192 protein-coding genes, 4 tRNA genes, 9 pseudogenes and 1 riboswitch (1 of these 206 running past the window's edge) are annotated in these 225614 nt (G+C 72.4%); of the genes and pseudogenes, 87 read left to right on the top strand and 118 right to left on the bottom strand.

From position 1 onward, the window contains the following. Positions 1-900 carry the 3' portion of an RDD family protein gene (locus ACZ6KF_RS25710; RefSeq protein WP_469240526.1) on the top strand. It extends 108 nt beyond the left edge of the window, so only the last 900 of its 1008 coding nucleotides appear in the window; its start codon lies beyond the left edge, outside the window; the stop codon is at positions 898-900. Between the two features lie 4 nt (positions 901-904). Here ACZ6KF_RS25710 and ACZ6KF_RS25705 read toward each other — a convergent pair whose 3' ends face one another. Together ACZ6KF_RS25705 and ahcY are read right to left on the bottom strand one after the other, a co-directional pair. Beyond that, the gene (locus tag ACZ6KF_RS25705; RefSeq protein ID WP_356628495.1) at positions 905-1519 is read right to left on the bottom strand and encodes a hypothetical protein; all 615 of its coding nucleotides are present in this window, start codon (positions 1517-1519) and stop codon (positions 905-907) included. Between the two features lie 127 nt (positions 1520-1646). Then, entirely contained in the window at positions 1647-3104 is a 1458-nt protein-coding gene (gene ahcY / locus ACZ6KF_RS25700; protein ID WP_356628493.1) for an adenosylhomocysteinase, read from the bottom strand. 356 nt (positions 3105-3460) lie between these two features. Between ahcY and lepB the strand changes: the two genes are divergently transcribed. Beyond that, a complete protein-coding gene (lepB, locus tag ACZ6KF_RS25695; RefSeq protein WP_469240524.1) occupies positions 3461-4129 on the top strand; it encodes a signal peptidase I in 669 nt (222 codons plus the stop codon). Between the two features lie 56 nt (positions 4130-4185). On the opposite strand, the gene ACZ6KF_RS25690 is transcribed toward lepB, so the two are convergent. The 6 genes from ACZ6KF_RS25690 to ACZ6KF_RS25665 form a co-directional block, all read right to left on the bottom strand. After that, positions 4186-5166: a cation diffusion facilitator family transporter gene (locus ACZ6KF_RS25690; protein WP_469240522.1), complete on the bottom strand. Its 981-nt coding sequence runs from the start codon at positions 5164-5166 to the stop codon at positions 4186-4188. Between the two features lie 108 nt (positions 5167-5274). Then, positions 5275-6426: a mannose-6-phosphate isomerase, class I gene (manA, locus tag ACZ6KF_RS25685; RefSeq protein ID WP_356628487.1), complete on the bottom strand. Its 1152-nt coding sequence runs from the start codon at positions 6424-6426 to the stop codon at positions 5275-5277. 41 nt (positions 6427-6467) lie between these two features. Then, the gene (locus tag ACZ6KF_RS25680) at positions 6468-7595 is read right to left on the bottom strand and encodes an SIS domain-containing protein (protein ID WP_469240520.1); all 1128 of its coding nucleotides are present in this window, start codon (positions 7593-7595) and stop codon (positions 6468-6470) included. 58 nt (positions 7596-7653) lie between these two features. Next, positions 7654-7824 (bottom strand): Trm112 family protein, encoded by a 171-nt coding sequence (locus ACZ6KF_RS25675; protein ID WP_079163527.1) that lies wholly within the window; start codon positions 7822-7824, stop codon positions 7654-7656. A 242-nt stretch (positions 7825-8066) separates the two neighbouring features. Beyond that, positions 8067-9428 (bottom strand): phosphomannomutase/phosphoglucomutase, encoded by a 1362-nt coding sequence (locus tag ACZ6KF_RS25670; RefSeq protein WP_469240518.1) that lies wholly within the window; start codon positions 9426-9428, stop codon positions 8067-8069. A gap of 162 nt (positions 9429-9590) precedes the next feature. Then, complete coding sequence (locus ACZ6KF_RS25665) at positions 9591-9965, bottom strand: DUF3499 domain-containing protein (RefSeq protein WP_356628481.1); 375 nt, start codon at positions 9963-9965, stop codon at positions 9591-9593. Positions 9966-10304: 339 nt separating this feature from the next. Between ACZ6KF_RS25665 and ACZ6KF_RS25660 the strand changes: the two genes are divergently transcribed. After that, positions 10305-10754 (top strand): metallopeptidase family protein, encoded by a 450-nt coding sequence (locus ACZ6KF_RS25660; protein ID WP_469158781.1) that lies wholly within the window; start codon positions 10305-10307, stop codon positions 10752-10754. A 237-nt stretch (positions 10755-10991) separates the two neighbouring features. Here the strand turns inward: ACZ6KF_RS25660 and ACZ6KF_RS25655 are convergent, their stop codons facing one another. The 3 genes from ACZ6KF_RS25655 to ACZ6KF_RS25645 form a co-directional block, all read right to left on the bottom strand. Next, complete coding sequence (locus ACZ6KF_RS25655; RefSeq protein ID WP_469240516.1) at positions 10992-12494, bottom strand: DUF5719 family protein; 1503 nt, start codon at positions 12492-12494, stop codon at positions 10992-10994. Beyond that, positions 12491-16168, bottom strand: a complete 3678-nt coding sequence (locus ACZ6KF_RS25650; RefSeq protein ID WP_469240514.1) for a glycosyltransferase family 2 protein — start codon at positions 16166-16168, stop codon at positions 12491-12493. The genes ACZ6KF_RS25655 and ACZ6KF_RS25650 overlap by 4 nt, the downstream gene beginning before the upstream one ends. Before the next feature lie 182 nt (positions 16169-16350). Beyond that, positions 16351-16614 carry a WhiB family transcriptional regulator gene (locus ACZ6KF_RS25645; protein ID WP_003975777.1) on the bottom strand — a complete coding sequence of 88 codons (264 nt, stop codon included), beginning with the start codon at positions 16612-16614 and terminating at the stop codon, positions 16351-16353. Positions 16615-17331: 717 nt separating this feature from the next. Between ACZ6KF_RS25645 and ACZ6KF_RS25640 the strand changes: the two genes are divergently transcribed. The 4 genes from ACZ6KF_RS25640 to ACZ6KF_RS25625 all read left to right on the top strand — a co-directional run bounded on the left by ACZ6KF_RS25640 (position 17332) and on the right by ACZ6KF_RS25625 (position 21602). Continuing rightward, positions 17332-17850, top strand: a complete 519-nt coding sequence (locus ACZ6KF_RS25640; RefSeq protein WP_356628475.1) for a cysteine dioxygenase — start codon at positions 17332-17334, stop codon at positions 17848-17850. Between the two features lie 33 nt (positions 17851-17883). Further along, on the top strand, positions 17884-18843 hold the full coding sequence (gene cofD, locus ACZ6KF_RS25635) for a 2-phospho-L-lactate transferase (protein WP_356628473.1): 960 nt from the start codon (positions 17884-17886) through the stop codon (positions 18841-18843). Further along, on the top strand, positions 18840-20480 hold the full coding sequence (locus ACZ6KF_RS25630; RefSeq protein WP_469240512.1) for a coenzyme F420-0:L-glutamate ligase: 1641 nt from the start codon (positions 18840-18842) through the stop codon (positions 20478-20480). Before cofD ends, ACZ6KF_RS25630 begins: the two co-directional genes overlap by 4 nt. A 117-nt stretch (positions 20481-20597) precedes the next feature. After that, entirely contained in the window at positions 20598-21602 is a 1005-nt protein-coding gene (locus ACZ6KF_RS25625) for a DNA-3-methyladenine glycosylase family protein (protein ID WP_469158761.1), read from the top strand. A gap of 296 nt (positions 21603-21898) precedes the next feature. On the opposite strand, the gene manB is transcribed toward ACZ6KF_RS25625, so the two are convergent. Together manB and ACZ6KF_RS25615 are read right to left on the bottom strand one after the other, a co-directional pair. Next, complete coding sequence (manB, locus tag ACZ6KF_RS25620; protein ID WP_356628467.1) at positions 21899-22981, bottom strand: mannose-1-phosphate guanylyltransferase; 1083 nt, start codon at positions 22979-22981, stop codon at positions 21899-21901. Positions 22982-23057: 76 nt separating this feature from the next. Then, the gene (locus ACZ6KF_RS25615) at positions 23058-24608 is read right to left on the bottom strand and encodes a peptidoglycan recognition protein family protein (protein ID WP_469240510.1); all 1551 of its coding nucleotides are present in this window, start codon (positions 24606-24608) and stop codon (positions 23058-23060) included. A 130-nt stretch (positions 24609-24738) separates the two neighbouring features. Here ACZ6KF_RS25615 and ACZ6KF_RS25610 point away from each other — a divergent pair, with 130 nt between their 5' ends. The 4 genes from ACZ6KF_RS25610 (at position 24739) to ACZ6KF_RS25595 (ending at position 30698) form a co-directional block, all read left to right on the top strand. Continuing rightward, positions 24739-25494 carry a TIGR03089 family protein gene (locus ACZ6KF_RS25610; RefSeq protein WP_469158759.1) on the top strand — a complete coding sequence of 252 codons (756 nt, stop codon included), beginning with the start codon at positions 24739-24741 and terminating at the stop codon, positions 25492-25494. A gap of 323 nt (positions 25495-25817) precedes the next feature. Beyond that, positions 25818-26957: an LCP family protein gene (locus ACZ6KF_RS25605; RefSeq protein ID WP_469240538.1), complete on the top strand. Its 1140-nt coding sequence runs from the start codon at positions 25818-25820 to the stop codon at positions 26955-26957. 248 nt (positions 26958-27205) lie between these two features. Further along, positions 27206-28948, top strand: coding sequence for an LCP family protein (locus ACZ6KF_RS25600; RefSeq protein ID WP_356628461.1), 1743 nt, complete (start codon positions 27206-27208; stop codon positions 28946-28948). Positions 28949-29087: 139 nt separating this feature from the next. Next, complete coding sequence (locus ACZ6KF_RS25595) at positions 29088-30698, top strand: LCP family protein (RefSeq protein ID WP_356628459.1); 1611 nt, start codon at positions 29088-29090, stop codon at positions 30696-30698. A gap of 15 nt (positions 30699-30713) precedes the next feature. Here ACZ6KF_RS25595 and ACZ6KF_RS25590 read toward each other — a convergent pair whose 3' ends face one another. After that, positions 30714-31757, bottom strand: a complete 1044-nt coding sequence (locus tag ACZ6KF_RS25590; RefSeq protein WP_356628457.1) for a glycosyltransferase family 2 protein — start codon at positions 31755-31757, stop codon at positions 30714-30716. Between the two features lie 140 nt (positions 31758-31897). Here ACZ6KF_RS25590 and ACZ6KF_RS25585 point away from each other — a divergent pair, with 140 nt between their 5' ends. Next, a complete protein-coding gene (locus tag ACZ6KF_RS25585; RefSeq protein ID WP_469240508.1) occupies positions 31898-33349 on the top strand; it encodes an LCP family protein in 1452 nt (483 codons plus the stop codon). 40 nt (positions 33350-33389) lie between these two features. On the opposite strand, the gene ACZ6KF_RS25580 is transcribed toward ACZ6KF_RS25585, so the two are convergent. Continuing rightward, the gene (locus ACZ6KF_RS25580; protein ID WP_356628453.1) at positions 33390-33956 is read right to left on the bottom strand and encodes an acyl-CoA thioesterase; all 567 of its coding nucleotides are present in this window, start codon (positions 33954-33956) and stop codon (positions 33390-33392) included. Positions 33957-34075: 119 nt separating this feature from the next. On the opposite strand from ACZ6KF_RS25580, the gene ACZ6KF_RS25575 reads away from it, so the two are divergent. Next, positions 34076-35341 (top strand): LCP family protein, encoded by a 1266-nt coding sequence (locus ACZ6KF_RS25575; RefSeq protein WP_469240506.1) that lies wholly within the window; start codon positions 34076-34078, stop codon positions 35339-35341. Positions 35342-35423: 82 nt separating this feature from the next. Here the strand turns inward: ACZ6KF_RS25575 and ACZ6KF_RS25570 are convergent, their stop codons facing one another. Further along, positions 35424-35786, bottom strand: a complete 363-nt coding sequence (locus ACZ6KF_RS25570; RefSeq protein ID WP_356628449.1) for a four-helix bundle copper-binding protein — start codon at positions 35784-35786, stop codon at positions 35424-35426. A 95-nt stretch (positions 35787-35881) separates the two neighbouring features. Beyond that, positions 35882-37039: an acyl-CoA dehydrogenase gene (locus tag ACZ6KF_RS25565; RefSeq protein ID WP_469158756.1), complete on the bottom strand. Its 1158-nt coding sequence runs from the start codon at positions 37037-37039 to the stop codon at positions 35882-35884. A 174-nt stretch (positions 37040-37213) separates the two neighbouring features. Between ACZ6KF_RS25565 and ACZ6KF_RS25560 the strand changes: the two genes are divergently transcribed. Continuing rightward, positions 37214-38557, top strand: a complete 1344-nt coding sequence (locus ACZ6KF_RS25560; protein WP_356628445.1) for a UDP-glucose dehydrogenase family protein — start codon at positions 37214-37216, stop codon at positions 38555-38557. A 304-nt stretch (positions 38558-38861) separates the two neighbouring features. Here the strand turns inward: ACZ6KF_RS25560 and ACZ6KF_RS25555 are convergent, their stop codons facing one another. Beyond that, entirely contained in the window at positions 38862-39368 is a 507-nt protein-coding gene (locus ACZ6KF_RS25555) for a CGNR zinc finger domain-containing protein (RefSeq protein ID WP_356628443.1), read from the bottom strand. A gap of 95 nt (positions 39369-39463) precedes the next feature. On the opposite strand from ACZ6KF_RS25555, the gene ACZ6KF_RS25550 reads away from it, so the two are divergent. Together ACZ6KF_RS25550 and ACZ6KF_RS25545 are read left to right on the top strand one after the other, a co-directional pair. Further along, positions 39464-39823, top strand: a complete 360-nt coding sequence (locus ACZ6KF_RS25550) for a VOC family protein (protein WP_469240504.1) — start codon at positions 39464-39466, stop codon at positions 39821-39823. Between the two features lie 16 nt (positions 39824-39839). Continuing rightward, positions 39840-40226, top strand: coding sequence for a VOC family protein (locus ACZ6KF_RS25545; RefSeq protein WP_356628439.1), 387 nt, complete (start codon positions 39840-39842; stop codon positions 40224-40226). Between the two features lie 76 nt (positions 40227-40302). On the opposite strand, the gene ACZ6KF_RS25540 is transcribed toward ACZ6KF_RS25545, so the two are convergent. The 4 genes from ACZ6KF_RS25540 to ACZ6KF_RS25525 all read right to left on the bottom strand — a co-directional run bounded on the left by ACZ6KF_RS25540 (position 40303) and on the right by ACZ6KF_RS25525 (position 44607). Then, positions 40303-41523 (bottom strand): dipeptidase, encoded by a 1221-nt coding sequence (locus ACZ6KF_RS25540; protein ID WP_469240502.1) that lies wholly within the window; start codon positions 41521-41523, stop codon positions 40303-40305. 166 nt (positions 41524-41689) lie between these two features. After that, the gene (locus tag ACZ6KF_RS25535) at positions 41690-42868 is read right to left on the bottom strand and encodes a dipeptidase (protein WP_469240500.1); all 1179 of its coding nucleotides are present in this window, start codon (positions 42866-42868) and stop codon (positions 41690-41692) included. 78 nt (positions 42869-42946) lie between these two features. After that, a complete protein-coding gene (gene purE / locus ACZ6KF_RS25530; RefSeq protein ID WP_356628433.1) occupies positions 42947-43471 on the bottom strand; it encodes a 5-(carboxyamino)imidazole ribonucleotide mutase in 525 nt (174 codons plus the stop codon). After that, entirely contained in the window at positions 43468-44607 is a 1140-nt protein-coding gene (locus ACZ6KF_RS25525) for a 5-(carboxyamino)imidazole ribonucleotide synthase (RefSeq protein ID WP_356628431.1), read from the bottom strand. The genes purE and ACZ6KF_RS25525 overlap by 4 nt, the downstream gene beginning before the upstream one ends. Positions 44608-44749: 142 nt before the next feature. On the opposite strand from ACZ6KF_RS25525, the gene ACZ6KF_RS25520 reads away from it, so the two are divergent. After that, entirely contained in the window at positions 44750-45364 is a 615-nt protein-coding gene (locus tag ACZ6KF_RS25520) for a GtrA family protein (protein ID WP_356628429.1), read from the top strand. An 82-nt stretch (positions 45365-45446) separates the two neighbouring features. Here the strand turns inward: ACZ6KF_RS25520 and ACZ6KF_RS25515 are convergent, their stop codons facing one another. Together ACZ6KF_RS25515 and ACZ6KF_RS25510 are read right to left on the bottom strand one after the other, a co-directional pair. Continuing rightward, positions 45447-46721: an ATP-binding protein gene (locus ACZ6KF_RS25515; RefSeq protein WP_356628427.1), complete on the bottom strand. Its 1275-nt coding sequence runs from the start codon at positions 46719-46721 to the stop codon at positions 45447-45449. Positions 46722-46747: 26 nt separating this feature from the next. Beyond that, complete coding sequence (locus ACZ6KF_RS25510; protein WP_356628425.1) at positions 46748-47425, bottom strand: response regulator transcription factor; 678 nt, start codon at positions 47423-47425, stop codon at positions 46748-46750. 396 nt (positions 47426-47821) lie between these two features. On the opposite strand from ACZ6KF_RS25510, the gene ACZ6KF_RS25505 reads away from it, so the two are divergent. Next, positions 47822-49318: an oligopeptide:H+ symporter gene (locus tag ACZ6KF_RS25505; RefSeq protein WP_469240498.1), complete on the top strand. Its 1497-nt coding sequence runs from the start codon at positions 47822-47824 to the stop codon at positions 49316-49318. 156 nt (positions 49319-49474) lie between these two features. On the opposite strand, the gene ACZ6KF_RS25500 is transcribed toward ACZ6KF_RS25505, so the two are convergent. Continuing rightward, on the bottom strand, positions 49475-50011 hold the full coding sequence (locus tag ACZ6KF_RS25500; RefSeq protein ID WP_356628421.1) for an ATP-binding protein: 537 nt from the start codon (positions 50009-50011) through the stop codon (positions 49475-49477). A gap of 232 nt (positions 50012-50243) precedes the next feature. Beyond that, positions 50244-50633, bottom strand: coding sequence for an STAS domain-containing protein (locus ACZ6KF_RS25495; RefSeq protein ID WP_356628419.1), 390 nt, complete (start codon positions 50631-50633; stop codon positions 50244-50246). A gap of 237 nt (positions 50634-50870) precedes the next feature. Between ACZ6KF_RS25495 and ACZ6KF_RS25490 the strand changes: the two genes are divergently transcribed. After that, complete coding sequence (locus tag ACZ6KF_RS25490; RefSeq protein ID WP_356628417.1) at positions 50871-51788, top strand: RNA polymerase sigma factor SigF; 918 nt, start codon at positions 50871-50873, stop codon at positions 51786-51788. Positions 51789-51997: 209 nt separating this feature from the next. Here ACZ6KF_RS25490 and hutI read toward each other — a convergent pair whose 3' ends face one another. The 4 genes from hutI to hutU all read right to left on the bottom strand — a co-directional run bounded on the left by hutI (position 51998) and on the right by hutU (position 57574). Further along, positions 51998-53173 carry an imidazolonepropionase gene (gene hutI / locus ACZ6KF_RS25485; RefSeq protein WP_469240496.1) on the bottom strand — a complete coding sequence of 392 codons (1176 nt, stop codon included), beginning with the start codon at positions 53171-53173 and terminating at the stop codon, positions 51998-52000. A gap of 77 nt (positions 53174-53250) precedes the next feature. Next, complete coding sequence (locus ACZ6KF_RS25480; protein WP_356628413.1) at positions 53251-54597, bottom strand: formimidoylglutamate deiminase; 1347 nt, start codon at positions 54595-54597, stop codon at positions 53251-53253. Continuing rightward, on the bottom strand, positions 54594-55796 hold the full coding sequence (locus ACZ6KF_RS25475; RefSeq protein ID WP_469240536.1) for an allantoate amidohydrolase: 1203 nt from the start codon (positions 55794-55796) through the stop codon (positions 54594-54596). Before ACZ6KF_RS25475 ends, ACZ6KF_RS25480 begins: the two co-directional genes overlap by 4 nt. Positions 55797-55855: 59 nt before the next feature. Further along, positions 55856-57574 (bottom strand): urocanate hydratase, encoded by a 1719-nt coding sequence (hutU, locus tag ACZ6KF_RS25470; protein WP_469240494.1) that lies wholly within the window; start codon positions 57572-57574, stop codon positions 55856-55858. A gap of 411 nt (positions 57575-57985) precedes the next feature. On the opposite strand from hutU, the pseudogene ACZ6KF_RS25465 reads away from it, so the two are divergent. The 4 genes and pseudogenes from ACZ6KF_RS25465 to ACZ6KF_RS25450 all read left to right on the top strand — a co-directional run bounded on the left by ACZ6KF_RS25465 (position 57986) and on the right by ACZ6KF_RS25450 (position 60315). Beyond that, positions 57986-58403, top strand: a pseudogene (locus ACZ6KF_RS25465) (hypothetical protein). Continuing rightward, positions 58400-59271: pseudogene (locus tag ACZ6KF_RS25460) on the top strand (transcriptional regulator). Before ACZ6KF_RS25465 ends, ACZ6KF_RS25460 begins: the two co-directional pseudogenes overlap by 4 nt. A gap of 127 nt (positions 59272-59398) precedes the next feature. Then, positions 59399-59929 carry a roadblock/LC7 domain-containing protein gene (locus ACZ6KF_RS25455; RefSeq protein ID WP_469158750.1) on the top strand — a complete coding sequence of 177 codons (531 nt, stop codon included), beginning with the start codon at positions 59399-59401 and terminating at the stop codon, positions 59927-59929. A 12-nt stretch (positions 59930-59941) separates the two neighbouring features. Further along, positions 59942-60315, top strand: a pseudogene (locus tag ACZ6KF_RS25450) (hypothetical protein). A gap of 105 nt (positions 60316-60420) precedes the next feature. Here ACZ6KF_RS25450 and ACZ6KF_RS25445 read toward each other — a convergent pair. Together ACZ6KF_RS25445 and ACZ6KF_RS25440 are read right to left on the bottom strand one after the other, a co-directional pair. Further along, positions 60421-61002: a hypothetical protein gene (locus tag ACZ6KF_RS25445; protein WP_469158748.1), complete on the bottom strand. Its 582-nt coding sequence runs from the start codon at positions 61000-61002 to the stop codon at positions 60421-60423. 317 nt (positions 61003-61319) lie between these two features. Next, positions 61320-62174, bottom strand: coding sequence for a MurR/RpiR family transcriptional regulator (locus tag ACZ6KF_RS25440; protein WP_356628401.1), 855 nt, complete (start codon positions 62172-62174; stop codon positions 61320-61322). Positions 62175-62357: 183 nt separating this feature from the next. Here ACZ6KF_RS25440 and ACZ6KF_RS25435 point away from each other — a divergent pair, with 183 nt between their 5' ends. After that, positions 62358-62783, top strand: a complete 426-nt coding sequence (locus ACZ6KF_RS25435; RefSeq protein WP_356628523.1) for a hypothetical protein — start codon at positions 62358-62360, stop codon at positions 62781-62783. A gap of 353 nt (positions 62784-63136) precedes the next feature. On the opposite strand, the gene ACZ6KF_RS25430 is transcribed toward ACZ6KF_RS25435, so the two are convergent. Further along, positions 63137-64525, bottom strand: a complete 1389-nt coding sequence (locus ACZ6KF_RS25430; RefSeq protein ID WP_356628399.1) for a cystathionine beta-synthase — start codon at positions 64523-64525, stop codon at positions 63137-63139. Between the two features lie 148 nt (positions 64526-64673). Between ACZ6KF_RS25430 and ACZ6KF_RS25425 the strand changes: the two genes are divergently transcribed. The 3 genes from ACZ6KF_RS25425 to ACZ6KF_RS25415 all read left to right on the top strand — a co-directional run bounded on the left by ACZ6KF_RS25425 (position 64674) and on the right by ACZ6KF_RS25415 (position 68153). Then, positions 64674-65735 carry an SGNH/GDSL hydrolase family protein gene (locus ACZ6KF_RS25425; protein WP_469158747.1) on the top strand — a complete coding sequence of 354 codons (1062 nt, stop codon included), beginning with the start codon at positions 64674-64676 and terminating at the stop codon, positions 65733-65735. A gap of 108 nt (positions 65736-65843) precedes the next feature. Further along, the gene (locus tag ACZ6KF_RS25420) at positions 65844-67064 is read left to right on the top strand and encodes an acetyl-CoA C-acetyltransferase (RefSeq protein ID WP_469158746.1); all 1221 of its coding nucleotides are present in this window, start codon (positions 65844-65846) and stop codon (positions 67062-67064) included. Between the two features lie 303 nt (positions 67065-67367). Further along, positions 67368-68153, top strand: a complete 786-nt coding sequence (locus ACZ6KF_RS25415; RefSeq protein ID WP_356628393.1) for a hypothetical protein — start codon at positions 67368-67370, stop codon at positions 68151-68153. Between the two features lie 123 nt (positions 68154-68276). Here ACZ6KF_RS25415 and ACZ6KF_RS25410 read toward each other — a convergent pair whose 3' ends face one another. Then, positions 68277-68588: a hypothetical protein gene (locus ACZ6KF_RS25410; protein ID WP_469158745.1), complete on the bottom strand. Its 312-nt coding sequence runs from the start codon at positions 68586-68588 to the stop codon at positions 68277-68279. A gap of 104 nt (positions 68589-68692) precedes the next feature. Here ACZ6KF_RS25410 and ACZ6KF_RS25405 point away from each other — a divergent pair, with 104 nt between their 5' ends. Beyond that, positions 68693-68920: a DUF4287 domain-containing protein gene (locus tag ACZ6KF_RS25405; RefSeq protein WP_356628389.1), complete on the top strand. Its 228-nt coding sequence runs from the start codon at positions 68693-68695 to the stop codon at positions 68918-68920. A 96-nt stretch (positions 68921-69016) separates the two neighbouring features. Here the strand turns inward: ACZ6KF_RS25405 and ACZ6KF_RS25400 are convergent, their stop codons facing one another. The 3 genes and pseudogenes from ACZ6KF_RS25400 to ACZ6KF_RS25390 all read right to left on the bottom strand — a co-directional run bounded on the left by ACZ6KF_RS25400 (position 69017) and on the right by ACZ6KF_RS25390 (position 70861). Next, positions 69017-69916, bottom strand: coding sequence for a Bax inhibitor-1/YccA family protein (locus ACZ6KF_RS25400; protein WP_469240492.1), 900 nt, complete (start codon positions 69914-69916; stop codon positions 69017-69019). A gap of 137 nt (positions 69917-70053) precedes the next feature. Further along, positions 70054-70710, bottom strand: a pseudogene (locus ACZ6KF_RS25395) (4-hydroxybenzoate 3-monooxygenase); the annotation flags it as partial. A 68-nt stretch (positions 70711-70778) separates the two neighbouring features. After that, positions 70779-70861, bottom strand: a tRNA-Leu gene (locus ACZ6KF_RS25390). A gap of 404 nt (positions 70862-71265) precedes the next feature. On the opposite strand from ACZ6KF_RS25390, the gene ACZ6KF_RS25385 reads away from it, so the two are divergent. Together ACZ6KF_RS25385 and ACZ6KF_RS25380 are read left to right on the top strand one after the other, a co-directional pair. After that, entirely contained in the window at positions 71266-72036 is a 771-nt protein-coding gene (locus tag ACZ6KF_RS25385) for an ABC transporter ATP-binding protein (protein ID WP_469240490.1), read from the top strand. Between the two features lie 51 nt (positions 72037-72087). Further along, the gene (locus ACZ6KF_RS25380; protein WP_469240488.1) at positions 72088-74616 is read left to right on the top strand and encodes an ABC transporter permease; all 2529 of its coding nucleotides are present in this window, start codon (positions 72088-72090) and stop codon (positions 74614-74616) included. Between the two features lie 106 nt (positions 74617-74722). Here ACZ6KF_RS25380 and ACZ6KF_RS25375 read toward each other — a convergent pair whose 3' ends face one another. The 14 genes from ACZ6KF_RS25375 to ACZ6KF_RS25310 form a co-directional block, all read right to left on the bottom strand. Continuing rightward, a complete protein-coding gene (locus ACZ6KF_RS25375) occupies positions 74723-76033 on the bottom strand; it encodes a class I SAM-dependent methyltransferase (protein ID WP_469240486.1) in 1311 nt (436 codons plus the stop codon). A gap of 220 nt (positions 76034-76253) precedes the next feature. Next, positions 76254-77633 carry an NAD(P)/FAD-dependent oxidoreductase gene (locus ACZ6KF_RS25370; protein WP_356628377.1) on the bottom strand — a complete coding sequence of 460 codons (1380 nt, stop codon included), beginning with the start codon at positions 77631-77633 and terminating at the stop codon, positions 76254-76256. 516 nt (positions 77634-78149) lie between these two features. After that, on the bottom strand, positions 78150-79091 hold the full coding sequence (locus ACZ6KF_RS25365) for a Ppx/GppA phosphatase family protein (protein WP_469240484.1): 942 nt from the start codon (positions 79089-79091) through the stop codon (positions 78150-78152). Continuing rightward, entirely contained in the window at positions 79088-79672 is a 585-nt protein-coding gene (locus ACZ6KF_RS25360) for a DUF501 domain-containing protein (RefSeq protein WP_356628373.1), read from the bottom strand. The genes ACZ6KF_RS25365 and ACZ6KF_RS25360 overlap by 4 nt, the downstream gene beginning before the upstream one ends. Positions 79673-79700: 28 nt before the next feature. Next, positions 79701-80174, bottom strand: coding sequence for an FtsB family cell division protein (locus tag ACZ6KF_RS25355; protein WP_469240482.1), 474 nt, complete (start codon positions 80172-80174; stop codon positions 79701-79703). Between the two features lie 113 nt (positions 80175-80287). Further along, positions 80288-81568, bottom strand: a complete 1281-nt coding sequence (eno, locus tag ACZ6KF_RS25350; protein WP_356628369.1) for a phosphopyruvate hydratase — start codon at positions 81566-81568, stop codon at positions 80288-80290. Between the two features lie 437 nt (positions 81569-82005). Further along, positions 82006-82746 carry a transglycosylase family protein gene (locus ACZ6KF_RS25345; protein WP_356628367.1) on the bottom strand — a complete coding sequence of 247 codons (741 nt, stop codon included), beginning with the start codon at positions 82744-82746 and terminating at the stop codon, positions 82006-82008. 3 nt (positions 82747-82749) lie between these two features. Next, positions 82750-82917: riboswitch (cyclic di-AMP (ydaO/yuaA leader) on the bottom strand. A 182-nt stretch (positions 82918-83099) separates the two neighbouring features. Further along, a complete protein-coding gene (locus ACZ6KF_RS25340; protein ID WP_469240481.1) occupies positions 83100-84227 on the bottom strand; it encodes a transglycosylase family protein in 1128 nt (375 codons plus the stop codon). 182 nt (positions 84228-84409) lie between these two features. After that, complete coding sequence (locus ACZ6KF_RS25335; protein ID WP_356628363.1) at positions 84410-85702, bottom strand: cytochrome P450 family protein; 1293 nt, start codon at positions 85700-85702, stop codon at positions 84410-84412. Continuing rightward, on the bottom strand, positions 85699-86760 hold the full coding sequence (locus tag ACZ6KF_RS25330; RefSeq protein ID WP_469240480.1) for a nucleoside triphosphate pyrophosphohydrolase: 1062 nt from the start codon (positions 86758-86760) through the stop codon (positions 85699-85701). Before ACZ6KF_RS25330 ends, ACZ6KF_RS25335 begins: the two co-directional genes overlap by 4 nt. Positions 86761-86943: 183 nt before the next feature. Continuing rightward, positions 86944-87591: a SurA N-terminal domain-containing protein gene (locus ACZ6KF_RS25325; protein WP_356628359.1), complete on the bottom strand. Its 648-nt coding sequence runs from the start codon at positions 87589-87591 to the stop codon at positions 86944-86946. A 263-nt stretch (positions 87592-87854) separates the two neighbouring features. Further along, complete coding sequence (locus ACZ6KF_RS25320) at positions 87855-89345, bottom strand: protein kinase domain-containing protein (RefSeq protein ID WP_469158778.1); 1491 nt, start codon at positions 89343-89345, stop codon at positions 87855-87857. A 38-nt stretch (positions 89346-89383) separates the two neighbouring features. Beyond that, a complete protein-coding gene (locus ACZ6KF_RS25315) occupies positions 89384-90040 on the bottom strand; it encodes a hypothetical protein (RefSeq protein WP_469240478.1) in 657 nt (218 codons plus the stop codon). A gap of 194 nt (positions 90041-90234) precedes the next feature. Next, positions 90235-92373, bottom strand: coding sequence for an N-6 DNA methylase (locus tag ACZ6KF_RS25310; protein ID WP_469240477.1), 2139 nt, complete (start codon positions 92371-92373; stop codon positions 90235-90237). Positions 92374-92590: 217 nt separating this feature from the next. Between ACZ6KF_RS25310 and ACZ6KF_RS25305 the strand changes: the two genes are divergently transcribed. After that, positions 92591-93403: a hypothetical protein gene (locus ACZ6KF_RS25305; RefSeq protein ID WP_469158738.1), complete on the top strand. Its 813-nt coding sequence runs from the start codon at positions 92591-92593 to the stop codon at positions 93401-93403. 9 nt (positions 93404-93412) lie between these two features. Here ACZ6KF_RS25305 and ACZ6KF_RS25300 read toward each other — a convergent pair whose 3' ends face one another. Both ACZ6KF_RS25300 and ACZ6KF_RS25295 read right to left on the bottom strand, forming a co-directional pair. Continuing rightward, positions 93413-94096, bottom strand: a complete 684-nt coding sequence (locus ACZ6KF_RS25300; RefSeq protein WP_469240535.1) for a GNAT family N-acetyltransferase — start codon at positions 94094-94096, stop codon at positions 93413-93415. Positions 94097-94289: 193 nt separating this feature from the next. Next, a complete protein-coding gene (locus ACZ6KF_RS25295; protein WP_469240476.1) occupies positions 94290-95021 on the bottom strand; it encodes an HNH endonuclease family protein in 732 nt (243 codons plus the stop codon). A gap of 149 nt (positions 95022-95170) precedes the next feature. Between ACZ6KF_RS25295 and ACZ6KF_RS25290 the strand changes: the two genes are divergently transcribed. Beyond that, entirely contained in the window at positions 95171-95356 is a 186-nt protein-coding gene (locus ACZ6KF_RS25290) for an antitoxin (protein ID WP_356628349.1), read from the top strand. Between the two features lie 189 nt (positions 95357-95545). Here the strand turns inward: ACZ6KF_RS25290 and mfd are convergent, their stop codons facing one another. The 3 genes from mfd to ACZ6KF_RS25275 form a co-directional block, all read right to left on the bottom strand. Continuing rightward, positions 95546-99079, bottom strand: a complete 3534-nt coding sequence (mfd, locus tag ACZ6KF_RS25285; protein ID WP_469240474.1) for a transcription-repair coupling factor — start codon at positions 99077-99079, stop codon at positions 95546-95548. A 311-nt stretch (positions 99080-99390) separates the two neighbouring features. Beyond that, entirely contained in the window at positions 99391-101970 is a 2580-nt protein-coding gene (locus tag ACZ6KF_RS25280; protein ID WP_469240472.1) for an ABC transporter permease, read from the bottom strand. Continuing rightward, positions 101967-102755, bottom strand: a complete 789-nt coding sequence (locus tag ACZ6KF_RS25275) for an ABC transporter ATP-binding protein (protein ID WP_356628343.1) — start codon at positions 102753-102755, stop codon at positions 101967-101969. The genes ACZ6KF_RS25280 and ACZ6KF_RS25275 overlap by 4 nt, the downstream gene beginning before the upstream one ends. 387 nt (positions 102756-103142) lie before the next feature. On the opposite strand from ACZ6KF_RS25275, the gene ACZ6KF_RS25270 reads away from it, so the two are divergent. Next, positions 103143-104702: an MFS transporter gene (locus ACZ6KF_RS25270; RefSeq protein WP_469240470.1), complete on the top strand. Its 1560-nt coding sequence runs from the start codon at positions 103143-103145 to the stop codon at positions 104700-104702. 131 nt (positions 104703-104833) lie between these two features. Here ACZ6KF_RS25270 and ACZ6KF_RS25265 read toward each other — a convergent pair whose 3' ends face one another. From ACZ6KF_RS25265 to ACZ6KF_RS25250, 4 genes are all read right to left on the bottom strand, one after another. After that, positions 104834-106132, bottom strand: coding sequence for a glycosyltransferase family 4 protein (locus tag ACZ6KF_RS25265; protein ID WP_469240469.1), 1299 nt, complete (start codon positions 106130-106132; stop codon positions 104834-104836). A gap of 319 nt (positions 106133-106451) precedes the next feature. Continuing rightward, the gene (locus tag ACZ6KF_RS25260) at positions 106452-107342 is read right to left on the bottom strand and encodes a cellulose-binding protein (protein ID WP_469240467.1); all 891 of its coding nucleotides are present in this window, start codon (positions 107340-107342) and stop codon (positions 106452-106454) included. A 262-nt stretch (positions 107343-107604) separates the two neighbouring features. After that, positions 107605-110253: an SUKH-4 family immunity protein gene (locus tag ACZ6KF_RS25255; protein WP_469240465.1), complete on the bottom strand. Its 2649-nt coding sequence runs from the start codon at positions 110251-110253 to the stop codon at positions 107605-107607. 2 nt (positions 110254-110255) lie between these two features. Continuing rightward, entirely contained in the window at positions 110256-111290 is a 1035-nt protein-coding gene (locus tag ACZ6KF_RS25250; protein ID WP_356628333.1) for an SMI1/KNR4 family protein, read from the bottom strand. A 292-nt stretch (positions 111291-111582) separates the two neighbouring features. Between ACZ6KF_RS25250 and ACZ6KF_RS25245 the strand changes: the two genes are divergently transcribed. Next, positions 111583-112113, top strand: a complete 531-nt coding sequence (locus tag ACZ6KF_RS25245; protein ID WP_356628331.1) for a YwqJ-related putative deaminase — start codon at positions 111583-111585, stop codon at positions 112111-112113. A 53-nt stretch (positions 112114-112166) separates the two neighbouring features. Further along, positions 112167-112661, top strand: coding sequence for an SUKH-3 domain-containing protein (locus tag ACZ6KF_RS25240; protein ID WP_356628329.1), 495 nt, complete (start codon positions 112167-112169; stop codon positions 112659-112661). 72 nt (positions 112662-112733) lie between these two features. Here ACZ6KF_RS25240 and ACZ6KF_RS25235 read toward each other — a convergent pair whose 3' ends face one another. After that, positions 112734-114044 carry a sensor histidine kinase gene (locus tag ACZ6KF_RS25235; protein WP_356628327.1) on the bottom strand — a complete coding sequence of 437 codons (1311 nt, stop codon included), beginning with the start codon at positions 114042-114044 and terminating at the stop codon, positions 112734-112736. A gap of 165 nt (positions 114045-114209) precedes the next feature. Between ACZ6KF_RS25235 and ACZ6KF_RS25230 the strand changes: the two are divergent. The 7 genes and pseudogenes from ACZ6KF_RS25230 (at position 114210) to ACZ6KF_RS25200 (ending at position 119929) form a co-directional block, all read left to right on the top strand. Further along, a pseudogene (locus tag ACZ6KF_RS25230) lies at positions 114210-115081 on the top strand (hypothetical protein). 12 nt (positions 115082-115093) lie between these two features. Continuing rightward, positions 115094-115165 (top strand) — tRNA-Gln (locus ACZ6KF_RS25225). Between the two features lie 115 nt (positions 115166-115280). After that, the gene (glmU, locus tag ACZ6KF_RS25220; RefSeq protein WP_469158728.1) at positions 115281-116729 is read left to right on the top strand and encodes a bifunctional UDP-N-acetylglucosamine diphosphorylase/glucosamine-1-phosphate N-acetyltransferase GlmU; all 1449 of its coding nucleotides are present in this window, start codon (positions 115281-115283) and stop codon (positions 116727-116729) included. Positions 116730-116866: 137 nt separating this feature from the next. Continuing rightward, a complete protein-coding gene (locus tag ACZ6KF_RS25215) occupies positions 116867-117847 on the top strand; it encodes a ribose-phosphate diphosphokinase (protein WP_356628321.1) in 981 nt (326 codons plus the stop codon). Between the two features lie 277 nt (positions 117848-118124). Continuing rightward, positions 118125-118721 carry a 50S ribosomal protein L25/general stress protein Ctc gene (locus tag ACZ6KF_RS25210; protein WP_356628319.1) on the top strand — a complete coding sequence of 199 codons (597 nt, stop codon included), beginning with the start codon at positions 118125-118127 and terminating at the stop codon, positions 118719-118721. A gap of 70 nt (positions 118722-118791) precedes the next feature. Then, the gene (gene pth, locus ACZ6KF_RS25205) at positions 118792-119394 is read left to right on the top strand and encodes an aminoacyl-tRNA hydrolase (protein ID WP_356628316.1); all 603 of its coding nucleotides are present in this window, start codon (positions 118792-118794) and stop codon (positions 119392-119394) included. A 46-nt stretch (positions 119395-119440) separates the two neighbouring features. Then, entirely contained in the window at positions 119441-119929 is a 489-nt protein-coding gene (locus ACZ6KF_RS25200; protein WP_469158727.1) for a hypothetical protein, read from the top strand. Between the two features lie 119 nt (positions 119930-120048). On the opposite strand, the gene ppc is transcribed toward ACZ6KF_RS25200, so the two are convergent. After that, a complete protein-coding gene (ppc, locus tag ACZ6KF_RS25195) occupies positions 120049-122793 on the bottom strand; it encodes a phosphoenolpyruvate carboxylase (protein WP_356628312.1) in 2745 nt (914 codons plus the stop codon). A 313-nt stretch (positions 122794-123106) separates the two neighbouring features. Here ppc and ACZ6KF_RS25190 point away from each other — a divergent pair, with 313 nt between their 5' ends. Both ACZ6KF_RS25190 and ACZ6KF_RS25185 read left to right on the top strand, forming a co-directional pair. Continuing rightward, positions 123107-124123 carry an acyl-CoA desaturase gene (locus ACZ6KF_RS25190; RefSeq protein WP_356628310.1) on the top strand — a complete coding sequence of 339 codons (1017 nt, stop codon included), beginning with the start codon at positions 123107-123109 and terminating at the stop codon, positions 124121-124123. Beyond that, a complete protein-coding gene (locus tag ACZ6KF_RS25185) occupies positions 124120-124797 on the top strand; it encodes a TetR/AcrR family transcriptional regulator (RefSeq protein ID WP_356628308.1) in 678 nt (225 codons plus the stop codon). Before ACZ6KF_RS25190 ends, ACZ6KF_RS25185 begins: the two co-directional genes overlap by 4 nt. 122 nt (positions 124798-124919) lie before the next feature. On the opposite strand, the gene ACZ6KF_RS25180 is transcribed toward ACZ6KF_RS25185, so the two are convergent. Further along, positions 124920-125708, bottom strand: a complete 789-nt coding sequence (locus ACZ6KF_RS25180; protein WP_469158726.1) for a trans-aconitate 2-methyltransferase — start codon at positions 125706-125708, stop codon at positions 124920-124922. 73 nt (positions 125709-125781) lie between these two features. Between ACZ6KF_RS25180 and tamR the strand changes: the two genes are divergently transcribed. Then, positions 125782-126279 (top strand): MarR family transcriptional regulator TamR, encoded by a 498-nt coding sequence (tamR, locus tag ACZ6KF_RS25175; protein ID WP_356628304.1) that lies wholly within the window; start codon positions 125782-125784, stop codon positions 126277-126279. Here the strand turns inward: tamR and ACZ6KF_RS25170 are convergent. Continuing rightward, complete coding sequence (locus ACZ6KF_RS25170) at positions 126238-127011, bottom strand: LuxR C-terminal-related transcriptional regulator (RefSeq protein ID WP_469240463.1); 774 nt, start codon at positions 127009-127011, stop codon at positions 126238-126240. The two genes, tamR and ACZ6KF_RS25170, sit on opposite strands and share 42 nt — an antisense overlap. Before the next feature lie 250 nt (positions 127012-127261). Here ACZ6KF_RS25170 and ACZ6KF_RS25165 point away from each other — a divergent pair, with 250 nt between their 5' ends. Beyond that, complete coding sequence (locus ACZ6KF_RS25165) at positions 127262-127717, top strand: GNAT family N-acetyltransferase (RefSeq protein WP_469158724.1); 456 nt, start codon at positions 127262-127264, stop codon at positions 127715-127717. A gap of 44 nt (positions 127718-127761) precedes the next feature. Here the strand turns inward: ACZ6KF_RS25165 and galK are convergent, their stop codons facing one another. From galK to galT, 3 genes are read right to left on the bottom strand one after another with little or no spacing between them, the layout of a single operon-like run. Beyond that, on the bottom strand, positions 127762-128922 hold the full coding sequence (gene galK, locus ACZ6KF_RS25160; RefSeq protein WP_469158723.1) for a galactokinase: 1161 nt from the start codon (positions 128920-128922) through the stop codon (positions 127762-127764). Further along, positions 128922-129890, bottom strand: a complete 969-nt coding sequence (gene galE, locus ACZ6KF_RS25155; protein WP_356628296.1) for a UDP-glucose 4-epimerase GalE — start codon at positions 129888-129890, stop codon at positions 128922-128924. The genes galK and galE overlap by 1 nt, the downstream gene beginning before the upstream one ends. Continuing rightward, positions 129887-130972 (bottom strand): galactose-1-phosphate uridylyltransferase, encoded by a 1086-nt coding sequence (gene galT, locus ACZ6KF_RS25150; protein ID WP_469240461.1) that lies wholly within the window; start codon positions 130970-130972, stop codon positions 129887-129889. Before galT ends, galE begins: the two co-directional genes overlap by 4 nt. A 225-nt stretch (positions 130973-131197) precedes the next feature. Between galT and ACZ6KF_RS25145 the strand changes: the two genes are divergently transcribed. Continuing rightward, entirely contained in the window at positions 131198-132877 is a 1680-nt protein-coding gene (locus ACZ6KF_RS25145) for a sodium:solute symporter family protein (protein ID WP_356628517.1), read from the top strand. Positions 132878-132910: 33 nt separating this feature from the next. Next, positions 132911-133231: a hypothetical protein gene (locus ACZ6KF_RS25140; protein ID WP_469158721.1), complete on the top strand. Its 321-nt coding sequence runs from the start codon at positions 132911-132913 to the stop codon at positions 133229-133231. Between the two features lie 32 nt (positions 133232-133263). Here the strand turns inward: ACZ6KF_RS25140 and ACZ6KF_RS25135 are convergent, their stop codons facing one another. The 4 genes from ACZ6KF_RS25135 to ACZ6KF_RS25120 form a co-directional block, all read right to left on the bottom strand. After that, the gene (locus ACZ6KF_RS25135; RefSeq protein ID WP_469240459.1) at positions 133264-134016 is read right to left on the bottom strand and encodes a helix-turn-helix transcriptional regulator; all 753 of its coding nucleotides are present in this window, start codon (positions 134014-134016) and stop codon (positions 133264-133266) included. 235 nt (positions 134017-134251) lie between these two features. Beyond that, positions 134252-135976 carry an outer membrane protein assembly factor BamB family protein gene (locus tag ACZ6KF_RS25130; RefSeq protein ID WP_469240457.1) on the bottom strand — a complete coding sequence of 575 codons (1725 nt, stop codon included), beginning with the start codon at positions 135974-135976 and terminating at the stop codon, positions 134252-134254. Between the two features lie 60 nt (positions 135977-136036). Continuing rightward, positions 136037-137869: an outer membrane protein assembly factor BamB family protein gene (locus ACZ6KF_RS25125; protein WP_469240455.1), complete on the bottom strand. Its 1833-nt coding sequence runs from the start codon at positions 137867-137869 to the stop codon at positions 136037-136039. A gap of 209 nt (positions 137870-138078) precedes the next feature. Then, positions 138079-139884 (bottom strand): ABC-F family ATP-binding cassette domain-containing protein, encoded by a 1806-nt coding sequence (locus ACZ6KF_RS25120; protein WP_356628284.1) that lies wholly within the window; start codon positions 139882-139884, stop codon positions 138079-138081. A 158-nt stretch (positions 139885-140042) separates the two neighbouring features. Between ACZ6KF_RS25120 and ACZ6KF_RS25115 the strand changes: the two genes are divergently transcribed. After that, positions 140043-140633, top strand: coding sequence for a Uma2 family endonuclease (locus ACZ6KF_RS25115; protein WP_469158777.1), 591 nt, complete (start codon positions 140043-140045; stop codon positions 140631-140633). Between the two features lie 3 nt (positions 140634-140636). On the opposite strand, the gene ACZ6KF_RS25110 is transcribed toward ACZ6KF_RS25115, so the two are convergent. From ACZ6KF_RS25110 to rsmI, 4 genes are all read right to left on the bottom strand, one after another. Beyond that, positions 140637-141530 (bottom strand): 4-(cytidine 5'-diphospho)-2-C-methyl-D-erythritol kinase, encoded by an 894-nt coding sequence (locus tag ACZ6KF_RS25110; protein ID WP_469240453.1) that lies wholly within the window; start codon positions 141528-141530, stop codon positions 140637-140639. Then, positions 141527-142393: a 16S rRNA (adenine(1518)-N(6)/adenine(1519)-N(6))-dimethyltransferase RsmA gene (gene rsmA, locus ACZ6KF_RS25105; protein ID WP_469240450.1), complete on the bottom strand. Its 867-nt coding sequence runs from the start codon at positions 142391-142393 to the stop codon at positions 141527-141529. Before rsmA ends, ACZ6KF_RS25110 begins: the two co-directional genes overlap by 4 nt. 77 nt (positions 142394-142470) lie before the next feature. Next, positions 142471-143340: a TatD family hydrolase gene (locus ACZ6KF_RS25100; RefSeq protein ID WP_356628278.1), complete on the bottom strand. Its 870-nt coding sequence runs from the start codon at positions 143338-143340 to the stop codon at positions 142471-142473. A 58-nt stretch (positions 143341-143398) separates the two neighbouring features. Beyond that, complete coding sequence (rsmI, locus tag ACZ6KF_RS25095) at positions 143399-144244, bottom strand: 16S rRNA (cytidine(1402)-2'-O)-methyltransferase (protein WP_356628276.1); 846 nt, start codon at positions 144242-144244, stop codon at positions 143399-143401. Positions 144245-144303: 59 nt separating this feature from the next. On the opposite strand from rsmI, the gene ACZ6KF_RS25090 reads away from it, so the two are divergent. From ACZ6KF_RS25090 to ACZ6KF_RS25080, 3 genes are all read left to right on the top strand, one after another. After that, positions 144304-146061 (top strand): dolichyl-phosphate-mannose--protein mannosyltransferase, encoded by a 1758-nt coding sequence (locus tag ACZ6KF_RS25090; RefSeq protein ID WP_469176673.1) that lies wholly within the window; start codon positions 144304-144306, stop codon positions 146059-146061. Between the two features lie 115 nt (positions 146062-146176). Next, positions 146177-147820 carry a penicillin-binding transpeptidase domain-containing protein gene (locus tag ACZ6KF_RS25085; protein ID WP_469158716.1) on the top strand — a complete coding sequence of 548 codons (1644 nt, stop codon included), beginning with the start codon at positions 146177-146179 and terminating at the stop codon, positions 147818-147820. Positions 147821-147934: 114 nt separating this feature from the next. Next, positions 147935-149605, top strand: a complete 1671-nt coding sequence (locus ACZ6KF_RS25080) for a penicillin-binding transpeptidase domain-containing protein (protein WP_469240448.1) — start codon at positions 147935-147937, stop codon at positions 149603-149605. Positions 149606-149780: 175 nt separating this feature from the next. On the opposite strand, the gene ACZ6KF_RS25075 is transcribed toward ACZ6KF_RS25080, so the two are convergent. Further along, positions 149781-150140, bottom strand: coding sequence for an SsgA family sporulation/cell division regulator (locus ACZ6KF_RS25075; protein ID WP_356628268.1), 360 nt, complete (start codon positions 150138-150140; stop codon positions 149781-149783). Between the two features lie 173 nt (positions 150141-150313). On the opposite strand from ACZ6KF_RS25075, the gene ACZ6KF_RS25070 reads away from it, so the two are divergent. From ACZ6KF_RS25070 to ACZ6KF_RS25050, 5 genes are all read left to right on the top strand, one after another. Then, positions 150314-151375, top strand: coding sequence for an energy-coupling factor ABC transporter permease (locus ACZ6KF_RS25070; RefSeq protein ID WP_356628266.1), 1062 nt, complete (start codon positions 150314-150316; stop codon positions 151373-151375). Between the two features lies 1 nt (position 151376). Then, the gene (gene cbiQ, locus ACZ6KF_RS25065; protein WP_469176680.1) at positions 151377-152138 is read left to right on the top strand and encodes a cobalt ECF transporter T component CbiQ; all 762 of its coding nucleotides are present in this window, start codon (positions 151377-151379) and stop codon (positions 152136-152138) included. Continuing rightward, positions 152126-152884: an energy-coupling factor ABC transporter ATP-binding protein gene (locus tag ACZ6KF_RS25060; protein WP_469240446.1), complete on the top strand. Its 759-nt coding sequence runs from the start codon at positions 152126-152128 to the stop codon at positions 152882-152884. Before cbiQ ends, ACZ6KF_RS25060 begins: the two co-directional genes overlap by 13 nt. A gap of 68 nt (positions 152885-152952) precedes the next feature. Then, positions 152953-153297, top strand: a complete 345-nt coding sequence (locus ACZ6KF_RS25055) for a MarR family winged helix-turn-helix transcriptional regulator (RefSeq protein ID WP_356628515.1) — start codon at positions 152953-152955, stop codon at positions 153295-153297. A gap of 98 nt (positions 153298-153395) precedes the next feature. After that, positions 153396-154568 carry a serine hydrolase domain-containing protein gene (locus ACZ6KF_RS25050; protein ID WP_469240444.1) on the top strand — a complete coding sequence of 391 codons (1173 nt, stop codon included), beginning with the start codon at positions 153396-153398 and terminating at the stop codon, positions 154566-154568. Between the two features lie 6 nt (positions 154569-154574). On the opposite strand, the gene ACZ6KF_RS25045 is transcribed toward ACZ6KF_RS25050, so the two are convergent. The 4 genes from ACZ6KF_RS25045 to ACZ6KF_RS25030 all read right to left on the bottom strand — a co-directional run bounded on the left by ACZ6KF_RS25045 (position 154575) and on the right by ACZ6KF_RS25030 (position 159051). Continuing rightward, positions 154575-154850: a DUF1876 domain-containing protein gene (locus ACZ6KF_RS25045; RefSeq protein ID WP_356628258.1), complete on the bottom strand. Its 276-nt coding sequence runs from the start codon at positions 154848-154850 to the stop codon at positions 154575-154577. 91 nt (positions 154851-154941) lie between these two features. After that, on the bottom strand, positions 154942-155433 hold the full coding sequence (locus tag ACZ6KF_RS25040) for a YbaK/EbsC family protein (protein ID WP_469240441.1): 492 nt from the start codon (positions 155431-155433) through the stop codon (positions 154942-154944). Positions 155434-156076: 643 nt separating this feature from the next. Then, on the bottom strand, positions 156077-158302 hold the full coding sequence (locus ACZ6KF_RS25035) for an MMPL family transporter (protein ID WP_356628252.1): 2226 nt from the start codon (positions 158300-158302) through the stop codon (positions 156077-156079). Between the two features lie 137 nt (positions 158303-158439). Continuing rightward, positions 158440-159051 carry a TetR/AcrR family transcriptional regulator gene (locus tag ACZ6KF_RS25030; RefSeq protein ID WP_469158709.1) on the bottom strand — a complete coding sequence of 204 codons (612 nt, stop codon included), beginning with the start codon at positions 159049-159051 and terminating at the stop codon, positions 158440-158442. 199 nt (positions 159052-159250) lie between these two features. Here ACZ6KF_RS25030 and ACZ6KF_RS25025 point away from each other — a divergent pair, with 199 nt between their 5' ends. Further along, positions 159251-162532, top strand: coding sequence for a S41 family peptidase (locus ACZ6KF_RS25025; protein ID WP_469240439.1), 3282 nt, complete (start codon positions 159251-159253; stop codon positions 162530-162532). 82 nt (positions 162533-162614) lie between these two features. Here ACZ6KF_RS25025 and ACZ6KF_RS25020 read toward each other — a convergent pair whose 3' ends face one another. From ACZ6KF_RS25020 to ACZ6KF_RS25005, 4 genes are all read right to left on the bottom strand, one after another. After that, complete coding sequence (locus ACZ6KF_RS25020; protein WP_469176688.1) at positions 162615-162815, bottom strand: hypothetical protein; 201 nt, start codon at positions 162813-162815, stop codon at positions 162615-162617. Between the two features lie 149 nt (positions 162816-162964). Continuing rightward, a complete protein-coding gene (locus tag ACZ6KF_RS25015) occupies positions 162965-163849 on the bottom strand; it encodes an SDR family oxidoreductase (RefSeq protein ID WP_469240437.1) in 885 nt (294 codons plus the stop codon). Continuing rightward, positions 163846-164820, bottom strand: a complete 975-nt coding sequence (locus tag ACZ6KF_RS25010) for an alpha/beta fold hydrolase (protein ID WP_356628511.1) — start codon at positions 164818-164820, stop codon at positions 163846-163848. Before ACZ6KF_RS25010 ends, ACZ6KF_RS25015 begins: the two co-directional genes overlap by 4 nt. Before the next feature lie 80 nt (positions 164821-164900). Continuing rightward, complete coding sequence (locus ACZ6KF_RS25005; RefSeq protein WP_469240435.1) at positions 164901-166439, bottom strand: flavin-containing monooxygenase; 1539 nt, start codon at positions 166437-166439, stop codon at positions 164901-164903. Between the two features lie 177 nt (positions 166440-166616). On the opposite strand from ACZ6KF_RS25005, the gene ACZ6KF_RS25000 reads away from it, so the two are divergent. Further along, positions 166617-167240: a MerR family transcriptional regulator gene (locus ACZ6KF_RS25000; RefSeq protein ID WP_356628509.1), complete on the top strand. Its 624-nt coding sequence runs from the start codon at positions 166617-166619 to the stop codon at positions 167238-167240. On the opposite strand, the gene ACZ6KF_RS24995 is transcribed toward ACZ6KF_RS25000, so the two are convergent. After that, on the bottom strand, positions 167237-168064 hold the full coding sequence (locus ACZ6KF_RS24995; protein WP_356628242.1) for an exodeoxyribonuclease III: 828 nt from the start codon (positions 168062-168064) through the stop codon (positions 167237-167239). The two genes, ACZ6KF_RS25000 and ACZ6KF_RS24995, sit on opposite strands and share 4 nt — an antisense overlap. A gap of 47 nt (positions 168065-168111) precedes the next feature. Between ACZ6KF_RS24995 and ACZ6KF_RS24990 the strand changes: the two genes are divergently transcribed. Beyond that, positions 168112-168588, top strand: coding sequence for a GNAT family N-acetyltransferase (locus ACZ6KF_RS24990; protein WP_356628240.1), 477 nt, complete (start codon positions 168112-168114; stop codon positions 168586-168588). Positions 168589-168698: 110 nt separating this feature from the next. Here ACZ6KF_RS24990 and ACZ6KF_RS24985 read toward each other — a convergent pair. The 7 genes from ACZ6KF_RS24985 to galU all read right to left on the bottom strand — a co-directional run bounded on the left by ACZ6KF_RS24985 (position 168699) and on the right by galU (position 174113). Then, a tRNA-Ala gene (locus ACZ6KF_RS24985) sits at positions 168699-168772 on the bottom strand. Between the two features lie 55 nt (positions 168773-168827). After that, complete coding sequence (gene sepX, locus ACZ6KF_RS24980) at positions 168828-169955, bottom strand: divisome protein SepX/GlpR (protein WP_469158706.1); 1128 nt, start codon at positions 169953-169955, stop codon at positions 168828-168830. A 180-nt stretch (positions 169956-170135) separates the two neighbouring features. Then, entirely contained in the window at positions 170136-170795 is a 660-nt protein-coding gene (locus ACZ6KF_RS24975) for a GNAT family N-acetyltransferase (protein WP_469158705.1), read from the bottom strand. Between the two features lie 17 nt (positions 170796-170812). Beyond that, on the bottom strand, positions 170813-171319 hold the full coding sequence (locus ACZ6KF_RS24970; protein WP_356628234.1) for a MogA/MoaB family molybdenum cofactor biosynthesis protein: 507 nt from the start codon (positions 171317-171319) through the stop codon (positions 170813-170815). Then, complete coding sequence (moaC, locus tag ACZ6KF_RS24965) at positions 171316-171795, bottom strand: cyclic pyranopterin monophosphate synthase MoaC (protein WP_356628232.1); 480 nt, start codon at positions 171793-171795, stop codon at positions 171316-171318. Before moaC ends, ACZ6KF_RS24970 begins: the two co-directional genes overlap by 4 nt. Positions 171796-171876: 81 nt before the next feature. Then, positions 171877-173205, bottom strand: a complete 1329-nt coding sequence (glp, locus tag ACZ6KF_RS24960; RefSeq protein ID WP_469240433.1) for a molybdotransferase-like divisome protein Glp — start codon at positions 173203-173205, stop codon at positions 171877-171879. Then, positions 173202-174113, bottom strand: coding sequence for a UTP--glucose-1-phosphate uridylyltransferase GalU (galU, locus tag ACZ6KF_RS24955; RefSeq protein WP_356628228.1), 912 nt, complete (start codon positions 174111-174113; stop codon positions 173202-173204). Before galU ends, glp begins: the two co-directional genes overlap by 4 nt. A gap of 168 nt (positions 174114-174281) precedes the next feature. Between galU and ACZ6KF_RS24950 the strand changes: the two genes are divergently transcribed. Then, the gene (locus ACZ6KF_RS24950; RefSeq protein WP_469240431.1) at positions 174282-174842 is read left to right on the top strand and encodes a 5-formyltetrahydrofolate cyclo-ligase; all 561 of its coding nucleotides are present in this window, start codon (positions 174282-174284) and stop codon (positions 174840-174842) included. Between the two features lie 85 nt (positions 174843-174927). Here ACZ6KF_RS24950 and ACZ6KF_RS24945 read toward each other — a convergent pair whose 3' ends face one another. Continuing rightward, positions 174928-177732 (bottom strand): penicillin acylase family protein, encoded by a 2805-nt coding sequence (locus ACZ6KF_RS24945; protein WP_356628224.1) that lies wholly within the window; start codon positions 177730-177732, stop codon positions 174928-174930. 218 nt (positions 177733-177950) lie between these two features. On the opposite strand from ACZ6KF_RS24945, the gene ACZ6KF_RS24940 reads away from it, so the two are divergent. From ACZ6KF_RS24940 to mscL, 6 genes are all read left to right on the top strand, one after another. Further along, positions 177951-179450: a potassium/proton antiporter gene (locus ACZ6KF_RS24940; RefSeq protein WP_356628507.1), complete on the top strand. Its 1500-nt coding sequence runs from the start codon at positions 177951-177953 to the stop codon at positions 179448-179450. A gap of 221 nt (positions 179451-179671) precedes the next feature. Continuing rightward, entirely contained in the window at positions 179672-180961 is a 1290-nt protein-coding gene (locus ACZ6KF_RS24935) for an MFS transporter (protein ID WP_469240429.1), read from the top strand. Positions 180962-181028: 67 nt separating this feature from the next. Further along, a complete protein-coding gene (locus ACZ6KF_RS24930; RefSeq protein ID WP_356628220.1) occupies positions 181029-181328 on the top strand; it encodes an FmdB family zinc ribbon protein in 300 nt (99 codons plus the stop codon). 100 nt (positions 181329-181428) lie between these two features. Further along, positions 181429-182364 (top strand): S-methyl-5'-thioadenosine phosphorylase, encoded by a 936-nt coding sequence (locus tag ACZ6KF_RS24925; protein ID WP_469240428.1) that lies wholly within the window; start codon positions 181429-181431, stop codon positions 182362-182364. Between the two features lie 264 nt (positions 182365-182628). Beyond that, complete coding sequence (locus ACZ6KF_RS24920; RefSeq protein WP_469240426.1) at positions 182629-183297, top strand: hypothetical protein; 669 nt, start codon at positions 182629-182631, stop codon at positions 183295-183297. A gap of 141 nt (positions 183298-183438) precedes the next feature. Further along, entirely contained in the window at positions 183439-183915 is a 477-nt protein-coding gene (mscL, locus tag ACZ6KF_RS24915; RefSeq protein ID WP_356628214.1) for a large conductance mechanosensitive channel protein MscL, read from the top strand. Between the two features lie 19 nt (positions 183916-183934). Here mscL and ACZ6KF_RS24910 read toward each other — a convergent pair whose 3' ends face one another. Next, entirely contained in the window at positions 183935-184204 is a 270-nt protein-coding gene (locus tag ACZ6KF_RS24910; protein WP_469240424.1) for a hypothetical protein, read from the bottom strand. Between the two features lie 92 nt (positions 184205-184296). On the opposite strand from ACZ6KF_RS24910, the gene ACZ6KF_RS24905 reads away from it, so the two are divergent. Both ACZ6KF_RS24905 and ACZ6KF_RS24900 read left to right on the top strand, forming a co-directional pair. Beyond that, positions 184297-185322, top strand: a complete 1026-nt coding sequence (locus ACZ6KF_RS24905) for a P1 family peptidase (RefSeq protein WP_469240422.1) — start codon at positions 184297-184299, stop codon at positions 185320-185322. Between the two features lie 168 nt (positions 185323-185490). Continuing rightward, positions 185491-186237, top strand: coding sequence for a DUF6227 family protein (locus tag ACZ6KF_RS24900; protein ID WP_469240420.1), 747 nt, complete (start codon positions 185491-185493; stop codon positions 186235-186237). Between the two features lie 73 nt (positions 186238-186310). On the opposite strand, the gene ACZ6KF_RS24895 is transcribed toward ACZ6KF_RS24900, so the two are convergent. Beyond that, positions 186311-187867 (bottom strand): MFS transporter, encoded by a 1557-nt coding sequence (locus ACZ6KF_RS24895; RefSeq protein ID WP_469240419.1) that lies wholly within the window; start codon positions 187865-187867, stop codon positions 186311-186313. A gap of 110 nt (positions 187868-187977) precedes the next feature. Between ACZ6KF_RS24895 and ACZ6KF_RS24890 the strand changes: the two genes are divergently transcribed. The 3 genes from ACZ6KF_RS24890 (at position 187978) to ACZ6KF_RS24880 (ending at position 192372) form a co-directional block, all read left to right on the top strand. Then, the gene (locus tag ACZ6KF_RS24890; protein ID WP_469240417.1) at positions 187978-188946 is read left to right on the top strand and encodes a helix-turn-helix transcriptional regulator; all 969 of its coding nucleotides are present in this window, start codon (positions 187978-187980) and stop codon (positions 188944-188946) included. 252 nt (positions 188947-189198) lie between these two features. Continuing rightward, complete coding sequence (locus ACZ6KF_RS24885; protein WP_469240415.1) at positions 189199-189351, top strand: hypothetical protein; 153 nt, start codon at positions 189199-189201, stop codon at positions 189349-189351. Positions 189352-189720: 369 nt separating this feature from the next. Beyond that, a complete protein-coding gene (locus tag ACZ6KF_RS24880; protein ID WP_469158696.1) occupies positions 189721-192372 on the top strand; it encodes a SpoIIE family protein phosphatase in 2652 nt (883 codons plus the stop codon). A gap of 43 nt (positions 192373-192415) precedes the next feature. On the opposite strand, the gene ACZ6KF_RS24875 is transcribed toward ACZ6KF_RS24880, so the two are convergent. Both ACZ6KF_RS24875 and ACZ6KF_RS24870 read right to left on the bottom strand, forming a co-directional pair. Then, positions 192416-193036 (bottom strand): TetR/AcrR family transcriptional regulator, encoded by a 621-nt coding sequence (locus ACZ6KF_RS24875; RefSeq protein ID WP_356628503.1) that lies wholly within the window; start codon positions 193034-193036, stop codon positions 192416-192418. A 650-nt stretch (positions 193037-193686) separates the two neighbouring features. Then, entirely contained in the window at positions 193687-194685 is a 999-nt protein-coding gene (locus ACZ6KF_RS24870; RefSeq protein ID WP_356628202.1) for a sigma-70 family RNA polymerase sigma factor, read from the bottom strand. 207 nt (positions 194686-194892) lie between these two features. Here ACZ6KF_RS24870 and ACZ6KF_RS24865 point away from each other — a divergent pair, with 207 nt between their 5' ends. Further along, the gene (locus tag ACZ6KF_RS24865) at positions 194893-195411 is read left to right on the top strand and encodes a GNAT family N-acetyltransferase (protein WP_356628200.1); all 519 of its coding nucleotides are present in this window, start codon (positions 194893-194895) and stop codon (positions 195409-195411) included. 127 nt (positions 195412-195538) lie between these two features. Here the strand turns inward: ACZ6KF_RS24865 and ACZ6KF_RS24860 are convergent, their stop codons facing one another. Then, positions 195539-196300 carry a dioxygenase family protein gene (locus tag ACZ6KF_RS24860; RefSeq protein ID WP_469176810.1) on the bottom strand — a complete coding sequence of 254 codons (762 nt, stop codon included), beginning with the start codon at positions 196298-196300 and terminating at the stop codon, positions 195539-195541. Positions 196301-196502: 202 nt separating this feature from the next. On the opposite strand from ACZ6KF_RS24860, the gene ACZ6KF_RS24855 reads away from it, so the two are divergent. Continuing rightward, complete coding sequence (locus ACZ6KF_RS24855) at positions 196503-196991, top strand: MarR family winged helix-turn-helix transcriptional regulator (protein ID WP_356628198.1); 489 nt, start codon at positions 196503-196505, stop codon at positions 196989-196991. A gap of 88 nt (positions 196992-197079) precedes the next feature. Here ACZ6KF_RS24855 and ACZ6KF_RS24850 read toward each other — a convergent pair whose 3' ends face one another. Then, positions 197080-198633: an MFS transporter gene (locus ACZ6KF_RS24850; RefSeq protein ID WP_356628196.1), complete on the bottom strand. Its 1554-nt coding sequence runs from the start codon at positions 198631-198633 to the stop codon at positions 197080-197082. Positions 198634-198824: 191 nt separating this feature from the next. Continuing rightward, complete coding sequence (locus tag ACZ6KF_RS24845) at positions 198825-199469, bottom strand: TetR/AcrR family transcriptional regulator (protein ID WP_356628194.1); 645 nt, start codon at positions 199467-199469, stop codon at positions 198825-198827. Positions 199470-199879: 410 nt separating this feature from the next. On the opposite strand from ACZ6KF_RS24845, the gene ACZ6KF_RS24840 reads away from it, so the two are divergent. From ACZ6KF_RS24840 to ACZ6KF_RS24830, 3 genes and pseudogenes are all read left to right on the top strand, one after another. Further along, positions 199880-201193 (top strand): M6 family metalloprotease domain-containing protein, encoded by a 1314-nt coding sequence (locus ACZ6KF_RS24840; protein WP_356628192.1) that lies wholly within the window; start codon positions 199880-199882, stop codon positions 201191-201193. A gap of 164 nt (positions 201194-201357) precedes the next feature. After that, the gene (locus tag ACZ6KF_RS24835) at positions 201358-203055 is read left to right on the top strand and encodes an IclR family transcriptional regulator domain-containing protein (RefSeq protein ID WP_469240413.1); all 1698 of its coding nucleotides are present in this window, start codon (positions 201358-201360) and stop codon (positions 203053-203055) included. A 145-nt stretch (positions 203056-203200) separates the two neighbouring features. Then, positions 203201-203347 (top strand): annotated as a pseudogene (locus tag ACZ6KF_RS24830) (collagen-binding domain-containing protein); the annotation flags it as partial. 44 nt (positions 203348-203391) lie between these two features. Here the strand turns inward: ACZ6KF_RS24830 and ACZ6KF_RS24825 are convergent. Next, positions 203392-203670: a hypothetical protein gene (locus tag ACZ6KF_RS24825; RefSeq protein ID WP_469240411.1), complete on the bottom strand. Its 279-nt coding sequence runs from the start codon at positions 203668-203670 to the stop codon at positions 203392-203394. A 227-nt stretch (positions 203671-203897) separates the two neighbouring features. Here ACZ6KF_RS24825 and ACZ6KF_RS24820 point away from each other — a divergent pair, with 227 nt between their 5' ends. Then, a complete protein-coding gene (locus tag ACZ6KF_RS24820; protein ID WP_469240409.1) occupies positions 203898-204752 on the top strand; it encodes a GNAT family N-acetyltransferase in 855 nt (284 codons plus the stop codon). Between the two features lie 26 nt (positions 204753-204778). Here ACZ6KF_RS24820 and ACZ6KF_RS24815 read toward each other — a convergent pair whose 3' ends face one another. Both ACZ6KF_RS24815 and ACZ6KF_RS24810 read right to left on the bottom strand, forming a co-directional pair. Beyond that, positions 204779-205819, bottom strand: a complete 1041-nt coding sequence (locus ACZ6KF_RS24815; protein WP_356628184.1) for a LacI family DNA-binding transcriptional regulator — start codon at positions 205817-205819, stop codon at positions 204779-204781. After that, positions 205816-208269: a glycoside hydrolase family 2 protein gene (locus tag ACZ6KF_RS24810; protein WP_469240407.1), complete on the bottom strand. Its 2454-nt coding sequence runs from the start codon at positions 208267-208269 to the stop codon at positions 205816-205818. The genes ACZ6KF_RS24815 and ACZ6KF_RS24810 overlap by 4 nt, the downstream gene beginning before the upstream one ends. A 341-nt stretch (positions 208270-208610) precedes the next feature. On the opposite strand from ACZ6KF_RS24810, the gene ACZ6KF_RS24805 reads away from it, so the two are divergent. The 3 genes from ACZ6KF_RS24805 to ACZ6KF_RS24795 all read left to right on the top strand — a co-directional run bounded on the left by ACZ6KF_RS24805 (position 208611) and on the right by ACZ6KF_RS24795 (position 212104). Continuing rightward, the gene (locus tag ACZ6KF_RS24805) at positions 208611-209930 is read left to right on the top strand and encodes an ABC transporter substrate-binding protein (protein ID WP_356628180.1); all 1320 of its coding nucleotides are present in this window, start codon (positions 208611-208613) and stop codon (positions 209928-209930) included. 303 nt (positions 209931-210233) lie between these two features. Further along, complete coding sequence (locus tag ACZ6KF_RS24800) at positions 210234-211223, top strand: carbohydrate ABC transporter permease (protein ID WP_469240532.1); 990 nt, start codon at positions 210234-210236, stop codon at positions 211221-211223. Further along, on the top strand, positions 211220-212104 hold the full coding sequence (locus ACZ6KF_RS24795; protein ID WP_356628175.1) for a carbohydrate ABC transporter permease: 885 nt from the start codon (positions 211220-211222) through the stop codon (positions 212102-212104). The genes ACZ6KF_RS24800 and ACZ6KF_RS24795 overlap by 4 nt, the downstream gene beginning before the upstream one ends. 189 nt (positions 212105-212293) lie before the next feature. On the opposite strand, the gene ACZ6KF_RS24790 is transcribed toward ACZ6KF_RS24795, so the two are convergent. From ACZ6KF_RS24790 to ACZ6KF_RS24780, 3 genes and pseudogenes are all read right to left on the bottom strand, one after another. Continuing rightward, positions 212294-213457, bottom strand: a complete 1164-nt coding sequence (locus ACZ6KF_RS24790) for a cellulase family glycosylhydrolase (protein ID WP_469240405.1) — start codon at positions 213455-213457, stop codon at positions 212294-212296. A gap of 165 nt (positions 213458-213622) precedes the next feature. Beyond that, positions 213623-214006, bottom strand: coding sequence for a hypothetical protein (locus ACZ6KF_RS24785; protein ID WP_469158772.1), 384 nt, complete (start codon positions 214004-214006; stop codon positions 213623-213625). Positions 214007-214390: 384 nt separating this feature from the next. Further along, a pseudogene (locus ACZ6KF_RS24780) lies at positions 214391-214648 on the bottom strand (nucleotidyltransferase domain-containing protein); the annotation flags it as partial. A 204-nt stretch (positions 214649-214852) separates the two neighbouring features. On the opposite strand from ACZ6KF_RS24780, the gene ACZ6KF_RS24775 reads away from it, so the two are divergent. Further along, positions 214853-214925: transfer RNA gene (locus ACZ6KF_RS24775), tRNA-Arg, on the top strand. A gap of 230 nt (positions 214926-215155) precedes the next feature. Here ACZ6KF_RS24775 and ACZ6KF_RS24770 read toward each other — a convergent pair. From ACZ6KF_RS24770 to ACZ6KF_RS24715, 12 genes and pseudogenes are all read right to left on the bottom strand, one after another. Then, on the bottom strand, positions 215156-215479 hold the full coding sequence (locus ACZ6KF_RS24770; protein ID WP_469240403.1) for a helix-turn-helix domain-containing protein: 324 nt from the start codon (positions 215477-215479) through the stop codon (positions 215156-215158). Then, complete coding sequence (locus tag ACZ6KF_RS24765; RefSeq protein WP_469240401.1) at positions 215479-215847, bottom strand: type II toxin-antitoxin system RelE/ParE family toxin; 369 nt, start codon at positions 215845-215847, stop codon at positions 215479-215481. Before ACZ6KF_RS24765 ends, ACZ6KF_RS24770 begins: the two co-directional genes overlap by 1 nt. Before the next feature lie 332 nt (positions 215848-216179). After that, entirely contained in the window at positions 216180-217331 is a 1152-nt protein-coding gene (locus ACZ6KF_RS24760) for a tyrosine-type recombinase/integrase (RefSeq protein ID WP_469240399.1), read from the bottom strand. Next, on the bottom strand, positions 217331-217513 hold the full coding sequence (locus tag ACZ6KF_RS24755; protein ID WP_469240398.1) for a helix-turn-helix domain-containing protein: 183 nt from the start codon (positions 217511-217513) through the stop codon (positions 217331-217333). The genes ACZ6KF_RS24760 and ACZ6KF_RS24755 overlap by 1 nt, the downstream gene beginning before the upstream one ends. Continuing rightward, positions 217506-218801: a replication initiator gene (locus ACZ6KF_RS24750; RefSeq protein ID WP_469240397.1), complete on the bottom strand. Its 1296-nt coding sequence runs from the start codon at positions 218799-218801 to the stop codon at positions 217506-217508. Before ACZ6KF_RS24750 ends, ACZ6KF_RS24755 begins: the two co-directional genes overlap by 8 nt. 154 nt (positions 218802-218955) lie before the next feature. Next, positions 218956-219234, bottom strand: a complete 279-nt coding sequence (locus ACZ6KF_RS24745) for a SpdD protein (protein ID WP_469240396.1) — start codon at positions 219232-219234, stop codon at positions 218956-218958. Continuing rightward, positions 219227-219421, bottom strand: coding sequence for a hypothetical protein (locus ACZ6KF_RS24740; protein ID WP_469240394.1), 195 nt, complete (start codon positions 219419-219421; stop codon positions 219227-219229). Before ACZ6KF_RS24740 ends, ACZ6KF_RS24745 begins: the two co-directional genes overlap by 8 nt. Before the next feature lie 15 nt (positions 219422-219436). Continuing rightward, on the bottom strand, positions 219437-219628 hold the full coding sequence (locus ACZ6KF_RS24735; protein WP_004986816.1) for a mobile element transfer protein: 192 nt from the start codon (positions 219626-219628) through the stop codon (positions 219437-219439). A 12-nt stretch (positions 219629-219640) separates the two neighbouring features. After that, complete coding sequence (locus ACZ6KF_RS24730; protein ID WP_469240392.1) at positions 219641-220300, bottom strand: DUF2637 domain-containing protein; 660 nt, start codon at positions 220298-220300, stop codon at positions 219641-219643. An 87-nt stretch (positions 220301-220387) separates the two neighbouring features. Then, positions 220388-221765, bottom strand: a pseudogene (locus ACZ6KF_RS24725) (FtsK/SpoIIIE domain-containing protein). Continuing rightward, the gene (locus ACZ6KF_RS24720; protein WP_469240390.1) at positions 221765-222121 is read right to left on the bottom strand and encodes an SCO3933 family regulatory protein; all 357 of its coding nucleotides are present in this window, start codon (positions 222119-222121) and stop codon (positions 221765-221767) included. Before ACZ6KF_RS24720 ends, ACZ6KF_RS24725 begins: the two are co-directional and overlap by 1 nt. A 155-nt stretch (positions 222122-222276) precedes the next feature. Further along, positions 222277-223062 carry a GntR family transcriptional regulator gene (locus ACZ6KF_RS24715; RefSeq protein ID WP_469240388.1) on the bottom strand — a complete coding sequence of 262 codons (786 nt, stop codon included), beginning with the start codon at positions 223060-223062 and terminating at the stop codon, positions 222277-222279. A gap of 107 nt (positions 223063-223169) precedes the next feature. Here ACZ6KF_RS24715 and ACZ6KF_RS24710 point away from each other — a divergent pair, with 107 nt between their 5' ends. The 5 genes and pseudogenes from ACZ6KF_RS24710 to ACZ6KF_RS24690 all read left to right on the top strand — a co-directional run bounded on the left by ACZ6KF_RS24710 (position 223170) and on the right by ACZ6KF_RS24690 (position 225589). Further along, positions 223170-223577, top strand: a complete 408-nt coding sequence (locus ACZ6KF_RS24710) for an NUDIX hydrolase (protein WP_469240531.1) — start codon at positions 223170-223172, stop codon at positions 223575-223577. 46 nt (positions 223578-223623) lie between these two features. Then, positions 223624-224055 (top strand): ATP-binding protein, encoded by a 432-nt coding sequence (locus ACZ6KF_RS24705; protein WP_469240529.1) that lies wholly within the window; start codon positions 223624-223626, stop codon positions 224053-224055. 98 nt (positions 224056-224153) lie between these two features. After that, on the top strand, positions 224154-224396 hold the full coding sequence (locus ACZ6KF_RS24700) for a hypothetical protein (protein ID WP_469240386.1): 243 nt from the start codon (positions 224154-224156) through the stop codon (positions 224394-224396). After that, positions 224393-224770 carry a hypothetical protein gene (locus ACZ6KF_RS24695; protein WP_469240384.1) on the top strand — a complete coding sequence of 126 codons (378 nt, stop codon included), beginning with the start codon at positions 224393-224395 and terminating at the stop codon, positions 224768-224770. The genes ACZ6KF_RS24700 and ACZ6KF_RS24695 overlap by 4 nt, the downstream gene beginning before the upstream one ends. A gap of 314 nt (positions 224771-225084) precedes the next feature. Further along, positions 225085-225589 (top strand): annotated as a pseudogene (locus ACZ6KF_RS24690) (hypothetical protein). The last annotated feature ends 25 nt before the right edge of the window (positions 225590-225614 follow it).

Below are 225614 nucleotides of genomic sequence, written 5' to 3'. Positions count from 1 at the left end.
TATGTCGCCGTGACGCTGGTGCTCATCGTCTCCACGGCTTCCCTGGACGCCGCCGCGCAGACCGCGCTGTCCATCGCGTCGTTCCTGCTGGTGCTGGTGGGTGCGCCGATCGCCGTGGAGACGCTCAGTCATGGGCGGTCGCTGGGGAAGATGGCGTGCGGGCTGCGGGTGGTGCGGGACGACGGGGGGCCGATCCGGTTCCGGCACGCGCTGGTGCGGGGGGCGATCGGGATGGTGGAGATCCTGCTGACGTTCGGCACGGTCGCCTGCATCGCCTCGCTCGTCTCGGCGCGCGGGCGCCGGCTGGGGGACGTGTTCGCGGGAACGCTCGTCGTACGGGAGCGGGTGCCGGTCGCCCGGGTGGGCGGGTTCGTGCCTCCTCCCCCGCCGTGGCTTGCGGGGCGGTTCGCGGAGCTGGATCTGTCGGCGGTCCCGGACGGGCTGTGGCTCGCCGTCCGTCAGTACCTGACCCGGATGCGGCAGCTCGACCCGCAGGTCGGCTGGACGATGGCGGAGCGGCTCGCCGGGGATCTGGCGGCGCGGACGGGGACTCCCGTGCCGCCTGGCGTGCCTCCGGCGGCATACCTGGCGGCGGTGGTGCACGAGCGGCAGGCCCGCGAGGCACGGCGGGCGTTCGGGGGGCCGACGGCAGCGGGCGTGCAGTCGGCGTCGGCGACGGGTGCGGTGCCGGGCGCCCACGGGTCTGCCACGAGCGCCGCCCCTCCGGTTCCCGGGCAGGGTCGGTCCGCGCCCGCCTCCGCCCCTTCGGCCGGGTACGGCGCCCCTCACGGCGTTCCTCCTCACGCCGCCCCGCCCGCTTCCTCCGCTCCGCGGCAGGAGCCCTCCTCCGCCGAACCGCCGGCCGACCGGCCCTCCACCGGCTTCGCGCCGCCCGCCTGACGGGTCAGCGGAACGCGGACGGCGGCGAGTCGAGGTCTTCCAACTCGATGCCGGGGGCGGCGAGGACCACGTCGCCGGCGAGGTGCACGAGGTGCTGCTCACCCGTGTCCAGGGCTGTGACCTGGTATTCGTCCACGGTCAGGGGGCCGTTGTCAGTGGCGTGTGCTTCGCTTTTCACCAGGGCCCAGGACTGGTCGAGAGTGCGCGGGGCGAGGACCGGGTCCGTGAAGGCGACGAGGCGTACGCGGGTCGCGGCGCCCGGGGAGGTGAGGGACAGCAGGCGTGCTGTGGCGATGAGGAACGCGGGGGACGTGCCGGTGAAGGCGTGTGCGGGGACGTTGCCTTCGGTGGCGTGGGCGCCGGTGGGGTCCGTGCGCACCCAGGTGACGCCGTCGAGGGCGGCGCCACGTACCTGCCAGCCCGCCGCGTGCAGTTCGAGACGGATGGGGCGGCCGAGGTCGTCGAGGGCCAGGTCGACCGAGCCGCGGTGATCGCCGGCGGGGGTGGTCAGCTGGGAGACGTAGCGCCAGCCGGAGGGGCCGGGGGCGCAGTGGAAGTGCTCTTCCGCGAGGGGGGTGTGATCGTGCGGATCATGGAGCGAATAACGGCCGCGGGGCATCGGGGTCCTGGGTTCTGACGAAGGCGTTCCGCCCAAGGGGCAGGCCCCCGGCACGGGGGTGCGGGGGCCTGCCTCGGCGGACGGACCGCCTGGGATGCGCGGAAAGCGCGGGGGAACTGCCGCGGGCTCAGTAGCGGTAGTGGTCCGGCTTGTACGGGCCCTCGACCTTGACGCCGATGTACTCGGCCTGCTCGGGGCGGAGCGTGGTCAGCTTCACGCCGAGCGCGTCGAGGTGGAGACGGGCGACCTTCTCGTCGAGGTGCTTGGGCAGCACGTAGACGTCGGTCGGGTACTCGTCGGGCTTGGTGAACAGCTCGATCTGGGCCAGGGTCTGGTCCGCGAAGGAGTTGGACATCACGAACGACGGGTGGCCGGTGGCGTTGCCCAGGTTCAGCAGGCGGCCCTCGGAGAGGACGATGATCTTCTTGCCGTCGGGGAAGGTCCAGGTGTGGACCTGCGGCTTGACCTCGTCCTTGACGATGCCGGGGATCTTGGCGAGGCCGGCCATGTCGATCTCGTTGTCGAAGTGGCCGATGTTGCCCACGATCGCCTGGTGCTTCATCTTGGCCATGTCCGAGGCCATGATGATGTCCTTGTTGCCGGTCGTGGTGATGAAGATGTCGGCCGTCTCGACGACATCGTCCAGCGTGGTGACCTGGTAGCCGTCCATCGCCGCCTGGAGGGCGCAGATGGGGTCGATCTCGGTGATGATGACGCGGGCGCCCTGGCCGCGCAGGGACTCGGCGCAGCCCTTGCCGACGTCGCCGTAGCCGCAGACGACCGCGGTCTTGCCGCCGATGAGGGTGTCGGTGGCGCGGTTGATGCCGTCGATCAGGGAGTGGCGGCAGCCGTACTTGTTGTCGAACTTCGACTTGGTGACGGCGTCGTTGACGTTGATCGCCGGGAACAGGAGGGTGCCCTCGCGGTGCATCTCGTACAGGCGGTGGACGCCGGTCGTGGTCTCCTCGGTGACGCCGCGGATCTCGGACGCCAGCTGGGTCCACTTCTGCGGGGTCTCGCGCACCGTGCGGGTGAGCAGTTCGAGGATGACGCGGTGCTCCTCGGACTCGGCCGTGTCGGGCGAGGGGACCTTGCCGTCCTTCTCGTACTCGACGCCCTTGTGGACCAGGAGGGTGGCGTCACCGCCGTCGTCCAGGATCATGTTCGGGCCGCCGGTGGGGGTGTTCGGCCAGGTCAGAGCCTGCTCCGTGCACCACCAGTACTCCTCCAGGGTCTCGCCCTTCCAGGCGAAGACCGGGACGCCCCGGGGGTTGTCCGGGGTGCCGTTCGGGCCCACCGCGACGGCCGCCGCCGCGTGGTCCTGGGTGGAGAAGATGTTGCAGGACGCCCAGCGCACCTGCGCACCCAGGGCGACCAGGGTCTCGATGAGGACGGCGGTCTGCACGGTCATGTGCAGGGAGCCGGTGACGCGGGCGCCGGCCAGGGGCTGCGCCTCGGCGTACTCCTTGCGGATCGCCATCAGGCCCGGCATCTCGTGCTCGGCGAGGGTGATCTCCTTGCGGCCGAACTCGGCCAGGGAGAGGTCGGCGACCTTGAAGTCCTGTCGGTTGTCGACAGTGGTCATTCGGGCTGCTCCTCGGTGATTGGGTCGAGGTGGGTACGGCTGATCTGCGCGGCGGCGGACACCAGGGTGCCCGAAGAGCACACAGGCATGCCCGCGTGCGCGCAGCGCAGTCCGTCGGAGGCCCTCTCTCCCTCGGCCGGCCCCTGTCGGGCCGCCCGACCGCCATCAGCAGCGACGTCTGGCTCCCACCCAAGCTACACCGATCGGGCGGGCGGTCCCCAGTCCGTCTGCGAACAGATCGCGCCGTTCCGGCCGGGGGCGCGGCCTTGATCGCCGGGCGGGGGGCGGGGGTTGGGCCGTTGATCGGTACGGTGGCCTCCCTGCGGCCGGGTGGACGAGCGCGGGAGGGGACGGGTGTGGGCAGGGGACGAAGGCTGCTGGTCGTGGGGTGGGTGCTGCTGGGCGTCGGGGTCCTGGGGATCGTGGCGTCGCTGCTCGCCTTCAGGGGGGAATTCGGGTCGGCCACCGTGCGGTCGGAGAGCATGACGCCGACGTACGGGCCCGGCGACGGGATCCTCTTCGAGCCGGTCGGCGGGAGCGAGGTGCGGCGCGGTGACGTGGTGCTCATCACACTGCCCGAGCGCTACGGGCCCGATCCGGTGGTGAAGCGCGTCATCGGCGTCGGCGGCGACCGGATCGTGTGCTGCCGGGGTGAGGGGGCCGGGCAGCGGATCAGCGTCGACGGCAGGCCGCTGGTCGAGCCGTATGTGAAGGACGGGATCGCCAACGGGTCGCACCCGCTGGAGTACGACGTGCGGGTGCCGGAGGGGCGGCTGTTTCTGCTGGGGGACCACCGGCTGAACTCGCGGGACTCCCGCTACTTCCTCGACGATCACGACGGCACGGTGCCGGTGGACGCGGTGCGGGGGCGGGTGACGGAGGGCCGGGCGCGTGTGGCGCCGTACGCGGTCGCGGGGCTGCTCGGTCTGGCGGCGGCGGTCGTGGGGCTGTGCTGCGCGCTGGCGGGGCGGGGTGCGCGGCGGAGTCCGGCGCAGCACACCGTGTTGTGGCCCGAGCACCTCTGAGGCCGGGCACGGCGAAGGGGCCCGCCTGGCGAGGCGGGCCCCTTTCGTGGCGTGGGTCAGTGGCCGGCGGGGTGCGAGGCGGGTCCGCCCGGGGTGGCCTCCGGGTCGGCGCCCCTGGCGGCCTCGGCCTCGCGGTAGATGTCCGGCTCCAGGTAGATGACGCGGGCGATCGGGACGGCCGTACGGATACGGGTCTCGGCGGCGTCGATGGCGGAGGCGATCTCGCCGGCGGTGTTGTCGTGCCGCACTGCGATCTTCGCGGCGACGAGGAGTTCCTCGGGGCCGAGGTGGAGCGTGCGCATGTGGATGATGCGGGTGACCGTGTCGCCGTCGACGAGCGCGGCCTCGATGTTGCGCACCTCCGCGATGCCGGCGGCCTCACCGAGCAGCAGCGACTTGGTCTCGGCGGCCAGGACGATCGCGATCACGATGAGCAGGATGCCGATGCAGAGGGTGCCGATGCCGTCCCAGACGCCGTCGCCGGTCAGCAGCGCCAGGCTCACGCCGCACAGGGCCAGGATCAGGCCGACGAGCGCGCCGAGGTCCTCCAGGAGCACGACCGGCAGCTCGGGGGCCTTGGCGTGGCGGACGAACTCCTTCCAGGACTGCTTCCCCCGCAGGGCGTTGGACTCGTTGATGGCCGTCCGGAAGGAGATGGTCTCGGCGATGATCGCGAAGACCAGGACGCCGACCGGCCAGTACCAGTGCTCGATCTCGTGCGGGTGCTTGATCTTCTCGTAGCCCTCGTAGATGGCGAACATGCCACCGACGGAGAACAGCACGATGGAGACGAGGAAGGCGTAGATGTACCGCTCGCGGCCGTAGCCGAACGGGTGCTGCGGGGTCGCCTCGCGCTGCGCCTTCTTGCCGCCGAGCAGGAGCAGGCCCTGGTTGCCGGAGTCGGCGAGGGAGTGCACGGACTCGGCGAGCATCGACGACGAGCCGCTGAAGAGAAACGCCACGAACTTCGCTACCGCGATCGAGAGGTTGGCGAACAGTGCCGCCACGATCGCCTTGGTTCCGCCTGACGCGCTCATGTGTTCGCGTGGTCCCTTCGTACCTCGTGTGCCGTTCCGGAGACGTCGAGTACCCCGCTCGGGGCTTTGCCCGTCCTTTGCCGGTGGGTCATTGTTGCAGCCGTGCCGTCAGGCGACGACCGTGGCGCGGAAGAGCGTGCCGTTTCCCGAGACTTCCGCCTTCTCGCCCGCCGGTACGAACACGGACCCGCCGGGCGTCAGTTCGTGCTCGCCGGCGCGGACGGCGCCGGCCGTGCAGAGCAGGATCTGCGGGGTGACGCGCGTGAGGTCGTGCGCGGCGGAGCCCTCCGGGAGGACGTAGCGGGAGAGGCGGAACTCGTCGATGGGGGTCTCGTAGACCTCCTCGCCGTCCGGGGACGCCTCGGGGCGCAGGACGCCGGGGTCGCCCGGCTCGAAGCGGACGATGCGCAGGAGTTCGGGGACGTCGACGTGCTTGGGGGTCAGTCCGCAGCGCAGGACGTTGTCGGAGTTGGCCATGATCTCGACGCCGAGGCCGTTCAGGTAGGCGTGCGGGATGCCGGCGCCGAGGTAGAGGGCCTCGCCGGGCTGGAGCCGGACGTGGTTGAGCAGCATGGCGGCGATGACGCCGGGGTCGCCCGGGTAGTGGTGGGCGATGCCGGCGTACGGGGCGTAGACACCGCCGATGCGGGTGCAGGCGGCGGTGGCGTCGGCGACGGTGCGGGCCATCTCGTCGCGGTCGGCGGTGAGCACGGCCGTGAGGACCTCGCGCAGGGCGGCGTCCTCGGGGTGGGCGCGCAGCAGGTCGACGTAGGGCTTGAGGGAGTCGACGCCGAGGCCGTCGAGGAGTTCGGCGGCGGCCAGGGGGGCGCGGAAGCCGCACAGGCCGTCGAACTCGGTGAGCGCGCAGATGAGTTCGGGCTTGTGGTTGGCGTCCTTGTAGTTGCGGTGCGGGGCGTCGACGGGGATGCCGCGGCGCTCCTCGTCCTCGTAGCCCTCGCGGGCCTGCCGGAGGTCGGGGTGGACCTGGAGGGAGAGCGGGGCGCCGGCGGCGAGGATCTTGAGGAGGAAGGGGAGGCGGGGGCCGAACTTGGCGACGGCGGCCTCGCCGAGTTCCCCGCCGGGGTCCGCGTCGATGACGTCGACGAGCGTGCCGCGCGCGGTGCGCGAGGGAGCGCCCGGGTGCGCTCCCATCCACATCTCCGCCTGCGGTTCACCGGTGGGCTCGGTCCCGAGCAGGTGCGGGATCGCGGTGGTGGAACCCCAGGCGTAGGGGCGGATGGTGTTGTCCAGGCGGTCCATGGGTTCTCTCAGGTGCGTGGGTCAGGGCTTCCTGGGCCAGGTCAGGCCCTGGAAGCGAGCGCCAGGTAAACGGCGGCGAAATCCGTGATGGCGATCAGTTCGGCGAGGGTCTCCAGCTCGCCGCCGGCCTCGGGTTCGAGTTCGCTGATCGGGGTGCCGTGGCTGAGGGCGAGGTCGCGGGCGGCCGGGGCGGCGGTGAGGCCGCCGATCGGGCGGTCCCGCAGCAGCACCACGCGTGCGTGCAGGGCGGGCGGTTCCTCGACGCGGTCGCGGAAGAAGTCGTCGGGGTCGGAGCCGGCGGCGAGCGGGCCGGCCAGCAGGGCGCTGTGCGCGGCGAGCGCCTCGGGGAGTTCGGCGACGACGGCGGGCTGTCCGGACAGTTCGGCGAGGGCGGCGGCGAAGCGGCGGCCTGCCGGTCCGGCGGAGGTGCCCTCGGTCCACACGACGGGGAGCGCGTCGGCGAGTTCGGCGGCGAGGGTCTTGGCCGGGTTGCTGTACGTCACGATGGCGGGCCCGCAGCGTTCCGCGACGAGGTCGAGGCGGTCGGCGACCTTGTCCAGGGCGTCGGGCGGGGCGGCGAGCAGGCCGATGCGGTCCAGTAGGGCGAGGAGTGGGGTGAGCAGGGCCCACAGGACGCCGGGGGCGGACGCGGCGAGGGGTTCCTCGTGGTCGTACGGGGCCGTGGCCAGGGGGACGAAGAGGCCGTGGGCGCCGGCGGCGGCCTCGGCGAGCGGGGTGCCGGCGGGGGCGACGGCGGCGACGGTGCAGCCGCGGCGGTAGGCCTGTTCGGCGAGCAGGGACAGGCCCGGCTCGGTGCCGTCCGGGGTGGCGATCAGCAGGAGGTCCACGGAGCCGGCCCAGCCGGGCAGTTCCCAGCGCAGGGCGCCCGCGGCGGGGGCGACTCCGGTGGGCGCCAGCCGGGTCACGGGGCTGCCGGGTCCGGCGAGGGTGCCGAGGAGGTCGGCGGCCTGGGTGGCGGCGGCGCCGGGGCCGGCGATGAGGACGGCGCGGGGCCGGCCGTCGGGCTCGAGGGAGCCGACGCCGGCTTCGGCGGCGTGCCGGGTGGCCGTGCGGACGCGGGCGCCGGCCTCGGCGGCGCCGCGCAGCAGTCCGCGGTGGTCGGCCGCGGCCAGGGCCTCGGCATTGTCGAGCAGCGCTTCGTCGAGCATGGGGGCGGCAGCCTCCGATTCGCCGGGACGGTGTGGGGCGCGTGCGCGGGCGGCGGCCTTACGCGGGGCGGCGGGCCTCGTCCACGAGGAGGACCGGGATGCCGTCGCGGACCGGGTACGCCAGGCCGCAGTCCTGGCCGGTGCAGATCAGCTCGGCGTCCCGCTCCTCCAGGGGTGCGTGGCAGGCCGGGCAGGCGAGGATCTCCAGGAGGCCGGCTTCGAGCGGCATGGAAACGTCCCTTCGGGGCGGGTCGTGTGCGCGGGGGCGCACGGACGGCTTGGCGGCGGCGTCGGCGACGGTGCGACTGGTGTTGATGCGTGCACGACGCCGGGGTGCTGCGTGTCCTGTGGTGCGTATGCGGTTGTGCCTGGTCAGCGTACCGCCGTGGCGGGGGGCGCGCGGGGCCGCGGCGGGCCGTGCGGGGGCGGGGTGCGCCCGCCCCCGTGGACCGGCCGTGGCGGCGCCCGCGGTCAGCCTCTGATGATCGCCAGGACCTCGTCGCGCACCTTGGCCATGGTCGCCTCGTCGCGGGCCTCGGCGTTCAGGCGGAGCAGCGGTTCGGTGTTGGACGGGCGGACGTTGAACCACCAGTCGGCGGAGGTGACGGTCAGGCCGTCGAGCTCGTCGAGGGTGATTCCCTCGCGGCCCTCGTAGGCGGTCTTGATCGCGGCGAGGCGGGCCGCCTGGTCGTCCACCGTGGAGTTGATCTCGTCGGAGCCGGCGTAGCGGTCGTACTGGTCGACCAGCGCGGACAGCGTGCCCTCCTGTTCGCCGAGGGCGGCGAGGACGTGGAGGGCGGCGAGCATGCCCGTGTCGGCGTTCCAGAAGTCGCGGAAGTAGTAGTGGGCGGAGTGCTCGCCGCCGAAGATGGCGCCGGTGCGGGCCATCTCGGCCTTGATGAAGGAGTGGCCGACGCGGGTGCGCACCGGGGTGCCGCCGTTCTCCTTGACGACCTCGGGCACCGACCAGGAGGTGATCAGGTTGTGGATGACCGTGCCTCCGCCGTGCTTGGCGAGTTCGCGGGCGGCCACCAGGGCGGTGATCGCGGACGGGGAGACCGGGTCGCCGTTCTCGTCGACGACGAAGCAGCGGTCGGCGTCGCCGTCGAAGGCGATGCCGAGGTCGGCGCCCTCCTCGCGCACCCGCTGCTGCAGGTCCACGATGTTGGCCGGGTCCAGCGGGTTGGCCTCGTGGTTGGGGAAGGTGCCGTCCAGTTCGAAGTACATCGGGACGAGTTCGAGGGGCAGGCCCGCGAAGACGGTGGGAACGGTGTGGCCGCCCATGCCGTTGCCCGCGTCGACGACGACCTTCAGGGGGCGGATGGAGGTGAGGTCGACCAGGCCGCGCAGGTGGGCCGCGTAGTCCTCGAGCGTCTCGCGCTGCGTGATGGCGCCGGCGGTGGCGGCCGGCTCGGGGGCGCCGGACTCGCTCCACCGCTCGGCGAGTTCGCGGATGTCGGCGAGGCCGGTGTCCTGGCCGACGGGGGCGGCGCCGGCGCGGCACATCTTGATGCCGTTGTACTGGGCCGGGTTGTGCGAGGCGGTGAACATCGCGCCCGGCAGGTTCAGCGCGCCCGAGGCGTAGTAGAGCTGGTCGGTCGAGCAGAGCCCGATCTCGGTGACGTCGACGCCGCGGGCGGCGGCCCCGCGCGCGAAGGCGCGGGACAGGCCCGGGGACGAGGGCCGCATGTCGTGCCCGATCACGATCGCGTCGGCACCGGTCACCTGGGCGAACGCCGCCCCGAAGAGTTCGGCCAGCGACTCGTCCCACTGGTCGGGGACGACTCCGCGCACGTCGTACGCCTTGACGATCTGTGACAGATCAGCAGCCACGGCCAACCCTCCTGGAAGTCCTGTCGGTCACCTCAAACTACCCGCCCCCGCCGACAGCACGCTCCGCGGTCCCCCTGTCGACGCTCGGTCGTAGCCAAAGGTCAGGGGGATGTCCGGGACGGCCCCGACCGGCCGTCGGGGTCTTCCCCCGGGTGGGGAGGGTCAGTTGTCGGGGGAGCGCAGCACGCGGAGGTGGCCGCGGCGGGCGACCTCCATCGGATCCGCCGACCGGCCCGCGCCGCCGGCCTGGGCGGCGCGCTGCTGCGGGCGGGCGGCCTCGCGCACGGCGTTGGCCAGCGCTTCCAGGTCGTCACCGCTGGGGCGGGCCGGGGCCGAACCGTCGAGGAGCCGGACGACCTCCCAGCCGCGCGGGGCGGTGAGGCGCTCGGAGTGCTCGGCGCACAGGTCGTAGCAGTGGGGTTCGGCGTAGGTGGCGAGCGGGCCGAGGACCGCGGTCGAGTCGGCGTAGACGTACGTCAGCGTCGCTACGGCGGGACGGCCGCAAGCGGTGCGCGAACAGCGACGTACAGGGCTCACGACGTTGGACGGTACCGCACTCTTGAGCGGGCCGCGACGACTCTGCCCCGGCTCACCCCACCGTGTCGGGCTGTGAAACGCCCCACACCCTCCTCCGGCGGGCGCCGCTGACCTGCGCCGACGTGCCCGTCGGTGGTCTCCCGCCCGCCGGGATGCGGTCGCCACTCGGCACAAAGGCCATGAATCGCCTGGCCATCTCCGGTCCCGGAGAGATATGCAATCGAGCCCAACCTTGGCCGGAACGGCCTCCGGCGACCGGTCCCGCGACGGCCGGGCGAGGCTGGCGGGGCGCGTGGACACGGGGCGTCCGGGCGCGGCGGGGACTAGGCTTCGGCAGTGATGGACAACCGAGTACCGCCCCGTGCCGCCGCCCCCGGGCCCCGCCGACGTGATCGTCACGGCCGGGGCATGCGCGGCCCGATCGCGCCCCCGCAGGTGCCGCTCGCCGCGAGCCGCGCCGAGGCGTTCGCGGATCTCGTGCAGGACTCCGTGGAACGTCTGGAACGGCACTGGCCGCAGCTGGCGGACATCGACTTCGTCGTGCTGGAGGTGCCGCGGCTGGACGGCCCGGGAAGGACCTGGAACGACGAGTCGGTGCCGCTCGGCGGTACGGTTCCCGCGCGGGAGGGCCGGTCGGCGAAGGTGGTCGTCTACCGGCGGCCGGTCGAGATCCGCACCAAGGGCCGCGACGAGCGCGCGGCGCTGGTGCACGAGATCGTGGTCGAACAGGTCGCCGAGCTGCTCGGGCTGACGCCGGAGACGGTCGACCCCCGCTACGGCGAGGACTGACGCCATCTCCGTGAAGCCGTTTCCGACGGCGGTCGCCCCCCGCCACGGCGAGGACTGACGGCCGCCGGCGGCTGGGGCCGACGGCACCCGGCGGCGCGGACCGGGCGACGTCCCGGCCCGCTTGGCGAAGGCTGAAAGGCACCCCTCACGCTGTGGCGAAGGCTGAACGGACATCCCCCCACGCCGTGGCGAGGGCCGAGGGGCGTCCCGCGCGGTCCGCGGGGACGCCGGGGTCGCCTACCTCTGCAGCACCGACAGATCCTGTTCCGCCTCCGGCACGGCGACCATGCCCCGGTCGTCGGGGAGCGTCTGCACGGTGAACGCGGGGACGCCGTCGCGGGTCGCGGTGAGGGTGCGGGCCGCGTGGACCGGGCCGCCGGAGACGGTCTCGACGGTCAGGGCGTACGTCCCCTCGAGGCCGCTGGGCACCGGCGCCTCGACGTCCTGGGTGGTCCCGCCCTCGACGGTGTACGTCTTCGTCACCGGCTCGCCGCCTCCGGTGCCCGCCGAGGCGGTGACCCGCACCTTCGCCGTGCCGTCCGGCGCGGTCAGCGACAAGGTGGCCCCCTTCTCGGTATGGGCGGCCGAGGTGGACCGGGCGCCCACCGCGCGCGTGGCGGGGATGAACGCCGTCTCCCGGGAGTCGCCCTTGCCGCGCACGACCCTGGCGGCCGCCACCACCGGCACCGAGCGGTCCGTCGGCGTCAGCACCAGCGAACCGGGCTCGCCGCGCGTGACGTCGCCGAGGTCGGCCGAGGTGGTCATGCCGGACTTCACGCGCAACGTCTCGTGCCCGGCCGGGGTGATGGCCCCCGACGGCGCGGCGAGCCGCACGTTCAGATCCGCGTCGGCGTCGCCCGGCGTGAACGCGACCAGCGTCACCTCGGTGGCGTCCTTCGGGATGCCCGGGATCACCAGGTTCGCGGCCGGGTCGGCGGACGCGGACAGCCAGTCGCCGCCCAGTTCGTCGTCCAGGGCCTCCACCGCCGCGCCGATCCGGCCGCCGCGGACGTTCAGATGGACCGTCAGGCCGGTCTCCTCGGCGTCGGTCAGCGTCGACAGCAGGACCGGCTCGGTGGACCGGGGCGGCACGGTGATGCCGTCCGCGACGGTGGACTGCAGCTCGCCCTCCTCGCCGTACAGCTCGATGTCGACGAGCGCCGCGGAGTCGTCGGGGTTGGTGAGGTGGACGTAATCGGTGCGGCCCTCGGCGGTGCTCGCGCCGGGGAACCAGAAATCGGTGTCCGCGGGGGTGCAGTTGACGCCGAGCAGTCCGCGTCCGGCGCCGGCGGCGACCTCGGTGGTCTGCTGCACGGTCCAGCCGGGGGCGTACAGGCCGTCGGCGGTGCCGATCATCGCGGGGGTGTCGCCGCCGGTGGTCTCCCCCTCGACCGGCGTGCCCGGCTTGCCGGGCTTCAGCACGGGTTCGGCGGGCTTTGCGGGCGTGGCCTTCTTGCCGTCGTCCGCGCCGTTGACGTCGGCCCCGGCGGGCGTGAGCGCGGCCGTGCCCTCGTCCCCGGCGCCCTCGGTGACGGGGGTGAACGACGTGTACGTCGTCTCGGCGAGGTCGGAGGTGCTGGGCGCCGGGCAGAGCAGGCTGGTGCGCTCCACGGGTGCCTGGACGGCGGCGGAGGTGCGGGAGGCGTCCCCGGAGGCGTCCGGCGAGGTCACCGCGGCGAGCCCGGTGACGGCCGCGAGGGCGCTCGCGCCGGCGATCAGGGACAGGGTGGTGCGGTTCACTGCTGGCTCCCGTCGGGACGCTCGTCGCCGGTGGCCTTCGGGTCGTACGCGGGGTCGTAGCCCTCGGGGTACGGCTGCTGCTCGTACTGCTGGTCGTACGGCGTCCCCTGGGCGGGGGCCGCGTATCCGTACGGGTCGTAGTGGCCGCCCTGGTAGGGGTCCGCCGGGTACGGGCCGGCCGGGGACTGCGCGTAGCCGCCGGCGCCGTAGCCCTGGGAGGCGTCGGCGGGCCGGTACTGCTCCCCGCCGTAGGCGCCGTACTCGGCGCCCGCGTAGCCGGCGGTGTCCCACTCGCCGTACGGGTGCTGCTGCGGGATCGCGGGGGCTTCGTCGGGGGTCCGGTCCGGGTTCTCCCCCGGTGCGTCCGGGGCGGGCCCCTGGGTGTCCGCCGCCTCTTCGGCCTGGGCGCGCAGGCGGCGGGCGCGGCGGCCCTCGCCCGCGGCGGCCTGGGCGGGGACGGCCTGCTCCTCGGGGAGGTCGTCGTCGACGTCGCGGCGCCGGCCGGGCAGGGCGAGGACGACCAGGACGAGGGCGAGGGCGCCCTGGGTCCACAGCCAGGCCGTGTGGGTGACCGGGGCGTCGTAGGTGACGTCCAGCCGGCCGCCCTTGCCGGGGAGTTCGAACGCCTGGGCCCAGCCGTCGACCTTCTTCGGGGTGAGCGGCTTGCCGTCGAGGGTCGCGGTCCAGCCCTCGGAGGCGGTGTCCGCGAGGCGCAGGAGGCGGCCCTCGGGGCCGTCCGGGAGGGTCGTGTGGATCTCGACCGGGCCCGCGGCGACGGTCAGCGGCTCGTCGGAGTCGGTGGGCGGGACGACGACCGCGCGCGAGACGGTGCGGTCGATCTCCCAGAGGGCGTCGCCGGCCTGCTCGCTGAGCCGTCGAAGACCCGGGGTGGCGTCCAGGACGCGGCCGACCTCGCGGGGCGCGCCCTTGTGCACCAGGACGTAGCGCACGCCGAAGGCGCCGAGCTGACTGGCCTGGTCGGCGCCGGAACCGGCGACGAGGTTGCCGACGACCCGGTCGAGCGCGGCGTCGGCGCCGGCGGCCGCGGCGAGTTCGGCGTCGCCGAGGCGGGCGCCGGCGCCGCGGACCAGGGCGTAGCGGACATGGGCGGCGGAGTCGCTGCTCAGGACGAGGGTGCGGGCCTGGTCGCCGTTGCCGCTCTCCTCGGCGACGAACGCCGGCACCTGGGCGGGGTCGGCCCGGCGCTCCAGCGGTCCGTCGGCGCCGCCCAGCATCCAGCCGGCGGCGACGAGCAGCGGGCCCGCCGCCGAGGCGAAGGCGATCAGCGCGGCGACCGGCTGGCGCCAGCCGAAGCTCTGCTCGGCCACGCGTGCGCGTGCCCCCTCGGCGCCGATCAGGGCGGCGGTCAGCAGGGCGATGCCGTAGACGAGGGTGGCGGGTCCGGCCCAGGCGGAGCCGTTGGACAGCGCGGCGAAGACGAGGGCGACGAGGGCGGCCGTCCAGGCGGTCAGGATGTCGCGGCGGCGCTCGGTGCGCAGCAGGGCGGCCAGCGCGGCCAGGACGAGGCCGAGGAGCATCGGGCCGCCGACCGTGCCGGGTCCGCCGGGGCTCGCGCCGAGCAGGTCGAGGGCGGAGGCGGCGGAGGCGCCGTACTCCAGCCCGGCCTCGCGGAAGAAGCCGAACGGCAGCAGCGTCAGCGACCAGGGGGCGAGGACCAGCAGCGGCGCGCCCAGCTGGGCGAGGAAGCGCAGGCCGTAGGCGGGGAGGTCGCTGCGGCGCACGGCCAGCACGGCGATGCCGAGGACCAGCGCGACGGGCCAGACGATCGGCGTGAACGCGGTGGCGACCGTCAGCAGCAGCGCGTACGCCCAGGTGGCGCGCCAGCTGCCGCGGGCGCCCGGGGAGGCGGCGAGGCCGCTCGCGGCGACGCCCGCGCGGGCGAGGAGCGGCAGCAGGACGGCGAGGACGGCGGTGCCGAGGCGGCCGCCCGCCAGGGCGCCGGCGGTGGCGGGCAGGAAGGCGTAGGCGACGGCGGCCCACGCCCGCAGCAGCCGGGACCGCACGAGCGGGCGGGAGGCGAAGTACGCCGCGAAACCGGCCAGCGGCACGGAGCCGACGAGCAGCACGGCGACCGCGAGCCCGGTGGAACCGAACAGCACGGAGCCGAGCATCGCCACGAGGGCGAGGTAGGGCGGCGCGGTGGCGTCGCCGCCGGTGCCGACCGGGTGCCAGGCATCGAGGTGGCGGGACCACAGCTCGGCGGAGTCGGCCGGGGCGGGCAGCAGGGCGCCGCCCGCGAGCACACCCGGGCCGAGCAGCGCGCGGCAGGCGACCAGGGAGACCAGCAGCAGGGTCAGGAAGAGCATCGGGCCGGGGTTGCGGGCGATGCGCTTGAGGCGGGCGAACTGCTCGATCTCCAGGAAGTCCGCGTCGTCGCCGCCGGGTCCGGACTCGACCGCGCCGCCGTGCCGTCCGGCGCCCGTGGTGGTCTCGGCGTCGGAGCGGCCGAGGACGTCGCCGGCGACCTGTTCGACGGTGGCCCGCACGGTCGCGCCGGGCGGCGGGAACAGCGGGCGCAGTTCGGCCTTGTCGACGGCCGGGCTGCCGCGCCGTCGCCGGCCGGCGACGATCCGCTCGGGGCGCAGCAGCACGCCGAGCAGGCCGCGGATCTCGTCGACGGCCTGTCCGGGGACCTTTCCGACGAGGTAGGCGAGGGTGCGCAGGACGGTGCCGAGTACCAGGCGCAGCAGCACCCAGGGCAGCGCGGCGGTGCGGGTGTTGACGAGGAGGGTGTAGGCGGCGCCCGCCTTGTCGACCTTGTGCGGGGACGCGGCGGTGCGGCCCACGCAGTCGACGGTGCGGCGTTCGCGGGAGGCGGCCTCGGCATGCCGTACGACGGCGTCGGGGGCGACGAGGACACGGTGGCCGGCGGCGTGGGCGCGCCAGCACAGGTCGACGTCGTCGCGCATCAGGGGCAGTCTGCGGTCGAAGCCGCCGAGCTGTTCGAAGACGTCGCGGCGCACGAGCATGCCGGCGGTGGACACGGCCAGCACGGAGCGGACGTGGTCGTGCTGGCCCTGGTCCTGTTCGCGGCGGTCGAGGCCGGTCCAGCGGCGGCCGGAGTTGGCGATGCTGACGCCGACCTCGAGCAGCTGGCGGCGGTCGTACCAGCCACGGAGCTTGGGGCCGACGACGGCGATGTCGTCGCGGCCGAGTTCGTGCTCGTTCTCCACGACGCGCAGCAGTTCGGCGAGGGCGTCGGGTTCGGGGGCGCAGTCGTCGTGCAGCAGCCACAGCCACTGCACGGGTTCGCCGTACGGCAGCTCGGGCAGGTCGTAGGCGTCGTCGCGCCAGGTGCGCGTGACGGGGTCCCAGCCGCTGGGCCGCTTCAGGTACGGCAGTTCGTCGGGGGTGAGGAGGGGCGCGGTGCGGTGGGCCTCCTCGACGGCCTGGCCGAAGCCGGTGCGCCGGGCGAGGTGCAGGACCCGGTCGGGGCCGAGGGCGTCGGTGACCAGCTGGGCGGAGTCGTCGGCGCTGCCGGTGTCGGCGGCCACGGCGTACTGGACGGGCCGTTCCTGGCCGAGCAGGCCGGCGAGCGCGTCGGGCAGCCAGCGGGCGCCGTCGTGGGAGACGAGGACCGCGGTCACCACATGGCGCGGGAACTGCGGAGCGGCGGCGTCTTGCTGCGCTGCCGGGTGGCTGTGCACGGACATCGAGGTACGGGCCCCGGTTCGGTGGACTGCGGTGGACGCCTGTGCCCTCCGGGGGCAGCGGGGCGTCTCGGACGAGCGCCCACACTAGCGGCTGGCCACGACGACGGCCCGCCGCCTGTGGACAACCCAGGCGTGACGGGCCGTTCGTCTCCGTATGTCCTGCGTGCGGTGCGAGGAGCGGGTCAGACCGCCGCCTTCTTCAGCCGGCGGCGTTCACGCTCGGACAGGCCGCCCCAGATGCCGAAGCGCTCGTCGTTGGCGAGGGCGTACTCGAGGCACTCGGAGCGGACCTCGCAGGCGAGGCAGACCTTCTTGGCCTCGCGGGTCGAGCCGCCCTTCTCGGGGAAGAAGGACTCGGGGTCGGTCTGGGCGCACAGTGCGCGCTCCTGCCAGCCGAGTTCCTCGTCCGCGTCGTCGACCAGCAGTTGCTGCACCAGCTCGGTCATGTGCGCCCCTCGTCCGTCTTTCGCGTCCCCGTGATGTAGCCGTTACCGGTCCCGGCTGAACGACACGAGTGAAATTACAAGTGTGCTGCTCCGGGCGAGTCAAGCCGGGATCTGCTATTGGGCCCCTTATTCACTCTGCGGAACCAAGGCCAAGCGGAAAGTGTTCAAATCGGCCTAAACCTTGACACCCGGAAGGAGCCCGCGGGGAACGTCCGTCCGCACAGAGGCTGTACGGAGACAGACGCCCGCCGGTTCGATCCCGTTCCGACACGCGCCCCCGAAGCGAACCGGATCACAGCCGGATCACTGGATCGCAACGGAGCCCGCGCTCCCGGTTGGACGCCATGTGTCCCGGCAACCGCCTGAACAAACCTTTCAGCCGAGGAATGAACCGGATGAGGTGAACCATGTCCCACATACCGGGCGGCGAGTTGACAGTGGGGGTGTGAACCGCTGTCCTTGTGGGCATGCTCGCGAACTTGGCGCCCACCTCGACCCGCACCGCCGGGTCCCTCGGCGCTGCCCACGCTCGCCGCAGCTGTTGTCGCTGTTCCAGCTGTTGAGCCGTCCCGCTCCGGCTGTCCCCGGGTCCCCGTGACCCGGTCTCCCGTCCGCCTCGCCCGCACCGGGACCCCGTCCACACCCCCGCGCTCCACGCTCCGGTCTCCCGCACCGCGTGCTCCACGCCCCGCACTCCCGCCGAGGAACCCCCCACCCATGAACAGCGACAGCGACCTGCAGATCGCCGGCGACCTCCTCGAAGTGCCGCACCTGCTCCAGGCGCCCCGCGAACACCCGTCGACCGTGGCCGACTTCGCCGGACTCGCCCGCGAGATCGCCGCCGACCGCCCCCAGTGGGAGCACCTGGTGCGTTACGACGCGACCAGCCGCTGGTACCACCGGCTGCGCACCGGGCCCGGTTACGAGGTCTGGCTGCTGTCCTGGGTGCCGGGCCAGGGCACCGGGCTGCACGACCACGGCCCCTCCTCCGGCGTGCTGACCGTCCTCGACGGCGGCCTGACCGAGCGGACGGAGCGGGGCACGCGCGCGTTGCGCGCGGGTGCGCAGCGCGTGTTCGCGCCGGGCTTCGCGCACGAGATCGTCAACGAGACGCTGGAGCCGGCCGTCAGCCTGCACATCTACTACCCGGGGCTCACGCAGATGCCGATGCACGCCGCACCGGGGACCGACGCTCTCCGGTGCGCCGTGACCGCCGCCTCCCGGGCGTCCGGCTGACGCGTTGTCGTACCCGGCTGACAGACTGTGTCCATGCGCATTGTGGTTCTGGCAGGCGGCATCGGCGGCGCCCGATTCCTGCGTGGTCTCAAGCGGGCCGCGCCGGACGCGGACATCACCGTCATCGGCAACACCGGGGACGACATCCACCTCTTCGGGCTGAAGATCTGCCCGGACCTCGACACGGTGATGTACACGCTCGGCGGCGGCATCAACGAGGAGCAGGGGTGGGGCCGGGCCGACGAGACCTTCCATCTCAAGGAGGAGCTCGCGGCGTACGGCGTGGGGCCCGAGTGGTTCGGGCTCGGCGACCGGGACTTCGCCACTCACATCGTGCGGACGCAGATGATCGGCGCCGGCTATCCGCTCAGCGCGGTGACGCAGGCGCTGTGCGACCGCTGGCAGCCCGGGGTGCGGCTGATCCCCATGACCGACGACCGCGTCGAGACCCATGTCGCCGTGGAGATCGACGGCGAGCGCAGGGCGATCCACTTCCAGGAGTACTGGGTGCGGCTGCGCGCGTCGGTGCCGGCCGAGGCGGTCGTGCCGGTCGGGGCCGAGCAGGCGAAGCCGGCGCCGGGCGTCCTGGAGGCCATCGCCGAGGCGGACGTGATCCTCTTTCCGCCGTCCAACCCCGTCGTGTCGGTCGGCACGATCCTCGCGGTTCCGGGTATCCGGGAGGCCATCGCGGACGCCGGGGTCCCGGTCGTCGGCCTCTCCCCCATCGTCGGGGACGCGCCCGTGCGCGGGATGGCCGACAAGGTCCTCGCGGCCGTCGGCGTCGAGTCCACGGCCGCCGCGGTCGCCGAGCACTACGGCTCGGGACTGCTCGACGGCTGGCTGGTCGACACCGTCGACGCGGGCGCGGTCGAGCGGGTCGAGGCGGCGGGCATCCGGTGCCGGGCAGTGCCGCTGATGATGACCGACGAGGAGGCCGCCGCGCGAATGGCCCGCGAGGCGCTCACGCTGGCGGAGGAGGTGCGGGCGGAGTGACGGAGACCGGGAAGGGGTCCTCGGCGCCGGACGCCGGGGAGCGGTCCACCGTGGCGGCGGACGCACGGGAGGGGTCCTCGCCGGATGCCGGGGAGCAGTCCGCGCGGGACGCCGGGAGGGGGTCCTCGCCGGATGCCGGGAAGCAGTCCGCGCCGGACGCCGCCGAGCGGTCCGCGCCGGGCGCCGGGGAGCAGTCCGCGCCGGACGCCGCCGAGCGGTCCGCGCCGGGCGCCGGGAAGCAGTCCGCGCCGGACGCCGCCGAGCGGTCCGCGCCGGGCGCCGGGAAGCAGTCCGCGCCGGACGCCGCCGAGCGGTCCGCGCCGGGCGCCGGGAAGCAGTCCGCGCCGGAATACCGGGTGTGGGCGGTGCCGGGGCTGCCCGAGGTGGCGGCCGGGGACGACCTCGCCAAGCTGATCGCCGCCGCCGAGCCCGGGCTGGCCGACGGCGACGTGCTGCTCGTCACCTCCAAGATCGTGTCGAAGGCCGAGGGGCGGGTCGTCGAGGCGGCCGACCGGGAGGCCGCGATCGACGCGGAGACGGTACGGGTGGTGGCGCGGCGCGGTGCGCTGCGCATCGTGGAGAACCGCCAGGGCCTGGTGATGGCGGCGGCCGGCGTGGACGCCTCCAACACCCCCGCCGGCACGGTCCTGCTGCTGCCCGAGGACCCCGACGCCTCCGCTCGGGCGATCCGCGCAGGGCTGCGCGAGGCTCTCGGCGTCGACGTCGGGGTCGTCGTGACCGACACCTTCGGACGGCCCTGGCGCTCCGGCCTCACGGACGTGGCGATCGGCGCCGCCGGGGTGCGCGTCCTGGACGATCTGCGCGGCGGCACGGACGCGTACGGCAATCCGCTCGCCGCCACCGTCGTCGCCACCGCCGACGAACTCGCCGCCGCGGGCGACCTGGTCAAGGGCAAGGCCGCCGGGCTGCCCGTGGCCGTCGTGCGCGGGCTGCCGCACGTGGTGGCCGAGGAGGACGGGGCCGGGGCGCGGGCGCTGGTCCGGGACGCGCGCGACGACATGTTCCGGCTGGGCGCCTCGGAGGCCGTCCGGGAGGCGGTGACCCAGCGCCGCACGATCCGCGCCTTCACCGACGAGCCCGTGGACCCCGGCGCGGTACGGCGCGCCGTGGCCGCCGCCGTGACGGCCCCCGCGCCGCACCACACGACACCGTGGCGGTTCGTGCTGCTGGAGTCGGAGCCCACGCGCGTACGACTGCTGGACGCGATGCGGGACGCCTGGATCGCCGACCTGCGCCGGGACGGCAAGTCGCCGGAGTCGATCGCCAAGCGGGTGCGGCGCGGGGACGTGCTGCGCAACGCGCCGTACCTCGTGGTGCCGTGCCTGGTCATGGACGGCTCGCACACGTACGGCGACGCCCGGCGGGACGCGGCCGAGCGGGAGATGTTCGTGGTCGCGGCGGGGGCCGGGGTGCAGAACTTCCTCGTGGCGCTGGCCGGGGAGCGGCTGGGGTCGGCATGGGTGTCGTCGACGATGTTCTGCCGGGACGTGGTGCGCGAGGTGCTGGGGCTGCCCGGGGACTGGGATCCGATGGGCGCGGTGGCGGTCGGGCATCCGGCGCAGGCGCCGAGGCCGCGGGGCGAGCGGGACGCGGGGATGTTCATCGCGGTGCGGTGACGTGAGGCGGGGGCGGGGGCGGCGACATGAGGCGGGGTGGGCGAGGTGAGGACCGCGGGGGGTGCGCCTACCCTCGTAGGACCGCTTCTTTCTCCTTCCTCTCGTTGGGACTCACCGGTGGCCGGACGTTTCGCTCCCAGGCCCACGCGCACGACCGTGCGCGGTGGGGAGGTCGCCGTGCCCGCCGGGGTGCCCCGGCAGCAGTCCGCGGCGCCGGAGCTGGTGCGGGAGTGGGTGCCGGACGGGCCGCTGGAGCTGGGGCTGGTGCTCGGGCCGCTGCGGCGCGGGCCCGGTGATCCGACGTTCCGCGCGATGCCGGACGGGTCGGTGTGGCGGGCCAGCCGTACGCCGGCCGGGCCGGGGACGCTGCGGGTGTCGGTCCGGGGCGGCGCGGTGCGCGGGGAGGCCTGGGGGCCTGGGGCGCAGTGGCTGCTGGACGGGCTTCCGGAGCTGCTCGGCGCGGCGGACGATCCGGGGGCGTTCGTGCCGCGGCACCGGGTGGTGGCGCACGCGTGGCGCCGGCGTCCGGGGCTGCGGCTGACGCGGACCGGGCTGGTGCTGGAGTCGCTGATTCCGTCGATCCTGGAGCAGAAGGTCACGACGGTCGAGGCGTATCAGGCGTGGCGGATGCTGGTGCGCGCGTTCGGGGAGCCGGCGCCCGGGCCCGCCCCCGGGCGGATGTGCGTGATGCCGGATCCGCGCGGCTGGGCGCTGATCCCGTCCTGGGAGTGGCACCGGGCGGGCGTGGACGACAAGCGCGCGTCGACGGTCCTGCGGGCGGTGCGGGTCGCCGCGCGGCTGGAGCAGGCGGTGGGCATGTCCCCCGAGGACGCGCGGGCGCGGCTGGAGCTGGTGCCGGGGATCGGGCCGTGGACGTCGGCGGAGACCGTGCAGCGCAGTCACGGGGCGCCGGACGCGGTGACGGTGGGGGATCTGCACCTGCCGGGGATCGTCGGGTGGGCGCTGGCGGGGAACCGGGAGGCGGACGACGCGGTGATGCTGGAGCTGCTGGAGCCGTACGCGGGGCAGCGGCATCGGGCGGCGCGGTTCGTCCTGCTGAGCGGGAGGGTGCCGGAGCGGAGGGGGCCGCGGATGACGCGGGGGGACATCGGGCGGCTGTGAGACGCGTGGGGTGGCGGGCGGGTCCCGGGGAGCGGGCGCAGGGAGTACGGCGTCGACGCGGGGGACGGGGTGCGCGGCGGCGCTCCGGCCGGAAGCCCACCGCACAGCCCCGCGTCGGCGAGACGGCAGGCGGCCGGCGGTGGGGCTCGGACCTCCGAGACGGGCCACCGGCCCGGCCGGCAGGTCACAGCCCCGGACGGAAACCCACCGCCGGCCCCGCGTCGGCCGGACGGCCGGCGGCGGGCAGCGGCCGGCCGACCCTGGACAGCCCCGCGCGGCCCCGTACAGGCCGCGCCCTACTGGTCCGGCGAGAAGCGGAGCGCCCCCGGCGGTATGTGCGCGTTGCACCAGACTCTCGCGCCGGGGTTCAGCTCGTTGTCGGAGCCGATGATCGCGTCGTCGCCGATCACCGTGCCGTTCAGGACCGTACGGCTGCCGACCCGCGCCCGGGTCCCGACGAGGGAGTCGGTGATCACCGCGTCGGGCTCGATCACCGCGCCCGGCAGAATCGTGCTGCCGAATATGCGCGCCCCCTCCGCGACGAACGCGCCCTCCCCCACCACCGTGCCCCCCGCCAGCTTGGCGTCGGCCGCGACCCTCGCCGTCGGCAGGACGAGCCGGTCCCCGCACCGGCCGGGCACGGCGGGTGACGGCGCCCGGCCCAGGACCAGGTCCGCCGAGCCGCGGACGAACGCCGCCGGCGTGCCGAGGTCCAGCCAGTACGTGGAGTCGACCATGCCCTGCAGATGCGCCCCCGCCGCCAGCAGCTCGGGGAACGTCTCGCGCTCGACGGACACCGGCCGCCCCGCCGGGATCGTGTCGATGACCGAGCGCCGGAAGACGTACGCCCCCGCGTTGATCTGGTCGGTGACGATCTCCTCCGGCGTCTGGGGTTTCTCCAGGAACGCCGTCACCCGTCCGGTGCCGTCCGTGGGGACCAGCCCGTACGCGCGCGGGTCCGTCACCTTCGTCAGGTGGAGCGAGACGTCCGCGCCCGTCCTGCGGTGGGTGTCGACCAGGGCCCGGATGTCCAGCCCCGTCAGGATGTCTCCGTTGAAGACGAGGACCGGGTCCTCCGGCCCCGACCGCAGCCGCGAGGCCACGTTGCGGATCGCGCCGCCCGTGCCGAGCGGCTCCTCCTCCGTGACGTACTCGATGTGCAGTCCGAGCGACGCGCCGTCGCCGAAGTACGGTTCGAAGACCTCGGCCAGATAGGACGTCGCGAGCACGATGTGGTCGACCCCCGCCGCCCTCGCCCGCGCCAGTTGATGCGTGAGGAACGGCACCCCCGCCGCCCTGACCATCGGCTTGGGCGTGTGCACCGTGAGCGGGCGCAGCCGGGTGCCCTTGCCGCCGACCAGGAGGATCGCTTCTGTCACCTGTCGTCTCTGCTTCCTGCCGGGACCGGCCGAACTGTCTTTCGGCCGGCCAGTGTATGCAGAGCCACTCGTGAGGTCAGAAGCGTCCCTGGAAGCGTGCCGCGTGCCAGCGTGCCTTGGGGAGTTTGCGGTAGAGCTGCTGTCCTGGGCAGTCCGTGACGAACGCGTCGCGGTGACCGGAGATGACGTTCAGTCGTACGTTCTTACCCTTTCGGTAGAGATTGCCGCCACCCGACTTGAGGGACGTCTTCGCCCGCGGGTTGGCGCCGTAGAGGCCGAGCTTCCATGCCGTCAGGCGGCCGATGGCCCTGCCGGTGGACGTGCTGGGCGAGGTCCGGTTGAACGTGCCGAGGACGGCGATGCCCATGGTGTTGCTGTTGAAGCCGGAGGTGTGGGCGCCCAGGACCGGTTTCGCCACGCCCCCCGCGCGGCCCTCGTACAGGTTTCCGCACTTGTCGACGAGGAAGTTGTAGCCGATGTCGCGCCAGCCCATGCTGCGGACGTGGTAGCGGTAGATACCGCGAATGACGGAAGGCGCCTGTGAGCAGCTGTAGTTGTTGCCGGTGGCCGTGTGGTGCACGAAGGCGGCCTTGATCCGCTTGGTGTAGACGAACCCCCGTTCGCGCAGCCGCTCGTCGGCGCCCCAGCCGCGGCGGGTGACGATGCGCGGGCGCGGGCCGATGTACGGCCTCGCCCGCTGTTCCTCCGGCAGGCCGTCGAGGTTGTCGAACTCGTCGAGGTTCTCGATGTCGTCGATGTCGTCGATGTCGTCGATGTCGTCGAGGTCGTCGAGGTCGTCGGGGCTTTCGACGCCTTCCAGCCCTTCGGCGTGCAGGGTGAGCAGGTCCTGCTCCGTCTGGTGGCGGTCAAGCTCCGGGATCTCGGTGGCCTCCAGGGGGGCCAGGTCGGCGTTGGGGGTGGCCGCGTCGACGCTCTCAGGACTGAGGGGGGCGGTGAGCGGGGGATCGAAGGAGGCGCCGAGGGCGCCGGCGGCCGATGCCGCGGATGGCGTCGACTCCTGCGGGTCGCCGGGGTCCACCAGTTCCAGGCGCAGACCTGCCGGAAGCGTGGCGGATGCGGGGGCGCCGGTCCCGTCGGCCGTGGAGGCCGCGACACGTACCTCGACTCCGTCCGAATTCCCCACCCACAGGGGGGCGGTGGCGCCGCGCACGCGGGAGGCGGCGCGTTCGGTGGCGTCCGGGTCGGGGGCGTGCTCGGCGTTGTGCGTCTCGAGGTCCTGCCAGCCGGACCAGACGCCGGTGCCCGCGGCGCGGGTGCGGACCTGGACGCGGCCGTGGAGTTCGTCGTCCGGGTCGTCCCAGACGACGCCGACGAGGGAGAAGGGCCGTACGTCCTTGCTGGGCAGGCCCTGGACGGCGGACGAGCCGAGGGAACGGTCGGCGGCGAGGGGGACGAGGGGCAGCGACTGGGTGCCGCCGGGGACAGCGGGTTCGGCACCGGGGCGCCCGGCGGCGCGCACGGCACCGGGTGACGTGGCCGCGGTGGCCGCCGTCGCCGAGGCGCCCGGTATCGCGGCCGACGCCGCGGTCGTCGCGGGAATGGTCAGCGGCAGCGCGAGGGCTGCCGCGCAGGTCACGCCTATGGAGGGAGCGATGAGCTTACGCATGCCCCACATCCTGGACATAGTCATATAAACCTGTCCATCGGGGAATTGACGGCCGGTCGGCCGCCGTTCGGCCGAACCGGTGAGGGGCGCGACTCGATCGGCGACCCGGCGCACGCGTACGCTTGCGCGGGTGAACGCCACCGATCGCACCCCCGCCGACCTGCTGCGTTCCGCGCTCGCCGCGGACTCCGCGCGCCCCCTGGTGACCTTCTACGACGACGCCACGGGCGAACGTGTCGAACTCTCCGTGGCCACCTTCGCCAATTGGGTGGCCAAGACCGCCAATCTCCTCCAGGACGGCATGTCCGCCGAGCCCGGCGACCGGGTCGCGCTGCTGCTGCCGGCGCACTGGCAGACGGCGGTGTGGCTGCTGGCGTGCTCGTCGGTGGGCGTCGTCGCGGACGTGGAGGGCGATCCCGGACGGGCCGACTTCGTGGTCGCGGGGCCGGGGCGGTTCGAGGCGGGGCTGGCCTGCTCCGGGGAGCGGTACGCGCTGTCGCTGGCTCCGCTGGGACGGCGCTTCGCGACGCCGCCCGCCGGGTACGCCGACTACGCCGTGGACGTGCCGAGCCACGGGGACCGGTTCGCGCCGTACGCGCCGGTCGACCCGGAGGCGCCGGCGCTGATCGTGGCCGGGGCGGAGTTCACGGGCGCGGAGGTGGTGGAGCGGGCGCTCGGCGACGCCCCCGGGCTGGACCTGACGGGCCCGGGTTCCCGGATCCTGTCCGCACTCCCGTACGACACCTGGGAGGGCCTGAGCGCGGGGCTGTACGCCCCGCTGGCGGCCGGCGGCTCGGTGGTGCTGTGCCGGCACCTGGACCGGCTGGACGAGCGGTCCCTGGCCCAGCGCATCGAGGCGGAACGGGTCACGGCGACGGCCCGCTGACGCCGGGCGCCTCACAGAGGCGTCCGGCTTCCCGTGCCGGCGGCGGACGCCCGCGGCACGGCACCCCTCCGATCCGCCGTCGGTCCGGGGCCGTGACCCGCCCCTTCATCCGTACGTCCAGCGCCGTACCCCACCCCCTTCACCCGTTCGGGTCATCCCCGCCCGCGCCCCCGCCTCCCCCGGGTCACGCTCGTACCAGGCAGCGCGAACCGGACGGCAGCGACGACGGCCCAGCCGGCCGCCCGTACACCGGCTGCCCGCTCGTACAGCCGACCCGCTCGTACAGCGAAGGGGTGGAGCCAGACGTGAGCGACACCGCGGGCATGTCTTCGCGCGGCCGACGCACACCCCGTCGGCGCTGGATGCGGTACGGGGCCGCCGGGGCGGCCGTGCTGGTGCTGGGCGGCGCGGCGGGCGGCTGGGCGCTCTACGCGAGGCTGGACGGGAACATCACCCCGGACGAGGCCGCCGCGGCCGAGCTGGCGCGGTTCGAGAAGGAGCGGCCCACCGCCCTGGTGCGGGGCGCGCAGAACATCCTGCTCATCGGGTCGGACACCCGCTCCGGGGCGGACAACCGGCGCTACGGCCGCGACCTGGGCACCGAGCGCTCCGACACCACGATCCTGCTCCACCTGTCGGCCGGGCGGCGCAGCGCCACCGCCGTCTCGCTCCCCCGCGACCTGATGGTGGACGTGCCGAGCTGCCGGCGGCCGGACGGCAGCCGCACCCGGCCGGCGTTCGCGATGCTCAACCACGCCTACGAGGCGGGCGGTTCGGCCTGCACGATCCGGACCGTCGAGAAGCTCACCGACATCCGCGTGGACCACCACGTCGTCGTCGACTTCGGCGGGTTCAAGAACATGGTCGACGCTCTCGACGGCGTACAGATCTGCCTGAAGAAGCCGATCCACGACAAAGCGGCCAAGCTGCGGCTTCCCGCAGGCCGCGTGACGCTCAACGGCGAGCAGGCCCTCGGCTACGTCCGCGCCCGCAAGTCGCTCGGCGACGGCAGCGACACCGACCGGATCGAGCGCCAGCAGCGCTTCCTCGCGGCGCTCGCCAAGAAGGTGCGCGGCAACGACGTGCTGCTCAACCCGGTGAAGCTCTACCCGGTGCTGGACGCCGCCACCTCCTCCCTCACCACCGACCCGGGCCTGGCGAGCCTGCGCGGCCTGTACGACCTCGCCCGCGGCCTGCGCGACATCCCCACCGAACGGGTGCAGTTCCTGACCGTCCCGCGCGAGTCCTACGCCGGCGACTCCAATCGCGACCAGCTCGTGGAGCCCGCGGCCGAAAGGCTTTTCGCCCGGCTGCGACAGGACGCGCCCGTGGGAGTGGCACGGGAAGCACGGGACATTTCACAGAATTCCACAGAAAACGGTGCGGACGGCGAACGTGACGGAGGCGACTCACGTCTACCCGTGTTCCGCGGAAACACCGCCGCGGAAGGCGGCTGCCGGTAAAACACTGGGCAAGGAGGCCCTCTCCGTCCTAGGAAATGGGCGGATTGCCCAGTTGTAGGGACGTGGAATTTGTCACCGTCGTCGCTTGGCGCTGAACTGGGCGGATAGTGTGAGCGATCCGGTGCACCTCGACTCCCGGCCACGAACACGTTTCTGGGGTCGCGCACTGTGTACGAGCTTTGTACGAGACCCCGTGCGCCTCGAAGGGGGAAGGCGCCGCGTGGCCCCGACGGAGGATTCAGGCAACCGTGGACGCGCAAGGCCGTGGGCGGGCGGAGCACATCGACCCCGCAGACCAGTGGGTACTCAATCCGAACACCGGTGAATACGAACTGCGACTGAGCCCTTCCGGAGAGCAGCCGACGGTTCCCGCCCCCCGCCGGACCGGTTCCCGCCGCGCCGCGCCGAGCGCCCGTTCCATGCCCCCGGCACGCGACCGGCAGGACTCCCGCGAGGGGGACGCGGCGGGTCCGCGACGACGGCGGGGCGCGCCCCCCGAGCCCGCGGCTGCCCGGCGCGGGCGGCGTCCGGCGAAGAAGTCGAAGGCGGCGAAGGCGAAGAAGGCCGTGCTGTGGACCGGCGGCGGCATGGCCTTCGTCCTGCTCGCCACGGCCGGCGCCGGCTACCTCTACATCCGGCACCTCAACGGCAACATCACCTCCGTCTCCGACGACGGCGCGAGCACCGGTGGCTTCCAGAAGGACAAGGCCATCAACATCCTGCTGATCGGCACGGACAAACGCACCGGCGCGGGCAACGAGTCCTACGGCGACCACGGCAGCCCCGGCCACGCCGACACCACGATCCTGCTGCACGTCTCCAAGGACCGCTCCAACGCGACCGCGCTCAGCATCCCGCGCGACCTGATCGTGGACATCCCGGACTGCCCGACCACGCAGGAGGACGGCTCCACCGAGGTCATCCCCGGCTCGCAGGGCGTCCGCTTCAACACCAGCCTGGGCCAGAGCGGCCGTACGCCCAGCTGCACCATGCGCACGGTGACCGAGCTGACCGGGATCACGCCGGACAACTTCATGGTGGCCGACTTCAACGCGGTCAAGACGCTGACCAGCGCGGTGGGCGGCGTCGAGGTGTGCCTGAACAAGGACATCAACGACAGGGACTCCAAGCTCAACCTGACCAAGGGCAAGCACGTCATCGAGGGCGAGGACGCGCTGGCCTTCGTCCGCACCCGGCACTCCGTGGGCACCGGCGGCGACCTGAGCCGGATCAACCTCCAGCAGCAGTTCCTCAGCGCGCTGATGCGCAAGCTGAAGTCGAACGACACCCTGACCAACCCATCGAAGATGGTGAAGCTGGCCGAGGCGGGCACCAAGGCGCTGACGGTCGACTCCCAGCTGGACAGCATCGGCAAGCTGAAGGACCTCGGCCTGGAGCTGGGCAAGCTCAACGTCAAGAACCTGACCTTCACGACCGTGCCGGTGGTCGACAACCCGGCCGAGACGGTCAAGGCGACGGTCGTGGTCGACAAGAGCAAGGCCCCGCAGGTCTTCCAGATGATCAAGGAGGACGTGTCCTTCACCGAGGTCAAGGAGAAGAAGGCCAAGGAGAAGGCGGCGGTCGCGGCCCGGCTGAAGGGCACCAAGGCGGACCCGTCCGAGGTGCGGGTGCGCATTCTCAACGGCGGGGCCGCGGCCGGCAGCGCACAGGAGACTCTCAGCTGGCTGCAGAACGACGAGGGCGTGACCAAGTCGGAGAACGCGGGCAACGCGGACGCGGCGCAGAGCAGAACGACGCTGGAGTACGCGCCCGACCAGGCGGACCAGGCACGCCGGCTCGCCGACATCATGGGTCTGTCCGGATCCGCGATGAAGCCGGGCGAGAGCGTGGAGAACGCCCAGGGGCTGCCCACGATGACGCTCGTGCTGGGCGAGGACTTCAAGGGTGCCGGCGTCTCGCTGACGGCGCCGACGAAAGCACCCGAAGGCGTCCAGAAGTCCACGGCGGACAAGGTCGTCTGCGCCGAATAGGAAATTGAGGGGTAACCCAACGGGTCCGTCGTGCGTCTGACTTGACGCGGGACGGACCCGTGTCGGGTCTGCAGGGGTGGGAGGGCAGGCAGTGACGCGAAGCAGCGTGCGGGGGGACGTGCCTGCGGTGGAGGAGACGATGTCCCTGACACCGCAGGACCAGGAACAGGACCAGGGGCAGGACGAGAGCGAGAAGGACGGGGATCCGGCCGCCGGCGGCGCCAGACACGGCGGCCGGCGGGGCGGGGGCCGCCGCGGCGCCGACCACCGGGCGCGCCGGCGCAGGGTGCTGCGCTGGAGCGCGACGTTCCTGGCGGTGGTGATGGCCGGCACCGCGGGCGCGGGCTATCTCTACTACGAGCACCTCAACAGCAACATCAAGAAGGAAGAGCTCAACCTCGGCGACAACAAGGTCGCCAAGCCGACGCCGAACGCCGCGGGCCAGACCCCGCTCAACATCCTGCTGATCGGCTCGGACGCCCGCGACAACGCCGAGAACCAGAAGCTCGGCGGCGCGAGGGAGACGTTCAACGGCCCGCCGCTCGCCGACGTCCAGATGCTGCTGCACGTCTCGGCCGACCGCTCCCACATATCGGTCGTGAGCATGCCGCGCGACACCCTGGTGATGATCCCCAAGTGCACCGACCCGGACACGGGCGAGGTGTACGAGGCGAGCACGGTGCCGGTGGCGACGAACCGGAGCCTGCAGAACGGCGGCCCCGGCTGCACGGTGGCCACCTGGCAGGAGCTGACCGGCATCCACATCGACCACTTCATGATGATCGACTTCGCGGGCGTGGTGTCGATGGCCGACGCGATCGGCGGCGTCCCGGTGTGCGTCGAGGACAACGTGTACTCCCGCGACGCACGCGGCCGCGGCTCCGGGCTGAGGCTGAGGGAGGGCACCACCAAGGTCAAGGGCGAGCAGGCCCTGCAGTGGCTGCGCACCCGCTACGGCTTCGGCGACAACAGCGACCTGTACCGGGCCAAGGCGCAGCACATGTACATGAACGCGATGGTCCGCCAGCTGCGCGCGGAGGCCCGGCTCAGCAACCCCAACTCGCTGCGCAAGCTGGCCGAGGCGGCGACGCAGGCGCTCACCGTCGACGAGGGCCTGGGCACCATCAAGAAGATGTACGACCTCGCCGCCGACCTCCAGCAGGTGCCGACCGACCGGATCACCATGACGACGATGCCCAACCGGCTCGTCGGCAACCAGGTCGAGCCGACCGAGGACGCCGAGACGGTGTTCCGGATGGTGCGCGAGGACATCGCCCTCGACGGCAAGGACAAGAAGAAGACGCCCCGCGCGGAACCGGAGCCGTCGGACCCGGCCGCGGCGGACGGGGAGATCGCGGTGCAGGTCCGCAACGGCACCGCCACCGACACCCTGCTCGCCGCTTCGGGGCGGGCCAACACGGTCGCCGGACTGCTCGTCGACGAGGGCTTCGCGCAGGCCGCCGCGGACACCTCGGCCTGGCCGGGCCAGGAGACGACGACGGTCCGCTACCCGAGCGCCGACCTGGAGGGCGACGCCCGCCGGGTGGCCGAGGCCCTCGGCATCCCGGCGAGCGCGGTGAAGAAGTCCACGGAGGTCTCCGGCGTCACGCTGACCGTCGGCGCCGACTGGCGCGAGGGCACGGCGTACGAGGCGCCGGAGAAGGAGGACAGGACGCCGGAGTCGGCCGGGGCGCTCAACGCCTCCGACACCTCGGCGTGCATGCCGGTGAACCCGAACTACACGTTCTGAGCCCCGGGTCGGTGCTCAGCCCGCCGCGCTGTCGGAGGAGCTGAGCACCGCCGGCCGGCGGGAGGCGATGACCCGCCTGGCCAGGGAGCGCGGGCTGGTCAGGAAGCCGTACCCCCACGACATGTGCATGGTGGCCAGCGCCACGGGGATCTGCAGGCGAGCCTTCAGCGGCAGCCCCTTGCCCGCCGGAACCGAGCCCGCGACGATCGCCGCGAGGTAGCCGCCGGGGATCACGAAGCCCCACGGGGTCAGTACGGCGCCCACGACCAGTCCGGCCGCGATCGCGCACACGGCCGTCGGCGGGGCGAGGTAGCGCAGGTTGATGGAGCCGGCGTGGTAGCGGGCGACGACGTGCCGCCAACGGCCGTAGTCCTTGTACTGCTTGGCCAGCGCGCGCACGCTCGGCCGGGGCCGGTAGGAGACCTTCAGCTCGGGCGAGAACCAGATCAGGCCGCCCGCCTCGCGGATGCGGAAGTTCAGCTCCCAGTCCTGGGCGCGGATGAACTCCTCGTTGTAGCCGCCCTGCTGCTCCAGCGCCTCGCGCCGGAACACGCCGAGGTAGACCGTCTCGGCGGGGCCGGCCTCGCCGCCGGTGTGGAAGGCGGCGTTGCCGACGCCGATCCTCGACGTCATGGCGGCGGCGACCGCGTGCTCCCAGTCGCTTTCTCCCTCGGCGTGCATGATGCCGCCGACGTTCTGCGCGCCGGTCTCCTCCAGCAGCCGTACGGCCGTGGCGATGTAGTTCGGCGACAGCATGCCGTGCCCGTCGACGCGGACCACGATCGGGTGGCGGGAGGCCCTGATCGCGGCGTTGAGCGCGGCGGGCGTGCGGCCCGTGGGGTTCGGGACGGTGTGCACGCGCGGGTCCTCGCGCACCAGTTCGGCGGCGATCTCGTCCGTGCGGTCCGTGGACGGACCGAGGGCGATCACGACCTCCATCTCGCCGGCGTACTCCTGGGCGAGGATCGCGTGGACGGCGCCGCGCAGATGCCGCTCCTCGTTGAGGACGGGCATGATCACGGACACGGCGGGGAGCTGCACGTCGGGCTTGGCGTTCATAGGACGCTCACGTTACCGCGAACGGGGGACAGCGGTGCGCCCCGCCGGGGCCGCTGCGCCGGACCGCAGATCGTATCGGCCTACGGTGCTCACGGCTCGTGCGTACGGCCGCAGCGCTTGTCCCAGCGGAGGTGTTCCCCATGCCCAGCACACCGCCCCGGCCCCCGGTCCGGTCGCGACCGAGGGGGGCGGCCCGGCCGCCCGTCCGGCGCGGGAGGCCGCGCTGGGCCGTCCGGGCGGTGACCACGCTGTCGGTGGCGATCCTCGCCTCCGCCGGGATCGGCCACGCGGTGATCAGCAGCCTGGACGCGGACATCGACCGGGTCGACGCCTTCAAGGACATGAAGAACCGGCCGCGCGCCGGGCACGGCATGAACGTGCTGCTGGTCGGCACGGACGGCCGGGAGCGGATCGGCGAGGCCGAGCGGCGCAGGTACCGGCTGGGCGGTGAGCCCTGCCACTGCACCGACACGATCATGATCGTGCACATCTCCGAGGACCGGAACCGGGCGAGCGTGGTCAGCCTGCCGCGCGACTCCTACGCCGAACTGCCCGCGCACACCGACCGCGTCACCGGCGAGCGGCACGCGGCGCACCCGGTGAAGCTGAACGCCGCGTACGCCGAGGGCGGTCCGCAGCTGACCGTGCGGACGGTGGAGCAGATGACCCGGGTGAAGATCGACCACTACGTGGAGGTCGACTTCGGCAGCTTCATGAAGACGGTGGACGTGCTCGGCGGGGTGCGGATCTGCACCGCCCGGCCGCTGAAGGACTCCTACACGGGCCTGGACCTGCCCGCCGGGACGCACCGGCTCTCCGGCGGGCAGGCGCTCCAGTACGTGCGCGCCCGCTACGTCGACGGGGCCTCCGACCTCGGCCGGATGCAGCGCCAGCAGCGCTTCCTGGCGGCGCTGATCGACCGGTCGACGTCCTCGGGGGTGCTGCTGAACCCGATGAAGTTCCGGGACGTGACCCGGGCCGTGCTGGGCTCGGTGCGGGCGGACAAGGGCTTCGGCGCGGGCGAACTGCTGGACCTGGGCCGGGCGATGCGGAACTTCTCGCCCTCCTCGTCGGAGTTCGCCACCGTGCCGATCGGGCAGATGGCCTACCCCGTGAAGGGCCTCGGCTCGACGCTGAAGTGGGACCCCGTCAAGGCCGGCCGGATCTTCCGCGCGCTGCGCGACGACAAGCCGCTGTCCTCCGCCCGGCCCCGCACCCGCCCGTCGGCGCCCGTGGAGGTGGCCCCGCGGCAGATCCTGGTCCAGGTCGAGAACGGCACCCGGACCCCGGGGCTGGGCCGCCGGGTCGACGCCGCCCTCACCGCGGCCGGCTTCCGCACCACCCACCGCGCGACCAGCGCGGCCGACCCGTCCGCGCGCCGCACGGTCATCTCCTACGACCCCCGCTGGGACCGCTCGGCCAGGACCCTCGCGGCGGCCTTCCCCGGCAGCGTCCTGCGCCCCGTCGCGGGCCAGGGCGCCACGCTCAAGGTCACCGTCGGCACCGACTTCCGCGAGGTGCGCGCGGTGCGCGTCACGGGGACGCAGGAGGAGCCGGGGGTGGTCCGGGGGGACGAGGTGAGCTGCGGCTGAGGCGGTCGCGCGGCGCCTGCGGGCCGCCGTGACGGAACGCTCAGTCCTCGATGCCCTCCGCCGCGCGCTTCTCGCGCAGCTCCTTGATGGCGCGGCGGCGGGCCAGGCGGTGGGTGCGGCGGATCTGGGCCTCCTGGTAGCGGCGCTTGTCGCGTTCCGACTCCGGGATCACCGGCGGGACCGCGCGCGGCCTGCCGTCGGCGTCGACGGCGGCGAAGACGAGGTAGGCGGAGCCGACCTGGGTCGGCGGGGCGGACTCGTTCCAGCGTTCCGCCAGGACCCGGACGCCGACCTCCATCGAGGTCCGCCCGGTCCAGTTGACCTGGGCCTTCACATGGACCAGGTCGCCGACGCGGACCGGTTCGAGGAACACCATCTCGTCCATGGACGCCGTGACCGCGGGGCCGCCGCTGTGCCGGCCGGCCACCGCGCCCGCCGCGTCGTCCACCAGCTTCATGATCACACCGCCGTGCACCGTGCCGAGCAGGTTGGTGTCGTTGTGGGTCATGATGTGGCTGAGAGTGGTCCGGGAGGCCGAGGTCGGCTTGCCCGGTATGCCGGAGGTGTCGGAGGTCGTCCGCTCTGCGGCGCTGGCCTGGTCTGTCATGGCCTCCACCTTATGCCGAAGCGACAACTCGGGACTTTGTGTCAGCTTCGCAACAGCACCGGCCCTATTTTCCGCCAGGCCTTGTGAGGCACACACCCGCGACCGGCACACTGGGGCCCATGAATGACTGGCCCCAGGGATGGTCCGACGACAACCGCGGCACCGGCTACGGACGCGGCAGCACGGGCGCGCAGCCGGAAGGCGCCCGCGTGATGCGCCAGGTGCAGCGCGGCCCGGCGGCCCCGCACTCCGGGGACCAGGCCGGAGCGCCGTACGGCGGCATCCCGCAGCAGCCGTCGTACGTCGACGGCCAGGGACACGACGGGTACGACAGCGGCTACAACACCGGCCAGGTCTACGGCGGCGGCCCCGCCGGTCCCGCCGGCGGCGGCGCCCCGCGGCCCGCGCCGAACTGGCGGCGCCGGATCAAGGTGACGGCGATCACCATGGCGACCGTGCTGATCGTCACACTCGTCGGCACCTACTTCTGGGCGGACTCCAAGCTCAACCGCGAGGTCGACCTCGCGACGGTCATCGACCGGCCCGAGAAGGGCGAGGGCACCAACTACCTCATCGTCGGCTCCGACAGCCGCGCGGGCATGACCGACGAGGAGAAGAAGAAGCTGCACACCGGGTCCGCCGAGGGCAAGCGCACGGACTCGATGATGATCCTGCACACCGGCGACAACGGCCCGACCCTGATCTCCCTGCCCCGCGACTCCAACGTCACGATCCCCGCGTTCAAGGGCTCCGAGTCGGGCAAGGTCCGCGCCGCGATGGGCGCGAACAAGCTGAACGCGGCCTACTCGATCGACGGGCCCACGCTGCTGGTGCGCACGGTCGAGTTCAACACCGGCCTGCACATCGACCACTACGTCGAGATCGGCTTCGCCGGCTTCGCGAACATCGTGGACGCGGTCGGCGGCGTCGAGATGGACATCCCGCAGGACATCAAGGACTCCAAGTCCGGCGCCGACTTCAAGAAGGGCAAGCAGACGCTGAACGGCGAGGAGGCCCTCGCCTTCGTCCGCACCCGCTACGCCCTCGCCGGCTCCGACCTGGACCGCACCAAGAACCAGCAGAAGTTCCTCTCCGCCCTCGCCAACCAGGTGGCCACCCCGAGCACGGTCCTCAATCCCTTCAAGCTCTACCCGACGATGGGCGCCGGCCTGGACTCGCTCGTCGTCGACAAGGACATGGGCCTGTGGGACCTGGCGTCCATGTTCTGGGCGATGAAGGGCGTCAGCGGCGGCGACGGCAAGTCCATGAACATGCCGATCGCGGGCAACGCCCCCAACGGCAACCTCGCCTGGGACATGACCAAGGTGAAGACGCTGGTGAACCAGCTCAAGAACGACGAGAAGGTCACCGTCTCCGCGAACTGACGCGACGTGAACGAGGCATGAGGAGGGCGCGCCCCGCAGGGGGCGCGCCCTCCTTCACGTCCGGCGCCTCACATCCGGCGCCTCACATCGCGGCGCCCGCCATCGCGCGGCACGACTCCGCACAGCGGCGGCACGCCTCGGCGCACCGCATCATCTGCGGATCGTCCGGCATGGCCATGCAGGCCTCCGCGCACCTGTCGCAGGCCGTCGCGCACATGGCGCACATCTCGCCGGACATCGACGAGCGGCGCATCATCATGTCCGCGCACATGCGGGTGGTGTCGGCGCAGTCCATCAGCGCGCGCATGACCTGCATCTGGGCCTGGCCGCCCCGCTGCATACAGGAGCTCATCGTCTCCTCGCACACGCTGTGACACTCCATGCAGGCCCGCACGCAGTCCTGCATCTCCTGGCTCATCGGCGTCATGGTTCCGGGCTGGGTCATGGCTCCTCCTCGGGACGGGAGGCGGCCCGGCAGACCCGGACCGCCGCCCTTCCGTCGTACGCCCGTACTCACCCGTACGCCATTCGGGGAAGCCGTCAGGGCAGGTTGCGGGCCATGACGATGCGCTGGACCTGGTTCGTGCCCTCGTAGATCTGCGTGATCTTGGCGTCGCGCATCATGCGTTCGACCGGGTAGTCACGGGTGTACCCGTAGCCGCCGAGGAGCTGGACCGCGTCCGTGGTGACCTCCATCGCCACGTCCGAGGCGAAGCACTTGGCGGCGGCGCCCTGGAAGGTGAGGTCGGCGTCGCCGCGCTCGGACTTGGCCGCGGCGGCGTAGGTGAGCTGGCGGGCGGCCTCGATCTTCATGGCCATGTCGGCCAGCATGAACTGGATGCCCTGGAAGTCGGCGATCGGCTTGCCGAACTGCTTGCGCTCCTTGACGTAGCCCTTGGCGTAGTCGAGGGCGCCCTGGGCGATGCCGAGGGCCTGGGCGGCGATGGTGATGCGGGTGTGGTCCAGCGTCTTCATCGCCGTGGCGAAGCCGGTGCCCTCCGCGCCGATCATGCGGTCGGCGGGGATGCGGACGTTGTCGAGGTAGACCTCGCGGGTCGGGGAGCCCTTGATGCCGAGCTTCTTCTCGGGGGCGCCGAAGGAGACGCCCGGGTCCGACTTCTCCACGACGAACGCCGAGATGCCCTTGGAGCGCTTCTCGGGGTCGGTCACGGCCATCACCGTGTAGTACTCGGAGACGCCCGCGTTGGTGATCCAGCGCTTGACGCCGTTGAGCACGTAGTGGTCGCCGTCGCGGACGGCCTTCGTCTTCATGCCGGCCGCGTCGGAGCCCGCGTCCGGCTCGGAGAGGCAGTAGGAGAACATCGCGTCGCCCTTGGCGAGCGGCGTCATGTACTTCTTCTTCAGCTCCTCGGAGCCGGAGAGGATCACCGGCAGGGAGCCCAGCTTGTTCACCGCCGGGATCAGGGAGGAGGACGCGCAGACGCGGGCCACCTCCTCGATGACGATCACCGTGGCCAGCGCGTCGGCGCCCGCGCCGCCGTACGACTCCGGTACGTGCACGGCGTGCAGGTCGTTCGCGACCAGCGCGTCCAGCGCCTCCTGCGGGAAGCGGGCCTCCTCGTCCACCGCGGCGGCGTACGGGGCGATCTTCGCCTCCGCCAGCGAGCGGACGGCGTCGCGGAGCATCTGGTGCTCCTCGGACGGGCGGTACAGGTCGAAATCAGGCGAACCCGCCAAGACTCTCACGCTCCAAGGACGCTAATTACCGTTAAGTAATACAAAGTTTAGGGGCCCGCCCACAGGAGTGACAGGTGAGCTTGGCGACAGGGGAAACCTTGCCCGCGGAGGGGCTCCGACATGCCCCGACTATGCTCAGGCAGCGCACCGACGACGTCCACCCGGGAGTACCGCATGGCCCTCAAGATCACTGTGATCGGCACCGGCTATCTCGGCGCCACGCACGCCGCGGCCATGGCCGAACTGGGCTTCGAAGTGCTGGGCCTGGACGTCGTCCCGGAGAAGATCGAGACCCTGCGGCGCGGCGAGGTCCCGATGTACGAGCCGGGTCTCGAGGAACTGCTGCGCAAGCACGTCGCGGGCATCGAGGGGTCCAGCGGGCGGCTGCGGTTCACCACCGACTACGCCGAGGCCGCCGCGTTCGGCGACGTGCACTTCGTCTGTGTGAACACCCCGCAGAAGCACGGCGAGTACGCCTGCGACATGAGCTACGTGGACGCCGCGTTCGCCTCGCTCGCCCCGCACCTGACCGGGCCCGCCCTCGTCGTCGGCAAGTCCACGGTGCCCGTCGGCTCCGCCGACCGCCTCGCCGCCTACCTGGCCGAGCACGCCCCGGCCGGCGCGGACGCGGAGCTGGCCTGGAACCCGGAGTTCCTGCGCGAGGGCTTCGCCGTGCAGGACACCCTGCGCCCGGACCGGATCGTCGTCGGCGTACGCAGCGAGCGCGCCGAGAAGCTGCTGCGCGAGGTGTACGCCACCCCGGTCGCCGAGGGTTCGCCGTTCGTCGTCACCGACTTCCCGACCGCCGAGCTGGTGAAGACCGCCGCCAACTCCTTCCTGGCCACGAAGATCTCCTTCATCAACGCGATGGCGGAGGTCTGCGAGGCCGCCGGCGGCGACGTGGCCAGGCTGGCGGAGGCCATCGGGTACGACGACCGGATCGGCCGCAAATTCCTGCGGGCCGGCATCGGTTTCGGCGGCGGCTGTCTGCCCAAGGACATCCGGGCGTTCATGGCGCGCGCCGGTGAGCTGGGCGCGGACCAGGCGCTGACGTTCCTGCGCGAGATCGACTCGATCAACATGCGCCGGCGCGGCCAGATGGTGGAGATGGCCCGGGAGGCGCTGGGCGGCGGGGCGTTCCTGGGCCGGCGGGTCGCGGTGCTCGGCGCGACCTTCAAGCCCGACTCGGACGACGTGCGCGACTCGCCGGCGCTGAACGTCGCCGGACAGATCCACCTCCAGGGCGGGCAGGTGACGGTGTACGACCCGAAGGGCATGGACAACGCCCGCCGGCTGTTCCCGACGCTGGGCTACGCCGACTCGCCCGCGGAGGCCGCGCGGGGCGCCGACGTGGTGCTGCACCTGACCGAGTGGCGGGAGTTCCGGGAGCTGGACCCGGCGGCGCTGGGCGAGGTCGTGAAGGACCGCGTGATCCTCGACGGGCGTAACGCCCTGGACCCGGAGCTGTGGCGGCGGGCGGGGTGGACGTACCGGGCGATGGGGCGTCCGACCGCCTGAGCGGGCTCTCCCGGCCCGGCCGGAGGGTTCGGGCCGGTTCTCCCGGCCGGACCGGGGAGTCCTGGGCGGGCTTCCCGGCGTGATCGAGGCGTCTCCGGCCGGGTTCCCGACGTGATCGAGGCGTCCCCGGCCGGGTTCCCGACGTGATCGAGGCGTCCCCGGCCGGGTTCCCGGCGCGATCGAGGCGTCCCCGGCAGGTTTTCTCGGCGCGATCGAAAAGTGCGAAGACAAGTGACGCCGGTTCGGCCGAGGCTCAGTCGGCCGAACCGGCGTCTTCACGCATTCTGCACCACGCGCCGGGCGCTCAGGGCGCCTTCGCGCGGTACCTGCGCATCTTCGCGCGTGCCCCGCACACCGACATGGAGCACCAGCGGCCCCGTCCGGCGGGGCTGCGGTCGTAGTAGGCCCACAGGCAGCTGGGCATCTCGCAGGCCTTGAGCCGCTGCCAGGTGCCCGCCGTGAGCGCCTCGGCCACGGCGGCGGCCACCCGTGACAGCAGGGGGCCCGTGTCCAGGGGGGCGAGGCTCGCCGAGCCGTCCCGTTCGTCCACGGCGACGTACAGGGGCGCCCGCTCCAGCAGCCGGCCCAGCGGCGTCACCTCGCGGTGCGGGGGGTGCCCGGCGTGCGCGAGGCAGGCCGCGCGCAGGGACTCGCGCAGTTCCCGCACGTCCGGCAGGTCCTCTTCCCGTACGCCGAAGCGCGCCCGGCCCTCCGGTGTGTCGAGCGCGTCCCGTCCGGACTCCAGGTCGACGGTGTTGACCAGGGCCTCCACGAGGGCGAGGCCGCCGGGCGCGGGCGCTCTGTCATTCATGGTTGCGACGTTACCCCCCATGCGGGAGCATGAGGTAACCGTTACCGGTTACCCGGCATCTAGAGGTAACCGGACCCTCGATGAGGAGGAGAGCCATGGCCATCGCCGAACTCGGCCCCGTCGTTCTGGACTGCCCCGATCCGCGCGCACTCGCCGGCTTCTACGCCGAGGTGCTCGGCGGCACCGCGGAGGGCGACGACGAGTGGACCGACCTGAAGGTCCCCAGCGGCAGGGACCTGGCGTTCCAGGCCGCCCCGGGCTTCGTGCCGCCGAAGTGGCCGTCCGCCGAGCACTCCCAGCAGTTCCACCTGGACCTGCTGGTCAAGGACCTGGACGCGGCCGAGGAGGCCGTGCTCGCGCTCGGCGCCAAGGTGCTCGACGCCGACGACCGCTCACGCTCCTTCCGGGTTTACGCGGACCCGGCGGGACACCCGTTCTGTCTGTGCGCCTGCTGACCGGAGGAGATTCCCGATGACTTCCGCGGCCCGGTTCCGCTCGATCGTGCTCGACTGCCCCGACCCCCGTGCCCTCGCCCGCTTCTACGCCGGCGTCGTCGGGGGCGTCCCGGCCGAGGAGGACCCCGACTGGGTGGTGCTCCAGGTCCCCGGCGGCCCGCGGCTGTCCTTCCAGCGGGCCGAGGGGTTCACCCCGCCGGAGTGGCCGCGCGCCGACCGCAACTCCCAGCAGTTCCACATCGACTTCGACGCCGGCTCCACCTGGGAGGAGGTGGACGCGGCCGAGAAGCGGGTGCTGGAGCTGGGCGCCAAGGCCCTGGAGGCGGTCGACGACGATGACTTCCGGGTGTACGCCGACCCGGCGGGGCATCCGTTCTGCCTGTGCCGGATCGAGCATCCGTAGCAGGCCGCCCTGCGCCGGATCGAGCCCTCGTGACCGGTCAGCGGTCCCAGCCGGCTACCGGCCCTGACCCGGCCGCCTATCCGTCCAGGTCGGTGATCCGCGCCGTCGACGGCCCGCGCCGCTCCTGGGCGGCGCGGGCCGCGAAGTCGGCGCTGCGCAGCATCCGCTGGGCGTTCCCCCAGGTCAGCAGGGCCACGTCGGCGTCGCTCCAGCCCCGCCCGAGCAACTCGGCGACGAGGTACGGGTAGCGGGAGACGTCGGTCAGCTCCCTGGGGTGGGCGCAGTCGGCGTCGAAGGTGCCGGACAGGCCGACGCACTCGGCCCCCGCCAGGGCGCGCACGTGGTCGAGGTGATCGGCGACGTCCCGGACCGTCGGGCCGGTCTGCTCGGCGGTGAGCGGCACCATGCACAGGCCCTTGGCGGCGCCCAGCGCGGCGAGCAGGTCGTCGGGGAGGTTGGCGGGGTGGGGGCGCAGGGCGCGCGCGCCGGAACGGGCCCAGAGCACCGGCGCCTTGGAGGTGGCCAGCACGCGGTGCGCGGTCGCCTCGGAGGCGCCGGAGAGGTCGGCGAGCACGCCCAGGCGGTTCATCTCACGGACGACCTCCTCGCCGAAGCGGGTCAGTCCCGCATCGCCCGCCCAGGAGGTCCCGGCCAGGGTGAGCACGCGCACGCCGAGGGTGTGCAGGACCCGCAGCAGGGCGAGGGAGTCGTCGACGGCGACGGCGGAGGCGGGCCCGAGGAGGACGGCCGTGCGTCCGCAGGCGCCGACGTCGAGGACCTCGCCGGCGGTGCGGGCGGGGCGCAGCCCTTCGGGGTGGTCGCCGACGACCGAGCCGATCAGGTCCAGCTGCTCCAGGGTGGCGGACAGCGCCCGGCCGGGCGGGCCCTCGGGGAGCTGAAGGGCGCAGAACAGCGCGCCGACGTGGCCCTCGCGCAGCCGCGGCACGTCCGTGTCGATGTCGCTGACGCCCTCCTCCAGGTCGTACCAGGGCAGTCGGCCCAGCACCTGGGCCAGGCCGCTGTAGCCGTCGGCGACGGGGTGGGCGGCGAGCAGGACGCGGGCGCGTTCCAGGTCGGCGTCGTCCGCGGGGGCGGGCGGGCCGCAGGGGTGCGCCGGGCGGACCGCCGGGGGCGGGGGACCCGGCGGCTCGGTGCGCGCGGACGGCTCCACCGGCCCAGTCGGCTCCACCGGCCCAGTCGGCTCCGTCAGCCCGGACGGCTCCGTCAGCCGGGCCGACACCTCGAGTGCGCCGGCCTCGGCCGTCGTGGTCAGGTCGTCTTCCTGGAGGTCTGCCATGGCGGGGCTCCGTACCTGCGCGGCGTTCGCTGTACGGTCACCGTCGCACGCCCCGGCAGGCGTCTCCTGGTGGACGGGGCGTTCGGGGGTACGGTCGCGGTCCCCCGGTCCGGCCCGGCGCGGGTACGTCGGTGCCGCCCGGGCCGGTGGGACGGCCGCGACCTGTTCAGCCGTCGAGGTCCTCGATCGTGGCGTTGGACGGCCCGCGCCGGACGCGCAGGTCGCGGGCGACGTCCTCGGCGTCGCCGAGCACCCGGACCGCGTTCTGCCAGGTCAGCTTGGCCAGGTCGGGCCGGGACCAGCCGCGTTCCAGCAGTTCGGCGACGAGGTTCGGGTAGGAGGAGACGTCGACGAGTCCGTCGGGGGTGAAGGCGGTGCCGTCGTAGTCGCCGCCGATGCCGAGGTGGTCGACGCCGGCGACCTCGCGCATGTGGTCGAGGTGGTCGGCGACGGTGGCCACGGTGGCGACGGGGCGCGGGCGGCGCTCCTCGAACGCGCGGTGGACCCGCATCGCCTCGGGGGTGGTGTCGAGGGGGTGGAAGCCGTGGGCGCGCATGTTGTCGTCGGCGTCGGCCGTCCAGTCGACGGCGGCCTGGAGGACGAACTTCGGCACGAAGGTCACCATCGCCACTCCCCCGTTGGCGGGCAGCCGCTCCAGCACGTCGTCCGGGATGTTGCGGGGGTGGTCGCACACGGCCCGCGCGGAGGAATGGGAGAAGATCACCGGAGCGGCGGAGGTGTCCAGGGCGTCCCGCATGGTCGACGGGGCCACATGGGAGAGGTCGACCAGCATCCCCTCCCGGTTCATCTCGCGGACGACGGCGCGGCCGAAGGCGGACAGGCCGCCGACGCCGGGCGCGTCCGTCGCGGAGTCCGCCCAGTCGACGTTGTCGTTGTGGGTGAGGGTCAGGTAGCGCACGCCGAGCGCGTACAGGGCCCGCAGCGTGGCCAGCGAGTTGGCGATGGAGTGGCCGCCCTCGGCGCCCATCAGGGAGGCGATACGGCCCTCGGCGCGCGCCGCCTCCATGTCCGCGGCCGTCGCGGCGGGCGCCAGGTCGCGGGGGTGGCGGTCGAGCAGCTGCCGTACGCAGTCGATCTGCTCCAGCGTCGCCGGGACCGGGTCGGGCAGGTCCGAGCGGACGTACACCGACCAGAACTGCGCCCCGACCCCGCCGGCCCGCAGCCGGGGGATGTCGGTGTGCAGCCGGCCGCCCTGGTGGACGGCGATGTCCAGGGCGTCGAGGTCGTAGCGGGCCTTCTCGCGCAGCGCCCAGGGCAGGTCGTTGTGTCCGTCCGCCACCGGGAACTCGCGCAGCAGCGCGGTCGCCTCGTCCATCGCGGTCATCGCCGTCCCCCGTCTCGCTCGTCTGCTCGTCCGTCTGCCTGCTCGTCGGTGTGTCTGCCGGTCTTCCTGTCCGCTCGTCTACTTGCCGAACCCGAAGCCGTTGCCGGCGCCCTCGGCCTTGGCGCGCAGCCGCTTGCCCTTCTCGGTGGCCTGGTCGTTCAGCTCCTGCTGGAACTCCCGCATCCGGGCGAGGAGTTCCTCGTCGTGCGCGGCGAGGATGCGGGCGGCGAGCAGCCCGGCGTTGCGGGCGCCGGCGACGGAGACGGTGGCGACGGGGACGCCGGCCGGCATCTGCACGATGGACAGCAGCGAGTCCATGCCGTCCAGGTACTTCAGCGGCACCGGGACGCCGATGACGGGCAGCGGGGTGACGGAGGCGAGCATGCCCGGCAGGTGTGCCGCGCCGCCGGCGCCCGCGATGATCGCCTTGAGTCCGCGGTCGGCTGCCTGCTCGCCGTACGCGATCATCTCGCGGGGCATGCGGTGCGCGGAGACGACGTCGACCTCGTAGTCGATCTCGAACTCGTCCAGGGCCTTGGCGGCGGCCTCCATGACGGGCCAGTCCGAGTCGGACCCCATGACGATGCCAACGAGGGGGCTCATTCGGTGATCGTGCCTCTCAGGTAGCCGGCTGCGTGACGGGCGCGCTCCAGCACGTCGTCCAGGTCGTCGCCGTAGGTGTTGACGTGGCCGACCTTGCGTCCGGGCTTCACGTCCTTGCCGTACATGTGGATCTTCAGCTGGGGGTCGCGGGCCATGCAGTGCAGGTACGCGGAGTACATGTCCGGGTAGTCGCCGCCGAGGACGTTGACCATGACCGTCCACTTGGCGCGCGGGCGGGGGTCGCCCAGCGGCAGGTCGAGGACGGCGCGGACGTGGTTGGCGAACTGGCTGGTGATGGCGCCGTCCATGGACCAGTGGCCGGAGTTGTGGGGGCGCATCGCCAGTTCGTTGACGAGGATGCGGCCGTCGCGGGTCTGGAACAGCTCGACGGCGAGATGGCCCACGACGCCGAGTTCCTTGGCGACGGTCAGCGCGAGCCGCTCGGCCTTCAGGGCGAGGTCCTCGTCGAGGCCGGGGGCGGGCGCGATGACGGTGTCGCAGACGCCGTCGACCTGCCGCGACTCGACGACCGGGTAGGCCACGGCCTGGCCGTGCGGGGAGCGGACCACGTTGGCGGCCAGCTCGCGGACGTAGTCGACCTTCTCCTCGGCGAGGACGGGCACTCCGGCCCTGAACGGCTCGGCCGCCTCCTCGACGGAGTCCACGACCCACACGCCCTTGCCGTCGTAGCCGCCGCGCACGGTCTTGAGCACCACCGGGAAGCCGTCGCCCTCCGCGGCGAAGGCGGCCACGTCGGCCGGGTCGCTCACGATCCGGTGCCGGGGGCAGGGGATGCCGATCGCGTCGAGTTTCGCCCGCATCACCCCCTTGTCCTGGGCGTGCACCAGCGCGTCCGGGCCGGGGCGCACGGGGATGCCGTCCGCCTCCAGGGCCCGGAGGTGCTCGGTGGGCACGTGCTCGTGATCGAAGGTGATCACGTCGCAGCCGCGCGCGAAGGACCGCAGCGTCTCCAGGTCGCGGTAGTCGCCGACGACGACGTCGCCGACCACCTGCGCCGCGGAATCCTGCGGAGTGTCACTGAGGAGCTTGAACCTGATGCCGAGCGGGATGCCCGCCTCGTGTGTCATACGAGCGAGCTGGCCACCGCCGACCATGCCGACTACCGGAAACGTCACTCCCCCAGGGTATCCGGCGCGCCCGGACGGCCTGATTCCGGCTCTTTCCGCGACCGGCGTCACTCGGTCGCGGGCGATCACGAAGGGGCGATGGTTAGCATGGCTGGGTTGACGCATCCGACCGACGGAGGCCTGCTCGACCATGGGACGTGGTTCATCGGGGCTCCGCTCGGCGCCCCCCTCACCCCCCGGCGTACTGCGCCGGCGTCTGGAGCGGCTGGTGCGCGAGGTGGCCAAGTTCGGCGCCGTGGGCGGGGTGGGACTGCTGGTCAACCTGCTCGTGTTCAACCTGGTGCGGCACACGACCGACCTCCAGGTGGTGCGGGCCAGCGTCATCGCGACGGTGGTGGCGATCGGCTCCAACTACCTCGGTTTCCGCTACTTCACCTACCGCGACCGCGACAAGACCCGCCGCACCCGCGAGATGACCCTGTTCGTGCTGTTCAGCGCGGTCGGGCTGGTCATCGAGAACGGCGTCCTGTACACGGCGACCTACGGTTTCGGCTGGGACGGCCCGCTGCAGAGCAACGTCTTCAAGTTCGTCGGCATCGGCGTGGCCACGCTGTTCCGCTTCTGGTCGTACCGCACCTGGGTGTTCCGCGCGCTGCCGGCCGCCCTGACCCCGCCGGAGGCCACCGGGGCGGTGCGGGAACCGGACGCCGCCGGGGCGCCGCCGGAGCCGGACGCCGCCGGGGCGGTGCGGGAGTCCGAGCGGGTCGGGCCGCAGCGCAGGCCGAGGGACAAGGCGCGCGTCTGACCCCGCGGCCGGCCCCGCGGGACGCCGGCGCGAGGCGACCGGTGCGGCCGATGCGACCCCGGTCGGCGCAGCGTGCGCTGCGTCAGCGCACCGTGCGGTTGTCGTCGTCCTTGGCGGACCGCTTCGTCGGGTTGCGGGACAGGAACAGGCCGAAGACCGGCGGCTTGGCCTGGAGCATCTCCAGCCGGCCGCCGTCGGCCTCCGCGAGGTCGCGGGCGACGGCCAGGCCGATGCCCGTGGAGTTGCGTCCGCTGATCGTCCGCTCGAAGATCCGGGCGCCCAGGTCCGCGGGGACTCCGGGGCCCTCGTCGGTGACCTCGATGACGGCCTGGTTGCCGGTGACCCGGGTGCGCAGGGCGACCGTGCCGCCGCCGTGCATCAGGGAGTTCTCGATCAGCGCCGCCAGCACCTGGGCGACCGCGCCCGGCGTGCCCACCGCCTCCAGGTGCCGCTTGCCGGAGCTGACGATGGCCCGCCCGGCGCTGCGGTAGGCGGGGCGCCACTCGGCGAGCTGCTGCTGGATGACCTCGTCCAGGTCGAAGGTGACGGCGGAGCCGGTGCGCGGGTCGCGGGAGTTGGTCAGCAGCCGCTGCACCACGTCCGTGAGCCGCTCCACCTGCGTGAGCGCGATGGTCGCCTCCTCCTTCACCGTCTCCGGGTCGTCGGTGAGGGTGATCTCCTCCAGCCGCATCGACAGCGCGGTGAGCGGGGTGCGCAGCTGGTGGGAGGCGTCGGCGGCCAGTCGGCGTTCGGCGGTGAGCATCCGGGCGATCCGCTCGGCGGAGGCGTCCAGCACGTCGGCGACCCGGTCCAGCTCCGGGACGCCGTAGCGCTTGCGGCGCGGGCGGGGGTCGCCGGAGCCGAGCCGCTCGGCGGTCTCGGCGAGGTCGGTGAGGGGCGAGGCGAGGCGGTTCGCCTGGCGCAGTGCGAGCAGTACGGCGGCGATCACGGCCAGCAGCGCCACCGCGCCGATGATCAGCAGGGTGCGGCCCACCTCCCGGGTCACCGCCGAGCGGGCCTCCTGGACGGTGACCGTCTCGCCCTCCTCGCCGACCCGCGACGACTCGATGACGTCGCCGGACGGCTTTTCGCCGACCTCTATGGGCGCCCGGCCGGGGATGCGGACCACGGCGTACCGGTCGTCGCCCACCTGGTCGGCGAGGATGTCGGCGGTGATCTTCTCGGCGCCGAGGATCCGGCTGTCCACGATGCTGGCCAGCCGCACCGCCTCGGACGCCACGCGCTCCTGGGCGCTGGCGCTGATCGTCCGGGTCTCGACCACGACCAGGGAGACGCCGAAGACGGCGATCACGACGAGCACCACGGCGAGCGTGGACTGGATCAGTCGGCGGCGCATGTCCTCTTACCGGTTCCGGTTTCGGCCTAGCTCTTCTCGAAGCGGAAACCCACGCCGCGCACGGTCGCGATGTACCGGGGGTTGGCCGCGTCGTCGCCCAGCTTCTTGCGCAGCCAGGAGATGTGCATGTCCAGCGTCTTGGTGGACGACCACCAGGTGGTGTCCCACACCTCGCGCATCAGCTGGTCGCGGGTGACGACCCGGCCGGCGTCGCGCACCAGCACCCGCAGCAGGTCGAACTCCTTCGCCGTGAGCTGCAGCTCCTCGTCGCCCATCCAGGCGCGGTGCGACTCGACGTCGATGCGCACGCCGTGCGTGGCGGGCGGCTGCAGGGGTTCGGCGGAGCCGCGCCGCAGCAGGGCCCGGACCCGGGCGAGCAGCTCGGCGAGGCGGAACGGCTTGGTGACGTAGTCGTCGGCGCCCGCGTCCAGGCCCACCACGGTGTCGACCTCGTCGGCCCGTGCGGTGAGGATCAGGATCGGCACGGTGTGGCCCTCGGCGCGCAGCCGGCGGGCGACCTCCAGGCCGTCCATGCCGGGCAGTCCGAGGTCCAGCACGACCAGGTCGACGCCGCCCTGCATGCCCGCGTCCAGTGCGGCGGGTCCGTCCTCACGTACCTCGACCTCGTAGCCCTCGCGGCGCAGTGCGCGTGCCAGCGGCTCCGAGATGGACGCGTCGTCCTCGGCGAGCAGTACACGGGTCATGGGGTGATGGTAGTCCGCCGGGGTCTTACGCCGGGGCGCGATGCGGGGGCGGCGGTTCTTACCTTTGGACGCATGGGCGCGAACCTGTGGATGCAGGGTGAGAAAGTGGTAAGACCTTCGATTGACCTCCTACGGTTCCACTGTGACCTGTGATCCATCTCTCAAGTCCTTCCATTTCCGTCAGTGTCTTGACGTATGGTGATGGACGCCTTTAGCGCCGCGGGGACCTTTGGCGACAGTTGGATGCCGAGGGTCTTTTTGCGTGTGCGGGCCGGCCGAGGCCGGCCCCGACAAGGAACGACCGCGGCCGGGCGGGGCGTACTCCCCGCCGCCGGCCGTCCCCCACCGGGCGCGCATTCGCATCTGGGAGCGCGTCCCGACCAGCAAGGATCGACCATGGCGTCCAGCCTGACGAAGGACTCGGTCACCCCGGGCATCCCCGGGTCCGAGAAGACCTTCTTCGGCCACCCCCGCGGACTGGCCACCCTCTTCATGACCGAGATGTGGGAGCGCTTCTCCTACTACGGCATGAGGGCTCTGCTCCCGCTGTACCTCGTCGCTCCGGGCGGCCTGCACCTGAACGCCGCGACGGCGACGGCGATCTACTCCGTGTACGTGTCGCTGGTCTACCTGCTGGCGATGCCCGGCGGCTGGTTCGGCGACCGGGTCTGGGGCCCCCGCAAGACCGTCGCGGTCGCCGGCGCGGTCATCATGCTGGGCCACCTGACGCTGGCCCTGCCGATGTCCGGCACCTTCTACGCGGGTCTCGGTCTGGTCGCGATCGGCTCCGGCCTGCTGAAGGCCAACATCTCCACGATGGTCGGCCACCTGTACGACGGCCCCGACGACCCGCGCCGCGACGGCGGCTTCACGGTCTTCTACATGGGCATCAACCTGGGCGCCTTCGCCGCGCCGCTGATCATCGGCACCGTCGGCGAGAACGTCAACTGGCACCTGGGCTTCGCGCTCGCCGCGCTCGGCATGGCGCTGGGCCTCGGCCAGTTCCTGTTCGGCAGCCGACACCTGGCCGACCGCTCCGGCGTCGTGCCGAAGCCGCTGTCCGCCGCCGAGAAGACCTCCACCCTGCGCAAGGCCGCCGTCTGGGCCGGCATCGCCGTCGTCTTCTACGCGATCGTGGGCCTGTCCGGCGTCTACACGCTGAACTGGATCCTGGTCCCGCTGACCCTGCTCGGCGTGATCATCCCGGTGATGGTGCTGGTCAACATCAAGCGCGACAAGGAGCTCGACCGCGCCGAGCAGTCGAGGATGTCCGCGTACATCTGGTTCTTCGTGGCCGCGGCCGTCTTCTGGATGATCTACGACCAGGGCGGCTCGACCCTGTCGATCTTCGCCGAGTCCTCCGCCGACAACACCGTCCTCGGCTGGGAGTTCCCGGTCTCCTGGTACCAGTCGGTCAACCCGGTCCTGATCATGGCGCTGGCCCCGGTCTTCGCCTGGTTCTGGCTGGCGCTGAACCGGCGCGGCAAGGAGCCGAGCACGATCGTGAAGTTCGCCTCCGGCCTGGTCCTGGTCGGCGCGTCCTTCTTCCTGTTCCTCGCCCCGCTGACGATCGCCGAGGGCGGTCACAAGGCGGCGGCGCTGTGGCTGGTGGCGATCTACTTCACGCAGACCGTCGGTGAGCTGCTGCTCTCCCCGGTCGGCCTGTCGGTCACCACGAAGATGGCGCCCGCGAAGTACGCCTCGCAGATGATGGGCGTCTGGTTCCTGGCCGTCACCGCGGGCGACGCCACGACCGGCCTGCTCTCCATCGCGGGCGTCGACCTGAACCGGACGGGCGTGGTGGCCATGGAGGCCACGCTCGCCGTGATCGCCGGTGCGGCGGTGTGGATGTACCGCAACAAGGTCAAGGAGCAGATGGGCGGCGTGCACTGACGCCCGTCCCGGTGCACTGACACCGGTCCGCGCACGAGCGAGGGGCCACCGCCGGGACCGGTGGCCCTTTCGTGTACGTGCTGCCGCGCGGCCTACGCCGACACCTCGTGCGGGGCGGTTACAGAGGGGGCCGTACGGCTTCCCTCAGCCGTACGGCTACGCCGGCGCGCCCACTTCCGCCCAGACGCGCTTGCCCGCGACGCCGGGGGTGCGGACGACGCCCCAGTCCAGGCAGAGGCGCTGCACGATGAACATGCCGTGACCGCCGGGGCGGCCGGCGCGGTGCGGGGTGCGTGGTGCGGGCTGGCCGGCGCCGCGGTCGGAGACCTCGATGCGGATCACCTTGTTGTCGCAGGCGATCCACAGCTCGTCCGGCCCCTCGGCGTGCAGGCAGGCGTTGGTGACCAGCTCGGAGACGACGAGCAGCACGTCCTCGGCGGCGGCCCTGCGGTCCGCGGTGGCGGCCGGCAGCCAGCCCCACGCGTGCAGCGCCTGACGGGCGAAGTCGCGGGCGAGCGGGACGACACCGGCGGCGCCGTCGAAGCTCAGGCTGCGGACCTGCCTCGCGGCGGGCGATGCGGCCGCGCCTTCGACGGGCGCCGCGACGCCGGGAGCGTCCCCCTGCGACGCCGCGGAAGCGCCGCCGGGCTCCGGGCCGCGGTCGCCCGGCGAGTAGGGCCGGGTGGTGCTCATCAGCGCTTCACCTCACCGATTCACCAGTTCACGATGGAAAAGTCCAGTCATGAGCGCCCGCCGTCCCGCAGTCGCCCCGCGGCCCGTGCGCGCCTGTCCTTCCGGTACCCCCGAGGGGATGCGCGAAAGGTGTTGCGCAACGATTGCGACCGGCATGCTCAGGGTGTCTCCTGCCCGACGCATCCGGTGGGACACCCCCCACTTCGATCCCGTCGACACGTCCGCCGGCCGCTCAGCCGGCCTGGCCGCCGCCGTCGACGGACAGGGCGTCCTCGACCGTCGCGTGCACGGTGAACACCGCCTCGGCGCCGGTGATCTCGAAGACGCGCGCCACCACCGGGCGCATCCCCGCGAGGTGCACGCCGCCGCCGGCGGCCTCCGCCTTCAGGCGGGCGCCGAGCAGCACGTTGAGGCCGGTGGAGTCGCAGAACTCGAGCCGCGAGCAGTCCACCACCAGGCGACTGAAGCCCTTGGCGAGGCATTCGTCGAGGGGCTCGCGCAACAGGTCGGCGGTGTGGTGATCCAGCTCACCCGCCGGAGTCACGACGGCACTGGGGCCTTCTTCTCGCACCTCCACCAGAAGCCGGCCCGACTGTGCGCTGCCGACCGTCCCGTGGTCCATGCCGTCTCTCTCCCAGGGTCCGTGTCTGCTGACTTTCGCCATCGAACACTACGCCTTCCTCACACTCTCCGACACCCGAACAATCGCACACAAACGGACACATTCGAACAAAAGGCACTTGCGGACGGGTCTGCAAAGCGGGTAGGGCTAGAGGAACACGTACCCGACACGGCCGGCTTTGGAGGCGCCGCACACCGCAGTGCACGTAGTGGCTTCGGCAGCCAAATGCCGAGAACGATGGAGGACATCATGTCACCCCGGCTCGACGCATCGCATACCCAGAGGGCGACGTCGACACCCCTTCCGGAACATCTGGATCCCATCGCGACCGACGGCGATCTCACCGACGCCCTCGCCGGACTTCCGGAGATCCCCCCGTACGACGAAGTGGCCCCCGAGGATGCCCGGGCCCTGTCCAAGACCCTCTTCGAGCGGCTCGAATCCCTCGAGGAAGGCACGCACGACTACGCGTACGTGCGCAACACGCTCGTCGAACTCAACCTCGCCCTGGTCAAGTTCGCCGCCTCCCGGTTCCGCTCCCGCAGCGAGCCGATGGAGGACATCATCCAGGTCGGCACGATCGGCCTGATCAAGGCCATCGACCGCTTCGAACTGAGTCGCGGCGTCGAGTTCCCGACCTTCGCGATGCCCACCATCGTCGGCGAGATCAAGCGCTTCTTCCGGGACACCTCCTGGTCGGTGCGCGTACCGCGCCGGCTCCAGGAACTCCGGATCGACCTGGCCAAGGCCGGCGACGAACTGGCCCAGCAGCTCGACCGCGCCCCCACGGTGGCCGAACTGGCGGAGCGCCTCGGCATCTCCCCCGAGGAGGTCGTCGAGGGCATGGCGGCCTCCAACGCCTACACCGCCTCGTCGCTGGACGCCCAGCCCGAGGAGGACGACAGCGAGGCCGCCCTCGCGGACCGCATCGGCTACGAGGACCACGGGCTCGAGGGCATCGAGTACGTCGAGTCGCTGAAGCCGATGATCGCCCAGTTGCCGGCGCGGGACCGCACGATCCTCTCGCTGCGCTTCGTGGCGGGCATGACCCAGTCCGAGATCGGCGAGGAGCTGGGCATCTCGCAGATGCACGTGTCCCGGCTGCTGGCGCGGACGCTGAAGCGGCTGCGCAAGGGGCTGACGCTCGAGGAGTGAGCCGACGGCTCCCCCGCCCCGCCCTCGGTGGTCGTGGCCGCCCTCGCCTTCGGTGTTCGTGGTCGCTTCACCCCGCCCCGGGCTTCCCGGCCGGCGCCCTCTCCACGGGCGCCGGCCGAGCCGTGTCCGGGCACGCACCCCCGCGGATGCACCGGGTCCCCCGGGATCACTCGCGGAAACACCTTTCGGGCGTTCGACCGGGGTCGTCGTCAGACCACCCGGACGCCGCGCCGCCACACGCCGGCGACCAGGGGGACGCCCGGCCGGTAGGCGAGGTGGACGTGGCTGGGGGCGTCCAGGAGGACGAGGTCGGCGCGTGCGCCGGGGGTGAGGAGGCCGACGTCCGTGCGGCGCAGGGCACGGGCGCCGCCGGCGGTGGCCGCCCACAGCGCCTCGTCGGGGGTCATGCCCATGTCCCGCACGGCCAGGGCGATGCAGAACGGCACGGACGACGTGAACGACGAGCCCGGGTTGCAGTCCGTGGACAGGGCCACGGTCACCCCGGCGTCGAGCAGCCGGCGGGCGTCCGGCCAGGCGGCGCGGGTGGAGAACTCCGCCCCGGGCAGCAGCGTCGCGACCGTGTTGCCGCTCGCCAGCGCGTCCACGTCGGCGTCGGTGAGGTGCGTGCAGTGGTCGGCGCTGGCCGCGTCGAACTCCACGGCGAGCCGGACGCCGGGGCCGTAGGACAGCTGGTTGGCGTGGACGCGGGGGTGCAGGCCCCTGGCGCGGCCGGCGGAGAGGACGGCGCGTGCCTGGTCTCCGTCGAAGGCGCCCTTCTCGCAGAAGACGTCGATCCAGCGGGCGTGGGGGGCGCAGGCGTCGAGCATCTCGCCGGTGACCAGGGCGACATAGGCGGCCGGGTCGTCGGCGTACTCGGGGGCGACGACGTGCGCGCCGAGGTAGGTGACCTCGTCGGTGTGGGCGGCGGCGATGCGCAGGGCGCGGGCCTCGTCCTCGACGGTCAGGCCGTAGCCGGACTTGGTCTCCAGGGTGGTGGTGCCCTGGCGGAGGGCCTCGGCGAGGTAGCGGGTGAGGTTGGCGTCCAGTTCCCCGTCGGTGGCGGCGCGGGTGGCGGCGACGGTGGTGCGGATGCCGCCGGCGCTGTAGGGCCGGCCGGACATGCGGGCGTTGAACTCCTCGGTGCGGTCGCCGGCGAAGACCAGGTGGGAGTGGCTGTCCACGAAGCCGGGGACGACGGCCCGGCCGCCCGCGTCGACCCGGTTGTCAGTGGCGGGTGTTTTGCTTGTTTCACCGGTCCACACGACACGGTCGCCGTCGATGACGACGGCCGCGTCCCGGATCAGGCCGAGGGGGGAGCCGTCGCCGAGGGAGGGATCGTTGGTGGCCAGCGTGGCGATGTTGGTGATGACGGTGCTGCTGCTCATGGCGTCCTCGGCGTCCTCGTGGGGTGCGGTGCGGGAGTCGGTGCCGCGGGCGGCGGGGGCGGTCGCGGTCGCCGGGGTCAGGCACGCAGGTTCCGCACGGCCCGCGCCAGGGCCCCGGGCACATCGGGTACGAGCGTGTGGGCCCCGTCGCGCACGACGTGCCGGCCGCCCACGACCGTGTGCCGTACGTCGGCCGCCGTCGCGGCGAATACGGCCGTCTCGGCGCCGAGCCGGGGCGGCGGGCCCGCTGTTCTGACCGAGTCCAGCGCGATCGTCGTGAAGTCGGCGAGCGCGCCGGGCTCCAGGCTGCCCGCGTCGGGCCAGCCGAGGGCGGCGTGTCCGTCCGCGGTCGCGGCGCGCAGCAGGGCGGCGGCCGTCCAGTGGCCCCGGGTGCGGGTGCGCAGCCGTTCGTTCAGCTCCATCGCGCGCGCCTCCTCGAACAGGTCGATGACGGCGTGGCTGTCGGAGCCGAGTGAGAGCGGGGAGCCCGCGGCCCGGAGGGCGACGGCGGGGCCGATGCCGTCGGCGAGGTCGCGTTCGGTGGTGGGGCACATGCAGGTGCCGGTGCCGCTGCCGCCGAGCAGGGCGATGTCCTCGGCGGTGAGATGGGTGTTGTGGACGCCGGTGGTGCGCGGGCCGAGGACGCCGTGGTCGGCGAGGAGGCGGGCGGGGGTGCGGCCGTGCGCGGCCAGGCAGGCCTCGTTCTCGGCGGTCTGCTCGGACAGGTGCACGTGCAGCGGGGCCCGCCGTTCCCGCGCCCAGTGCGCCACGGTGGCCAGCTGGTCGGCGGGCACGGCCCGTACGGAGTGCACGGCCGCTCCGATCCGTGCGTGATCCCGTTCCTTGAGAAGTGAACAGCGCTCGGCCCAGGCCTCCGCCGTGCCGTCGGAGAAGCGGAGCTGGTGGGCGGTGGGCGGCTCGCCGAAGCCGGCGGAGAGATAGCAGGTGTCGAGGAGGGTGATGCGGACGCCGGCGTCGGCGGCCGCCGCGACGAGCGCCTCCCCCATGGCGTTGGGGTCGGCGTAGGGGGCGCCGCCGGGGGCGTGGTGGACGTAGTGGAACTCGCCGACGGCGGTGACGCCGGCGAGGGCCATCTCGGCGTACACCGCGCGGGCCAGGGCGTGGTAGCCGTCCGGGGTGAGCCGGTGGGCCACCGCGTACATGACCTCGCGCCAGGTCCAGAAGGTGCCGCTGCCGGCCTGGACGGCGCCGCGCAGGGCCCGGTGGAAGGCGTGCGAGTGGGCGTTGGCCAGGCCCGGGAGGGTCAGTCCGCGCAGGATCTCGGCGCCGGGCGGCGGGGTGTCGGCGCCCGTGCGGACGGCGGCGATCCGGCCGCCGGCCACGTCGAGGGCGACGCCGGGTTCGACGTGGGCGCCTAGCCAGGCGTGCTCCAGCCAGTACGTGCGCGCGGGGGTCTGCGTCACCTGCGGGCCAGTCCTTCCAGTACGTCGGCGAGTGCGAGTACCCCGGCCACGCAGTCGTCCTCGGCGGCGTACTCGTCCGGGGAGTGGGAGACGCCGGTGGGGTTGCGCACGAACAGCATGGCGGTCGGGACGCTCCCGGAGAGGATTCCGGCGTCGTGTCCGGCGCCCGTGCCGAGGACGGGGACCTTGAGGCCGGCGTCCTTGCCGAGGATGCGGGCGAGTTCGTCGCGCAGGGCGTGGTCGAACTCCACGACGGGCGTGAAGGACTCGCGCACGACGTCCAGGTCGACGCCGTGCTTGTCGGCGTGGGCGCGGGCCGCGTCCAGGATCGCGCCGACCACGGTGTCGAGGGTGTCCTGCTCGGGCGCGCGGGAGTCGAGCCAGCCGCGCACCAGGGAGGGGATGGCGTTGACGCCGTTGGGCTCGACGGCGACCTTGGCGAAGGTGGCGACGGCGCCCGCGAGTTCGGCCTGCCGGCGGGCGGCGAGGACCGTTTCGGCGTAGGAGGGCATCGGATCGCGCCGGTCCGCGAGCCGGGTGGTGCCGGCGTGGTTGGCCTCGCCGCGGAAGTCGAACCGCCAGCGTCCGTGCGGCCAGATGGCGTCGGCGATGCCGACCCGGTCGCCGGTGAGGTCGAGGGCGCGGCCCTGTTCGACGTGGAGTTCCACGAAGGCGCCGATGCGGGAGAGGCGTTCGGGGTCGGGGCCGAGGGCGTCGGGGTCGACTCCGGCGGCCTCCATGGCGCGGGGCAGGGTCACGCCGTCCGCGTCGGTCAGGCGGTGCGCCTGCTCGGGGGTGAGCCGTCCGGCCGCGAGCCGGGAGCCGACGCAGGCGAGGCCGAAGCGGGCGCCCTCCTCGTCGCCGAAGTTGACGATGCCGAACGGCTTGCCGAACCGCGCCCCCCTGCGGCGCACTTCGTCCAGCGCGGCGAACGCGGACACGACCCCGAGGGGGCCGTCGAAGGCGCCGCCGTCGGGCACCGAGTCGAGGTGGGAGCCGGTCACGACGGCGTCCCCGTCGGCGGGGTCGCCGAGCCAGGCCCACTGGTTGCCGTTGCGGTCGACCTCGTACGCCAGTCCGCGTGCCTCGGCCTGCTCCCGGAACCAGGCGCGGCACTCGACGTCGGCGGGCGTCCAGGCGTAGCGGCGGTAGCCGCCCGAGGCGGGGTGACGGCCGACGGGAAGGAGATCGCGCCACATGCGGTGGAAGGAGGCCACGCCGGCCGGTTCGGTCTGTGGGCGGTCGCCCCGCACGTCGCTCACGCCGGCTCGCCCTCGCGCATCGGCACCCGCACGCCCCGTTCCGCCGCCACCGACTCCGCGATGTCGTACCCCGCGTCCACGTGCCGGATGACGCCCATGCCGGGGTCGTTGGTGAGCACGCGCCGGATCTTCTCGCCGGCCAGCGGTGTGCCGTCGGCCACGGTGACCTGCCCCGCGTGGATCGACCGCCCCATGCCGACGCCGCCGCCGTGGTGGAGGGAGACCCACGACGCCCCGGACGCCACGTTGACCATGGCGTTCAGCAGCGGCCAGTCGGCGATCGCGTCGGAGCCGTCGCGCATGGCCTCGGTCTCCCGGTACGGGGAGGCGACGGAGCCGCAGTCGAGGTGGTCGCGGCCGATGACGACCGGCGCGGACAGCTCGCCGCTCGCGACCATGTCGTTGAACCGTTCGCCGGCCTTGTCGCGTTCGCCGTAGCCGAGCCAGCAGATGCGGGCGGGCAGGCCCTGGAAGCGGACGCGTTCTCCGGCCATGCGGATCCAGCGGGCCAGGGACTCGTTCTCGGGGAAGAGGTCGAGGATCGCCCTGTCGGTCCTCGCGATGTCGGCGGGGTCGCCGGAGAGGGCGGCCCAGCGGAAGGGGCCCTTGCCCTCGCAGAACAGTGGCCGGATGTAGGCGGGGACGAAGCCGGGGAAGGCGAACGCCCGCTCGTACCCGGCGAGCCGGGCCTCGCCGCGGATCGAGTTGCCGTAGTCGAAGACCTCGGCGCCGGCGTCCATGAAGCCGACCATGGCCTCGACGTGCCGGGCCATGGACTCGCGGGCGCGGGTGGTGAAGCCGGCCGGGTCCTTGGCGGCGGCGTCGGCCATGTCCTCGAAGGGGAGGCCCGCGGGGAGGTAGGCCAGCGGGTCGTGGGCCGAGGTCTGGTCGGTCACGATGTCGATGGGGGCGCCCAGGGCGAGGAACTGCGGGACGAGTTCGGCGGCGTTGCCGAGGACGCCGATGGACAGCGGCTCGCGCCGGTCGCGGGCCTCGACGGCCAGCCGGAGAGCGTGTTCCGGGGAGTCGGCCTTCACGTCGAGGTAGCGGTGCTCGATGCGGCGTTCGATCGCGCGCGGGTCGCAGTCGACGCAGATGGCGACGCCGTCGTTCATGGTCACGGCGAGCGGCTGGGCGCCGCCCATGCCACCGAGGCCGGCGGTGAGGGTGATCGTCCCGGCGAGGGTGCCGCCGAACCTCTTGGCGGCGACGGCGGCGAAGGTCTCGTAGGTGCCCTGGAGGATGCCCTGGGTGCCGATGTAGATCCAGGAGCCGGCGGTCATCTGCCCGTACATGGTCAGGCCGAGGGCCTCCAGGCGGCGGAACTCCTCCCAGTTGGCCCAGTCGCCGACGAGGTTGGAGTTGGCGATCAGCACGCGCGGCGCCCACTCGTGGGTCTGCATGACGCCGACCGGACGGCCGGACTGGACCAGCATGGTCTCGTCCTGCTTGAGGGTCTTCAGCGTGCGGACCATGGCGTCGAAGGAGCGCCAGTCGCGCGCGGCCTTGCCGGTCCCGCCGTAGACGACGAGCTTGTCGGGGTGCTCGGCGACCTCCGGGTCGAGGTTGTTCTGCAGCATCCGCAGGGCGGCTTCCTGCGGCCATCCCAGGGCGCTCGGTTCGGTGCCTCGGGGCGCTCGGACAGAACCAGGGGGCGGCCCGGAGTGCCTCGTTTGGGGGTGGTGGCGGGTGACGGGCGGGCGGGGTCCTGACATGGGCTGCCTCCTGGGGGTGCCGCGGGCGGTGCTGCTGGTGGTGCGGCCGGCGGTGTGACCGGTGCGGGTCCGGAGCTGTTGCTCGCGATATTCACATCCTGACGTTCTGAATATAGCTAGTCAATAGTGCGCGCCGGGGTCGGGACGCGGCACATCGCACCCCGGGGCGGAGGAAGGGGCGCGGCACCTCGCTCACCAGGACGGAGGGAGGGGGCGCAGTGCAGGAGCACCGGAAGGGCACCGGGCCGTCGGCGCGGACGGGACGTCAACACACCTGAAGACGGGCTCAGTTGACCCACCCTAGCCACCGCGGCGCATGTTCCATTGGAAAATGCCGGAATCCTCACCCCTCATCCCACACGATGCGTAGCGTCGACGTCACTCAGCCGAACCGGCGGGAGGGGAGTCGGGGTGCCCGGAATCGACGAGTGCTTGCTGGAGGCCATGCGGCTGCCCGGGGCCGGGGGCGCCGCGCTGGTCGACTGGACCAGCGGACTGGCCTCTGGGCACCGTCGGGGATCCCCCGGGCGGCGACCACGAGGCGGCCGCCGCGGAGGCCGCCGAACTGGCCGGGCTCGCCGCCGAACAGCGGGCGTTCGCGCCCGGCGGCGGCCGGTCCGGTGGGGACGGCGGGGACCGGGACGCCACGGATCCGCCGGTCGAGGATCTGATCCTGAGCAACCGGGGCAGCTACCACGTCATCCGGTTCGTGCGGACGTCGTTCGACAGCGGCGTGTTCCTGCACCTGTGGCTCTCCCGCGCGGACGGCAATCTCCCGCCGGACCGCATCCCGCTGGGCGAGATGGCCGGACGGCCGGTGCTGGGATGACCGTGGTCGCCGCGACCCCGCCGCCCCGGCTGCCGGTGCGGGACAGGTCGGCCGGGAGCCGGGAGGGCCGCGTCTCCCCCATGCTGGCCCGGCCGGCCGCCGAGGAGGCCACCGGCGTCCTGGTCCGCGCCTGCGGCGACCTCTATCCGGCCGAGGGCCGGGTGGTGCACGCCGAGAGCCCGTTCGCCCCCGGTCTCGACGTGCTCCTCACGGCGCACGGCACGCTGGAGGAGCGCGTCTGGCGAAAGGCGGCGGACCGGGCGCACACGGGAGCGGACTGCGGGCGGGACGCCGGGCACCTGCTGCTGGACGCCGGTCTGCTGACGCCGGGCGCGCTGGAGCTGTGCCATCCGGGCGCCCTTACGACGCCGCGTACTTCGCCCTCGCCCCGAGCAGCACGCCGGGCCGCTTCCACCACGGCCCCACCCACTGGCTGGGTTGCCTGCACTCGGTGCCGGTCGCCGCCGTGGAGCACGAGACGCTGCGCCGGCGCACCCTGCTGCACCGCGTCCGGCCGGACCCGACCGCCGACACCGCGCCCCTGCGGCCGGCCCGCCCGCCGGCCACCGCCCCGGCGGTCGCGCCCCGGCAGGCGGCGGTGCCGGCCCGGGTGGACGGCGTCCGCAGGGCGAAGGACATCGCCCGGGAGCTGGGCCGGCCGGCGTTCCACACGCTGGTGGACGTACGACGGCTGACCGCGGCCGGCAGTGTCGTCCCCGCACCCGCCCCCTCGGCCGCCCCGCCCTCACCCGTCCCGCCCGCGGCCGCCCCGCCCGAGGCCGGCGCCGGGCCCCCGGCCGATCTGCGGACCGCCGATCCCGACATAGCACTGCTGAAGAGGGTCAGGGATGCGCTGGAGGCCCTTTGAACGGCAGCAACCCCGACCGCGGCCGGCCACCACGTCCGCGGAACCGTCCGCCGAAAGGAGAGCCCCGATGGGAACCGACCCGATGGGGACAGACCACATGGGGCCACACCACGCAGGGGCGGACCACATGGCGGTGGCAGCCCCCGTCCGCGACGAACTGCACCGGCTGCGGGCCCGCGTGCCCCAGCTGACCGGCGCCCTCGCCGCCAGCGTGGACGGGCTGGTCATCGCCCACGACACACCCGGCGTCGAACCGGAGGGCCTCGCCGCGCTCACCGCCGCCGCGCTCGGCGTCTCGGTGCGGATCGCCGACGCGACCGGCCAGGGGGAGCTGCGCGAACTGCTGGTGCGCGGGGTGCGCGGCTATGTGGCGGCGTACGCGGCGGGCCGCAGCGCGGTGCTGACGCTGCTCGCCGAGGACCGCGTCAACGTCGGCCGGCTGCACCTGGAGGGCCGCCGGGCCGGCGCCCGCATCGGTGAGCTGATCGACGCCGCGCCCCCGCGGCAGGAGACCGCCCCGGCGCCCGCCGGGAACGGCCGCCCCGCACGGCAGCGGCCGGTGCGCACCCCGCGCGTGCTGCGCACCCCGCCCGCCAGCCCGGATCCGCCCGGCACCCAGACGCCCCCCACCGGCATGCCCACCACCATGGAGAGTTGAGAGGAGAACGTCATGGCCGGCACGGAGACCGCGCTGAAGGAAGCCCCCGCCTCGATCGAGGGCGCCACCGGAGTCGCGCTCGTCGACTACACCACCGGCATGGCCCTGGGCACGACGGGCGGGAGCAAGGGCTTCGACCTGAACGTCGCCGCCGCGGGGAACACGGACGTCGTCCGCGCCAAGATGCGCACCATGGAACACCTCGGGCTCAAGGGCCGGATCGAGGACATTCTGATCACCCTGACCGACCAGACCACCTGATCCGGCTGCTCAGCGGGCGCGGCGGCGACGGGCTGTTCCTCTACCTCGTCCTGGACGCCGAGCGGTCCGACCTGGCGACGGCCCGCCACCAGCTGCGCCGCAGCGAACAGGACCTGGAGGTCTGACGTCCGGCCCGGGCCGGCGGCCGTCCCCGGCGCCGCCCGGGCCGGACGCCGACCGCGCGGTCCCGTCGACGTCGCACCGACGCGGACGTCACACCCGCACGGTCGTCACACCAGCGCGGGAGTGCGGCGGCGGGAGCCTCCCGGAGCCGCGTCGCCCGCGGCGATACCGGTGCTGCGGTAGGCCCTGACGGCCTTGCCGGCCGGGCGTCCGCCCCGCGCCAGCCAGTCGACCCGCACCCACAGCAGCGCCTCGCCGGCCCGCTCGCGCCGCCCGATCCACGCGGCCTTCAGCCACAGCCCCGCACCCGCCCCGGCGAGCAGCATCCCGCCCGCCGCGGGCACGGCGAACGCGCTGCCCAGCGCGGCGAGGAAGGCGAGCAGCAGCCACCAGCGGCGCCCGCGCCGCCAGTTGCGCACGGTCACCGCGCGGTCCTGGAGCACATCGTGCTTGCCGGCGCGGACGGCGCCGGCGGCCAGGGCCGCGTACCGACCGCGCCGGTGCAGATACACGGCGACGAGGGCCAGGATGAACAGCGCGGCCCCCGCGAGCACTCCGATCCGTCGACCCGTCACGCCCGGGACCAGCACGCCGGCGCCTGCCGCGAGCACCCCGAGCCACCACAGCGGCGCGGCCCCCGCCCGTACGACGCAGGCCACCCGAGCCAGTCCCTGACCTCCGCGTGCCACGATCCGCCTCCTCGTCGCCTCGGCACACTCCTGACGGGCGGCAGGCTAGCGGGCGAACGTGAGACGAATCTGAGAAGTCGGCGACCGGGCCGGGCCATTGCCCGCCACCCCCGGCCGCGGCGGGCCCGTCCACGGGTCGCAGGCCGGTCCGAGGGTCGCCGGGGGCCGTCCGCGGGACGCCGAAGGCCTTCGCGGTCCGCGGGACGCCGAAGGCCTTCGCGGGTCGAGAGACCTCGTCCGCGGCCACCGAGGACCCGTCCGCAGGGCGCGGACAGCTCGTCGACGGACTACCGAGGGCCCGTCCCCGGCAGGCCGGCTCACTCCACGAACAGCCCCCGCGCCGCCGCCCGCGCGTCGAACTCCTCCAGCCGGGCCTGCGCCTGTGGCAGTCCGTCGCACATCGCCTCCAGCAGCACCCGCCCGAGCAGCATCGGCGCGCAGGCCGTGTCGAAGGCGAGCCCGGTGCCGACGGCGGCCGGCAGCAGCAGGTCGGACACCTTGGCGACCGGCGCGAAGGCGGAGTCGGCGACCGTCACCACGGTCAGTCCGGCCTCCTTGGCGTATCCGAGGGTGTCCACGACCTCGCGCGGATGCCGGGGCAGCGCGAAGCACAGCAGGGCGCTCGCGCCGGCGCGCACGGCGCCGTCGATCCGGTCGTGGATCATCGTGCCGCCCTCGTGGAGCAGCCGTACGTCGGGATGGACCTTGGCCGCGAAGTAGGCGAACCCGTACGCCTGGGCCGCCGCGGCGCGCAGTCCCAGCACGGGCAGCGGGCGGGAGGCGGCCAGCAGTCGCCCGGCCCGGTGCACGGGGCGTGGGTCGGCGAGGAGTTCGGCGAGGTGGCGCAGATTCTCGATCTCGGCCTCGACGGCCTGCTGGTACTCGTTGTACGGGGCAGTGGCGGCCGTCTGTTCGGCGGGGGCGACCTCGCGCAGGTGGCGGCGCAGGGCGGGGTAGCCGTCGAAGCCGAGGGCGACGGCGAACCGGGTCACGGACGGCTGGCTGACCCCGGCCAGCTCGGCCAGCTCCACGCTGGACAGGAACGGCACGTCGGCGGCGCGCCGCACCATGCAGTGCGCGATCCGCCGCTGGGTCGGCGTCAGCCGGCGCCCCTCGAACAACGCCTGCAGCCGCCCGGCCGGGCTGTCGGCACGGCTCTCGCTCTCACCCATGACACGCTCCCCGACCTCGGCGCCCCCGGTACCCCGGCACCCCGGCATCCTCGAACCTCACCCATTCAAGCATCGAGCATTCTGCATGACCCTATGCAGCAGGCGCAGCCCCCCGTTCCGACTCGGGGGTTAGCCCCAGTGCGGCCGCCTTCGCCGCTTCCTACCGTGGTGTGCATGAGCGGAATGGACGCGCGGGACGCCGACCTGAAGAAGGAACTGGACGCCACTTTGCGGGCGCGCAGGGATCTGGGCGAGGAGTACGAGTCGGCGCTGATCGACTCGTTCCTGGAGAAGGTCGACCAGCGAATAGACGGGGCGGTGGAGCGCCGGGTGCGGCGGCAGTTCGCCGAGCAGCAGCTGGTGGCGGCGCGGGGCTCGCGGTCGTCGCAGCCGACGGACTCCTGGGGCGAGCGTTTCGGCTTCGGGATCGTCTCGCTGGTGCTGGCGGTTCCGCTGTCCGCGATCGGCGGCGGGGTCGCCGGTCTGCCCGGGCTGCTGGCGGCCTGGGCCGGGATCGTCGGGGTGAACGCCTTCCAGGCGGCGCGGGCCCATCCGGGGCTGTTCGGCGGGCGTCGCAAGTCCCGCGGGGACGGGGACTGGGAGGACTGACGCCCGATCGCAGGGGGCGCCGCGGAACAAGGCTGTGCGCGGGGACCGCCGCACCCCCGTTTCCGGGGGGCGGGACGACGGCGGTCCCCGCGTGGGACGCGGGCCGGGTCAGGCCCCCCGCGTCCGTGGCGTCCATGGAGGTCCGGGAGCCGCTCCGGAGGTCCTTGGCGCCGTTCGGTGCCGGCCTGAGCGGGGAGCCGCTCCCGCTCTGCCGACATCCACCAATGTGCCGGACGCGTGTTAAGCGGGTGCTGCGTGTACGTGACACGCACGTACCAGTTCCGCGATGGTCCCGGCCCCGCCCGTCACCGCAAGTTCGCCGCGGTCACGGGCGGTTCACCGCAGGTTTGCCGTTACTTGGCCGTCTTGGCCAGAAAGGCCAGCAGGTCCTGCCGGCTGACGACTCCGGTGGGCTTGCCCTCCACCAGGACGATCGCCGCGTCCGCCGTACCGAGCACGGACATCAGGTCGCCGACCGGCTCTCCGGAGCCGACCTGCGGCAGCGGCGCCGACATGTGCTTCTCCAGCGGGTCGTCCAGCGAGGCCTTCTGGGTGAACAGCGCGTCCAGCAGCTCGCGTTCCACGACCGAGCCGACGACCTCGGCGGCCATCACGTCCGGGTGGCCGGCGCCGGGCTTGACGATCGGCATCTGGGACACGCCGTACTCGCGCAGGACCTCGATGGCCTGGCCGACGGTCTCGTCCGGGTGCATGTGGACCAGGGAGGGGATGGCGCCGTGCTCCTTGTCGTCGAGGACGTCGCCGACGCGAGCGCTGGGGCCGGCGTCCTCGAGGAAGCCGTAGTCGGCCATCCACTCGTCGTTGAAGATCTTGCTGAGGTAGCCGCGCCCGCTGTCCGGCAGCAGCACGACCACGACGTCGTCCTCGCCGAGCCGCTCGGCGACCCGCAGCGCGGCGACCACGGCCATGCCGCAGGAGCCGCCCACCAGCAGGCCCTCCTCCTTGGCCAGCCGGCGCGTCATCTGGAAGGAGTCCTTGTCGGACACGGCGACGATCTCGTCGGCGACGGTGCGGTCGTACGCCGTCGGCCAGAAGTCCTCGCCGACGCCCTCGACCAGGTACGGCCGCCCGGACCCGCCGGAGTACACCGAGCCCTCCGGGTCGGCGCCGATCACCTGGACGCGGCCCTCGCTGGCCTCCTTGAGGTAGCGGCCGGTGCCGGAGATGGTGCCGCCGGTGCCCACGCCCGCGACGAAGTGGGTGATCCGCCCCTCGGTCTGCTCCCACAGCTCGGGGCCGGTGGAGTGATAGTGCGACAGGGGGTTGTTCGGGTTGGAGTACTGGTCCGGCTTCCAGGCGCCCGGCGTCTCGCGGACCAGCCGGTCGGAGACGTTGTAGTAGGAGTCCGGGTGCTCGGGGGCCACAGCCGTCGGGCACACGACCACCTCGGCGCCGTACGCGCGCAGCACGTTGATCTTGTCGGTGGAGACCTTGTCCGGGCAGACGAAGATGCACTTGTAGCCCTTCTGCTGGGCCACGATCGCCAGGCCGACGCCCGTGTTGCCGCTGGTGGGCTCCACGATCGTGCCGCCCGGCTCCAGCTCGCCGCTCCGTTCGGCGGCCTCGATCATGCGCAGGGCGATGCGGTCCTTCACGGACCCGCCGGGGTTGAAGTACTCCACCTTGGCCAGGACGGTCGCCCTGATGCCCTTGGTCACGCTGTTGAGCCTCACCAGCGGGGTGTTGCCGACGAGGCTGATCATCGAGTCGTGGAACTGCACCGTTGTCTCCGGTTGCTGCAAAAGGGGTGGTCGTGATGTGCCGCCAGCCTACGGCGCGCGACGCGCGTTCACTCGTCGTTGAGATTGGCGGACCGCCGCTTCGGGGCAAGCACTGGGTGTACGGGGTTCGAGGAGGTGGCGGCGACGCATGACCAGCATGTCGAGGGCGCGGGTGGCCCGGCGGATCGCGGCCGGGGCGGCGTACGGCGGGGGCGGCATCGGGCTGGCCGGAGCGGCGGTCGCCGGTCTGGTGCTGGCCGAGGTCCGGCTGGCCCGGCGGCAGGTGGGCAACGGCTCCTCACCGCGCGTTCCGCACGCGGAGGGGACGTACGGCAGGGCCTTTCTCACCCCGGGCGTGCCGCCGCTGCGCTTCACCCTCCTCGGTGACTCCACGGCGGCGGGACAGGGCGTGCACCGGGCGGGCCAGACGCCGGGCGCGCTGCTCGCCTCGGGCCTCGCGGCGGTGGCCGAGCGCCCCGTGGAGCTGCGCAACGTCGCCCAGCCCGGCGCCCAGTCCGACGACCTGGACCGCCAGGTGGCGCTCGTCCTGGCCGACCCGGACCGGGTGCCCGACGTGTGCGTGATCATGATCGGCGCCAACGACGTCACCCACCGCATGCCCCCGACCCGCTCGGTGCGCCATCTGTCGGCGGCGGTACGGCGACTGCGCACGGCCGGCGCTGAGGTGGTGGTCGGCACCTGTCCCGACCTCGGCACGATCGAACCGGTGCAGCAGCCGCTGCGCTGGCTGGCCCGCCGGGCGTCCCGCCAGCTGGCGGCGGCGCAGACGATCGGGGTCGTGGAGCAGGGCGGGCGCACGGTGTCGCTGGGCGACCTGCTCGGCCCGGAGTTCGCGGCGAACCCGCGCGAGCTGTTCGGGCCCGACCACTACCACCCCTCGGCGGAGGGCTACGCGACCGCCGCGATGGCCGTCCTGCCGACGGTCTGCGCGGCGCTCGGCCTGTGGCCGGCCGAGGAGGAGCGCCCCGACGCCTCCCGTCACGAGGGTTTCCTGCCGGTGGCCCGGGCCGCCGCCGAGGCGGCGGCGGAGGGCGGCACGGAGGTCGCGGCGGCGATGCCGGCCGGCCCCCGCGGCCCCTGGGCGCTGCTCAAGCGCCGCCGCCGCAGGCCCCTCGCGGCGGAACCGGTCGACGAGCCGGTCGGCAAAACGCCCGGCGGAGCGTCCGGAACGACCACCCGAACGGACTAAGCAAGCGCTTGGAAAAGAGGCCCGCATCACACCGCGGCGACCGTGACCAAGCGCTTACATACCGGTAACTTCGGCCGTACGCCCCTACCGCCGTCGCTTGGAGCCGTGATGCCCGAAGCCGTGATCGTCTCTGCCGCCCGCTCCCCCATCGGCCGCGCCTTCAAGGGTTCCCTGAAGGATCTGCGCCCCGACGACCTCGCCGCCACGATCATCCAGGCCGCGCTGGCCAAGGTCCCGGAGCTGGACCCGAAGGACATCGACGACCTGATGCTGGGCTGCGGCCTGCCCGGCGGCGAGCAGGGCAACAACCTGGGCCGGATCGTGGCCGTGCAGATGGGCATGGACCACCTGCCGGGCTGCACGATCACCCGGTACTGCTCCTCGTCCCTGCAGACTTCCCGGATGGCCCTGCACGCCATCAAGGCGGGCGAGGGCGACGTCTTCGTCTCGGCCGGCGTCGAGATGGTCTCCCGGTTCACCAAGGGCAACTCGGACAGCCTGCCGGACACGCACAACCCGCTGTTCGCCGAGGCCGAGGCACGCACCGCCGCGGTCGCCGAGCAGGAGGGCACCGCCTGGCACGACCCGCGCGAGGACGGCCTGCTGCCCGACCCGTACATCGCGATGGGCCAGACCGCCGAGAACCTCGCCCGCTGGAAGGGCGTGACCCGACAGGAGATGGACGAGTTCGGCGTCCGCTCGCAGAACCTCGCCGAGGAAGCCATCAAGAACGGCTTCTGGGAGCGCGAGATCACCCCCGTGACGCTCCCCGACGGCGCCGTCGTCGCCAAGGACGACGGCCCGCGCCCCGGCGTCACCCTGGAGGGCGTCCAGGGCCTCAAGCCCGTCTTCCGTCCCGACGGCCTGGTCACCGCCGGCAACTGCTGCCCGCTGAACGACGGCGCCGCCGCGCTGGTCATCATGTCCGACACCAAGGCGCGCGAGCTGGGCCTGACCCCGCTCGCCCGGATCGTCTCCACCGGCGTCTCCGGCCTCTCGCCCGAGATCATGGGCCTCGGCCCGGTCGAGGCGTCCCGGCAGGCGCTGCGCCGCGCCGGTCTGACCATCGACGACATCGACCTGGTCGAGATCAACGAGGCGTTCGCCGCCCAGGTGATCCCCTCCTACCAGGAGCTGGGCATCCCGCTGGAGAAGCTGAACGTCAACGGCGGCGCCATCGCCGTCGGCCACCCCTTCGGCATGACCGGCGCGCGGATCACCGGCACGCTGATCAACTCGCTCCAGTGGCACGACAAGCAGTTCGGTCTGGAGACCATGTGCGTCGGCGGTGGCCAGGGCATGGCGATGGTCATCGAGCGCCTGAGCTGACCGCCCCTCAGCAGACGCGCCACAGCGTCCCGCCCCTCCGTAGCGATCCGGACGCAATGGGTCATTGAACGGCCCGGAATCCCGTAACCACCGGGACTCCGGGCCGTTTTGTGATCCAATCAGACCCAGGATGTGACCTTCTCCTCCCAGCACGGGTGTCACCGCAGGTCAGAGCGGGTGAAGCGAAAACGCAAGACCCAGGAACCTGTCCGTTTCGTGACGTTACGCACTGACAGCTGGTTAGTTCACCCATCAAGCTGATGTAGGAAGTCGGGGGGTCGACTTTGAACCGGGAGTACGTCAGTGAGCGCCATGCCGATCGCCTTGCTGGTCACCACGGCCGCCACGGGCGCCGTGGGCGTCGCCGTCCTGCGCACCCTTGTGCAGCTCCGCCGGCAGGTCACCGCCCTGCACGCCGAGCTGGCCGAGGGCCGTGCCGCACACGGGCTGGTGCCCGCCGCCCGCGCCGCGGCGGACACCGACGAGATACGCGCGGCCGTCGCCGAGGCCCTCGCCGAGGAGCGCGAACGCGAACTCGCCGAGGCGCGCGCCTTCTGGGCGGCTCAGGAGGCCCGTGACGTGGCCGACGCGCCCACCCTGCTGGGTCTGGCCGACAGCGAGCTGTTCATGCCCAGGCAGGCCGATTTCGCCGGTGTGGAGCACCTGGAGCCGGTGACCGAGCCGGGCGCCGAGGCCGAGGAGTACGCCGGGGACTCCCCGGAACTGGCCGCCGCCCGCCGCCGGCACCCCTCGCACCCGGACTTCACCCCGCATTCCTCACCCGTGGTGAACGACCACGAGCGCACGGTGGCCACCCTTGAGCAACTCGCCGCCTCCGCCGTGGAGCTGACGGACGTCCGCCCCGGCCCACTGGGCACCCTCGACGTGTACGTGTTCGCCGACGGTACGACCCTCTGCATGACCCCGGGCCACCGTGAGACCGCCGAGCGCCTCGCCGCCGCTCTCGCCGCCGGCGAGACCCCGGTCCTGCTGGGCGGCTCGGGCGTCTCGGGCGCGTACGCCCTCACCTTCACCTGCGGTGACGAGACGGTCTACATCCTGGCGGACCGGGTCATCGCGTCCCTGTGACCCGCGGACCCGTGCGGCCACCCGCTCCCCCTGAGCCCTACGGACCCGGCGCTGCCACCCGCTTCCCCTGAGCCCGACCTCGCGGGCCCGGCCCAGTCCCCACCGCCTCCTGAACGCCGCCGCTCAGACCCCCGCCCGCCGCTGCGCCTCCTCCACCAGCGCCACCGCCTCCGCCAGCCCGGCCTCGTCGCGCAGGACCAGGGCCAGGTCGTGGGCGGCGACGGTGATCTGGTCGGCGGCGGCGAACATGCCGGCGTCCGGCATCTCACGGGGCTCGCGGTCCGGGTCCTCCAGGATCTGCGCCCGCCGGGCCAGCTCACGGGCCAGCGCCAGGGCCTCCGCGGCGCCGCCCCGCTGGAGCCGGCTCTGGGGCGCGGCCCGCAGCCGGTCGGCGAAGTGGTCCACCGCACGGGTCAGTCGCGTCGTTTCCACCACGGGCGCGAGATTACGCGCCCGGGACGCACTGTTGCCAACGGGCGAACGCTCAGGCACGGTGACCTGAAGGACCGGCTTACATCCCATTGCGTCCGGAGGCGCCGATGTCCCAAGTGTTCTCCCAGGAGACCCATCGCAATCTGCTCGCCCGCATCCCCCACTGCACCGGTCGTGAAGTGTCCGACTGGCTGCGCACCGTCGAGGAAGGCCCCGCTCTCCGCTTCGAGGAGAAGGTCAGCTGGCTGCGCCACGAGTACGACCTGGCGTACGGCCACGCGAAGGCGATCATCCACGAGTACGACTTGAGGCGGGCCGCGCGCAAGCTGCTGTAGCCCTGTCGTCCCGACCCCGGACACGGCGGAGGGCCCCGGGTCGTCGACCCGGGGCCCTCGCTCATCTCGTGTCCGTGCGGCTGCCGCCGCTGCCGGTCAGTCGTCGCCGCTGAAGATGGCGACCAGGCGCAGCATCTCGACGTAGATCCACACCAGGGTCATGGTCAGGCCGAACGCGGCCAGCCAGGACTCCTCGCGGGGGGCGCCGTAGGCGACGCCGTCCTCGATCTGCTTGAAGTCGAGCGTCAGGAAGAACGCGCCGAGCACGATCGCGATGATGCCGACGATCGCACCGAGCGGGCCCATGCTGCGCAGACCGCCGTCCTCGGCGACGCCGAAGGCGACGAGCAGCAGGTTGACCGCCATGACCAGGATGAACGCGATCGCGATCGCCATGCCGATACGGGCGTAGCGCGCGGTGACGCGGATCCAGCCTGCCTTGTAGATCAGCAGCGTGGCGGCGGCGACCGCCATGGTGCCGACCACCGCCTGGAAGGGCGCGCCGGACCAGCGGGTGTTGAACATCTCGCTGATCACGCCGAGGAAGACGCCCTCGAAGGCGGCGTACGACAGGATCAGCGCGGGCGAGGCCTTGCGCTTGAAGGACTGGACCATCGCCAGGACGAAGGCGATGAGCGCGGCCCCGATGGCCAGGCCGTAGCTGCTGGACGACACCGGCAGCAGGGCCCAGGCGAGGACGGCGCCGACGACGACGGTGCCGAGCGTCATGGCCGAGCGCATGACGACGTCGTCCATCGTCATCCGGCCGGCGGTGACCGGGGCCTGCGGCGGGGCGCCGTAGGTCAGGTCCTGCGGGGCGTAAGGGTTCTGGGCGTACGGGTTCTGCGCGTAGGGGTTGCCGGCGCCGGGCTGGGCGTACGGGTTGCCCTGGGTGCCCACAGCTGCGCCCCCGGCCTGCGGCGCGGTGTTGAAGCCCGCGTAGCCGTTGTCGCGGCTGAACCCCCGTCGCGAGAAGACCGGGTTGCTGCTCCTCATTTCACTCCTCCATGGCCACCCTGCGTAGCCTTGGCTCAAGAGTAATAGACAGGCAAAAGAATGACGCTACTGCTTGGGGAGGATCTTTCCCTCCCTGTGCTGGGCAACACGCCACCGGGTTCCATGATTCCCGGTTCTCAGTCGAGCGGGAAGCCGGTGTACGCCTCGGCGAGGTCGGTCTCGGCGGCGCGGGAGGAGACGAGCCGTTCCAGGCGGGCGGCCTGGAGGCGGTCCTCGAAGGGGTCCGCGCCGGGAGCGCGGTGGAGCAGGGTGGTCATGTCGTAGGAGAACCGCTCGGCCTGCCAGACGCGGCGCAGGCACTTCTCCGAGTAGGCGTCCAGGAGCGCGGTGGACCCGGTGCGCATGCGGTGGGTGAGCGCGCGGGCGAAGGCGACGACGTCGCCGACGGCGAGGTTGAGGCCCTTGGCGCCGGTCGGGGGCACAATGTGGGCGGCGTCGCCGGCGAGGAAGAGACGGCCGTGGCGCATGGGCTCGTGGACGAAGGACCGCATCGGCGTGACCGACCTCTGCGTGATGGGCCCGCGCTCCAGCCGCCAGTCGTCGTCGGTCTCGAAGCGCCGCTCCAGCTCGTCCCAGATCGCCTCGTCGTCCCAGGCCCCGGCGTCCGTGCCGTCGGGCACCTGGAGATAGAGGCGGGAGACGGAGGGGGAGCGCATGGACAGCAGGGCGAAGCCGCGGGCGTGGCGGGCGTACACCAGTTCGTCGTGGGAGGGCGGGACGTCGGCGAGGATGCCGAGCCACCCGAAGGGGTACGTCCGCTCGAAGACGCGGGGTGCGGGGACGTACGGCCGCGGGCGGGAACCCAGCCGTTCCAGCAGGTCACCGAGAGTGACGACGGTAGTGCCCGGAACCGGACTTGAACCGGTACGCCCGCGAGGGGCAGCGAGGTTTAAGCTCGCCGTGTCTGCATTCCACCATCCGGGCAGGCCATGGGCTCCGCAACGAGGGTCGAGCCTATCGGGACCCGGGGCCCGAACAGCGGGCGGGCGGACCGATGTTGTCTTATTTTATTGATGTCTGAGGGTGCATCAGCACTCGGTTCCAGCCGTCCGCACCTGCCAAGAAGCCCTGTCCGCGGCGGTCGGCCACGCGGGGCGAATGACGGAATTTCACCGCCCGAACAAGGGCACACCACCTGTTCTCGGGAGGATCGCCGTTCCGGGTCGGCGCCGAGGGGCGTCCGTCATCCCCAGGTATGACACCGGGGACGTGCGTGCGACCGCAGTCTGGCTCCGGAACCGGAACTGCGGCTGACTACAGGGTGGTATCCGGCCGAGACGATGGATCGCGTTCCAGAACACAGCCGTCGTCCGACAGGAGCGCTTTCCGTGACCACCACACCCGTCGCCCGCCGCACCACCGAGGTGGCCGCGCGCGCCTCGGAGCTGTCGAAGATCTACGGCCAGGGCGAGACCCGGGTGGTCGCCCTGGACCGCGTCTCGGTCGACTTCCGGCAGGCCGAGTTCACCGCGATCATGGGCCCTTCCGGGTCCGGCAAGTCCACGCTGATGCACTGCGTGGCCGGGCTCGACACCTTCTCCTCCGGCTCGGTGCGCGTCGGCGACACCGAGCTGGGCGCGCTCAAGGACAAGCAGCTCACCAAGTTGCGCCGGGACAAGATCGGGTTCATCTTCCAGGCCTACAACCTGCTGCCGACGCTCACCGCGCGGGAGAACATCACCCTTCCGATGGACATCGCGGGCCGGAAGCCGGACAAGGAGTGGCTGGACACCGTCATCCGCATGGTGGGCCTCGCCGACCGGCTCGGTCACCGTCCCTCGCAGCTTTCCGGCGGCCAGCAGCAGCGCGTAGCCGTCGCCCGCGCGCTCGCCTCCCGGCCCGACATCGTCTTCGGCGACGAACCGACCGGGAACCTCGACTCCCGTTCCGGCGCCGAGGTGCTGGGCTTCCTGCGCAACTCCGTCCGGGAGCTGGGGCAGACGGTGGTGATGGTGACCCACGACCCGGTGGCCGCCGCCTACGCGGACCGGGTGGTCTTCCTGGCGGACGGGCGGATCGTGGACGAGGTGCACGGGCCGACCGCCGAGGCGGTGCTCGACCGCATGAAGCGTTTCGACGCCAAGGGCCGCACCAGCTGACCCGACGACCGACGTCCGCGCCCCACCACCCCCTCTGGACTGAGAAAACCCATGCTCCGAACCGCCCTGCGCAACGTACTCGCGCACAAGGCCCGGCTCCTGATGACCGTGCTCGCCGTGATGCTCGGCGTCGCGTTCGTGTCGGGGACGCTGGTCTTCACCAACACCATCTCCGAGGCCCTGCGGAAGAGTTCCGCCAAGGGCTTCGACCACGTCGACGTCGCCGTGCGCGCCGAGAGCCGCAAGGACACCGGCGACACCCTCGGCGAAACCCCCGAGCTGACGCAGGCGCTGGTGGAGGACGCGGGCCGCGTGCCGTCGGCCGCCTCCGCGACCGGCGTCGTCACCGGCTTCGCCGCCATCGCCGACAAGGACGGCAAGCTGGTCGGCGGCGGTTTCCAGTCGCAGGGCGGCAACTACTGGGGCGCCGAGGATCCCCGCTATCCGCTGGTGAGCGGGCGCGCGCCGCGCGGCGAGGGCGAGATGCTCATCGACGCTCAGACGGCCGAGCGCACCGGGTACGAAGTCGGCGACACGGTACGGCTGTCGGTGGACGGCCCGGTCCTGGAGCCGGAGATCACCGGCGTGTTCACCACCGACGACGGCAACGTCGCCGCGGGCGGCAGCCTCGCCCTGTTCGACACGGCCACCGCACAGCGGCTGTTCGGCACGCCGGGCACGTACGACGAGATCGCCGTGACCGCGAAGGCGGGCGTCACGCAGGCCGCGCTCAAGGCCGAACTGGACCGGGCGCTGCCGCGCGGCGTCGTGGAGACCACCACCGGGGAGCGGCTCGCCGACGAGCAGGCGGAGAGGATCGCGGCCCAGATGGGCGGGATGAAGCAGGGGCTGCTGGTCTTCGCGGGCATCGCGTTGTTCGTCGGCACGTTCATCATCGCCAACACCTTCACCATGCTGGTCGCCCAGCGCACCAAGGAGCTGGCGCTGCTGCGCGCGGTCGGGGCGTCCCGCCGGCAGGTGACCAGGGCGGTGCTGGTCGAGGCGTTCGTGGTGGGCGCCGTCGCCGCGGTGACCGGCCTGATCGCGGGCGTCGGCATCGGCGCCGGGCTGCGCTCGCTGCTGGACACCCTGGGCGAGACCGTCCCGGCCGGCCCGCTGGTGGTCTCCCCCGGCACGGTCGGCACCGCCCTGGCGGTCGGCGTCGTCGTCACGATGCTGGCGGCGTGGCTGCCGGGCCGACGGGCGGCGAAGATACCGCCGGTCGCGGCGATGAGCAGCGTGCACGCGCAGGCGACGGTGAAGTCGCTGGTGCTGCGCAACACGGTCGGCGCGGTGTTCTCCGCCGCCGGGGTGGCGGTGGTCCTCGCGGCGACGACGATGGACGGCTCGGACGGCCAGGCCCCGATGGGCCTCGGCGCGGTGCTGCTGATCATCGGCGTCTTCGTGCTGACCCCGCTGCTGTCCCGCCCGCTGATCGCGGCGTCGGCGCCGGTGCTGCGCGTCTTCGGCGTCGCGGGCCGGCTCGCCCGCCAGAACTCCCTGCGCAATCCCCGCCGTACGGCCGCGACGGCCTCCGCGCTGATGATCGGCCTGACCCTGATCACCGGCATGACGGTGATGGCGGGCAGCCTGCAGAAGTCGATCGACAAGATGGCGAGCGCCGCGATCCAGGCCGACTACGTCGTCTCCATGGCGAACGGCAACCCGCTCTCCCCGGACGTGGAGAAGACGCTGCGCGCCACGGAAGGCGTCACCGTCACCAGCCCGATGCGGGGCGCGCCGGCGCGCGTCGAGGGCGAGACGGAGTACCTCACCGGCGTCGCCGGCCGCGCGTTCGGCGAACTGACCGACCTCACGGTGGAGGACGGCCGTTTCGGGATCGGCGGCGCCGAGGTGGTCGTCGACGACCTGACCGCCGAGTCGCACGGCTGGCGCGCCGGTTCGGCGTTCACGGTGTCGTACGAGGACGGCGCGAGGCAGCGGATGACGGTCGCCGGGGTCTACGAGGCCAACGACATGTTCCAGGGCATCCTGCTGGACACCGCCGCGCTCGCCCCGCACCAGACGGACCCGGCCGACATGCGGGTCCTGCTGAAGACGTCCGACGGCGCATCCGCGGCGGCCAAGGACCGGCTGGAGAAGGCCCTCGGCTCCAACCCGGCCATCCGCGTCCAGGACAAGAAGGACATCTCCGACGAGATCGCCCGGATGTTCACGCTGATGCTGAACATGCTGTACGGCCTGCTGGCCATGGCGGTGATCGTCGCGGTGCTCGGCGTCATCAACACGCTGGCGATGTCGGTGTTCGAGCGCTCGCAGGAGATCGGCATGCTCCGCGCGATCGGCCTGAACCGCAAGGGCGTCAAGCGGATGGTGCGGCTGGAGTCGCTGGTGATCTCCGTGTTCGGCGGCGTGCTCGGCATCGGGCTCGGCGTGTTCTTCGGCTGGGCGGCCGGTGAGCTGCTGGGGACGAGGATGGCGACGTACGAACTGGTGCTGCCGTGGGCCCGGATGGGCGTGTTCCTGCTGCTGGCGGCGACGGTGGGCGTGTTGGCCGCGCTGTGGCCGGCGCGGCGGGCGGCCCGGTTGAACATGCTGACGGCGATCAAGTCGGAGTAGCGGCGCGGCAGTACGGCTGCGCGTCCGAGGCGGAGGCCGAGGCCGCAGCAGCCGAAGCCACAGCCGAGGGGCCCGATCCGGGGGATCGGGCCCCTTTCCCGTCCCGTCAGGCGTCCGCGTTCCAGGTGCGGGTGCGCAGGGGGAGCCCCGAGGCGCCGGAGTCGGGGGTCCGGACGGCGAGGACCTGGTTGACGCCGATGCGGTTGCGCTCGAAGGCGAGGGCGGAGGCCGCCATGTACAGCCGCCAGACGCGGGCCCGGCCGGGGCCGGCGAGCCGGACCGCGCGGGCCCACTCGCCCTCCAGGTTGGCGACCCAGCGGCGCAGGGTGAGGGCGTAGTGCTCGCGGATGGACTCCACGTCCCGCACCTCGAAACCGGCCCGTTCGAGCTGGGTGACGGTGGTGCCGAGCGGCGCCAGCTCCCCGTCGGGGAAGACGTAGGCGTCGATGAACGCGTCGACGTGGTAGGCGGATTCGTCGCGCTCGGGGCGGCGGGCGATCTGGTGGTTGAGCAGCCGGCCGCCGGGCCGGAGCAGGCGGTGCAGGCTCTCGGCGTAGGCGAGGTAGCGCTCGGCGCCGACGTGTTCGGCCATGCCGATGGAGGAGATCGCGTCGTAGGGCCCGTCGGTGACGTCCCGGTAGTCCTGCACCCGGATCTCCACCCGGTCCGTCAGTCCTTCCTCGGCGACGCGCTTGCGGGCGTACGCCGCCTGTTCCTGCGACAGCGTGATGCCGACGACGTGCGCGCCGTGCTCGCGGGCGGCGTGCACGGCCATGGAGCCCCAGCCGCAGCCGACGTCGAGCAGACGGTGACCGGGCTTCAGGGCGAGCTTGCGGGCGACGAGTTCGAGCTTGTCGCGCTGGGCGGTCTCCAGGGCGCCGCCCGCGGACTCGGGGGCGGGCCAGTAGGCGCAGGAATAGACCATGGAGGGGCCGAGGACCAGCTCGTAGAAGTCGTTGCCGACGTCGTAGTGGTGGCTGACGGCACGGCGGTCGGTGTGCCGGGTGTGCAGACGCGCCCGCCGTCGGCGGACCTCCTCGGGCGGCGGTGCGGGCGGCAACGGCGCCCCGGCGAGCGCGACCAGGCCGCGGACGGCGGCGCGGGAGCGCGGATCGCGCAGGATCTCGGTGAGCGTCCGGGCGTCGTCGGGACGCTCCCAGACGAGGCCGGAGACGGCACCGAGGGCGGTGTACAGATCCCCCTCCACGTCCAGGTCCCCCGCGACCCAGGCCCGCGCCAGCCCCAGTTCCCCCGGCTTCCACAACAGCCTGCGCAGCGCCCGCCGGTTGCGCACCACCAGCACCGGCGCGTCCGGCGGACCCGCCCGCGAACCGTCCCAGGAACGAATGCCCAACGGGAGCGGCGTCCCCAGCACCTGCTCGACCAGCTCTCTCAGCCGCGACGCGGCGTCCGCCATGGTGCACACCTCCGTGACGGTGACCCCTGGATGTCCGACACCACGTAAACACCCACGGCGCCCCGGCGCAGTCCCTCGAATGCGTTACGGCTGTGCAAAACCCGCCCGATCCGCTTGCCCGCCCCGCTCGTCCGCCCCGGCGCCTGCCCGGCTCGCCGGAACGCCGAAGGGCCCCCCGCACCACGGATGGCGGGAGGCCCTTCGGGGCGGCGCAGGGGTGTTACGACGCCTTGGCGCGTTCCTCGGTCTTCGCGGCGGCGACCGGGGCCGGCTTGGCGGCCTCGTAGAACTCCTCGCGCGGGGTTTCCAGGGCGCCGAGGGAGACGACCTCGCGCTTGAGGAACATGCCGAGGGTCCAGTCCGCGAAGACGCGGATCTTGCGGTTCCAGGTCGGCATGGCCATGCCGTGGTAGCCGCGGTGCATGTACCACGCCAGACGGCCGCGCAGCTTGATCTTCATCTTGCCCATGACGATCATCGCGACGCCCTTGTGCAGGCCGAGGCCCGCCACCGCGCCCTTGTTGGCGTGGCTGTACTCCTTCTGCGGGAAGCCCCGCATGCCGGAGACCACGTTGTCGCCGAGCAGCTTGGCCTGGCGCAGCGCGTGCTGGGCGTTCGGCGGGCACCAGGCGTTCTCGTTGCCCGCCTTGCGGCCGACGAGGTCGGGCACCTGGGCGTTGTCGCCCGCGGCCCAGATGTAGTCCGTGCCCTTGACCTGGAGCGTGGCCTCGGTGTCGACGTGGCCGCGCGGGCCCAGCGGGAGGCCGAAGCGGGTCAGCGCCGGGTTCGGCTTGACGCCGGCCGTCCAGACGATCGTGTTGGAGTCGACCTCGAGGCCGTTCTTGAGCACCACGTGGCCGTCGACGCAGGAGTCCATGGAGGTCGAGAGGTAGATCTCGACGCCGCGGCTCTCCAGGTGCTCCTTGCCGTACTGGCCGAGCTTGGGGCCGACCTCCGGCAGGATCTTGTCCGCCGCGTCGACCAGGATGAAGCGCATGTCCTCGCGGGACACGTTGCGGTAGTACTTGGCCGCGTCCCGGGCCATGTCCTCGACCTCGCCGATGGTCTCCGCGCCCGCGAAGCCGCCGCCGATGAAGACGAAGGTGAGCGCCTTGCGGCGGATCTCCTCGTCGGTCGTGGAGTCGGCCTTGTCCAGCTGCTCCAGGACGTGGTTGCGCAGGCCGATGGCCTCCTCGATGCCCTTCATGCCGATGCCCTGCTCGGCGAGGCCGGGGATCGGGAAGGTGCGGGAGACCGCGCCGAGCGCGATCACCAGGTAGTCGAAGGGCAGCTCGTACGCCTCGCCGACCAGCGGGGCGATCGTGGCGACCTTGCGGTCCTGGTCGATGGTGGTGACCCGGCCGGTGAGGACCTCCGCCTTGGGCAGCACGCGTCGCAGCGGGACGACGACGTGACGCGGGGAGATGTTGCCGGCGGCGGTTTCGGGGAGGAAGGGCTGGTAGGTCATGTACGACCGGGGGTCGACGACCGTGACGGTCGCCTCGCCGAAGCGCATCTTCTTGAGAATGCGCCGAGCTGCGTACAGGCCTACGTACCCACCGCCTACTACGAGGATCCTGGGACGCTCCGTGGTGCTCATGCCATCGAGTATCCACCCGCCCCAGGGGGGTGGCTCGTGCGCCCCTTCACAAGCTTCCTCCAGGCTTGTGCTATCCTTCGCGGCCCGCATGACACGGACCATGGTGACGGATGCGGGCCACCGTGCAGCACGGACCCCTGTCAAGGCCGCGTGAGCTGCCCCTCTGGCCTGTCTCACGCCTCGGGCCGGCGCCCCGCGCAGACCCCGCGCGACCCCTCCCCCATCCCCGCTCCAGAGCCTCTACGGCCCTGGTGGGGCCCCGTAATGGCGCAACGACCGCCGATGATCCCCCTCGGGGACCGAATTCCTTGTGAAGAACTTCACGAACTTTTCCCGACGGGCGTCAACGGGAGGTGAGGAAGCACCCGCCGGGCGCGCTCAAACGGTGTCCGGCCTGCTCAGTTTGAAGATACCCGCAAGTAATTAGAGGGGCGGCGCCGGCTGACGACGAGGAGGACGTCCTCCTCGTCGTCGAGGCCGGCGACCGCCGGGACGCGTACCGCACCCCGCAGGCGGTCAGGCCAACGACCAGCCGATCCCGTCGAGGATGTCGTGCTCGCTGACGACGACCTCCTCCGCGCCGATCCATTCCATGATCGACAGCAGGACGAGGGCCCCCGCGCCGATCACGTCCACCCGCCCCGGGTGCATGGAGGGGATGGCGGCGCGCTCGGCGTGCGTGGAGCGCAGCAGCCGGTCGGTGATCTCCCGGACGGTGTCGTGGGAGACGCGGGAGTGGTGGATGGCCGCCGAGTCGTACGCGGGCAGGTTCTGCGCGATGGCCGACACCGTCGTGACCGAGCCGGCCAGCCCGACCAGGGTGCGCGCCTCCCGCAGCGGAACCCGCTCCTCCGCGAGGTCGAGGGCGGCCTCGATGTCCGCCCGCATCGCCGCGATCTGCTCCTCGGCCGGCGGGTCGCTCACCACGCCGTCCCGCACCAGATGCCGTTCCGTCATCCGCACGCACCCGACGTCCACGGAGCGCGCCGCGCGCACCCGCTCCTCGCCCACCACGAACTCGGTGGAACCGCCCCCGATGTCCACCACCAGGAACGGCAGCGCCAGATCCGTACGCCCCGTCAGCTCCTTGGTCGCGCCGGTGAAGGAGAACTCCGCCTCCTGGTCCCCGGTGATGACCTCCGGCTCCACGCCCAGGATGTCCAGCACGCCGCGCACGAAGTCCTCGCGGTTCTCCGCGTCGCGGGAGGCGGAGGTCGCCACGAAGCGCAGCCGCTCCGCCCCGTGGGCCTTGACGATCCCGGCGTACTCGCGGCAGGCCGCGAAGGTCCGCTCCAGCGCCTCGGGCGCCAGCCGGCCGGTGCGGTCGACGCCCTGGCCGAGCCGCACGATCGTCATCCGTCGGTCCAGGTCGACCAGTTCGCCCGTCGCCGGGTCCGCGTCGGCGACGAGGAGACGGATGGAGTTCGTACCGCAGTCGATGGCGGCCACTCGGGTCATCGGCCGGTCTCCTCGCTCGCGTCCGTGGGCTGTCCGGGCTCTTCCCCGGTCCGGCCGGCCGCCGTGCCGGGGAGCGTCACGCAGGCGCCCTTGCGCCACCACTGCGGCAGCATCGCCAGCGCCTCGTCGCCCAGCGGGTTGACGCCGGGGCCCGCGGCCAGCGAGTGGGCGACCAGGACGTGCAGGCACTTCACCCGGTCCGGCATGCCACCGGCGCTGGGGAAGTTCTTCAGCTCCTCGATCGCGTCCCGCCGCCGGACGTAGTCCTCGTGGGCGGCCCGGTACGCGGCGGCCAGCTCCGGGTCGGCGGCCAGCCGCTCCGTCATCTCCTTCATCACGCCGTTGGCCTCCAGCGTGCCGATGGCCGAGTTGGCCTTCGGACACGTCAGGTAGTACAGCGTCGGGAAGGGCGTGCCGTCGGGCAGCCGCGGGGCCGTCTCCACGACGTCCGGCTGACCGCAGGGGCAGCGGTGCGCGATGGCGCGCAGGCCGCGCGGGGGCCGGCCGAGCTGCTGATTGAAGGCCTCCACGTCCGCGTCGGTGGGCTCGGTGCGCGGGGTGGACGGCGGGGGCGTTTCCATGCGTCTGAGACTGTCTTCCTCTATGCGTTCACTGGGCGGCGTCGGACTTGTCGACCGCTTCCCAGAGGTTCGTGTGCCAGGGGCGGTCGGCCGCCCCCTGGTCGGTGCGCGACTGGCGGGCGGCGCCCGGGTCGATCACGACGTACCCGGTCTCCCCCGGCATCACATGGTGCAGCCGCTCCCGGATCCGCTGCTCCGCGTACGCGTCGTCCTGCCAGCGCGCCTTCAGGTCGCGCAACTGTTCGACGCGCTCGCGGGCCTGGCGCTGCTCGCGCTCCAGATCGGCGATCTCGGCGCGCTGGGCGACGTACTGCCTTATCGGGTAGGCGAGGGCCACGACCAGGGAGCAGACGACGAGGGCGAGCAGGGCGGCCCGGCCGGTGAGCCGGGAGCGGCGGGCCTGGCGGCGGGTCTGGGAGCGGTAGACCCGGGCCGCGGTCTGTTCGCCGAGCAGCTTGAGCCTGGTCGTGGTGGAGAACCGGTCCCGGTCCTTCACGGCCATGTCCCCGCCTCACCTTCACACACGCGCGTACGTCCCCGCACACGGTACGGGACCGAGTACGGGGACGTACGGACGACGCTGCCTCTACGGCCGGATCAGCCGGGTCGGCCGGGTCAGCCCTTGAAGCGCGGGAACGCGCTGCGGCCGGCGTACACCGCGGCGTCGTCGAGGATCTCCTCGATGCGCAGCAGCTGGTTGTACTTGGCGACGCGCTCGGAGCGGGCCGGGGCGCCGGTCTTGATCTGGCCGCAGTTGGTGGCCACGGCGAGGTCGGCGATGGTGACGTCCTCGGTCTCGCCGGAGCGGTGGGACATCATGCACTTGAAGCCGTTGCGCTGGGCCAGCTCGACGGCGTCCAGGGTCTCGGTCAGCGAGCCGATCTGGTTGACCTTCACCAGCAGGGCGTTGGCGGCGCCCTCCTCGATGCCGCGGGCCAGACGCTCCGGGTTGGTGACGAACAGGTCGTCGCCGACGAGCTGGACCTTGTCACCGAGCTTCTCGGTGATGGTCTTCCAGCCCTCCCAGTCGTCCTCGAACAGCGGGTCCTCGATGGAGACCAGCGGGTACGCCTCGACCAGCTCGGCGTAGTACTCGGTCATCTCGGCGGCGGAGCGCGCCTTGCCCTCGAAGGTGTACGTGCCGTCCTTGTAGAACTCGGACGCGGCGACGTCGAGCGCCAGGGCGATCTGCTCGCCGGGGGTGTAGCCGGCTTCCTTGATGGCCTCGAGGATGAGGTCGAGGGCCTCGCGGTTGGAGCCGAGGTTCGGGGCGAAGCCGCCCTCGTCGCCGAGGCCGGTGGCCAGGCCCTTGCCCTTCAGCACCTTCTTGAGGGTGTGGTAGACCTCGGTGCCCCAGCGCAGCGCCTCGGAGAAGGACTCCGCGCCGATCGGGGCGATCATGAACTCCTGGATGTCCACGTTGGAGTCGGCGTGCGAGCCGCCGTTCAGGATGTTCATCATCGGAACGGGCAGCAGGTGCGCGTTCGGGCCGCCCAGGTAGCGGAACAGCGGCAGGTCGCTGGCCTCGGAGGCGGCGTGCGCGACGGCGAGCGAGACGCCGAGGATGGCGTTGGCGCCGAGGGAGCCCTTGTTGTCGGTGGCGTCCAGGTCGAACATCGCCTGGTCGATCAGGCGCTGCTCGGTGGCGTCGTAGCCGACCAGCTCGGGGCCGATCTGCTCGATGACGGCCAGCACGGCCTTCTCGACGCCCTTGCCCTGGTAGCGGTTCGGGTCGCCGTCGCGGAGCTCGATGGCCTCGAAGGCGCCGGTGGAGGCGCCGGACGGAACGGCGGCACGACCCGTGCTGCCGTCGTCGAGGCCGACCTCGACCTCGACCGTGGGGTTGCCTCGGGAGTCCAGGATTTCCCGGGCTACGACGACGTCGATGGACGGCACGAGCATCTCCTTCTTCAATGTGACGCGGCTTCGCAGGGCCGCGGTGGCTCTGCGAGACGAGCCTAACCGGCTCCGGGCGATCGGCCAGCCGGTCGACCACCCCGTGGACGGAACCGAGAGTAAATTGTTTCCGAACGGAACAAAAAGTCCCGCGCACGGTTGCGTGCACGCCTGGCCGAAAAAAGCCCCGCCCCGGCGCGTACGGGGGAGAACGCGCCGGGGCGGGGAGCCCGCGGGGACGGGGGGAACCCTCACGGGGGTCTGGGGGCGGGGGTCCTGGGGGACCGGGGTGCTGGGGCCTGTGGCCGTCAGCCCGGGGGCCCGGGGGCTTTCAGGATGACGGCGTCGGTCGGCGCGTGCTGTGAGTGCGCTCCGCGCCGCCTGTCACTTCAGCCCTTCGGCGCCCGCCGTCACTTCGCGACCCTCGCCGCCGGCCGTCACTTGAGGTGCAGCTGCTGGCCCGGGTAGATGACGTCCGCGTCCTCGACGATGTCCTTGTTCAGCTTGAACAGCTTCGCCCAGCCGCCCTTGACGTCGTGCTCCGCGGCGATCTCGCTGAGGGTGTCGCCCTCGACGACCTTGTACTCGCCGTCGCCCTTCTTGACCTTCTTGCCGGTCGGGGTGGTGACGGTCTTCTTGGCGGCCGGGCGGTCGGCGGAACGGGAGGCCGGCTGCTGCTCCGTCTCGCGGGCCGGGGCGGTGGCCTCGGAGGAGCCGGTGTCGGCCGAGCCCGTCGCGTTCGAACCGGTGGAGCTGCCGGCGTCGCCGGAGGTGCCGGCCGAGCCGCCGTTGTAGGCGGAGTTCGACAGGCCGGTGCCGCAGTGCGGCCAGGCGCCCTTGCCCTGGCCGGCCAGCACCTTCTCGGCGATGGCGATCTGCTGCTCCTTGGTGGCCTGGTCGGCGGTGGCGGCGTACTGCGTGCCACCGAAGGCGGCCCAGGTGGAGGCCGAGAACTGCAGGCCGCCGTAGTAGCCGTTGCCGGTGTTGATGGACCAGTTGCCGCCGGACTCGCACTGGGCGACGGCGTCCCACTCGGAGGCGGTGGCGGCGGAGGCGGTGCCGGACGCCATCAGCGGAGCGGCGACGGCGGCGCCGGTCACGCCGGCGATGGCGATGGCGCGAGTGGAGCGCTGGAGGGCGGTCGGACGACGGTGCTTGCCCTTGCCGGAAAACAGCATGGTTGATCCCCTCACCGACGCCTGCGAGGTGAGCTGTCGGGTTCGGGCCGGTTGAGTTGCCCGGCCGCGTCCCTCACGGGACGCGGCTTCACCCCTAGCCGCCCCGGGCTCAACTGCCCGGAACGGCGCCTACCTTGGGTCCCCCGCTCCTGCCTACGGCGCTTGACGCGACGACTGTTCCCGGACGGCCGCTGGCAGGATTCGGCGTTGCGGCTACCGGGGCCCGCATTGGCGAGCGGTCACGACCGTAGACACGCGATCGGCGGAATTTCAAAGACGATCAGGGCTTCTGAGACTCATCCCACACTGATTCCAAAACGGACAATCAGCCCGAACCGTGACGTGAACTCCCGCTACTTTTCGACCGTTTCGACCCCGACATCCAGGGTCTGACCGGGAAGGATGAGGTCCGGGTCGGCGCCGACGGCGTCCTTGTTCTCCGAGTAGAGCGCGGACCATCCGCCGTCGACCTCAAGAGAGTCGGCGATGCCCCAGAGGCTGTCGCCCTCGCGCACCGTGTACGACCCGCCGGCGGCCGCCCGCTCCGCCGACCCGCCCCGCGAGGCGTGCCGCCCCGTGGAGCCGGAGGCCCCGGCCTCGCGGTCGTCGAGGACGTCCTCCTGCGCGCTGGAGCCGCGATGACGGCCGGTTCCCGAGCCCGCGTCGGCGATGCCGGTGTCGATGAGACTGGAAGAGCCGACACTTTCGGGGGTTTTGGCAAGAGTGTCGGAGTCTGCAGATTCCGACACATCCGTGCCCCTGTCGGGTGATTCGGGTGCAGAGGGGGAAGTGGAGACGGAGGCGGAGGGTGCGCCCGTCTCCCGGCCGGCCCCGGCTCCGGTTCCGGTCTCGGACGCCGTCGCCCGACCCGAATCCGTCGATTCAGTTCCAGGGGATTCATCGGATTCGCCGGATCGGTCGGATTCGGCCGACTTCCCCGCGCCCGCCGATTCGGTCGGGCTCGTGCTCGACTTCGCACCCGACTTCCCGCCCACTGAGGCGGAAGAACCGGAGGAGTTGGACAATCCGGGCGGGTTGAGGACGCCGTCCGGCGTGCTCGACGCCGCGTCGCCGGCCACCCCCGTGTCGACGCCCGCCTCACTGTCGTCCTGGTTGAGACCGACGAGGATGCCGCAACTGGCCCACGCCTCGGCGCCCCGGTCCGCGAGCAGCCGTTCGGCGACGGCTATCTGCTGGGAACGGCTGGCCTGATCCGGTCGCGACGCGTAGGTGAGACCGCCGTACGCCTCCCAGTCCTCCTGCGACAGGTTCAGGCCGCCGTAGTACCCGTTGCCGGTGTCGGCGCTCCAGGAACCGCCGCTCTCGCACTCCGCGACCTTGTCCCACGTCGCACCGCTCGCCGCACTGGCGCCGGTCGCGCCGAGCAGGGGGATGGCGATGGCGGAGCCGGTCACGCCGGCCGCGACGACGAGTGCCGGGGCCTGGCGGGGGCGACGGTGACGACCGTTCCCGGAGAGCATGCGGGGACCTTTCCCGAGACAGCAGTGACCCGCGCGGCGGGTGATGCGCCGCCGCCACGTTGATGGGTGAACGTATCGGCAGACGATCACTTGTCACAAGTTCATGCCGCGCAGATCACGTGAAGATCACAGATGTGAAGGGCTGTCATGTTTGGTTTGGGACACGGGTGTGGAAGAGTCCGCTATGCACGACCTTGCTCGGGCGTGAACTCCACCGGCAGCGTGCGCAGTCCGCGCATGATGAGTCCACCCCGCCAGCGCAGCTCTGCCGGGTCGACGCCGAGCCGCAGGTCGGGGAGGCGGGTCAGCAGCGTGGCCAGCGCTGTCCGGCCCTCCAGCCGGGCGAGCGGCGCGCCGAGGCAGTAGTGGATGCCGTGTCCGTAACCGAGGTGCTGGTTGTCGCGCCGGGCGAGGTCGAGCGTGTCGGGGTCGGTGAACCGCTCCGGGTCCCGGTCCGCCGCCGCGAGGACGACGAGCACCGGGTCGCCGGGCGCGATGTCCTGGCCGCCGATCGTCAGAGGCTCGGTCGCGAAACGCCAGGTGGCCAGCTCCACCGGCCCGTCGTAGCGCAGCAGTTCCTCGACTCCGGTGGCCAGCAGGTCGCGTTCTCCCGCCGCGAGGGAGTGCTGGAGGCGGGCGCGCTGCACGGGGTGGGTGAGCAGCGCGTACATGCCGTTGCCGATGAGGTTGACGGTGGTCTCGAACCCGGCGAACAGCAGGATGAACGCCATCGCCGCCGCCTCGTTCTCGGTGAGGTGCTCACCGTGGTCCCAGGCGCGGATCAGGCCGGAGATGAGGTCCTCGCCGGGCGCCGGCTCCGCGGGCAGGGACTCGCGCTTGCGGTGGATGAGCTCGGCGAGGTAGCCGCGCATCTTCTTCACCGACCGCGCGACACCGCCCCGCGGCCCGCCCCCGTGACGGATCATCATGCCCGCCCAGTCCCGGAAGTCGTCCTGGTCCTCGGGCGGTACGCCGAGCATGTCGCAGATGGCGTAGATGGGCAGCGGGAAGGCGAACTCGTGGATGAGGTCCGCGCTCCCCGTGCGGGCGAACCCGTCGATGAGCCGGTCGGTCAGTTCCTGCACGCGCGGCGCGAACTCCGCGACGCGGCTCGGGGTGAACGCCTTGGACACCAGCCGCCGCAACCGGGTGTGGTCCGGCGGGTCGATGTTGAGCAGATGGGTCATCAGCTCGGCCTTGCGCTCACCGGGGATGCCGGTCTTGCCCTTCGCGTGCGCGGGCTCGTCGTGGTGGGCCGGGTTCTTGGACAACCGCTGGTCGGCCAGCGCCTGCCTCGCGTCGGCGTACCGGGTGACCAGCCATGCCTCGACCCCGCTGGGCAGCCGCGTCCGGTGCACCGGCGCGTGCTCGCGCAGCCAGGCGTACGCCGGGTAGGGGTCGGTCGCGAACTCCCAGGTGAAGAGTTCGGGCGCGGGTGGGGCGGCGTGCTGACGGGAATGCGGCTGGTTGGTCACCCGTCGACGTTATCCGGCCGCTGAGACTCCTTTCCGGGCTCCTCGGCCGCCGTGCTCACCGCGGCCTCCGTCTCCCTGATCGCGTCCCGGTACGCGCGTGCCGCCGCGCGCAGCGCCGTCTCCGGATCCACGCCCTCCGCCTCGGCCCGTGCCGCCAGCGCCAGCAGCTCGTAGCCGATCCCCTCGTCCTTCGGCAGCGGCACGTCGAGGCCCGCGGTACGCGCCCGGGACGCGAGCTTGGCCGCGAGGGCGAGGCCGGGCTGGTGCAGAGGTATGCCCTCGGTCACCGACGTGCGCCGCTTCTCCTGGGCCTTGGTGCGCAGCCAGTGCTCTCTGACCTCCTCGGGGGTGGAGGCCGTCGCGTCGCCGAAGACGTGCGGGTGGCGGTGGATGAGCTTGGCGACGATGGTGCCCGCCACGTCGTCGATGGAGAAGGGGGCGTCCTGGTCCTCCTCGGCTATCCGGGCGTGGAAGACGACCTGGAGCAGGACGTCGCCCAGTTCTTCCCGGAGTTCGTCCCGGTCGCCGTCCTCGATCGCCTCGATCAGCTCGTACATCTCCTCGATGCCGTGCTTCACGAGCCCCTGGTGGGTCTGGCGGGACGACCAGGGGCACTCGGCGCGGATGCGGTCCATGACCTGGACGAGGTCGAGGAGGCGGGCGCCGGGCAGGTCGTAGGAGGCGGGGAGCAGCTCCAGCTCCGGCATGCGCACGCGTCCGCCGCCGGCCAGCCGGGCCAGTCCGTCCGTCAGCCCGGGTTCGCCCTCGCCGGTGGCGACGACCACGACCGTGCGCCCGTCGGCGCACGCGTCGACCAGTTCCTCGGCGGTCGGGGCCGCCTCGGCGACGGCTATCCCGGCCTCCCGCAGATAGGGCAGCTGCGGGTGCGCCCCGTCGGCGCAGAGCACCTGGTCGGCGGCGTGCAGGGCCTGCCACGCGGGCCAGGAGAGCAGCCCGGGGGCGACGCGGTGGCTGGTGGTGAGCAGGACGATACGTCCGGGCGCGGAACGGGGGTCGGGACCGGTGTCCGGGGTGCCTTCGAAGCTGGTTGCGTTCACGATCCGAACGTAACCCACCACGGCGAGGCGCTCGCGAGTTGTCCACAGCGACCACTGCGATCATCGGATGAACAGCCTGGCACGCCACCGAACCCCGCGACCGCCTGCACGTCGGCCGCCCGGCCGGCGGCCGGCCCGCAGTACCCGCCGCCTACGCCTCCGCCCGCAGCCGTACCGCCGCGCCTACGCCGGCTGCTCCGGCGGTGCCTCCGCCGTCACCTCGCGCACCCACGGCGTCTTGGCGTCCACCCGGCTGCTCTTCTCCACGTCCCAGGTGCCGTAACGCGGGTTGAGGTCCACGTCGAGCTTCTTGGATGCCTCGGACAGGGCCTTCCAGAATGCCGGCTGGCCGGTGTCGGTGCCCAGGTGCCGGGCGAGCTTCTGCGCCTCCAGCTGCAGGCGCAGGTTCTCGTCCAGGCGCTCCGGAGGCACCCCGTACTGCTGGAGCCAGGTCGTCTCCAGGCCCTTGGCGCCGCCCGCCTGCTGTTCGAGGCCGGCGCGCATCTGCTGGACCTCCTTGCGGCTGACCGTGATGCCCGCGTCCCGGGCGGCGCGGTGCAGCACCTGGTCCAGGACCATGCTGTGGAGGGTGTCGCGGGCGAGGGTGCCGGTCCTGGCGACGATCTGCGCGTACTGCGTCTCGTCGCCCACCGCCGCCCGCTGCGCCTCGCGCACCTCGTCGACCCGGTTCTCGAGTTGCGCCACGGTGATCCGCCGGCCGTCGACCACGGCCGCGGCACCGGGGTGCGCGTCGTTGCCGCAGGCGGTCAGCAGCGGGGCCGCGGCGATCGCGGCGGACAGGAGGAGCGCGGTGCGACGGCGGCGGTGCAAGGGGAACCTCCCGAGGAGATTGTGCGACGGTGCACAAAGTCTTGCGGTGATCGATGGTAGGCAGCGGCCGGGCTTTGGCCAACCCATTCGACCAACGATTCACCGCGACTTCAGGCACCCACGGCTCACGCACCCGCACCACGGGCTCCCCGCGCGGTCGGCAGCCGCACCCCAGGCGCCCTCGCGCGGCAGGCGCCCGCGCCGCAGGCGCCCGCACGGCCGACGGCACCCCCGCCGAAGGCGCCCGTTCGCCCCTCCGGCGGTCAGCGCACCTGCCCCAGCCACTGCAGCGTCCGCCGCACCTCCGCGGCGAGCGGATGTCCGGGCCCGTGCAGCGTCTCCACGTCGTGCAGCAGCCGCACCAAAGTGGCCTGCGCGGCGGCCCGGTCGCCGACGGCGAGCAGCAGATGCCCGATGCGGCGGCGGACGTCGTGGGCCAGCTCGGGGTCACCGGAGACGTACTGGTTCTCGTAGTACGGCAACAGCGACCGGTACTCGGCGAGCGCCGCCGCCGGTTCACCGAGCTGTTCGAGGCACTGCGCGACCTCGTAGCGGTAGCGCAGCGACTGCGGGTCGGCCTGTCCGGCCTCGGCGGCGCGCTCGTCGGCCAGGCGGCGCAGTTCGGGCAGCGCGCGACGGTACTGGCCGTCGTCCATGAGCGTGGCCGCGTACTGCTTGCGCAGGGTGCGTACGACCGGGGAGTTCTCGCCGTGCTGTTCGGCGGCCGTGGGAAGGATCGCGCCCAGGATGTCGACGGCCTGGGTGATGCGTCCCTCGCCGAGCAGCCGCTTCACCTCGTCGACCGCGCGGGCCACGTCCGGCTTCTCGGCCGTCTCCGGAGCCGGTGTGGCCGGGGCGGGCTGGGGCGCGGGCGTCCGGGCGCGGTCCGGCCAGGGGGCGTGCGGGCGCAGGAAGGGGCGGGTCGGGTCGAGGGGCGCGCCGGAGGGCATCCCGCGCGCGGGCAGCAGCAGCGCCAGTTCCTCGTAGACCTCCTGCGCGGAGCCGGGCCGGTGCTGCGGGTCCTTGGCGAGCAGGCGCAGCACGAGGGATTCCAGCGCCTCGGGCACCTCGGGGCGCAGCCGGCGCACGGGCACCGGCGCCTCGTACAGGTGCCGGTGCAGCACCCCGAGCGCCGTGGAGCCCGCGAACGGGACGTCGCCGCTGAGCAGTTCGTGCATGAGCACGCCGAGCGCGTACAGGTCGGTGTACGGGCCGACCGCGCCGCCCATCGCCTGCTCGGGGGCCATGTAGGCAGGGGAGCCGATGGGCGAGCCGGTGTGCGTCAGGCGGGTGGTGTCGGTGTCCATGACGGAGGCGACGCCGAGGTCGAGGACCGTGACGGTGCCGTCCTGCTTCACCATGACGTTCCGCGGCTTGAGGTCCCGGTGGACGATCGGCACGGCGTGCACGGCGCTCAGTACGGCGCACAGCTGCGCGGCGACCGCCACCGCCCACGGCCAGGGGTAGGGGTCGTGCTCGGCGAGGTGGTCGGAGAGGTCGGCCCCGTCGACGTACTGCATGACGAGGAACAGCTCCGCGCCGTCGCTGCCCGCGTCGTGCACGGTCACCAGCCCCGGGTGGTCCACCTGGGCCGTCACCCGGCACTCCCGCACGAAACGGCGGCGCAGCTCGTCGGCCTCCTGGCCGGCCACCTTGTCGGGGCGCAGCAGCTTCACCGCCACGCGCCGGTCGAGCCGCTGGTCGTAGGCCGTCCAGACCTGGCCCATGCCGCCCTGCCCGATCAGCGTGGCCAGTTCGTAGCGGCCGGCGACGACGCGCTTCGCCGCCACGGTCACCGCGCGCCCTCGCCGCCGTCGCCCCGACCGCTGTGACCACCCTGGCCGCCCTGCTTGCGCAGGTAGTCGCTCAGCTCGTCCAGTTCGGCCCGCACCTGGTCGATGCGCGCGGGCGCGGGGCGCTGCGGCTGCGGGGTGTGCGCGGGCGTGCCGGGCCCGGGTATCGGGGTGTGGGGCTGCGCGGGGACGGGCGGGGGCGGGCCGGGTATCGGCGTGTGCGGCGGGGCCGGGTGGACGACGGGCTGCGGGCCCGTGGCCGCGGTGGTGTACGGGGCGGTCGCGGCCGGGTTCGGGTACCCGTACGACGCCGTCGCCCGTCCGGCGGGGATGCCGTAGCGGACGTCGTGGTAGTGGCGCACCTCGGCCGCGATGTAGTACGCGATCACCACGACGAGCGTGCCCAGGAGCAGGATCAGGCCGGTCCAGCCGCCCGTGGTGTGGATCTCGTCGCCGGGCTCGGTGCCGAGCAGCACCAGGGAGAGGATGTCGATCGCCAGCACGGCCACGAACAGGCCCCAGTGGAGCGACTTGCGCGTGACGGCCGCGAGACGCAGCAGCATCACCCACGTCAGGAGGCCGAGGCTGAAGACGGCCAACGCCACGAACAGCACGCGCAGGAGGACCAGCAACGCCGTCGGGGGCGGCTGCTTCACCGGCTGCGTATAGCCGTGGCCATGCATGACTGCTCCTGATGCCTGGTGCGCGCACGCGTGCGGGGTTCGAACCGGCGTCGGGCAACGCCGGTCGTGAGATTGTCGCTTCGAGCGTATAGGTCGACACCGACAACCCGTCCCGGGTTGTACCGAACCGTTGTCGCACTGATCACTTACGGATGCCGGGGCTTTTCTCAGTCGGGCGCGACGGTCCCGTCCGTCAGGCCGTCGTACATCCCGCGGGCGAGACGCGCCCCCAGTCGGCTCGCATCGCGCAGCGCGCTCTCGAACTCGTCCAGCGCGCGGAAGCGCGCGCCGTAACGCCGCTGCTCGTCCAGCGGGAGGCGGGGCAGCTGCAGGCGTCGGACGTCGAGCCGGGTGGCGGTGGAGGCGTAGCTGCTGGCCTGGCGGTGGTTGTCGGTGCCGCGCAGGAAACCGGTGAGGAACCACGGGTCGAGCGACGCGGGGTCGGGGCGCAGCAGCACGAGGTTGCGGCCCAGGGCCGCGCCCGCCGTCCCGTCGCCGATCACGCGCGCCACCGCGCCGCCCCCGAGCACCGGCACGACGACGTCGCCGACCGCGAGGAGCACCGCTTCCTCGTCGCTCTCGGGCAGCGTCCCGGAGGGAGCGGTTCCGGCGAGGACGTCGTGGTCGGTGAGAACGGGTACGCGCGCGTGCCCGCCGTTTCCGCCGGTACGCATCGTGAGGGCGCCCGCGCGGGCGAGTTCGCCGATGGTGGTGAGCGGCCAGCGCGCGGGCGGCGTGAGCGGCGCGGGCGCCGGAGTGAGACCGGCGGTCAGGCGCAGGGTCTCGCCGAGGCGCTCGCGCATCTCCGTGAGCTGGGTGACGCCGTCGGCCGCCGGCAGCGGCAGATGCCGGGCGGGCGCGAAGTCCACGTCGTCGTCGAGGAGATCGATCACGGGCACGGAACGCGCCAGCCCCGGCTGCTCGGGAAGCGTGCCGTCCCGGTCGAACGGCCGCCAGGCGTGCATCACCGCGTCGCGCACTCCCCGCCAGTCCGGTCCGCCGCGCCCGTCGGCGGCGAACCGCCCCGTGTCCACGAGCAGCACCTCGGGCTGCGCGGGCGCCTTCTCGGGCCGGCGCAGCACCCACAGGTGGAGCGGGATGTTGTACGGCGGGGCCGCGCCCACCGGCAGCGCGACGACGGCCCGCAGCGCGCCGCGGCGCAGCAGGTCGGCGCGGATACGGCGGCCCGAGCGCCGGGAGGCGACGGCGGGCGGCATCAGCAGGACGGCCGTGCCTCCGTCCCGGAGCCGGGCGAGCGCGTGCTGCACCCAGGCCAGCTCGGACTCGGTGCGCGCGGGGAAGCCGTACTCCCAGCGCGGGTCGTACGCCAGTTCGTCGTGCCCCCAGTTGCGCTCGTTGAACGGGGGATGGCACAGGACGGCGTCGGCGCGCAGGTCGGGGTGGGCGTCGGCGCGCAGGGCGTCCCCGGCGGCGGCCCGGACGGTGGCCCTGCCGTGCAGCGCGAGGCGGAGCGCGGTGAGCGCGGCGAGGTCGGGGGCGTTGTCCTGGGCGTACACCTGCTGGCCTGGGCGGGCTTCGACGGCTCGCAACAGGGTGCCGGCGCCGCAGGCGGGGTCGAGGACGGTGCGGGCGGGTCCGGTCAGCTCGGCCATGAGGCGGGCCAGGTCAACCGGGGTGAGCGTGTACTGGCGGGGGTTGGCGTCGAGGTGGCGGCCGAGCAGGAACTCGAACGCCTGCCGGGCGCCCACGTCGGCGGCCAGCTCGGCGGCGCCGCGGAGGAGGGGGGCGGAGGGGAGGAGGTCGGGGCCGGTGGGGGTGTGAACGGACGGGGCCGGGACGGACCAGCCGGTCCGGGGAGCCTCTACGGGAACGGGCGGCACTGGGTTCACAGTGGGCCGGGAGTTCACAGCTTCCGCCCCGCGCCCCGCCGCTCCCGTGTGAACGCGGTCGCCGCCGAACCGGGGCACGATCACCTGCTCCAGCGCACCCGGCAGCAGCGCGGCGAGCCGTTCGTCGGAGCCGCCGCTCACCTCCAGCCACACCGTGGGCCGGTCGTGGATGAGCAGCAGCACGCAGCCTGCGTGGGTGAGCGCGGTGACCGGGCCTCCGGGATGCCCGGCGACCTGCTGCCAGACGCGTTCGCGCAGAGGAACCTCGGCGAGTTTGCCCTGCTTGCGGAGCCATGCCTCGACCTCGGCCAGCGCGAAGGCGGGGCTGGTCTCGGTGCCGCCGACGGGCTTGGGGAAGTCGGCGTGACGGCGGCGCCAGTTGCTGACGGCGGCGCGTCCCACGCCGGCGAGCCGGGCGATCCCGGCGGCGGTCACCTCTGTGGCGTTGTCCTGCACGCGCCTGGCTCCCCTCGTCCCGTGTGCTGCCTGTGCGCCGAGCATAGCGGCGAGCGCATACTCGAAGCCTTCACAATCGTGTACCGGCCTTGACGCGTGAATCGTGTTGACTCGGTTCACAGGCTCTGATCTTATTGACCCACCGAACGGGCGGCCCGCCGAGTGAGCACGCAACGAAGCCCGCCCTCAACCCCCGCCACGCCTCCAAGGAGCCCTCATGCGCCGCACCGCCATCGCCGCCCTCTGCCTCATCACCGCCACCGCCCTCGGCGCCACCGGCTGCCTGTCGAGCCAGGACAAGGCCGACAAGTCGAGCAAGTCCGGCAAGACCAGCAGCCCAAGCAGTTCCGGCAAGACCAAGAAGTCCGCGAAGTCCGGGTCCGACGAGCCCTTCCCCGGCCTCACCGGCGGCCAGATCGCCAACCGTGCCGTCGAGGCCACGACCGGCGCCTCCTCGCTGCGCGTGACGGGCGACGTCCCCGACGAGGCGAGCGGTGGCACGATCGGGCTGGACATGGCCCTCAACAAGCAGAACGAGTGCGCAGGCACCCTGAGCATGGACGGCGGCAAGGCCGACCTGATCAAGACCGGCGACACGATCTACCTGCGGTACGACGAGGCCTTCCTGCGCGCGCAGGGCGAGGGCCAGGACGAGGCGGAGACCGACGCGGTGGTCGACCTGCTGGCCGGGAAGTGGGCGAAGACCTCCGCGACGGGCGACGACGCCGCCGAGATGACCGCCTTCTGCGACCTGAACACCCTGCTCGGCGGCGCCGAGGACGTGCACTCCGCCGCCGAGCGCGGTGAGACCACCACCGTCGACGGCACGCCCGCGATCACGCTGACCGAGAAGAACGGCGCCGACCGTTACACGCTGTACGTCGCCACCGAGGAGGAGCCCTATCTGCTGCGCGTCGACAGCACCTCCACCGCCGACCCGAGCACTCTCGCCTTCCGCGACTACGAGAAGCCGGTCCCGGCCCGCGAGCCCGCGGGCGAGATCATCGACCTGGACGACCTCGCCGCCTGAGACGCGCCGTCACAGCCGGTGGCGCATCCACACGTTCGGCTCGACGTACACCGCGTACCCCCGCTCCGGCTCGCACCGTACCGGCGCCAGCGCCCCCGGCACCTCCACCTCGCCGGCGGCGTCGAAGGGCAGCTTGGTCCAGCCGCGCCAGTCCTCCAGCGAGGCGGTCACGGTCATCGACGCCGGCGCGACCGAGTCCAGGGTGGCGCCGGCGCGGGCGTGGACGCGCAGCCAGGGGTCGTACGGCAGCCCGTCGGGGCGCAGCCGGCGCGCGTACTCCTCCATGGGGGTGCGGGGTTCCAGGTGCTTGGCGCTGGGCCGCACCGGGGCGACGACCTCGCGGAAACCGAGGGCCCGGGCATTGTCGCGCAGGGCGGTGAGCATCAGGGCGGACAGGCCGCGCCCCTGGGCGTGCGGGGCGACGACGACGGAGATGGCGCTGACGGTGTCGGGCCGGACACCGCGGCGCAGGTCGGAGAAGGCCCAGACGAGGACCTGGTCCCAGCCCCGGGCGGGGAGTCCGCCGCGGCCGTCGGCGCCGAGGGCGAAGGGGACGCTGTAGGCGTGGGCGACGACGTCGCCGTTCTCGTCCTCGGCGAACAGCACGTACTGCGGGAGTTCGGTGGCGATCCGGCCGTAGTGCGCGTTGCCGACGAGGTCGTTGACGACGAACGGCGGCCAGCTGTCGGCCATGCCGGTCACCCGCTCCAGCGCCTCGGGCCGCTCGGCCAGGCTCGCCACCGTCACGCCGGTCACGCCGGACACCCCAACCACCTCAGTCACACCCATACCCCGGTCATGCCGGACACCCCGGCTCACGCGGCCAAGGTAGGCGGCTCGCCCGCGCTCCGCGACCGAATAGCCGGCACGACCGGCCCGCCCGCGCTCAGTCCGCCCGGAACCGCGACGGCGCCTTCGTCGGCGAGCCCCCGTCGGGCAGCCGCTGCCCGGGACAACCGGACAGCACCCTGGTCATCGCGGCCTTCTCGGCGGCGGTGACCCAGAGCCCGTATTTCTTCTTCACGGCGACCTGCGTGGCGACGTACCGGCACCGGTACGACTTGTTCGGCGGCAGCCAGGTCGCCGTGTCGCCGTCGCCCTTGGACCGGTTGGCGCCCGCGTCGACGGCGACGAGGTTGAGGGGGTCGTTGGCGAAGGCGATGCGCTTGCTCGGCTCCCACTGCCCGGCGCCCTTCTGCCAGGCGTCGGACAGTGCGACGACATGGTCGATGTCCACGCGGCTGCGCCCCCGCACGAAGGCGACGTCCTTGCCGGTGTACGGGTCGGGGTCCAGGGTGCCGGAGGACACCTCGCACTCCTCGCCGTCGCCGAACTCGACGTCGTCGAGGTCGCGGCGGAGTATGTCGTCGCGGGTTCCGCAGCTGTTGGAGTCGGTGTCGGCCCACGGGCTGCCGAAGCGGTCCCGGTCGTAGCCGGTCTTCGGGGCGCGCCCCTTCACGGGCAGGACCCGGGCCGCCGCGAGGGCCGCTCCCCCGCTCCCGGGACTCCGCGTCCCCTCCGGTCCGCCGAAGCCGGTGGTCCCCTCCGTGCAGCCGGCCGCCACGACCAGCGCCGCCGTCACCGCGGCGACCGCCGTCCCGCTCCTGAGACGCCTCACGCCGCGTCCTCCCTCACACCGTCCCGCCGGCCCGTCCGGCTGCCGCCACCGTAGCCGCCGAGAGGTCCAGACCACACTGGGGCGAAATCGGCATTCCCCCCACATCCGGCGTATCGTCGGTGGAGGATCACCTCCGGAAGGAGCTGCGCATGGGCATCTTCGACAAGCTGAAGGGCAAGATGACGCCGGACAGGACCAGGAAGCTGTCCGACGCCGCGGAGAAGCAGGTCAACCAGAGGACCGGCAACAAGTACCAGGACCAGGTCGACACCGCCCAGCAGAAGATCGAGGGGCGGTACGGCGTGGACCGCGACAAGCCCGATCAGCAGCAGTAAGGCCGGAGAACGAAGCTCCGCGCACGACGAAGCCGCCCGCACGGCCGGTCCGTGACGGGCGGCTTCCGTTCGCCCACGACGACAGCCGGATCCGCGCCCGCGCCCAAGCCACCGCCACGGACGCCCGCGTCCACGCCCCCAGCAGGGACGCCGGCGCCCGCGCCCCCAGCAGGGACGCCGCGCCCGCGTCTACGACCCCGGCACGGACGTCAGGAACTCCCCCACCCAGCCCAGCAGTTCCCGCCCGACCAGCGGCTTGCCGCCGACCTTCGCGGTCTTCGGGCGCGGTACGAGGATCTGGTGCGCCGCCGGTTTGATCACCGAGCCCGGGTACAGCCGCTTCAGCCGCAGCTCCTGCGACTCGCGCAACTCCACCGGCGCGAACCGGATGTTGCTGCCCTGGAGCACGACCTCGCCGACGCCGCAGGCCCGCGCCAGCATCCGCAGCCCGGCCACCAGCAGCAGGTTCTCCACGGGCTCGGGCAGCTTGCCGTAGCGGTCGACGAGTTCCTCGCGTACGGCCCTGATGTCCTCCTCGGAGTTGGCGGAGGCGATGGAGCGGTAGGCCTGCAGCCGCAGCCGCTCGCCCGGCGCGTAGTCGTGCGGGACGTGCGCGTCGACCGGCAGCTCGATCTTGACCTCGAGCGGCGGCTCCTCCTCGATCTCCCCCGTCTCCAGCTGGCGCCGGTAGTCCGCGACCGCCTCGCCGACCATCCGCACGTACAGGTCGAAGCCGACGCCCGCGATGTGGCCGGACTGCTCGCCGCCGAGGAGGTTGCCGGCGCCGCGGATCTCCAGGTCCTTCATGGCGACGTACATGCCCGCGCCCATCTCGGTGTGCTGGGCGATGGTCGCCAGCCGTTCGTGGGCGGTCTCGGTCAGCGGCTTCTCCGGCGGGTACAGGAAGTACGCGTACCCGCGCTCGCGGCCCCGGCCCACGCGGCCGCGCAGCTGGTGCAGCTGGGACAGGCCGAAGGTGTCGCCGCGCTCCACGATCAGGGTGTTGGCGTTGGAGATGTCGATGCCGGACTCGACGATCGTCGTGGAGACGAGGACGTCGAACCGCTTCTCCCAGAAGTCGACCACGACCTGCTCCAGCGCCGACTCGGACATCTGGCCGTGAGCGGTGGCGATGCGCGCCTCGGGGACGATCTCGCGCAGCCGGGCCGCCGCGCGGTCGATGGACTCGACGCGGTTGTGGATGTAGAAGACCTGGCCCTCGCGCAGGAGTTCGCGGCGGATGGCTGCGCCGATCTGCTTCTCCTCGTAGGGGCCGACGAAGGTGAGGACGGGGTGGCGCTCCTCCGGGGGCGTGGTGATGGTCGACATCTCGCGGATGCCGGTCACCGCCATCTCCAGGGTGCGCGGAATGGGGGTGGCGGACATCGTCAGCACGTCGACGTTGGCCCGCAGCTTCTTCAGCTGCTCCTTGTGCTCGACGCCGAAGCGCTGCTCCTCGTCCACGATGACCAGGCCGAGGTCCTTGAACCTGGTCTCCGAGGAGAACAACCGGTGCGTGCCGATGACGACGTCGACCGAGCCCTCGCGCAGGCCCTCCAGGACCGCCTTGGCCTCGGTGTCCGTCTGGAACCGGGACAGCGCCTTCACGGTGACCGGGAACTGCGCGTAGCGCTCGCTGAACGTGCCGAAGTGCTGCTGCACCAGCAGCGTCGTCGGCACCAGCACCGCCACCTGCTTGCCGTCCTGGACGGCCTTGAAGGCGGCGCGCACGGCGATCTCGGTCTTGCCGTAGCCGACGTCGCCGCAGACCAGGCGGTCCATGGGGACGGACTTCTCCATGTCCTCCTTGACCTCGGCGATGGTGGTGAGCTGGTCGGGCGTCTCCGCGTAGGGGAAGGCGTCCTCCAGCTCGCGCTGCCAGGGCGTGTCGGCGCCGAAGGCGTGCCCGGGGGCGGCCATGCGGGCGCTGTACAGCCTGATCAGGTCGGCGGCGATCTCCTTGACGGCCTTCTTGGCGCGCGCCTTGGTCTTGGTCCAGTCGGCGCCGCCGAGCCGGTGCAGGGTCGGGGCCTCGCCGCCGACGTACTTGGTGATCTGTTCCAGCTGGTCGGTGGGGATGTAGAGGCGGTCGCCCGGCTGGCCGCGCTTGGCGGGGGCGTACTCCACGACGAGGTACTCGCGGGTGGCGCCCTGCACGGTGCGCTGGACCATCTCGATGTAGCGGCCGACGCCGTGCTGCTCGTGGACGATGTAGTCGCCCGCCTCCAGGGTGAGCGGGTCGATGGTCTTGCGGCGGCGGGCGGGCATCCGGGCGCCCTCGCGGCCGGCGGCGCGCTGGCCGGACAGGTCGGTCTCGGTCAGGACCGCCAGTTTGAGCGCCGGGTCGACGAAGCCGTGCTCGATGGAGCCGCACGCCACGTGGACGACGGACGGGGTGATCTCGCGCAGGTCGGCGTCGAGGCGCGCGGCGACGCCCTCGCCGCCGAGGACCTCGACGGTGCGGGCGGCCGGGCCGTGGGCCTCGGTGACGAAGACGGTGCGCCAGCCGTCGGCGAGCCAGCCCTTGGTGTCGGCGAGCGCCTTGGCGGTGTCGCCGCGGTAGGTGTCGGGGGCGTGCATGCCGAGCTTGAGGGTGTCGGCGTCCAGCTCGGCGTCGGCGGCGAACGGCGACACCGACCACCACATCATGTCCAGGTCGCGGGCGCGTTCGCGGACGTCGGCGATGGACCACAGGGAGGCCGCGCCGACGTCGATGGGCGCCTCGCCCCCGCCGGCGGTGGCCGCCCAGGACGCCTGGAGGAACTCCTGCGAGGTCGCCACCAGGTCGGCGGCCCTCGTGCGCACCCGCTCCGGGTCGCAGACGACGGCCATGGAGCCCTTGGGCAGCACGTCGAGCAGCAGCTCCATGTCGTCGACCAGGACGGGCGCGAGGGACTCCATGCCCTCGACGGCGATGCCCTCGGCGATCTTGCCGAGGAGTTCGCCGAGTTCGGGGTGGGCCTCGGCGAGGGCGGCGGCGCGCTCGCGGACCTGGTCGGTGAGGAGCAGCTCGCGGCAGGGCGGCGCCCACAGGCCGTGCTCGGCGACCTCCAGGGAGCGCTGGTCGGCGACCTTGAAGTAGCGGATCTCCTCGACGTCGTCGCCCCAGAACTCGATGCGCAGGGGGTGTTCCTCGGTGGGCGGGAACACGTCGAGGATGCCGCCCCGTACGGCGAACTCGCCGCGCTTCTCGACCAGTTCGACGCGTGCGTACGCGGCGGCGGCGAGTGCCTCGACGATCCGGTTCAGATCGGCGGTCTGCCCGGCGCGCAGCGCGACCGGCTCCAGGTCGCCCAGGCCCTTGACCTGCGGCTGGAGCACGGACCGTACGGGTGCGACGACGACGGAGACGGGGCCGGTCTCGGGGTCGTCGGGGCGGGGGTGGGCCAGGCGGCGCAGCACGGCGAGCCGGCGGCCGACGGTGTCGCTGCGGGGGCTGAGCCGCTCGTGCGGCAGCGTCTCCCAGGAGGGGTACTCCACGACGCCCTCCGGCGGCAGCAGCGACCGCAGGGCCGCCGCGAGGTCCTCGGCCTCGCGGCCGGTGGCCGTCACCGCCAGCACCGGGCGGCCGCTCTCACGGGCCAGCGCGGCGACGGCGAGGGGGCGGGCCGCCTGGGGGCCGACCAGATCGAGGTGCATCCGGTTGCCGTCGGAGGCCGCCTTGATCGCGTGTGCGAGGGCGGTGTCCTTGACGACGGCGTCGAGCAGACCGTGCAGGCTCATGAAGGGGCTTTCCGTCCTGGGCCGGGGTGTTCCGGGCCGAGATGCCGGGGGCAACGCGAAGGACCCGACGCGCGGGGCGGGCCGGGGTGTCTCCAGGGTACGTCGCCCTCGCGCCGATCACCCGGCGCACTGCGTGGGCCGGGCCCGGCGGACTTCTCCGCCGGGCCCGGCCTTCCTCCGCAACCCCCGTATGCGGTGGCTCGGACTCCCCGTGTCCCACTCCCCCTCTTGTACTGCGCCGCGGGGCCCCAATCTGTTGCTCTTGGGCCCCAATCCGTTGCTCTCGAGCCCGGATCCGTTGCTCTCGGGCCCTAATCCGTTGCTATGGCGTTCAGGACGTTCATCCGGCCGGCCCGGAAGGCCGGGATGAGGGCGGCGAACAGGCCCACGAAGGCCGAGGCGACGAAGACTCCGCCGATGGTGGGCCAGGGGATCTCCAGGACGGTCAGGCCCTCCAGAGCCAGCAGCTGCTGGGCGGTGGCGCCCCAGCCCATGCCCAGTCCGAGCCCCAGCAGGGCGCCGAAGAGGGCGATGACGACCGACTCCAGGCGGATCATGCGGCGCAGCTGCCGGCGCGAGAGGCCGATGGCCCGCATCAGGCCTATCTCCCGGGTCCGCTCCACCACCGACAGGGCGAGGGTGTTCACGACGCCGAGCACCGCGACGATGATCGCGAGGGCCAGCAGGCCGTAGATCATGTTGAGGAGCTGGCCGATCTGGTCCTTGAGGGCTTCCTTGTAGTCGGTCTGGTCGCGGACCGTGTACTGCGGGTAGTCGTGCAGCGCGGACTTCAGGGCCTTGTAGGCGGCGTCCTGCTGTCCTTCCTTCGCCGCGGCGAAGACCATGATGTCCAGCGGCATCTTCTCGGCCGGGACGTGCTCGGCGACCGTGGTGATGGACGCGTACATCGCGCCCTTGTCGATGACCACCTCGTCGCTGGTGATGGCGCGGACGGTGAGGGTGGCGGTGCCTCCGTCGCGGAAGTCGACCTTCACCTTGGAGCCGACGGTCAGTCCGTGCTCCTCGGCGAAGCCCTCGAAGACGGACATCGAGTTCTGCCCGTAGGCGTCGGCGAGGTCGCCAGCGACGGTCTCGGTGCGCACGTCCTCGGCGTAGGTCGGGTCGGCGGCGTTGATCGTCTCGTTCTTGGAGACCTTGCCGTCGGGCGTGACGAGGTCGGCCTCGAGAACCTTGTACTCGGTGACCCGGTCGAGACCGGGCGTCTCCTTGACGGCGGCGACCGCCTGCGGGGTGATCAGCTGTCCGCTGTCGGACTGGATGATGAAGTCGGTGCCGACGGATTTGTCGAGCTGGTCCGTGGCCGAGGCGACCATGGAGGAGCCGACCACCGACAGGCAGGCGACGAGCGCCAGACCGATCATCAGGGCGGCGCCGGTGGCGCCGGTGCGGCGCGGGTTGCGCAGCGCGTTGCGCTCGGCCATCCGGCCCACCGGGCCGAAGACCCGCAGCACGAGCGCGCCCAGCACCCGGACCACGCCCGCGGCCAGCACCGGCCCGATCACCACGAACCCGATCAGGCTCAGCACCACGCCCAGGCCCAGCCACAGCGACCCGTCGCTCGCCGTGTCGGCGGCGCCCGCCAGGTACAGCGCGCCCGCGCCGACGCCGGTGAGGACGATGCCGAGCACCGCGCGGATCCGGCCGGCCCGGGCGTCGGCGGGCGCACCGGCGTCGCGCAGGGCGGCCATCGGGGAGACCTTGCCGGCGCGGCGGGCGGGCAGGTAGGCGGCGAGGACGGTGACGACCACGCCGAGGACCATGCCGATCACCGGCGTCGTCCAGGCGATCGTCAGATCGTCGGTGGACAGCTTCATGCCGGTCATGCTCATGAGCTTCATCAGCCCGACGGCGATGCCGACGCCCGCGCCCACTCCGAGCAGCGCCCCGAAGAAGCCGAGCAGCAGGGCCTCCACCAGCACCGACCGGTTGACCTGCTTGCGGCTGGAGCCGATGGCCCGCATCAGCCCGATCTCGCGGGTGCGCTGGGCGACCAGCATGGAGAAGGTGTTGATGATCAGGAAGACGCCGACCAGGAAGGCGATCCCGGCGAAGCCGAGCATGGCGTACTTGATGACGCCCATGAACTCGCCGATCTGCTCGGCGTTGGCGTCGGCGACCTCCTGGGCGGTCTGCACCTTGTAGCCGCCGCCGAGCGCGGCGACGACGTGGCGCTTGAGGGCCGCGTCGCTGAAGCCGGCCTCGGCGGTGACGTTGATGTTGGTGAAGACGTCGCTCTCGCCGACGAGGGTCTTCTGGGCGGTCGCGACGTCCAGGTAGAAGATCGCGGCGCCGGGGTTGGTGACGGTGAAGTCGGCGATGCCGGAGATCTTCGCGGTGTGCGTGCCGACCACGGTGATCACGGCGATCTCGTCGCCGAGCTTGAGGTCGTGCTTGTCGGCGGTGTCCCCGTCCACCATCACCTGGTCGGCGCCCTTCGGCGCGGCCCCCTCGGTGATCTTCATGGTGCGGGCCTCGTTGGCGTTCCAGCCGCCGACGATGGTGGGGGCGCCGCTGGTGGGCGACAGGCTGTCCTTGTCGGCGTCCACCACGGTCACCGAGGTGGAGAAGACGGTCCCCTCGGCCGACTTGACGCCCTCCGTCGCCCGCACCTCGTCCACGACGGAGGCCGGCAGCACCGGCGGCCTGCCGGTGTCGGAGGTGGTCTCCCCGGTGTCCGAGGAGCCCTTGGCGCTGACCGTGACATCGGAGGAGGTGGCGGTGAACAGCTTGTCGAACGTCGTCGTCATGGTGTCGGTGAAGACCAGCGTGCCGGTCACGAAGCCCACCGACAGCAGCACGGCCACCGCCGACAGCGCCATGCGCCCCTTGTGCGCGAAGAAGTTGCGCATCGAGGTCTTGAGCACGGTCATGACGTGCGCCCCCGGGCGTCGAAGTCCTTCATGCGGTCCAGGACGGCCTCGGCGGTCGGCTTGAACATCTCGTCCACGATCCGGCCGTCGGCCAGGTAGAGCACACGGTCGGCGTAGGAGGCGGCGACCGGGTCGTGCGTGACCATCACGATCGTCTGGCCCAGTTCGTCCACCGACTTGCGCAGGAAGCCCAGCACCTCGGCGCCGGCGCGCGAGTCGAGGTTTCCGGTCGGTTCGTCCCCGAAGATGATCTCCGGGCGGGCGGCGAGCGCTCGCGCCACGGCGACGCGCTGCTGCTGGCCGCCGGACAGCTGGGTCGGCCGGTGCTTGAGCCGGCCGGCGAGCCCGACCGTCTCCACGACCCGGTCCAGCCACTCCCTGTCGGGCTTGCGCCCGGCGATGTCCATGGGCAGCGTGATGTTCTCGATGGCGTTCAGCGTCGGCAGCAGGTTGTACGCCTGGAAGATGAACCCGATCCGGTCCCGGCGCAGCTGCGTCAGCTTCTTGTCCTTCAGACCGGTGATCTCCGTCTCGTCCAGGTAGATCTGGCCGCTGGTGACGGTGTCCAGCCCGGCGAGGCAGTGCATCAGCGTGGACTTGCCGGACCCCGAGGGGCCCATGATCGCGGTGAACTGGCCGCGGGATATGTCCACGTCGACGTGGTCGAGGGCGACGACGCGGGTCTCCCCGGCCCCGTACGCCTTGACGACCTGCCGCGCCCGCGCGGCAACGGCCGTACGCCCTCCAGTGCCCCCGTGCCTGGGAATGGTTACAGCCGATGTCACGGTAACTCTCCTATGTCTGAATGAAATCGAAGCGTGCGTAGAACGTGCGAGTACGGTCGGTGCGAGACGTGCTGAGGTACGAGACGTGCTGAGGTGCCGGACGTGCTGACGTGCGAGATGTACTGCGGTACGAGACGTGCTGCGGTACGACCACGAGTCTGGCCCCGGCGGCGCCTCCGGTTCGATGAGGCTGAACCCCCACTTGTCCGGGGGAAAACCCCACCCCCCGGACTGAGGCAACCGCCCGTGCCCGCCCCCCTCACGGTGTAAAGCCAGGTTAAATAACGGCACTCGCCGCCTCGTCCTCCGCCGGTACGAACCCGCCCCCATCCGTAGTGCGGAGGTACCCCTAGGGGAAGCCGCTCCGAAGCCGCGCTCTGCCCCTACATGAGGTGCGAGTGGGAAGCTGTGCACCGGCAGATAGGTGCAAGGGGAAAGGAAAATCCCGTGGGCCAGGAGGACATCGGCATACGAGGGACCGCCACCGGGCGGGCGCCGGACACCGGCAGACGCGGCGCCGTCGTCGCCGCGCTCATGCTCTCCATGGGTCTGGCGGCGCTGGACTCCACCATCGTCGCCACGGCCGTACCACAGATCGTCGGCGACCTGGGCGGCTTCTCCGTCTTCTCCTGGCTCTTCTCGGGCTATCTGCTCGCGGTCACCGTCTCGCTGCCCGTCTACGGCAAACTCTCCGACACCTTCGGCCGCAAACCCGTGCTGGTCGTCGGCGCGGCCGTCTTCCTGGCGGGCTCGCTGCTGTGCGCGCTGGCCTGGAACATGTGGGCGCTCATCGCCTTCCGCATCGTCCAGGGCCTGGGCGGCGGGGCCCTCCAGGGCACCGTCCAGACCCTGGCCGCCGACCTGTACCCGCTCAAGGAACGCCCGAAGATCCAGGCCAAGCTCTCCACGGTGTGGGCGGTGTCGGCGGTCGCCGGGCCCGCGGTGGGCGGCCTGCTCGCCGGATACGCCGACTGGCGCTGGATCTTCCTGGTCAACCTGCCCGTCGGCGGGGCCGCGCTGTGGCTGATCGTCCGTCACCTGCACGAGCCCGAGCGGGAGTCCATGCCGCGGGCGCGGGTCGACTGGGCGGGCGCGGTCGCCGTGTTCGCCTGCGGCGGCGTCCTGCTCACCGCCCTGGTCCAGGGCGGCGTGGCCTGGCCCTGGCTGTCGGCCCCGTCCCTCGGCCTGTTCGGCGCCGGACTGGCCCTGGTCGTGGTCGTCGTGGTGGTCGAACGCCGGGCCGCCGAGCCGATCATTCCGGGCTGGGTGTGGCGCCGGCGCACCATCGCCGCGGTCAACCTGGCCCTCGGCGCGCTGGGCCTGCTCATGGTCGCGCCCACCGTCTTCCTGCCGACGTACGCCCAGTCCGTCCTCGGCCTCGGCCCGGTCGCCGCGGGCTTCGTCCTCTCCGTGTGGACGCTGTCCTGGCCCATCTCCGCCGCGCACAGCCAGCACGTCTACCGCAGGATCGGCTTCCGCAACTCCGCCATGCTCGGCATCGGCCTGGCCACCCTGATCCTCCTCGCCTTCCCGCTCCTGCCGTATCCGGGCGAGGCCTGGCAGCCTGCGCTGCTGATGCTGCTGCTGGGGGCGGCGCTGGGCCTGTTCCAGCTTCCGCTCATCGTCGGCGTGCAGGCCACGGTGGGCTGGGCGGAACGGGGTACGGCGACGGCGTCGGTGCTCTTCTGCCGGCAGACCGGTCAGACGCTGGGCGCGGCCCTCTTCGGGGCCGTCGCCAACGGTGTGCTGGCCTCCCGGGTCGGCGACGCGGCGAACCTGGACGCCATCGCCCACGGCCTGGAAACCGGGGCCGCCTCGGAAACGACCCGCAGAGCCATCGCGGACGCGGTCCACGCCGTCTATCTGGGAGCGGCGGGAGCGGCGGCCCTCGCCTTCCTCGCCCTCCTGCTGCTGGCGCCGCGACGGTTCCCGGTCCTCAAGGACTGAACGGCCTTCGGACCGAACTGCCCTCGGGCCGAACGGTCCCCGGGCCGAGGGCCGAGGACCGACGGCCCGAGGGTCCAGGCGGCGCGGACAGTCGACCGTTCGGCCCATCCCTCCCAGGACACACCCCGTCCTCACCGCCTGCCCCACCCAGCGACCCGACGCCCGACCGCCTGCGCCCGGATCCGCACCGTCGCCACCGCCACAGGCACCGCACCGAACCGTGGCCGGCCACCGCCTGCCGGGGCGGCCGGGGCCGGCGGGGTCGGCGAGGTGGCCGGGGCGGCTGGGGCCGGCGGGCTCAGCGAGGCGAGCAGGGCGTCGTAGCGGCCGGCGATCACCGCCGGGTCGAAGCGCCGGGACGCGTGCGTTCGCGCGGCCTCGCCCATGCGGGCGCGCAGGCCGCGGTCGGCCATGAGCAGGCGCAGGGAGCGGGCGAAGGCGTCCACGTCGTCGCGGGGGACGAGCAGTCCGTCGATGCCGTGCCGGAGGATCTCCCGCGGCCCCAGGGGACAGTCGGTGCTGACGACCGGCAGCCCGCAGCGCATCGCCTCGACGATCGTCATGCCGAACGACTCACGCGCCGAGGTGACCGCGGCGACGGAGCCCCTGGCCCACTCCCGCTCCAGCGGCGTCACCAGCCCCGCCAACTCGGCCCTGCCGCGCAGCCCGTGCCGGTCGATGCGGTCGGCGACGGCCCGGCGCTCGGGTCCGTCGCCGTAGATCCGCAGGGTCCAGCCGGGAAAGTCGCCGGCCACCCGGGCGAAGGCGTCGACCAGCGTCGGGAACCGCTTGACTCGGGTCAACCGGCCCGCGGCGACGATCGTGGTGGCGCCGGCGTCGGCGTAGGGGCCGCCGGGGTCGGGGACGCCGTTGGGGATGGCCAGGATGCGCAGGCCGGGGACGCGCAGGCCGGTCCGGTGGGCGCGGGCGTCGGCCTCTGTCGTGGTGACGAGGGCGTGCAGGGCGCCGTAGTGACGCTGGAGCGTGCGCCGGAGCGCGTGCGGATGCGAGTCGTGGGTGAGGTGCTCCTGGCCGATGCGCAGGGCGCGCGCGGGCCCGAACCCGGCCAGGAGGACGTTGAGTCCGGTGCGGGTGGTCACGACGGCGTCGGCGTCCGTGGCGCCCAGCCACTCAACGATCCGCCGCTCCGCCAACCGGTGGTACTGCGGGGCACGGCTGTCCCCGCGCGGGAAGCGACCGCCGAGCAGCCCGTACTCCGGGTGGGCGCGGTCGGCCGAGCCGTCCCGCCGGTCCACCAGGGCGCGCAGGCGCAGCGCCGGGTCGACGGCGAACCACGGTTCGGCGCGGTGCCGGAAGACCGACACCAGCTCCACCTCGTGGCGGGGCGCGAGGGCGGCCGCCAGGTTCAGCGTGGTGCGGGTCGTGCCGCCGACGGCGTAGGCGTTGTGCAGCAGGAAGGCGATGCGCATGAGGAACGGGTTCCTCGCCGGCGCGCAGAAAGCGCATACCGACCGGCCGGTTTGACAACTGTGAACGGGAAGCGGGTGGAGTCGGCCACGGGGAAGGCGGAGACGGGCGAGCCGGAGACGAGGTTGGTGCCCGGCATGAGGGCACCACCACCGGCATCGTCACCGTCCCCCTCGGCTTCGCCTCCGGCTGGCTCGGCACCCTGCTGTCCGGCCGCCGCGCGTCGGACGAACAGCGCAGGCAGCGGAGGTCTCGGCCGCCCAGGACCGAGGCCGCGTGCAGAGACCGGCGGGCCGGCGGACCGGCGGACGACCGTAGTCGTCATTCGACCGGCGTACGACGCCGGGTCAGCTCCTCGATCCGGTTCCGCGCGGCGTCCATCTGCGCCTGTACGGCGTCCCAGCGCTCCCCGTGTTCGCGCAGCACCCGCTCGGTCTCGCGGGCGATGCCGTCCGCCGTCAGCCGGGCCTCCGCGATGATCTCCGCGGCACGGGCACGGGCCTCCTCCTGCCGGCGCCGGGCTCCCCGCTCGGCGTCGGCCAGCGCCCGCTCCGCCTCCGCCAGCGCCTGCTCGGCCCGCGCGATCCGTCCGGCGTTGCTCGCGTCCAGCGCCGCCGCGCTCTCCCCCGCCTCCCGCTCCACCTCCGCCCAGCGCTCGGCATGCTCCCGCTCCTGCCCGGTCACCAGCGCCTCGGTCCGCTGCCGCACCTCGCGCAGCACGACGAGTCGGCGCGCACGCTCCTCCTTCAGCGCGCGCCGGGCGGCGACCCGGATCTCGTCGGCCTCGGCGCGCGCCGTCTCCAGCCGTTCACGCACCCGCGCGTCGGCCTCCGCGAGGAGCGCGTCCGCCTCCTCCCGCGCCACCCGGCGCACCTCCTCGGCCCGCTCCCGCGCCCGCGCCACACACTCCCGGGCCGCGAGCCGCGCACGCTCGCGCACGGACTCCGCCTCCTCGCACGCGAACCGGAACACACGCTGCGCGCCCTCCCCCAGCGTCTCGTACGTCTGCGGCGCGAGCCCCGCCACCGTCTCCCGCAGTTCCTCCAGCCCTTCCTCCATCTCCCGCGCCAGCACCGTGAGGCGGGCGGCACGCTCCCAGGCGGCATCGCGTTCGCCGGAGAGCGCCGAGGCGAACGCATCGGCCTGGTCGGGGCGGTAGCCGCGCCCCCGGACGGTCACGAAGCCGTGGGGTGACACCGGTGCGCTGCTCATTCCGAGACCTCTCGAATGATGCGGGTATGACTTTTTCGCTGCGGTTGCGCACATCTTGGTGGACCAGCAGGAAATGTTCATAATGCGACACTCCGGGCATCGCGCGCGCCACACCCCGCAGCCCGCCCTTCGCACGCCGCGCACACCCCGCGCGCACCGCACCCCGCACCCCATACGCCGCGCACGGCGAAGGGGGCGTGCCCGGTCGTCGTCCGACCGGGCACGCCCCCTTCGCTCGCGCACCCCCGCAGGTGTCAAAACCTCACAGCAGGCCGTCCCACATCTGCTCCAGGAGCACCGACCACCAGCTCTCCGGCGACCCCAGCGCCGCCGGGTCCAGCGCGGCCAGCTGTGCCTGGAAGTCGACGGTCCAGCGGCCCGCCTGCTCCTGGTTCAGCCCGAACCTCAGCCGCCACATCCGGCCCAACAGGGCCAAGCACCGCGCGAACTCCGGCAGGCCGGTGTTCACGAACTGCGGCGGCACCGGCGCTCCGCCCGGCCCGGCCTCCACCGGCACCGCGACGATGTGCGCGGTCCCGTACTGCACACAGATGGCCTTGCCGAAATCGCTGCCCATGACGAGGTACGAGCCCGCGTCCGGCGCCGGCTGCACCCCGCGCTCCGCCGCCAGCTCCGCCAGCGTCGGCACCGGCCGCCCCGGCTGGGCCTGCGCCCAGAAGAACGGCCCCATGTCCAGCGGCAGCCCCGCCACGACCAGCGTGTGCGCGACGACCGGCGGCACGCCCTGCCGGGACACCGCAGGCTGCTCGAACCGGAACACCCCCGGCCCGAACGCCCCCGCCAGCTCCTGCGCCACGCCCTCCGGCGGAATCGGCGGCGCAGGCGGCACCGGCGGCAACGGCGCACGCACCGGCGCGGGGCGCGCGGGACCGTCGGCCACCTGGTGCAGTTCACCCTGGTGGGCGAGGAGCTGCCGCATGCCCTGCTGACGGCTCGCGTGATCCGTGCCGTAGGGGGCGATGCTCGTGATGCGGGCCTGCGGCCACTGCTCACGGATCATCCGCGCGCAGTAGGCGCCCGGCAGCTGGCAGGACTCCAGCTCGGTGTGCAGCTCCAGGACCTGGTCCGGCGGCACGTTCATGGCGCGCAGCTCGTGGAAGATCTGCCACTCCGGATGCGGCATGCCCGGCGCGGAACGCCGGATCAGCTGCTGCTCGGAGCCGTCCTGCGCCCGGTAGCGCAGGACCGCCTGGTAGCCGGGGCCGACCGTGGGCACGCCGGCCTGCTGCGGATAGCCGTACGCACCCGGCGGCGGCACGGCGCCGGGCGGGCCGGGCGGCACGGGCTGCGGCGGCGTGTGGTGCATCGGCTGCGGCGGGGTGTGCGCGCCGCCCGGACCGGGCATGCCGGGCACACCGGGAGCCGGCGGAGGCGGGGGCACGCCGGGGCCGCCGACCGCGGGACCGGCCAGCATCGTCTCGGCGTGGTGCACCGCACCGCGCGCACCCCCGGCCGAGCCGTGCACGCCGGGCGCACCCGGCGGATGCGGAGCCCCGCCCGTCGAGGGGTCGGCCAGCATCGTCGCCGCGTGATGAACACCGCCGGGGGGCGTACCACCAGGGGCGCCCGGAGCACCCGGAGCCGCAGGCGCGCCCGGGGCCCCCGGAGCACCGGGAGGCGCGGGCGGCGGCACGGGACCCGGACCGTCCGGTCCGAGGGACGACACCATCTGCGTCGGGACATACGCGCCCCCCGTACCCCCCGGCACACCAGGCGGCGGCGTGCTCCCCGGGCGGACGCCCGGAGTGCCCGGCGCCCCCGGCGGAGGCGGAGGCGTCGCACCCACCCGGCGCGGAGGAGGCGCGGCCTTGCTGGTCGCGGCCTCGGCGATGTCCCCGGCGTCCGGCGGCACCGGCCGGCCCGGCTGAGCCGGCGGAGGCGTCGGCGTACCCGGCGCTCCGGGCGGAGGCGTCGGCGTACCCGGCGCCTGCGACGGCGGAGGCGGACTGCCCTGCGGCGCACCGGGCCCGCCCGGTCCACCCGGCATCCCCGGCGCACCCGGCATCCCAGGACCACCCGGCACCCCAGGCGGCACCGACGCACCCGGTCCACCCGGCGCCCCAGGCGGCACAGGCCCTCCCGGCCCGCCCAGCACCGGCGCCACCGCCGTCGGCGGAAGCCCACTGCCCCCGGCCATCAAAGCCGTCTGCGCCTCCGGCGGCGCCACGGGCGGCGGCGTCTCGTCGTCCGAGCCGCTCAGCGGCGGCGCGAACACCGTCGCCGGCAACGGCACCGAACGGTCCTCGCCCACCTCGGCATTGGTGTCCGTACCCGCCCACGGAGTCGCCCCCGCAGGCGTGCCCGGCGCACCCTCCTCCTGCGCCGCGGCAGCGGGCCAGGCCGCACCACCGCCGGAACCGGAACCCGAACCGGCCCCCGAGCCCGCGCCGACCCCGGAAGCCGAACCCGCACCGGCCCCGGAACCACCCGCAGAAGCCCCCACGGACTCGGGCGCGCCCCCCGACCGCGCCCCCGCCCCGTCCGTACCGTCCGTCCCGCCACTCCGCCGGTCCGGAATCCCCAACCGGTCCGCCGCCTCCTGCAGCCACTCCGGCGGACTCAACAGGAACGACGTCTGATTCAGATCCACCCGCGCCGCAGCCGGCGGCTGAGGCTCCGGGGCCGCCTCCGGACGGCCGTACTCCTCCTCGTACCGGCGGATCACCTCACCCACCGGCAACGACGGCCACAACGTGGCCTCTCCGCTGTCCCGGGCGATCACCAACCGCTGCGCGCCCCCGTCCGAACGCGGCCCGTCGGCGCGGTCCTCGGCCCACACCACGAACCCCAGCTCGAACTCCCGCACCCGCACCTCACGATGCTGGTACGCGGGCACATCACCGTTGATCCACTCCTCGGCGCGCTCCTGCGCCTGCGCGAACGTCACCATCGTCAGTCACTCCCCCCACCGGAAACCGCACCGGACACCGGCGCCACCCGCGCGAACCCGCCGTCCACCATCAGATTCGCCACCGTCTCCAGCTCCGGCGGAGACCCCGCCAACCGCGACAGGAAGACGTCGAAGTCCTCCCCGCAGGGCAGCAGCAACCGCTCCACCCGCTCCGCCGGCGACCACGCCGGATCGGCGTCCCGCACGTCGTCGTACGCGCAGAACCACACCGAACCGACCCGCTCGCCCTTCACCTTCACCGCCAGCAGACCGCCCTGCACGAACGCCACGCACAGGTAGTCCTTGGTCAGATGGTCACGCAGACACTTGTTGACGTACACCAGGTCATTGACCGCCGCCTCCTCACGCACCGTGAAGAACGGCTGATCGATCAACAGCCCCAGCTCGGCGTCCAACGCCGTACCCACCGGCGCACAACCACCCGCCGCCTTCAGGAACGACCGATACGCCCCCGGCAACCGGTAACCGAGATCCTCCTCGACCCCCAGCACCTGGGCCTCCGACACCGCCACACCCGACTTCGGCAGCCCGAAGTGCGCCGGACGCGTCTCCTGCAACGGACGCGTACCCCGCTTCGACTGATCGACGGCCGCCGTCGCGATACCGCCGTGATGCCGCAGCAACGCCTTCACCTCGACCGGCACCAACTCAAGACGCCGGGACCCCGCAACGTGATGCCACGTCCAGCCGTGCGGCGTCGCCACCGCCGGCACCGTGTCCCACAACGCGTGCCCACTCGCCGCCAGCGCCGCGTTCGCCGACACGTAATCCGTCAGCCGCAGCTCGTCCACACCGAAACCCTCCGGCGGATCCGCGATCTCCACCGCAGCACGCGCATAGGGCGAGAAATCCGGGTAACCACGCTCGTCCACCCGCACCCCCCTCGGGTGACGCGCCGCCCGGACCGGATCCGGGAAATGCACGACCTGCCCGGCATACGCCGCGTTCGGCGGCACGGCTTGTCCCCCGGCCTGACGGCCGGGAGGCGACCCCAGCCCGAGCCGACCTGTCGTCATGGCGGTTGCCCCCTGCGGGTGTCGACTGTCTTCCCTGCGCGTTGCCCGCGCACATCGCGGTGCGCCGACAGCCTATGCGGTACCGGGAAAGCGGTCACCGGCGCAGGTCACCGCGGCCCCGACCCACCCACCGACCACCCCCGCCACCACGTCCACCCGCTGTGACCAGCCGACACGTCACCGTCACGGACCACCCGAACACGGGCGTGTCGCGCCGCCCCAGCTTCCCCACCAGCCACGGCATTTGGCACTCTGTGTCCGCCGGGGGGATGCACGGAGGGGAAAAACGATCATGAACGCGACGCAAACGGGACCGCACGCCGGCGAACCCGGCAACGCACCCGAAGGCGACCCCCGCATCGGCTGGAGCGCCACCCGAACCCCCCACGCCCCCACCCTCCGCCACCGCCGCGACGGCATACTCCCCACCGTCGCCGCCGCCCTCTCCGTCCGCGGCACCACCCTCACCGGCACCGCCGCCCGCGGCGACCACACACCAGCCCTGCACCCCCTCGTCCAGGACTTCCTCGACACCCTCACCAGCGCCGAACGCGACCGCTTCACCGGACGCTGCGCCGAGACCATCCTCATCTCCCGGCACCTCACCAACGCCGACGCCGCCCGCAGCAAACGCGCCGCCCGCAAACCCATGACCAACGGCGAAGCCCGCAAATCACTCAAACAGGCGAAACTCACCGCCCGCCGCATCCGCGAGGACGGCGACCCCCTCCACGGCAGCTTCGCCCCACCCTGCCGCGCCTGCACCGCCCTCAGCGCCCACTTCGGCGTCCGCATCGTCGACCCCACGACACCCGCCGCCTGACCGGCACCCGCCCCACACCCCCACACCACCCACCCCGAACGAACAAAGGGCAGATGCACACCGACCGCACCTCGACCACCCGCTTCGCCGTCCCCGTCGACGCCGCCCTCCGCGCCGCCGGCTGGCAACCCGGACGCTGGGACATCAAACAAGCCGAAATCTGGGCCGACACCCTCCGCGGCCACACCTCACCCGCCGGACACCGCCACGCCGTCTTCCCCGCCGCCGTCGAAGCCTGGGCCGAATTCGGCAACCTCCACATCACCCCCACCGGCCCCGGCCGCCAAATCGCCCCCGCAACCCTCCACCTCGACCCCCTCCACGGCCTCCACCTCGCCCGCACCCTCGGCGACCTCGGCCGCGCCCTCGGCACCGAAGTCAGCCCCCTCGGCGCCGAAGCCGACACCCAGGCCATACTCGCCATCGACACCGAAGGCCGCGTCTACGCCCTCGACCACACCGGCGACTGGTACCTCGGCCCCGACATCGACCACGCCCTCACCGGCCTCATCACCGGCCTCACCCCACAACGCCTCACCACCGCCTGACCACAGCCGGGCCACACCCCCCAGCGGCCCACCCCCACACACGACGGCCTCCACCAAAGACCCCCGCCCCGGCTACGACGCCGGAATCACCGCCGACACCCGATAACCCCCCGCATCCGTCGGACCGCACACAAACACCCCGCCCAGCGCCAGAACCCGCTCCTTCATCCCCACCAGCCCATTGCCCCCCGACGGCAACCGGGCCGACGACGCCGACGACACCTCCGGCGGCGGCTCGTTCTCCACCTGCATCGCGATCTCCGAGACCCGGTGCGCCAACCGCACATACGTCTTCGCACCCGCCGCATGCTTGTGCACGTTCGTCAGCGCCTCCTGCACCACCCGGTACGCGGTCTGCTCCACCTCCGGCGCATACGACCGCACCTCCCCCTCCACCCGCAGATCCACGACCATCCCGGCCGCCTCCGACTGCCCCACCAACTCCTCCAGCTCGGACAGACACGGCCCGTCCGACTCCTCCGCAGCACGAGAAGCCGCCACCGCCGCGGCCACCCCCACCGCAGCCAACGGAACCCCCGCCCGGTCCCGCCGGCCCGCCTCCCCGTCACCACTCCTCAGCACCCCGAGCATCTCCCGCAGCTCGGTCAGCGCCTGCCGCCCCATGTCCCCCACCAGCGCCGCATTCCGCACCGCCTTCTCCGGATCCTTCCGCGCCACCGCCTGCAACGCCGCCGCGTGCACCACCATCAGACTCACCCGGTGCGCCACCACGTCATGCATCTCCCGCGCGATCCGCGTCCGCTCCTCGCTGCGCGCCCACTCCGCACGCTCCTCCGCACGCTCCGCCAACAACTGAAGCTCCCGCTCCAGACTGTCCGCCCGCTCCCGCAAACTCTCCATCAACCGCCGCCGGGCCCCCACATACAGCCCCAGCAACAACGGCGGAGCCGTCACCCCCAACGACGCCGTGATCGAAATGAACGGCACGAACCAGTCCCCGAGCGACAACTCCCCACTCGTCATGTCCTGCTGCGCCCGCACGAACGTCACCACCAACGTGCCCAGCAGCGACATCCCCGCCAACGACCCGATGATCCGCCGCGGCAACTCCGACGCCGCCAGCGTGTACAGACCGACGACCGTCAGCAGCAACCCCATCTGCGCCGGCGCGATCGCCACCGACACCAGCACCACGGCAATCGGCCACACCCGGCGCGCCAGCAGCGTCGAACCCGCCAGCACCCCGAACGCCACACCCGCGGCCACCGGAATCCCCGCGTCCCGCGCGAACGGAATCCCCTCGGCCCCGCACTCCACCGCCGACACCAGCGCAAGACACCCGTCCAGCACCGCACTGCGCCGCCGACTCCACCACCAGGGCCCCGACCGGACCCCGGCGTCTTCTTCCCCCGACGTGGTCATGCCCCCAGCCTACGGGCGCACCGCACGCCTTTTCCGTCGACTTTCTCCGACCACCCCGCACCGGGCCCCGCAATCGAACCCCACCGAACCGCTCGATATCCCCCGAACTGATGAACCCGTCCCGTTCGACCCCGGAATCGCACATTCCGCACGGACGGTATGCACATGGCACATTCAACCGGCAAGTACGCGGACCTCGAAGCCCTGCGTGCCCAGGCCGTCGCCCTCCGCCGAGCGGGCCTCAGCCTCCGGCAGATCCGCGACGAACTGAAGATCTTCAACAACGACGTCCTCACCAACTCGTCAAGGGCGAACCCCCACCGGCCTGGACCAAGCGCCCCCGCGCCAAGGACGACCTCCGCGAGAAGGCCCGCGAGCTACGACTCCAGGGGTGGACGTACGACCGGATCCAGGCGGAGCTGGGCTGCTCCAGGAGCTCGGTGTCCTTGTGGGTACGGGATCTGCCGAAGCCGGAACGCAAACGCACGCCGGAGGAGGCCTCGGCCATCGCTCGCCGCGGCTGGGAGGAGAAGCTGCGCATTCGCGACGAGGAGCGACGTCGAACGAAGGAAGCCGCGAAGCAGTCGATCGGAAGGCTTACGAGCCGTGAGCTGTTCCTGGTCGGCGTGGGCCTCTACTGGGCCGAGGGCGGCAAGGACAAGCCCTACAGCCGACGGGAGACGGTCGCGTTCGTCAACAGCGACCCGAGCATGATCCGGGTCTTCCTCGCCTGGCTCGACCTGCTCGGAGTCGAGCGCGAGCGCCTCCGTTACACGGTCATGATCCATGAGACCGCCGACATCCCCGCCGCCGAACAGTACTGGGCCCACCTCGTCGGCGCCGACCGATCCGCGTTCAACAGGACGACCGTCAAGAAGCACAACCCCAAGACGGTCCGCAAGAACGTCGGCGAGTCGTACCGCGGCTGTCTGGTGATCAAAGTCCTCAAGGGGGCGGAGTTGTACCGTCGCATCGAAGGCTCTTGGTACGGCATAGTGTTGGGAGCCGCCCAGCCGGTCGACGGAATGTCCGATTAGCCGGGCTTGCACTCCCCCGTGGTGTAATCGGCAACACTATCCACTTTGGATGGATCATTCCAGGTTCGAGTCCTGGCGGGGGAGCAACTATTCGGTTCGGGTCCTGACCCACAAGGTCAGGGCCCGTACTCATGCCCCCCACAACCACCCCCGGTATCCTGCGGACGTCACCCCGCATCCCACAGCCGAAGGGCATCCCGTGAGCGCCAACCGCCCGGCAGCCGTCGTCGTACTCGCAGCGGGTGAGGGCACCCGCATGAAGTCGGCCACACCGAAGGTTCTGCACGAGATCTGCGGCCGCAGCCTGGTGGGGCATGTGCTGGCCGCCGCCGGTGAGTTGGAGCCCGAGAACCTCGTCGTCGTCGTGGGCCACGCGCGCGAGCAGGTCGCCGCGCACCTCGCCGCGATCGCGCCCGACGTGCGCACCGCCGTGCAGGCGGAGCAGAACGGCACCGGGCATGCCGTGCGGATGGGGCTGGAGGAGCTGGGCGGGGGCGTCGACGGGACGGTCGTCGTGGTGTGCGGGGACACTCCGCTGCTGACCGGGGAGACGTTGCTGGCCCTGGCGCGCACGCATGCCGAGGACGGGAACGCCGTGACGGTGCTGACGGCGGAGGTGCCGGACGCGACCGGGTACGGGCGGATCGTGCGGGACCCGGCGTCGGGTGCGGTGACGGCGATCGTGGAGCACAAGGACGCGTCCGAGGAGCAGCGGGCGGTTCGGGAGATCAATTCCGGGGTGTTCGCGTTCGACGGGCGGCTGCTGGCGGATGCGCTGGGGAAGGTGCGCAGGGACAACAGTCAGGGTGAGGAGTATCTGACGGATGTCCTGGGGATTTTGCGTGAGGCCGGGCATCGGGTGGGGGCGTCGGTGGCGGTGGATCACCGGGAGATCGTGGGGATCAACAACCGGGTGCAGTTGGCGGAGGCGCGGCGGATTCTGAATGAGCGGTTGTTGCGTGCGGCGATGCTGGACGGCGTGACGGTGGTGGATCCGGCCACGACGTGGGTGGATGTGTCGGTGTCGTTCGAGCGGGATGCGGTGGTGCATCCGGGGACGCAGTTGTTGGGTGCGACGCATCTCGGCGAGGGGTGCGAGGTGGGTCCGAACAGCCGGCTGAGGGACACGCGGGTGGGTGCGGGGGCCCGGGTGGACAATACGGTGTCGGACGGGGCGGAGGTGGGTCCGGAGGCGTCGGTGGGGCCGTATGCGTATTTGCGGCCGGGGACGCGGTTGGGGCCGAAGTCCAAGATCGGGACGTATGTGGAGACGAAGAACGCGTCCGTGGGCGAGGGTACGAAGGTGCCGCATCTGTCCTATGTCGGTGATGCCACGATCGGCGAGTACTCGAACATCGGTGCGGCCAGTGTGTTCGTGAACTATGACGGTGTGAGCAAGCATCACACGACGGTGGGGTCGCACTGCAGGACGGGTTCGGACAACATGTTTGTGGCGCCTGTCACGGTGGGGGACGGCGCGTACACGGCCGCGGGGTCCGTGATCACGAAGGATGTGCCGCCCGGTTCGTTGGCTGTGGCCCGTGGTCAGCAGCGGAATATCGAGGGTTGGGTGGCTCGTAAGCGTCCGGGGAGCGCGGCGGCGAAGGCGGCCGAGGCGGCGTCCCGGGAGCCGGGTGGCGAAGGCTGACCGGAAACAGGTGCGTCTGGGACGGCGTACCGTGATAAGTGCACACCCGCACCCCCAACCAGCTGTGACGATGTCGGTTCGTCCGGGTTCGGACGTCGTGTCGTGATCGGCTGAGACACCTCTGAGGAGAAAGTGCTGTGACCGGGATCAAGACGACCGGCGAGAAGAAGATGATGTTCTTCTCCGGCCGCGCCCACCCCGAGCTTGCCGAGGAGGTCGCCCAGCAGCTGGGTGTCGGGGTTGTCCCGACCAAGGCCTTCGATTTCGCCAACGGCGAGATCTATGTGCGGTATCAGGAGTCGGCTCGTGGGGCGGACTGCTTCCTGATTCAGAGCCACACGGCTCCGATCAACAAGTGGATCATGGAGCAGTTGATCATGATCGACGCGTTGAAGCGTGCGTCGGCCCGCTCCATCACCGTCATCGTGCCGTTCTACGGTTACGCCCGTCAGGACAAGAAGCACCGGGGTCGTGAACCGATTTCGGCGCGTTTGATCGCGGACATGATGAAGGCGGCGGGCGCGGACCGGCTGCTGACGGTGGATCTGCACACGGATCAGATCCAGGGTTTTTTCGACGGTCCGGTGGATCACCTGTTCGCGCTTCCGCTGCTGGCGGACTACGTGGGCAAGAAGGTGGACCGGGAGAAGCTGACCGTGGTGTCGCCGGACGCCGGCCGGGTGCGGGTGGCGGACCGCTGGTGCGACCGGCTGGGTGCGCCGCTGGCGATCGTGCACAAGCGGCGTGACAAGGACGTGGCGAACCAGGTGACCGTTCACGAGGTCGTGGGCGAGGTCAAGGGCCGGGTCTGTGTGCTGGTGGACGACATGATCGACACGGGCGGCACGATCTGTGCGGCGGCGGACGCGTTGTTCGCGCACGGTGCGGAGGACGTGATCGTGACGGCGACGCACGGTGTGCTGTCGGGTCCGGCGGCGGACCGGTTGAAGAACTCGCGGGTGAGTGAGTTCGTGTTCACGAACACGTTGCCGACGCCGGGTGAGCTGAGTGGTGATCTGGACAAGATCACGGTGTTGTCGATCGCGCCGACGATCGCGTCGGCGGTGCGTGAGGTGTTCGAGGACGGTTCGGTGACGAGCCTGTTCGACGAGCAGTAGGAGCGGTGGGGGGTGTCGGCAAGGCTGGTGCAGTAAGGGTTCTGCAGCCTGTTCCCAAGCCCTGTCGCCTTCCCCGTCCCATCCCGTCGTGAAGATCGTTTTGGGTATGGCCTCCCCTGCCGAGTATCCTGCTGGAGTTGCTCGGCGAGGGAGGCCGTACTCGTTCCGGAACGTGTTTCCGGCGACTGCGGCGGTCCGTTATCGACGCGCTCTTCGTAGCAGGCCGTTCGTTGGCCGGGTGACCCCGTCCGTTCTACCTCTGCGAGGAGTGATCAACATGTCCGAGGTGAAGCTCGCCGTCGAGACGCGCACCGAGTTCGGCAAGGGTGCGGCCCGTCGCATCCGCCGCGCGAACAAGGTTCCCGGTGTTCTGTACGGCCACGGTTCGGACCCGCTGCACCTGACCTTCCCGGGTCACGACCTGCTGCTGGCGCTGCGTACGCCGAACGTCCTGATCTCCCTGGACATCGACGGCAAGAGCACGGAGCTGGCGATTCCGAAGGCCGTGCAGCGTGACCCGCTGAAGGGCTTCCTGGAGCACGTCGACCTGCAGCTGGTCCAGCGCGGCGAGACGGTGACGGTCGAGATCCCCGTCCACACCGAGGGCGAGCTGGCCCCGGGCGGGAACCTGCTGGAGCACGTGCTGAACGCGCTTCCGGTCGAGGCCGAGGCCACGCACATCCCCGAGTCCGTGACGGTGTCCGTCGAGGGTCTGGAGGCCGGCGCCTCCATCCACGCGAAGGACATCACGCTGCCGAAGGGCACCAAGCTCGCGGTGGACGGCGACGCGGTCGTCATCCAGGTCCTGGCCGCGCAGGCGGAGGAGGCCCCGGAGGGTGCGGGCGCCGAGGGCGATGAGGCCGCCGAGGCCTGATCCTCGCCGACGTCGTTTCGTCAGCCGCTGTTCCCCGTCGGGGGCAGCGGCTGGCGCGTATCAAGGAGAGATGCAGGTGACGACCGATGCCAGTGCCCCGTGGCTGATCGTGGGGCTGGGCAATCCGGGTCCGGAGTACGCCATGAACCGGCACAACGTGGGGTTCATGGTGGCGGATCTGCTCGCGGAGCGGATCGGGGGCCGGTTCAAGCGGGCGGGGAAGGCGCAGGCGCAGGTCGTCGAGGGCCGGATCGGTCCGCCGGGGCCGGGGAACCGGCGGGTGATCCTGGCGAAGCCGATGTCGTTCATGAACCTGTCGGGTGGTCCGGTGAACGCGCTGCGGGAGTTCTACAAGGTGCCGGTGGCGAACATCGTGGCGGTCCATGACGAGTTGGACATCGACTACGGGACGTTGCGGCTGAAGCTGGGTGGCGGGGACAACGGTCACAACGGGCTGAAGTCGATGACGAAGGCGATGGGTTCGGACTATCACCGGGTGCGGTTCGGGATCGGGCGGCCGCCGGGGCGGATGCAGGTCGCGGACTTCGTGCTGAAGGACTTCTCGTCGGCGGAGCGCAAGGAGCTGGACTACTTCGTGGACCGGGCGGCGGACGCGGTGGAGTGCCTGGTGATCGAGGGGTTGGAGCGGGCGCAGGGGACGTACAACTCGTAGCCGCCCAGGTTGACGGAACGCGAGGTCATGGCCAAGGATCGCGGCCATGCCTTCTGCCGTCGTCTCCCGTCAGGGCGCGTTCACCGCGCTGCGTTTCGGCCGGCTCGCGGCGATGGGCGCCGTGGCGGCGCTGATCCTGGTCGCCGGGGTGTGGGCCTCGTGGGGGTCCGCCCAGTACGTGATGCTGACCAAGGGCCGGGAGCGGGGCACGGTCGAGGTGACCGGGTGCGCCGGCGGCTCCTGTTCGGGCCCGTACGCGCCGCTGTCGCGGGGGTGGCCGGTGCGGGAGCGGGCGGTGCTGGAGGACACGGCTGCGGTGCGCGAGGGCGAGACCTACACCGTGGTGATGAAGCCGGACGGTGACGAGGCCCTGCGGTCCGGTCCGGCGGGGGTGCTGTACGCGTGGGTGCCGCTCGGCGGCGCGCTGCTGCTGGCGTCGGTCGTGGTGGCCGGGGGTCTGGGGCGTACACGGGTGGCGGGGGCGATGGCGGGGGCGGGGCTGGCGCTGGTCACGGCGGCGTTCGCGGTGGTGTGACATACGGCGGGCCGGGCGCGCCGGCCGTCCTGTCCGGCCGGTGCTGGGATGCCGTAGGACGCGAGAACGCCGGCGCCCCCTTTGCAGGGGCGCCGGCGTTCTCGCGTCCGTGCGCCGGGTCAGCCGGTGTTGCGCAGGCCGGCTGCCACGCCGTTGACGGTGAGGAGCAGGGCGCGGGACAGGAGCGGGTCGGGGTCGGTGCCCGCGGCGGCGGCGTCGCGCTGGCGCTTGAGGAGGGCGACCTGGAGGTAGGAGATTGGGTCGAGGTAGGCGTCGCGGATGGCGAACGTCTGCTTGAGGACGGGCTGGGCGTCGAGGAGTTCGTCCTCGCCGGTGACGCGGAGGATTTCGGCCACGGTCAGCTCGTGCTCGGCCTTGATGGTGTCGAAGATGTGCTTGAGGTCGTCGGGGACGAGGGTGTCGACGTAGTGGCCGGCGATCCGCAGGTCGGTCTTGGCGAGCGTCATCTCGACGTTGGAGACGAAGTTGCGGAAGAAGTGCCACTGCTCGTACATCTCGTCCAGCACGGTGTCCAGGCCCGCCTCGCGCAGTGCCTTGAGGCCGGAGCCGACGCCGAACCAGCCGGGGACGATCTGCCGGGACTGGGTCCAGCCGAACACCCACGGGATGGCGCGCAGTCCGTCGAGCGAGACGCCGGAGCCGGGGCGGCGGGCGGGCCGCGAGCCCAGGTGCAGGTCGGCGAGCTGGTCCACGGGCGTCGAGGCGAGGAAGTACGTCGGCAGGTCCGGGTCCTCGACGAGCCTGCGGTAGGCGGCGTGGGCGGCGTCGGAGACGACGTCCATCGCGGCGTCCCAGCGGGCGAGGGCCTCGTGGGACTGACGGGGCGCGGTGTGCAGGGCGGAGGCCTGGAGGGTGGCGGCGACCGTCAGTTCCAGGTTCTCGCGGGCGAGGGAGGGGATGAGGTACTTGTCGGAGATGACCTCGCCCTGTTCGGTGACCTTGATCTCGCCTTCGAGGGTGCCCCAGGGCTGGGCGAGGATGGCGTCGTGGGTGGGGCCGCCGCCGCGGCCGACGGTGCCGCCGCGGCCGTGGAAGAGGCGCAGGCGGACGCCGTAGCGGTGGGCGACGTCGCGCAGCCGGCGCTGGGCGCGGTGGATCTCCCACTGGCTGGTGGTGATGCCGCCGAACTTGGAGGAGTCGGAGTAGCCGAGCATGACCTCCTGGACGTCGCCCCTGAGCGCGACGAGGCGCCGGTAGGACGGGTCGGAGAGCATGTCCTCGAGGATGGTGTCGGCGGCCTTGAGCTCGTCGGTGGTCTCCAGCAGCGGGACGATGCCGATCTTGGCCCAGCCGGCGTGGAGGTCGATGAGGCCGGCTTCGCGGGCGAGGACGACGGCGGCGAAGACGTCGTCGGCGCCCTGGCACATGGAGATGATGTAGGACTCGATGACCTCGGGTCCGAAGACCTCCAGGGCCCGCTTGACGGTCTGGAAGACGCCGAGGGTCTTGGCGCCGGCGGCGTCGACGGGCGCGGGCGTGGGTGCGAGGGGCCTGCGGGAGCGGAGTTCCTTGGCGAGGAGCTTGGCGCGGTACTCGCGGGGCATGTCGGCGTAGCGCCAGGATTCCTCGCCGAGTCGGTCGAACAGCTGGCCGAGGGCGTGGTGGTGGGCGTCGGCGTGTTCGCGGACGTCCATGGTGGCGAGCTGGAGGCCGAAGGCGGCGAGGGTGCGGATGGTGCGGTTCATCCGGCCGTCGGCGAAGAGGGCACCGCGGTGTTCGCGCAGCGAGGTCTGGATGAGGGTGAGGTCCTGGAGGAGTTCGCTGGTGCCGAGGTAGTCGCGGCCGGGTTCGTGGGGGGTGCCCTTGGCGAGGCGGGTCTTGGTGTTCTCGAGCTTCTGGCGGATGCAGGTGGCCTTGAGCCGGTAGGGCTCTTCGGCGTTGAGGCGCTTGTAGCGGGGGCTGATTTCGGGCAGGCGTTCGAGGTCGGCCTGGAGGGAGGTGCGGAGTTCCTCGGTGGCGCCGGTGTAGCGGATGGAGTTGGAGAGGAAGCCGCGGAGTTCGTCGATCATCTCCAGGGCGTCGTTGATGCCGTGTTCGTGCTGGAGGATGAGGACGTCCCAGGTCACCTGGGGGGTGACGTTGGGGTTGCCGTCGCGGTCGCCGCCGATCCAGGTGCCGAAGGTGAGGGGGCGGGTCTCGTCGGGGAGCTTGACGCCGACGCGCTCGAGTTCGGCGGTGAGGTCCTCGAGGACGTCGCCGACGGCGCCGGCGTGGAGTTCGTCGAGGTAGTAGATGGCGTTGCGGGCCTCGTCGGCGGGTTCGGGGCGGACGACGCGCAGTTCGTCGGTCTGCCAGACGAGGTCGATGTTCTCGGCGAGGCGGGTGTCGAAGCGGCGCCGGTCGGCCTCCATGAGGACGGGGGTGTCCAGGAGGGCGGCGATGCGGCGGAGCTTGTTGAGGACCGAGCGGCGGGCGGCCTCGGTGGGGTGTGCGGTGAAGACGGGGCGGACGTTGAGGTTGCGGACCGTCTCGCGCAGGTGTTCGGGGTCGGCGTCCTTGAGCCGGTCTACCGTACGGGTGAGCAGGCCGCCTTCGGCGGCGCGGCGGGCGCGCAGTTCGCGGCCGCGGTGGACCTGCTCGGTGACGTTGGCCAGGTGGAAGTAGGTGGAGAAGGCGCGGACCAGCTTGGCCGCGGTCTCCAGTTCGGTGCCGCGCAGCAGCTCCGCGGCGGCCTCGCCGTCCTCACGGGTGAGTCGGCGTACCTTTTCGACGAGGTCGAGCAGCTCCGGGCCCTCCTGCCGGACGAGGGTCTCTCCGAGGAGATCGCCCAGTCGGCGGATGTCGGCGCGCAGTTCGCTGCTGGTGGTCACTCGCGACTCGGTCTGGTCGTCGGCACTGCTCACAGGTGCGGCTCCTTGCAGTGTTGAAGCTCGTCTGAAGCTCGTGTGGGTGGGAACCCGGTGTCCGTCGCGCGGCGGCTGCCGCATACGGGCCGGTGTTCCGTGGAAGTAATCAGAGCGGACCGCGCTGTCCGACCGACTCCAAGGATAGGTGCCGGTCGGGACGCGCAGTCGGTCGGGCTCTTGCCGCCGGGCGACACGCTGACATACTTACGACGCCGTAGGTTACGGAACCGTAGGGAGGTCCCGCCCGAGCCTGCTCCCGTTCCGGGGCCCGCGACGTCTTTCTCAACCCACGACCCCCCAGGGGACGCCCATGACCATGAGTTCCGATGTGATCGCCGACGCCCCGAAGGCGGGCCCGCAATCCACCGACACCCCGCCGCCCGCGACGCTGGGCGGCGACCGGAAGGGTTCGGTGGAGCAGCTCGCGCTTCTGCTGTTCATCGTCGTTCCGTTTCTCGCCCTGATCGCGGCCGTGCCGCTGGCCTGGGGATGGGGAGTGAGCTGGCTGGACCTCGGTCTGCTGGTGTTCTTCTACTTCCTCGGCTGCCACGGCATCACGATCGGTTTCCACCGGCACTTCACCCACAGTTCCTTCAAGGCCAAGCGACCCCTGAAGATCGCGCTGGCGATCGCCGGGTCGATGGCGGTGGAGGGGCCGCTGGTGCGGTGGGTGGCCGATCACCGCAGGCATCACAAGTTCTCCGACGCGGAGGGCGACCCGCACTCGCCGTGGCGGTACGGCGAGACGGTGCCGGCCCTGATGAAGGGGCTGTGGTGGGCGCACATCGGATGGATGTTCGATGAGGAGCGCACCCCGCAGGACAAGTACGCGCCCGATCTGATCAAGGACCGCACGCTGCGGGCCATCTCCCGCCAGTTCATCCTGTGGACGGCGGTGTCCCTCGCCCTGCCGGCGGTGATCGGCGGTCTGGTGACGATGTCGTGGTGGGGCGCGTTCACCGGCTTCTTCTGGGGCTCGCTCGTGCGGGTGGCGCTGCTGCACCACGTGACCTGGTCGATCAACTCGATCTGCCACGCGGTGGGCAAGCGGCCGTTCAAGTCGCGGGACCGCTCGGGCAACGTGTGGTGGCTGGCGATCCTGTCCTGCGGCGAGTCCTGGCACAACCTGCACCACGCCGACCCGACGTCCGCGCGGCACGGGGTGGAGCGGGGCCAGCTGGACTCCTCGGCGCGGCTGATCCGCTGGTTCGAGCAGCTCGGGTGGGCGTACGACGTGCGCTGGCCGTCACGCTCGCGTATCGATTCGCGCCGTAGCGGCGGGGAAGGCGGCTCCCGGCAGGGGAGGGCGGCGGCCGAGGCGGCATGATTGACGCCGTGGCGACCGACTCCAGCAGCACCCCGAGCAACGACAGGCCGAGGCGTGCGCGCCGAACCCGGATGACCGGAGCGGAGCGGCGCCAGCAGCTGCTGGAGATCGGTCGCACCCTGTTCGCGGCGAAGGGCTTCGAGGGCACGTCGGTGGAGGAGATCGCGGCGAAGGCCGGGGTCTCCAAGCCGGTGGTGTACGAGCACTTCGGCGGCAAGGAAGGGCTGTACGCGGTCGTGGTGGACCGCGAGATGCGGCGCCTGCTGGACATGGTGACCAGCTCCCTCACCGCGGGTCACCCGCGTGAGCTGTGCGAGCAGGCGGCGTTCGCCCTGCTGGACTACATCGAGGAGTACACGGACGGTTTCCGCATCCTCGTCCGCGACTCCCCCATCCCGACGTCGACGGGCTCGTTCGCGTCGCTGATCTCGGACATCGCCACCCAGGTGGAGGACATCCTGGGGCGCGAGTTCAAGAGCCGCGGCTTCGACCCGAAGCTGGCCCCGCTGTACGCGCAGGCCCTGGTGGGCATGGTCGCCCTGACGGGGCAGTGGTGGCTGGAGGTCCGCCGCCCGAAGAAGGCGGAGGTGGCGGCGCATCTGGTGAATCTGGCGTGGCACGGTCTGGACGGGCTGGAGCAGAAGCCGCGGCTGATCGGGCACCGGAAGAGCTGACCGCCGGGCCGGGCCGCGAAGGTGCACCCCTCACGGGCATCCACCACGACAGGCTCGTGGCGAGCACCCGTTCGACGTGGGCACGGACACCGCTCTGGACGCGTTCAGGAAGCCGGTAGCGGTCATGCCGCCTTCACCGCCACCGCGAAAACCCGGCGGAAGGGGAACACCGTGCCGTGCGGGCCCCGTGGGTAGGCCTCGCGCAGGAGGGCGCCGTACTCCGTGAGGAAGTCGGCCGCGTCCTCGCCCAGTGCCGTGAGGACGGGGCGCAGGGCCGTGCCCTTGACCCAGTCGAGGACCGGGTCGTCGCCCTGGAGGAGGTGGACGTACGTCGTCTCCCAGACGTCCGTCGCGCAGCCCAGGCGGGTGAGGCGGGCGAGGTATGCCTCGGGGGTGAGGACCGCGTCGTCGTGGTCGAGGGCGCCGGTCAGGCGGGTCCGCCAGCGGGCGGAGGCGGCTCTCTCGCGCAGGAGGCGGTGGCTGGGGGCGTCGAAGTTGCCGGGGACCTGGAAGGCGAACGTGCCGCCGGGGCGCAGCGCCGTGATCCAGTCGGCGAAGCGGTCGGCGTGGCCCGGCGCCCACTGGAGCGTGGCGTTGCTGATGATCAGGTCGTGCGGCGCGTCCGGGGTCCAGGTGCGCACGTCGGCGTGGGCGAAGTCCAGCCGGTCGCCGGCGTGGTCCGCGACGGCCCTGGCGAGCATGTCGGGCGAGTTGTCGTAGCCGGTGACGTGGGCCGTGGGCCAGCGGGCGGCGAGCAGTGCGGTGGCGTTGCCCGGGCCGCAGCCGAGGTCGGCGACGCGGGGCGCGTCGGAGGGGAGGTCCGGGACGCGGGCGAGGAGGTCGGCGAAGGGGCGGGCGCGGTGGCCGGCATGGCGCAGGTACTGGGACGGGTCCCAGGCGGTTGCGGGCATGTCATCAGCTTGAACACCCGGGTATCTTGATGTCAAGAGACTTCACGTCGACACAACCACTACACTGATCGTCATGGAGGACGAGGTCGACCGGCTGGTCGCGGCGTGGCGCCGGGAGCGCCCGGACCTCGACGTGGAACCGCTCGAGGTCCTCAGCCGCGTGAGCAGGCTGGCCCGGCACCTGGACCGGGCGCGCCGTCTGGCCTTCTCCGAGCATCAGCTGGAGCCGTGGGAGTTCGACGTGCTGACGGCGCTGCGCCGCGCCGGGACGCCGTACCAGCTCTCGCCGGGGCAGCTGCTGACGCAGACCCTGGTGACGTCGGGGACGATGACGAACCGTATCGACCGGCTCGCCAAGAAGGGCCTGGTCGAGCGGCTGCCCGACCCCAGCGACCGCCGCGGCGTGCTGGTCCGGCTGACGCCCGAGGGCCGCGACCGCGCCGACCAGGCGCTCGCGGGGCTGCTGGAGCAGGAGCGCGCCATCCTCGCCGAGCTGTCCCGGGCCCAGCGCGGCGAGCTGGCGGCCCTGCTACGCCAGCTGACCGCCCCGTTCGACAACATCCCGGGTTAGGTCGGCGGGGCCCACTCCGGCCCGCCGGGCGAGGGCGACGGCCGCGAGCGTGGAGTGGACGCCGAGCTTGCCGAGGACGTTCTGCATGTGGGTGCGGACCGTGTGCGGGGAGAGGTACAGCCGTTCCGCCACCGCCTTGCGGCCCAGCCCGGCCACCATGCAGCGCAGCACCTCCCGCTCGCGCGGCGTCAGCGACTCCACCAGGCGTTCGCTGTCGGTGCGGTGCTTGCGGGCCGCGGTCAGCTCGCGCAGCACCTCGGTCAGCAGGGCGGGCGGCAGGTGCGTCTCGTCGCGCAGGACGCCGCGGACGACCGTCAGCAGCCGGGACAGGGAGCAGTCCTTGGCGACCCAGCCGCTCGCCCCGGCCTGCAGCGCCAGGGCCGCGCGCCGGGGGTCGTCCTTCTCGGCGAGGACGACGCTGCGCACGCCGGGCTGTGCCGTGCGCACGCCCGCGACCAGCGAGATGCCGTCCACCACGCCGTCCGCGCCGCCGTCCGGGACGGGCTGCACCGGCAGGGCGCCGCGCGCGCCGGGCAGGCCGCCCAGGTCGGCGTCGACGAGCAGCACGTCGTAGCGGCGGCCCTCCGCGGCTGCGCGGTCGAGACAGCGCAGCGCGGCGGGGCCGCTGCCCGCGGCGGAGACCTCCACGTCGGGCTCGGCGGCGAGCGCCGCGGCCAGCGACTCGGCGAAGATGCGGTGATCGTCGACGACCAGCACTCGGATGCGAACCACGAAACCCCCACTGATCCGGAGAACCCGGAAGAACCCGGAGAAAGAGAGACGACGCGGGTACGACGCCCGGGGACGCGGCAGCCGCACGGCCGCCGCCGTGCAGACACTGCTACCCCCCTCGACGGGCGCCGAACCCGACTTCGCCTCGCACCCCTGAAACGAACGCCGGCCCCCACCGGCGTTGCCCTCAGAGTACGGACGGGAGCCGGGAGGGGAAGGCCCTTTTCGGAACTGGTCACCGGGCGCGTTTATGGTGTGCCGCATGTTTCGTCTTGAGACAGAAGTCGACAAGGCCCGGCGCGATCTGCTGCGCGCCCGGCTCCGGGACAGCAACACGGCCGCCTCGCCGGTGCTGGCCGCCCTGCGCGGGACGCCGGCCGAGCGGGAAGTGCCGTTGCACGTCTGGGGGTTGGACGCGGACGGCGAACTCGCCGGGGGACTCGTCGGGCACACCTGGGCGACGTGGCTGCACGTCACCTATCTGTGGGTGGACGAACGGCACCGCGGCGGCGGACTGGGCTCGCGGCTGCTGGACGAGGCGGAGCGGGTGGCCCGCGAGGAGCGGGAGTGCGCGGCGGCGCGCGTGGAGACGTGGGACTTCCAGGCGCCGGACTTCTACCGGAAGCACGGATACGACGTGGTGTGCGTGATCCCCGGCTATCCGCCGGGGATCACGGAGTTCACACTGACGAAGCGGTTGGGCTGAGTCCTGGGCGCGGGCGGCACGAGCCGCCCGCCGGGGCAGCCGATTCAGCCGGGACCGAGGCGGCGCGCGCCCGCCGCCGGGACCGCCTCGAACACCCGCGGGGCGGTGAACCCGGCCGCGGCGAAGGCCTCTTCGACCGCCTTGGTGATCGCCTCGACGTCCCCGGCCTCGGCCAGCACGATCGCCGACCCGCCGAAGCCGCCGCCCGTCATCCGCGCGCCGAGCGCCCCGGCGCCGAGCGCGGTGTCCACGACCAGGTCCAACTCCGGGCAGGAGATGCGGAAGTCGTCCCGCAGCGAGGCGTGCCCCTCGGTCAGCACCGGCCCGATGGCGCGGGTCTCGCCCGACTCCAGCAGGGCGACGACGCGTTCGACGCGGGCGTCCTCGGTGACGACGTGCCGCACCAGCCGCCGTACCTCCTCCTCGTCGCCGAGCCGCTCCAGCGCCGCGTCCAGTTCGCCGTGGGGGATGTCCCGCAGGGCGTCGACGCCGAGGAGGGCCGCGCCCTTCTCGCAGCCGGCGCGGCGCTTGCCGTACTCGCCGGTGCTGTGCTCGTGCTTGACCTGGGTGTCGACCACGAGCAGGCGCATGCCCTCGGCGGCGAGGTCGAAGGGGATCTGCTTCTGGGAGAGGTCGCGGGTGTCGAGGAACAGGGCGTGCCCCTCGGTGCAGCACGCGGAGGCGGTCTGGTCCATGATGCCGACGGGCGCCCCGACGTAGACGTTCTCGGCGCGCTGGCACAGCCGGGCCAGCTGCCAGCCCTTGAGGCCGAGTGCGTACAGGTCGTTCAGCGCGAGGGCGACGACGACCTCCAGGGCCGCCGACGAGGAGAGGCCGGCGCCGGCCGGGACGGTGGAGGCGAGGTGGACGTCGGCGCCGGTGACCGGGTGGCCGGCCTCGCGCAGCGCCCACACCACGCCCGCCGGGTACGCCGTCCAGCCGCGGTCGGTCTCCGGCGTCAGGTCCTCGACGCGCAGCTCCACGACGCCGCCCTCGACGTCGGCCGAGTGCAGCCGCAGGACGCCGTCGGTGCGGCGGGCGACGGCGGCGACGGCGGTGTGCGGCAGCGCGAAGGGCATCACGAAGCCGTCGTTGTAGTCGGTGTGCTCGCCGATCAGGTTGACCCGGCCGGGCGCCGCCCAGAGGCCCTCGGGCTCGGTCCCGTACAGCTCGACGAAGGCGTCCCGCACCTGCTGTGCCGCCACTACTGCTCCCTTGCGATCTTCTGGGCGAACTCCCACGCGTCCGCGACGATTCCCGTGAGGTCCGCACGGGACGGGTTCCAGCCGAGCCGCTCGCGGGCGGTGGCGGCCGAGGCGACCAGGACCGCCGGGTCGCCGCCGCGGCGGGGCGCGGTCACCTCGGGGACGGGGTGGCCGGTGACCTTGCGGACGGTGTCGACGACCTCGCGGACGGAGAAGCCCGCGCCGTTGCCGAGGTTGCAGATCAGGTGCTCGCCCGGAGCGGCGGCCGTCAGCGCCAGGAGGTGGGCCTCGGCGAGGTCGGCGACGTGGATGTAGTCGCGGACGCAGGTGCCGTCGGGGGTCGGGTAGTCGTCGCCGTAGACGGAGATGGCGTCGCGGCGGCCCTGGGCGACCTGGAGGACCAGCGGGATGAGGTGCGACTCGGGGTCGTGGCGCTCGCCGAAGTCGCCGTAGGCGCCGGCCACGTTGAAGTAGCGCAGCGACACGGCGGCCAGGCCGTGGGCCGCGGCCTCGCCGGCGATCATGTGGTCGACGGCGAGTTTGGTCGCGCCGTAGGGGTTGGTGGGCTGCGTGGGCGCGCTCTCCACGATGGGGATCTGCTCGGGTTCGCCGTAGGTGGCGGCCGTGGAGGAGAACACCAGCCGGCGCACGCCCGCCTCGCGCATGGCGGTGAGCAGGGCCATGGTGCCGCCGACGTTGTTGTCCCAGTACTTCTCGGGCCGCACGACCGACTCGCCGACCTGGGAGGAGGCGGCGAAGTGCAGGACGGCGTCGTAGGAGGAGTCCAGCCATTTGGCGGCGTCGCGGATGTCGCCCTCGACGAAGGCGGCGCCGGAGGGGACGCCCTCGCGGAAGCCGGTGGAGAGGTTGTCGAGGACGGTCACCTCGTGGCCGGCCTCCAGCAGGTGCTGGGCGACGACCGACCCGACGTAGCCGGCGCCGCCGGTGACCAGGTACTTACCGCTCATGAACTCGCTACCTCTCGCAGTCGCTCGGCCGCGTGCTCCGGCGGCACGTCGTTGATGAAGACGTTCATGCCGGACTCGGAGCCCGCGAGGAACTTCAGCTTGCCGGAAGTGCGGCGGATGGTGAAAAGCTCCAGGTGGAGCGCGAAGTCGTCACGGGTGACGCCGTCGAACTCCTCCAGCGCGCCGAACGGCGCCTGGTGCCAGGCGGCGATGTACGGCGTCGGGGGCTCTCCCGCCCCTTCTCTCCCTCCACCCCGCCCGTCGAAGATCCGGTCGAAGCGCCTCAGAAGTTCCAGATAGACCCGGGGGAATTCCGAGCGCGCCGCCTCGTCCAGGCCGAGCAGGTCGGGGACGCGGCGGCGCGGGTAGAGGTGGACCTCGTAGGGCCAGTGCGCGGCGTAGGGGACGAAGGCCACCCAGTGCTCCGTCTCCAGGACGACCCGCTCGTCTGCCAGTTCCCGCTGCAGCACGGCGTCGAAGAGGTTCTCCCCGCCGGTGGCCTCCTTGTGGGCGGCGACGGAGCGCAGCATCAGCGCGGTGCGCGGGGTGGTGAAGGGGTAGGCGTAGATCTGCCCGTGGGGATGGCCGAGGGTCACGCCGATCTCGGCGCCGCGGTTCTCGAAGCAGAACACCTGCTCGACGGAGGACAGCTGGGACAGCTCCGCCGTGCGGTCGGTCCACGCCTCCAGCACGAGCCGCGCCCGGTCCTCGGTGAGGTCGGCGAAGGAGGCGTCGTGGTCGGAGGTGAAGCAGACGACCTCGCAGCGGCCGGAGTCGCCGGCCAGCGAGGGGAAGCGGTTCTCGAAGACGACCACGTCGTACGACGAGTCCGGGATCTCGCTCAGCCGCTCGCCCTGCGTGGGACACAGGGGGCACTCGTCGGCGGGCGGGTGGTAGGTGCGGCCCTGGCGGTGCGAGGCGACGGCGACCGAGTCGCCGAGCAGCGGGTCGCGCCGGACCTGGGAGGTGGTGACGGTCCGCTCCAGCGGGCGGCGGTCGGCCGCGTCGCGCACGGTGTCGTCGCGCAGGTCGTAGTAGATCAGCTCGCGACCGTCGGCCAGCCGGGTCGAGGTCTTCTTCACCGCGGGGTCCCCATTCGCAGTACCACCTGCCATCGAACAGAACATTCAACAGAACTCAACATACCAAAACACAACTCACCACACCACTGGCAACATCACAATCAATCAAAGTTCGACACGGGACGTGTTCAATTGGCGAACACAGAGGCATAGGTTCCGCCACGGATCAGTTCAGGAATCAGTTCCGGCTCAGTTCCCGCAACGAAGCGAGTGCGTATGGAAACCCTGGAAACCCCCACATACCTGGCAGCCGAGCTGCGGCTTCCCACCAACTGGCTCGACTACACGATCCTCGGCATCTACTTCGTGGTCGTCCTCGGCATCGGCTTCGCCGCCCGCCGGTCGGTCAAGACCAGCCTCGACTTCTTCCTCTCCGGACGCTCCCTGCCCGCCTGGGTCACCGGCCTCGCGTTCATCGCGGCCAACCTCGGCGCCACCGAGATCCTCGGCATGGCCGCCAACAGCGCCCAGTACGGCGTCTACACCACCCACTGGTACTGGATCGGCGCCATCCCGGCCATGGTCTTCCTCGGCCTGGTGATGATGCCCTTCTACTACGGCTCCAAGGTCCGCTCGGTCCCCGAGTTCCTGCTGCTGCGCTTCGACAAGGCGGCGCACCTGCTCAGTTCGGTCCTGTTCGCCTTCGCCGCCATCCTGATCGCCGGCGTCAACCTCTACGCCCTGGCGATCGTGGTCGAGGCGCTGCTCGGCTGGCCCGAGTGGGTGGCGATCGTGGTCGCCGGCTTCTTCGTCCTCGCCTACATCACCCTGGGCGGACTGTCCTCGGCGATCTACAACGAGGTGCTCCAGTTCTTCGTGATCCTCGCCGCGCTCATCCCGATCACCGTGCTCGGCCTCAAGAGCGTCGGCGGCTGGGACGGCCTGTCCGACTCGCTCACCGAGTCACGCGGCGGCGACTTCATGACCTCCTGGGGCGGCACGGGCATCGGCAGCGACAACCCGCTCGGCGCCAACTGGCTCACCATCGTCCTCGGCCTCGGCTTCGTCCTGTCCTTCGGCTACTGGACCACCAACTTCGCCGAGGTGCAGCGCGCGCTGTCCGCCAAGAACCTCTCCGCCGCGCAGCGCACCCCGCTCATCGCCGCCTTCCCCAAGATCTTCATCGTCTTCCTGGTGATGATCCCCGGTCTGGTCGCCGCCGTGCTCGTGCCGAAGATCGGCACCCCCGAGTCCGACCTGCAGTACAACGACGCCATCCCCTATCTGATGGAGCAGCTGCTGCCCAACGGCGTGCTCGGCATCGCGGTGACCGGTCTGCTGGCCGCGTTCATGGCGGGCATGGCGGCCAACGTGTCGTCGTTCAACACCGTGTTCACCACCGACATCTGGGCGAAGTACGTGGTCCGGGGCCGCGAGGACGCCTACTACGTGCGGTTCGGGCGGCTGATCACCGCGATCGGCGTCATGGCGTCGATCGGCACGGCGTTCCTGGCGTCGTCGTTCTCCAACATCATGAGCTACCTCCAGACGCTGTTCTCCTTCTTCAACGTGCCGATGTTCGTGGTCTTCATCATCGGCATGTTCTGGAAGCGGGCCTCGATGAAGTCCGGTTTCTGGGGGCTGATCGCCGGCACCACCGCGGCGATGGTCAACTACTTCGTCCTCTACAAGCAGGACATCGTCGACATCCCCTCCGACCAGGGCGCCAACTTCGTCTCCGCCATCGCCGGGTTCGTCGCGGGCGCGGTCGTCATGGTCGCCGTGTCCCTGTTCACCAAGCCCAAGCCCGCCGAGGAACTCCAGGGCCTGGTCTACGGCACCGTCTCCCCCGGCATGGCCGAGCCGCCCGCCGCCGGCGACGACGCCTGGTACCGCAAGCCGGCCCTGCTGGGCTGGGGCGCCGTGATCCTCGCCGCCGCCTGCTACATCCCGTTCTCGTTCTGACGGACGGCACCACGACTGGGAGGATGGACTGACATGTCACACGAGTACGGCTACTCCGAGAAGGACGTCCAGCGGGAAGTCACCGAGCTGGAGGGCAAGTCCGCCACGGCCGCCCGCCTGTTCGACATCCGGCGCATCATCGGCGGCCTGTTCGTGCTCTACGGCGTCATCGTCACGATCGCCGGCCTCACCGACGACGACGCGGCCATCGACAAGGCCGAGGGCGTCAACATCAACCTGTGGACCGGCCTGGGCATGCTGCTGCTGGGCCTGTTCTTCCTGATCTGGCTCAAGCTGCGCCCGATCGCCCCGCCCCCGCCGGACGCCGTACCGGACGACCGCCGCCCGGAGTGATCCACGCCCGGCGCCACCGGGGCCGCGAGCCGCTACGACTCCGGCCCCGGGGCCGCTCGCGGTCCGAGCCCCGGTCCCGGCGGCCGACCGTCCTGCCGCCCCTGCCGGTCCTGCCGGGGCAGTGAGCCCGCCCGGTCCAGAAGGCCCGTGCGGGCCGCCAGGGCCGCGGCCTCCAGGCGGGAGCCGACGCCGAGCTTCATCAGGACGCGCTGGACGTGGGTGCGGGCGGTGGAGGGGGCAATGCCCATGCCGGCCGCGATCAGCCGGGTGTCCTCGCCGTCGGCGACCCTGACCAGGACCTCGACCTCGCGCGGGGTGAGCATCTGGAGCAGGCGCCGGCCCTCGTCGTCGGGCTGGGCCGCAGGGTTCAGCAGCTCCGCGAACGCCCCCTGCAGCAGCTGCGGCGCGACGGCCACCTCCCCCGCCCGCGCCTTCACGATCGCCCGCTCGACGCCCTCGATGCGCTCGTCGTGCCGCACATAGCCGGACGCCCCCGCCGCGAACGCCGCCGCGATCCCCCACGGGCTCGGCACCGGCCCCAGCACCACCACCGCCACCTGCGGACGCTCCCGCTTGATCCGCACCACCGGGTCGAACGCCCCCGGGTCGGCGGGCGCGGCCGTACCCAGCAGGCACACCTCGGGCGCCCGGGCGATCACCAGCTCGGCCGCCCCCGCCGCCGGCGCCGCCGCGGCCAGCACCCGGTGGCCGCGCAGTTTCAGCGCCGAGGCCAGCGCCTCGGCGAGCAGCCGGTGGTCGTCGACCACCATGAGCCGCACTCCCATCGAACCCCCCAGTCCCCCCGGCGGGCGCGCCGGACGCTCCCCAGGTCCGGGCCGCCCCCCCGCTCGTCATGCCCCCGGAAGCTACACGCAAGTCGGGCTTCGCGCTGCCCCTACTCATGAGATCTGCCCTGAACCGCGGTCTTTCGCTCCGCGCGCGCCCGCCATGCACCACGCGCGCGGCCCCGCACCCCCGGTCGTGCGGGGTGCGGGGCCGCGTTCGACGGCGCGAGGACGGTCAGCCCTTGGTGCCGAAGCCGATCGCCAGGTACCGCTTCTCACCGGTGCCGTAGTTGCTGGCGTACACCTCGGACATGAACAGGCGTCCGTTGCGGAAGCGCAGCTCGGCCGTGTCGGGGAGCATGCTCATCTCCACGTCGCGCACCGCCTCGGTGTCCGGGTTCTGCATCAGCTTGACGGCCTTGAAGCTGCCGCCGTCGATGCTGAGGACCTGCCCGCCCTCGTCGTAGGGGGGACGCTTGTACGCGATCACGTTGCCGCCGTCCATCCGCAGCGGGGTGAGCGTGTAGCCGTCGCCCGCGACCAGACGCTGGCCGGTCTGCTTGCCGCGGGCCAGGTCGAACGCGATGATCTCGTTGGTCTTCTTCAGGTCGGCGCTGCCGTCGTGCTCCTCGGTCGGCAGGTACAGCCGGTCGTTGCCGACGACGACGCCGGAGCAGTTCTCGATCCGGGTGATGCCGTCGCACTCGGCGGCGTACTCCTCGCCCGGCGCGGAGATGCGGGCGCGCAGCTGCCCGGTCTTGTTGTCGATGGAGAAGAAGTCGGAGATGCCGCTGCCGTCGCCGGCGGAGTCGCCGACGTCTGCGGCGACGACCAGCGGGTCGGTCGACACGACGCTGGCGTAGTCGATGCCCTCGGTCATCTTGTACTCGGAGACGACCTTGCCCGTCTTGTGGTCCAGGGTCTGGATGTTGAGCTGGTAGGCGCCGTACGAGCCGCACTTGCGGACCGCGACCAGCTTGGGGCCGCCGCCGTAGCCGGCGTCGTGGCAGGTGTCGCCGACCTTCGGCGTCCACAGCGCCTTGCCGGTGGCGATGTCGAACGCGGCCCCGCCGTCGTGGCTGCCCACGGCGACCGTGGTCGCGCCGACGGTGACGTTGTCGAAGCTGATGGTGTCGTCGCCGGCGGCGGCCGTCTTGGTCCACAGCTTCTTGCCGGCGTCCAGGTCGATCGCCGCGATCTCGCTGCAGCCCTCGAAGCCGTCCTTGGCCGGCATCTTCGGCTGGTGGATGATCGCCGTCCTGTTGTCCTCGGTGATGTGCGGCGTGGTCTGGCAGACCGGGCCCGGCAGGTCGATCGTCCACTTCTTGGCGCCCGAGTCGGGGTCGTAGCCGACGATCTCGGCGATGCCGCTCTTGGCGTACACCGTGTCGGTGAGCCAGGAGCCCTCGACGACGACCGACTCGCCCTTCTCCACCTCGGGCTGCGGCACCTGGAACAGCACCCGGGACTTGACGTCGGCGGGGACCTTCTCGTCGCCCGTCGTGGACGTGCCGCCCTCGCCGCCCTTGTCCTCGCCGCCGCCGGTGGCGCCGCCGCTGCTCGCGGCGACGTCGTCCTTGCCGTCGTCCTTGCCGGAGGAGTACCACACGCCGCCGCCGATGATCAGGGCGATGGCGACGACGGCGGCGACGATGATGGCGACCTGCGCGTTGATCTTCCGCTTGCCGCCGGGTGCGCCCGGATACGGCGCCATCGGCGTGGTCGGGGGCTGCGGGTAGCCGTAGCCGGACTGCTGCCCGTAGGGGTTGGGCGCGGCGGAGGGCTGCTGGGCGTACGGGTTGTGGCCGGGGGCGGGGGTCGGGGCGCCCGGCGGCTGCGCCGGGTAGCCGTAGCCGGGCTGGGGCGGCTGGGCGGGCTGCTGCGGGGTGTGCGGGTAGCCGTAGCCGGGGCCCTGGGGCTGGCTGGGGGGCTGGTTCGGCGGGGGCGGCGGCTGGGTCATGACGGTGGGTTACCTCGTGGGACGGGAGCCGGAGGGGTGGCGAAGGCGGTTGCGCGGGCGTCAGTTGCCGTAGGAGAGCATCAGCTTCTCCTTGGCCTCGTCGTCGCCGTTGAGCCGGGTGGTGGAGAGGTAGAAGCGGTTGTCCGCCCAGGCGAGGTCACGGGAGAAGAAGCCGCCCTCGACCTCCGCGGCGCCGACCGGGTTCTGCATCAGCGTCTTCGGCTCGTGGCCGGCGCCGGCCGTCGCGATCGACACGATCCGCCCGCCCGCGTCGTACGACGGCTGGACGTACGCGATCAGGTTCCCGCCCTCGACCTGGAGCGGCAGCATCGTCTCGTCCGCGGGGGACTCGACGCGCCACTTCTCCTTGCCGGTGGACAGGCTGACGGCGACGACCTCGTTGGCGGCGGCGGTCGCCTTGGTCGGCAGGTACAGCGTGTCGGCGTCGGCGGCGACGCCCAGGCAGCCGGTGAGGTTGCGCTGGAGGATGCCCCAGCCGCACTCAGGGGCGAACTCCTCGTCCACCTCGACCTGGGAGCGCAGGCCGCCCCGGTCGTCGATGGTGGAGATGTTCCAGGCGTTCTTGTCCTCGTTGGTGCTGTAGACGACGAGCGGGTCCACGGAGTAGGTGCGCAGGATGCGCCAGCCCTTGTCGAACTTCTGGGTCCACTTGACCTTGCCGGTCCGCGGGTCCAGCTCCTGGATCTCCTCGTGCTCGGTCTCGGTGCCCGCGCCGCAGGACGCCACCGAGATCAGCTTCGCGCCGCCCGCGAACGCGGTCGGGAAGCAGGAGTCGTCGTACTTCTTCTTGTCGAACAGCTTCTTGCCGCTGGTCACGTCGTACGCCGTGCCGGACTGCGAGCGGCCCACCATCAGGGTGTCGCCGGCCAGGGACAGCTCCACCGAGAGCGCGCTGTCGAACAGGGCGCCGTCCTCGACCTCGGCCTGCCAGCCCTGAGTGCCGGTGTTGAGGTCGATCTGCGCGAGCCGGTTGCACTTGGCGCGGTCGCTGGAACCGCTCATGTACGCGACGACGATCTTGTCGTCGGCCGTCTTCTGCGGGGTGGCCGCGCAGATCTGCTCCTGGAAGCCGACCGGTTCCCAGGTGGGCTGGCCGTCGCCGACGTTGAAGGCGAACAGCTGCTTGTAGGCCGCCTTGACCGCCGTCTTGTCGGTGATCCACATGCCGGGGGCGTCGGCGCCGTCGGCCGGGGCGTCGGGGGCGTCCTTGTACCAGAGCACCTTCGACTCGCCGGGCTTGCGGCCGTCGTTGAGGTTCTCCGGGTCGTCGCCGCCCTTGCCGTCGCCGCTGCCGTCGCCGGGGTTGACCGGGGTGCCGGAGGTCTTGGGCGCGGGGCCGTCGCTGGTCTTGGCGACCGGCTTCTTCGCCTTGCCGCCGTCGTCGCCGGTCACGGCGTAGACGGTGCCGCCGATGACGAGCAGGGCGGCCACGGCGGCGGCGACGGCGAGGGCGGGCTTGCCCTTGAAGGGGTTGCGCGAGCCGCCGCCGGGGGGCGGGGTGGGGGCGCCGGGGTACGACGGGGACTGCGGGTGGCCGTAGCCGGGCTGGGCGGCGTAGGGGCCGGGCTGCTGGGGCTGCCCGTAGGGACCCTGCTGGGCGTACGGGCCCTGCGGGGCATAGGGCCCGGCGGGCTGCTGCGGCGGGCCGTAGGGGCCCGGCTGCTGAGGCTGCCCGTAGGGGCCCGGCTGCTGAGGCTGCCCGTAGGGGCCGGCGGGGGGCTGCTGCGGGTAGCCGTAGCCCGGCTGCGGGGCGCCGGGCGGGGGCGTCGCCCGGCGCGGGTCCTGGGCAGCGCCGAAGCCCTCCTGCGGGTCCTGCGGGGCTCCGAAGCCTCCCTGCGGCGGCTGCGGCGGCTGGCTGGGCGGCTGGGTCATCGGCGGTTCCCCCTTGTGACGATGTGGCCCGCGCCGACGGCGCTGCGTTTTCGCCACACCCGTGTAGCTCATGAATCTCAGACGGTTTTCAGACGGCCCTTTCTATCACCCGGCGCCGACAGCACAGCGGGCCGCGTCCGCCCCTGTTCCCAAGGGTGGACCGGCCCGTGATGCCCCTGTTACGCGCCTTCACGCGTCCTTCACGACGGTCACGCGTCCTCGGCGAGTTCGAGCCAGCGCAGTTCCAGCTCCTCGCGCTCGCCCGCCAGCCGGCGCAGCTCCGCGTCCAGTTCGGCCACCTTCGCGAAGTCCGTGGCGTTCGTGGCGATCTGGTCGTGCAGCTTGGTCTCCTTCTCGGAGATCTTGTCCAACTGCCGCTCGATCTTCTGGAGTTCCTTCTTCGCCGCGCGCTGGTCGGCGGCGCTCTTCTCGGCCGCGGGCCGGGCGGGGGCGGTGGGCGCGGAGGCGGCGGCGGCCTCCTCCATGCGGCGGCGGCGCTCCAGGTACTCGTCGATGCCGCGCGGCAGCATTCGCAGGGTCCCGTCGCCGAGCAGGGCGAACACCCGGTCGGTGGTGCGCTCGACGAAGAACCGGTCGTGGGAGATCACGATCATCGAGCCGGGCCAGCCGTCGAGGACGTCCTCCAGCTGGGTCAGGGTCTCGATGTCGAGGTCGTTGGTCGGCTCGTCGAGGAAGAGGACGTTGGGCTCGTCCATGAGCAGGCGCAGCAGCTGGAGCCTGCGGCGCTCACCGCCGGACAGGTCGCCGACGGGCGTCCACTGCTTCTCCTTGTTGAAGCCGAACGTCTCGCACAGCTGACCCGCGGTCATCTCGCGCCCCTTGCCGAGGTCGACGCGCTCGCGGACCTGCTGCACGGCCTCCAGGACCCGCCACGCCGGGTTGAGTTCGGCGACCTCCTGGGAGAGGTAGGCCAGCTTGACGGTCCGCCCGACGGTGATCCGCCCGCCGGCCGGCTGGGCCTCGCCTCCGGTGCGGGCCGCCTCGGCCATGGCGCGCAGCAGCGTCGTCTTGCCGGCGCCGTTGACCCCGACCAGGCCGATGCGGTCGCCGGGACCGAGCTGCCAGGTGACGTGCTTGAGCAGCACCTTGGGGCCGGCCTGGACGGTGATGTCCTCCAGGTCGAACACGGTCTTGCCGAGCCGGGAGGAGGCGAACTTCATCAGCTCGGAGCTGTCGCGGGGCGGCGGCACGTCCTTGATCAGCTCGTTGGCGGCCTCGACGCGGAAGCGCGGCTTGGAGGTGCGGGCCGGGGCGCCGCGGCGCAGCCAGGCCAGCTCCTTGCGGACCAGGTTCTGCCGCTTGGTCTCCTCGGTGGCGGCGATCCGCTCGCGCTCGGCGCGGGCGAAGACGTAGTCGGAGTAGCCGCCCTCGTACTCGTGGACGACGCCGCGCTGCACGTCCCACATGCGGGTGCAGACCTGGTCCAGGAACCAGCGGTCGTGGGTGACGCAGACCAGCGCGGAGCGGCGCTCGCGCAGATGGTTCGCGAGCCAGGAGATGCCCTCGACGTCGAGGTGGTTGGTGGGCTCGTCCAGGACGATCAGGTCCTGCTCCTCGATGAGCAGCTTGGCGAGCGCGATCCGGCGCCGCTCGCCGCCGGAGAGCGGTCCGATCACGGTGTCCAGCCCTTGCGGGAAGCCCGGCAGGTCCAGCCCGCCGAACAGCCCGGTGAGCACGTCCCTGACCTTGGCGTCGCCCGCCCACTCGTGGTCGGCCATGTCGCCGATGACCTCGTGGCGGACGGTGGCCGCGGGGTCGAGGGAGTCGTGCTGGGTGAGCACGCCCATGCGCAGGCCGCCGGAGTGGGTGACCCGGCCGGTGTCGGTGTCCTCCAGCTTGGCCAGCATCCGGATGAGCGTGGTCTTGCCGTCGCCGTTGCGGCCGACGACGCCGATGCGGTCGCCCTCGGAGACGCCGAGCGAAATGCCGTCGAGGAGGGTGCGGGTGCCGTACACCTTGCTGACGTTCTCGACATTGACCAGGTTGACGGCCATTTCACTCCTGTGCGCGGGGGTGGGTCAGCCTTCAAGCGTAGGGCCTTGCGGGGGTGGGTCAGCGCACGCGGAGATGGTCACTCTTTGTGATGACATGATCGCTGATCGGCCGCTAACGTGGTGAGCAGGCAGCAGGGATCCCGTCCATGGGAGGAATCATGATCGCCGAGCCCGTAGAGCACCGCGTCCAGTGGCCGGTGCCGCCGCAGGACGGCTACACCGTGGACGACCTGTCCAGCCTGCCGGATCTCCCGCCGCACACCGAATTGATCGACGGGAGCCTGGTCTTCGTGAGTCCGCAGCGCCGTTTCCACGGCAACACGATCTTCCTGCTCGCCCTGGGCCTGCGCAGCAGCCTGCCGGACGAGTACAGAGTCAGCCAGGAAATGACGGTCGTCCTCGACAAGAAGAACGGACCCGAAGCCGACATCATCGTGGTCCGGCGTGAAGCCGTCACCGGTCCGGACCAGACGAGCTTCCCGGCGAAGGACGTGGCGCTGGCCGTCGAGGTCGTCTCTCCCGACTCGGAGTCCCGGGACCGCACGACCAAGCCGCTGAAGTACGCCACCGCCGGGATCGAGCACTTCTGGCGGGTGGAGATGGGGGCGGACGGCAGGCCCGTGATCCATGTGTACGAGCTGGATCCCGTGACCGAGGCCTACGTGCACGCCGGCATGCACCGCGACCGCCTCAAGGTCGACCAGCCCTTCCCCGTCGACATCGACCTCACCGAGATCGACCGGCTCTGACCCTCACAGCACCGTCGCCCCGGGCGCCGGCCCCGTGGCCGTGCGCACGTTCCTGCACGTGCCCGACGCTCGCAGCGACCGCGCCACCTCCTGCGCCGACTCGGCGTCCGCGGCGAGGAACGCCGTCGTGGGCCCCGACCCCGAGACCAGGGCCGTGAGGGCGCCGGCCCCGCGGCCCGCCTCCAGGGTCCGCGCCAGCTCGGGGAAGAGGGACAGCGCCGCCGGCTGGAGGTCGTTCGAGACGGTCGCGGCGAGGGCCTTTGGGTCGCCCTTGGCGAGCGCTTCGATCAGGTCCGGCGAGGCGACCGGGGCGGGGATGTCCGTGCCCTCGGTCAGCCGGTCGAACTCCCGGAAGACCGCCGGGGTGGACAGCCCCCGGGACGCCACCGCGAACACCCAGTGGAACGTGCCGCCGACCTCCAGCGGCGTCAGCTTCTCCCCGCGCCCGGTGCCGAGGGCCGCGCCGCCGATCAGGCTGAACGGCACGTCGCTGCCCAGCTCGGCGCAGATGTCGAGGAGTTCGCCGCGGGTCGCCCCCGTGCCCCACAGGGCGTCGCAGGCCAGCAGCGCGCCCGCGCCGTCCGCGCTGCCGCCCGCCATGCCGCCGGCGACCGGGATGTCCTTGGCGATGTGGAGGTGCACGTCGGGGGCGAGGCCGTGGCGCTCGGCCAGGGCGAGGGCCGCGCAGGCGGCGAGGTTGGTGCGGTCCAGGGGGACCTGGGCGGCGTCCGGGCCCGCGCAGGTGACGCGCAGCTCCTCGGCCGGGGTGGCCGTCACCTCGTCGTGGAGGCCGACCGCCAGGAAGACGTTGGCCAGGTCGTGGAAGCCGTCGGGGCGGGCGGCGCCCACCGCGAGCTGGACGTTCACCTTGGCCGGGACGCGTACCGTCACGCTCACTTGCCGGACTCCTTGTGCTCGGCGATCCGCGCGAACTCCTCCACCGTGAGGGCCTCACCGCGCGCCTGCGGCGACACCCCGGCGGCCACCAGCGCCGCCTCGGCCGCCGCCGCCGACCCGGCCCAGCCGGCGAGGGCGGCGCGCAGCGTCTTGCGGCGCTGGGCGAAGGCGGCGTCGACCACGGCGAAGACCTCGCGGCGGGACGCGCTCGTGGTGAGGGGCGCGGAGCGGCGGACCAGGGAGACCAGTCCGCTGTCGACGTTGGGCGCGGGCCAGAAGACGTTGCGGCCGATCGCGCCGGCCCGCTTCACCTGGGCGTACCAGTTGGCCTTCACGGACGGCACGCCGTACACCTTGGAGCCGGGGCCGGCCGCGAGCCGGTCGGCGACCTCGGACTGGACCATGACGAGGGTGCGCTCGATGCTCGGGAACGTCTCCAGCATGTGCAGCAGCACCGGCACGGCGACGTTGTACGGCAGGTTGGCGACCAGCGCGGTCGGGGCCGGGCCCGGCAGCTCGGTCACCTGCATGGCGTCGGAGTGCACCAGCGCGAACCGGTCGGCGCGCTCCGGCATCCGCGCGTCGATCGTCGCGGGCAGGGCGGCGGCGAGGACGTCGTCGATCTCGACGGCGGTGACCCGGTCGGCCACCTCCAGCAGCGCCAGCGTGAGCGAGCCGAGCCCCGGGCCGACCTCCACGACCACGTCGTCGGGGCGGACGTCGGCGGTGCGGACGATCCGGCGGACCGTGTTGGCGTCGATGACGAAGTTCTGTCCGCGCTGCTTGGTGGGACGCACGCCGAGGGCCGCCGCCAGCTCACGGACGTCGGCGGGGCCCAGCAGGGCGTCGGGGGAGGTGCTCACGCGACAAGCCTAGCCGCGGGGCGACGGTGGTCCCGGCGGGCGGGGTCGGCGTCGGCGGCCGCTCGCCGGTGCTCCGGTCAGTAGCCGAAGGCGCGGGCCGTGTTGGCGCCGAGCGCGGTCGCCATCGCGTCCTCGGCGATGCCCCGCACCTGCGCCATCGCGCGCACGGTGACGGGGACGAGATAGGGCGCGTTGGGCCGCCCGCGGTAGGGCACGGGCGTCAGGAACGGCGCGTCCGTCTCCACCAGCACCAGCTCCAGCGGGGCGAGGGCGAGGGCGTCGCGCAGGTTCTGGGCGTTCTTGAAGGTCATGTTGCCGGCGAAGGACAGGTAGTACCCGGCGCGGGCGCAGACCTCGGCCATCTCGGCGTCGCCGGAGTAGCAGTGGAAGACGGTGCGCTCGGGGGCGCCCTCCTCCTTGAGGACGCGCAGTACGTCGGCGTGGGCGTCGCGGTCGTGGATGACCAGGGCCTTGCCGTGCCGCTTGGCGATCTCGATGTGGGCGCGGAACGAGCGCTCCTGCGCCGCCTTGCCCTCCTCGCCGGTGCGGAAGTGGTCGAGCCCCGTCTCGCCGACGGCCTTGACCTGGGGCAGCGCGGCCAGCCGGTCGATCTCGGCGAGCGCCTCGTCCAGCGCCGCGTCCCCGCCGGGTAGGCGCGCGCCCTGTCGGGACCACCCGTCCGGATCGCCGTGCACGATGCGGGGCGCCTCGTTGGGGTGCAGGGCGACGGCCGCGTGCACGGCGTCGTACGCCGCCGCCGTCTCGGCCGCCCACCGCGACCCGGCGACGTCGCACCCGACCTGCACGACCGTCGTCACCCCGACGGACGCGGCCTTGGCGAGCGCTTCCTCGACGGTCCCGTCCTGCATGTCGAGGTGGGTGTGCGAGTCGGCGACGGGCACCCGCAGGGGCTCGGGCAGCGGCGGAGCTTCGGCGTTGGACGGCATGACCCCGATCCTACGAAAGGGCCGACGAGGCCCGGACCGTACCTACCCCCCGGGGCCGCTACGCCCCCTTTTTCGCCGCCACCACCGCGTCGAAGACGACCCGCTTGGGCACGCCCGCCTCCACGGCCACCGCCGCGATGGCCTCCTTGCGTCGCTCCCCCGCCTCCTCCCGCACCCGCACCCGCCGCACCAGCTCCTCCGCGTCCGGTTCCTCGGCCCCCCGCTCGGGCGCGCCCTCCACGACCACGGTGATCTCCCCGCGCACCCCTTCGGCCGCCCACTGCGCCAGCTCGGCCAGCGGGCCCCGCCGGACCTCCTCGTACGTCTTGGTCAGCTCCCGGCAGACGGCGGCCCGGCGCTCGCCGCCGAACACCTCGGCCATCGCGGCGAGGGTGTCGTCGAGCCGGTGCGGGGCCTCGAAGTACACCAGCGTGCGCCGCTCGCCCGCGACCTCGCGCAGCCGCGACAGCCGCTCGCCGCCCTTCCTCGGCAGGAACCCCTCGAAGCAGAAGCGGTCGACGGGCAGCCCGGACAGCGCGAGCGCGGTCAGCACGGCGGACGGGCCGGGCACGGCGGTGACCTTGACGTCCCGCTCCACCGCGGCGGCGACCAGCCGGTACCCGGGGTCGGACACCGACGGCATGCCCGCGTCGGTGACGAGCAGCACGCGCGCGCCGCCCAGGAGTTCCTCGACCAGCTCGGGCGTGCGGGCGGACTCGTTGCCCTCGAAGTACGACACGACACGCCCCCTGGGGGTGACGTCGAGCGCCTGGGTGAGCCGCCGCAGCCGCCGTGTGTCCTCGGCGGCGATCACGTCGGCCCCCGCCAGTTCGGCGGCGAGCCGGGGCGGTGCGTCCGTGATGTCGCCGATGGGGGTGCCTGCCAGTACAAGGATTCCTGTCACGCCCCAATCGTCGCAGGGAACCTCGGGACTCCCACAGAAGCGTTCCCTACGATGGCGCGGTGACCAGTACCGCGTCCTCCACGGACACCCGGCAGGACCAGTCCTCCCCCGAGGGGCGGGCCGAGTCCTCGTGGCAGCAGCGGCTGCGCCGCTTCGGATACGCGCCGGCGGATCCCCGCGGCGACGTCCGGGACCGTCTGGTTCCGCCGTACGCCGGCGCCGAGCCGAGTCCGCGCATGTGGGCGGCGCTCGGCGTCGCCCACCCGCTCGCCGTGCGGATCAACCGCTGGGCGGGCTGGGCCGGACCGCTGCTGGTGGCGCTGTTCGCGGGGGTGCTGCGGTTCTGGCACCTGGGCAGCCCGAAGGACGTGATATTCGACGAGACGTACTACGCGAAGGACGCGTGGGCGATCGTCCACCGCGGCTACGAGGTCAACTGGGACAAGGAGGTCAACGACCTCATCCTCAACTCGGGCGGAAACGTTCCGATCCCCACGGACGCCGCGTACGTCGTCCATCCGCCGGTCGGGAAGTACGTGATCGGCCTGGGCGAGCTGATGTTCGGGTTCGATCCGTTCGGCTGGCGGTTCATGACCGCGCTGCTGGGCACGCTGTCGGTGCTAATGCTGTGCCGGATCGGGCGCCGGCTGCTGCGTTCCACGTTCCTCGGCTGCCTTGCGGGCGCGCTGATGGCGGTGGACGGGCTGCACTTCGTGATGAGCCGCACGGCGTTGCTGGACGGCGTGCTGATGTTCTTCGTGCTGGCGGCCTTCGGCTGTCTGCTGGTCGACCGGGACCGGGCGCGCGCGAGGCTGGCCGCGGCGCTCCCGGTGGACGAGGACGGCCGGGCGCGACCGGACGCGTACACGGCGGAGCACACCCGTCTGGGGTGGCGGCCCTGGCGGCTGGCGGCGGGCGTGATGCTGGGTCTGGCCTTCGGCACGAAGTGGAACGGCCTGTACTTCCTGGCCGCGTTCGGCGTGCTGACGGTCCTGTGGGACGCCGGCGCGCGCCGGGTGGCGGGCGCCCCGCACCCCTACCTCACGATGCTGAAGCGGGACGCCGGCTGGGCGTTCCTGTCGACGGTGCCGGTCGCGATCGCCACGTACGTCGCCTCCTGGACGGGCTGGATCCTCTCCCCCGACGACGGCAAGGGCGGCTACTACCGGAACTGGGCGGCGACGGACGGCAAGGACAGCGCCTGGTCGTGGCTGTTCCCCGACTGGTGGCGCAGCCTGTGGCACTACGAGAACCAGGTGTACGACTTCCACGTCGGCCTGCACTCGCCGCACACCTACGAGTCCAACCCGTGGACGTGGATCGTCACCGGCCGCCCGGTGTCCTTCTTCTACGAGGACCCCGACCCCGGCGTGGCCGGCTGCCCCGTCGACGCGGGCGGCAAGTGCGCCCGCGAGGTGCTGGCGCTGGGCACGCCGATGCTGTGGTGGGCGGCCTGCTTCGCGCTGCTGTACGTGCTGTGGCGCTGGTTCTTCCGCCGCGACTGGCGGGCGGGCGCCATCGCCTGCGGGATCGTGGCCGGCTACCTGCCCTGGTTCTTCTACCAGGAACGGACGATCTTCTTCTTCTACGCCGTGGTCTTCGTGCCGTTCCTGTGCCTGGCGGTGGCGATGCTGATCGGCGCCCTGCTCGGCCCGCCCCGCTCGGACGACGGCCGCCGGGTGGCGGGCGCGACGGGCGCGGGCGTCCTGGTGCTGCTGATCGCCTGGAACTTCATCTACTTCTGGCCCATCCACACCGGCCAGTCCATCCCGATCGACGACTGGCGGTCGCGGATGTGGCTGGATACCTGGGTTTAGCGGCCGGATACCCGGCGTTGGGCGGGTTCGGCAACAACGATCGGGAAAACTCCGGCCGCCGTTGTGGCATCCCGTGCCTACAGTGCGTGGGGACTACAACGGGAGGGGCGCTGCGATGCGCAGGGGGGTCAAGGTCGGCATCGTCGGCGGGGTGTTCGCCGCGATGGTCGGCGGTGCGGGGTACGGGGCGTTCAACGTGGTGTCCGCGCTGGACGGGGGCGGCGGGGACGGAGGCGGGGGCGCCGGTGGGACCGCGGCCGTGGAGACCGGGCCGCCCGGCGCGGACGAGGTGCGCGAGACCGCGCGGAAGTTCTTCGCCGCGTGGTCGAACGCCGATGGGGCCGCCGCGGCACGGCTCACCAACAACGCCGTCGAGGCGGAGCCGGTGCTGACCGCGTTCGGGGAGTCGGCGCACATCACCGACGTGAGGATCACGCCCGGCGCGGCGAAGGACAGCACCGTGCCGTTCTCCGTCGAGGGCAGGGTGTCGTTCGGGGGGAAGTCGAAGCCGATCGCCTACGACAGCGCGCTGACCGTCGTGCGTGGCGTGACCACCGGGCGGCCGCTGGTCGACTGGGAGCCGTCCGTCGTCCACCCCCGGCTGAAGGCGGGCGACACGCTGGTCACGGAGGAGTCGGCGAGCGCTCCAGTGGAGGCCCTGGACCGCGACGGGAAGGTGCTGTCGAGGAAGGAGTACCCCTCCCTCGGGCCGATCCTGGACACGCTGCGCAAGCGGTACGGCGACAAGGCGGGCGGCGAGCCCGGCGTCGAGCTGGTCGTGCGGCACGCGGCGGCCGAGGCGGCCGACACCCCGCTCGTGACCCTGTCCGAGGGGCGGCCGGGCCGGCTGCCGACCACGCTGAGCGCGGCCGTGCAGGCGGCGGCCGAGCGGGCGGTGCGGCGGTACGACGAGTCGTCCGTGGTCGCCCTCAAGCCCAGCACCGGCGAGGTGCTCGCGGTGGCGAACAACCGCGCGGACGCCTTCAACGCGGCCTTCGAGGGACGGGTCGCGCCCGGCTCCACGATGAAGATCGTCACCGCGGCGATGCTCATCGACAACGGCGTGACCACGATGAACGGCCCGGCGCCCTGCCCGCCCACCGCGACCTGGCAGAGCCAGACCTTCCAGAACCTCACCGGCATGCAGCCCGACGAGGGCGCCACCCTGGCGAACAGTTTCCTGCGCTCGTGCAACACGGCCTTCATCAAGCTCGTGGACGAGCAGCCGCTCACGGACGCGTCGCTGACGCAGGAGGCGCAGCAGCGGTTCGGGATCGGCCGGGACGACTGGAAGACCGGCATCACCTCCTTCGACGGCAGCGTCCCGCCGGTGGCCGGACCGGACCGCGCGGCTGGCGCGATCGGCCAGGGCCAGGTGCAGATGAACCCGCTGACCGTGGCGTCGGTGACGGCGACCGCGATGACGGGCGCGTTCCGGCAGCCGTATCTGGTCTCCCCGGACCTGGACGGCCGGCAGCTCGCCACCGCCGACGGCCTGCCCGCGAGCACGGCGGCCCAGCTCAAGCAGATGATGCGGCTGACCGCCACGCAGGGCACGGGCGCGTCGGCGATGAGCGGCCTCGGCGGCGACATCGGGGCGAAGACCGGCTCGGCCGAGGTCGCGGGGCAGGCCACGTCGGACAGCTGGTTCACCGGCTTCCGCAACGACCTCGCGGCGGCGGCCATGACCAAGGAGGGCGGCCGCGGTGGTGAGGCGGCCGGCCCCATCGTGGCGGACGTGCTGCGGGCAGGAGGCTGAACCGCTCCACAGGACGGGACTCTAAGGTGGTCGCCGTCGTTGGATGCGTGAGGCGGACGAGGGCGCCCCGGGTGACGGGGGCAGGGCCGGGACAGCGCGGAGGATCGGGAAGCAGTGGGCAAGAGAAGGCGTGTCGCCGAGCGACGGAAGACGAATCCCGCCCTCATCGGCGGGGTGATCGCCGTGGCCGCCGCCGGGGCCGGGGTCGGCGCCTACGCGCTCTTCGCCGGCGGCGGCACGACCGGGACCGCCGCGAGCGCCGCCCACCAGCAGGTGCGGTCGGTGCGGACCGGCCCTCTCACCGCCGACGAGGTCGACGGGGCGGCGACCCGTTTCCTCACCGCCTGGCAGCGGGGCGACGCCGCGAAGGCCGCCCGCGCCACCGACGACGCCAAGGCCGCCAAGGCCCTGCTCGCCGGTCACGCGAAGGACGCCCGGATCACGGACCTCGCACTCACTCCCGGCGTCCGCAAGGGCGACCGCGTCGCCTTCACCGTCCGGGGCGAGGTGCGCCACGGCGACACCGCGAAGCCGCTGACGTACCGCAGCGCGCTGACCGTCGTCCGCGACGGCGGCGACGGCGAGCCGGTGGTCGACTGGCGGCCCTCCGTCGTCCACCCCGACCTGCGCGAGGGCGACCGGCTGGTCACGGGCGAGGCCGGCGACCCGCCCGTGACGGCGCTGGACCGCGACGGCGGGAAGCTGACCACGAAGAAGTACCCGTCGCTGGGGCCGGTGCTGGACGGGCTGCGCGAGAAGTACGGCAGCACGGCCGGCGGCACGGCGGGCGTCGAGTTGCGTGTGGTGCGCGGCAAGGCGTCCACGGCGAAGAAGCTGTCCGACAAGACGCTGCTGGAGCTGAGCGAGGGCACCCCGGGCACGGTGAGGACGACGCTCAGCCCGCGCCTGCAGGCCGCCGCCGAGAAGCAGGTCGCCGCGAAGTCCCGGGCGTCGGTGGTGGTGCTGCGCCCGTCCACGGGCGAGATCCTCGCGGTGGCGAACTCCTCCCCCGGCTTCAACACCGCCTTCCAGGGCTCGCTCGCGCCCGGATCCACGATGAAGGTCATCACCGCGTCGCTGCTGATCGAGAAGGGGCTGGCGTCGGCGGACAAGGCGCACCCCTGCCCGAAGTACTTCACCTACGGCGGCTGGAAGTTCCACAATGACGACAAGTTCAGGATCGAGGACGGCACCTTCAAGGCCAGCTTCGCCCGGTCCTGCAACACGGCCTTCATCAGCCGGGCGCCGAAGCTGGAGGACGACGACCTGACCGAGCAGGCGCAGCAGGTCTTCGGCCTGTCGCTGAACAACTGGGCGGTCGGCGTGCCCACCTTCGACGGCTCGGTGCCGGTGCAGACGAAGGCCCCGATGGGGGCGTCGCTGATCGGGCAGGGCGGGGTGCGGATGAACCCGCTGAACATGGCGTCGGTGTCGGCGACCGTGAAGTCGGGGGTGTTCCGGCAGCCGTATCTGGTGTCCCCGTCGGTGGACGGGCGGACGCTCGCGAAGGCGGCGCGCACGATGTCCGGGGGCACGCTGGCGCAGTTGCGGGAGCTGATGGCGTACACGGCGGCGTACGGCACGGCGGCGGAGGCGATGGCCGGGGTCACCGGCGACGTCGGCGCGAAGACGGGGTCGGCGGAGGTCGACGGCCAGAAGAAGCCGAACGGGTGGTTCACCGCGTACCGGGGCGACCTCGCGGCGGCGGGCGTCGTCCAGGCGGCGGGGCACGGCGGCGAGACGGCGGGCCCGATCGTGGCCGCGCTGCTCAAGCACGGCGGCTGATCGGGCGGCGCTGCTCGAGCAGCAGGGCGGCCGATCGGGGCGGCGCTGCCCCGGAAACAGGGCGGCCGATCGGGGCGGCCCGGCGGCGGGGCGGCTTGGTCGGCCGCCCCCGGTCCGCAGCGGGCGCGGCCCCTACGGCGGGCAGCCCGCGTCCGGTCAGTGGTGCACCGGCGTCTCAGTGGTGCACCGGCGTCGTGGCCTCGGCATGGGTGCGCCGCAGGAAGCGCACCAGCGTCTTCGACTCGAACTCGACGACCGAGACGCCGTGCGCCGTGTGGAACTCGACCACGGCCTGAACGCGCCCGCACGGCCACACCCGTACGTCGCCCGAGCCGGCCGGGGCGCGCAGGCCCTGTTCCAGCACCTCGCGGGAACAGGCCCACTCCTGGGCGCCCGGCAGGGCGATGCGGACCGTGCGCGGATCGCTGTCGGGGTCGTAGCGCAGGACGACCGGAACCGCTCCGTGTTCCTCGGACGCCCCGGCGTCCATGTCCGTGACGATGTGTGCTCGCGCGTACTGTTCGACTACAGACATCGGACGGCCCCTTTACTCAGCGTGGCCTGTGCGGAAGCCATGAATCCGCTCCCAGTCCAATGTCCCACAATCCGGGAATCACACCTCCCGGAGCAATCCGGTTCGGCCCCTTTAGCACATCGAGACGCTCTCGCTCTTGCAAAGCGTTCGCATTAAGCCACTATCATCGAACGGTGCATGTACCTGACGGATTCATCAACGCGCCCCTCTCCGTCGCGGCCGGAGCCGTCGCCGCCGGCGCCGTCGCCGTGAGCCTGCGCGGCGCGCGCCGCGAACTGGACGAGCGCACCGCACCGCTGGCCGGGCTGGTGGCGGCGTTCATCTTCGCCGTGCAGATGCTGAACTTCCCGGTCGCCGCCGGGACCAGCGGACATCTGCTCGGCGGAGCCCTGGCCGCGATACTCGTCGGCCCCTACACAGGCGTGCTGTGCATATCCGTGGTCCTGCTGATGCAGGGCATCCTCTTCGCGGACGGCGGCCTGACCGCGCTCGGCGTGAACATCACCGACATGGCCGTCGTCGGAACCGTCGTCGCCTACCCCGTCTTCCGGGGTCTGGTGAAGGTGCTGCCGCGTTCCCGGCGGTCGATCACCGCCGCCTCCTTCGTCGCCGCGCTGCTGTCGGTGCCGGCCGCCGCCGTCGCCTTCACGTTCCTGTACTGGCTCGGCGGCACCGCCGACGTCTCCATCGGCAAGGTCGCCACCGCCATGGTCGGCGTCCACCTCCTCATCGGCATCGGCGAGGCCGCGATCACGGCGCTGACGGTCGGCGCGGTCGTCGCCGTACGGCCGGACCTGGTGTACGGCGCCCGGGACCTGCGCCGGCCGCTGAAGCTGCGGGTCGGCGGCGAGCTGGTCGACGCCCCGGCCCCGGAGCCCGAGCCGGCCCGCGCGCGTTCGCCGCGCACGGTGTGGATCGCCGGTCTGGCCGCCTCCCTGGTGCTCGCCGGGTTCGTCAGCTTCTACGCCTCCGCCAGCCCCGACGGCCTGGAGAAGGTCGCCGCCGACAACGGCATCGACGAGAAGGCCGAGGAGCACGCCGTCGCCGACTCGCCGCTCGCCGACTACGGCGTCGAGGACGTCGAGGACGCCCGGCTGTCCGGGGGCCTCGCGGGGGTGATCGGCGTCGGCGTGACCGTCGTCGCGGGCACCGCCGTCTTCTGGTCGGTGCGCCGCCGCCGCAGCGACGAGCCGGCCGGCCCCGCGGACGTGCCGGCCGCCCGCCCGAGCGCCTGACATGGGCGCCGGACACGCGCACAAGCTGTACCGGCACGGGCACTCGCCCGTGCACGCTCTGCCGCCGCACACCAAGCTCGCGGCCGTCTTCGCGTTCGTGGTGGTCGTGGTGTCCACCCCGCGCGAGGCGATGTGGGCCTTCGGGGTCTACGCCGTGCTGCTGGCGGTGGTCGCGGTCGTCGCGCGCGTGCCGGCCCCGTTCCTGCTCAAGCGGCTGCTGATCGAGGTGCCGTTCGTCGCGTTCGCGGTGCTGCTGCCGTTCGTCGCGGAGGGCGAGCGCACGGAGGTGCTGGGCGTGTCGCTCAGCGTCAGCGGTCTGTGGGGTGCCTGGAACGTCCTCGCCAAGGGCACCCTCGGCGTCGCCGCCTCCGTGCTGCTGGCGTCCACCACCGAACTGCGCGAGCTGCTGCTCGGCCTGCAACGGCTGAAGCTGCCGCCGCTGCTGGTGCAGATCGCCTCCTTCATGATCCGCTACGGCGACGTCATCGCCGACGAGATGCGGCGGATGCGGATCGCCCGGGAGTCCCGCGGTTTCGAGGCGCGCGGCGTGCGGCACTGGGGCGTGCTGGCGAAGTCGGCGGGCGCGCTGTTCATCCGGTCCTACGAGCGCGGCGAGCGCGTGCACCTGGCGATGATCAGCCGCGGGTACGCCGGGTCCATGCCGGTGATCGACGAGGTGACCGCGTCGCGGGCGCAGTGGTCGGGCGCGTTCGCCCTCCCGGCGACCGCTCTCGCCGTCTGTCTGCTGGGATGGGTGCTGTGACTGCTTCCCTCGAGGTCTCGGGCCTCGCCTTCGCCTACCCCGACGGCCACCAGGCCCTGTTCGGCGTGGGCTTCCGGATCGAGCGCGGCGAACGGGTCGCGCTGCTCGGGCCGAACGGCGCGGGCAAGACGACGCTCGTGCTGCACCTCAACGGCATCCTCGGCGGCGGCACGGGCAGCGTGACGGTCGCCGGGCTGCCGGTCGGACGCAAGCACATGGCGGAGATCCGGCGCCGGGTCGGGATCGTCTTCCAGGACCCGGACGACCAGTTGTTCATGCCGACCGTGCGCGAGGACGTCGCCTTCGGCCCGGCGGCGGCCGGGCTGAAGGGGCCGGAGCTGGAGGCGCGCGTGGACCGGGCGCTGGAGCAGGTCGGGATGGCCGCGTTCAAGGACCGGCCGCCGCACCATCTGTCCTTCGGGCAGCGCCGGCGGGTCGCGGTGGCGACGGTGCTGGCGATGGAGCCGGAGATCCTCGTCCTGGACGAGCCGTCGTCCAACCTCGACCCCGCCTCCCGCCGCGAACTCGCCGACATCCTGCGCTCGTTGGACGTCACCGTCCTCATGGTCACCCACGACCTGCCCTACGCGCTGGAGCTGTGCCCGCGCTCGCTGATCCTCAGCGACGGCGTGATCGCCGCCGACGGCCCGACCGGCACCCTGCTCTCCGACGAGCAGCTGATGCGCGCCCACCGGCTGGAGCTGCCCTTCGGGTTCGACCCCAGGTCCGTGACAATGGGCGCGTGACGCGACACGAGAACGCCCGGGACGACGCCGTCGCCGTCGAGGAAGGGGCTCAGGCGCCGGAAGGGTCGCTGCTCCTGGACGAGCAGCTGTGCTTCGCGCTGTACGCCGCCCAGCGGGCGGTGACGGCCGCCTACCGGCCGCTCCTGGACGAACTCGGGCTCACCTACCCGCAGTACCTGGTGCTGCTGGTGCTGTGGGAGCGCGGCGAGACGACGGTGAAGGACCTGGCCGCCGCCCTGCGCCTGGACTACGGCACCGTCTCGCCGCTGCTCAAGCGGCTCCAGGCGGCCGCCTCGCGGTCGCCCTCAGCGTCTCCCTGCCGGTGCTGGACGCGCAGGTCGCGGCCCGGCTGGTCGACGCGGCGCACGAGGTGTGCCCGTACTCGAACGCGACCCGCGGGAACGTCGACGTGACGATTCTGCTGGGATAGCGGGGATCGGGCGGCCGGAATCGGCCGGTGGGCGGGGGCGTTGCAGGGAGCGTGACGCCGCGAGGGAACGGGAGTACGGACGTGGATGTGAACGGCACGGTCGCCGAGGGCTTCGAACCGGTCGGGGACGCGTTCGTCCGCAACTTCGAGGTGCTCGGCGACCGGGGCGCGGCCGTCTCCGTCTACCGGGACGGGCGCCGGGTCGTCGACCTGTGGGCCGGGGTCCGGGACGTCGACGGCACGGACGGGTCGGCGCCCTGGGAGCGCGGCACCGCGCAGATCGTGCGCAGCGCGACGAAGGGCGTGGCGGCGGCCGTGGTGCTGCTGCTGCACCAGCGCGGGTTGCTGGACCTGGACGCGCCGGTGGCGGCGTACTGGCCGGAGTTCAAGGCGGGCGGCAAGGAGCGGGTCCTGGTGCGGGACGTGCTCGCCCACCGGGCCGGGGTGCCGGTGCTGGACCGCCCGCTGGACGCGCGGGAGGCGCTGGACCCGGAGCGGGGGCCGGCGGCCGTGGCGGCGCAGGCCCCGGTGTGGGAGCCCGGCACGGACCACGGCTACCACGCGCTGACGTACGGCTGGATGGTGGACGAGCTGACCCGGCGGGTCACCGGGCGGCGGACAGGCGAGTGGCTCGCGGCGGAGGTCACCGGGCCGCGCGGCCTGGAGCTGTGGCTGGGGCTGCCCGAGGCGGAGACCGGGCGCGTGGGGCGGGTCGGCGAGACCGAGGCGCCGTCGGCCGGCGGCGCCCTGCGCACCCGGCCCAAGCGTGCGGTGGCCGAGGCCTACCGGGACCCCGGCTCCCTCACCCGGCGGGCCTTCGCGGCCGTGACGCCGTTCCCCGACCAGAACGACCCCGCATACCGCGCCGCGTCCCTGCCCGCGACGAACGGCATCGCCACGGCGGACGGCCTGGCCCGTTTCTACGCCTCGCTGATCGGCGAAGTGGACGGCGAGCGGGCCCTTTTCACGCCGGAGACGGTGGAACTGGCCCGGCGTGAGCACGCGTCGGGGCCGGACCGGGTGCTGGTGGTCAACACCCGTTTCGGCCTGGGCTACATGCTGCACGGCGGGGCCTCGCCACTGCTGTCGCCCGGCTCCTTCGGCCACCCGGGCCGGGGCGGCGCCCTCGCGTTCGCCGATCCGGAGGCCGGCGTCGCCTTCGCCTATGTGACGAACGGCTTCCGCAAGAGCGTCACGGCCGACCCGAGGGCGCAGGCGCTGGTGACGGCGGTACGGCAGTCGCTGGGCCGCTGACCGGGCTCACACGTGGATCGGGTGCGAGGTCCGTCCCGACGCCTCGTCGATCTCGTCGTGCGCCTTGGTGAGCAGCCGCATCGCCAGCTCGTTCAGTGCCCGGGCGCCGGCGATCTCCTCGCCCACCCGGGGCTGGTTGGGGTCGGTGCGGTGCCGGGTGGCGTGCCCGTGGGCGCGCACCTCGCTCCCGTCCGGCAAGCGCACCAGCGCGGCCGCTTTCGTGTGCTGGTCGTCCTCCTGGAACTCCAGCTCGACGTGCCATCCCACTGCGGTGTGCATCATGACGATCACCTCCGGAAGACCTCCTTCCAGGGTGCGCCCGACGGGGCACGGGCGCACCCACGCGGGCGGCCACCGGACAGCCACCGGGCCGCTACCGGCGTTCGCGCACGTCCACGAGGTCGCCGCCGGCGTGGGCGATCAGCGTCTTGGGCTCCATCGGGAACACGGTGTGGGGGTCGCCGGCGGCGGCCCAGACGACGTCGTGGGCGAGCAGCCCACGGTCGGCGAGCACGCGCGTGCGCGTCCGGTGGCCGAAGGGCGGGACGCCGCCGATGGCGTACCCGGTGACCTCGCGCACGACCGCGGCGTCGGCGCGCGTGACGCGCTGCGCGCCGAGCGCCTCGCGCACCAGCCCGAGGTCGACGCGGGAGGCGCCGTCCATGAGCACCAGGACGGGGACGCCGTCGGCCGCGAAGACCAGTGACTTGTAGATCTGACCCAGCTCGCATCCGATGGCCGCGGCCGCCTCGGCGGCGGTCCGGGTGGCCTCGGGAAATCTCCGTGCCCGCTCGCCGACGTCCCCGAGCCCCAGCTCCCGCAGAGCCTCGCCGAACCGCGGATGCACCGCACCACTCGTCGTCATACGGGGCACGCTAACGGCGTGAGCGGCGCGGACGCGACCGAGTTACCCCGGTACGGCATGACGGCGGGCGCCACGGCCGGAGGCCTCCGTGCGCCGCTCCCTCCCCGCCGCCGCGGCCGTCGCGGTCGCCTCCGCAGCCGTCCTCGCCGGCGGCTGCACCGGCCCTGCCGAAACCGCCGCCCCCGCGCAGAGCCGTCCCGCGCAGCCCTCCGCCGAGCAGACGCCCGCCGAGCGGCCCCCGGCCGGAGGAACGCCGTGGCCTTCCGGACTGGAACTCTCCCCTCCAGGCCCGGTTCCTCGTCGCCGAGACGACCGGCACCCGCGGCAGGGACCTCCCCGGGCCTTGACCGGCGGACGTACTCCGTCCACGCCCACTGCACCGGCGAGGGCCGGGTGACCCGGTCGACCGGGACGGCGGGGGCGAGCCCCATCCGGTGGCATGCGACGGCGCGCCCACGGCCGGTGTCGTGCACACGCCAGAGAAAGCCGCAGCTCCTCGCCGTCCGGGTGAGCGGCGGCGCCGTCGTCCGGAGGATCGCCGTCGTCTCGGGCAGCCACCGGGGCTGACGTCCCGGCGGCACGAAGAAGCCGGTGAGGGCCTGCCCCGTCCCCACGGTGCCCTCACCGGCTTGTCTGCGGCGTGTCAGACGCGCGCCAGCGCCCGGTCCTCGTCCGTGTCGTCGGCCGGACCCGACAGGTCGCGCAGGCCCTCGCCCTCGACGTCGACGTTGGGCAGGGCGCGGTCGAGCCACTTCGGCAGCCACCAGGCCCTCTTGCCCAGCAGCGCCAGGACCGCCGGGACGATGGCCATGCGGACCACGAATGCGTCGAAGAAGACCGCGATCGCGAGGCCGAAGCCGATCATCTTGACCATGGACTCGCTGGAGCCGATGAAGCCCGCGAAGACCGCCATCATGATGACCGCCGCCGCCGTGACGACCCGCGCACCGTGCCTGAAGCCGGTGACGACCGCCTGGCTCGGGCTCTCGCCGTGGACGTACGCCTCGCGCATCCGGGTCACGAGGAACACCTCGTAGTCCATCGCCAGGCCGAAGACCACGCCGACCATGAAGATCGGCATCATCGACATGACCGGACCGGTCTCCTCGACGCCCATCAGGCCGGCCAGCCAGCCCCACTGGAAGACCGCGACCACGGCGCCGAGGGCCGCCATCACGGAGAGCAGGAAGCCGAGAGCCGCCTTCAGCGGGACCAGGACCGAGCGGAAGACCACGATCAGGAGGAGGAAGGCCAGGCCGACCACCAGGATCAGGTACGGCACCAGCGCGTCGTTCAGCTTCTGCGAGACGTCGATGTTCATCGCCGTCGAACCGGTGACCAGGACCGTGGCCCCGGTGTCCGCCTTGATGCCGGCGCCGGTGTCCCGGATGGCGTGGACCAGGTCCTCCGTGGTGACCGAGGACGGCTTGGCGTCGGGGATCACGGTGATCGTCGCCGTGTCGCCGGACTTGTTCGGCGCCGGCGGGGTCACGGTGACGACGTCGTCCAGACCCTTGATGTCGTCGACGACGCCGTTGAACACCTCGGTCGGGTCGTCGGCGCCCTTGGCGTCGGTGACCACCATCAGCGGGCCGTTGAAGCCGGGACCGAAGCCCTCGGACAGCAGGTCGTAGGCCCGGCGCTGGGTGGTGGAGGTCGGCTGGGAGCCGTCGTCGGGCAGGCCCAGCTCCAGCGAGGCCGCGGGGACCGCCGCCGCGCCGAGGCCGATCACGCCCAGCAGCAGCACGGCCACCGGACGGCGGACGACGAAGCTCGCCCAGCGGGTGCCCATGTTCGGGCGGGCCGCCCCGCCGTCCTGGTTCTTCTTGCGCCCGCCGCCGAGCAGCTTGCCCTTCTCGCCCGCCGGACGGACCTTGCGGCCCGCGTAGCCGAGGAGCGCCGGGATCATGGTGAGCGCGATCAGGACCGCGATGGCGACGGTGCCCGCCGCCGCGACGCCCATCTTCGTGAGCATCGGGATGTTGACGACCGCGAGGCCGACCAGGGCGATCACGACGGTCAGACCGGCGAAGACGACCGCGGAGCCCGCGGTGCCGACGGCCCGGCCGGCCGCCTCCTCGCGCCCGCGGCCCTCGGCCAGTTCGGCCCGGTAGCGGGAGACGATGAACAGCGCGTAGTCGATGCCGACCGCGAGGCCGATCATCATCGCCAGAGTGGAGGTGGTGGAGCCCAGGTCCAGCGTGCTGGCGAGGGCGGTGATGGACGAGACGCCGATGCCGACGCCGATGAGCGCGGTGAGCAGCGGCATGCCGGCCGAGATCAGCGAGCCGAAGGTGATGACGAGGACCACCGCGGCGACCGCGATGCCGATGATCTCCGTGGTGCCGGTGTGCGGCACGGCCTGCAGCGCGTCACCGCCGATCTCGACGGTCAGCCCGGCGTCCCGCGCCTGCTGGGCGGCGTCCTCCAGGGCCTCCTTGGTGGACTCCTCCAGCTCCATGCCGGAGACGTCGTAGCGCACCGACGCGTAGGCGATCGCGCCGTCCTTGCTGACGGCGTTCTCCGTGTACGGGTCGGCGACGGAGGCCACCTCGGAGCCGCCGGACAGCTCCTTCACCGTCTCCTGGACGGTCTCCTTGGGGCCGGCGTCGGTCATCTTCTCGCCGGCCGGCGCCTTGAAGACGACCCGTGCGGTCGCTCCGTCGGCGCTCATGCCGGGGAAGCGCTCCTCCAGCAGGTCGAAGGCCTTCTGGGCCTCGGTGCCGGGGATGGAGAAGGAGGCGGAGCCGGGGGTGGGGGCGCTCGCCGCGCCGACACCCGCCAGCGTCAGCAGCGCCACCCATATCAGGGCGACGAAGTGCCGTCGCCGAAAGGCGAACCGGCCGAGTTTGTAGAGGAACGTGGCCACGAGGGCGTACTCCCGGTCAGGTCGTGGGTACTTCAGGGCAGGGATGATCAGCCCGACGACGTGAGCGGTGACGTCAGGTGGTGCTGATGGTCGTGCTGCAGGTCGTGCCGCTGGGGAAGGGGGCTGGCAGGGGACTGTCAGTGAGCCGGAACGCCGAGGGCGGGGAGGACCACGGCGTCAATGTACGCGCGCAGGAACGCCTGCGTCGGTGGCTGGTCGTCGATCAGCGTCCGCGTCGCGAACGCCCCGACCAGCATGTGCACGATGTAGTCGAGCGCGGGGCGGTCCGGCTGGACCTCGCCGCGGTCGACGGCCCGCTGCATGACGCGCTGGAACTCGTCCATCTCGGGTTCGACGAGGAGTTCCTTGAACGCCTTGAGCAGATCCGCGTTGTTGTGCACCGCCATGGCCAGGGCCCGCATCAGCGCGGAGTTCTGGGCCATGGCGCAGTCGTCCTCGCGGGTCACCAGGGCGTGCAGGTCGCCCCGCAGCGACCCGGTGTCGATGTCGCCGATGGAGCCCGGCTTGCTGTGCCGCAGGGCCCGGACCACCAGCTCGGCCTTGCCGCCCCACTGGCGGTAGAGCGTCGCCTTGCTGGACCGGGTGCGGGCGGCCACGGCGTCCATGGTGAGGGCGTCGTAGCCGACCTCGCGGAGCAGGTCGAGCACCGCTTCGTACAGTTCGGCCTCGCGCTCGGGGGTGATCCGGCTGCGACGTGCCGTCGCCGTAGCCGTCACGGTCTCCGTCATGTCGTCCCACCTTCCCGTCGAACCGAATCCGTACGACACCGTTTCGTACAAGACGAAGGTAGCGCACCCACCCTGCGAAACGAAACCGTTTCGTTCGTGGTGTGGGTCACGCCGCGCGCTTCCACGCACCCCCGGCGCGCGCACCCGTGCGCCAAAGGCACGAGTTGCCCCGGTGCGTCCCAGGGAAAAGCATGGTGACGTGACCTATCTGCGCCTGCCCCACCTCAGCGGTGACCTGCTGTGCTTCGTCGCCGAGGACGACCTCTGGCTCGCCTCCGCCGACGGACCGGGCCGCGCCTGGCGGCTCACCGTCGACCGCACCAAGCTGGGGCACCCCCGCTTCTCGCCGGACGGCCGGCAGATCGCGTTCACGAGCTGGCGCACCCTCGTGCCCGAGCTGCACCTCGTCCCGGTGGACGGCGGGCCCGCGCGCCGGCTCACCCACTGGGGCAGCCCCGACACCCGCGTCTGCGGCTGGACGCCCCCCGACGCGGACGGACACAGCGACATCCTCGCCGTCGCCTCGCACGGCGAGCCCTTCTCCCACTTCACCTGGTCCTACAAGGTCTCCCCCGACGGCGACCCCGGCCGCAAACTCCCCTGGGGCCCGGTCACCGACATCCAGGTCGGCGACGTCGACGGCGAGCGCCGCACCCTCCTGCTGACCGGCACCCCGCCGCACGAACCGGCCTCCTGGAAGCGCTACCGGGGCGGCGCCACCGGCCGCCTCTGGCTGCACGGCCGACGGCTCCTCGCCGACCTGGAGGGCCATCTGCACTCCCCCCTGTTCGTCGGCGACCGGATCGCCTTCCTCTCCGACCACGAGGGCGTCGGCAACCTCTACTCCTGCGCCCACGACGGCTCCGACCTGCGCCGTCACACCGACCACGACGCCTTCTACGCCCGGCACGCCGCGAGCGACGGCGCCCGCGTCGTCTACCAGTGCGCCGGCGACCTGTGGATCGTGGACGACCTGTCGCCCGGCTCCCGGCCCCGCCGCCTCGACGTGCGCCTGAGCGGACCGCGCGCGGGCCGCCGTACGTACCAGGTCCCCGCGGCCCAGCACGTCGCCGGACTCTCGGTGGACGAGACGGGCCGGGCGAGCGCGGTCGTGGTGCGCGGCAGCCTGTACTGGCTCACCCACCGCGACGGTCCCGCCCGCACCATCGCCGACACCCCGGGCGTACGGGTCCGGCTCCCGGAGATGCTGGGCCCCGGCGGCCAGGTCGCCTACGTCACGGACGCGGAGGGCGAGGACGCGATCGAGATCGCCTCCCTGCCGCGCGCCACCGGCGTCCGCCCGCCGCGCCGGCTGGCCTCCGGGCGGCTGGGCCGGGTGCTGGAGCTGGTGTCCGACCCCCAGGGCGAACGCCTGGCCGTCGCCTCGCACGACGGGCGGCTGCTGCTGCTCGACGTGACCGAGGAAGGCTCGGCGGGCGGCGACGTGACCGAAGAGGGCGGGGCGGGCGGCGCGGTCACCGAGCTGGTCCGCTCCGACAACGGCCCCGTTCGCGACCTCGCCTTCTCCCCCGACGGCTCCTGGCTGGCCTGGTCGCATCCCGGCATCGGGCGTTCCCTGCGCCAGATCAGGCTCGCCAGGATCCAGGACCGGCTGATCGTGGACGTCACCAACGGCCGCTTCGAGGACGAGAACCCCGTCTTCACCAGCGACGGCCGCTATCTCGCCTTCCTGTCCTGGCGCGGCTTCGACCCGGTCTACGACGTGCACACCGGCGACCTGTCCTTCCCGCTGGGCTGCCGCCCCTATCTGGTCCCGCTGTCCTCGGCGACCCCGTCCCCGTTCGCGCTGTCGCCCGACGGGCGTCCGGCAGCGGGGGGCCTGGACCCGGTGGAGGACGAGGAGCCCGGCGACGGCAGCGCCCCCACCGTGGAGGTCGAGGGCCTGCCGAGCAGGGTCACGCCGTTCCCGGTGGCGGCCTCCAAGTACTCGGCGCTGTTCCCGGTCGCCGGCGGCGGACTGGTCTGGCTGCGCTGGCCGATCTCGGGCGCGCTGGGCGAGACCTTCGCCAACCCCGACGACACCACGGGCCGCCCGACGCTGGAGCACTTCACCATCAGCAAGGCGAAGAAGTCCGAACTCGTCTCCCACCTCGACTGGTTCGCGGTCAGCGGCGACGGCAGCCGGCTGGTCGTCGTCGACGAGGGGGACCTGCGCGCGGTGCCGGCCACCGAGCCCGGCGACGGCGACACGACCACCTGGATCGACCTGCGCCGCATCCTCCACGAGGTCGATCCGGGCGCGGAGTGGCGGCAGGCGTACGAGGAGGCGGGCCGGATCATCCGGGCCCACTTCTGGGACCCGGGGATGTGCGGCATCGACTGGGACGCGGTGCTCGCCCAGTACCGCCCGCTGGTCGAACGGGTCGCCTCCCCCGACGAGTTCGCCGACCTGCTGCGCGAGGTGCTCGGCGAACTGGGCACCTCCCACGCCTATGTCACCGCCGCCCGCCGCAACGAGGGGCCTCCGGTCTACCAGCGCCGGCAGGGCCTGCTCGGCGCCAACTTCGTGTGCCGGGACGGCCGGTGGATGGTCAAGCGGATCCTGCCCGGCGAGTCCTCCGACTCCAAGGCCCGCTCCCCGCTGGCCGGTTCGGGCGTCCGCGAGGGCGCGGTGCTCACCCATGTGGACGGGCGGCCGGTGGATCCGGTGACCGGCCCCCATCCGCTGCTCGCCGCGGCGGGCGGTACGACGGTGGAGCTGACCTTCGTCCCGGCGGAGGGCCAGGGCCGCTCCCGCCGGGTCGCGGTCGTCCCGCTGGTCGACGAGCGGCCGCTGCGCTACCAGGACTGGGTGGCCAAACGGCGCGAGGTGGTACGGGAGTTGAGCGGCGGGCAGTGCGGCTATCTGCACATCCCGGACATGGGCGGCTCGGGCTGGGCTCAGTTCAACCGCGATGTGCGCATGGAGATGTCCCGCCCGGCGCTCATCGTCGACGTGCGCGGCAACGCGGGCGGTCACATCAGCGAACTGGTGGTGGAGAAGCTGACCCGCACCATCCTGGGCTGGGACCTCACCCGCGACGCGCAGCCGGTGTCGTACGCCTCCAACGCCCCGCGCGGACCGGTGGTGGCGCTGGCGGACGAGGCGACGTCCTCCGACGGCGACATGATCACGGCCGCGTTCAAGCTGCTGAAGCTCGGGCCGGTGGTCGGGCAGCGGACGTGGGGCGGGGTGGTCGGCATGACCGGCCGGCACCGGCTGGGCGACGGCACGGTCATCACCGTGCCGATGAACGCGGCCTGGTTCGACGCGTACGGCTGGTCGGTCGAGAACCACGGCGTCGCCCCGGACGTGGAGTCCCTGCGCACCCCGCTGGACTGGGCGGAGGGGCGGTACGCCGAACTGGACGACGCGGTACGGCTGGCGCTGGAACTGCTGGAGAGCAATCCGCCCGCCTCCCCGCCCGACTACAGCGCCGTCCCCGACCGTTCACGCCCGAAGCTGCCGCCGCGGACGTGAGGGCATGAGGGCGACAACGGCGTGAGGACAGCACAGAAGGGGCGCCCCTTGGGGCGCCCCTTGCGCTGCTCCGGGACCGAGGTCACATGTCGTAGTCCTCGTCGAGACGGTCCTCGTCCCGCTCCCGCATCGGGTCGCGCTGCGGCTCGCGCTGCGGCTCGCGCTGCGGGTCCTGCTCACCGCCGCGGCGCTGCCCGATCCGCTCCTTGGCCTGGTCCATCTTGTCCTGGCCCTGCTCGCGGAGCTTGTCGGCCCGGTCCTGGAACTTGTCCTTCATACCCATGTGCGTTCACTCCTGGTCGTGGGTGAGGGAGGGTTCCCTCACGGCCTCGACCAGATTTGCACGGGCGGACAAAGCTCGCATTTCGATCAGTGACGGACCGTAGCGGAGCGTGGCCGGCCCGGACCGGCCCGGCGGATGCCCGACGTTTCCTACTTCTCGCGTACGGCGCGCTCCTGTTCGTCCGCCGCGCCGCCCGCCCCGACGAGCCCGATGCGCATGCCGTCCAGCCGGTCCGCGAAGCGCCGCATCTCGCGCTGCCCCACGGTCCCGATGAGCGCCGGCAGATACCCGCGCACGCCCTGCATCCCGCGCAGCCACCACTGCCCGTACACATGGGCCGACCGCCGCTCGATCCCGGCGACCATCCGGTCCACCGCGGGGCCCAGCGGATAGGTCTTGTTGGACGGCCACGGCAGCCGCTGCCGCAGCTCGCGCATGACGTCGTCCTGGTCGGCGCCGCGCACCATGTCGGTGTCCGTCCAGGACAGATAGGCGACGCCGACCTTCACGCCCTTGTGGCCGACCTCGGCGCGCAGGCTGTGCGCGTACGCTTCGACGCCCGACTTGGAGGCGCAGTACGCGCTCATCATCGGCGCCGGGGTGATCGCGGCGAGGGAGGCGACCTGGAGCAGATAGCCCCGGCTCGCCGTCAGCGCCGGCAGGAACGCCCGCGCGGTGACCGCCGATCCGACGAGGTTGACCTCGATGACCCGCCGCCAGGCGACCGGGTCGGACTCGGCGAAGGGGCCGCCGGTCGCGACACCGGCGTTGGCGACGACGATGTCGACCTTCCCGAACCGCTCCTCCACCTCGGCGGCGACCGCCGTCATGGCCTCGTGGTCGGTGACGTCGGCGTGCCAGACGCCGCTCTCGCCGTGCAGCCGGGACGCGACCTGCTTGAGGGCGTCCGGTTCCAGGCCGACCAGGGCCACCTTGGCGCCGCGCACCGACAGTTTGCGGGCGAGCAGCTCGCCGACCCCGCGCGCGGCCCCGGTGACGACCGCGACCCGTCCCTCCAGGCTCGTCCTGCTCATGCGCCCTCCTCGACCGGTGCGGCGACCGGTTCCTCGACGTCCTGGGCCGGTGCCGTGACCGGTTCCGTGCGCGGCCTTCCCGCCATGTGGGCGGTGACCAGTTCGCGGATCTTCGCCGTGATCAGCTCGGGAGCCTCCACCGGCGTCATGTGCCCCAGCCCCGGCAGCTCGGTCAGTCCGGTGCAGTCGGGCAGGGCGTCGGCCAGCCTGCGCGCGTGCACGGGCGGGGTCAGCCGGTCGCGCAGGCCCACGACGACGGCCGTCGGCACCGTCAGTTCCCGTGCCCCGTGGTCGAGGTCGAGCACGCCGAGGACCTGCGACCAGGCGTGCCGCGCCCGGCGGTGGCAGCCGTGCACGATCCGCGCGCACGCCTCCACCATCTCCGGGGACGAACCGGGGCCCATCGTCCCGTACTTGAGGATCCGGCGGGCGAGCGGCGTGACCGGTCCCAGCGGCGCGCGGGAGCCGAGGACCTGACGGGTGAGCACGGTGCGCAGCCGCCCGGGGCGCAGCGGCAGCACCGTCGACTCGTCGATCAGCCGCGAACTGCCCGTGCTGCACAAAAGCGCCGCCGCGGCGTGCTCCCGGAAGCCGTCCCGTCCGGCGGCGGCCAGGATCGTCATGGCGCCCATGGAGTGGCCGGCGATCACGGCCCGCTCGCCGGGCGCGAGGGTGGCGGCGAGGACGGCCTCGAGGTCGTCGGCGAGGGCGTCGGTGCCGCAGGCGGGGTGGGCGGGGGTGCGTCCGTGGCCGCGCTGGTCGTAGGCGATCACGCGGTGGTCGGCGGCCAGGGCGCGGATCTGGGCGGCCCAGAAGGCGGTGGAGCAGGTCCAGCCGTGGACCAGGACGACGGCGGGGGCGCCCTCGGGGCCGTGCACCTCGACGTGCAGCCGGGCGCCGTCGGCGGAGACGGCGGTGAGTTCGCGGGCGGCGACGGGCGGGGCGTAGGGGCCGGTGCGGACGTGGGCGATCCGGGCGGCGCGCGGCGTGCGGCTCGCGCGCGGTGAGCGGATCGTCGGACGGAGTGTGCGGCTCGTGCGCGGTGTGCGGCTCACGCGCCCACCTCCGCGGCCTGCCCGGCGGTGACGTCCCGTCCGGTCGCCGGGGGCCGCAGCACCTGGTACTCGGCGAGGTCGACGTGCTTGGTGGCGCGGCGGAACTCGCCGGTCGTGCCGGGCCATACGGTCGTGTTGCGCCCGCCCGCGTCGAGGTACCAGCTGGTGCAGCCGCCGGTGTTCCACACCGTGCGCTTCATCCGCTGCTGCACCCGGTCGGTCCAGGCGCGCACGGCCTGCGGGCGGGCGTCGAGGGCGGCCCGGCCCCCGAGGACGGTCAGCTGGCGCAGGTAGTCGGCCATGTAGTTCAGCTGGGACTCGATCATGAGGATCATGGAGGAGTTGCCGAGCCCGGTGTTGGGTCCGATGACCGTCATCCAGTTGGGGAAGCCGGACATCGACGCCCCGCGCAGGGCCTCCATGCCGTCCTTCCACGCCTCGGCGAGCGTCCGCCCGTCCGCGCCCACCACGCGCTCGGCGATGGGCATGTCGGTGACGTGGAAGCCGGTGCCGAAGACGATCGCGTCGACCTCGGCCTCGCTGCCGTCGGCGGCGACGAGGGTGGAGCCGCGCACCTCGCTCAGCCCGCTCGCCACGACGTCCACATTCGGCCGGGCGAGCGCCGGGTAGTAGGCGTTGGAGAGCAGGATGCGCTTGCAGCCGATGCGGTAGTCGGGGGTGAGCTTGGCGCGCAGCGCCGGGTCCTTGATGGCGCGGGCCATGTTGCGCTTGGCCAGCTGTTCGACCAGGCCCAGTTCGTTGGGGTGCTTGGTGAAGGCCTGGACCTGCAGTTCCCGGATGCCCCACAGCAGCCCGCGCCGCAGCCGGCCGGTCAGCGGCAGCGCCCGGTGCAGCGCGCGCTCGGGGCCGCTGATCGCGCGGTCCACGCGGGGCATGACCCAGGCGGGGGTGCGCTGGAAGAGGGTGAGCCGGGAGACCTCGGGCTGGATGGCGGGGACGATCTGGATGGCGGAGGCGCCCGTCCCGATCATCGCGACGCGCTTGCCGCGCAGGTCGTAGTCGTGGTCCCAGCGGGCGGAGTGGAAGACCCTGCCGGGGAAGGAGTCCAGGCCGGGGACGTCCGGGATCTTGGGGTCGGACAGCGGGCCGGTGGCGGACACGACGAAGTCGGCCGAGAGGTTGCCGCTCGCGGTCTCGATGTCCCAGCGCAGCAGCTCGCTGTTCCAGGTCATCCGCCGCACCTCGGAGCGGAACCGGATGTGCGGGCGGAGCCCGAAGGTGTCGGTCACCCGCTCCAGGTAGGCGCGGATGTGCTCCTGGCCGGAGAAGGTGCGCGGCCAGTCGGGGTTGGGTGCGAAGGAGAACGAGTACAGATGGGACGGCACGTCGCAGGCGCATCCCGGGTAACTGTTGTCGCGCCAGGTGCCGCCGACGCTGTCGGCCCGCTCCAGGACGACGAAGTCGGTGATTCCCTCGCGGCGCAGCCGCACGGCGGCCCCCAGCCCGCCGAAGCCCGATCCGACGACCGCGACCCGTACGTGCCTGCTTTCCTGCTGGTGTTGGTGCTCGGCCATCCCGAAGCCTCCACGCATCGCCTAGGACCTCGCCAGTAAACACTGGCGCAATGGGAGAGTAGAGCAGTGACGTACTGACCGGTAGGGGGCGTGACGAAGAAAGTTACCCTCGGTACGCCATAGGCTTCCGGCGTGGCAGAAGAGGCTGGACGACCCGCTGGACGACGCGAGTACCGCATGGAGGAGCTGGCCAGGCTGGCCGGCATCACGGTGCGCACCCTGCGCTTCTACCGCGAGCGCAAACTGATCGCGCCGCCCCGCAGGGAGGGCCGTATCGCCTGGTACGACGACCAGCACCTGGCGCGGCTGCGGACCATCTCGGCGCTGCTGGAGCGCGGCCACACCCTGAACGGCATCGCCGAGCTGGCGGAGGCCTTCGACCACGGCCGGGACGTCGGCGACCTCCTGGGCCTGGACGCCCCGACCGAGGAGACGCCGGTCCGGCTGACGCCCGAGGAACTCGCCGACCACTTCGCGGGCGAGGTCACCCCGGAGAACCTCGCCACCGCCCTGGAGCTGGGCTACCTCGGCACCGACGGCGAGGAGATCGTGCACATCAGCCGCCGGCTGCTGGAGGTGTCCTCGGCCCTGGTCCGCGAGGGCATCCCGCTGGCGGACGTGCTCGACGCCGGCAGGCGCGTGCGCGAGCACGCCGACGCCCTCGCGGAACTCTTCGCCGACCTGGTCCTGCGGCACGCCCCCGAGGAGGACCTCCAGCGCCTGCGCCCGCTGGCCCGCAGCGTGGTCGACGCGGAACTGTCCCTGGCCCTGGACCGCAGACTGCGCAAGAGGCCGGACTAGCCCTTGTCGTAGACCACGGTCACCGGCGCGTGGTCCGACCACCGCTCGGCGTGGGTCGCGGCCCGCTCCACGTACGCCTTGACCGCCCGCGCGGCGAGAGCGGGCGTGGCGACCTGGAGGTCGATCCGCCAGCCGGTGTCGTTGTCGAAGGCCCGCCCCCGGTACGACCACCAGCTGTACGGCCCCTCGACGTCCGGGTGCAGGGCCCGGACGACGTCGACGTACCCGCCCGCCCGCGGGTCGAGGACGGCGCCGAGCCACTCCCGCTCCTCCGGCAGGAAACCGGAGGACTTGGTGTTGCCCCGCCAGTTCTTCAGGTCGGCCTTCTCGTGCGCGATGTTCCAGTCCCCGCAGACGAGCACCTCGCGCCCGTCGGCGGCGGCCCGCTCGCGCAGCTCCTTGAGATACGCCAGGAACTCCCCCATGAACCGCATCTTCTCGTCCTGCCGCTCGGTGCCGACCTCGCCGGAGGGCAGATAGAGCGAGGCGACCGTCACACCGGGCAGGTCCGCCTCGACGTACCGGCCACTGGCGTCGAACTCCGACGACCCGAAACCGACCCGCACGGCGTCGGGCGCGCGCCGGGTGTAGAGCGAGACGCCCGCGCGCCCCTTGGCGGCGGCCGGGGCGTGGACGACGTGCCAGCCCTCCGGCCCCCGCACGGCCTCCGGCAGCTGCGCCGGCTCGGCCCGCACCTCCTGGAGACACAGCACGTCGGCGGAGGTTCCGGCCAGCCACTCCACGAAGCCCTTCTTCGCGGCGGCCCGCAGCCCGTTCACGTTCACAGAGGTCACAGTCAGCACCCGGGCACGATACCGGCACACTGGACCAGGCAACGTTCCCGATTCTGCATAGAAGTACGATACTTGACATGATTATTCGCCCCGTCCCGTTCGACCACCCCGACGCCGTGAAGCTCAACGACGAGGTCCAGGCCGAGTACCACGAGCGCTACGGCGACGGCGGCGACGCCACCGTCCTCGCCCCCGCGGATTTCCGGCCGCCGAACGGCGTCTATCTCATCGCCTACGACGAGGCCGACCGCCCCGTCGCCACGGGCGGCTGGCGCAGCCGCGACCAGAACGACGAGGGCAACGAGGACGGCGACGCCGAGCTGAAGCGCATGTTCGTGATCAAGGAGCTGCGCGGCCGTGGTCTCGCCCGCCGCATCCTGACCGCACTGGAGGACGACGCCCGCGACGCCGGCCGCGTCCGCATGGTCCTGGAGACCGGCACCCAGCAGCCCGAGGCGATCGCCCTCTACACGTCCAGCGGCTATGAGCCGTGCGCCAAGTTCGGCTACTACCGCCACCACGAGGCGAGCCGCTGCTACGCGAAGTTCCTCTGAATCCGGTTGACGAACCGAAGGGCGGGAAACGAAAAAGATCCCGCCCGATCAACCGATCGGGCGGGATCTGATCAACCAACTCCGGGTTTCCCCGGGGGTGGTTGTTGCGGTGGACCTGAGGGGATTTGAACCCCTGGCCCCCTCGATGCGAACGAGGTGCGCTACCGGACTGCGCCACAGGCCCTTGCAACGAGTGAAACTTTAGCACCCCGATCGGCGTGCTTGAAAATCCGTTCCCGCTACTCGTTGGCGGCGCGCGGTCGCTCCCCGTCCTCGTACTGGTCGTACTGGTCGAACAGCGGCGTGTGGCCCCGCTCCCGGGCCCGGCGGGCCGAGGCGGCGCGGCGGGCGTCGGTGCGGCCGTCGCCGTCGGCGCGGTCCGGGGCCCGCGCCGGCTCGGGGACGGCCGGCTGCTCGGGCTCCGCGACGGGGCCGGAGCGGGCCGAGCTCCACGCGTCGGGCGCGCCCAGGTCGACGTCGGCCGTGGCGCGCGGGGCGACCGGGGCCGTCACATACGTCGGCAGGGGCACCGGCACCGGCTCCCAGCTGTCGCCCCGGCCGGGCCGCAGCTGACGCTCGCGCTGCTGGTCGACCCACTCGGCGTGGTCGGTCTGCTCGACCAGGGCCCGTCGGTCCGCGGCGAGCGCCGCCATGCCGGAGTCGGTCTCCGGCTCGGGGTGGTGGTCCTCGGCGTCGTCGGCCTCGGCCTCCTCGGGCGCCTGCCGGCGCGGGCGACGGGCGCGCTCGCGCAGCCGCTGCGCGGCGTCCTCCGCCTGCCTCCGGTCCATCTGGTAGGCGAAGCGCCGGCGCTCCTGGGAGCGCAGATACGCGATGTACGCGCTGAGCAGCACGGCCGGCACGCCCGGCGCCCACAGGAAGGCCAGCCCGCCCACGGCCGCGACGATCGCGCCCGCCGTGAAGGCGAGGAACAGGACCACGGTGGTGCGCCGCCGCCGGGCGAGCACCTTCATGCGCTGGGCGCGCGCCGCTGCCGCCTCCGCGCCGGGCGCGTTGCGGGCGGCAGGCACCCGCCCCCGCACCGGTGCGCTCTCGGCGGCCGGCGCCGGCAGGGGCGCCTCGGTGCGGGGCCGGGCCGGGGGCACGGCGAAGGCCCGGACGTCCACCGAGTCGGTGACCGCGTCCGGGTCGTCCTGGCCGGGCTCCCCCTCGTCGGCGGAGCGCGCCTGCAGGTCCTTGGCGTACCGGCGCTCCATCCCCGCCCGTCCGGACAGGAGCCGGATGGCGGTGCTGAAGCGTTCCGTGGGACGGGCCTCGTTCAGCTCGTCCTGCCTACGGAGCCACATGGGCACCAAGTAGGCGGCCCAGGCCCCGACGATGACTGCGTAGATGAGGCCGCTGCTGCTCACGCCTCACACGGTAGAGGGGTTTGCGTGAGGCCATCTGCCAATTGAGCCGGTGTGTCGCACGATCCGGCTGATATTTCGAGCTTTTTTTGCGAACCATCCGATCAGCAAGCGGCCGGGCCGGTGAATTCTGTGGGCCGGATCGGTCATCCGCCGACCAATTTCGAACACCTATTCCATTTTTCAGTTCTGCGAGTTCGGCGGGCCGCTCCGCTGCTCGCTGCGCTGCTGCTCATCGCGCTGCCGCTCGGCCAGTCCCCGGGTGCGGCGCCAGCGGGTGAGCAGCCCGTCGGGGACTTCCTCCGCGGTGAGCGCGAAGACCAGGTGGTCGCGCCAGGCGCCGTCGATGTGGAGATAACGGGGACGCAGTCCCTCGTGCCGGAATCCGAGTTTCTCGACGACCCGGCGGCTCGGGCCGTTCTCGGGGCGAATGCAGACCTCGATGCGGTGCAGTCCCACGGTGCGGAAGCAGTGGTCCACGGCGAGCGCGACGGCGGTGGGCATCACCCCGCGCCCGGCCACCGCCTCGTCCACCCAGTAGCCGACGTGGCCCGAGCACATCGAGCCCCAGGTGATCCCGGCGACCGTGAGCTGCCCGACCAGCTGCCCCCGGTACTCGATGACGAACGGCAGCATCCGGCCCGCGCCCGCCTCGGAGCGCAGATGGCGGACCATCTGGCGGTAGGTCGGCCGGTGGGTGACCGGCCCGCCGGGTCCGGGCGGCGGGATGGTCGCCTCCCAGGGGCGCAGCCAGTCGCGGTTGCGCCGGTTGACCTCGCGCCAGGCACGCTGGTCGCGCAGCTTTATGGGCCGCAGGACGACATCGCCCTCCGCAAGCTCCACGGGCCAGGACGCGGTGTTCAGCTCGCACCCCCGCTTCCGGCGCCGGGTCCGGGATGGTCCCCGCCGCGCAACTGGTCCACGGCGTGCTTCAGCAGCGGCTCCAGCACGGCCAGACCGTCCTTCACGCCGCCGCTGGATCCGGGCAGGTTCACGATCAGCGTCCCGCCCGCCACCCCGGCCAGACCCCGGGAGAGCGCCGCCGTCGGCACCTTGTCCCGGCCGTACGCGCGGATGGCCTCCGCGATGCCGGGCACCTCGTGGTCGATCACCCGCCGGGTGGCCTCCGGGGTGCGGTCGGTGGGCGAGATGCCGGTGCCGCCGGTGGTGACGACGACGTCGTACCCGGCCTCGACTCCCGCGCGCAGGGCGGCCTCCACGGGGTCGCCGTCGGGGACCACCTGCGGGCCGTCCACCGTGAACCCGAAGCTCCGGAGGCCGTCCGCGACCAGCGGGCCGCCCTTGTCCTCGTAGACCCCGGCGGCGGCCCGGTTCGAGGCGGTGACGACGAGTGCGCGGTAGCTCATGCCCTGCTCCAGTCGCCGGACTTCCCGCCCGTCTTCTCCTCCACCCGCACGTCCGTGATGACCGCCTTCTTGTCGACCGCCTTGACCATGTCGATCACGGTGAGCGCGGCGACCGAGACCGCGGTGAGCGCCTCCATCTCGACGCCCGTGCGGTCCGTGGTCTTCACCGTGGCCGTGATCTCCACGGCGTCGTCCGCGACCGACAGGTCCAGTTTCACACCGGACACCGACAACGGGTGGCACAGCGGGATCAGGTCGGGGGTGCGCTTGGCGCCCATGATGCCCGCGATCCGCGCGGTGGCGAGGGCGTCGCCCTTGGGCAGGCCCTCGCCGCGCAGCAGCTCGACCACGCGGGGCGAGACCAGGACCCGTCCGCTCGCACGCGCGGTGCGTGCGGTGACGTCCTTGCCGGATACGTCGACCATGCGGGCGGCGCCCGCGTCGTCGAGGTGCGTGAGTCGGTCCTGCGTGCTCATCTGTGACGCTCCCGGTCCGGGCCCGGCGCCCCGCGGCGCTCGGGCCAGTCGTGGCGACACGGTACCGCCAACACGGGGCGGTCAGCCGAGCAGGACCACCTCGACGTCGGCGTCCGACGCGAGCGTCTCGACGTCCTCGGGAACGACGATCAGCGCGTCGGCGTGCGCGAGGGCGGCGACCAGATGGGAACCGGCCCCGCCGACCGGCCGCACCGTGCCCGCACCGGCGTCGTGGGCGCCGCGCAGGAACTGGCGGCGGCCCTGGGGCGAGGTCAGCTCCCGGTCGGCGACGAGCCTTGCCCGCGCGCGGGGCCGGTGCACGTCGGGGAGCCCCATCAGGGTGCGGATGGCCGGGCGGACGAACAGCTCGAAGGAGACGTACGACGACACCGGGTTGCCCGGCAGGGCCAGCAGCGGGGTGTGCTCGGGGCCGATGGTGCCGAACCCCTGGGGCTTGCCGGGCTGCATGGCGAGCTTGCGGAAGTCGACGCCCGCGCCCGGCTCGTCCTCGTCGCCGACGTGCGCCAGCGCCTCCTTGACGACGTCGTACGCCCCCACGCTCACCCCGCCCGTGGTGACCACGAGGTCGGCGCGGACGAGCTGGTCCTCGATGGTGGTGCGCAGGGTCTCGGCGTCGTCGGTGACGGCGCCCACGCGGTAGGCGATGGCGCCGGCGTCGCGGGCCGCCGCGGTCAGGGCGAAGCTGTTGGAGTCGTAGATCCGGCCGGGGCCCAGCTCCTCGCCGGGCTGCGCGAGTTCGCTGCCGGTGGACAGGACGACCACGCGCGGACGGGGCCGCACCCGGACGGTCCCACGCCCGATGGCGGCGAGCAGCGAGATCTGCGGCGGGCCGAGGATCGTGCCCGCCTCCAGGGCGCGGTCGCCGGCCCTCACGTCACTGCCCTTGGCGCGCACGTGGGCGCGCGCCTCGGCGGGCCGGTGCACCCGGACCTGCCCCGAGGCGCCCTCGGGGGCGACGCTGCGGGCGCGCATCCCGCTCACCGGGCCCTCGCCGAGCCCGCCGTCGGTCCACTCCACGGGGACCACCGCCTCGGCGCCGGGCGGCAGCGGGGCGCCGGTCATGATGCGGGCGGCCTGCCCCGGCCCCACCTGGAGGAGCTCGCCCTGGCCCGCCGCGATGTCCCCGATCACCTCGAGCACGGCGGGGAACTCCTCGCTCGCGCCCGCGACGTCCGCGACCCGCACCGCGTAGCCGTCCATGGAGCTGTTATCGAACGGCGGCAGGGAGACCGGCACCGTCACGTCGTCGACCAGGACGCAGCCCTGGGCGTCGAGCAGTTGCAGCTCGATGGGTTCCAAGGGGCGGACGGTGGCGAGGATGTCCTCCAGGTGTTCGTCCACCGACCACAGGTGGTCCTGGCCGGCGGCGCGGGGCGCGGCGGTGCTCAAAGCGACTGCATCTCCTCGGTGACGTATTTGCGGAGCCAGGTCCGGAACTCCGGTCCCAGATCCTCACGTTCGCACGCGAGTCTGACAATGGCACGCAGGTAGTCGCTGCGGTCGCCGGTGTCGTAGCGGCGGCCCTTGAAGACGACGCCGTGCACCGGGCCGCCCACCGTCTCGTCGGCGGCGAGCTGCTGGAGGGCGTCGGTCAGCTGGATCTCGCCGCCGCGGCCGGGCTCGGTCCGGCGCAGTACGGCGAAGATGCCCGGGTCGAGGACGTAGCGGCCGATGATGGCGTAGTTGGACGGGGCGTCCGCCGGATCCGGCTTCTCGACCAGCCCGTTCACCTTGACGACGTCGCTGTCCTCGGTGAGGTCGACGGCGGCGCAGCCGTAGAGGTGGATCTGCTCGGGCGCGACCTCCATGAGCGCCACGACGCTGCCGCCGCGCTGCTCCTGGACCTCGATCATGCGCTGGAGCAGGGGGTCGCGCGGGTCGATCAGATCGTCGCCGAGGAGGACGGCGAAGGGCTCCGAGCCGACGTGCGGGGCCGCGCACAGCACGGCGTGACCCAGCCCTCTGGGGTCGCCCTGGCGCACGTAGTGCATCGTGGCCAGGTCGCTCGACTCCTGCACCTTGGCGAGGCGGTGGGCGTCGCCCTTGCTCGCCAGGGCGGACTCCAGCTCGTAGTTGCGGTCGAAGTGATCCTCCAGCGGGCGCTTGTTGCGGCCCGTGACCATGAGGACGTCGTCGAGACCGGCGGCCACGGCCTCTTCGACCACATACTGGATCGCCGGTTTGTCGACCACCGGCAGCATCTCCTTGGGAGTGGCCTTGGTGGCCGGCAGGAACCGGGTGCCGAGGCCCGCTGCCGGGATGACAGCCTTGCTGATCCTGGGGTGTGACTGGGTCATGCACGCCACCATATCGGGTGCCTTTGCACGGAATCCGAGGCTCCGATTAATTCGCTCTCATATGAGCGCAATGCGAAGGCACAGCACACGGAGACGGGAGCGACGGTGAGTCACAGGGGACGTACGGCCGACAGTGACAAGCGGACATTGCGGCGGGAGATCCTCTCCATGAGGAACAGGTTGACGCCGGATGACGTACGGGTGGCGGCGGCCCGGTTGGCCGAACGGGCGCTCGAACTGCCCGAGCTGGCCGGGGCGGACACGGTGGCGGCGTACGTCTCCGTGGGCGCCGAGCCCGGCACGCTCGCCCTGCTGGACGCCCTCCGCGCGCGGGGGGTGCGTGTCCTGCTGCCGGTGCTGCTGCCCGACAACGACCTGGACTGGGGCGAGTACACCGGCGCCGGTGACCTCGTCACCGTGCGGCACGGCGGGCGGATGGCCCTGCTGGAGCCGGCCGGCGAGCGTCTCGGCCCGGACGCGGTGACGACCGCGGGCGCGGTCCTGCTGCCCGGCCTCGCGGTCGACGCGCGCGGGATGCGGCTCGGGCGCGGCGGCGGCTCCTACGACCGGGTCCTGGCCCGGCTGGAGCGTGCGGGGTCGCATCCCGCGCTGGTGGTGCTGCTGTACGACACGGAGGTGGTCGGGCACGTTCCGGCCGAGCCGCACGACCGGCCGGTGCGGGCCGTCGTGACGCCGTCGGGCGTACGCCGCTTCGGACGACCGGGGTAGGCCGCGCGCCGAGTGCAAGGGAAACGGCCCTCCACGCGCGCGTGGAGGGCCGTTTCCGTGCCGCCGGCCTTCGCCGGCCGGCGGCTCACGGCTTGAGCAGCAGGGTGTCCTCGGTGGACTTCTTCACGGCCTTCTCGGAGAACGACCAGTCCAGCAGCTCGCCCTTGGCCCACTTGTCCGTCTGGTCGGTGTAGTGGGCGTTGAAGGCGTGCCCGGAGGCGCCGGTGAGGTTGATCCACTTGGACTTGTCGAGATCGTCCAGGTTGACCACCATCCGCATGGAGGGAACCCAGACGACGCCGTAGCCGCCGGCCGCGTTCCAGCCGCTGGCGTTGACCGTCGCCTCGCCGCCGCTGAGCTTCCAGGGGCCGCGGTTGAGCGCCTTCTGCAGGAAGCCCGGGCCGTCGGTGCCGAGGGTCTGGTTCTTCAGGAACAGGCGGTGCAGCCGGCCCCAGCTCCAGGTGTCGATGTCCTTGCCGAGCTTGGCGGTCAGCTCCCAGCGGGCGTCGATCAGGGCCCGCCTGAACAGCTCGTCGCGGTTGTCGGCGCCGGGGCGGGTGCCCGCCGCGCGGGCCTGCCACCAGTCGCTGTCCTCGTCGTCCATCAGCCGGCGCACGACCTCGAACCAGCGGTCGCCGCCGTCCGGCTGGGCCTGGTCGGCGTCGCGCCGGCCGCACTCGCGCACCCGGCGGTCGTCGTCCACCGGACCGGTGGTGTCGACCGGCTCCACCCACAGGCACTGGCCCTTGACGCGCAGCTCCTTGGGCAGCTTGTTGCCGAACGCGAGCTTGAGGACGTTGCGCCAGACCGAGTTGAAGTACGCGGCGGCGGCCGAGTCGGCGTCCTGGGTGTAGTCCCAGCCCTCCAGCAGCTTCTGCGCCTCGCGGACGTCCTTGTCGCCGACGTCGATCTTCAGCAGCTGGGGCACGAGCAGCTTGGCGATCTCGCTGCTGTTGTCCAGCTGCATCTGGCGCATGTCCTCGGGAGACACCTTGCCGCCGCCCTTGATCTTCGACTCGATCAGGTCGGTGATCCGCTGGCTGCGCGCGCCGTAGCCCCAGTCCGTGGTGAGCGTGAACGGGTAGTCCTCGTCGACGACGGCCTGGTTGGCGGTGACGATGTAGCCGCGGTCGGGGTTGTACTCGTACGGCAGGGCGTCGCGCGGGATGTACTCCTTCCAGCGGTACTTCGGGTCCCACCCGGGCGCCGGGAGCGAGCCGTCGTGGCCCTCCGCGCGCGTGGGGATCTTCCCGGGCAGGGTGTAGCCGATGTTCCCGTCCGTGTCGGCGTAGACCAGGTTCTGCGACGGCACGTCGAACAGGGCCGCGGCGGAGCGGAACTCCTCCCAGCCGGAGGCCCGGTTCATCGCGAAGACGGCGTCCATGGTGGTGCCGGCCTCCAGCGCGGTCCAGCGCAGGGCGATGCCGTAGCCGTCGCCGCGGTCGGGCGCGGCGGTGTCGACGGCGGCCTTCTTGCCGACCGTCAGCAGTTCGTCGTCGCGGTCGGACAGCAGGGGGCCGTTGTTGGTCTCGCGGACCACGATCTCCTTGGGCGAGCCGCCGGCGACCTCGATGGTCTCCTCGCGCGTCTCGAACGGGACGACCTTGCCGCCGTACTGGTAGCCGTCGCCGGTGAGCTTCTCCAGGTAGAGGTCGGTGACGTCGACTCCGGAGTTGGTCATCCCCCAGGAGATGTCCCGGTTGTGGCCGATGATCACGCCGGGCAGGCCCGCGAAGGTGTAGCCGGAGACGTCGTAGCGGCACTTCTCGGAGACCGAGCGGCAGTGCAGGCCCATCTGGTACCAGACGGACGGCAGCGAGGCCGACAGGTGCGGGTCGTTGGCCAGCAGCGGCTTGCCGGTGATGGTGTGCTCGCCGCCGACGACCCAGGAGTTGGAGCCGATGCCGTTGCCGTTCACGCCGACGGCCTCGGGCAGGTCCTCCAGGGCGCCGTACAGGCCCGACAGCTGCGTCTGCAGGGCCGTGCCGGCGGCGGAGTCGGCGGCGGCCGGATCGGCGGTGCCCGTCCCCGGGGAGACCGCTCCCGTTCCGTCGCCCGTCTCCAGCGCACTGCCGGACGTGCCGTCCTCGCTCGCGGTCTCGCCCTGCTGGTACGTCCCGGTCGTCTCGTCGTACTGCCCCTCCTGCACGATCGCCTTGTTGCGGTCGTACGGGTAGGGCGGGTACAGGTCCTCGATCTGCTGCGGGCCGAGGCGGCTGGTCATCAGGGAGCGGTCGATCTCGTCCTGCATGTTGCCGCGCAGGTCCCAGGCCATCGCCTTGAGCCAGGACACCGAGTCGACCGGGGTCCACTTGCCGGGCCGGTAGTCGTTGCTGAAGCCCAGGGCCGCGTACTCCAGGGAGATGTCCTCCCCGTCCTTGCCCTCCAGGTAGGCGTTCACGCCCTTGGCGTACGCCTGGAGGTACTTCTTCGTCTCGGCCGAGAGCTTCTTGTCGTACTCCTCCCGCGCGACGCGCTCCCAGCCCAGGGTGCGCAGGAACTCGTCGTTGTCGACCTGGCTCTTGCCGAACATCTCCGACAGACGGCCGGCGGTCATGTGCCGGCGCACGTCCATCTCGTAGAACCGGTCCTGCGCCTGGACGAAGCCCTGCGCCATGAACAGGTCCTCCTCGGAGGAGGCGTAGATCTGCGGGATGCCGTAACCGTCCCGCCGGACGTCCACGGGGCCGGAGAGCCCGTCGAGCGTGATCGATCCCTTGGTCTGCGGGAAGGAGGCGCGCACGGTGCTGATGGTCCAGTACGCCCCGAAGGCGAGGCCGCCGACGACGGCCAGCACGAACACCAGCACGACCAGTCGGGCTCTGCGCCCCTTCTTCCTGCCGGACTTGCCGGGCTGCTGACCCGTTGAGGCGGTGGTGTTGGGGGGCATCGCTGTCCTTGCTGTCCTAACGCGAGCGGCAGGTCGGGCTGTGACTTTGAATGAGCGCTGGAGCAACCATAGGCGCAGCGCCCCGTGCGACTTGACGCGGAGTGGGGAACCGGCGCGGACGGACGTTCGATCTCCCCGGGTGAAGCGTCAAGAAATCGTCAAGAGTTAGGTAAGGTAATGAAGTAACCGCGTCAGGAAAAGCCCGGAAGGAACGGCCGCTGACTGTCCACGACCTCAACCAGCTCCTCCTCGTCTGCTCGCTCGTCCTGCTCGTCGCCGTGGCAGCGGTCCGGATCTCCTCGCGCAGCGGGCTCCCCAGCCTGCTCGTGTACCTGGGCATCGGCGTCCTCATGGGCCAGGACGGCATCGGCGGCATCCACTTCGACAACGCCGAACTGACCCAGGTCATCGGCTACGCGGCCCTCGTCGTGATCCTCGCCGAGGGCGGTCTGGGCACCAAGTGGAAGGAGGTCGGGCCGGCCCTGCCCTCCGCCACCGCGCTGGCGCTGGCCGGGGTCGCGGTGAGCGTCGGGATCACGGCGTCGGCGGCGCACTACCTGGTCGGTCTGGAGTGGCGGCAGGCTCTGATCATCGGCGCGGTCGTCTCCTCCACGGACGCCGCGGCCGTCTTCTCCGTGCTGCGCAGGATCCCCCTGCCCGCGCGGGTGACGGGCACCCTGGAGGCCGAGTCCGGCTTCAACGACGCCCCGGTGGTCATCCTGGTGGTGTCCTTCTCCGCCGCCGGCCACTTCGAGCACTGGTACGTGCTGCTGGGCGAGATCGCGCTGGAGCTGGTCATCGGGGCGGCCATCGGACTGGCCGTCGGCTGGCTGGGCTCCTGGGGGCTGCGGCACGTGGCGCTGCCCGCCTCCGGCCTCTACCCGATCGCCGTCCTGGCCATCGCCGTCACCGCGTACGCCGCGGGCGCGCTGGCCCACGGCAGCGGCTTCCTCGCCGTCTACCTCGCCTCGATGGTGATGGGCAACGCCCGCCTGCCGCACTGGCCCGCCACGCGCGGCTTCGCCGAGGGGCTCGGCTGGATCGCGCAGATCGGCATGTTCGTCCTGCTCGGCCTGCTGGTCACCCCGCACGAGCTGGGCGACGACTTCCTGCCCGCGCTGCTGATCGGGCTCGTGCTGACCATGGTGGCCCGCCCGCTGAGCGTGGTGCTGTGCCTGACGCCGTTCCGGGTGCCGTGGCAGGAGCAGACGCTGATGTCCTGGGCCGGGCTGCGCGGCGCGGTGCCCATCATCCTGGCGACCATCCCCATGGTGAGCGGCGTCGACGGCAGCCGGCGCATCTTCAACATCGTCTTCGTCCTGGTCGTCGTCTACACCCTGGTCCAGGGCCCGACCCTGCCCTGGCTGGCGCGCAAGCTGCACCTGGGCGACGGGTCGACCGCCTCCGACCTCGGCATCGAGTCGGCCCCGCTGGAGCGGCTGCGCGGGCATCTGCTGTCCGTTGCCATCCCCGAGGGGTCGCGGATGCACGGCGTCGAGGTCAACGAACTGCGGCTGCCCGCCGGGGCGGCGGTCACCCTCGTCGTGCGCGAGGGCAAGTCCTTCGTCCCGCTGCCCACGACCGTGCTGCGCCGCGGCGACGAACTCCTCGTGGTCGCCACCGACCCGGTCCGCGACGCCGCGGAACGCCGGCTGCGCGCGGTCGGCCACGGCGGCAAGCTGGCCGACTGGCTGGGCGCCACGGGAGAACCGCGGTGACGTGCGCACCTTCACAGGTGGACCGGCCGCCCCGCCCTGTACGATGAAGGCGCACGTTGATCGAACCACCTCTGCCTGACGCAGGGCTGGCGCGACCGCAAGGCGGCCGGAACGCCCCCCTCACTCCTGTGGGCGCCGGTATCTACCGCAGTTCCGCGCACGAGGACAGCTCTCGGCGCCCCCGCACGGGCGCGCTACCAGGCGGCAGAAAGGCACGGGCCGTGGCATCCACGGTCACCCGTCCGGCGAAGAACGCGCCGGCCCCCTCCCGCCCGGGATACGGGCAGCTGCTGCGCACCCGCGGCGCCTGGACGTTCCTGCTTCCCGGCTTCGCGGCACGCCAGCCGTTCGCGATGCTGACCCTGTCCATCGTCCTGCTGGTGCAGCACACCACCGGCTCCTACGGCGCCGCGGGCGCCGCCGCGGCCGTCACCGGCGTCTCCATGGCGCTGTTCGCCCCCTACAGCGGCCGGCTCGCGGACCGCTTCGGGCAGCGCGCCGTCCTGATCCCGGGCGTCCTGCTGCACACGGCCTCCGCCCTCGCCCTCACCGCTCTGGCGCTGTCCGGCGCTCCCCTGTGGGCGCTGTTCGCGGCGGCCGTCCCGACCGGCGCCTCGGTGCCGCAGATCGGGCCCATGGTGCGCGCCCGCTGGGGCGCGAAACTGCAGGGCTCGCCCCTGATGGGCACCGCCGCGGCCTTCGAGTCCGTCACCGACGAGCTGACCTTCGTCGTCGGCCCGCTGCTCGCCACCGCCCTGTGCACCGCCGTCGACCCCGCCGCGGGCCTGCTGACGGAGGCGGCGCTGACCCTGGTCGGCGGGCTGCTGTTCGCCGCGCAGCGCTCCACCCAGCCGGCCGTGGCCGCCGCCGGGCACGCGCGCGTGGAGCACGGTTCCGCGCTGCGCGTCCCCGGAGTGCGGGTGCTGATCGTCGCCTTCCTCGGCATCGGCTCCGTCTTCGGCGGCATGCAGGTGTCCCTGGCCGCGTTCACCGAGTCGATCGGCGAACCCGGCCTGAACGGCGTCCTGTACGGCGTCTTCGCCGCCGGCAACATGCTCGCGGGCATCGTCTGCGGCGCCGTCGCCTGGAAGGCCGCCCCGCACCGGCGCCTGGTCCTCGGCTACGGCGCCCTGGCGCTGGCCGCGTCGGGGCTGTGGGCGGCGGACTCGGTCCTGCTGCTCGCCGGGGCGGGTCTGTTGGTCGGCATGTGCATCGCGCCCGCGCTGATCACCGGCTACACCCTGGTGGAGGGCCTGGTCCCGGCCGGGGCGCGCACCGAGGCGTTCACCTGGCTCACCGGCGCGGTGGCGCTGGGGCAGGCCGCCGCCGTCACGGTCGCCGGACAGCTGGAGGACCGCCTGGGGGACGGCTCCGGGTTCCTGGTGCCGCTCGGCGGGACGGCGCTCGCGCTGGTGACGCTGGTGGCGCTGCGTTCCCGGCTCGTTCCGCGGCCCCAGGGGCGGACCGTCGCGCGTGGCGTCGGTCACCGCTCGGCGGTCGCAGTGGACTGATCCCGGGGAATGCGTCACTATGGACCGTCGTTAGCACTCATTGAGTGAGAGTGCCAGGAGGAAGACAGTGCCGACCTACCAGTACCAGTGCACCGAGTGCGGCGAGGGCCTCGAGGCGGTGCAGAAGTTCACCGACGACGCCCTGACCGACTGCCCCAACTGCGGTGGCCGCCTGAAGAAGGTGTTCTCCGCCGTCGGCATCGTCTTCAAGGGCTCCGGCTTCTACCGCAACGACAGCCGCGGCTCCTCGTCGAGCAGCTCGCCCGCGTCGTCCGCGAAGCCGGCCTCCTCGACGACCTCGTCCTCGGACTCGTCGTCGTCCTCCGGTTCCGGCACCTCCTCCTCCAGCGGCAGCACGGCCGCCTGAGACAGGTTCCCCGAGACCTCGTCGTCACCGGACGGCGAGGTCTCCGGCGTTTTCGCCACCGCTCCTCGGCTCCGTTCCACCGCCCGCTACTGTGCTGGTCATGGCGAACGCAGAGAGCGGTGCAACGGCCGGGACGGACGCGGTGCCGGAGGCAGAGGCGGCGAACAGCGCAGGGGCGGCGGCACGGGCCGAGGCGGCGAACGGCGGGCGGGCCGAGATCGGCGTCATCGGCGGGTCCGGCTTCTACTCCTTCCTGGACGACGTGACCGAGGTCCGGGTGGACACGCCCTACGGGCCGCCCAGCGACTCCCTCTTCGTCGGCGACGTCGCCGGCCGCCGGGTCGCCTTCCTGCCGCGGCACGGACGCGGCCACCATCTGCCGCCGCACCGGATCAACTACCGGGCCAACCTGTGGGCGCTGCGCTCGGTCGGCGTGCGCCAGGTCCTCGGCCCGTGCGCGGTGGGCGGCCTGCGACCCGAGTACGGCCCCGGCACCCTGCTCGTCCCCGACCAGCTGGTCGACCGCACCAAGTCGCGTGCGGCCACCTACTTCGACGGGCTGCCGCTGCCCGACGGCACCGTGCCGAACGTCGTCCACGTCTCCCTGGCCGACCCCTACTGCCCCGCCGGCCGGGCCGCGGCGCTGAAGGCGGCACGCGGCCGGGACTGGGAGCCGGTGGACGGCGGAACGCTGGTCGTGGTCGAGGGGCCGCGTTTCTCGACCCGCGCCGAGTCGCTGTGGCACCGGGCGCAGGGCTGGTCGGTGGTGGGCATGACCGGCCATCCCGAGGCGGCCCTCGCCCGCGAGCTGGAGCTCTGCTACACCTCTCTGACCCTGGTCACCGACCTGGACGCGGGCGCGGAGACCGGTGAGGGCGTCTCGCACGACGAGGTGCTGCGGGTGTTCGCCGCGAACGTGGACCGGCTGCGGGGCGTGCTGTTCGACGCGGTGGCGGCGCTGCCGGCGGAGGGGGAGCGGGACTGTCTGTGCGCTTCGGCGCTGGGCGGGATGGATCCGGGGTTCGCGCTGCCGTAAGGGGGTGCGGGCGGGCGCTGCGGTCGGGGCCGGTCCGTGTCTTCGGTGACCGTGGGCCGTGGGCCGTGGGCCGGGGGCCGTGAGCTGCGGGCCGTGAGCTGCGGGCCGCTGGAGGCATCGGCCGGCGGAGGGCGGAGCCTCTCGTTCGAGTGAGGGAGTTTTCCACAACCCGTGGACGATCCACCGGTCTCGGCGGGATTCGGTGCGAAGCCTCATCGTGGACTGCGAACCCGATCCGCCCGAACCGCATCGCAGGTGGTCCGCATGTCGTCGCCCTTTCCTTCTCCGTGTCCTTCTCCCTCTTCATCCGCCTCCTCTCCCTCTCCTCCTCCCTTTTGGTCCGCCTCCTCCCCCTCCCCTTCTCCCTTTCCTTCTCCCGCGCCCGCGCCCTCTTCCGCCGTCTCCCCTCCGCCCGGCGCGGAGGCACCGCCCACCTGCGAGGTGCCGCACTTCGCGCCGGTCCGGGTGCGCGGCGGGCGGTACGGGCTGCACCGGCTCGTACGGCACAGGCGGCGGGCGCTCGCGGCCGGGCTCGCGGTCACCGCCGTGGCGCTGGTGGCGGCCGGCCCGCGTGAGCCGACGGGCCCACGGCACGCCGAGCGGGTCCGTGGGCATCCGGTGGCGGACCGCACACCGGATCGCCGGGCGGGCGCCACCCGGGTCCTGGCGCCGGTCCGGATCGCCGACGCGGCCACGGTCGGACTGCTGCGGCCCGGCGACCGCGTCGACGTCATCGCCGCCGAGGACCCGGCGACGGGCGGCACGGCCCGGGTGGTCGTGCGCGAGGCACTGGTGAGCAGAGTCCCCGAGCCACTGGCCGGCGACGGCGTCGCCGAGGGCGGCGCGCTGGTCGTGCTGTCGGTGCCGCGGGCCGCCGCCGTTCACCTCGCGGGGGCGGCGGCGTCCGCGAGGCTGGCGGTGACGTTGTGTTGAACGGAATCCTGCGGACACCTCGCGAATCGCCGTCAAGTCGCTCGATCGAGCGATCGGATGGGACAGCCTGGCCGCATGCTCACGTAGGTTGCGGAGCTGTTCGTTCTGGAACAGCCGTGTGCGATGAGGAGAGTCCCCGAGGTGAGCGAGAAGAAGGATCCCAGTCTCTGGGAGGGCTTCAAGGCCTTCCTGATGCGTGGGAACGTGGTCGATCTGGCGGTCGCGGTGGTCATCGGCGCCGCCTTCACCAACATCGTCAACGCAGTGGTGAAGGGCGTCATCAACCCGCTGGTCGGCGCGATCGGCACGAAGAACCTCGACAGCTACAGCTCGTGCCTGAAGGGCCCCTGCAAGCTGGCGGCGGACGGCACGGTCAGCAGCGGGGTCATGATCCTTTGGGGTTCCGTCCTCGGGGCCGCGCTCAGCTTTGTGATCACCGCCGCGGTGGTCTACTTCCTCATGGTGCTGCCGATGGCCAAGTACCTGGCTCGCGTCGAGGCCCGCAGGAAGGCGAAGGAGGGCACGCAGGAGGTCATCGAGGTGACCGAGCTGGAGGTGCTGAAGGAGATCCGCGACACGCTGGTCGCCCAGCGGGGTTCGGGCCCGTCCGAGCGATAGCCGGGGCGGGGGCGGCGGCTCAGAGGTGGTGGGGCGGCTTCTCGTCCAGGAAGCGCTTCAGATCGTCGGCGGCGTCGCCGCCGGCGCCCGGCCGGTCGCCCCAGCCGCGGTCCGTGTCGTCCGAGGACTGCCGGTTCAGCGGGTCGTCGAAGACCAGCGCGGCCTTCGGATCGCGCTTCGGCCCGCCCTCCGGGACGCTCTTCGGCTCGCCCTCCGGAGCGCTCTCCGGGACGCTCTTCGGATCCCGCTCTGGATCATGCTTCGGCTCGGGTGCCGAGGAGGTGCTCATGCCTTCAGGGTACGGGGCGCGCGGGAGGGCCCGGGCCGGGAGTGCGGGGCCGACGCGGGACCGTGAGGCCGTGGCGGGCCAGACTGGGGCGCATGACGGTTGACGCACTGACGGACGTGCAGGGGCTACGGGTCGGGCACGCCACCCGCACCGGAAACGGCTGGCTCACCGGGACCACGGTGGTACTGGCGCCGGAGGGCGGCGCCGTCGCCGCGGTGGACGTGCGCGGCGGCGGACCCGGCACCAAGGAGACCGACGCGCTCGACCCGCGCAACCTCGTCCGGACGGTCGAGGCCGTGGTGCTGACCGGTGGCAGCGCCTACGGGCTGGACGCGGCGTCCGGGGTGATGGCCTGGCTGGAGGAGCGCGGGCGCGGGGTTCGCGTCGGGGCCGACCCGGCGCACGTCGTGCCGGTGGTGCCGGCGGCGTGCGTCTTCGACCTCGGGCGTGGCGGCGATTTCCGGGCCCGGCCGGACGCGGCGCTCGGCCGGGCGGCGGTCGAGGCCGCGGCGGCGAGCGAGCCGGGCGCACCGGTGCCCGAGGGATGCGTCGGCGCCGGGACGGGGGCCACGGTCGGGGCGATGAAGGGCGGCGTGGGCACCGCGAGCGTCGTGCTCGGCTCGGGGATCACGGTGGGCGCGCTGGTCGTGGCCAACGCGGCGGGGTCGGCGCTGGATCCGGAGACGGGGGTGCTGTACGGGGAGTTGTTCCAGGGGCGGGTGAGCCATCCGCGGGCGCGGGTGCGGGACGCCGCGCGACGCCGGCTCGCCGAGAGCGAGGCGCGCAACGCGCTGCCGCCGCTGAACACCACGCTCGCGGTGGTCGCCACCGACGCGGACCTGTCGAAGGCCCAGGCGCAGAAGCTGGCCGGGACGGCACACGACGGGATCGCGCGCGCCGTGCGGCCGGTGCATCTGCTGAACGACGGGGACACGGTGTTCGCGCTCGCCACCGGGGCGCGGCCGCTCGACGCCGGGCAGCCGCTGGCGCTGAACGAGATCCTCGCCGTCGGCGCGGACGCCGTCACTCGTGCCATCGTGCGCGCTGTGCGCGCCGCCCGGGCGGTGGACGGGCCCGGCGGGTGCTGGCCGTCGTACACGGAGCTGTACGGCCGGTAAACGCGGTATGGCCTGGGGACATTGACAGTTCGTCGGAAGGGGAGGGAACTCGGTGCACGGTCGGCGCGTTTTTCCGGCGCACGTTTTCTCGGTTCCTGGTCACAATGTCCGGCCGAGGGGCTACGGTATGCACCCACCAGGTGACATGCTGCAACGCCGGGAGAGACCTTGAGCGTTCCGTACGAGACCGAAGCGTACGAACCACCCGAGTCGCCCGAGTCTCCGGAGGAGCACCTCGCGCGGCTGCTCGGCCGCGCCCTCAACTCATTCGAACTGCCCGACGAGATCATGAGCCGGCTCGACTGCGCGCTGGCGCACGACAGCTCGCTGTACTCCGCGCACCACAGCGCCGGTCTGCACCGTGAGACGTACCGGCACACATGGCTGCTCGCCGACGGCTCGGCGCTCACGCTGTGGGAGCTGGTCCACAACCCCACCCCGGGCAGCGCCCCGCAGCACGAGGTGTACATCGACGAGGAGGAACTGCGCGCCGCCACCGGCCGGCTGCCCCTCTCCCCGGAGGCGCCCGAGTTCGAACTGCCGGTGCTGTTACGGCTGTCGGCGCTCCCCGGTCCCCGCCACGCCTATGTGCCGGACGACTCGGCGGACCACGCGCGCCGGCTGCTGCGCCGGGCGGAGAACACCGACGGTCCCGACGCGGAGATCGCCGCGCTGCTGGCCACGGCGTGCGGGCACCAGATCACGCAGGCCTTCGGGCGTCCGAGCCGCACGGGCCGTACCGGGGCGTCGTTCTCGCTGTACGAGCACGCGTTCCTGCTGGCCGACGGGCGTGAGCTGTCCCTGTGGGAGGTCGAGCACACGGCCACCCCGGACGGGCGGCACATGTGCGAGGTCTACGACAGCGAGGACGCCGCCCGGGCGGCGATGGAACGGCGCGCGGCGCAGCGCTCCTAGGCGGCGGCCGGCCGTACCGGGACCGGCCCCACAGGGAGCGCCGCGCCGCGTTCGCGCACCGGCACCGGCTGGGTCACGGCGTGGACGCCGGTTCCTTCCCGGCCGGCGTCGCGGCGGTCGGCGCGCCCGCGCCCTCCAGGTGCTGGGCCGGGCGCCTGGGCAGCGCGAACATCAGCAGGAAGATCACGACCATGACGGCGGCCGCCCACCCGAGCGCGTACCGGTACGCCTCCGCGAAGGCGGGGCCGACCTCTGCCGGGGCCAGGTGGTCGTCCATGGTGCCGAAGAAGACCACCGAGACCAGGCCGAGCCCCAGCGCGTTGCCCATCTGCTGGACGGTGCTGATCAGCCCGGACGCCGAGCCGGCGTGCTCGTGCGGCACCTCGGAGAGGATCGCGTCGGTCAGCGGGGCGACGATCAGGCCCATGCCCACGCCCATCACGACCAGCGGGAGCGTCATCTGCCAGGGCGTGATGGCGAGGCCGTAGTGCTCGGACTCCCAGATGTAGAGCAGCAGTCCGGCCGCCATCACCAGCGCGCCCGCCTGGAGCACGCCCCGGCCGAAGCGCGGCACCAGCTTCTGCACCGACATCCCGGCCGCCACCGACACGGCGATCGAGAACGGCACACCGGTCAGCCCGGCCTTCAGCGGAGACCAGCCGAGGCCCATCTGCATGTACAGCGTCCAGACCAGGAAGAACACGCCGAGCACCACGCCGAAGACGGTCTGCACGGCGATGCCGGCCGCGAAGCTCTTGACGCGGAACAGCGACAGTTCGATCAGCGGGGAGCCGTCACGGGCCGACTTGCGCCGCTCGTACGCCACCAGCGCCCCGAACACCACCAGCGCGCCGCCCATCGACACATGTCCCCACACCGGCCAGTCCAGCTCGTGGCCGCGGGTGAGCGGGTAGAGCAGCATCAGCAGGCCCAGCGTCACCAGGGCGACGCCGACCAGGTCGAGCCGCAGGGCCTGGGGCGCCTTGGACTCGGTGATGAAGCGGCGGCCGAGGATCAGCGCGGCGACGCCGACCGGGAGGTTGATCAGGAAGATCGGGCGCCAGTCGAGGCCGAAGAGGTTCCACTCCGTCAGCAGGGCGCCCAGCAGCGGCCCGGAGACCGCGCCGAGCCCGACGATCGCGCCGAACAGGCCGAAGACCTTGCCGCGTTCGTGCGCCGGGAACGTGGCGTGCACGATCGCCAGGACCTGCGGCACCATCAGCGCCGCCATCGCGCCCTGGAGGATGCGGGCGGCGACGAGCATCTCCGGGTTCGCGGCCAGGCCGCACAGCGCGGACGCGACGGTGAAGCCGGCGACTCCCGCGAGGAAGACGCGCTTGCGGCCGTGGATGTCGCCGAGCCGTCCGCCGGTGATCAGACCGGCGGCGAAGGCCAGCGCGTAACCGGCGGTGATCCACTGGATCTGGCTGAGGGAGGCGCCCTCGTTGCGCTGGATCGTCGGTATCGCGATGTTGACGATCGTGACGTCGACGAGGTCCATGAAGGCCGCCGTCATCACGATCGCCAGGGCGAACCAGCGGCGCCGGTCGCCGCCGTCGGTCGCCGCGGCGGTCGCCGTCGTCCCGGGGGCGGTGGTCGTCCCGGCGGTCACGGTTGTCTCAGCGGTCATGGCTGTCTCGGTGGTCACGGTTGTCTCGGTGGGGTCGGTGAAGGGCATGGTGGGAAAGCTAGATCCCCATTAGGTCAGATCGCGTCCTAATGGCGCGGCATCCTCCTCCCATGACGACAGACACCCCGGCCCGGCTCCTGACCCTCCTCTCTCTCCTTCAGACGCCCCGTGAGTGGCCCGGCGGGGAACTCGCCGACCGGCTCGGTGTGTCACGGCGCACGGTCCGGCGGGACATCGACCGGCTGCGGGAGCTGGGTTATCCCGTGGAGTCGAGCAAGGGCGCCGACGGCGGCTACCGGCTCGTCGCGGGCAAGGCGATGCCGCCGTTGGTCCTCGACGACGAGGAGGCCGTGGCGATCGCGGTGGGGCTGCGCGCCGGCGCCGGCCACGCGCTGGAGGGCGTGGACGAGGCGTCGGTGCGGGCGCTGGCCAAGCTGGAGCAGGTGCTGCCCGCCCGGCTGCGCCGCCGCGTCGCCACCCTTCAGGCCGCGACCACCCCGCTGACCAGCGGCGACGGCGCGACCATCGCGCCCGAGACGCTCACCGCGATGGCCTCGGCGGTGGCGGGCCGGGAACGGCTGCGGTTCGCCTACCGGGCCGGGGACGGCAGCGCGTCACGCCGGCTGACGGAGCCGTACCGGCTGGTGTCGACGGGACGGCGCTGGTACCTGGTGGCGTACGACCTGGGGCGCGAGGACTGGCGTACGTTCCGCGTCGACCGGGTGAGCGAACCGTTCCCGACCGGGGCGCGGTTCGAGCCGCGCGAACTGCCGGAGGGGAGCGCGGAGGAGTATCTGCGCCGGTCGCTCGGGCACCGGCAGGAGACGTACGACTTCACCGTCACGTTCGCCGCGGACGCGGAGGCCGTCACGGCGGGGCTGCGCGGCTGGCGCGGGGCGGCGCCGGAACCGCTCGGCCCCGGCCGCTGCCGGCTGAGCGGGACGACCGGGGACCCGGTGGAGTGGCTGGCGGTGCGGCTGGCGCTGGTGGGCGCCGACTTCACCGTGGAGGGTCCGGAGAAACTAACCGATTGTGTACGGGAGTTGGGCGGGCGAATGGTGCGGGCCGCCGAAGGATGAGCACCGGATCCGCCCGCGTCCGGGCCGTCTCCGGGCCTTCCCGGGCCGTCTCGGGGTCTTTCCGGGCCGTCTCCGGGCCTTTCCGGGCCGTCTCCGGGCCGTCTCGGGGCGGGCGTGGCCGGGCTGATCCTCCGACCGGCCGATGAACTGCCGATGACGCCATCGGCGTGGTTCCCGGCCGCCTCCGCAACCGCCTCCGGCCCGCGGCGACTCCCTTCCGGTGTCCGACACACCTCGCGTAAGGAGCCCTCCGTGAGCGCGACCGCCTTCGAGCACGGCACCGCCGGGACCCGCCTGGACCCGTACGCCCACGGCGACTACCTGCTGCCCCCGCCCCGCCCCACCGGGCCGCCGTCACGATCGACCCGCGCGACCGGCGCCGCCTCGACCTGCACGCGGCCCTGACGGCGGCCGGCATCCCGCCCCGCCCCGAGGACCGCGAGGCCATCGAGCAGCTCGCCGCCCTCCCCGGCGGCATCAGCGCCAGCATCCGGCGCTGGCTGCACCACACCACCACGCACCCTTGCGCATGAGCGACCGGGCCGACCGATCCGCCCGAGCCGCGAGCCGCCCGACCGCCCGATCCGACCGGGCGAGCGCGGCCACCCGAGCCACGCCGACCGCACTCCCCCACAAGTCGCCTCTCACCCCACCTTCACCCCCACCCCCCATCCCCACCTCCCCTCACCCACCCGGCCCATCCCCCCACCCCTCTGACCTGCCCATACTCCTCGAACCCAGCGCACGCCCGGGCCCCGGAGGGACACTGGGGACATGGGCGACCTCGATCCGCCGAAGCCACTGTCACGCCGATTCCCCGGGAGACCGCAGAGCGCGGCGTCGGCGCGGCGGTTCGTGCGCGCCGCTCTCGGCGGTGTCGCCTCCGAGCTGGCCGACACCGCGCAGTTGCTGGTCAGCGAGCTGGTGACCAACGCGGTGGTGCATGCCCGCACCGACGTCGACGTGGACGTCCTCGTCCGGGACGGCCGGGTGCGGGTGCGGGTCGTCGACGAGCGGCCGGGCAGGGCGCCGGTGCCGCAGCGCTGTCCGCCCTACGCCGGCACGGGGCAGGGGCTGGCCCTGGTGGAGCAGCTGGCCTCGCGGCACGGGGTGGAGACCGGCGAGGCGCACAAGGCGGTGTGGTTCGAGCTGTGGCCCGGCGGGCCCCCGCCGCCCTCCCCGGGCTGGACGGCCGCCTCGCCGAAGCGCTCCTTCGGGGACACGGTGACGCTGATCGACGTACCCAGCGCCCTTTACTCGGCGTGCACGCAGCACCGGCACGCGCTGCTGCGCGAGCTGTCGTTCGCCGCGGCCCTCGGGCACGCCCCCGAGGTGACGGACGGGGACCTCGTCGCCGCGCACGACGTCAGCAACATGATCACCGCCTGTGTCGCGGCGGCGGTGGAGGCGCAGCCGCCCGACGCCGACCTGCGTTCCCTCTCCCTTCCGTTGCCCCGGGACGCGGGGCCGGCGGTGCGCACCCTGCGCCGGGTGCTCGGGCTGGCCGAGGCGGCGGCGCGGGAGGAGCGCCTGCTGACCCTTCCGGCGCTGCCCCGGCTGCGGGCCTTCCAGGACTGGATGTTCGACCAGATCCTCGGCCAGCTCGCCGGCGGCCCGCCCGCCGCCTGGACCGTGGTGCCCCGCGAGCCCGACGCCACCGCGGCGGACCTGGTGCCGTGGGACGCCGCGAACGTACGGGCCGGCCGGATGCCGACCATCGCCGCCGACGACGGCAACCGGATCATCGCGGTCAACAAGGCGGCCGCCGACCTGCTCGGCTGGCAGCCCGACGACCTGCTCGGCCGCAAGCTCACCACGCTCATCCCCGAGCATCTGCGCCGACGGCACATCGCCGCCTTCACCTCGCTGCTGCTCACCGGCCGGACGCACATCGTGGGCCGCTCCGTGCCGCTGCCGGCGCTGCACCGCGACGGTCGGATGGTGCCCGTGCGGCTGGTGATCCAGACGCAGGAGACCGCCGACGGCCGTACCGTCTTCGTCGGCCAGATGAGCCCCCGCGCGACCACCGCGATCGACGCCCCGGCCGTCCGGACCGAGCGCAGCCGGCAGGTCCCGCCCGGCGAGCCCGCCGGCGGCGCCCGGTCCCCGGCGGCCGTACGACGGGAAGCGGGGACCGGCAGCGGGACGTCTGCGGGCGAGGCCGGCATGTCGCCGCTGGAACGGCTGACCCTCCTCGCCGACACCGGCGCCGCGCTGAACGACACCCTGGACCTGGACAGCGGACTGCACAGCGTCGGCCGGCTCATCACCCGGCGGCTGGCCGACTGGTACGCGGTGGACCTGTTCACCGACCAGGCGCAGGTCGAGCGGGTCTGCGTCGTCCTGCGCGATCCCCCCACGCAGCGGCCGGCGGCGTACGAGGGCAGGCTGCCGTCCGTCTCCGACACCTCCCGCGGGCCGCTCGCCCGGGCGCTGCGCGGCGCGGGGCCGCTGCTGCTCGACCGGATCCTGCCGCCCGGCCAGGCCGAGAGCGCGCTGGACGCCCACTACGCGCGGCTGCTGCGGAAACTGGGAACGGACAGCGCGATCGTCGCCCCGCTGCGGGCCCGCCGCAAGATCTTCGGCGCGCTGACGGTGGGCCGTTCCGCGGGCCGGCGGCCGTTCACCGCGGAGGACCTGTCCCTGGTGGACGACCTGGTGCACAGCCTGGCCCTCGGGGTGGACAACTCCCGCCTCTACCAGGAGACCCGCAACATCGCCGAACGCCTGCAGCGCTCCCTGCTGCCGGTGCTCCCGGACATCGACAGCCTGCAGATGGCCGCCCGTTACGCCTCCTCCTCGACCACGGCCCAGGTCGGCGGCGACTGGTACGACTGCTTCCTGCTGCCCAGCGGCGACACGGCGGTCGTCATCGGCGACGTCACCGGGCACAACCTGGACGCGGCGATCGCGATGAGCCAGCTGCGCAGCATGCTCCGCGGCATCGCGGTCGACCGGCAGGAGCCGCCCGAGCTGGTGCTGCGCCGGCTGGATCTGGCCAACCACAGCCTCCACCGGGAGGCCACCGCCACCTGCCTCTACGGCGTCGTGAAAGGCACTCCGGGCGGCCCCTGGGAGCTGCGGCACTCCTCCGCCGGTCATCTGCCGCCGCTGCTGACCACGCGGGAGGGCGGGACCCGCTATCTGGAGGAGGGTGCGGGGCTGTTGCTCGGCATGGACCCGAACATGCCGCGCCGGGCGGCGACCAGCGCGCTGCCGGCCCGATCGACGCTGCTGCTCTACACCGACGGTCTCGTGGAACGCCGGGGCGAGTCGCTGGACGACGCCCTGGACCGGCTCCGCCGGTACACCGCGGAGCTGGCCCGGGAGCCGCTGGAGACGTTCTGCGACGAGCTGCTGATCGGGCTGGGGGCGGACAGCGCCGACGACATCGCGGTGCTCGCGCTGCGGCCGACGCCGGTGTGAGCCGCCCACCTGCCGTACAGCGTCGTACGCGGTCGTCCCGGCGTCACGTCCAGGGGAAGTCGCGCAGGGCCTCGAGGTTGCGCAGCGCCAGTTCCGCGGGCCCGTCGGGGCCGGTCGCCGGGGCGGTTCCGGACGCCCAGGACTCGACGGCCACCCGCACCGCCGCGCCCGCCACCGCCGCCGCGAACCGCAGCCGGGGGGTGACGGGCGGGACCGGCGTGACGGGATGGCGTACGGCAACGTTGTCGTCACGGTGCGTGCACGGCGTCGTCCGGGCCGCCAGCGCCTGGGACAGGGTGTCCTCCGAGGCCTGGCACACCTCGGCCCACACCTTGCGCAGGGCGGGGCTGGTGTGGGCGAGGTGGACGAGGGTGCGGACCCACTCCCAGGAGGCGGCGGAGACTCCCGCGCCGGGGGTGAGGGTGTGGCGCACCGCGTGTTCCAGGGCCTCGGTCACCGGCAGGTGGGCCGGGGCGTCGCGGAGGGCCTCGGCCCAGCGCTGGGCGCCGGCCGCGTAGAGGGGCGCGACGGCCTCCTCCTTGGTGGCGAAGTAACGGTAGAAGGTGCGCGGGGCGATGCCGGCGGCCTGGGCGATGTCCTCGGCGCGGGTGGCGCGCAGCCCGTTCCGTACGAAGAGGGCCGCCGCGGCGCGGGCGATCTCCATCCGGGTCGCCGCCTTGCGCCGTTCGGTGAGGGAGAGGGAGGCCGGGGCTGCCGGTGCGGGGGTGGCCGACGCGAGGTCGGCCGGTTCCCGGGGTTTGCGTGCCGGCGGATTCGGTGCTTGGGTCGTGCTCACGCCCGGCAGGGTATGCCGGTGTGGCACAATCTGCCATCCGGCGGGCCACCCCGGTGTTCAGGTACGGGGTGCCCCGCCGCTCGGCGTGCTCTCGCCGCGGCTCCGGTAGGCCCGTGCGACGACGCCCCCACCGCCCGACGGAGAAAGAGCCGGGCTCCGACGCCCGGGGGAAGACGTCGAAGCCCGGCTCGGGGAGCGTCCCGCCGCCGGGGGGAGTGCGTCGGGACGTGGCTCTCGTACGTGGCCGGTGGGCCGGGGGTGGGCCCGGAAGTCTTGTTCCCCCGCCCCTGGCCCTTGAAGCGACGTTACAGCGCCATTGTTCGCGCGGCCTTTGGCCACCGGCGCACGCGCCCGCGCAGGGTGTGCGCCCGTCGGCGCGCCGGTCGGTGGTGGAGCCGGTGGCCGTCGGTACCTCGGTCGGTGCCGGAGCCGGTCGCCGTCGGTACCTCGGTCGGTGCCGCAGCCGGCCGGTGCCGCAGCCCGTGGCCGTCGGTGCGGCAGCCGATGCGACCGGCCGGTCAGGCGACCGCGTCGAACCCGGTGTCGCGGGCGAGCTTCTTCAGCTCCAGCAGCGCGTGCTTCTCGATCTGCCGGATGCGCTCGCGCGTCAGTCCGTGCTCCTTGCCGACCTCGGTCAGCGTGCGCTCCCGGCCGTCGTCGATGCCGTAGCGCATCTTGATGATGGAGGCCGTGCGCTGGTCGAGGCGGCCGATCAGGTCGTCCAGTTCCTCGCTGCGCAGCAGCGTGAGCACCGACTGCTCGGGCGACACCGCGGAGGTGTCCTCGAGCAGGTCGCCGAACTGCGTCTCGCCCTCGTCGTCGACCGACATGTTCAGCGAGACCGGGTCGCGCGCCCAGTCGAGCACGTCGATGACGCGCTCCGGCGTCGAACCCAGCTCGGCGGCGATCTCCGCGGGCTCCGGGTCGCGCCCGTGCTCGCGGTTGAACTCGCGCTGCACACGCCGGATCCGGCCCAGTTCCTCCACCAGGTGGACGGGGAGCCGGATGGTGCGCGACTGGTCGGCTATGGAGCGGGTGATGGCCTGGCGGATCCACCAGGTGGCGTACGTGGAGAACTTGAAGCCCTTGCGGTAGTCGAACTTCTCGACCGCGCGCACCAGGCCGGCGTTGCCCTCCTGGATCAGGTCGAGCAGCGGCAGACCGCTGCGCGGGTACCGGCGGGCCACGGCGACGACGAGGCGGAGGTTGGAGCGGATGAAGACGTCCTTGGCCCGCTCCCCCTCGGCGACCAGGGCCTCCAGTTCCTCACGGCTGGCGTCCGCCTTGGACTCCTCGTAGCCGTCGAGGACCTGCTGCGCGAACACACCCGCCTCGATGATCTGGGACAGCTCGACCTCCTTGGCGGCGTCGAGCAGCGGTGTACGCGCGATCTCGTCGAGGTACATGCCGACCAGATCGCGGTCCGCGATCTCGCCGCCATGGGCGCGAACACTGCTGGCCGCGTCGACGGTCTCGCCGGCGGCGGACGTACGACGGGCGACGGCACGGGTTGCCATGCGTGCTCCCTTGCGATGTGAGGTCAGCGGGTGGTCCGTGGATGCTCGACATCGACCCCGGACGGTCCCTGCCTTGTCTGCTTCGGAACTCTCCCCGGGTGCCCTGCATCCGATGGAAACAACGACTGGAATCAGGACAGAATTCCCAACCCACCCATCGATTTTTCTGATCATGCAGTACCCTGTCGGCCCACACGAGGAGGCACGATGGCGTCGGGACGCACGGAGGTGCAGGTCAGGCCGGGTATCGAGGCGGATCTCGCGCCCCTCACCGACCTGTACAACCACTACGTCCGTGAGACGCCCATCACATTCGACACCGTCGCCCTCACTCCTTCGGAGCGCCGCTCGTGGCTGCTCTCCCACCCTGTAGACGGACCGCACCGGTTGATGGTTGCCACGGAGGCGGACCCACAGCGGATTCTGGGTTACGCGACCTCGGGGCCGTTCCGCGCCAAGCCCGCCTACGCCACCTCCGTCGAGGTCTCCGTGTACCTCGCCCCGGACGCGGTGGGCCGGGGCGTCGGAACGCTGCTGTACGAGGCCCTGTTCGAGGCGCTGTCCGGTGAGGACGTGCACCGGGCGTACGCCGGGATCGCACAGCCGAACGAGGCGTCCGCGCGGCTGCACGAACGGTTCGGCTTCCGGCACGTCGGCACCTACCGGGAGGTGGGCCGCAAGTTCGGCCGCTACTGGGACGTGGCCTGGTACGAGAAGGAGCTCTGAGCCGCTCCGGGCCGCTCGGGACGACCCCGAGCCGCCCGCTCGCCCCCCCGCTCGTCCGTTCGGGACGACCCCGAGCCGCCCGCTCGCCCCCGCTCGTCCGCCCGCACCGGCCTCCTCGCCCCGGTCCTCAGCCGAACTGCACCGACCGCTTCGCCAGCCCCATCCAGAACCCGTCGATCACCGACCGGTGCTCGTCCAGTTCGCCGGCCGCGTCGGCGGCGCCCAGGGTCACGAACAGCGGGGCGAAGTGCTCGGTGCGCGGGTGGGCGAGCCGGCCCGCCGGGGACTTGCGGGTGAAGTCGAGCAGCGCGTCGACGTCGCCGTCCTCCAGCGCGCGCCGGCCCCAGTCGTCGAACTCGGCCGACCAGGCGGGCACGCCGCCCTGGCGCAGCGCGGCGAGGTTGTGGGTGAAGAAGCCGGACCCGACGACGAGCACGCCCTCGTCGCGCAGGGGCGCGAGCCTGCGGCCGATCTCCATCAGCCGCACCGGGTCGAGGGTCGGCAGGGAGATCTGGAGGACCGGGATGTCGGCCTCGGGGAACATCTCGACGAGCGGGACGTACGCCCCGTGGTCCAGGCCCCGGTCGGGGATGTCCTGGACGGGCGTGCCGGGGGCGCGCAGCAGCTTCCGCACGGCTTCGGCGAGCGCGGGCGCGCCCGGGGCGTCGTAGGTCACGCGGTAGTAGTGCTCGGGGAAGCCCCAGAAGTCGTGGACCAGCGGGACGCGGATGGTGGCGCCGAGGGCGAGCGGGGCCTCCTCCCAGTGGGCGGAGACCATGAGGATCGCCTTGGGGCGGGGCAGGCCGGCGGCCCAGGCGGCGAGCTGGCCGGGCCAGACGGGGTCGTCGGCGAGGGGCGGTGCGCCGTGGCTGAGGTAGAGGGCGGGCATGCGCTCCGGCGCGGCGGCGGCAGACATGACGGCGGCTCCCTGGTCGAGGGACCGGCCGGTCGGCCCGTGGGGGCCGCGGGTCGACCGATCCTTGAAGTCTCAAGCATGATGCGACGGTGACGACCCTACGCCTGCCTTGTTGAACTCTCAAGTGTTCCGTGGGCTCTATTTAAACTTTCAACCAGCGACATAGGGTGGACCCATGAACAGTGCGAACTGGCTCACCGACGGGGAACAGGCGGTCTGGCGCGCCTTCATCGAGTCGGTCACCCTCCTGGAGGACCACCTCGACCGGCAGCTCCAGCGCGACGCGGACATGCCGCACATCTACTACGCCCTGCTCGTCCAGCTCGCCGAGTCGCCCGACCGCCGGCTGCGGATGACCGAGCTGGCGATGCGCGCGAAGATCACCCGTTCCCGTCTCTCGCACGCCGTCGCACGTCTGGAGAAGAAGGGCTGGGTGCGCCGGGAGGACTGCCCCTCGGACAAGCGGGGCCAGTTCGCGGTGCTGACCGACCGGGGCGCGGAGGTCCTGCGGCAGGCGGCGCCGGGCCATGTCGCCGCCGTGCGCCAGGCGGTGTTCGACCGGCTCACCCCGGAACAGCAGAAGGCCCTCGGCGAGATCATGCGGATCATCGCCGAGGGCCTTCAGCCGGCCGAAGTGGGCGCCGACCTGCCCTGGCTCCGTTAGGGAGTGTCCGACACCCCTGGACCCCAGGACCGGTCCGCTCACGGACGGGGCGTCCCCTTCCCCGTCCGTCCCCCCGTCGTACGGAACGTCAGTGCACGGCCACCGGAACCGCGAACTGCTCCTCCTCGGCGCCCTCCGCGGAGCCGCCGAGCGCGGTGCCGCCCGGGCGGCCGGCGTTGATGAAGGTCACCGCGATGCCCGCGGCGACGACCAGGATGCCGACGGCGAACCAGATGGCGCTGGTGTAGCCCTCGACCATGGCGTTGAGCTGGACCAGCTGCTGAGCGGAGGGCGTGGTCGCCGAGGCGCTGTGGGTGTCGACGTACGCCGCCGTCGCCGAGGCGGCGATGGTGTTCAGCAGGGCCGTGCCGATCGCGCCGCCCACCTGCTGCGAGGTGTTGACCATCGCGGAGGCGACACCGGAGTCACGCGGCTCCACACCGTGCGTGGCCAGGGCCATCGCCGGCATGAACGCGGTGCCCATGCCGAGGCCGAGCAGCAGCATCGCCGGCAGCAGCAGGGCGGCGTACGACGAACCGATCTCCATCCGCGTCAGCAGCAGCATGCCGATCGCGGCGACCAGGAAGCCCGGGCCCATCAGCAGGCGCGGGGCGACGCGGGTCATCAGCCGGGCGCCGATCTGGGTGGAGCCGGTGATCATGCCCACGATCATCGGGAGGAAGGCGAAGCCGGTCTTGACCGGCGAGTAGCCCTTGACGACCTGGAGGTAGTACGTGAGGAACAGGAACAGGCCGAACATCGCGATGATCGCGAGGCCGAGGGAGAGGTAGACGCCGGCCCGGTTGCGCTCGGTGATGACGCGCAGCGGCAGCAGCGGGGCCTTGACCTTCGCCTCGACGAACACGAACGCGGCGAGCAGGACGGCGGACGCGACGAACATGCCGACCGTCACCGAGTCGCTCCAGCCCTCGGCCTCGGCGCGGGTGAAGCCGTAGACCAGCGCGACCAGGCCGAGCGTGGAGAGGATCACGCCGGGGATGTCGAGCGAGGAGCGGTTGCGGCCGCCCGCGGGCTCGTGGATGACGAACCAGGCGCCGGCCGCCGCGACCACGGCGAACGGGATGTTGACGTAGAAGGTCCAGCGCCAGTCCAGGTACTCGGTGAGGAAGCCGCCGAGGATCAGGCCGACGGCGCCGCCGCCGCCCGCGATCGCGCCGTAGATGCCGAACGCCTTGGCGCGCTCCTTGGCGTCCGTGAACATCACGGCGAGCAGGGAGAGCGCGGCGGGCGCGAGTATCGCGCCGAAGACGCCCTGGAGGGCGCGGGCCCCGAACATCATGGCCTCGTTGACGGCAGCGCCGCCCAGCGCGGAGGCCACGGCGAAGCCGGCGAGACCGATCACGAAGGCGCGCTTGCGGCCCCACAGGTCGGCGATGCGTCCGCCGAACAGCAGCAGACCGCCGAAGGCGAGGGCGTAGGCCGTGACGACCCACTGGCGGTTGCCGTCCGAGATCCCCAGGTCCTGCTGGGCGGACGGCAGCGCGATGTTCACGATGGTGGCGTCGAGGACGACCATCAGCTGGGCGAGCGCGATGAAGACGAGCGCCTTCCAGCGCAAGGGGTCGGCGGCCGGGGCCGCTGCGGGAGCGCCGGGGACGACGGCGCGGGGTGTTTCAGGCATGGCTGTACCCACTTCGGAGCTTCGGAACGTGAAATCTTCGGGACGTGATCGGAGCGTGAACGCTTCGGGACTGCTCGGGCGGAAATCGGAGCTTCGTCGGGACCAGGACTTCGTTGGGCGAAACGGGACTTCGTCGGACGAAAAGCGGAAGAAGCGTAGGGCGAACCGGACGCGGGACGCGGACTGCTGGCTCAGGCGCGGCGAAGGGCCTCCATGGTCACGGGCCTGCCCGTGAGCAACGTGGGGGCCGGCGCCCGCAGTCCGTCCAGGAACAGCTGCAGGTGACGGTGGACGAAGCGGTCGATGCTGAGGCAGGCGGCACCCGCCGGAGGCCGGCTGAGCTGGGCGATGACGATCATCAGATCGCCGACGTCCACATCGGGACGCAGCTGCCCGGCGGCCTTGGCACGGTCCATGACCTCCTGCACCAGCGCCTCGACCCGGGTGCGGGCCGCCTCCAGTTCGGGGTGGTGCGCGTCGAAGGTGCTGGCGATCATCGGGCACAGGGCGCTGATCCGCTCGTCGGCGGCCGTGTGCACGAAGCTCTCCAGTGCCGCGAAGGCGTCCCCGTGGTCGGCCAGCGCCTGCTCGGCGGCATGGGCCGTGCGGTCCATGACGGAGCAGACGACCTCACGGACGAGGGCGTCGCGGTCCGGGAAGTTGCGGTACACCGTGGCGTTGCCGACGCCGGCCCGGCGGGCGATCTCGTCCAGCGGCACATCGGGGCCGAGCTCGACGAACATCTCCCGGGCGGCGGTGACGATGCGCTCCCGGTTGCGCAGGGCGTCGGCGCGCGGCCGGGGCACCTTGCGGCGTGCGGGGGCGGCGGCGTTCACGGCGTACTCCTCGAGTGGTCTGGGTGGTCTTCCCAGGGCGATCGGAACGAGTGTCGCGGCGATCCGGGGAGCAGCTCCCCGTTTCGTCCGGACGCAGGGTTAAACGGGGATCGAGTCCCCGGTTATTTCCCGCATTCGAGGTGACCTGAGTCACACCCGCCCGAAGCTCGACGCACGCCGTCTTCCGACGCCCGGGAACACACCCAGACCCGCCTCGCCCGACGCCCGGGACCACGCCCCCACCCGTCCTCCCCGCACCCCCTCCCACCTGCCCCTCCCTCCCCCCGCTCCCCCTTTCGCGTGATCGCCCGAACGGTCTCCCCCAGCGCGCGCCCGCGACACGCCCCGCACAGGGTGAGGAGAGGGTGCAGCCGGGAGAACGGTGGCTGCCTGGAGCGAAAGGTCCATGCATGCAGCCACGGCCCCCGTCGCAACCCCTCCCCTCCGGCGCGCGCCGGATACGCCCGCGCCGGGTCGCCGCGCTCGGCGCCGTGACCGCGCTCACCCTGGCGGTCGGCACGTCGGCGGGCACGGGTCACCACACGGTGGGCCCGGCGGCGGCCGGGGCGCGCGCGATGAACCCGGCCCACGCCACCGCCCTCGCCCCCTGCATGATCAGCAGCAGGCTGGACGTGCAGATGTCCGAGGGCATCCCCACCTCCGGCGGCTACGCCCGTTCCACCGGCACGATCCGCGCGCTCACCCTGATGATCGACTTCGAGGACGCGCCGGGCCGGGGCAGCGCCATGAACCGCTTCCGGGAGTTCTTCCCGCAGACCCGCGCCTGGTTCCGCACCAGCTCCTACGGCCGCCTGGACTACCGCCCCGAGACCCCGATCCGCGACTGGCTGCGGATGCCCAGGCCGTTCGAGGAGTACGGCATAGAGCGCGGCGCCCCCTTCGAGCCCGGCTACCGCCTGCTGGTCGAGGACCTGGTAGGCGCCGCCGACCCCGAGGTCGACTTCGCGGCGTACGACCTGCTGAACGTGCTGGTGACCCCGAACGCCGGCCCGTCCGCGCTGGACACCGTCCTGTCGGTGACGTTCGCCGGCAACAGCGAGGCCCCTACGGCGGACGGCGTCCCCGTCGCCAACGCCTCCTTCGTCTACTCCCGCCAGGACGACGGCTCCGGCGCCTACGCGCGCACCGGCTACCGCGTCCTGCCGCACGAGAACGGCCACGTCTTCGGCCTGCCCGACCTCTACACCCAGGAGGGCGGGGGCGCGGTCGGGCACTGGGACATCATGAGCGAGGACTGGGGGGCCAACAACGACCTCCTCGGCTGGCACAAGTGGAAGCTCGGCTGGCTGGACCCGGCCCAGGTCGGCTGCGTCGCCGCGCACGGCACGAGCGAGCACCTGCTGACCCCGCTGGCCCGCCCGGGCGGCCCCAAGCTGATCTTCATACCCATCGACCGGCGCACGGGCTACGCGGCCGAGCTGCGCACCCGCGCCGGCAACGACGAGGCCGTGTGCCGGCCGGGCGTGCTGATCTACAAGGTGGACGCGGACGTGGACACCGGCATGGGGCCGGTGCGGGTGTACGACTCCCGCCGGGACAGCGGCGGCTGCACCCGCAGCCCGAACGTCCACGCGGAACTCTCCGACGCCGCCTTCACCCCGGGCCAGACCTTCAAGGACCCGCGCCGGGGCATCGAGATAGAGGTCACGGGCGTGGACCCGGCGGGGAACCATGTGGTGCGGGTGGAGCGGAAGCGGAGGTAGCGGGGAGGGAGCGGAGGTGGGGCGGGAGCGGAGGTGGGGCCGGAGGCCGGGAGCAGGCGTCGGGTGGGTGGCCGGCGTCCCGTGTCGCCGCCGGACGCCCGGCGTCCCGGCGGGCGCTCGCGCGGTTACCGTAGGCGTGCCCCGATCGCCGTACCGGAGAACTGATGCCCGCCGCCCGTCCCGCCCACCCCACGACGAACGCCGCGCCGGTCGCCGACCTGCCGGTCGCCGACGTGCCGCCGGCCGAAGCGGTCGCGCCGTTGATCCGCGGGGTCGCGGTGGTGCGGCGACTCACGGAGGCCGACGGCGTGCTGAGCCTGAGCGCCCTGGAGCGGGCCACCGGGCTCGCCCGGTCCACCGTCGACCGGGTCACGGCGACCCTCGCCCGCATGGGGTACGTCCGGCTCGACGGGCGGGACGCGGTCCTCGCTCCCCGTCTGATGGAGCTGGGCAACGCCTACCTGGCCGCCCTGCGCCTGCCCGACCTGCTGGCCGGGCGGGCGGACGCCCTCGCCGACGAGCTGGACGAGTCGGTGTCCCTCGCGGTCCGCGACGGCGACGGCATCCGGTTCGTCCACCAGGCGACCCGCCGCCGCGCGATGTCCCTGAGCTTCCGCATCGGCGACCTGCTGCCGGGCGAACGCACCGCGCCCGGCGCGCTGTTCGCGGCGCAGTGGACGCCCGAGGACTGGCGCCGCTGGCGGGCGCGCCGGGCCGAGGACCCGCGCAACGACGCCTTCATCGCCGTACCGCCGGCCGAACGTCCGCTGTCCGACCGGGACTTCGCGCGGCGCGCGGCCGAGGCCGGTGAGCAGGGGTGGGCGCTGGACGACCAGTTGATCGAACCGGGACTCGTAGCGGTGGCGGTTCCGGTACGCGATCCCCGCACCGGACGGATCGCGTGCGCGGCGAGCGTGGTCAGCCACACGAGCCGGCACACCGCGGCGAGCCTGCGCGAGAACCTGCTGCCCCCGCTGCGGGAGGCGGTCGCGGCGATGGAGGCGGAGCTGCGCACCGCGCCCCCGACCCGGCCGTGCGCCCTGCCCGCGGGACTGGCCCTGTGGACGGGTGCGTCGAAACAGGAGCTGGGCCGGGAGTTCGTGGAGTCGCTGGCCCGGGGCCTGACCGTGCTGACGGCGTTCGGCGAGGGCCGCGCCGAACTGACCCTGGCCGACGTGGCGAGGGCGACCGGGCTGGCCCGGGCGACGGCACGCCGGGCCCTGATCACGTACGAGCACCTCGGTCTGGTCCGCCAGTCCCGCGAGGGCGCCTTCACCCTCACTCCGCGCGTGCTGTCCCTCGGCTACCCACCCCTGTCCCGCACCTCCCTCCCCCGGATCGCGGCCCCGCACCTGACCGCGCTCGCCGACCGCATCCACGAGTCCACGTCGCTCGCAGTCCTCACCCCGGCCGGCGACGAGATCCAGTACACGGCCCGCGTGGCCACCACCCGCGTGATGAGCGTGAACATCACGGTGGGGACCCGTTTCCCGGCCCACGCCACGTCGATGGGCCGGGTCCTGCTGGGCGACCTGCCCTCGCCCGACCCGGGCCCACTGCACCCGCTGACCCCGCACACCGTCACGGACCCCGCCGAGCTGGCCCGGATCCTGGCCACCGTCCGCGAGCAGGGCTACGCCCTCGTCGACGAGGAACTGGAGGAGGGCCTGCGCTCGTTGGCGGTCCCGGTCCGCGACCGCGCGGGCCGTGTCGTGGCCGCCGTCAACACGGCGATGCACATCTCCCGTCACACGACGCAGGAGTGCGTCGGCTCCCTCCTGCCGGAACTGCGCGCCACGGCCACCGCGATCGAGGCCGACCTGCACACGTCGTCCCGCTTCACCCGCGTACCCCTGACCTGACCCGCCCGGCCGGCCGCGAACCCGCCGTGCCCGGCCGGGAGGCCGCCCCTGCCCGCCACGCCGCCGACCCGCCACGCCCCTTCCATACGGGTGCCGCACCGGCGCGCCACGGCTCGCCCACACCCACGAAACGGGGCGATTCCTCTGGAACTGCGCCGACGTCACGGACATCACCGTCACCGACGGCGACACCGTCGAGGGCACGATCTACGCCCCCCGCGCCACCCTCACCGACCTCGACCCGGCCAACATCGAGGGCGACATCATCGTCGACTCCCTCATCGCGGGTCCGCTCTCCGGTCGGCCGGGCGGTCCGGCCAACGCTGGGGAGATCCACTACTTCCCGTTCGCGGCGGAATTGGCGTGCGACACGGAGACGGTGTCGCCGTCGCCGACGGACAGCCCGACGGCAAGTCCGACCGACAGCCCGACGCCGACCCCGACCGACAGCCCGACGCCGACCCCCACGTTCCCGACCCCGACGTTCCCGACCCCGTCGCCCACGGGATCGACGCCCGCCCCGTCGCCGACCGGCACGACACCGGCGCCCACGGCCACGCCGACCAGGCCGACGCCCACACCCACCGAGCCGACCGGCCGCCCCACGCCGTCCAAGCCCGGCCACGGATACGGCGACGACTACGGGGACGACTACGGCGACAGCCACGGCAGCGGTCACGGTCACGGCAAGTCCTGACACGACGGCACCGCCGACTGCGACCGGCCGTGCAGGCAGGTGAACCGCTCCGGGTGGCGAGCGCCCCCGTCGGCGCCGACAGGCCGTCGTCCCCGGCGGAGCCGCCCCGCCCCTCGACGGGGAGCGCCACCCGGCACCATGAAGCATGCGACCGGACGCCTGGCACCTCAGCCACGACCTCGACGACCTGCTCACCCATGCCGGAGACTTCCTCCGCTCGCGCCCCGTGCTGCACAACACGCCGCTCACCACGGTGGAGAAGTGGCGGACCACGCCGGGCGCGTACCAGCCCGGGTCCGTCCTCTTCGGGCGCCTGGAGTCGGACGACGGGACGCGGGCGGTCTTCTACCGGCCCCCCTCCCGCCGCCTCACCCTGACCCCGCTCTCCCCCGAGCGGGCCGACGCCCTCGCCGCCCACCTGGCCGGCCTCGGTCACACGCTCGCCGGCGTCACCGCGGACCACGACACCGCCACCGCGTTCGCCGAGGCATGGCGGCGGCACACCGGCACGACGCCCGTGCTCCGCGTCCGGATGCACCTGTACCGCCTCGACCGGCTCACCCCGCCCGACCCTCACCCCGAGGGCCACGGCCGGGCCGCGGGCGAGCAGGATCTCGAGCACCTGATGCGCTGGTGCCGTGAACTGGCCGCCGATCTCGGGGAGTCCGTCGCCATCGACGCCGCCACCTGGCCCGGCACCCGCTACGCCGAGAAGCGCTACACCTTCTGGGAACTCCCGGACGGCACCCCGGTCTCCATGGCGGGCGTCAACCCGATGACCGCCGGGATGGTCCGGCTGGACCCCGTCTACACCCCGGCCCGCTTCCGCGGCCGGGGCTACGCCGCCGCCGTGACCGCCGAGGCGACCCGGGCCGTCCTCGCCGCGGGCGCCACGGAGGTCGTGCTCTACACGGACGCCGGCAACCCGACCAGCAACGCCCTCTATCGGCGGCTCGGCTATCGCCGGGTCGCCGACTGGGCGCCGTACGACTTCGCGTAGACCCGCGGCGGACGCCGGGGGCGGCCTCAGCCGCCGTTGCGCGGTGGCGGCGCCGTCGAGCCGCGGGGCGTCAGCGTGGGGGTCGGCACCTGGTGGGAGTCGCGGTCGGCGCCGCCGATGACGTCGAACAGGACGCGGGTCACCTCGGCGCCGAAGTGGTGGACGTCGTGGCTCATCGCCGACAGGGTCGGGTGGGTGATCCGGCACAGCTGGGAGTCGTCCCAGGCCAGCAGGGACAGGTCGTCCGGCACCGTGAAGCCCATCTCCGCGGCGACGCCCGCGCCCGCGACGGCCATGATGTCGTTGTCGTAGACGATCGCGGTCGGCCGGTCGGCCGCGAGCAGCAGGGAGCGGGTGGCGCGGGCGCCCTCCTTCTCGTCGAAGCCCGTGGCGATCTGCCGGGTCTCCTCCAGGCCCAGCTTGCGGACCGTCTCCGTGAACGCCCGCGCGCGGATGGCGCTGTGGCCGAGGTCCGTCGGACCGCCCACCCGGCCGATGCGCCGGTGCCCCAGCGCCGCCAGATAGCTGACCGCCTCGGCGACCGCGGAGGCGTCGTCCGTCCACACCGCCGGGAAGGACCCGGTCAGCGACGGATGCCCGACCGCCACGGCCGGCAGGCCGGTGTCCTGGAGCGCCGGGACCCGGGGGTCGTCCCGGCGGAAGTCCACCAGGATCGCCCCGGCGATCATCCGGCTGCGCCACCAGTCCTTGTAAAGGGCGATCTCCTCGTCCACGTCGCGCACCAGCCGCAGCAGCAGCGAGCAGGACCGCTCGGCGAGGACGCTCTCGATGCCGGAGATGAAGTCCATGTAGAACGGCTCCAGGCCGAGCAGCCGGGCGGGCCGGCACAGGGCCAGCCCCACCACGTCCACCCGCCGGCTGGAGAGACTGCGGGCGGTCGCGCTGGGCGCCCAGCCCAGTTCCCGGGCGGCCTGGAAGATCCGCTCGCGGGTGGCCTCGGAGACGCCGCGCTTGTGGTTGAACGCCAGGGACACCGCGCCCTTGGACACCCCGGCCCGGACGGCGACGTCCTTGATCGTGACGCGTTCCTCGGGGCCGCCGCTCACACCACGTCCACGCAGAACAGAGCGGTCCTGACGGCCTCGATGCCGACGTCGCCGCAGCCGGTGACACGGATGCGCGTCCGCTCACCGGGCAGCAGTGTCTGCGGACCTCGGTCGCAGACGGCCTCCGGACCGAGCCGGTCGGGCTGGAGCAGCAGGTCTCTGACGAGGGTATGTGCGCTGACCACGACATCGACTCTATCCCCCTGTCCGGGCACCGGTTCCAGGGCGATGTCGTAGACCGGCTTCGGGTGGGCGAAGTCCTTGTCGGGGACCGGGAAGTGCAGGGCGCGCAGGCCGCTCGCGCCCTCGCTTCCGCCCGTGCGCGGGTCCTGTGCGTCCGCGTCCGCGACCAGGAACTCCTTCCCGCAGGCCGCGTCCGGCAGCAGTTTTGCCGGCACCGCCACGCGGACCACCGAGCGGGCGGCCACCTCGACCTCGATGCGGGCCTCGTCGACCGTGGCGCCCCCGGCCTCCACGCGGCGCAGCGTCACCTCGGTCGACCAGGGCTCGGCGGACTGGTTGACGGCCGCGAGGACCAGGCCCTCGGGGGCGCCGTCGGGCGTGGGCTGGAGGGTGAGCAGCCGGTCGGCGTAGACGCGGCGCAGTTCGTGGTGGAGCGGCTTGAGGCGGCCGTCCCCGTCGACGGCGGCCCAGGAGGTGACGGGCCAGCAGTCGTTGAGCTGCCAGACGACCGTGCCGGCGCACACGGGCCAGTGCGAGCGCCAGTGCTCGATGCCGGCCGCGACCGCGCGGGCCTGGACGAGCTGGGTCAGATAGTGCCAGCGGTCGAAGTCGCCCTCGGGCAGCGGGAAGTGGCGGGCGACGCCGCGGTTCAGCTTGCCGTTGCCGTCCTCGGCCTTCTGGTGGTGCAGCATGCCCGGGGAGTCGGGGGTGAGTTCCTCGCCGGGCAGGGCGCGGCGCAGGGTGGCCAGGGCGGGCGGCGCCTGCCAGCCGAACTCGGCGACGAAGCGCGGGACGCTCGCGCGGTACTCGGCGTAGTCCTGCCGGTTCCACACCTCCCACGAGTGGTGGGTGCCGTGCGCGGGGTCGTTGGGGTGGTGGTCCCAGGAACCGGACCAGGGGCTGCCGGCGGCGTACGGGCGGGTGGGGTCGAGTTCGGCGACGATCCGCGGGAGCAGTCCGAGGTAGTAGCCCTCGCCCCAGGAGTCGCCGGCGAGGGCGGGCTCCCAGTCCCAGTCGCGGAAGCCCCAGAGGTTCTCGTTGTTGCCGTTCCACAGGACGAGGGAGGGGTGCGGCATCAGCCGGACAACGTTGTCCCGCGCCTCGGCCTCGACCTCCCCGCGCAAGGGCTGCTCCTCGGGGTAGGCGGAGCAGGCGAAGAGGAAATCCTGCCAGACCATGAGGCCGAGTTCGTCGCAGACGTCGTAGAAGGCGTCGTCCTCGTAGATGCCGCCGCCCCACACCCGCACCAGGTCGACATTGGCGTCGGCGGCCTGGGTGAGCCGGGTGCGGTAGCGCTCGGGGGTGACGCGGGACGGGAAGGCGTCGTCGGGGATCCAGTTGACGCCGCGGGCGAAGACGCGGACGCCGTTGACGACGAGGGTGAACCCGGTGCCGTGCTCGTCGGGCGAGCGGTCCAGCTCGATCGTGCGGAAGCCGATCCGGCGCTCCCAGGCGTCGAGCGGGGCGCCGTGGTCGTCGGCGAGGGTGAGGCGGAGGTCGTAGAGGGGCTGTTCGCCGTAGCCGCGGGGCCACCACAGGCGTACGTCGGGGACCTGGAGGGTCAGCACGGCCTCGTCGCCGGTGAAGCGGGTCTCGGCGCGGACGCCGGCCACGGTCGCCTCGGCGGTGAGGTCCCGGCCCGCGCCGCCCGCGGTGCGCTCGACGTCGAGGCGGATCTCGACGCGGCCGGCAGTGCCGTCGACGGTGACCAGGGGCCGTACGCCGGCGATGCGGGCGGTGGACCAGTGCTCCAGCCGGACCGGGCGCCAGATGCCCGCCGTCACCAGCGTCGGCCCCCAGTCCCAGCCGAAGTTGCACGCCATCTTGCGGATGTACTGCGACGGCTCGGGATAGACGTTGGGCCGTTCGCCCGTGACCGCCCGCACGGCCTCGGCCTCGTCGTAGGCGGAGGCGAAGCGGACCGCCAGTTCGCCCTGGCGGCCGGTGACGTCGAAGCGGTAGCGGCGGTGCATGTTGCGGGTCGCGCCGACCGGAAGACCGTCCAGGGTGATGGTCGCGGCCGTGTCGAGGCCGTCGAAGACCAGGTCGGTGCGCTCGTGCCCGCTGTCGTGGCGCAGGTGCCGGACGTACGTCCACGCGCGGCGCCCCACCCAGGCGACCTCGGCCTCGTTGCGGCCGAGGAAGGGGTCCGGAATGACGCCGGCGGCCAGCAGGTCGGTGTGGACGCAGCCCGGCACCCGCGCCGGAAGCGTCGCGTCGTCGTGGCGCAGACTCCAGCCCTCGGCAAGGGGGGTGACGTCCCTCATGGTGCGGCTCCAATCGCATGACTCATGGCTCGTGGCCCGTGGCTCATGGCCCGTGGCCCGTGGCCCGCGGCGCATGGCTCATGCCACGGTCTGGGATGAGACGGGATGACGGTGACGCGGGACAACCTAACCCGCTGATCACCCGCTGTCCATAAACCGGTCTAGCTCCCCTGCCGACCGAACCTGCCCGATCACCACAGGGTCAACGTGCAGCGAAACGATCCCCTGGTAACGATTGAGCATCGCGAGCGGAATGACTGCTTTACCGGTTCACCAGTCGCTGACATAGTGCCGACATCCCACCCGCAGAGCTGAGCCGCATTCCTGAAGGAGCTGGGCACATGGGGAAGAAGAAGACGCTGTCGGGAGCGCTTCTGGCCATCGCGACCCTTACGGTCGCGGGGTGCAGTGGCGGAGGCACGACCTCCGGTGGCACGGCGTCGTCACCGAAGGACCCGGCCGACGCCTCCGGCACCATCAAGGTGCTCACCCACCGCACCGACCTCGTCCAGAACGGGACGATGGACAAGTACGCGGAGGAGTTCCGGAAGACCTACCCCAAGGTGAAGGTCGAGTTCGAGGCCCTCACCGACTACGAGGGCGAGGTCAAGATCCGGATGAACACCAAGGACTACGGCGACGTCCTGATGATCCCGGGCGCCGTCGCCAAGAACGACTACCCGAAGTTCTTCGCCTCCCTCGGCAGCAGCGACTACTTCAAGGGCAAGTACCGCTTCACCGACAAGACGGAGGTGAACGGCAAGGTCTACGGCATCGCCCAGTTCGGCACCGCCAACGGCTTCGTCTACAACAAGGCCGTCTGGGAGAAGGCCGGCGTCACCGACTGGCCGACCAGCCCCGAGGAGTTCCTCGCGGACCTGAAGAAGATCAAGTCCAAGACGGACGCGGTGCCGTACTACACCAACTTCAAGGACGCCTGGCCCCTGACGGCCTGGAGCAACAACATCGGCACGGTCAGCTGCGACGAGCACGCCAACGACGAACTCGCCGGCGCCGTCTCGCCCTGGAAGGAGGGCGGCGACCTCCGCGTGATCGACTCGCTGCTGCACGACGTCGTCAAGGGCGGCCTGTCCGAGAAGGACCCGAGCACCACCAACTGGGAAGCCTCCAAAGGCATGATCGCCAAGGGCGAGATCGCCACCATGCACCTCGGCTCCTGGGCGATCACGCAGATGCAGGCCGCGGCCAAGGACGCGGGCACGGACCCGGCCGACATCGGCTTCATGCCGTTCCCGACCCAGAAGGACGGCGGCTTCTGCGCCACGCTGGTCTCCGACTACCAGCAGGCGGTCAGCGTCCACTCCGAGCACAAGACCGCGGCGCGGGCGTGGATCGACTGGTTCACCGAGAAGTCCGGCTACTCGGAGACCGAGGGCGCCGTGCCGGCGCTCCAGGCCGCTCCCATGCCGGAGACGCTCAAGGACTTCGTGGACAACGATGTCATGTTCGTGGAACGCTCGGAGGCCAAGACCGGCGAGGTCAACGCGATCGACAACGCGGCGGAGATCGGCCTGAACAAGCCCGACTACCGCCAGCAGCTGGTCGACCTCGCGCGCGGTGCACGCAAGGGCAACCTGGAGGACTTCTTCGCGGACCTCGACAAGCGGTGGAACGAGGCGGCGAGGACGGCGGGGTCCTGATCGGCGGGGCCTGAACCGGGGTGGGCCGATCCCGCCGGGGCGGGCCCGGGTGAAGGGCTGGTCCCACCGGGGCGGGCCGGTCCGGGAGCAGGCCACCCCCGTACCGGGGCGGTCCCGGCCACCTGACCGGGCCGGGACCGCCCCGCCTGCCCCGGCGCCCCCTCCCACCCACCCGCTTGATCCTGTACGACTGCCCGTCCCGCCGCCCCGCCTGCCCCGCCAGCCCCCCTGCCCCGCCCGTCCCGCCCGCCGCGCACCCGCGCCGCGCCCTCCGCGGACGACGAAAGGCCCTCCATGACCGAGATGACCCACGCGGCGCCCGCGAAGACGCGCCGCGCCGCCGCCGGCCGCAGAGCGCAGACCGGTGACGGCCGACCCGGACGCGGCCGCCGTGGTGGCAGCGGCGGCAACGGCGGCGACCGTCGCGGCCCGCTGCTGCGCCGCCTCACGCCCTGGCTGTACCTGGCCGTCCCGCTGGCCCTGCTGATCACGTTCACCTACGTCCCCGTGGCGAACATGATCTACTTCAGCTTCACCGACTGGGACGGCGTCAGCCCCGACCGGAACTTCACCGGCGTCGACAACTACCGCCAGATCTTCACCCGGCCCGAGCTGTTCCGGGTGTTCTTCGTCAGCTTCTACTACCTCGCCGCGTCCGTCGTGCAGATCGTCATCGCCCTCTACTTCGCGACGATCCTCAGCTTCGACCTGCGCTTTCGCAATCTGTTCAAGGGGATCCTGTTCTTCCCCTACCTGATCAACGGCGTGGCCATCGGCTTCGTCTTCCTCTACTTCTTCCAGGACGGCGGCACGCTGGACTCGGTGCTCTCCTGGTTCGGCGCCGAGACCGACCGCGCCTGGCTGGGCGACCCGACGTCGGCCAACACGTCGCTCGCGGGCGTGTCCGTGTGGCGCTTCACGGGCCTGAACTTCGTGCTGTTCCTCGGCGCGATCCAGTCCATCCCGGGCGAGCTCTACGAGGCGGCCCAGCTGGACGGGGCCAGCCGCTGGCAGCAGTTCCGGCACATCATCGCGCCGAGCATCCGGCCGGTGATCGGGCTGAGCGTCATCCTGGCGATCTCCGGGTCCCTGTCGGTCTTCGAGATCCCGTACATCATGACCGGCGGCGCGACCGGCACCTCGACCTTCGTCATCCAGACGGTGAAGCTCGCCTTCCAGTTCAACAAGACGGGCCTCGCCTCGGCCGCCGCCGTCGTCCTGCTTCTGATCATCCTGCTGATCACCTGGATCCAGCGTCGCCTCGTGCCCGACGAGAAGGTGGACCTCGTATGACCGTCTCCGCATCCGTCCCCCGGTCCGCACGCGAGCCGCGGGGCCGCGCCGCCCGCCGCGGGCCGCGCCTGGCCCCGGTGCTGATCTACCTCTCCCTGATCGTCGCCTCGCTGGTCGTGCTGGTCCCGCTCGTCGTGGTCTTCCTCACCTCGCTGAAGACGCCCGCCGAGGTGGCCGACGGCGGCGCGCTGTCGCTGCCGGGCGACTGGCTCAACTTCGGCAACTACGTCACCGCGTTCAACGACGGCCAGATGCTGTCGGCGTTCGCCAACACGGCGTTCATCCTGCTGTTCTCCATCACGGGCACGGTGCTCATCGGCTCGATGACGGCGTACGCGGTCGACCGGTTCCGGTTCCGGCTGAAGAAGCCGGTGATGCTGCTGTTCCTGATCGCGACGCTGGTGCCGAGCGTGACGACGCAGGTGGCGACCTTCCAGGTCGTGAACAGCTTCGGCCTGTTCAACTCCCTGTGGGCGCCGATCCTGCTCTACATGGGCACGGACATCGTCTCGATCTACGTGTTCCTGCAGTTCATCCGGGGTATCCCGGTCTCCCTGGACGAGGCCGCGCGCCTGGACGGCGCCAGCTCCCTCACCATCTACTGGAAGATCATCCTGCCGCTGCTCAAGCCGGCCATCGCCACCGTGGTGATCATCAAGGGGATCACGGTCTACAACGACTTCTACATCCCCTTCCTCTACATGCCGGCCGAGGACCTCGGCACCATCTCCACCGCCCTCTTCCGCTTCAAGGGCCCCTTCGGGGCGCACTGGGAGCACATCTCGGCCGGCACGATCCTGGTGATCGTGCCGACGCTGGTGGTGTTCCTGTTCCTCCAGCGGTACATCTACAACGGGTTCGCGCAGGGCGCGACGAAGTGACGGAGGGGGCGTACGGCGGCCCCCGTCCCCTGGGGAGGGACGGGGGCCGCTGCTTCACCGGACGTCCGGCGGCGGTTTCACCGGCGGGCGTGGCCGACACGGATCACCGGCGGACGTCGCGGCGGACGTCGCAGACTTCGGATTTCCGGCGGACACGGCACCGCCGGCCCGACTCACCGGCGGACACGGCTAACGGTCGGCCGGTCCGCCCCGGACCACGCAGGAGCGGGAGTTCTCCCAGCCCCAGCCGTCGCCGTCGGGATCGGTGGCGCTGCCGTTCTGGCAGTAGGGGTAGCCGTTCGGCGCGGTGCCGCCTCCGCTCCCGGTGCCGCCGAACACGGACGCCTCGCGGGAGGTGGCGGCGATGCCATTGGCCCCGTTGACGAGGCGCTGCCCCCAAGTGGTCAGCTGGCCGGCGTTGAAGTTGCTGACCACGTCGAGGTATTCGACGCCGCCGCCGTTGCCGCTCCAGGACCAGCCGAGGTAACCGAGCCGCAGGCTCTGGGCGGTGGCCATGATGGCGTCCTCGTCGGGGTTGCCGTCGCTGTGGTTGTTCCCGAACTCTCCGACCACGATGGGCAGTCGGGCGTTGACGAAGGCGTTGAGGTAGCTCTGCACCTCGGCCGCGGTGTCGTACACGCCGTACATGTGGATGGAGAAGATGGTGTTGCGCGCGGGGTCGGAGTTGAACACCGCGGAGGCATTCGAGCGCATGGTGCCGGACCAGTCCTGCCCCCAGTTGGGCGCGTCCACCATCAGCGCGTGCCGGAAGCCGGCGCCGCGCATCCGGGAGATGGCCTGCTGGGTGGCGGAGGTCCACTGGGTGTAGTTGGTGTTTCCGTACGGCTCGTTGCCGATGTTGATGACGACGTAATTCTCCTGGCCGACGAGCGCGCTCTTGATACCGGTCCAGTAGTCGACGGCCTGGCTCAGCGTGGCCGCGCCGGAGTCTTCTCCATAACCGGTGGTGTCATGCGCTTCGAGCACGCATATCAGCCGGTTCGCCTTGCACTGGGAGACGATCCCGGACACCTCGGAGGCGGAGGTACGGGTCCATTTGTGCCCGGTGGCGAGAACGACCCGGACGGTGTTCGCTCCCTTGGCCTTGATGGCGGCCAGGGAGCTGCTCGTCTGGCCGGGGTACCAGGCGTGAGCATGGTTGATGCCGCGCATCACGAAGTCGTTGCCGTTCGACTCGAGGATGCGGCCGTTGCTGACATGAATTCCGGTGGCGGCGTGGGCGGTGCCCGAGAGCCCGAATACGGAACCGGCCAGACCGATCATTCCGGCCGTGAAGGCGACTGCGGCTCTGCGCATGATTTTGGGCAGGGATGTGCGTACAGACAGGGTCATGCCCTCTCCTGATGATGTGGGGTGTGCGGCTCTTGTCCTGCTCTACGAGGCCGAACTTGCCTCGGTGGCAGGAGTGTTGGAGACTTAACCGGTTTAGTCAACCGTTCCGGCAGTTCGGATCCGGCCGGACTTTTCCCGGGCGGTGAACGCACCCCTGCCGGACGATCAGATCCCGAGCCGGTCGAGAACCTCGGCGACCAGCGCGTCGGCGGCGTCGAGGACGGCGTGCAGCGCATCGGGCGCGGCTCCCGACGGGACGAACAACTCGTGGGCCCGAGTGGCGAATCGGGCGGGCGCGACGCCGAGCCGCCCGGCGGCCTCGACGGCCCCCTTCTCATTGAGCACCCAGCAGCGGGCGTGAGCGTGCAGGGCGTGGACGAGCAACCCGACGGCGCGGAAGAGACAGCCGGCGACGTAGAAGGCGTCACCACGGGCGGCACCCTTACGAGCCCCGGCGAGGATGAAGGGCGCCTCCCAGCGGGCATTGCCGATCAGCGCGTCGCGCAGGGCCTCGGGATAACGCCGGACCTCCTGCTGCAGCGCCCGCAACTCCCCGCGCGGATCGGCGAGGACACGTCCGAGGGCGAGCTCACCGACGTAGGAGTGGGAGTAGACGCCCAGCGGGTGCCCGGCCTGGACCCCGACCTCGAAACGCCCTCGCCGGCAGTCCTGCCAGATCCGCCGGACACGGTCGAGATCCCGGTAGATCCAGTCGACGCGGTGGCGGGGAGGGGGTGGGGGACATGGGAGGCGTGGCGGCGCCGGGGGTGGGGGCGCTGGGTGCGCTGAGGGCGGGGGCGCTGCGTGCGCTGGGGGTGCTGGGAGCGCTGGGGGTCGGGGCGCTGGGGGCGCTGGGGGTGCTGGGAGCGCTGGGGACGGGGACGCTCGGGGCGCTGAGGGCGGGGGCGCTGGGTGCGCTGGGGACGTCACCGGGATGGTCAGCCACGCCCCGCCGTCCACCCAGGGCCCCCAGCCACCGGGTTCGGTCACTTCGACGGGCCCACCGGTCAGCTCGCCGGCGAGCCGACGGAGGGCGTCGGTGTCGGGCGGAGTGTGAGGTCGGTAGTACAGACCGAGGTCGTAGTCGGAGTCGACCCGATGGGCGCCGCGTGCCCGACTGCCACCGAGGGTGACGCCGACGATGCCGGGGATGCGGGCGAGCCGGTGGGCGATCTCGGGGAGACGATCCATGGGACGAGTGTGCGGGGGCGGGTCTCGGGGAGCGAGCGCGTTTTCACCGGCGCTGCTCACCCGCCCCAGCGCCCGGATTACGGCGGCCAGGTCACCACATCTTCAACCAGCTCCTCCCCCGCCCACCCCGAACCCCCACCAGCGCCCACCGAAGCCCTGATCCGGTACCCTGTGGATCGAGCGCCCTGCCGGGCGCCGCATCACGCCTTCGTAGCTCAGGGGATAGAGCACCGCTCTCCTAAAGCGGGTGTCGCAGGTTCGAATCCTGCCGGGGGCACAGAGAAACACCTGGTCAGAGGCCCTTTCGTCCGACGGACGGGAGGGCCTTCGTACGCGCGACACAGCGCCAGGGCGGACCAGACCCACGTCTGGCCACCCTTCCGGCGCGTTCTTGGCCGAGCCGCCGGCGCGCGGCAGGCTCGCCCGATTCATCTCATCCTCAAGGCATCCGCGACGCGCACCGACTCAGGTCGGCGACATCGTCGACGGACCGAGCGCGGCTCGGTTTCAGGCGGCGTGTGGGGTGAAGGTGACGTGGGAGTCACCCTCGTCGATGGCCACGTTCAGGGTGCCGTCGAGGGCCTTGGCCAGGCGTCGCAGCAGCGGGAGAGTGGGCACAGTGTCGCCGCCCTCCATCCGGGACACCTGAGGCTGCGTCATCCCAGCCCGCTCGGCCAGTTCGGCCTGGGACAGGCCAAGCTCGATCCGACGGTCGTAGACCGCCTGCCCGAGATCGCCAGCCAGCCGCGCGTCGACGTACTCCTGGTCGTACTCCACCGTCTCACCCGCAAGCTGCCGGGCCCGGCGCGTCTTCCACGTGCTGTGATTCATCAACTCTCCTTGCGCCGTTCGTAGGTGTGCTCGGCTCGGCCGTGCTCGGCCTCGCAGACCTTCTGGGCCTGCTGCGCACGCTCGACTTCCGCCGCCTCGCGCATCCTCGTCTTACGGAACACCGTCAGCAGAACGATCCGCTGCCCGGGAGCTAGCCAGTACGGGATGCGCACGGCCTCGCCGTCCAGTTCGAAGCGCAGCTCACGCAGCTTGCCGCCCAGGTGCCGCGAGTACGGCTCACCAAGCGTCGTCGGCTCGTCCAAGAGACGGTCCGTCTTGTCCTCCACACGCCGGTAGAGGCGGAACGGAAGCAACTCCAGCCAGTCCCGCACCTCGGGTTCGATCTCGATCTCCCACCGCTCCGCCATGCAATCAACGGTATATACCTCCAATTGCATAGCGCAAGCCTTAACGGGCCTCCGCGGCCTGCGGCACGAGGTCGCCCCCGTTCAGTCGACGCGGAACGGATACAGCACACATGAGGACGAGAAGCCCTATAAACACGTGAGAACTACGGAGGAGTGTTTCCCCAGGTCAGACACCCTGTGACCCACGTTTCCGCAGGTCACAGCCCCGCCCAAGGAGAACTCCTAAAGCGGGTGTCGCAGGTTCGAATCCTGCCGGGGGCACCAGGCAAAAGGCCCCGGACCGATCATGGTCCGGGGCCTTTGACATCCACTTCTGACATCAACGGCGTCGGTCACTGACGACCGGGACGCCGCTTCCTGAGTAGCCGGTCCATGTGGCTCATGGCCTCCCGCTGCGTGTCCTGCACGACGTGCGTGTAGACATCCATGGTGATGCTGATCTGGGAGTGCCCCAGGATCTCCATCACCACGCGGGGCGCGACGGCCGCCGTGAGGAGCGTGGCCGTGCCGTGCCGGGCGTCGTGCAGCCGGATCACCCGGAGGCCGGCGGACCGGGCGACGCGGGTGAAGGATCGGTAGAGGTTCCGCGGCTCGACCGGGCGGCCGGTGCGGGTGGTGAAGACGTAGTCCGACTCACGCCAGGTCTCCCCCGCTTTCACCCGAGCCGCCACCTGCCGCATCCGGTGCCAGCGCAGGGGCGCAATGCAGAGCGCGGGCAGCGGGACGGCACGGCGACGACGGCTCTTGGGATCGTCGTCGTACAACACGCCCCGGCGCCGCTGCACCTGCTGACGGACGTACAGCACGCGGCCGTCGAGGTCGACGTCCGACCAGCGCAGGCCCACGATCTCTCCCCTGCGGAGCCCCATGGCGATGGCGAGCACGAAGGCCGCGTACAGCGGGTCCTTACGGGAGGCCGCCAGGAAGTCGAGCGTCTCGTCCAGAGTCCAGGGCTTCAGTTCGCGGTTGTCTGTGCGAGGAGGTTCGACGAGCTTGGCCACGTTCCGCGTGATCAGTTCCTCGCGGCACGCCGAGGACAGCGCCGAACGCAGCACACGGTGTGCCTCCTTGGCCGTCGCCGCCGTGGTCTTCTCCTCCAGGCGGACGAGGAAGCGGCGCACGTCTGCGACGCCCAGCGATTCGAGCCGCTTGGCACCGAGGAGCGGTACCAGGTAGAGCCGGACGTGCGCTTCGTACTTGTCGTACGTGCTGAGCTTCCGCCGAGGCTTGATGACGTTGTCCAGCCAGTACGGCAGCCACTCGGCGAGTCTGGCCGACCGGGTCGGCACGGGCACGCCCTGGTCGACCTTGTCGAGCAGTTCCCGACGCTTGGCGTCGCACTCGGCCCAGGTCTTGCCGTAGGCGAACTTGCGGGCACGGGTGCCGTCCGGTTGGAGGACGTACACCGCGCACTGGAAACGGCCGTCCTTGCGCTTGGTGATGGTGCCGGCGCCGTTGGGGTTCCGCTTGCGTTGCTGGGCCATCAGGCCGCCGCCTCCAGTTCGTTGGTGATGTACTCGCGGACGGCCCGCGCCGGGATGCGGCGACACCGGCCGATGGTGATCGAGGGCAGGCGACGGGAACGGATCAGGTCGTAGACCGTGGAGCGACCGACCTTCAGCCCCGCCATCACTTCGGGCACCGTCAGCAGCTCGTCATCACGCATGGGTCGGTTCTCCTTCCGTTCCGGGAGCGGGTTCGAGGGTTTCGGCGAGCCAGGCTTCGGCGTCGGTGAGGCCGGTTCCGGCGTAGATCCAGTGCGCGAGGACGAGGGTGGTGTCCGGGTCGGTCTCGTTCGCTGCCAGGGCTTGTGCGCGACGCCATGCGGCGCGAACGTCGCGGAGGGCGCCGAGGGTGGTGGAGTAGCGGCGGGACTTGGTGGAGAAGTGGCCGCGGAAGCCGAGCATGTGGGCCCAGGCACGCAGGCGGAGGTGTTCGAGGTCCTTGCGCGCGCCGAGGGTCCAGGCGGTGCGGATGAGCCGACGGGCGTGGTCGCTGATGTCGAGCTGGGCGAGTTCGGCGAGGAACCTCAGCGGCCGGTCCAGAGCTCCCGTCGCCGTCTCGGCGCCCTTGGTGGCGTATTTGGCGATGTACGCGGCCACGGCCCGTTCGGTCAGTTCCTGACCGCCGTCGAAGTCGGCCGAGCGGATGGTGCGGACGTCGAGCTGACTACCGAAGGCGAAGGCATGAGCCCGGCCGTCGATGACCGGGCCGTCCACGCGGGCGGCGGTGGCGGCAGCGCGGATGGCATCGGTGAGCAGTTCGGCGGTGGCCCAGGCGGGAGGCGGGGTGTCGCCGCCCTCGGGGCCGTCGAGGCGGATGACGGCGTGGAAGTGGACGGCTCCGCGTTTCTGGTACTCGGCGACCTTGGCGAAGGACACCCGGGCGTACTCGCGGAAAGCTCGCTGGGTGAGGCCGGCGCGCTTGGCGACCTCCCGGCGCAGGTAGATGGAGAAGCGCCGCCACAGCGGACCGGCGTGCGCGTTCCAGAGGACGGCGGCTTCGTAGTCGTAGGTGTCCGGGTCGAGCGGGGTGCCGAGTACGGGGTCGTCCTGGTCGTGGAGCGCGCCGCAGCGGCAGCGGCGGGCCGGGCCGGCCGGGCCGGTGGGGCGGTTGTGGACCGGGCCGAAGCTGGGCGCGGTGAAGGTGGCGAAGACGCGCGGGTGGGCGGCGACGCGTTCGGGGACGCCCTTGCCGCCGCGCAGTCCGGAGGTGATCAGGTGGAAGGTGTCGCGGCGGTACACCTCAGCGCAGGCCACGCAGCGGGTCGTGCGGCGGTTGTTGCAGCGGACCAAGAGGTGACCGGCCGGGAGGCTGGAGGAGTCGAGGTGGTGGAGGACGCCACCGATCTCGCCGGTGCGGGTGTCGACGGCGTACTCGGTGCGGTGGCCGTCGAGGCGGATCGGGTGCGTGCAGCCGCCGAGGCCGGCGAGCTGGCGCAGGAGTGCGGGCATGGTGCCGAGGGCGGCCAGTTCGCCAAGTTGGTGGAACGGAGGCGGAGTGGCGCGGGTGATGATGGCTTTCTCCTTCTGCTTCGGCTGGAGGGAGACGGCCCCCGGGGGCGGCGGATGCTTGGCGGTATCGAGGCCGCCCCGGGAGGCTGGTGCGTCAGCGGTGGTGCTGGTCGCGGAGCAGCGAGCGCAGGACTACGGCGGCGACGGCCACGGAGACGGCCGTGACGGCGACGGCGGCCAGGAGCGCGGTCAGCACGACGCCGCCAACGAGGACGACCGCGACCGCTCCGGTGCTGACGGAGATCTGAGGAGCTGGCCGCCGAGCCGGCACCTGGTCGGCCACGGTGTGGGGGTGCACGGGCGGCGGCGTCGGGCTGTCGGGGTACTTGGGCAGGAACGCGGCGAAGCTCTCCTTACCTACTCGTCTAGTCATGTGAGCCGTTGGCGATGCCCACGCCGGAGCGCGTACCGGACTCGATGGCGGGGGCCAGGAAGGTGTCCGAGAGCCAGAAGCCGAAGAGGGCGATCAGGACGACGATCCACGTGCGGACGCCGAGGAACTTGACCGCTCCCCAGGCGAAGAAGCCGAGGAGGACGACGAGCGGCAGGCTGACGGTCACGGTGTGCGGGTCCTTTCAGCGGACGGGGCAGCGGTGGGTACGGGCGGCCAGTTCGGCGGCGGCCCGGCTGTCGTAGTCGGCGGAAAAGCCGCAGCGCGGGGCCGTGCAGGCAGCGGTGTGCTTCTCCCGACCGCGACCGTCGTAGGACGTGCCGACCTGGACGGGGCCGATGCGGGTGACGGAGCGGAAGCGGCGGTTGGCGCTCATGTGGGTCTCCTCTCAGAGCTGGGCAGCGATGGCGTCGGCCATGGGCGGCGGGACGCCGAGGCGGGCGCGCAGGGTCGGGGTGTCGATGGCCGTTCCGGTGCGGGCGTGGTGCTCGGCGGCGACTTTGCGGGCGTGCTCGACCAGGGCGGCCGGGACGGCGACCGGCGGCGGGGCCGGAGGCGGACTCGGTACCGGCTCGGCCGTCGGAGGCGCCGGGGGTTCCGGTGCGGGATCGGGCGCGTCCTCCTGGTCCTCAATGTCTTGGGGCACCTCCTGGCCCACGGCGTCACTGGTCTCGTCGTGCGTGGTCGGCGACGAGTGGACGAGGAGGGTTCCGCCGAGGAAGGCGACCGCGGGCCAGCCCGCGACGAGGATGCGGAGCCAGGCCGGCACGTGGTCCAAGTCGAGCAGTCCGGCGGTAGCAACGTTCGCGCCGAGGGACGCGGCGAGGGCGATCAGGAACCAGCACCACCCGGCCGCTTTCGCGTCGCCGGACCGCAGTCGGCGCCAGGCGGCGACGAGCAGCAGGTCGACCGAGACGGGATAGGCCCACGCCTTCCACCCGTCCTGTCCGGCCGCCGAGGCGACGTCGTGCAGGTGGGCGAAGGACAGCGCGGCGGCGATGACCGCTTGGATGAGCACCGCGTCGACGCGGGCCAGGTGGGCGCGCATGCTGCGGCTCCTTCCAGGTTCGGGCATGGGAGGGGTAGGGACATGGCGTGAGGCAGTCACGCCGACCGGGGCTCGTGCGGACGCGGGTCAGTCGGTCACCGGGCGGGGCCGCACGACCGGGCCCGGTGTCTCGGCGGACGGCCGTACAGGGACGTCGGGCCGGAAGGGCTTGAGCGCGGGCAGGTCGGGGACCAGGTGGGCCGACTCGCGGCAGGTCTCGGCGGCGTCGCCGAGGGAGAGGTACGGCGTGCGGATGCGGGACCAACCGCCGGAGGTGTCGCCGGCCACGGCGAGGCCGGGCCGTTCGGGGGCGATGGCGCAGGCGGCGGAGACCGCTTCGGGGGCAATGTCGCCGAGCGCCATCTTGGCGGAGGCTTCGTCGTTGACGCGGTGGCAGACGCGGCCGGTCAACTGGGCCCGCAGCATGGTCGCGCCCTTGCCCAGCTCGGCGCCGAAGCGCTGGCCGCAGACCTCCAGGTAGATGCCGGCGGCCCGGCCGAGCTGGGCGAGCCGGATGCGCTGGGTAACCATCTCGTCCCGGCGTTCCTCGTCCTTCTTCGTGGCGACGAGGAAGAGTTCGGCCACCTCATCGACGAACAGCACGACGGGCACCCGGCGTTCGTGCTCGGGCAGGCCCCAGATGTCGGAGGTGATCTCCTCGTCCGGTGTGCTCGGCGCGATGCCCGCCGGGCCTTGATCAGGTCGTACCGGTCCTCCATTTCTTTGATCAGCACGGGCAGCAGCTCGGCGGCCTGTTCCGGGTCGGTGGCGAGCGCCGACAGGCGCGGGGCGAAGGGCGCAAGTTCCACGCCCCGCTTGCAGTCGATGCCGACCAGGGCGACAGGTTGGCGGGCGAGGCCGGCGACGAGGTGCCGCAGGTACATGGACTTGCCGGACAGCGTGGCGCCGAGGGTGAGTTGGTGCGGCACGGTGCGGTAGTCGCGTATGAACGGAGTGGCGTCCTCGCGCAGCGCGACCGGCACCCGGAGCAGGTCCGGGCGGAGCTTGCGCGGCATGCGCACCCGCCGTAGCACGTCGAAGCCGACGAGCCGCAGTTCGACCACGCCCGGCTTGATCGTGGTCACGTAGACGGCGTGGACGCCCCAGGCGTGCCGCAGCCGTTCGGCGGAGGCGGCCACGTCGGCGGGTTCCTGCCCCGGGGCGAGCCGCAGACGGACCCGCAGCCCCGTCGTGGTCGGCCGGATGATCCCCCGGCGCGGCGGTACGGGCCGGACCTCACGGCGGGTGGTGGCTTTGACCGCCAGGACCCGCAGCCGGGAGGGGGCCACGGTCAGCCCGCACGCCTCCATGACGGAGCCGTAGGAGCTGAGCAGCCGGACCGTGGACACCGGTAAGCCGACCGTGGACCAGTAGACGCCGGGGTGCTTGCCCCGGGCGTAGGCGGCCCCACCGCCGAGTGCGGCGACGGGACCACCCACCTCCGAAGCGTTGCCAGATCGGTCATCAGGCCGTGGCCCCCATGGCGGCCGGGAAGGCGGCCGGAGTGACGGCGGCGGCCCGGAAGGCGATGCCGTGGCGCTGCTGTCCGTTGAACACGCTCTCCCACGGTCGGGCGACCAGGCCCGGCAGGGAGACCGGGGCACCGAGGGCGAGCCCTTCCGACACCCCGCTCTCCGGGACGGTCACCTTGATCAGGGACGACTCCCCCTCCTCGAGGTACACGACGCCGATGGTCATCAGCGCCTCACCGCTGACGGCGTCCTTCGCGATCTCGCCCGACTGCCGGTCGCGGACCTTGGGCTCGGGTGCCTCGGTCAGCAGGATCGTCGCGGCCGAGGTCTCCACACGGATGGTGCGCAAGGCTTCTTCCTATCTACTCGTCTAGACAACATGCATCCTTCGAACCCGGCTACGCGGGAACATGGATCACCTTGCCACACAACTTGCCCACTCGTCTATACGAGTATGCGTGTCGGTGTGTACGAGTCCGGAGAAGTGGCCTCGCGCACCGCCGATCAGGTCGCCGGAAGCTGGTAGGAGAGGACGTAGGCGTCGGCCGCCATCACCGTGTCGCAGACCTCCACGGCCCGCCCCGCAGTGTCGAAGGCTGTGCGGAATAGATGGATCACCGGCACGCCGGAGGCCAGTTGCAGCGTCTTCACCTCTGACGGCGAAGGCATCCGGGCCCGGATCTCTTCCTCGAAGTGGTCGAGCTGGTGGCCCAGTTCTTCGAGGCGGGCGTAGATGCCGCCGGGGCCCGGGTTGGGCTCGGCGATCTGTGTACCGCGGGCGATGTCGAGCGGGAGGTAGGACGTGGCGAACTCGACCGGTCGGCCGTCGAGCAGGTACCGGCGACGCCGGGCGAGCACACGCCGCACGGAACCCAGCCTGGTGGAGACGTCTTGGCCGGCCTTCTCCTCCTTCACCTCCAGACTGTCCACGGTGGAGTGACTGCCGGCCGCGTCGGCCTCCACGATGAACGCCGACTTTCCCTGCTCCCGGTGCCGCCGGGCGAACCGGTCGGAGGCGAGACGGCGCACGGGCGGACGGGGCCGGACGAAGACGCCCTTGCCGTGCTCGGCGTGGACCAGGCCCTCGCCCTGGAGGATCGAGAAGGAGTTCCGGACGGTCATCCGGGAGACGCCGTAGTGCTCGACCAGCTCGGCTTCGGAGGGCAGCTTCTCCCCTTCTTTGAATCGCCCACGGTCGATGGCCTCGCGCAGTTGGTCGGCGATCTGACGGAAGACCGCGCGGTCACTGGTCGGGTCGAGGCCGCCGAGGATGCTCGGTAGAGACGCCATGCGTACTCCTTTAGGTATCTAGACGAGTGGGTGAGTGTTGTTGCTACGGTGGAGAGCCTAGTCAGCCGAGAGGGCCGAGGAACGTGAGCACAGAACGCCCGCACTCCGTGAGCGTCGCCGGGGTCATCGTCGATGACCAAGGCCGGGCCCTCCTGATCAAACGCCGCGACAACGGTAAGTGGGAACCCCCGGGTGGAGTCCTCGAACGTGAGGAAACCGTCCCCGAAGCCCTTCAGCGTGAAGTCCTCGAAGAGACCGGCATCAAGATCGCACTTCCGGCGACCCTGACCGGTGTCTACAAGAACATGACGGGCCTGATCGTCTCCCTCGTCTTCCGCTGCCAGGCGGCCGACGGCACTCCGACCACGGGGGACGAGACGCGCGCCCTGCGTTGGGCCACCCGCGAGGAAGTCATTGAACTGGCCGATGAGGCGTACGCGATCCGTGTGCTCGACGCACTCGACGCGGCGTCCCCGCCGGCCATTCGCGCCCACGACGGCGTGAAACTCGTCTAGCCCGAACCCGCTGCACATGGCGGCCTACCAGCATGAAGGAACTTGTATACACGAGTATACGAGTACGGTCCGGGTCTGGGGACTGTCTTGCCCAGGTTTCCCGGAAGAGGTCAGCCGGGCCCGCCGCTGGACCCGGGACATCCTGCGCGGCTTCCCTCTGGCCGATGACGCCGAGCTGATCGTGAGCGAGCTGAGTACGAACGCGATCCTTCACACCGCCAGCGGCAGGACGTCCGGCAGCCTTCATCTGGCCGTGGCGATCTCACCGCGGGTGGTCGCCCTGTCGGTCACGGACGAGGGAGGCACCGGCACGGCCCCCAAGGCCGAGCACCAGGACGACCAGGCCGAGCACAGCCGGGGCCTGGACATGGTCAGCGCACTCGCCCACCGGGTCGTCGTCCACGACAGCCACGGCGGCCACACGGTCACCGCGGAACTCATCACCCGAGCCCGGCCAGCTGGGGGACGCCCGTGCTGACGTCCGCTCTCCCCGAAACGCCGAACGCTGGCAGGCAGCCTCTTCCGTGCCAGTGCAGGGCCGCCGCCTACCCCTTCAACGAGGTGCGCTTCATTCCCATGGGGTCACACGAGGCCAGCAGCCCGCGCCTGGCCCTGCGCTGGTTACAGGAGCGCACGCGCCACATCACCGACCAGCTCGACGCCGCGTACGCGCAGCCCGGGTTGCACTGGCTGACGGACGAGGCAGAGCACGAACGAGCTCTCGCCTACCTGACCGCAGGCACCGGCTACCAGATCACCCTCTACGACGAGAGCACCCGCTACGTCCTCGTCGCCCACCTCACGAGAGCGACCTCATGAACGGGCCCGCCCGCGGCTACTGGTGTGAATGCTGGACCGAGGACGTCACCACCACACAAGGGCCGGCACTCCTGGCCTCCTTCGACGCGTACTCGGCGCCCCAGGCGGATCGATGGGTGGCCATCGCCCTGCGCACCATCTCACCGGCACTCGACTCCGACGCATCGGACGAAGCATGGGCATGGCTGCACGACGAACGCGCCGAGACCCGAAGAGCCCTCCTGCGCTCCGAGCCGTGCACCGTGACCATCACGCACGCCCACATCTGCGTCACCTGGACGATCCGACCAGTCCTCTTCCTGCCCCTGGCACACCGGCAAAACGCTGAACTCCCAGCCTGTGCACACAGCTTCAAGCCCTGCACCACAGACTGAGTTACAACTTTCTCTACAGGTTCAAGGCGGCTCGCTCCGCTCCCCGCGCGCGGCCCGACCCCCGGCCGGGCCTGCGCTCCTGTCTCCGCCCCGCTCCAGCCCGGCCGGCGCCCGTGCCGCGCTCACGGCAGTCAGTCGCCTGATGTCAGAGAAGGGGTACGTCGTGGCTGGGGCGGTCGGCTCCACGGCTTTAGAGGTCGTTCTCTTTCCGAACCTCGTGTGTGGTTTCCGCTGGTCAGGCATGAGATAGCGGCTGGCACGGAAGTCTGGGTCCGTTGCTGACCAAGACGTCGTGGGGGTGACGGATGCCGTCGATGCGGGCGGTGTTGGAAGCGCGGCAGAAGGCCGCGGCGGTGCGGGTGGAGGATCTCGAAGCGGAGTTGGAGCGAGTGCGTGCGGCTCTGACTGAGGCGGAAGAGGTGCTCAGGCGCCGGGTGATCGGCCTGGAGCAGTATCTGGAGGCGCTGGCCGAGGAGGATGCGCCCGCCGTGGCCGTCGTGTCGCAGAGGAAGCCGGTGGGTCCGCGCCGGGCGGTGCCTCACCGCCAGGACGCGGCCGGACCCGAGGTGTTGTCGGTGGACTACCAGGCGTTGATGGCCGCCGCCCTGGGGGCGGGAGCCGATGGGCTCGGTGCCCGGCGGGCCGCGGTGGTGCTGGGCTGGGACAGCGCCTCTGCCTCCCGTGTCGAGGGAGCGAGGGCCCGGCTGAAACGGCTGGTGGAACGGGGCTGGCTGGTCGAGGAGAAACCGGGGCAGGTTCATGCTGCCCGCGCCGGAGCAGGACACTGCCGGCGCTGGGCGGCCAGGCGGCGGCTCATGAGCATGGTCATCGACCACAGGACGAC

Source organism: Streptomyces sp. NPDC046379 (assembly GCF_055587785.1).
This window is presented reverse-complemented; position numbering and strand designations above follow the sequence as displayed.

Bases quoted from the DNA above. Each gene is read 5' to 3' on its own strand.
- ACZ6KF_RS25705 (WP_356628495.1), bottom strand. From the start codon at position 1,519: ATGCCCCGCGGCCGTTATTCGCTCCATGATCCGCACGATCACACCCCC.
- ahcY (WP_356628493.1), bottom strand. From the start codon at position 3,104: ATGACCACTGTCGACAACCGACAGGACTTCAAGGTCGCCGACCTCTCC.
- ACZ6KF_RS25690 (WP_469240522.1), bottom strand. From the start codon at position 5,166: ATGAGCGCGTCAGGCGGAACCAAGGCGATCGTGGCGGCACTGTTCGCC.
- manA (WP_356628487.1), bottom strand. From the start codon at position 6,426: ATGGACCGCCTGGACAACACCATCCGCCCCTACGCCTGGGGTTCCACC.
- ACZ6KF_RS25680 (WP_469240520.1), bottom strand. From the start codon at position 7,595: ATGCTCGACGAAGCGCTGCTCGACAATGCCGAGGCCCTGGCCGCGGCC.
- ACZ6KF_RS25675 (WP_079163527.1), bottom strand. From the start codon at position 7,824: ATGCCGCTCGAAGCCGGCCTCCTGGAGATCCTCGCCTGCCCGGCCTGC.
- ACZ6KF_RS25660 (WP_469158781.1), top strand. From the start codon at position 10,305: ATGGACAACCGAGTACCGCCCCGTGCCGCCGCCCCCGGGCCCCGCCGA.
- ACZ6KF_RS25650 (WP_469240514.1), bottom strand. From the start codon at position 16,168: ATGTCCGTGCACAGCCACCCGGCAGCGCAGCAAGACGCCGCCGCTCCG.
- ACZ6KF_RS25645 (WP_003975777.1), bottom strand. From the start codon at position 16,614: ATGACCGAGCTGGTGCAGCAACTGCTGGTCGACGACGCGGACGAGGAA.
- ACZ6KF_RS25640 (WP_356628475.1), top strand. From the start codon at position 17,332: ATGAACAGCGACAGCGACCTGCAGATCGCCGGCGACCTCCTCGAAGTG.
- cofD (WP_356628473.1), top strand. From the start codon at position 17,884: ATGCGCATTGTGGTTCTGGCAGGCGGCATCGGCGGCGCCCGATTCCTG.
- ACZ6KF_RS25615 (WP_469240510.1), bottom strand. From the start codon at position 24,608: ATGCGTAAGCTCATCGCTCCCTCCATAGGCGTGACCTGCGCGGCAGCC.
- ACZ6KF_RS25605 (WP_469240538.1), top strand. From the start codon at position 25,818: ATGTCTTCGCGCGGCCGACGCACACCCCGTCGGCGCTGGATGCGGTAC.
- ACZ6KF_RS25595 (WP_356628459.1), top strand. From the start codon at position 29,088: ATGTCCCTGACACCGCAGGACCAGGAACAGGACCAGGGGCAGGACGAG.
- ACZ6KF_RS25590 (WP_356628457.1), bottom strand. From the start codon at position 31,757: ATGAACGCCAAGCCCGACGTGCAGCTCCCCGCCGTGTCCGTGATCATG.
- ACZ6KF_RS25585 (WP_469240508.1), top strand. From the start codon at position 31,898: ATGCCCAGCACACCGCCCCGGCCCCCGGTCCGGTCGCGACCGAGGGGG.
- ACZ6KF_RS25580 (WP_356628453.1), bottom strand. From the start codon at position 33,956: ATGACAGACCAGGCCAGCGCCGCAGAGCGGACGACCTCCGACACCTCC.
- ACZ6KF_RS25575 (WP_469240506.1), top strand. From the start codon at position 34,076: ATGAATGACTGGCCCCAGGGATGGTCCGACGACAACCGCGGCACCGGC.
- ACZ6KF_RS25570 (WP_356628449.1), bottom strand. From the start codon at position 35,786: ATGACCCAGCCCGGAACCATGACGCCGATGAGCCAGGAGATGCAGGAC.
- ACZ6KF_RS25560 (WP_356628445.1), top strand. From the start codon at position 37,214: ATGGCCCTCAAGATCACTGTGATCGGCACCGGCTATCTCGGCGCCACG.
- ACZ6KF_RS25555 (WP_356628443.1), bottom strand. From the start codon at position 39,368: ATGAATGACAGAGCGCCCGCGCCCGGCGGCCTCGCCCTCGTGGAGGCC.
- ACZ6KF_RS25550 (WP_469240504.1), top strand. From the start codon at position 39,464: ATGGCCATCGCCGAACTCGGCCCCGTCGTTCTGGACTGCCCCGATCCG.
- ACZ6KF_RS25545 (WP_356628439.1), top strand. From the start codon at position 39,840: ATGACTTCCGCGGCCCGGTTCCGCTCGATCGTGCTCGACTGCCCCGAC.
- ACZ6KF_RS25540 (WP_469240502.1), bottom strand. From the start codon at position 41,523: ATGGCAGACCTCCAGGAAGACGACCTGACCACGACGGCCGAGGCCGGC.
- ACZ6KF_RS25535 (WP_469240500.1), bottom strand. From the start codon at position 42,868: ATGACCGCGATGGACGAGGCGACCGCGCTGCTGCGCGAGTTCCCGGTG.
- purE (WP_356628433.1), bottom strand. From the start codon at position 43,471: ATGAGCCCCCTCGTTGGCATCGTCATGGGGTCCGACTCGGACTGGCCC.
- ACZ6KF_RS25520 (WP_356628429.1), top strand. From the start codon at position 44,750: ATGGGACGTGGTTCATCGGGGCTCCGCTCGGCGCCCCCCTCACCCCCC.
- ACZ6KF_RS25515 (WP_356628427.1), bottom strand. From the start codon at position 46,721: ATGCGCCGCCGACTGATCCAGTCCACGCTCGCCGTGGTGCTCGTCGTG.
- ACZ6KF_RS25510 (WP_356628425.1), bottom strand. From the start codon at position 47,425: ATGACCCGTGTACTGCTCGCCGAGGACGACGCGTCCATCTCGGAGCCG.
- ACZ6KF_RS25505 (WP_469240498.1), top strand. From the start codon at position 47,822: ATGGCGTCCAGCCTGACGAAGGACTCGGTCACCCCGGGCATCCCCGGG.
- ACZ6KF_RS25500 (WP_356628421.1), bottom strand. From the start codon at position 50,011: ATGAGCACCACCCGGCCCTACTCGCCGGGCGACCGCGGCCCGGAGCCC.
- ACZ6KF_RS25495 (WP_356628419.1), bottom strand. From the start codon at position 50,633: ATGGACCACGGGACGGTCGGCAGCGCACAGTCGGGCCGGCTTCTGGTG.
- ACZ6KF_RS25490 (WP_356628417.1), top strand. From the start codon at position 50,871: ATGGAGGACATCATGTCACCCCGGCTCGACGCATCGCATACCCAGAGG.
- hutI (WP_469240496.1), bottom strand. From the start codon at position 53,173: ATGAGCAGCAGCACCGTCATCACCAACATCGCCACGCTGGCCACCAAC.
- ACZ6KF_RS25475 (WP_469240536.1), bottom strand. From the start codon at position 55,796: ATGTGGCGCGATCTCCTTCCCGTCGGCCGTCACCCCGCCTCGGGCGGC.
- hutU (WP_469240494.1), bottom strand. From the start codon at position 57,574: ATGTCAGGACCCCGCCCGCCCGTCACCCGCCACCACCCCCAAACGAGG.
- ACZ6KF_RS25455 (WP_469158750.1), top strand. From the start codon at position 59,399: ATGGCGGTGGCAGCCCCCGTCCGCGACGAACTGCACCGGCTGCGGGCC.
- ACZ6KF_RS25440 (WP_356628401.1), bottom strand. From the start codon at position 62,174: ATGGGTGAGAGCGAGAGCCGTGCCGACAGCCCGGCCGGGCGGCTGCAG.
- ACZ6KF_RS25435 (WP_356628523.1), top strand. From the start codon at position 62,358: ATGGACGCGCGGGACGCCGACCTGAAGAAGGAACTGGACGCCACTTTG.
- ACZ6KF_RS25425 (WP_469158747.1), top strand. From the start codon at position 64,674: ATGACCAGCATGTCGAGGGCGCGGGTGGCCCGGCGGATCGCGGCCGGG.
- ACZ6KF_RS25420 (WP_469158746.1), top strand. From the start codon at position 65,844: ATGCCCGAAGCCGTGATCGTCTCTGCCGCCCGCTCCCCCATCGGCCGC.
- ACZ6KF_RS25405 (WP_356628389.1), top strand. From the start codon at position 68,693: ATGTCCCAAGTGTTCTCCCAGGAGACCCATCGCAATCTGCTCGCCCGC.
- ACZ6KF_RS25400 (WP_469240492.1), bottom strand. From the start codon at position 69,916: ATGAGGAGCAGCAACCCGGTCTTCTCGCGACGGGGGTTCAGCCGCGAC.
- ACZ6KF_RS25380 (WP_469240488.1), top strand. From the start codon at position 72,088: ATGCTCCGAACCGCCCTGCGCAACGTACTCGCGCACAAGGCCCGGCTC.
- ACZ6KF_RS25375 (WP_469240486.1), bottom strand. From the start codon at position 76,033: ATGGCGGACGCCGCGTCGCGGCTGAGAGAGCTGGTCGAGCAGGTGCTG.
- ACZ6KF_RS25370 (WP_356628377.1), bottom strand. From the start codon at position 77,633: ATGAGCACCACGGAGCGTCCCAGGATCCTCGTAGTAGGCGGTGGGTAC.
- ACZ6KF_RS25365 (WP_469240484.1), bottom strand. From the start codon at position 79,091: ATGACCCGAGTGGCCGCCATCGACTGCGGTACGAACTCCATCCGTCTC.
- ACZ6KF_RS25360 (WP_356628373.1), bottom strand. From the start codon at position 79,672: ATGGAAACGCCCCCGCCGTCCACCCCGCGCACCGAGCCCACCGACGCG.
- ACZ6KF_RS25355 (WP_469240482.1), bottom strand. From the start codon at position 80,174: ATGGCCGTGAAGGACCGGGACCGGTTCTCCACCACGACCAGGCTCAAG.
- ACZ6KF_RS25345 (WP_356628367.1), bottom strand. From the start codon at position 82,746: ATGCTGTTTTCCGGCAAGGGCAAGCACCGTCGTCCGACCGCCCTCCAG.
- ACZ6KF_RS25340 (WP_469240481.1), bottom strand. From the start codon at position 84,227: ATGCTCTCCGGGAACGGTCGTCACCGTCGCCCCCGCCAGGCCCCGGCA.
- ACZ6KF_RS25305 (WP_469158738.1), top strand. From the start codon at position 92,591: ATGCGCCGCACCGCCATCGCCGCCCTCTGCCTCATCACCGCCACCGCC.
- ACZ6KF_RS25300 (WP_469240535.1), bottom strand. From the start codon at position 94,096: ATGGCCGACAGCTGGCCGCCGTTCGTCGTCAACGACCTCGTCGGCAAC.
- ACZ6KF_RS25290 (WP_356628349.1), top strand. From the start codon at position 95,171: ATGGGCATCTTCGACAAGCTGAAGGGCAAGATGACGCCGGACAGGACC.
- mfd (WP_469240474.1), bottom strand. From the start codon at position 99,079: ATGAGCCTGCACGGTCTGCTCGACGCCGTCGTCAAGGACACCGCCCTC.
- ACZ6KF_RS25280 (WP_469240472.1), bottom strand. From the start codon at position 101,970: ATGACCGTGCTCAAGACCTCGATGCGCAACTTCTTCGCGCACAAGGGG.
- ACZ6KF_RS25270 (WP_469240470.1), top strand. From the start codon at position 103,143: ATGAGGTGCGAGTGGGAAGCTGTGCACCGGCAGATAGGTGCAAGGGGA.
- ACZ6KF_RS25265 (WP_469240469.1), bottom strand. From the start codon at position 106,132: ATGCGCATCGCCTTCCTGCTGCACAACGCCTACGCCGTCGGCGGCACG.
- ACZ6KF_RS25260 (WP_469240467.1), bottom strand. From the start codon at position 107,342: ATGAGCAGCGCACCGGTGTCACCCCACGGCTTCGTGACCGTCCGGGGG.
- ACZ6KF_RS25255 (WP_469240465.1), bottom strand. From the start codon at position 110,253: ATGGTGACGTTCGCGCAGGCGCAGGAGCGCGCCGAGGAGTGGATCAAC.
- ACZ6KF_RS25250 (WP_356628333.1), bottom strand. From the start codon at position 111,290: ATGACGACAGGTCGGCTCGGGCTGGGGTCGCCTCCCGGCCGTCAGGCC.
- ACZ6KF_RS25245 (WP_356628331.1), top strand. From the start codon at position 111,583: ATGAACGCGACGCAAACGGGACCGCACGCCGGCGAACCCGGCAACGCA.
- ACZ6KF_RS25240 (WP_356628329.1), top strand. From the start codon at position 112,167: ATGCACACCGACCGCACCTCGACCACCCGCTTCGCCGTCCCCGTCGAC.
- ACZ6KF_RS25235 (WP_356628327.1), bottom strand. From the start codon at position 114,044: ATGACCACGTCGGGGGAAGAAGACGCCGGGGTCCGGTCGGGGCCCTGG.
- ACZ6KF_RS25210 (WP_356628319.1), top strand. From the start codon at position 118,125: ATGTCCGAGGTGAAGCTCGCCGTCGAGACGCGCACCGAGTTCGGCAAG.
- pth (WP_356628316.1), top strand. From the start codon at position 118,792: ATGCAGGTGACGACCGATGCCAGTGCCCCGTGGCTGATCGTGGGGCTG.
- ACZ6KF_RS25200 (WP_469158727.1), top strand. From the start codon at position 119,441: ATGCCTTCTGCCGTCGTCTCCCGTCAGGGCGCGTTCACCGCGCTGCGT.
- ACZ6KF_RS25190 (WP_356628310.1), top strand. From the start codon at position 123,107: ATGACCATGAGTTCCGATGTGATCGCCGACGCCCCGAAGGCGGGCCCG.
- ACZ6KF_RS25185 (WP_356628308.1), top strand. From the start codon at position 124,120: ATGATTGACGCCGTGGCGACCGACTCCAGCAGCACCCCGAGCAACGAC.
- ACZ6KF_RS25180 (WP_469158726.1), bottom strand. From the start codon at position 125,708: ATGCCCGCAACCGCCTGGGACCCGTCCCAGTACCTGCGCCATGCCGGC.
- tamR (WP_356628304.1), top strand. From the start codon at position 125,782: ATGGAGGACGAGGTCGACCGGCTGGTCGCGGCGTGGCGCCGGGAGCGC.
- ACZ6KF_RS25165 (WP_469158724.1), top strand. From the start codon at position 127,262: ATGGTGTGCCGCATGTTTCGTCTTGAGACAGAAGTCGACAAGGCCCGG.
- galE (WP_356628296.1), bottom strand. From the start codon at position 129,890: ATGAGCGGTAAGTACCTGGTCACCGGCGGCGCCGGCTACGTCGGGTCG.
- ACZ6KF_RS25140 (WP_469158721.1), top strand. From the start codon at position 132,911: ATGTCACACGAGTACGGCTACTCCGAGAAGGACGTCCAGCGGGAAGTC.
- ACZ6KF_RS25135 (WP_469240459.1), bottom strand. From the start codon at position 134,016: ATGGGAGTGCGGCTCATGGTGGTCGACGACCACCGGCTGCTCGCCGAG.
- ACZ6KF_RS25130 (WP_469240457.1), bottom strand. From the start codon at position 135,976: ATGACCCAGCCGCCGCCCCCGCCGAACCAGCCCCCCAGCCAGCCCCAG.
- ACZ6KF_RS25125 (WP_469240455.1), bottom strand. From the start codon at position 137,869: ATGACCCAGCCGCCCAGCCAGCCGCCGCAGCCGCCGCAGGGAGGCTTC.
- ACZ6KF_RS25120 (WP_356628284.1), bottom strand. From the start codon at position 139,884: ATGGCCGTCAACCTGGTCAATGTCGAGAACGTCAGCAAGGTGTACGGC.
- ACZ6KF_RS25115 (WP_469158777.1), top strand. From the start codon at position 140,043: ATGATCGCCGAGCCCGTAGAGCACCGCGTCCAGTGGCCGGTGCCGCCG.
- ACZ6KF_RS25100 (WP_356628278.1), bottom strand. From the start codon at position 143,340: ATGCCGTCCAACGCCGAAGCTCCGCCGCTGCCCGAGCCCCTGCGGGTG.
- ACZ6KF_RS25085 (WP_469158716.1), top strand. From the start codon at position 146,177: ATGCGCAGGGGGGTCAAGGTCGGCATCGTCGGCGGGGTGTTCGCCGCG.
- ACZ6KF_RS25075 (WP_356628268.1), bottom strand. From the start codon at position 150,140: ATGTCTGTAGTCGAACAGTACGCGCGAGCACACATCGTCACGGACATG.
- cbiQ (WP_469176680.1), top strand. From the start codon at position 151,377: ATGGGCGCCGGACACGCGCACAAGCTGTACCGGCACGGGCACTCGCCC.
- ACZ6KF_RS25060 (WP_469240446.1), top strand. From the start codon at position 152,126: ATGGGTGCTGTGACTGCTTCCCTCGAGGTCTCGGGCCTCGCCTTCGCC.
- ACZ6KF_RS25045 (WP_356628258.1), bottom strand. From the start codon at position 154,850: ATGATGCACACCGCAGTGGGATGGCACGTCGAGCTGGAGTTCCAGGAG.
- ACZ6KF_RS25040 (WP_469240441.1), bottom strand. From the start codon at position 155,433: ATGACGACGAGTGGTGCGGTGCATCCGCGGTTCGGCGAGGCTCTGCGG.
- ACZ6KF_RS25030 (WP_469158709.1), bottom strand. From the start codon at position 159,051: ATGACGGAGACCGTGACGGCTACGGCGACGGCACGTCGCAGCCGGATC.
- ACZ6KF_RS25020 (WP_469176688.1), bottom strand. From the start codon at position 162,815: ATGGGTATGAAGGACAAGTTCCAGGACCGGGCCGACAAGCTCCGCGAG.
- ACZ6KF_RS25015 (WP_469240437.1), bottom strand. From the start codon at position 163,849: ATGAGCAGGACGAGCCTGGAGGGACGGGTCGCGGTCGTCACCGGGGCC.
- ACZ6KF_RS25005 (WP_469240435.1), bottom strand. From the start codon at position 166,439: ATGGCCGAGCACCAACACCAGCAGGAAAGCAGGCACGTACGGGTCGCG.
- ACZ6KF_RS25000 (WP_356628509.1), top strand. From the start codon at position 166,617: ATGGAGGAGCTGGCCAGGCTGGCCGGCATCACGGTGCGCACCCTGCGC.
- ACZ6KF_RS24990 (WP_356628240.1), top strand. From the start codon at position 168,112: ATGATTATTCGCCCCGTCCCGTTCGACCACCCCGACGCCGTGAAGCTC.
- ACZ6KF_RS24970 (WP_356628234.1), bottom strand. From the start codon at position 171,319: ATGAGCTACCGCGCACTCGTCGTCACCGCCTCGAACCGGGCCGCCGCC.
- moaC (WP_356628232.1), bottom strand. From the start codon at position 171,795: ATGAGCACGCAGGACCGACTCACGCACCTCGACGACGCGGGCGCCGCC.
- galU (WP_356628228.1), bottom strand. From the start codon at position 174,113: ATGACCCAGTCACACCCCAGGATCAGCAAGGCTGTCATCCCGGCAGCG.
- ACZ6KF_RS24950 (WP_469240431.1), top strand. From the start codon at position 174,282: ATGAGGAACAGGTTGACGCCGGATGACGTACGGGTGGCGGCGGCCCGG.
- ACZ6KF_RS24945 (WP_356628224.1), bottom strand. From the start codon at position 177,732: ATGCCCCCCAACACCACCGCCTCAACGGGTCAGCAGCCCGGCAAGTCC.
- ACZ6KF_RS24925 (WP_469240428.1), top strand. From the start codon at position 181,429: ATGGCGAACGCAGAGAGCGGTGCAACGGCCGGGACGGACGCGGTGCCG.
- ACZ6KF_RS24920 (WP_469240426.1), top strand. From the start codon at position 182,629: ATGTCGTCGCCCTTTCCTTCTCCGTGTCCTTCTCCCTCTTCATCCGCC.
- ACZ6KF_RS24910 (WP_469240424.1), bottom strand. From the start codon at position 184,204: ATGAGCACCTCCTCGGCACCCGAGCCGAAGCATGATCCAGAGCGGGAT.
- ACZ6KF_RS24905 (WP_469240422.1), top strand. From the start codon at position 184,297: ATGACGGTTGACGCACTGACGGACGTGCAGGGGCTACGGGTCGGGCAC.
- ACZ6KF_RS24895 (WP_469240419.1), bottom strand. From the start codon at position 187,867: ATGACCGCTGAGACAACCGTGACCGCCGGGACGACCACCGCCCCCGGG.
- ACZ6KF_RS24890 (WP_469240417.1), top strand. From the start codon at position 187,978: ATGACGACAGACACCCCGGCCCGGCTCCTGACCCTCCTCTCTCTCCTT.
- ACZ6KF_RS24880 (WP_469158696.1), top strand. From the start codon at position 189,721: ATGGGCGACCTCGATCCGCCGAAGCCACTGTCACGCCGATTCCCCGGG.
- ACZ6KF_RS24875 (WP_356628503.1), bottom strand. From the start codon at position 193,036: ATGGAGATCGCCCGCGCCGCGGCGGCCCTCTTCGTACGGAACGGGCTG.
- ACZ6KF_RS24870 (WP_356628202.1), bottom strand. From the start codon at position 194,685: ATGGCAACCCGTGCCGTCGCCCGTCGTACGTCCGCCGCCGGCGAGACC.
- ACZ6KF_RS24865 (WP_356628200.1), top strand. From the start codon at position 194,893: ATGGCGTCGGGACGCACGGAGGTGCAGGTCAGGCCGGGTATCGAGGCG.
- ACZ6KF_RS24860 (WP_469176810.1), bottom strand. From the start codon at position 196,300: ATGCCCGCCCTCTACCTCAGCCACGGCGCACCGCCCCTCGCCGACGAC.
- ACZ6KF_RS24855 (WP_356628198.1), top strand. From the start codon at position 196,503: ATGAACAGTGCGAACTGGCTCACCGACGGGGAACAGGCGGTCTGGCGC.
- ACZ6KF_RS24850 (WP_356628196.1), bottom strand. From the start codon at position 198,633: ATGCCTGAAACACCCCGCGCCGTCGTCCCCGGCGCTCCCGCAGCGGCC.
- ACZ6KF_RS24840 (WP_356628192.1), top strand. From the start codon at position 199,880: ATGCAGCCACGGCCCCCGTCGCAACCCCTCCCCTCCGGCGCGCGCCGG.
- ACZ6KF_RS24835 (WP_469240413.1), top strand. From the start codon at position 201,358: ATGCCCGCCGCCCGTCCCGCCCACCCCACGACGAACGCCGCGCCGGTC.
- ACZ6KF_RS24820 (WP_469240409.1), top strand. From the start codon at position 203,898: ATGCGACCGGACGCCTGGCACCTCAGCCACGACCTCGACGACCTGCTC.
- ACZ6KF_RS24810 (WP_469240407.1), bottom strand. From the start codon at position 208,269: ATGAGGGACGTCACCCCCCTTGCCGAGGGCTGGAGTCTGCGCCACGAC.
- ACZ6KF_RS24805 (WP_356628180.1), top strand. From the start codon at position 208,611: ATGGGGAAGAAGAAGACGCTGTCGGGAGCGCTTCTGGCCATCGCGACC.
- ACZ6KF_RS24800 (WP_469240532.1), top strand. From the start codon at position 210,234: ATGACCCACGCGGCGCCCGCGAAGACGCGCCGCGCCGCCGCCGGCCGC.
- ACZ6KF_RS24795 (WP_356628175.1), top strand. From the start codon at position 211,220: ATGACCGTCTCCGCATCCGTCCCCCGGTCCGCACGCGAGCCGCGGGGC.
- ACZ6KF_RS24790 (WP_469240405.1), bottom strand. From the start codon at position 213,457: ATGACCCTGTCTGTACGCACATCCCTGCCCAAAATCATGCGCAGAGCC.
- ACZ6KF_RS24770 (WP_469240403.1), bottom strand. From the start codon at position 215,479: ATGAATCACAGCACGTGGAAGACGCGCCGGGCCCGGCAGCTTGCGGGT.
- ACZ6KF_RS24765 (WP_469240401.1), bottom strand. From the start codon at position 215,847: ATGGCGGAGCGGTGGGAGATCGAGATCGAACCCGAGGTGCGGGACTGG.
- ACZ6KF_RS24760 (WP_469240399.1), bottom strand. From the start codon at position 217,331: ATGGCCCAGCAACGCAAGCGGAACCCCAACGGCGCCGGCACCATCACC.
- ACZ6KF_RS24755 (WP_469240398.1), bottom strand. From the start codon at position 217,513: ATGCGTGATGACGAGCTGCTGACGGTGCCCGAAGTGATGGCGGGGCTG.
- ACZ6KF_RS24750 (WP_469240397.1), bottom strand. From the start codon at position 218,801: ATGCCCGCACTCCTGCGCCAGCTCGCCGGCCTCGGCGGCTGCACGCAC.
- ACZ6KF_RS24745 (WP_469240396.1), bottom strand. From the start codon at position 219,234: ATGACTAGACGAGTAGGTAAGGAGAGCTTCGCCGCGTTCCTGCCCAAG.
- ACZ6KF_RS24735 (WP_004986816.1), bottom strand. From the start codon at position 219,628: ATGAGCGCCAACCGCCGCTTCCGCTCCGTCACCCGCATCGGCCCCGTC.
- ACZ6KF_RS24730 (WP_469240392.1), bottom strand. From the start codon at position 220,300: ATGCGCGCCCACCTGGCCCGCGTCGACGCGGTGCTCATCCAAGCGGTC.
- ACZ6KF_RS24715 (WP_469240388.1), bottom strand. From the start codon at position 223,062: ATGGCGTCTCTACCGAGCATCCTCGGCGGCCTCGACCCGACCAGTGAC.
- ACZ6KF_RS24700 (WP_469240386.1), top strand. From the start codon at position 224,154: ATGGGGTCACACGAGGCCAGCAGCCCGCGCCTGGCCCTGCGCTGGTTA.
- ACZ6KF_RS24695 (WP_469240384.1), top strand. From the start codon at position 224,393: ATGAACGGGCCCGCCCGCGGCTACTGGTGTGAATGCTGGACCGAGGAC.